We start from the raw sequence: 230,686 nt of genomic DNA, 5'->3' as shown, positions 1-230,686 counted from the left end.
ATAATTGGCAGGATTAACTGCTTTAAAGCCATTATCAGCATAGCGAAGTAAATCCCCTGTATTCAGTGCATCTGAGGTGGAAAGTTGTTTTTCCACCTTTTTACGTAAGGCTTTGACTTCTGCTTTGACTTCGTTGGATGGTGTGGTCATCAATGTACTGGTCGCATTATCAAAAATACTATCACCAAGTACCGTGTATTTTGGCGTGATGAAATCACCATTTCGAAAGGCAACTAATTGTTCGTTGTCTTTTGAAAATAAATCCTGGCCCAACTGGAAATAATTTTTGGTATCAACGCCAAGTAAGTGTAGTAAAGTAGGCAATACATCCACTTGCCCGCCGTAAACACTCGAAACGGATCCGTCTGTTCTACCTGGAATGTGGAACATTAGCGGAACTTTTTGCATATTTGCATCATCTAGATCAGTCCAAGTATCTTTTGTTTTCCCTAAAAGTTCGGCTAAATCAGGATTTCTAGTTTTAGAAATCCCGTAATGATCTCCGTAAAAAACAATCATTGAGTTTTGATAGAGGCCACTTTCTTTTAAATAATTAAAGAACTCTTCGATTGATTTGTCTAAATAGTTTGCTGTTGCAAAATACCCATTAATTGTTGAGTCGCTTGTTTGAGCAAGTGGGAATCCGGCTTCTGCTCCTTTAAATTCAGGATAAGGGTAATGGTTGGTAACAGAAATGAATTTTGTATAAAAAGGCTGTTGCAAATGCTCTAAGTATTGAATCGATTGTTTGAACAGTTCTTTGTCATGCAAACCATACTGGGAAGTATTATCAGAGGTTACATTGTAATAACTGCTATCAAAAAAGTAATTAAAGCCAAAACGTTTGTAAGTCTCGTTTCGGTTCCAAAAAGTTCCAGCATTTCCATGGAAAACTGCGCTTGTGTAGCCAGCCTTTTGACTAAGAATCGCTGGGGCGGCTTGGAACGTATTTTTATCCCCTAGTTGTGTAAACAGTGGACCTTGAGAAAGACCAAATAACGAGTTTTCCAAAAGAGTTTCCGCATCACTCGTTTTTCCAGAGCTGACTTGGTGATAGATATTAGTAAAACTAAAGGTGCTTTTATCTTTGAAAATACTATTTAAAAAAGGTGTCACTTCATGTTCAACGCCATTTGCGTCTTTTAGTTTGTAATTAATCAGGAATTGTTGGAAGCTTTCTAAATGGATGTAAATCACATTTTTACCTTTGGCGATACCAAATTTTGTCTGATCTGGAGCAGCATAATGACTATTGACATATTTTTGGACAGAAACTAAGTCGCTCTCTTTGGCTTGGGCTCGGTTTTGATTAGATTTGTAAGTTTGAACCCCATCATATACTGAAAAAGCATTGATGCCCAAATATTTGACAATATGATCTCTTGAAAAAGTCCTCTTTAATAACTCAGGACGATCAGCTTCAGCAAGTGAAAGATTAATGGAGAAAAGTAATAAAGACATCGAGGTGATAGCGAATGCTTTCCGGATAACGACAGGAGAAGCATCCAGTTTAATTTTTTTCCGGACAAACAAGAAAATTAAGAGGATGTAGTCCAGAAAATAAAAAACATCATAGGGTCTAAATAATTTTAATGCGCTCTCTCCAAGCCCAGCAGAAACTTTTCCCGTACTTAGAACAGTATTGACAGTGATGAAATCAGAAAATTCGCGGTAGTAAACCACATTTGAGAACAACAAAATAGTCGTTAATAAGGATAAAATAAAGAGTGTAGTATAAGCTTTTTTCGGACTTTTTATGTATAACGCAATCGAAAAAATTAAAAAGGCAGTAGGAAAAGGATTAATCAGCAAGATGAGGTACTGCTGGATACTTTCAATGCCTAAATTAAACTCAAAAAGATAGGAAAAACATGTTTTTAGCCAAAATAAGAAAACCATTAGGAGAAAAAAGCCCATCCGACGATTTAAAAATTTTGGTGCATAAGAACGTTTCAAAATTAGGGACACCCTTTCTGTAAAACTATTGTTGAGACGCGTAAATGACAAGATTGATTTAAAACAATTACACTTATTCTAACTGTTGCCAAAAGAACTGTCAATTTAGCTTAGGCAACTTAAATAAAATTAAAGATAAACAAGATAAAGTGCGTATTTTAAAACCAGAGGTGAGAACATGTTACTGGCTGAAAATGAGAAAGGACAAGTCGTTAGTGCGTTGGCTAAGCAATCTTCTTCAACAAGAAGATCAAGGTATCGATGTCTAGCCTGCCACCAGATTGTTATTTTGAGAGCGGGACCACACAAGAGAGCACATTTTGCTCATTTAAGAAAAGAGGCGTGTGAGGCTTATACAGAAGGAGAAACACCTGAGCACTTATTAGGAAAGCAACTACTAAAAGAATGGTGTCAAGAGCAAGGGTTGAGCTATCAACTTGAAGCCTATTTACCCGATTTGCAGCAACGACCGGATTTGCTAATTGAAGGACACTATGCCATTGAGTTTCAATGTAGCCCAATTTCTTTGGAGATGCTGCTAAAAAGAACAGAAAATTATAAAAAATATGGTTATGAGGTTTTTTGGATGGTAGGGGAAAAGTTTTTTCTACACAGCAGGCTGCCACGAAGCACACAAGCTTTTTTCTATTATTATCTGCGTTTAGGGTACGCGCTTTGGGAGTTAGATGTACACAAACAGCAACTACGACTCCAATTTCACATTGAACATCTTAGAAGAAATAAGAAGACCCACTATTTGACGAAAATATGGCAAAAGGAAAAATGTGATCTGTCTTTAAAAGAAGTGCTTCAGTTTCCCAAGTGTGCGAAATATTTTCATCGCCGCTATTTTTCTATTGTTGAACAACAAAGAATCCATTATCGGGAGATTGTACACGGTCTGATAAAAAAAGAAAAAAAGTATGGCATACTTCAAGCTTATTTTTATCAAAATAGGCAAAATGTACGGGAGTTACCCGCCCATTATTATGGATTATGTCCTGATTTTTTATTTATGAAAACAGATTGCTTAATTTGGCAAGTATCTTTGTGGGTGCATTGGCAAAAAAGTCAGACAGTAAGATTACATGTGCATACGACAACCGAATTTTTATTACAAGAAATCAAAAAAGGAAAGTTAGAAATTATTCAATTCCCCAACTGTAACTTAAGAAACTTGGTTGAGGATTTTGTTCGTGTTTATCTTGATTATCTAGTAGACTGTTTTTTGTTAGCACAATTGAATCCACATTTTTTTTACTTTACCAGCTGGGGGGAAATGCAAAAAAAAGAGCCGTTCAATCAGCTAAATAATCGGAAAATTTTAAAAAATACTAAGCAATTATCAAGAATACCAAGAAAAAATATGATACTATAATGGAGTGAAAACGAAAGGGGATAATAGAATGGCTGAAACAAAACAATTACCAAAACGTTCGGAAGTAGAAGAACACCTTACTTGGGATCTAAGCAAAGTTTTTGCAACAGATGCAGAGTTTGATCAAGCATTTGAAGAGGTTGCATCAAAATTAGAGAAAGTTGGCGCACTTAAGGGAACTCTTGGAAAGAGTGCAACAGCTTTCTTTGACGGAATTGAGTTTGTGCTCAATTTATATCGTGATTTGGAAACAGTATATGTTTACTCACATCTAAAAAATGATCAAGACACAACAAATACTTTGTATCAAGGAATCCATGCGCGTGCGAACAGCTTGGCCGCTAAAGTAAGTGAAGCTGCTGCTTGGTTTGAACCAGAAATTTTGTCTTTAACTGATGAAGAAATCCGCACATTTTTCAATGAAAATCCTAAGTTAGAAGGATACAAACATTTTATTGAGAATATTACAAGCAGTCGTGAGCATGTATTGACTTCAAAAGAAGAAGCGTTGCTTGCGGGTGCTGGGGAAATCTTCAGTGCTTCAAGCAATACATTTAGTATTTTGAACAATGCAGATTTGACATTTCCTGTTGTAAAGAATGAAGAAGGAGAAGACGTTCAACTTTCTCATGGAGTTTATGGTCAATTGCTAGAAAGTACCAATCGCGAGGTAAGAAAAGCAGCATACAAACAACTTTATACTGTTTATCATCAATTTCGTAATACTTTAGCAAGTACACTTTCTGCTCATGTAAAAGTTCATAATTACAATGCCAAGGTGCGTAATTATTCTTCTGCTCGTGAAGCGGCTTTAAGCAGCAATCATATTCCAGAAGCGGTTTACGATACATTATTATCAGTAGTGCACAAACATCTTCCTTTGTTGCATCGTTATGTAGCTCTACGCAAAAAGTTGTTAAATGTGGATAAATTATATATGTATGACTTATATACACCTGTTTTAGGGGAAGCACCAATCAAGTATAGCTACGAAGAAGCTAAAGAAAAAGCAGTTTCAGCACTTCAACCGCTAGGCGAGGAATACTTAGCTATTGTGAACGATGCATTTGATAAGAGATGGATTGACGTCGTTGAAAATCAAGGGAAGCGCAGTGGCGCATATTCGTCTGGTTGTTATGACACGTTACCATATATTTTACTAAATTGGCATGATAGCTTGGATCAACTGTATACACTTGTTCATGAGATGGGGCACAGTGTTCATAGTTACTTTACTCGTAATAATCAACCTTTTGTTTATGGCGACTATTCGATTTTCTTAGCAGAGATAGCTTCAACTACTAATGAAAATATCCTAACCGAACACTTGTTAGAAACAGAAAAAGATCCTCGAGTTCGTGCATTTGTGTTAAACCATTATTTAGATGGTTTTAAAGGAACTATTTTCCGTCAAACACAATTTGCTGAATTTGAACATTTCATTCATACAGAAGATGCCAAAGGGGTACCATTGACTAGTGAATACTTGTCTGAATACTACGGCAACTTAAATGCAAAATATTACGGTGAAGATGTGGAAAGAGATGCTGAAATTGCCGATGAATGGGCGAGAATTCCTCATTTTTACTATAACTACTATGTCTATCAATATTCTACTGGCTTTTCAGCTGCTTCTGCACTTGCCAATAAAATTGTGTCTAAAGAAGAAGGGGCGCTTGAAAAGTATCTTAACTACTTAAAAGCTGGAAACAGTGACTACCCAATAGAAGTCATGAAAAAAGCGGGAGTAGATATGACCAAACCAGATTATATAGAAGATGCGATGAAAGTCTTTGAAGCTCGTCTAAATGAATTAGATTCACTGATTGAAAAACTATAAACGAGCGAATACTTGTCTTTCGCTTTTGTTGTGAAGAGATTAAAACAAGAACCCCCAAAAAGCTAATGCTACTTTTTGGGGGTTCTTGTTTTAGCTTCTTATTTGCGAATGAGATGAAGATTGGCATTTGTCAAACGGTTCTGTTTGTCATCGTTGATTGGATTAAAATTTAGTTGGCAACTATCTTCATCCGTCTTGAACAATTCATGGAAAATTTCAGTTTTGCCACAATCTTCAATCAAAATACCATAATCACGATCACAAGCATAGTTGAAAACAACTACTGATGGATGCTCTGTGATGCCCATCTCATGAGCGGTTTTTTGGTCATTTTCAAAATAACGTTTTACCGCGTTGGATTTGCGGTCAACCTGAAACATTTCTTGATCCGCTCCGACTTCTTGAATAATTTCTCTAACTAATTCAGCGGAATAAGGAATTTTTTGAACGCCCACTTTTTCTTGCAGTCTAAAAAGGAAAGATTGACCTTTTCTCTTTCCTTGAAGAAGCAGCGCTTTATAGTCTAACGAAGCGGAATAAAACTCTTTGAATATCTTGTTTCTCAGTTGAATATCATTAGTAGGTAATGCTTGCTTGATTAAATAGCGTTGGACTGTATGCAAATTTAACAAAGGAATAATTCTAAATTGAAATTTTTTATTTTCGTTTGAAATCAAATCGAGCATCATTTTCTCTGTTTTTAGACATTGCCGTCCCAGTGGGCTAATGAACAAATAGATTTCAATCATGTTTTCTCCTCCAATTTATATCTATGAAATAGGGAATGTAGACATGCCACTTTCCCTAAAAGTTGTGGGTAATAGGTGGATTACTTGTGGGCATCACTAGCATGTGTTGCTTCAATCATGCGAACCACTTTGTTTTGAACAGGTCTTTGAATCAGATGATGTTTATCAAGTAAAAGTTTAAAATATCTTTTTCCCTCGTCGTAGGACACAGTTTCTAATTCTAACTCATAATCGTGACAATTTCCATACCAACTTTCATCTAAAACCAGTAAATGAGTATTATCAAGCTTGATTTCACAACGTTTTGTTTTCAAACTACCAATAAGGCGTAACGAATCTACCGAAATCTTGAAAGTTGTGAGTTTATCTGCGACTTCGCCCATTTGAGGAAGACTAGCAGTATTTATCAACTCATTGGCTTTTTCATTCGAGAAAACCTCGGTAGTTTCGAGTAAGCCTTGTTGGTCATCCAATGGGGATTTTAGCGTATATTCAGCATACTCTTCTTTCAAGCGAATGCGTAATCCCATATGTTGTTTTTTTAGTTCCCAATCGGGCGTGTCAAAGTAATGATTGGTTTGCACAAAAAAGGGTGTATCTAGATTACAATATGTTTGGAGTAATTGTCTATATTCTTGCTCGTTTAATAGATTTTTAAATTCAATTTCTTTTTCTTCAGCCATAATTACACAGTCCTTCTTTTTTTCTCTTCCTCCTATTTTTACCTGTTTTCTGTACATTCGTCAAATCTTCTGTTTTTGTAGGATGATTTGAGGCTACTGCTAACTATTTTGTCAGAATTATGATAGAATGTTTCTGATGTGTATAAAACAGAATGTAGAAACGGAGAATTGCGATGAGTAAGGAATGGATAGAACTTTTAGAACCTTATGAGCAGGCTGTGGATGAATTAAAAGTAAAACTACGAGGGATTCGGAAACAATTTCGTGAAAAAAATATGCATGTTCCAATAGAATTTGTCACAGGAAGAGTCAAATCAATCGACAGTATAAAAAATAAAATGCAGCTACGAGGCATTCCAGAGTCAAGAATAGAAGACGAGATGCAAGATATTGCAGGCCTTCGGATTATGTGTCAATTTGTAGAAGACATCTATGAAGTTGTGGAGCTTCTTCGCTCTCGTAAAGATATGAAAGTTCTGCAAGAACGTGATTATATAGCCAATAAAAAACTTAGTGGTTACCGGTCGTATCATTTAATCGTTTCTTATCCGGTTCAGCGAATTGAAGGAGAAAAAGAAGTTCATGTGGAGATTCAAATTCGGACATTGGCGATGAACTTTTGGGCAACCATTGAACACTCGATGAATTATAAGTATCATGGAGAGTTTCCAAAAGAAATCAATGTGCGTTTAGCCAGAGCGGCAGAGGCCGCTCATCAGTTGGATGAAGAAATGTCCACTATTCGAGAAGAAATTCAAGAAGCACAACACTTATTTTCTCATGGAAAGGGCAGTTGGAATGAGAAAAAGTTAGAAAATAAAAAGTAGGTGAGTATCTGTGAAAATTGCGATTGTAGCAAATGGTCAAGAAAAATCAAAAAAAATCGAGAAGGAACTAAAAGTATTAATCGCAGATACGAATGCAGAAATTGAGATGAACTCTCCTGATATTGTGATTACAGTTGGGGGAGATGGCACCCTTCTTTCAGCTTTTCATCAGTATGCCCATTTATTGGATAAGGTTCGTTTTGTTGGGATTCATACAGGTCATTTGGGCTTTTATACAGATTGGCGTGATTACGAGTTAGCTGCTCTAGTTGAAAGTTTGAGTAAGGATCAAGGAAATAGTGTGAGTTATCCACTTCTAGAAGTCCATGTTACTTATGGGAACAATCAACAAAAAAAATATTTGGCTTTAAATGAGTCGACGATTCGCAATGTGAATCGAACCATGGTGACGGATATTTTTATTAAAGAAGAATTATTCGAAGTATTTCGTGGAGATGGTTTGTCCATTGCGACGCCAACAGGCTCTACTGCATACAATAAAAGCGTTGGTGGAGCGGTGCTTCATCCAAGAATCAACGCCTTACAGTTGACTGAGATCGCGTCACTGAATAACCGAGTTTACCGAACTTTAGGCTCTCCGGTTGTGATTCCAAGTGATGAGTGGATTCAACTGAAACTCTCAGAGCATGGAGAATATCTGTTGACCATTGATCAGTTGAATTTTAAGGAACAGAATATAAAGAAAATTGTTTACAAAATTGCAAAGGAACGCATTCATTTTGCGTCGTACAGACATACGCATTTCTGGTTACGGGTTCGGGATGCATTCATTTGTGATTCAAAAGTAGGAGAAGCATTGGAATGAGATTTACATGGGTATTTGAAAAAGAGCAACCACAACAAATTAAATACTTTTTAAAAGAAAAAGGGGTTTCCAAAGGGTTATTTGCTAAAATAAAATTTCGTGGAGGCAATATTTTAGTCAATGATGAAGTCCAAAATGCAAGGTTTTATTTGACGAATGGAGATAATATTACTATTGAAATTCCTGCAGAAGGAGAGCATGAAACGGTTGTTCCTGATGATACGGGACTGGATATTGTTTATGAGGATGAACATCTACTGATTGTCAATAAACCATCTGGCGTTGCCTCGATACCTGCACAGTATCATCCTGTGGGAACCATGGTCAACCGTGTCAAGTATCATTACTGCGCGCAGGACTATGACGACCGAGTCGTTCATGTAGTGACAAGATTAGACCGAGACACTTCTGGTTTGATGTTGTTTGCGCGTCATGGATTTGCACACGCACGTTTAGATCAACAACTGAGAAAAAAACAGATAATTAAATGTTATCAAGCACTCGTCAGTGATCCATGCGATAGTTTAAAAACACATGATATTATATGTTCGCCGATTGGACGAGATACAAGTTCATTAATTAAGCGACAAGTAACTATCGAAGGAAAAGAAGCGATAACGGAGTATTGGTTGAATAAAAGGACTGCGGACTATTCGCTAGTGGATATCAAGCTCCATACTGGAAGAACCCATCAAATACGGGTTCATTTTGATTCTTTAGGTTGCCCACTTCTTGGAGATGATTTGTACGGTGGCGTTCTAGATGCTGGAGTATCAAGGCAGGCATTACATTGTCGCTCTCTTTCCTTGCAACATCCATTTACGGGTGAAACATTACATTTTGAACAGCCATTACCAGAAGATATGAGAAAGATTATCGATAAAAAGAATGAGTAATATATTGGGGGAGATTCTGTGTCAGAAAATCAAATCGAAATGCAAGAGCAAGTTAGTCAACTCTTGCATTTTCTTAAAAACGAAGAGATGCCAGAATTTCGTGCTAAATTTTTGGATTTTCATGTGTATGAACAAGGTCAGTTCTACCAATCACTTTCTAAAGAAGAACGACAAAAAATGTATTGTTACTTATCACCAAAAGAAATTGCAGATATGTTCGATGTGATTGAAGAAGATAACGAAGAGGTCAGTGAGTATATCGCAGAGATGAATCCGCAATATGTTGCAGATATGCTTGGTGAGATGTACACGGATAATGCGGTAGATATCTTATCACAATTAAGCAAAAGCAGGCAAACCAAGTACTTAAGGTTGATGAAAGAAGAAGAGGCGCGGGAAGTCAAAGAACTACTACATTACGAAGAAGATACAGCAGGTTCAATCATGGCAACGGAATATGTTTCCATTGTGGCCAATCAAACAGTTCGCTCGGCAATGCATCTATTAAAACGTGAAGCAAAAGTTGCCGAAACCATCTATTATGTTTATGTTGTAGATGCTAGCAATCGTTTAGTTGGCGTGATTTCCTTAAGAGATTTGATTATCAATGAAGATGATACAATGATTGCGGATATCATGAACGAACGTGTGATTTCAGTTCAGGTTGATGAGGATCAAGAAGACATTGCCAAAACGGTTCGGGACTATGATTTCCTTGCGTTACCTGTTACAGATGATCAGGATTATTTGCTTGGAATTGTAACGGTAGATGACATTATTGATGTTATTGACGACGAAGCAGCATCTGATTATTCAGGTCTTGCTGGGGTCAATATTGAAGTGGTGGATGAAAATCCATGGAAAGCAGCTTCTAAGCGATTACCATGGCTGATAACCTTACTCTTTTTGGGGATGTCAACAGCGACACTTATTAGCCATTATGAAGCACTTGTAAGTAAAGCCAGTATATTAGCGGTCTTTATCTCATTAATCACAGGTACTGCTGGAAATGCTGGAACACAGTCACTTGCTGTCGCAGTAAGAAGAATTGCGACAAATGAGAACAATAATACGAGCTTCTTTCATTTGGTCTTTAGTGAGGTCTTAACTGGGATTGTAACTGGGGCTATTACTGGGGTGACAATTATGTTGATTGTCGGGTTTTGGCAACATAATTTTATGTTAGGTTTCGTTATTGGAATGGCCATGCTGTGTGCGATTACGGTTGCAAATCTAGCAGGTAGTTTAATTCCGATGTTGATGGATCGACTGGGGTTTGACCCAGCTGTTGCGAGTGGTCCGTTTATAACAACTCTCAGTGATTTGACGAGTGTTTTGATTTATTTTAGCATTGCTTCTATATTCATGCACTATTTTATTCATCATTGAGAAGGAGAAAAAAATGATTTTAATTGTTTATGTAACAGTAGATGGACAAGCAAAAAAAATTGCAGACAAACTGGAAAAAGTGTTAGAACAAAATGGATGTATAGTCAAAGTCGCAGATATGAGCGTCGTGAGCAAAAAACAGCTAGAAACGGCGAATAAAATAGTGGTGATTGCTTCGATTCGCTATGGTAAGTTCCCAAAAATTCTTTTTCAATTCGTTGCGCAGAATGCACATTACTTAAAAGAAAAAGCGGGTGATTTTGTTGGAATTAATCTAATAGCAAGAAATCCAGCAAAGGCAGTTCCTCAAAATAATGTATATGTCAGAAAATTCTTAGAAAAAATTGACTGGGAACCTAACCATGTTGCGATATTTGCGGGGGCACTTTTGTATAGCAAATACCATTTTTTTGATAAGAAAATGATTCAGTTAATTATGTATCTAACGAAAGGCCCCACAGACTCTTCGCAAGATATTGAGTTTACTGATTGGGAAAAAGTAGAACAATTTGGCATAAAGTTAGTGGAAGAGCGATAAAAAGAACACTTCAAACTTGCAGTATAGCTGCAAATTTGAAGTGTCCTTTTTATTTTCAATTCACGATTTTAGTCCCATGTATCTCAGATACACAGAGCGTCTCTAAAACAGTTTGAGCGTTGTCACTGGTAATTCCTCCACCAGGCAAAATTGTAAGACGACCATTTGCATATGCAATCAGCTCTTTTAGATGATCAAAATTTGTTTCGATTGGTGTAGCAATCGGGCCCCCGTGAGTTAAAATGCGGTGAACTCCCTGAGCACTCAGCCAATCAATTGCTTTGAATTGGTTTTCTTTACTTAACGCGTCAAAGGCCATATGAAAGGTAATTTGCAAACCTTCTGAAACATCAATAAGTTCAAGTAATAGTTCTTCGTCTAACCAATTATCCGAAGTAAGCGCACCAAATACTACCCCGTCTACTCCTATTTTTTTTGCTTCAATCAAATCAGTATGCATAATTTTAAGCTCCGTATCATGATAGATGAAATTTCCACCACGTGGACGAATCATCGCCATGACGGGAATATTTTTTTCATTGCAGTAGGAAACGGTTTCTTCTAACACGCCAGTACTGACCGTCGTACCACCAACAGCTAAGTTATCACACAACTCGATTCGTGTTGCACCAGCTATAATGGCTGAAGGAATGTTTGTAAAATTTTCTGCACAGAATTCTTTAATTATCATAGAAGAGTCCTCAGTTCACATTTATTTTTGTTTTTTTTTCGTTAAATTATAAAAGAAAGATAGAAGCACCAGCCAAATAATGGCACAGATAAGAGAGTAAATAGTTTGTTTATTTAAGCAAAATATGATTAAAGTAAACAGAAAGAATAGCAATGTTAAATAGTTAGAAATCGGATAAAAAGGCATTCGGAAATGGTGAAGCTGCTCTTCTTTAATAGATTTTCTATACTTCAAATGACAAATTACGAGTACGCTCCATACAAATACGAAACTAACAGTTGCAACGCCGGATATAATAATGAAAATACTACTTGGAATTAAATAATTCATGAGTACGATAATTAGCAACGTACAAGAAGAAAAGAGTAAAGCAGTAACGGGGATATTCCGCTTGTTAGTTTTGGCAAATAGTTGAGGTGCTTTATGACTTTTAGCGAGTGTATAGACAGAGCGGCTCGTGCTAAAAATAGCACTGTTACAAGCCGAAAGAGCAGCCGTCAATACCACAAAATTGACAATCGCAGCCGCTGATTTAATTCCAAGACCAGAGAAGACTTGCACAAAAGGACTTTGCGATGTGGAAATCTGATGCCAAGGATAAATACACATTAAAACAAATAATGAACCGATGTAAAATAAAACAATTCTGACGGGAAGTGTATTGATTGCTTTTGGAATATCCCGTTTTGGATTGGCTGTTTCACCAGCAGTTTGGCCAACCATTTCAATCCCAGCAAAAGCAAATACGACCATGGGTAAAGAAGCAGTCAAACCACCAACACCTTTAGGGAACAAGCCATGATGTGCTGTTAAATTAGACAGCTGGGCGATGTGAGTACCAATTTTTATTTGGCTTAATAGCATAAAAGCTCCGGTTGCAATCAAAGCAAGAATTGCAAAGACCTTAATACTGGAGAACCAAAACTCCATCTCACCAAAAAGTTTTACATCGAATAAATTCATGCCAAGTAATAAAAAAATAATAATTAGTGGGGGCAACCATTGTGGTACATTTGGGAACCAAAAGCGAATATAAATCCCACTAGCAGTTAAATCAGCCATTGCAACACATTGCCAACATAACCAGTAACTCCAACCAACTAAAAATTCAACCCGGTCTCCCATATGGATTTGGATTAAGTCCATAAAAGATCGGGCCTTTAAATTAGAAAGTAAAAGTTCGCCCAATGCGCGCATTAAAAAGAAGCAAAATGTCCCAGCAACGAGATAGGATAACATGATTCCAGGTCCAGCCGCTTGAATCGTGGAACCAGAGCCAAGAAAAAGCCCAGTCCCGATTGCCCCTCCAATTGCAATCATTTGTACATGTCTCCGTGTCAATGATCGCGATAATTCATTTGTATTTTTCATCAACTCACTCCAAAATTTAAAAAGAATACTTTTATTGTACTAGATATAAGAAAAAATATCTAGGCGACATCCAATTCCTTCATTTTATGCTAAAATAGGAGAGGCAAACAAGTGTAGGAGGAAGAGACTATGTTACAAAAGAAAATTGACCGTGCGGCAGATTTTCTAACGAATTATAAGCAAGTTTTCCGTTGTCCCTTGTGTAAAGAAGAATTTGTAGCAGTGGAACAGCATGATTTTTGTTGTCAATCGGGGCATAAATTTGATTTATCTAAAAAGGGAACCCTTTTTTTCTTAACACATCAGGTGCAAACAGATTACAACAAAGAAATGCTTAGTCATCGTCAAAACATGATTCAAGCAGGACTTTATGAGGAGTTAATTCAAACATTAAAGGGTTCTATTGCTCATTTGAATCAAGCGGTCATAGTAGATGTTGGCTGTGGTGAGGGGAGCTTTTTAAGCAAGCTTGCTCCAAAAGAGGGGAAAGCTTGCAACATTGGCTTTGATATTTCTAAAGCAGGAGTTCAACTTGCTACGAATCAAGAAATTGATGCGTTCTGGTGTGTAGCAGATCTGACTAATCTACCTTTTCAGACGAATCGCGTGGATTGTTTATTAAATATTTTTTCACCGTCACATTATGAAGAATTTAGACGAGTTTTGACGCAAGATGGATTACTTATTAAGGTCATTCCTGAGAGTGGATATTTAAAGGAATTAAGAGCATTATTCTATGAAGATCAAGAGACAAAACAGTCCTATTCCAATCAGCTAGTCCTAGAAAAAATTCACAAAGAAATGACGGTTTTGAGTAGTGAGAGAAAAACATACACGTTTAAAGTAACAAAAGAGTTACAAGCTTCTTTAAGGGGAATGTCGCCGATTCAATGGGGGGCAACCGCGGAAGCTAAAAAGCAAGCTGAGCAAGTATTTATTCCCGAAATTACGGTAGATGTTCACATTATAGTCGCAAAAAAATAACATTTTTAAGGTTTTCTTAACAAAACTATTGCAAAAAAAAAAACTTGGTGTTATAGTATGTACAAGTTCTTTTTCATTGGTTTTTATCAGATTCCTGTTCTGATAAAAGTTAGTGAAATTGGCGTCACTAACGTAGCGACTCGCAGTGCTAGACACCGAGGCGATACGTTCTTTTTTTATCCAAAAATACACGGAGGTTTCGTATAAAATGACCAATCATATTGTATTATTTGAACCACAAATACCTGCAAACACTGGCAATATTGCGCGCACATGTGCAGCCACAAATACCCCTTTACATTTAATTGAACCTTTAGGCTTTTCGACGGATGACAAGCATTTAAAACGCGCGGGACTAGATTACTGGAATGATGTCGCGATTTTCTATCATTCAGGGTTAAAAGAATTTTTAGCAGAGATGGGAGGGGGCGAACTTCATTTGATTACAAAGTTTGGTCATCGGACATATAATGAAGTCAATTACGCAGATGGAAAAGACCATTATTTTATGTTCGGTAAGGAGACAACTGGGTTACCAGAGAGCTTTATGCGCGAAAAAGAAGAGAACTGTTTGCGAATTCCAATGAATGATGAACATGTTCGTTCGCTTAATCTTTCTAATACAGCAGCGTTAGTAATTTATGAAGCATTACGCCAACAAGACTTCCCAAATTTAGAGCTAACGCACCATTACGATAAAGACAAGTTGGACTAGTAAAAGTCAAAAACGGCGTTAGTGCTCCCACCAGGTTGGAAAGCTAGTTGGTTTGAGTGTGAAATAAAGGGGAATCCCTTTCGTTTCACGCTTTCTTTATAAAAGAAAAATTTATTGTTGATAAAATATATCTACATAAATATACTGAAATTAGCTACATGTTATTTCCCCCGACAACATGTAGTCGTAGCATAATGGCAATTTCAAATAAGTAGTTGCTGCTCAAAGAAAGAGGGCACGACATGTTACGTAAAGTGTTTGGAGCATGATGTGCTTTCAAGGCTTGTGGACTTTATTTGGTTGGCATATTCAAAAGCAAGATGTGAGCCAAAGAGATTAACTCTCTTTGGCTCACATCTTTTATTTGTTGAGATTGGAGCATGATAGTTGAGGTGAAATAAAGTATGTTCAGTTGAGCCGATGGGCATATTTCTTTCTTAAAGAAAAAATGTGCAGTATAATTTGCTTACAATAAGTTAGCTGTTGGTAAATAAAGAATAGAGGAGCACCAACTATGACACACTATTTATATCAACACGGTACATTAGCCTACTTGGTTGAGGGCATGTTTGAAGGATCACTGACAATGGCTGAGCTACTGCAACAAGGAAACTTTGGAATTGGGACATTGGAAGGTTTAGATGGAGAAGTGACAATACTAAATGGTACAGCTTATCACGCTGATTCAAGCGGAGAAGTTCGGATACTCTCTGAAAAAGAGACTGTACAAACGCTTATTCCGTATGGATCTGTTAGCAATTTTGATTCAAAACTCTCAAAGAAAGAAAAGCTAGTCCACACCGATTTGGATGAAATGAAGCACCGGACGCTAAAATTGGCGAAAACAAATAATGCTCTTTTATCCGTTCATATAAAAGGAAACTTTCAAAATGTCAAGATTAGAATTATGCCGAAACAAGTAGTCCCTTATCCAAGACTAGTTGAAGTTTCTGATCAACAGCCTGAGTATGAGTATGCTAGCCTTTCAGGAGATATTATTGGATTTTTCACCCCCAGTCTATTATCAGGCGTTGCCGCACCGGGATTTCATCTTCATTTTCTGAGTGAGGACAAGAAGGTGTCGGGACATTTGCTTTTTGCACATGCAGTGAATGGCAAGTTGGAAGTTCAATTAGTCAACTCCCTACTACAGCATTTTCCAACTGTATGCCCGCGCTTTAATGACTTGATAATCAAGACAGATCAGCTACATGCTGAGATGTTACAAGCAGAAAACTAAAATGATAAAAGTTGATTTAATAGAAAAATAGGCAGACTTAGCCGATTTTTGGACACCAATTAAGGGGTTGGATACCATGCTATATTGGGATACAATAAAAAGAATGCAGGGTAAAAACTTAATTCGTTTTTACCCTGCTTGTTTTTTTATTCGATAACCACTTTCATCCCATAAAGAGCATGTTCATAAAACCACTTAGCATCCGCAACGGATAAACGAACACAACCGTGAGAGTTTGCAGTGACTCCTAAATGTTTTGCCTCACTTTCGATATACTGACCATTTTGATCCACGGGAACACTATGGAATAAGTAGATACCGTGGTCCTTAAATGAAACCCAGTAATTTGCTCCTTCAGCTGAGGCCGCGTTATAGAAGTTTTCTCCGCGCTCTGCTTCAACACTATAAGTCCCCAGTGGGGTGGGACTATCATTTGTACCTGTTGAGCAATACATAGTGTAAAGAACTTGTTCGCCTCTTTTCACATAGACACGTTGCTTTTTTGTCGAGACGAGTACCCAGTCGCCTGTTTGAAGTGTTGGGTAAGCTTTTGTTTGTGAGGGAGCACGCCAGTCAATTGCCGATTCCTTGGTAGTAGAAGTAGAAGTAGAAGTCGACGAAGAACTTGTGATAGAAGATTCTGTCGTCATCGAATGACGTTCTTTTTTGTCATTTTTGGAAAAAGAACGGCCTAAATTGAATACTAGTAAGAGAAAAAGTAAAACCAAGATGCTCAGAGCAAGAAATCGATTTCTTTTGCCTTTTTTTGATAGTTTCTTTTTGGACATAGAATGCTCCTTTTCAACTCAATAAAAATAAAATGATTCCTCTTTTATTTTAAATCAAAAGCGGGTGAATAGAAAGTTTTTTATCTGTTCATTTCTGAGAACCTATTGATTAATGGTTGATTTACTTATAAACTATAGGAATGAGAAAGAAAAAGTAGGTGAAACTGTTGAGTGAGATGACACGACTTGGTGGAACAAAAGAAGAGCAAGAATATATTGTTGGAAAAGTTGAGGCGATTTTTTTTGAAAACGCAGCAAATTTTTATAAAGTGATGCTAATAAAGGTCGTCGAAACCAATACGAACTTCTTAGAAAAAGAAATTGTTGTAACAGGAAGTTTTGGACAAATTCAAGAAGAAGAAACATACCGTTTTATTGGGATAATTGTAGATCACCCAAAATTTGGGCGACAGTTTCAAGTAGCAAGTTACATTCAGGAAAAACCTACTTCTGAGAGTGGAATTGTTGCATATTTATCAAGCGAAAAATTCAGTGGCATTGGTCGTAAAACTGCGGAAGCCATTGTGGAAGTTTTGGGAGAAAAAGCCATTGATAAGATGATTGATACACCAGAATGCTTGAATGAAGTTCCAAATCTAAACGAAAAAAAGCGTCAAACGTTGCTTGAAACGCTACGCTTAAACTACGGGATGGAACAAACGATTGTAGGGTTGAATCAGTACGGCTTTGGGAATCGCTTAGCTTTTGCCATCTATCAGACGTATAAAGAAGAGACGATGGAGTTGATTCGAGAAAATCCGTACCGCTTAGTTGAAGATATTGAAGGGGTGGGTTTTAAGCGCGCTGATAATTTAGCTGAACAAGTGGGCATTCAAGCAGATGCTCCACAAAGAATTCGTGCGGCAATCCTTTATGAATTGCTTTTACATTCGATGAGTACTGGGGATACCTATGTTTTTGCTGAGCAATTACTAAGTGCAACATTGCAGACACTAGAAGCAAGTCGTCCTTTTGAAATAAGTCCTAATAAGGTAGCAGATGAGATTATTCATTTGACCAATGAAGGAAAAATTCAGCAAGAGGACACCAAGCTTTATGAAAACTCCTTATATTTTTCGGAATGGGGAATTGGCACTGGAATCCAGCGCTTGCTGGCTCGCAAAAAAGAGATTCACTATGATGAAAAAGCGATCGATAAAGCAATCCGTTTATTGGAAAAAAAACAAGACATTGTCTATGGGGATTCACAGGTCGAAGCAATGAAGGCCGCAATCAAATCCCCACTTTTTCTTTTAACTGGGGGTCCGGGTACAGGAAAGACTACTGTGATTAACGGGATTGTATCCCTATTTGCAGAGCTAAATGGTTTATCACTTGATATCAATGACTATCATCAAGCAATCTTCCCAATTTTGCTTGCTGCCCCGACTGGTAGAGCAGCCAAAAGAATGAACGAAACAACTGGATTAACTGCTGGAACGATTCATCGCTTGCTTGGGCTAAGTGGCCGAGAAAAAAACACGACAGTTTCTGCTAAAGAACTAGAAGGCGGTCTTTTGATTATAGACGAAATGTCAATGCTTGATACTTGGTTGGCCAATACGTTAATAAAAGCCATCCCGACTAATATGCAAGTGATTTTTGTGGGAGATAAGGATCAACTGCCATCGGTTGGACCTGGTCAAGTCTTCCATGATTTGCTTGCAGTTTCATCCATTCCCAAAAGAGAGCTGAATGAAATTTTTAGGCAAGAAGATGGCTCCACCATTATTTCTTTAGCACATGATATAAAAAACGGTTTACTTCCCAAAGATTTTATTAGTAATCAAAAAGATCGTTCCTTTTTTCAAGCAAATGCGTACCAAATTGAACCGATTATTCGACAAGTAGTCACCAGAGCGAAAGAGAAGGGGTTTCGTGCTCAGGATATTCAAGTCCTTGCCCCGATGTACAGAGGGGCGGCTGGAATTGATGCACTCAATAAAATGATGCAAGAAATATTTAATCCGAACCCAGACAAAACAAGAAAAGAAGTTCAATGGAATGATAAAATTTATCGCATAGGAGATAAGGTCTTACAGTTAGTGAATAGTCCTGAAAGTAACGTGTTTAATGGTGATATGGGAGAGATTACGGGAATCATTTTAGCCAAAGAATCTGAGGACAAAGTTGATGAGTTGGTGATTCAATTTGATAGCGCAGAAGTGACTTACAGACGGAACGAATGGAATAAAATTACGCTTTCTTATTGTTGTTCTATCCACAAGTCACAAGGAAGTGAGTTTAATATGGTCATTCTCCCAATGGTTCGTCAGTATCAACGAATGCTACAGCGTAATCTCCTATATACTGCAATTACCAGAAGTAAGAATTTGCTGATTCTTTTAGGCGAGCCAGAAGCCTTCGAGACGTGTGTCCACAAGCAATCTTCTGTTCGCCATACCTCCTTGAAAGAGCGGATTGAACAGACCGATGGAATGAAATTAGATGTTAGATTGCAGTTAGAAGCATACGAAGAAGGGTTGTCCAAAGTAGCGCAAGAGGAACTAGAAAAAGGGGAACAGACGGAAGAAATAGCGACAACAAGTATTCTAGAAAATAAAGAAACACAGATAAAAGAATCCTCTCATCAAAAAGACAATGAAACGCAAAAATCAGCAAATCAGGCAGTGGCAGTTTCGCTATTTGATCCAATAAATAAAGAAAAAGAACTGACCGTAGAAACGGGCACTAAAAATGATCAAGAGAAACGTTTGACAATCCCCATGATTGAAGAGTTACAAGTCTCTCCCATGATTGGGATGCACGATGAGACGCCCTATGATTATATGGAATGAGCAGATTCAGCACTAACTTTCTGAGGAAAAGCGCAAAAGTGAGCAACCTATATTTAAGAATAAAAAGTGACTCGTCTCAGAACTTTTTGTTGCAAAATACAAGAAAGACTTGCTATAAAATTCGTTTGTGTTACTATAAAAAACGTATCAATATACTGCGGTTCATCAACCATCCCGCATTATCAAAACTAGGAGGAAGAAAATGAGAAATAAAAAATTAAGAATAGTACTTGCCAATGGGATTCTTGCAGCCATGTATTTAGTTTTAACAATTATGGTTAGTCCAGTTTCACAAGGGGCAGTTCAGTTTAGAATATCAGAAGCATTAAATCATGTAGTTGTTTTTAATCGCAAGCTAATTTGGGGCGTGTTTGGAGGTGTATTTATTTACAATCTTTTATACGCTGAGGCAGGGTGGTTAGACGTTGTTTTTGGTAGTGGTCAAACACTTATTGCGTTGGGTCTCACGGCGTTATTTTGTAAATTTGTAAAAAATACATGGGCACGTATGGTGTTCAATATTTTTATTTTTACGATTAGTATGTTTTCAATCGCTTGGATGTTGCATATTGCCTTTCAATTACCATTTTGGGCAACGTATGCTTCCACTGCTTTGAGTGAAGCGATTATTATGACTTTATCAGCACCAATCATGTATGTGGTGGGCAAAAGTGTAAAGTTTAAACTAGACTAAAAAAGACTGGGACCTAACTTTTGCGTTAGTTCCCAGTCTTTTTAGTTGAGTGGATTAAACTTCTTTTGCCAAATTTTCAATTTCTACAACTTTAAAGTCTTTTTTCTCTAAAGCAGCAATAATATCTTCTGTAGTTTTTTCTGTTGTACCGGCCGGTAAAGTAAACATTGTTCGACGAATAAATTCATCTTTCCCAATATCTAATGTGATACAGCTGGCGATACTTGAAAATTTAGAAATAATTTTTGTCATTAGTGCAAGGTCTCCGTGGCGTCCAGCAGAAGCAACCGTTAATACATAGCTGCCTTCTTGGACGTTCCAAGATTGTGCCAAGATGTTTAATAACGTACTGTGAGTCAAAATACCGTAAAATTGATGATTTTTGTCCAAAACAGCGATGTAAGGCAACTCTTTAATTGTAAAGAAAACCTTGAAGAAAGAAGAGTCTAAATAGATGAATTTTGTCGCATTCTTAAGCAGATGTGTAACAGGTAAACTCATATCTCCACCATTTGATTTGTGACGATAAATATGCATTTTATAGATATTTCCTCTAAAAATTTTACCAGATTCGTCTAAAATAGGGACGCAACGGTAGCCAGATTGTTCAAGTATGGTCAATGCTTGTTCTAAAGTACAAGATTCATCAACGGTCGTTAGGTTATCTTTTTTGATAACAACTGATTTAATTAACATGGAATTCCCCCTCTAAAAGCGCTAATATACAGTAAAAATATACCATACCTTTGTTAAAAACAATAGAAGAATTCACTAAAATAGGGATTTTTTTGTTAAATTAACTAAAATCCTTGATTTCAATAAAAAGGAAAGATTGACAGTTTTTATAATAAATGATATTGTAACGTTGTATGACATGGAATAGGGGGAAAGAGAATGGCAGTGAAAAAATCAGCCTTGGCCTGTTCTGTATGTGGCTCTCGCAACTATTCAAAATCAGTCAATGATGGGCAACGCACCGAACGTTTAGAAATAAAAAAATTCTGTAAATATTGTCAAAAACATACATTACACAAAGAAACAAAATAAGGAGAATGTATTGTGAAAAAAATTGGGAACTTTATTAAAAGCGTAAATGAAGAAATGAAAATCGTTACTTGGCCTTCAAAAAAGCAACTTAGAAAAGATGTTGTCGTTGTAATTGAAACAACCATCATTTTTGCCGCTTTCTTTGCAGTAGCTGATTTTGCAATCAAACAAGCACTAAACTTATTCTTATAAGAAATGGACTAGTCAAGCTTTAAAAACAGTGCTATACTATGTCTGAAGAGAAAACTTCGGTAATCTGAGGTTTTTTTATTTTACACAAAGTGAGGGACTACTCGAAATGGAAACATTTGAAAAACAATGGTATGTATTACACACTTATTCAGGGTATGAAAATAAGGTAAAAGCAAATATTGAATCACGTGCACAAAGTATGGGGATGGAAGATTACATCTTTCGCGTAGTTGTCCCAGAAGAAGAAGAACGCGAAGTAAAAAATGGTAAAGAAAAGATTAATACAAAAAAAACATTCCCCGGTTATGTACTCGTAGAAATGGTGATGACCGATGATTCTTGGTATGTAGTCCGTAATACGCCAGGTGTTACTGGGTTTGTTGGCTCACATGGTGCAGGAAGTAAGCCTGCTCCGCTTCTAAAAGAAGAAATTGAACATATTTTACGTCAATTAGGGTTAAGTACGCGTCATAAAGAATTGGATGTTGAGCTAGGAGAAGCAGTAACGATTATTGAAGGAGCGTTTTCTGGTCTGACAGGAATTATTACCGAAATCGATTCTGAACGTCAAAAATTAAAAGTAAACATTGATATGTTTGGCCGTGAAACAAGTACGGAGCTTGATTTTGAACAAATAGACAAAATCTAAATATAAATGAGTTTTTTAGAAGAGTATCTGATGGATGATAGAAAAGATGGGGGCAGTGTTTTGCTTGCATCTTTTTTGTATTATGGAGGGAAAAATGAAAAAAATATGGTGGATTGTATTGCTTCTCAGCTTGGTTCTAGGTTTCAGTTATTTTTATGGACAAAAGGATCATTCTTTTAAAAGCGTTACGGATCAAGAGCAACCCCAAAAAGAAAATGTAACCAAGTCTAGTGTACCTACAGTGTTTATCCATGGGTATGGCGGAACTCGTTTTTCTTTTGGGGGAATGATTCGGCGTTTTAGCCAACAAACAGTCGGTGTCACATCCATTAGGTTAACCGTTCAAGAAGATGGAACGATTGAGCAAAGTGGTGTTTTTGAAAAAGAAAATAATCCATTGATTCAGGTCTTATTTGAGGATAATAAAAACAATGAATGGAATCAGGCAAAATGGATTAAGAATGTCTTGGTTTATTTGAAAGAGAAATATGGTGTCGAAAAGGTCAATTTAGTTGGACATTCTATGGGAGGAGTAAGTAGCTTAAGATATCTGTTAACCTACAGTAATCAAGAAAATCTGCCCATTGTAAGCAAATTTGTTTCCATTGGTGCGCCGTTTAATAACTTTATCGAAGACAGTCGGTCTACTGAAATGATTGATAAAGAAGGGGTGTTGTCAAATCAGGAATCAGAAAGATATCAAGAATTTACTCAAAAAATGGCGCAAGTTTCTATTGCAACAAAAATTCTCAATATTGGTGGTGAAATTGACAAGCAAACACATGGAGACGGCACCGTCCCAATTGGAAGTGTTGCTGGCATTGGAAAATTACTTCGGACACACGGGGTAAACTATCAGTTTCAGTATGTAAAAGGAAAAGCAGCCAATCATAGCGGACTTCATGAAAATGAAGAAGTAGATAACATGGTGGTACGATTTTTGTGGGGAAAATAGAACGGAGCGAAGCAATACAAAAAAGAGCCTGGAATATCACTTTAAAGTGATGTCTCAGGCTTTCAGTATTTGTAGAAAGGGTGGAAGTGGTAGCAAATCTTTCGAAAATAAGTTGAAATTAACAAAAATTTTGGCATTTTTATAGCGTGGCACCTAAGACTAAACTCAAACATTAGTCTTAGGTGCCACGCTAGTTATTTTTATTGAAAGGCGAGCTTCGTTCTCAGATAGAACATATAAATGCCTTATTCACCTGTTTTATTTTATGTAGAAAAAATTTCTTTTTCTAATCTGCGAGCAGTAGGAGTGTCAGCTAAGCCACCTTCTGCTGTTTCTTTAAAGCTACTAGGCATTTGAACGCCAACCTTGTACATTGCAGCAACCACTTCATCAGGGGGAATCACGCTGCAGATACTCGCTAAAGCCATGTCGGCCGAAATATAAGCTTGAGATGCCCCTAAGGCATTTCGTTTAACGCAAGGTACCTCCACTAGTCCAGCCACAGGATCGCAGATGAGTCCCATCATATTTTTGAGAGTAATCGCAACAGCTTGTGCGCTTGCGTCAGGACTTCCACCTGAAATTGCGACAAGGGCAGCACTGGCCATCGCACTAGAAGAACCAATTTCAGCTTGGCAGCCACCAGCAGCTCCGCTGATAGAGGCATTGTTCGCAATGACTAAACCAAAAGCACCTGCAGTGAATAAAAATTCAAGCTGTTGCTCAAGTGATAACGCACGTGTCTCAGTAATAGAAGTCAGAACACCAGCAACCACTCCAGCACTTCCAGCCGTTGGATTGGCGCAGATTAGGCCCATTTTTGCATTTACTTCGTTGACGGCAATAGCATTCCTAACTGCCTTTAACAAGGTAGGGCCACTTAGAGTTTGTCCTTTGTTTAGGTAGTCATCCATCCTTTTGGCGTCTCCACCAGTTAGTTTAGTCACAGACTCAACTCCTGCGATTCCTTCATCAACTGATTGCTTCATAACAGCAAGATTGTTTTTCATATGGTTCAAGATGACTTGTCTGTCTTGACCAGAGGTTTCCATTTCAACTTGAATCATAGCTTCTGAAACAGAGCCGAGCTGGTTGCTTAATTGTACCAGTTCTTCGATAGAATGAAACATATTTTTCCTCCTAAATAATGTTATTTAAAAAAAGTGGCACTATATAAATCATCCAGTTCCTTTATTTCTTCCAATAAATTGCCAATATCTGGTTGATCAATTTCAATAATCATGATAGCTTTTTCACCTTTTGATTCTCGTGTCACGGTCATCGTTCCAATGTTGATTCCAAAATTAGAGAGAGTTTGAGTCACTTTGGCAATCATACCAGGAACGTCTTGGTGGACAATAATAATAGTTGGAATACCTAAAGTTAAGTTTAATTTAAAGCCATTCAACTCGGAAATTTGGATGTTGCCTCCTCCAATTGAAATGCCCGTAACGCTAAGAGCGTGTGTGCCATTTGACACATCCATACGCACCATATTTGGATGCTCCGCTTTTTCCTTTTTGGGTACAAATAAAACTTCCATTCCATTTTCATGTGCGATTTTTAAGGACTCACTTAATCTGGAATCGTCAGGCCCCATTCCCAGTAAGCCTCCAACCAGGGCGATATCAGTCCCGTGACCTCGATAAGTTTTGGCAAACGACTCATAAAGGAAAATATCAACTTGTGTGGGTTGTTCGCCAAAGATTTGCCGAACGACTTTGCCGATTCGAGCAGCACCAGCAGTATGGGAGCTGCTCGGCCCAATCATAACTGGTCCAATAATATCAAAAACACTTCTAAATTGTTCTGTCTGCACAAAAATTCTCCATTCTGACAAGTTTATTAATGATTAGATACTATCATAAATAGATTTGAAGCGGAAGAAAAAAAAACAAGAAGTGAAGATTGCGATTGAAATGTACAAAAGTAATAAATTATCAAAAGAAAAACTTGCAAAAAAATTGGATTCCCTCTATAATATTAGAGTGCGTATTTTACGTACGTCTTTTGCTATGCAAAAGAAAATAAGAGCACGAACTCTTATTGCAAGACGTGGGAGGAGAAATTTTTAGCTCCATTCAACCACATCACGGACTTAAGGAGGTATGTCTCGTGGCAAAGAAAGTAGAAAAATTAGTGAAATTGCAAATTCCTGCAGGTAAAGCAAATCCAGCTCCACCAGTAGGTCCAGCATTAGGACAAGCAGGTGTGAACATTATGGGATTCTGTAAAGAATTTAATGCACGCACTTCAGAGCAAGCTGGTTTAATTATCCCAGTTGTAATTTCTGTATACGAAGACCGTTCATTTACATTTATTACGAAAACACCACCCGCTGCAGTATTACTTAAAAAAGCTGCAAAAGTGGAAAAAGGGTCAGGCGAACCAAATAAAGTTAAAGTTGCATCTGTTACAAAAGATCAAGTAAAAGAAATCGCAACCACAAAAATGCAAGACCTAAACGCTGCAGATATCGAAGCTGCTATGCGCATGGTTGAAGGTACTGCACGAAGCATGGGGATTACTGTTTCTGAATAATTTCAGTAAAACGTAACCGCCCGGAAGTAGCTTCTCAGTCGGTTTCATATTGAAAGATATGACTCTCGTGGGAGGTTCTACCGTTATAACCACATTCAAGGAGGAAACAAAATGGCTAAAAAAAGCAAAAAAATGCAAGATGCATTGAAAAAAGTTGATACAACAAAAAATTATCCAGTAGTTGAAGCTGTCGCTTTAGCGAAAGAAACAAATATTGCAAAATTCGACGCAACTGTAGAAGTGGCGTACCGCTTAAACGTTGACCCTAAAAAAGCAGACCAACAAATCCGTGGAGCAGTTGTGCTTCCAAACGGAACTGGGAAAACACAAACAGTTTTAGTTTTTGCTAAAGGCGAAAAAGCAAAAGAAGCAGAAGCAGCAGGAGCTGATTTTGTCGGAGATGCTGATTTAGTAGAAAAAATCAAAGGCGGATGGTTCGGTTTTGATGTTATCGTTGCAACTCCAGATATGATGGCAGAAGTTGGGAAATTAGGTCGTGTCTTAGGACCAAAAGGTTTAATGCCTAACCCTAAAACTGGTACTGTAACAATGGACGTAACGAAAGCTGTTAATGAAGTAAAAGCTGGTAAAGTAACTTACCGTGTTGATAAAGCTGGTAACGTACATTTACCAATCGGAAAAGTTTCATTTGATAATGAAAAATTATTAGAAAACTTCCAAACAATTAACGAAACTTTAGTTAAAATCAAACCTGCGACTGTTAAAGGTCAATACATTAAAAATATCACAGTGACAACAACATTTGGTCCTGGGGTAAAAGTAGACGCAGCATCATTTTAATTAGAAATTTTGCTTAATCTATTGACCTAGATAGAAATATATGATACTTTTATCTAGGTTAATAGTTATATGTACCGAAGACAGTAGGTGGCTTGCCTTAATTTCCTACCGAGGACAATATTGAGAATTTGTCAATAGTCCCTCTATGTCTACGGTGGCATGGAGTTTTTTATTGTTTACAGTAAAAACTCCACCATCATTTTTCAGGAGGTGAAAGATAAATGAGTGAAGTAATAATCGCTAAAAAAGCACAATTAGTAGACGAAGTTTCTGCAAAATTTTCAGAAGCTGTTTCTGTTGTAGTTGTTGACTACCGTGGATTAACAGTAGAAGAAGTAACAGAATTACGTAAACAATTGCGCGAAGCTAATGTTGAAATGAAAGTAATTAAAAATTCAATTCTTTCACGTGCAGCTGAAAAAGCTGGATTAGAAGGAATGAAAGATGTCTTTACTGGACCAACAGCAGTAGCATTTAGTAAAGAAGACGTGGTTGCACCCGCTAAAATTATTGATGAATTTGCTGAAAAAGCAAAAGCATTAGAAATTAAAGGTGGCGTAATTGAAGGGAAAGTAGCTTCTCTAGAAGAAGTTGTGGCACTTGCAAAATTACCAAGTCGCGAAGGTTTACTATCTATGCTGTTATCAGTACTACAAGCTCCTGTCCGCAATGTGGCTTACGCTGTCAATGCTGTGGCAGAGTCAAAAGAAGAAGGCGACGCAGCTTAATTGCGGCGTAACAAAACAAAACAACTATAATTGGAGGAAATTAAAATGGCATTAAACATTGAACAAATCATTGCTGATTTGAAAGAATCAACAATTTTAGAATTAAACGACTTAGTAAAAGCTATCGAAGAAGAATTTGGCGTATCTGCTGCTGCTCCTGTAGCTGCTGCAGCTGGTCCTGCTGCTGGTGGGGCTGCTGAACAAACTGAATTTACAGTTGAATTAACTTCTGCTGGAGATTCAAAAGTTAAAGTAATCAAAGCAGTTCGTGAAATCACTGGCTTAGGTCTTAAAGAAGCAAAAGCTGTTGTTGATGGCGCTCCTGCACCAGTTAAAGAAGGAGCTTCTAAAGAAGAAGCTGAAGAAATCAAAACAAAACTTGAAGAAGCTGGCGCTTCTGTAGAAGTTAAATAATTTTAACGCAAGTTTGTAAGCTGTAACCCTTGATATAATTGGGTTACAGCTTTTTTTATTGTATCGGAAAAATAGCAGGTAATACTAAAAATACGGATATTCTTATAAAATAAGATGTGTATTTCTGTATCTTTTCGCTAAAAATTCTTTCTTCTTTTATTATTCAGTGATAAAATATTTAGGACAAGTTTGAAAAAAGACTTGTAATGAAAAGGAGAACGTGATGAAAAAGACCTATGTCGACGACAGTTTAACCTTGCATACAGATTTATACCAAATTAATATGATGAAGACCTATTGGGAATTAGGTAGAGATAATACAAAAGCGGTTTTTGAATGCTATTTTCGAGAAATGCCGTTCAAACATGGCTATGCAGTCTTTGCAGGATTAGAGAGATTTGTTCATTATATCGAAAATCTAAAATTTACTGAAAATGATTTGAACTATCTAAGAGAAGTAGAAGAATATCCAGAAGAATTTTTAACGTATCTCAAAAATTTTAAATTTCAATGTACGATTCGTTCGGCGAAGGAAGGGGAACTTGTTTTTGCAAATGAACCAATCGTTCAAGTAGAAGGTCCCTTACCTCAATGCCAATTGATTGAAACAGCATTATTAAATATTGTTAATTATCAAACTTTGATTGCGACAAAAGCGGCTAGAATCAAATCAGTTGTGGGGGATGAGCCTCTTATGGAGTTTGGTACAAGACGTGCTCAAGAACTAGATGCAGCTATTTGGGGAACGCGAGCTGCTTATATCGGTGGATGTGACGCGACCAGTAATGTTCGTGCTGGAAAAATCTTTGGGATTCCTACGAGTGGAACGCATGCGCATTCTTTGGTCCAATCTTATCGAAATGATTATGATGCTTTTATGGCTTATGCGAAAACGCACAAAAACTGTGTCTTTTTAGTCGATACGTATGACACTCTGCGTTCTGGCGTTCCAAGTGCGATCAGAGTAGCAAAGGAAATGGGTGATCAGATTAATTTTTTAGGTGTGCGTATTGATAGTGGAGATATGGCTTATATTTCTAAAAAAGTGCGCAACCAACTAGATGAAGCTGGGTTTACGGAAGCAAAAGTCTATGCTTCTAATGATTTAGATGAAGGCACCATTTTAAACTTAAAAATGCAACGCGCAAAAATCGATGTTTGGGGTGTAGGCACTAAACTAATTACCGCCTTCGATCAACCAGCTTTGGGAGCGGTATACAAACTGGTATCAATCGAAAATGATCACGGAGAAATGGTTGATACAATCAAGTTATCAGGCAATGCAGAAAAAGTTTCCACTCCTGGTAAAAAACAAGTTTGGCGTATTACGAGAAAACAAGGTGGAAAATCTGAAGGAGATTACATAACTCTTTGGGACGAAGATCCTAGAGAAGAAGAGAGTCTCTACATGTTTCATCCTGTCCATACGTATATTAGTAAAATGGTCAGTGAATTTGTGGCTCGCCCTGTCTTACAAGAAATCTATCAAAATGGGAAAATCGTCTATGACTTACCAAGTTTGTCACAGATTAAGGCAGATACGAATAAGCATTTGGACTCTCTTTGGGAAGAATACAAACGCGATCTAAATCCACAAAAGTACCCAGTTGATTTGTCACAAAAATGTTGGGATCATAAGATGAACGTGATCAAGCAAGTTCGTTTAGATGTAGCAAAAATGCAACAAAAATAGAAAGTGAAATCTATGTGACAAAATATTACATGTGACTGAAATTATGATATAATAAATCTATAAACTTGTTGGAGGGATAAGGATGAGAGAATTGCAACAACGAATTATTGGTGAATTATCTGTCAAACCAGAGATTGATGCCAAGGAAGAAATAAGAATTAGCATTGAATTCATCAAAGCTTACTTTAAGAAACACGTTTTTTTAAAAACATTAGTACTAGGAATTAGTGGAGGACAAGATTCGTCACTTGCGGGTCGTTTATCCCAATTAGCAATGGAAGAATTACGTGAAGAAACTGGCGATGACACATATCAGTTTATAGCTGTTCGTTTGCCTTATGGCGAACAAGCTGATGAAGCAGATGCTAAGAAAGCGCTGGAATTTATTCAACCAGACCAATCACTTCGAGTAAACATCAAACCAGGAGTCGACGCGGCAGTTGGAGCCATTCAAGCAGCCGGCGTTGAAGTACAAGACTTTGTCAAAGGGAATATGAAAGCAAGAGAACGGATGCTTACACAATATGCTATTGCTGGGCAACTTAAAGGAGCTGTAGTTGGAACAGATCATGCTGCAGAAAATGTCACAGGTTTCTTTACAAAATTCGGTGACGGAGGTGCAGATATTTTGCCTCTGTTTCGTTTGAACAAGCGTCAAGGAAAGTTATTATTAAAAGAATTAGGAGCAGATGCTGCAATTTATACAAAAGTACCAACAGCAGATTTAGAAGACGGCAAACCACTTGTAGCAGATGAGGTAGCGCTGGGTGTCACATATGATGATATTGATGATTATTTGGAAGGAAAAGAAGTTTCTGAACAAGCAGCAAAAACCATTGAAAATTGGTTTATCAAAACAGAGCATAAACGTCATTTGCCTATTACGATTTTTGATGATTTTTGGAAATGATTGATAGTGTAGTCTGAAAATTTAGAGCTAGAGTAAGAGCGAAGACATCTAAATGCCTGAGCTCTTATTTTATTAAAATAAGAATTCCATTTAAATTTTTTTTAAATCTTTTTTTAAAATGAAAAAAAGAGTAAAATGAAAGTGTAGATAAAAGGGAGGAATAAAATTGAGACCAAATTTGGGTTATTATGTACAAAAAATTAATGATTTAATTACTGAAACAGAAAAAACTGGAGAAGCTATGCATCCATATTTTGAAGAGGTTCGCCAGTCTCTTGATGAAAAGAAAACAATATCAGCAGATAAAATAGCTGAGGTAGAAAAAGAATTTCAAAAAGGATTAGCCAAGTATTTAGAATTATCTCAAGCGATTACTGCATTACAACCACCGGTTAAAGTGATTGGAATTCATAAAAAATTAGAAAAGTCTTTTCAAAACTATGTAGCTGGTTGCAAAGAAATGACAGCATCCTTAGATGCAGAAAATGGAAGTATCGATGAAGTAGCATTTAACCAATCAGAAGAAAAGCAAGATCAAGCAACAGAAGTCATTTCTTTTTGTATTCAAAAGATGACTACTACGCTTATGAAATAATTAAGCTAGGTTATTTAATTGAAATGTAATCATTCTCATCTTTACTTTTACAAGGTTTTTATATATTATGTAGATATATCTAACAACAATTTTTTGAAAAAATAAAAAAGCGCTCTTTTTTTCTCGGCAGAAATGCTGGGTTTTTTTTATTTATTCTTGACATTATGATGGAATAGAGGTATCTTATTGTTATAATAATTAGAATTATCAAATAATTCAGAAAGAAGTTGACACGATGAATCCCATGACAAGCAAGCGAAACAATCAAATGACAACTTTATTATTATTGTAAGGGCTCAGAACACTGAAATTTTCAGTTGTTGGGAGTCCTGTTTCTGCATTCGCTGCGTGGGGCTCAAAGCACTCCACAAGGTGGGGTGCTTTTTTTATTGAATCAATTACAAAAGGAGAGAAATAAAATGAAAAACATTCAATTTTTTGACACATCACTTAGAGACGGGGAACAAACACCAGGAGTTAATTTTAATACGCAAGAAAAAGTTCAGGTTGCTAAACAACTTGAGAAATGGGGCATCGATGTGATTGAGGCCGGCTTTCCGATTAGTTCGCAAGGAGATTTTGAAGCAGTGCAAGCCATTGCAAGATCACTCAAACAGACAGCTGTAACGGCACTTGCTCGTTGTAATAAAAAAGATATTGATCGAGTAGCCGAAGCGCTTGCAGATGCTGTTTATCCGCAAATTCATGTTTTTATTGCGACTAGTCCCATTCACATGGAACATAAATTGCATATGAATGAACAAGAAGTTCTTGCTTCAATCAAGGAGCATGTATCCTATGCAAAAACTAAATTCTCACAAGTTCAATTCTCTCCTGAGGATGCTACTCGAACTGAAAAAAATTTTTTGGTGCAAGCAGTTCAAACCGCTATCGATGCTGGTGCAACAATTATCAATATTCCTGATACGGTAGGCTATTCCAATCCAACTGAGTTTGGGGCACTATTCCGCTATCTTAAAGAAAATATTCCTAACTTTTCAGAGGTAACATTTTCCTCTCACTGCCATGATGATTTGGGGATGGCGAGCGCCAATGCACTTGCTGCGATTGAAAATGGTGCGACCAGAGTGGAAGGGACAGTCAATGGAATTGGGGAGCGGGCTGGCAATACAGCACTGGAAGAAGTAGCACTAGCACTTTATATTCGCAAAGACCTTTATCCATATAAATCTGGGATTGTCTTGCAAGAAACCAAAAGAACGAGTGATTTGGTTAGTCGACTATCTGGAGTGGCTATTCCTCGAAACAAAGCGATTATTGGTGCGAATGCATATGCACACGAATCGGGTATTCACCAAGATGGAGTTCTAAAAAATCCTAGTACTTATGAGATTATTACGCCGTCCTTAGTTGGGGTCAAAACAAATGCTTTACCGCTTGGAAAACTTTCAGGAAGACATGCATTTGTCAATCGGATTGAAGGAATGGGGTATCATTTAACAGAAAATGAGGTAAGAGAAGCGTTCAAAAAGTTTAAAGACTTAGCGGATAAGAAAAAACAAGTGACCGAGGAAGACTTAGAGGCATTGATGACAGGACAAACAAACGAAGCAGTCCAAGACTATCAATTGGAACAATTGCAACTCCAGTTTGTTTCTGGTGGTAGACAAGGCGCGATTGTGACAATTCAAGACGCTAGTGGAGAAACACACACGGATTCAGCTGTTGGCGCAGGAAGTATTCAAGCAATTTATAACACAATTGACCGAATCATGAAGCAAAGTGTTGCACTTCAACGCTATAGTATTCGCAGTGTGACAGAAGGAGAAGATGCTCAGGCAGAGGTAAGGATTTCACTCGAAAATAAAGAAACAGGACATGCTTTTAACGGGGTTGGTATTGACTTTGATGTCCTACAAGCTTCAGCAAAAGCTTACATTCAAGCAAGTGGACAAGTAAAAAAGGAAGAAAAGATAATTGGAATTAAAGGAGTACAAGTCAGATGAAAAAAATTGTAGCATTGCCAGGAGATGGGATTGGACCAGAAATAATGGATGCAGGAATTCAAGTGTTAAACCAACTTACACCAAAGTACGGTCTTGATTATAAAATTGAACGATATGATTTTGGAGGATGTGCAATTGACTCAACAGGCACCCCTTTACCTAAGACTACCTTAAAAGCCTGTCAGGAAGCAGATGCAATTTTACTAGGAGCGATTGGAGGACCAAAGTGGTCAAATGCTCCCAAGAGGCCAGAACAAGGCTTGCTTGAGTTGAGGAAAAATCTGGGATTGTTTGCCAATATTCGTCCTGTTAAGATTTCAAAAAGCTTAGAAGCACTATCTCCATTAAAAAGTGAACGGATCCGCGGAGTTGATTTTATTATTGTCCGCGAGCTAACAGGGGGGATTTATTTTGGTGAACCTCGTGAATTGAAAAAGGAACGCGCTCTGGACACATGCTTGTACACGCGAAGCGAAATTCAAAGGATTATGCGCCAAGCCTTTAACATTGCCAGAACACGCAAGAAAAAAGTTACCTCAGTAGACAAGGCCAATGTTCTAGCGACGAGTAAGCTTTGGCGAGAAGTAGCAGAAGAAGTCGCAAAAGAGTTTCCGGATGTGAAGTTGGAACACCAACTAGTTGATTCCGCTGCGATGCTTCTAATCCAAAATCCCAAACAATTTGACGTGATTGTGACCGAAAATTTGTTTGGAGATATCTTGAGTGATGAGGCTTCCGTTATTCCAGGGACACTCGGCGTATTGCCAAGCGCTAGCCATAGTGAAAAAAATAGTTCGCTGTATGAACCGATTCATGGCTCTGCACCAGATATTGCAGGAAAAAATAGCGCCAATCCTTTATCGATGATTTTTTCTATTAGCATGATGCTACGCGAGTCGTTTAAAGAATATTCGGCAGCTGAGGAACTAGAAGCAGCTTGTGAAAGAGTTATTGAAAAAGGATATACCACTAAAGATTTAGGCGGTAAAACAACCACGACAGAATTCGTTCAAGCGCTTATTGAAGAACTGAAATAGAACGTTAATAATAGGAAGAAGGAAATAAAATGGGAAAAACATTATTTGATAAACTCTGGGAGCAACATGTTGTTTTCGGGGAAGTTGGTGAGCCACAGCTTCTTTATATCAATTTACATTTGATTCACGAAGTCACATCGCCGCAAGCTTTTGAGGGGCTTAGAGAAGCAGGGCGGAAAGTACGACGACCAGACTGCACATTTGGAACAATGGATCACAACGTCCCAACCAAAGATATTTATAATATCACAGATTTGGTTGCCAAAAAACAAATTGAAGCACTTCAAAAAAACTGTGAAGAATTTGGTGTTCGACTTTGTGATAATGGGAGTGAAAGACAAGGAATTGTGCATATGGTAGGGCCTGAAACAGGATTGACTCAGCCAGGAAAAACAATTGTTTGTGGGGATTCTCATACAGCAACTCATGGTGCTTTTGGCGCTTTAGCTTTTGGGATTGGCACGAGTGAAGTGGAGCATGTTTTTGCAACACAATGCATTTGGCAAAGAAAGCCAAAGACGATGGGGGTAAAAATTACTGGAAAGCTAGCAAAGGGTGTGTACGCCAAAGATATTATTCTGGCATTAATTGCGAAATACGGAGTAGATTTTGGTGTGGGCTATGCGGTAGAGTTTTATGGTGAAACGATAAAGAACCTATCCATGGAAGAAAGAATGACGATTTGCAATATGGCGATTGAAGGCGGCGCCAAGATGGGGATGATTGCACCCGATGAGAAAACATATGAGTATGTAGAGGGAAGAGAGTACGCGCCTAAAGATATGGCAGCTGCAATCAAAGCTTGGGAAGAGCTACCCACAGATGAAGAGGCAGTCTATGACCAAAATTTTACCCTCGACGTCAATCAATTAGCACCTTTTGTAACATGGGGAACCAATCCAGAAATGGGAATTTCGATTACAGAGCGTTTTCCTAAAATCAAAGATATGAATGACGAACGAGCCTATCATTACATGGATTTAAAGCCAGGTCAATACGCTTCAGATATTGAGGTCGGGTATGTATTTATTGGCTCTTGTACAAATGGCCGTTTATCTGATTTGCAAGAAGCCGCTCAAATTGTGAAAGGAAAAAAAGTCAAAGACGGCGTAACAGCTATTGTTGTACCTGGTTCCAGACCCGTTAGAAAAGCGGCTGAAAAAATTGGCCTGGATCATATCTTTAAAGAAGCAGGTTTTGAATGGCGAGAGCCAGGATGCTCGATGTGTCTGGGAATGAATCCGGATCAAGTACCAACTGGGGTCCACTGTGCTTCTACGTCAAACCGAAATTTTGAAGGAAGGCAAGGAAAGGGAGCTAGGACACATCTTTGCAGTCCAGCAATGGCAGCAGCAGCGGCACTAAATGGAACATTTATTGATATTCGAAAGGAGTTAGAAGCATAATGGAGGCATTTACACAACACACAGGGAAGTCGGTTCCTTTGATGAATAATAATATTGATACAGATCAAATTATTCCAAAGACTTTTTTAAAACGGATTGAAAAAACTGGCTTTGGTCAATTTTTATTTGATGAGTGGCGTTTTTTACCTGACCGTACACCAAATCCAGAGTTTATATTAAATAGTCCAGAATATAAGGGAGCAACTATCTTGATATCAGGAGACAACTTTGGTTCAGGTTCGTCAAGGGAGCATGCTGCATGGGCATTAGCTGATTATGGATTCAAAGCGATTATTGCTGGAAGTTTTAGTGATATATTTTATATGAATGCCACTAAAAATGGCTTACTACCGATTGTGCTAAAAAAACCAGAGAGAACTGTTTTGGCACATCTGAGAACAGATGAAGAGATTACGATTGATTTGCCTAATCAAACGGTAAAAACTTCACGAGCAACATACTCTTTTGAGATGGATGAAACATGGAAACATAAACTGGTAAATGGTTTAGATGATATTGCCATTAGTCTTTCACATGCTGAAGAAATTGCCGCTTATGAGGCAAATATTCCTGTTTTTTGGCAATAAAAAAAGCAACAAAATTCATGAAAAGTTCTTGGAACAAAACTACTCAGTTTTGTTCTTTTTTATTTAAAATCTTGATTTCTGTTTTTTTTCTATATGAAAAAAAAAAGCAAAAAAATTTAAAATAGGTCAATTGTATATCCTTAATTGAAAGAATATAATGTAATGGCGATAGAAAAACGAACATTATTTTTTTAAAATGCGCCAACTATTGCAATCTATTTAAATAACTAGGAGGAAAAACAGTGGAAAAAATTTCAAAAAAAAAACAGCTTTTCCATGTAATTTATTTACTAGCATCGTTCTTCATCGTTCTGTCACAATTAGGGCTCACAAATGTTTGGGCCGAAACTAGGGAGGCAGACAATCCTCACCTTTTTGAATTATCTAGCGAAAAAGTAGCCTATAGTAAGGATGAAATTTTCCAGATAATGGTAGAAGGAACGGCTGAACAAATTAAAGAAATCAATCTGATATTTGATCCTAGCTTTAGTCAAGTGTCCGAAAAAGTAGTCGATGCTACACATAAAACCTATCGCATAAAAGGCAACAAACTAGGAACATTCGAGATCTTGGCACAAGCAAATGGACAAATAACCAATACTTTACGTATAGCGATTAACAATGAACAACAAGCTACTAAAAAAAACAGTTATAATCGTGCTATAAAGGACTGGGATGATCAATTTGTGACATCGGCGCAACTGGAGGATGAAAATGGAAATCCGCAACCTTCATTCGGGATTTATGACAATATGCAAGCTCACTGGCAATACAATATTCCCGCAGGAACCGATATTAAAACAGGGGACACGATGACCGTGAGCGTTCCTTCCGTATTTACATTAGCAACGGATATAACGTTTGATATTAAAGATGTTTCTGGAAATGTCATTGGGCACGCAAAGGCCGATCACACTACCGGAAAAGTAACCGTTACTTTCACAGAATATGCCGAGCAATATGCTAAAAATGGTATTAGTGGAGACTTTAAGATTTGGGTACATTGGGATCAGTCGAAAGTGGAACAAGATACGACAGTACCCGTTGATTGGGGGATTGGTGGTGTCACGGAAATCGATATCAATCCAGCAAATCCATCACCAGACCCAAGTGAACTTCTGTATAAATGGGGAACGGTAGATGCAAATGATCCAACATTAATTCATTGGACGGTACGGGTGAATTATGCTGCTCAAGAAATTGAAAATGGGGTCTATACTGACTTCGTAGGTCCTAATCAAGAAATGGTTAAAGGTTCAGTTGCTGGGATTCATGGCCGATATAATGCAGACGGAACGGTCTTTACACCAGCTACAGACGGAGAAATCCCTGCGAGCTCAGTTGTTTATGATAGCCCAACACAATTTCATGTGAATATTGGGGATTTCAAAGATACAGTACTAATTAATTATGATACAAAAGCCACAGATGGAGGAAACTCAAGTAAGTACGAAAATGCTGGGCAGTTTACAGGTGATAATATACAAAAACAAGAAGTTGATCTTTACACCCCTGATAACGGTGGTGGCGGTGGTGGAGAGACTACTGAAACAGTTGAAGGCATAAAAACTTGGAATGATAATAAAGATACTGAAGGGCTCAGACCTGATTCAATTACAATTGATCTTTACCAAAATGGCGTGAAGATTGATTCTAAAAAAGTTTCAAAAGAAACAAATTGGACGTATGCTTTTAAAGAATTAGCTAAATTTGATAAAGAAGGGAAGCCGTATATTTATACGGTAAAAGAAGAAACAGTTGAAAATTATGTTTCTACTCAAAGCGGTAATGACTTTATCAATACAATCACAGGAACAACGACAATTTCTGGGGTAAAAACCTGGGATGACCACGATGATCAGGACAAATTGCGCCCAGTTGAAATTACTATTCATTTGCTGGCAAATGGAAAAGAAGTTCAGCGTAAAAAAGTTCGAGTAGCAGATGGTTGGAAATATAGCTTTACAAACTTGCCAAAATATGAGGATGGTAAGAAGATTTCTTATGCAATTAAAGAAGATACTGTACCAGGTTATGAAAGCCAAATTGATGGTTTTAATCTGAAAAATATACATAAAACAACAGCAGACTCATCCGGTAGTGAAAAACAATCTGCTACCCCGAAAGCTAGTTCTTCTTCCGCTACTTTACCTCAAACTGGGGAGCGACATTCTTCTATGTTGAAGATTATGGGAGGAATGCTGCTAATTTTGCTAATACTAGTGGTGGTTTATTCTACTAAAAAAAATAAAAATAAGAACTGAGTGATTTGCTCAGATTTGAGCATCATTCAGTTACAATTATTTATAAAGAAAATGCTCCGGATTAAAATGACCGTTTTAGGGCGTGACTCTTTGCTGTTTTAGTGGTATGTCAAGTAACAGTTGCTAGTCAAACTTTTTCTGAGCAAGAAAATTAAGAGAAAATAGTAGCAGACAAGAAAGGCATCGACTTTAATTAGGAAAGCCAATAAATTAATGAAATAAGTAAAAAAAGAAGTGATCATTGCGAAAAGAGTAGAGTCTGTTAGTAGTCTAATGGAAAAATAAAAGTAAAAGCAGAGGTTGGGGCATAAGTGCTTCACGCAGATAACTAAGAATAATTTTACGGAAACTGTTCTTTCAATTTTTGATGATTATAGCCTTTTCCCAGAGGAGTTGTGTCAATTTCCAACCGTTTACTTGGATACTAAAAACCTAAGCCATAATTTTTAAGTGATGGCTTAGGTTCTTTTTTTATAGAGAATAAGAAAGTGAGTAGTTAGAACGAATATTTAATAGTAAAAAGAGGAATTGTTTAAACATTCTCCATTGCTTACTATGACTTTCTTGTACCAATCAAAAGATTTTTTCTTCCGTCTTTTTAAAGTTCCCCGTCCTTGATTATCTTTATCTACATAGATAAAACCATAGCGCTTTTCCATCTCTCCTGTACTAAAACTGACAATGTCAAATCCACCCCAAGCAGTATAGCCAAGTATGGGCACGCCGTCTTCTAACATGGCTATTTTTAATTGTGCTAGGTGTTGTTCGAAATAAGAAATTCGGTAATCATCATTAATTTTTCCATCTTCATCAGGAGTATCGTAAGCACCAATTCCATTTTCAACAACAAACAAAGGAAGTTGATAGCGTTGGTACAAATAATTTAAGGCATAACGAAATCCTACTGGGTCAATTTGCCAGCCCCAATCATTAGTTTTTACGAAAGGATTTTTGACCATTTTAATCAGTGGATCTTTTGATAAAAGTGTCCCTTCGCAATCTGAAAGTGCACTAACAGCTAACGACATATAATAACTTAGACCAATGTAATCTACGGTTCCTTGTCTGAGTGTGTCTAAGTCTTCTTTTGTGTAAGTCAATGTAAATGATTTTTTCTCCCACTCTAGTAAGGCATATTCCGGTATCTTTCCGTGGACGTGGACATCACTGTAAAAAAATCGTTTGTTCGAGGCTTTTAAACTCGCAATTTGATCTATAGGATTACAAGAATAAGGGTAAAAAGGTACACAAGCAATCATACAACCTATTTTGAACTTAGGGTTAATTTTATGGCCTAAACAAACAACTTTTGCACTTGCAATTAGTTCGTTGAGTGAAGCTTGTGCAACAATTTCTTCCTTATTTTCACCAGGGGCTATTTTTACGGCTGAATTTGTCCAAAGCGAGAGCTTATCTCCAGTACATTGATTGTTGATTTCATTAAACGTTAACCAATATTGAACTTTATCTCGGTAGCGATGCATCACGGTCTTGGCATAATGAACAAAAAAATCAATTAGCTTTCGGTTTTTGAAACCTCCATAATTGTTATAAAGAGCGTAGGGGATTTCAAAATGACAGAGTGTCACAATCGGCTCAATTTGATATTTACGACATTCATCAAACAAGTCATCGTAAAATTTTAAACCTGCTTCATTTGGTTGTGTTTCATCTCCATTTGGGAAAATTCTAGACCAAGCAATAGAGGTACGAAAACAGGTACAACCCATTTCGGCTAAAAGTGCAAGATCTTCTTTGTAATGATGGTAAAAATCAATTCCCTCATGATTGGGGTAGTTTTTATGTGAAAGAAGTCCTTCTGTTATTTCTCGTGCTTTTTTACTTGTCCCAGCAGTTAGGACATCGGCAATACTCATGCCTTTTCCAGCAATATCCCATGCACCCTCTGCTTGGTGGGCAGCAATAGCCGTTCCCCATAGAAAGGATTTATCAAATTGTTTCTTCATTTTGCACTACTCCCTATTTTTTTCTTCTAAAAGTGCTGCGTTATCAGCAATTCTAAAAAATGGTGTCCAAATGATGGTACTAACAACAAGAATGAACAGACCTATGATGAAAAATTTGACCCCACCTTGGAGCAATGTGACGATTAACCCAGGGGTTGTCCAAGGTAGACTTAACATAGGATTGAATTCAGTGAAGCTTAAAATTTTTAATAGAGCCAATGTACCACCACCTATCGCTATTGGGGTCAAGAGCATGGGAATGAAAAAGATAGGATTCATCATGATGGGCATTCCAAAGACAAGTGGTTCATTGATATTAAACAGACTTGGAATAACGGCAAGTTTGAAAAGTTCCTTATAGCGAGTTGATTTTGCGCGAATCATTGCAATAATAAGACCGATTGTTGTTCCTTGACCACCAAATGCATTTCCGACTGAAAAAGCAATCACCGCCATTGTGAGATATGGAAGAGGATGACCAGCTTTAAAGGCATTTTGATTTTCAATATTGGTGGATAGTAAAATTGGACTGATTATCCCATAAATCATATTTGGGTGAATTCCGAAAAACCAAAGAATATTTGCAAGTACATAGATAATAATTAAACTAATCGGTGAGGATACAAAATGTTGTAGTGGTGTTTGAATTAGTGTATTGATAAATGTAAAGACATTTCCAAATGAGCTCAAGAACGGAGCAAAAGCAAAAAGCATGCGGATTGCTAAGAAGACCAAAAGAATAATCCCAGATAAAATCGAAGGACGCAGGGACTCGGAGACATTTGGTGGGACACTTTGAGGCAATTTAATGACCAGATTTTTTTTGTTGAAATAAACATACTGCAAAGCACAAAACCAACCGACAAAGATGGCGACAATAATGCCCGTTGCCCCAGTATATTCTGTTGCAAAAGAGGTCAGTTGTTTCACACCTGTTAGTGTTGTCTCAACGGGAAAGTGTTGTGACTGAGAAGTCACCTGTGGAATGAGGTAATTTTGAGGCATTAAAATCAAAAAGCATGCAACCGCAAGTAAACCTGCTGATAAGCCCTCATACTTTGCTTTTTTTGCATAAACATAGGCAAAGTTAAAGACGATAAACAAGGCAATTGCATTCATCGTGGCATTTTGAGCCGCGTTAAAGTGTTGTGCCCAGCCAATTTTATCTAGAAATTGAATCCAAGAGGGAATAGGAAAATTTCCAATTAGCAACACAACAGCTCCTCCAAGTGTAATAGGAGTTATTCGCATAAACGCTTCAGACAAAGAGCTAAAAAATAGACTATTATTCATAAAATTAGCGAGAGGGCCCAAAAACTTGTTTAAAAACTTTTCTAAACGATCCATAATTTTTTTCCTTTCTATTTGAGAGTGAATGGATTGGAGGATTTCTCCTGCTTCAAGCATAAATCGTATACAAAAATATGCAAGCGTTTTCAAAATAAAGGAACAAGTGGAACAGAGAAGGTATTTGTACCTTTTAGGGAACAAGGTGTACCAATGTAAGGAAAGAATAAAAGTATGAAAAAAAATATATTAAAATATCATCGTTTCCTAAACAGAAGATGATGTTTTTTTTGTATACTAAAGGGAAGAATATCTTTTGAAAAAAATTAAGGAGAGAAAAGATGAATGAAAAGAATTTACGCTGGTACAATATTGCGTTAATTGCTTTTGTGTCCGTTTGGGGACTGGGCAATGTTGTAAATAATTATGCCAATCAAGGGTTGACTGTTGTGGTCTCCTGGATTTTGATTATGCTTTTATATTTTGTTCCATATGCCCTTAGTGTTGGCCAATTAGGCTCGACCTTTAAAGACTCAAACGGAGGTGTTTCTTCTTGGATTAAAGAGACGACAACAAGTCGACTAGCTTATTATGCTGCTTGGACTTATTGGGTCGTGCACATTCCTTACCTTGCACAAAAACCTCAAGGAATTTTAGTTGCACTAAGCTGGCTATTCAAAGGAAACGGGCAATTTGTCAACACAGTCTCCTCACTATGGGTATCTCTGATTTGTTTCGTTATCTTTTTATTTTTTCTATGGTTGGCCTCTTTAGGACTAACAACATTAAAACGAATTGGAAGTATTGCAGGGATTGCAATGTTTATCATGTCAATCTTATTTATTTTACTTGCAGTAACTGCGCCTGCTTTGGCTCATGTTCATACAGCAACGGCTGATATGAGTTCCATCAAAACGTACATTCCCAAATTTAATTTTGCCTATTTTACAACAATCTCAATGCTTGTCTTTGCCGTTGGTGGAGCAGAAAAGATTTCACCTTATGTGAATAATACCAAGAATCCAGCTAAAGAATTTCCTAAAGGCATGCTTTTTTTAGCGGGGATGGTTGCGCTTTGTGCCTTACTAGGATCAATTGCTATGGGAATTATTTTTGATGCGAAACATATACCTGCTGATTTAATGGTCAACGGAGCGTATGAAGCCTTTATGCGACTGGGAGCTTACTACCATGTCGGTAATTTATTTATGATTTTATATGCAATAGCCAATACATTAGCTCAAATTTCAGCACTAGCATTTTCCATTGATGCTCCGTTGAAAATATTATTGGGAGATGCAGATTGTCATTATATTCCAGAAAAACTTTTAAAAGTTAATAAAAAAGGGGCACCAATAAATGGTTATTTATTAACTGGTGGGTTGGTTAGTTTTTTAATTCTGTTTCCTTCCCTAGGAATTGGAAATATGAATGAACTTTTTCAATGGCTGCTGAATCTAAATTCAGTCGTCATGCCTTTAAGATATCTATGGGTATTTTTAGCGTATATGCTGCTAAATAAAAAAATCAAAGAGTTTAATTCTGAATACAAATTCGTGAAAAATCCAGTTTTGGGGTTTGTGATTGGCCTTTGGTGTTTTGTATTTACTGCGTTTGCCTGTATTTTGGGTATGATTCCTAAATTAAACTATCAAGAAAATCCTAGCTCTTGGTGGTTTCAGTTTGGTTTGAATATTTTTGTTCCCATCATTCTTATTTTATTGGGCTTGATTCTTCCAGTAGTGGCCCGTAGGAAAAATAAATAAAGGCTTTTTCCTATTAAATTAGAGGAGTGATCCCAGCTTTGTGGGCACTCTTTTTTATTTAAAATAACAAATCTTCAGAGTTTAAAATTTTATTAATTCTTATTTAAATCTAAAAAAAAACTGATTTTATCTTATATATTGAATAGTGAAATGATAAAAGGAGGCGTAGTTGGTGGATAACGCGTTAAAAAAAATAAATGTTCGAAGATTTATTGTATTTGGCTGTATTTTGCTTTTTCTTTTTTGTTTTAAAGAATACTTATCGTTGTTTTTGTTAACAAGTATTTTTTCTTATTTAGCAATTACATTAGGAAGTTGGGTACATCAAAAGACTCATTTGCCCGAAAAGCTTATTACTTTTTTTCTATATGTCATTGCATTATTTTTACTTTATTTAGTAGGCTCTAACTTTTTGCCATTATTTTTTGATCAAGTAAAAGAATTAGCGAATTATTTATATAAGACTGTTCCAAATCTAAAGTTTAGTCCAGATATCAATCGATATTTAGACGAATTTATTCGCACTAGTGATTTTACAACTCATATTCAAAAAGGAATTTCATTAAGCTTAAATTATCTGACTAATATTGGATCTTCGATAATGACGGGAGGCTTGGCGATTTTCCTGAGCTTCATCTATTCCTTTACAAGAAATGAAACCAAAAAATTTGGCGACGAAATCGTCGCTAGTCGATATGGTGTCATTTTTTCAGACATCCATTTTTTCTTTAAGAAATTTGTTTTGATATTGGGACGGGTCATGGAAACGCAGTTAATTATTTGTACCATCAATACATTTTTAATGACAATCGTGTTATCAATTCTTGGATTTCCTAATCTAATTGTATTGACGTCAATTATATTTATTTTAGGCCTGATCCCAGTTGCGGGTGTTCTAGTATCGCTTGTGCCAATCAGTTTGATTGGGTTTAGTATCGGTGGAATCAAAATGGTCGTTGCCGTTCTTATTTTAATTGCGTGCATTCATTTCTTTGAATCTTACATTTTACAGCCAAAATTGATGTCAAAACGAGCAAATTTACCTGTGTTTTATACGTTCGTCACGTTGATTGTTAGCGAACAGCTGCTTGGAGCTTGGGGCTTGATTGTGGGGATTCCAATTGTGTTGTTTATCTTGAATATTCTTGGCGCACATGTTGATCCTACAGAAAATAAAGAAATTTTGGACCCAACTATAAAGGAGGAACAAGAATGAAAAAAAGGCGTCTGTGGAAGAAGGCACTATTGCTTATCTTATTTGTCGTCCTAGTCGTAGAGAGTTTTGGCGCTTTTTCGATGGCGCAATCCTATCTAGAAGTCAAAGGGAAAAAAAATAATGAAGAAAAAGTAACTAACTTTAAAGGTCAAAAAGCAGAAGATAAGAACGATATCAATGTACTATTGATTGGGACGGACTCTAGAGGAGAAGATCGAGGAAGATCTGATTCGCTTATGATCGCTCATTATGACCAAAAAAGTAAGACGCCTAAGCTGATATCTATTATGCGAGATACTTACGTTGAGATTCCAGGATATGGTAAAGAAAAAATTAATGCAGCCTATTCGCTTGGGGGAGTTGAGTTAGTTAGAAAAACAATTAGTGCTAATTTTAATGTTCCAATCGAATATTATGTAGTAGTTAATTTTAATGACTTTAAAGATATTATTAATACGTTGTTCCCATCAGGGTTAGAAATTAATGCAGAAAAAGACATGAATCTTGATGGGGTTGACATCAAAAAAGGTCTGCAAAAGATGGATGGAAATACGACGTTACAATACGCTAGATTCCGGCATGATGAGGAAAGTGATTTTGGACGTGTCAGACGCCAACAACAGGTCTTATCTGCTATTGCGGCGCAGTCTGCAAACTTAGAAAGTATCACTCGTTTGCCCAAAACAATTGGGAAATTATTAGGCTACGTTTCAACAAATTTGCCGACAACAACGCTCGTAAGCTGTGCCAAAGATTTCTTACTTGGGGATACCAAAGAGGTCAAAACGTTATCTATTCCCATTCAAGCTTCTTGGGAATTTAAAGACTATGAAAATGTGGGCAGTGTTCTGGAAGTAGACTTTAATAAAAATAGTGAAGCGCTAAAGAAATTTTTAACAGAATAAAAAAGTAAAGCAAGGCAAGAGCTAAAAAGTCTGCTTTTTCTGGATCGGTTAGATTTTGTGTGTGCGACAAAAGGTGTTTGTCCTTTTGTTGCACACTTTTTTGTATTAAGAATTTATAGGGAATGTGACAGGTAGGAGTTAGACCATTCTAAAGCGCATCAACACCAATAAGCGTAGAGGTTTAAGTGATAGCACGTATTGTGAAAAGAGTCGGGGAAAAGAATTTTTTCAAGCTATTTTTAAGGGTTTATGGTAAAATAAAAAGTAGTATCTTCGGGGAAAAGTTCAATAAAAGGAGTTTCAAGTATGAAAAAAGAATATCGAATAGCCGTTGTTGGAGCAACTGGCGCAGTAGGAACAAAAATGATCCAAATGTTAGAGCTAAGTTCTTTACCAATTGCAAGTGTAAAGCTACTTGCTTCAAAGAGATCTGCTGGGAAAAAACTTCTCTTTAAAAACAAGGAACAGATAGTGGAAGAATTAGTCCCAGAGTCTTTTGAAAATATTGATATTGCGCTATTTAGTGCAGGTGGAGGGATTTCAAAGAAATTTGCGCCTGAAGCTGTAAAACGTGGGGCAGTAGTAGTAGATAATACGAGTGCATTTAGAATGGATAAGGATGTTCCTTTAGTAGTTCCAGAAGTAAATGAAGCAGCATTAAAAAATCATAATGGGATTATTGCCAATCCAAACTGTTCGACCATTCAGATGATGGTAGCACTTGAACCATTGCGACAAGCCTTTGGTTTGAAACGTGTCCTAGTTTCTACTTACCAAGCAGTGAGTGGGGCGGGGGCTTCGGCTATTCAAGAATTAAAAAAACAATTGCAAGATATGTTAGATGGCTTGCCAAAAGAGGAATTAACAGCAGAAATCCTGCCTTGTGGTGGAGACAAGAAACATTATCCATTAGCATTTAATGCACTTCCACAAATAGACGTATTTAGTGATCAAGGTTACACATATGAAGAATGGAAAATGGTAAACGAAACCAAAAAAATTATGAATGATGATAGCCTAAGCGTTTCTGCAACATGTGTTCGCATTCCTGTTTTATCAGGTCATTCAGAGTCAGTTTATGTTGAGCTTGGCAAAGACAATTTAACGGTAGATGAAATAAAAGCAACGTTAAAAGACGCACCTGGATTAGTTTTACAAGATAGTCCAGAAGAACAACTTTACCCTCAAGCCTTAAACAGTGTTGGAAAGAAAGAAACCTTTGTCGGAAGAATTCGTCAAGATTTAGATGTCACAAATGGTTTCCATATGTGGGTCGTTTCAGATAATTTACTAAAAGGTGCTGCATGGAACTCCGTGCAAATTGCAGAAAGTTTGCACAAAATGGGCTTAGTAAAAGTAAACTAAAAATAGAAGAGAAAAACAAAGGAGTTAGATGATATTATGAGCTTAGATGAAGCTTCTATTTTGACCGCAATGGTCACCCCGTTTGATAGCCAAGGGGAAATTGATTGTCAACGCTTGAGTCAATTAGTTGAGTATTTACTTGCTCATCATACAGAAGGATTAGTGATTGGGGCGACGACCGGAGAATCGCCAACTTTGAGTCATGAAGAAAAACTTCATTTTTTCAAAGAAGTGGTGACTATTGTCAAGGGACGTGTGCCTGTAATAGCAAATATTGGGTCAAATAATACAAGAGAATCCGCAAATTTTGCAAAAGAAGTTGCAAAGATTGAGGGAATAGACGCTGGACTTTGTGTTGTTCCGTATTATAACAAACCAAATCAAGCAGGGCTTTATGCACATTTTAAAACGATTAGTGAAGCCAGCGATTTGCCACTATTTCTTTACAATGTCCCATCAAGAACGATTGCGAGCTTAGCACCAGAGACTACGATTGCACTCTCAAAACTTCCTACAATTATAGGAACGAAAGAGTGCGCAGGCCTTCAAGCAATAGCAGAAGTGATTGAAAAGAGTGCACCAGGTTTTAAAGTTTATACTGGGGAGGATGCATTTGCTTTTGATACCAAGCTATTAGGCGGTGCAGGGGTGATCTCTGTATCAAGTCATGTACTAGGAGACGAAATGTTTGAAATGTATCAATCCATCGAAAATGGCAACCTTACAGAGGCTGCTAAGATTCAGCGGAGAATATTGCCAAAAATGGATGCATTATTTTCAGTTCCCTCTCCAGCACCAGTCAAAGCTGTACTAAATCACAGTGGGATTCAAGTAGGCGGTGTTCGTTTGCCACTTGTTGCCTGCACAAATGAAGAAGAAGAAGCAATATTAAAAATAATGAATACGTAATAATTACGTAGTGAGGTGAAAAAATTGAGCGACATCAAAATTATTCCACTAGGTGGAGTACGAGAAAACGGTAAGAACATGTATGTTACGGAAGTAGATGACGAGATTTTCATTTTTGATTGTGGGGTTAAATATCCTGAAAATGAACTGCTTGGTATCGATGTAGTGATTCCTGATTTTAGCTATTTGCTTGAAAATGCGGAGCGTATTGTAGGAATTTTTCTAACACATGGGCATGCAGATGCAATCGGGGCGTTACCGTATCTCTTAGAAAAAGTTGAAGTTCCAGTTTTTGGGACAGAACTTACAATAGAATTAGCAAAGTTAAATGTTGAAAATTATGCCAAAACGAAAAAATTTGCAGATTTTCATGTTGTTGATGAGTTTACAGAAATCGATTTTAATCATGGAACGGTTAGTTTCTTTCGAACGACTCATACTATTCCTGACTCAATTGGGATTTCGATTAAAACACCTGAAGGGAATATTGTGTACACAGGTGACTTTAAGTTTGATCAGAGTGCGATTCCCATGTATCAAACAGACTATTCTCGTTTGACTGAAATTGGAAAAGAAGGCGTTTTGGCGATGCTTAGCGATTCCGCAAATGCCGAACAAGTTAATCAAGTTGCAGCAGAACGACAAATAGCTGAAGAAGTCTTCGATACATTTCGCTCTTGGGAAGGACGAATCATTGTAGCGAGTGTGGCAAGTAATATCCAGCGAGTTCAGCAAGTATTAGATGCTGCTGCTAAAGCAATGAGAAAAGTTGTTTTAACGGGACAAGATTTAGAAAAAATTATTCGTACGGCGATGAAGCTTGAGAAGATTACACTTCCAAGTGAAGACTTACTCATTCCTTTACAAGATATGAAAAACTATGCGCCAGAAGAGCTGGTTATTTTGGAAACAGGTAAGATGGGAGAACCCTTAAAAACCTTGCAAAGAATGGCAACAAGCCGTTATAAAGGAGTTCATATTCAAGAAGGGGATTTAGTTTACATCACGACCTCTCCGTCTACTGCAATGGAGACAACCGTTGCGAAAACAGAAGATATGATTTACAGAGCAGGTGGAATGGTAAAATCTGTTACAGACAATTTACTCGCATCTGGGCATGGGAGTCAGAATGATTTAAAATTGATGATAAACTTCATGAAACCAAAATATTTTATTCCGATTCAGGGAGAATATCGTCAACTAGCAGCGCATGCTGATCTTGCACATGAGTTGGGCATGCCTTATAAAGATATCTTTATTACGGGGCGTGGAGACATCGTAGAATTTAGTAAAGGGCGCATGCACATGGCGGGGTCTATTCCAGCTGAAAATGTGATGATTGATGGACTGGGCGTCGGAGATATTGGCAATATTGTCTTGCGGGATCGTAAGATTTTATCAGAGGATGGTATTTTTGTAGCTGTAGCGACCATCAATCGAAAAGAAAAACGCATTATCTCCAAACCACAGATTACTTCAAGAGGTTTTGTATACGTCAAAGCAAGCAAAGATTTGATGGCAGAAGGTGCGACGATTGTGGAAGAAATCATAGAGGAAAACTTGAAACAAAGTGATTTCGAATGGAGTAAATTAAAACAAGACATTCGTGAACAATTAAGCCGTTATCTATTTGAACAAACCAAAAGAAGACCGGTAATTTTACCAGTTATTATGGAAACAAGTCAGCGAAAGAAAGCGAAATAAACAAAAGCCTGAGCCATAACTCAAAAAGTTATGGCTCAGGCTTTTACTATCTAAATAAACAGGGGAGCAAAAGCAACTCCTTCAAAAATTAGCTAAAATCAACAAAAAGTTGAAAAATTTTTGTTGATTTATGCTTATTTCACAAAGTTGAACACTTTTCTCGCAACCTCTTTTTTTCTATGAAATTTTAGCAACACTTTCTTTGACCTTCTCTAGACCATTTTGAATAATTTCTTCTGCTTGAGAAGGCTGTGCAGCATGTCCTTCGATAATGACTGTATCAAGAATTTCCATACCAAATATCCCACCAAAGGTATTGCTCAAGTAATTAGCAGACATTTCTAATGCTTGCATTTCTGGAATGGAATAAACACCACCACGTGCGCCTAAAAGAATTACTTTTTTATCGGTTAAAAGAGGGACCATATTTCCTTGTGCGTCGTATTTAAACGCATATCCTGCAGCAAAAATATAGTCAATAAATGTTTGTAATTTTGCTGGGATTGTCAAATTCCACATAGGGAATGCAACAACTAAAACATCGGCAGCAGTAACTAAGTCCATCGCTTTTTGTTTTGCTGCAAGTATTTCTTGCTCCTCTTTTGATAACTCACTGCCATTTTGAAGCTTGTTAAAGGCAGAAAATAATACTTGACCCATAAAAGGAGTGTTTTCGGCATAAACATCATAAATAGTTACAGAAACCTCTTCTTTTTTTTGTACTTCTTGTAAAAACGTTTCGTACATTTTTACCGAAACAGAGTCGGTGCTAGGGCGATCATTTCCTTTTATAAGTAAAACGTTTGTCATAGTGATTGTCCTCCATTATTAAATACTTATTATTTGTTAGTACAAATGATAGTATAAAGAATTTAGAAATAAAAGACAACAAAAATGCTCTTTACGTTTTTGGTTATTTCACTTCTTTGAAAAGCACTTTTTTTCTTAATTTAGGTGAGTATTTTTTTAGTTCCAAACGTTCAGGGTTATTACGAGTATTTTTCGAAGTTAGGTACAGTCGTTCACCAGTTTCGTTACAAGCCAATAGAATATTTTTGCGCATAATCATCATTCCTTTCTTTTTAAACAAGATAAAAATGCAATGTAACCGTTAGAGAAAAGGGAGCGTGGTTGCATTGCATCAAATGCGAGAAGAAAAAGTCGCAAAAAGCAGTATGAACGTTTTGTTGCAACAAAACGCCCCATGCCATACGTTACTTTTCTAAAACTTTTCTCCCTTTGTAGTAGCCTTTTAAAGAAATACGGTGACTCATTCGGTATTCTCCTGTTGAGGCATCGAATGAAACTGATGGACTCTTAATCCCTTTATGAGTGCGTCTTTTTCCTTTTTTAGCTTTGGAAGTGCGCCTAGCTGGAACAGCCATTTTTATCACTCCTTTATAATTAAATACCAAAAAATACCTGCTAGAGTATATAATCGTAATGATTACGATTTAAATTTAAAACAACTTGACGTATTTGTCAAGTGATTTTCCTATTTTATTCAGCAAAACATTTTTCAAAAGAGTTTCTAATATCTAGTTCGTTTAAATCCTTCCCAATAAATACTAGGACAGATTCACGAGGGACGTCTTTCCAAGAGCGGCCCAAATTAAGATCAAAGGTCATATTTACACCTTGAAAAATAATCTGTTGGGGAGAATCCTGGACATTTAAAATCCCTTTGTAACGATACAACTCTTGACCGTAAATGTAAACGAGGCCGTTTAACCATTGACTTACTTTATTTTCATCTAAAGGGCGCTTTTCATGTATCGAAAAGGAAGAAACTTGATTATGATGCAAGTGGTGATGTTCATGTTCATGTTCATGTTGATGCTCATGCTGATTCCCATGCTCATGTTCATGCGTATCTTCTGATGTCATGGTGAGTAATTTTTCGGCTGAGCGCTGGAATAGATGGGTAGCTAATAATTGATCAGCCTCAATTGTTGTAATTTGTTCAGCATAAGGATTGAGTTTCTCAACGGTTTCTTGGACTTTTCTTTGTATATTTTTAGGAATATCTTTCCCTTTAGTGAATAATAATTTGTCAGCAAACGCAATTTGTTTGGCGGGCTCGTCTCTTGTATTTAGAAGATGCAAGATATTTTTCATGTCCACTACAGTTAAAACACTATCCAAATAAAAATTTTCCTGTAAAAACGGAACTCTAAAAAATGTTTGAGCAATGGGCGAGGGATCGGCTAGTCCGGTTGTTTCAAACAGTATATAGTCGAGTGGAAAGCCATATTTTTCTTGAGCTTCTAAAATAGAATGGAGAGTATTGGCCAAATCAGAGCGTAAGGTGCAGCAGACACAGCCGTTATTCATTTGAAAAATTTGTTCCTCTGTATTAATGACTAGATGGTGATCCACCCCAACATCTCCAAACTCATTAACGATAATAGCAAAGTGTTTGCCATGTTCTTGTGTAAGTATTTTGTTAATTAAAGTTGTTTTTCCGGCCCCAAGAAATCCAGTCAGTAGGGTAATGGGAATTTTGTTTGCCATGATGAAACCTCCTTGAATATAAAGCGAAATTATTACTATTTATAAATAGTAATTTTTTTATCATAGGAAGTCAAGGAAAATAGAGAAAATCATCTTTTTAAGAAGACTCATTTTGATAGGGCACATGAATAATCATGCTTTAATTGCTTTGAATATGTTATAATATTCAAAACAATGCAAAAAATAATCAAAAAAGAAGGGGAGATAAAAATGAGAGCTGTGCTAACAGTAATTGGGAAAGATAAAGTCGGAATTATTGCGGGAGTGAGCCAAAAACTAGCTCAATTAGAAATTAATATTTTAGATGTTTCACAAACCATCATGGCGGATTACTTTACCATGATGATGATGCTTGATATCGCAACAAGTAAAGTTGAGTTTGATGAAATAAAACAAGAGCTTGGGCAATTGGGCGTTGAATTAGGGGTATCCATTAAAGTCCAAAGAGAAGAAATTTTTGATACAATGCACAAGCTATAAAAGGAGGAACTATTTTGGAAACCAACCAAATTATTGAAACTATTCGAATGATTGAAGAAGAAAAGTTAGACATTCGTACAATTACAATGGGCATTTCTTTGTTAGATTGTATTGATAGTGACGGGGAAAAAGCCCGTAAACGAATTTTTGAAAAAATTACGACAAAAGCAAAAGACTTAGTTAAAGTGGGAGAGCAGATTGAATCTGAGTTTGGGATTCCAATCATCAACAAGCGAATTTCGGTTACGCCAATTGGAATTATCGCAGCCGCAACGGATGAAAAGGACTATGTTGCTTTTGCAAAAACCTTGGATCAAGCTGCACAAGCAACTGGCGTAAATTTTATCGGTGGGTTTTCAGCGCTCGTCCAAAAAGGATATCAAAATGGGGATAAGATTCTGATTGATTCTATTCCGCAAGCTTTGGCAGAAACCGATTTTGTTTGCTCTTCGGTAAATATTGGTTCAACACGCGCGGGAATCAACATGGATGCAGTTAAACACATGGGGGAGATTGTAAAACAAACAGCAGAACTATCGGAAATGGGCTGTTCCAAACTCGTTGTTTTTGCTAATGCAGTAGAGGACAATCCATTTATGGCAGGAGCGTTTCACGGAGTGGGAGAAGCAGATTGCGTAATTAACGTAGGGGTTAGCGGGCCAGGCGTTGTCAAACGAGCTCTTGAAAAAGTGAAAGGAGAGCCCTTTGATCTGGTAGCCGAAACAGTGAAAAAAACCGCCTTCAAAATTACTCGAATGGGTCAATTGGTTGGGAAGATTGCCTCTGAAAAACTAGGTGTTCCCTTTGGAATTGTTGATTTATCTTTGGCGCCAACACCAGCCGTTGGAGACTCTGTAGCGCATATTTTAGAAGAAATGGGACTAGAATCGGTAGGAACACACGGAACTACGGCGGCTCTTGCCCTACTGAATGACGCAGTGAAAAAAGGTGGAGTGATGGCTTGTGGACATGTTGGAGGCTTATCTGGTGCGTTTATTCCGGTTTCTGAGGATGCTGGGATGATTGAGGCCGTTCAAAAAGGTGCACTCAATTTAGAAAAATTGGAAGCTATGACGGCTATCTGCTCCGTAGGGTTGGATATGATTGCTATCCCAGGTGATACGAAAGCGCCAACAATAGCTGCGATGATTGCTGATGAAGCGGCCATTGGGGTCATTAATAATAAGACGACTGCTGTACGTATTATTCCTGCAAAAGGAACGAAGGTAGGGGATATGGTAGAGTTTGGTGGCCTACTTGGAAGTGCACCAGTGATGCCAGTGAATCCCTATGCCTCAGATTTATTCATCAACCGGGGTGGCAGAATTCCAGCACCGATTCATTCTTTTAAAAACTAAAAGAAAAGGACAAACAAAGCTTTTGACCATAAGACAGTGTGAAGCAAACCGATATAATGTGTTGTTTCACACTTTTTTATAGGGATTTATTTTAATTTTTTCTGCTATATATTTTTCCCCCATTAAATATATGTTATAATGGCTAAAATACGTAATCAAAAAGGAGAAAATAGTGAAAATTATCAGACAGCCAGAGATAGTAGAGGCGTACCATTACGAATTGATTACAGGAGATAAAGCAGTTCCCACAGAGATAAATGTTGGGATTAAACCGATTCATTTAGACGAAGAAGATGCCGAAATTGCAAATAACAAAATCGAATCCTCAGTTTTGGGTTTACGTGTGATGTTTCAAATTGTGCTTGGTGAATTTTATGTTGCAGGCAGTGTAAGACAATTGGTGACAGTAGATAAAAAAAGAATTGATAGCCCGGAAGATTGTACACAAGAAGAGTTAGATGAGTTGATGGCACCACTATTTTCAATCATTAAAAGGTTGACTTATGAAGTAACCGAAATTACATTAGATCAGCCAGGGATTGAATTAAACTTTGAAGCAAATCAGTAGTTTTAGCCAAAAAAAGGCTTCTCTAAAGTGGTGTTAAGCACCGAGCAAGCGCATTTTTTTTAATGTTATGCAAAATAGAGTATACTAAATTTATTCAGGTAGAAACTAGGTGATCAGAATGAAAAAATTATTATTTACTATTGGAGATATTCATGGAGAGTACGACTTATTAGAGGAAGTCTTAAAAGCGTATGATCCCAAACTACATCAACTTGTTTTAGTAGGAGACTTAAATGACCGGGGGCCAAAGGTCAAGGAAAGCTTACTAAAAGGAAAAGAATTGGTCGAACAAGAGCAAGCTGTGTATATTCGTGGCAACCATGAACAGATGTTATTAAATTTTGTTCAAAATCCGCAAGAGCGTTTTGTTAATTATATGCGTAATGGCGGGAAAGAAACGATAGAAAGTCTGATGTATAAAGGGATTTTCTCAGAACACTCGCCAAAAGAAGTGGCACAACTTCTTAAAGAAAAATGGGCAGACTTGTTAAAATTTCTTGATGAACGCCCTTTTTACTATGAATGGAATCAATACATCTGTGTTCATGCTGGTGTCGACTTTGAAAAAAGCGATTGGCATGATACTGATAACCAGGATTTTATTTGGATTAGAGAGCCATTCCATACTGGTAAAAATAATACAGGTAAAAAAATTGTTTTCGGACATACGGTTACTTCTTTACTTCATCAGGATGAAGAGGATTATTCCATTTGGCATTCAGACGGAAAATTCGGGATTGATGGTGGTGGCGTCTTTGGAGGGATTATTCACGGGGCTATTTTTAATGATAAGGGCATAGTAAAAGATATCCAAGCAAAAAATCCTCGAGAAGGTTGGCATTCTCCATCTGAAAAAGAAATAGAAGCGTTGCAAAATAATCAATAAAAATTCAGCAAATAAATGAATCTTCGTTTTCGAGTCAGCAAAGCAATGAACAGTTGCATGCGGTCTCGTTTTTTATTTTTAATGTAGATACAAGAATCGAGAGAGTTATGCTAAAATAAGAAAGTAAATAAGAGCAAGGAAGTAGAGAAATGAGCGAAAAAAAGAATTCACCAATTATGTCATTAGTTCAAAAAGAATTAACACAGTACCAACCAAAACAGATTCAAACGGTTTTAAATTTATTAGAAGAGGGCAATACAGTTCCATTTATTGCGCGTTATAGAAAAGAAATGACGGGAAGTCTTGACGAAGTTCAAATACGAGAAATTGATGAAAGACATCGTTATCTACAAAATTTAGAAAAAAGAAAGATGGAAGTTCTTCGTTTAATTGAGGAACAAGAAAAGTTAACCAGCGAGTTGGAGAAAAAAATTGTTACGGCTACAAAAATTCAGCAAGTGGAAGATCTATATAGACCGTTTAAACAAAAAAGAAGAACCAAAGCAACGATTGCCAAAGAAAAAGGATTAGAGCCGTTTGCAAATTGGCTTCTTTCATTGCCAGAGACAGGTGAGGTGGTAAAAGAGGCACAGAAATATCTTGATCCTGAAAAAGATTTGGCAGAAGTAGACAACGTGCTTCAAGGGGCACACGAGATTTTAGCAGAAAAAATTAGTGATGAACCAAAATTTAGAAGCTGGATTCGTGAGTTTACTTTTTCAAATGGTTCTTTAACGAGTCAGGTTAAAAACCAAGAAAAAGATGAAAAATCAGTTTTTGAAATGTATTATGCCTATGATGAGCCACTAAAAAAAGTAGTAGCACATCGGATTCTTGCGCTTAACCGCGGAGAAAAAGAAGAAATTTTAAAAGTCGGTATTGAATTAGAAGAAACTAAAATTTTCCAATATTTAATGAGACAATTAATCCCCGCCAATCAAAAGACGATTGTTACGCCGTATTTACAAGCAGCAATAGAAGATAGCTACAAACGTTTTATTGGTCCAGCAATAGAACGAGAAATTCGTGGCGAATTAACAGAGAAAGCAGATGAACAAGCAATTCACATCTTTGGCGAAAATTTACGCAACCTTTTATTACAGGCGCCTTTAAAGGGCAAGGTAGTTCTTGGATTTGATCCCGCTTATCGTACAGGCTGTAAGCTAGCTGTTGTGGATGCAACGGGAAAGGTACTAGCCATTAAAGTAATCTATCCGCATAAACCAGCTTCACAAACAAAACAAGAGCAAGCGGCAAAAGAGTTTATCGAATTTATTGAAAAGTACCAAGTAGAAATGGTCGCAATTGGAAATGGAACAGCCAGCCGTGAGTCAGAAACCTTTGTCTCAGAACAGCTTAAAAAAATAAAGCGCGAAGTCTTTTATGTGATTGTGAGTGAAGCAGGTGCCTCTGTTTATTCTGCAAGTGATTTGGCCAGAGAAGAATTCCCAGAGTTACATGTAGAAGAACGGAGTGCAATCAGTATTGGTCGCAGATTGCAAGATCCCCTAGCAGAGTTGGTCAAAATTGATCCAAAGGCTGTAGGGGTGGGACAATATCAACACGACGTTTCCCAAAAACGTTTAGCGGAACAGCTTGATTTTGTCGTAGAAACAGCGGTTAACCAAGTAGGGGTAAATGTGAATACTGCAAGCGCAAAACTGTTACAGCACGTTGCAGGTCTCAATAAAACAACTGCTCAAAATGTAGTACGTTTTCGAGAAGAAAGTGGCGCTTTTAGAAGTCGAGCGCAGCTAAAAAAAGTTCCAAGATTAGGACCAAAAGCTTATGAACAAGCAGTTGGATTTTTAAGAATTGTCCATGGTAAAAATATATTAGATAATACGGGGATTCATCCAGAAAGTTATACGATTGCCAAAAAGGTGATGGAAAAAGCAAATTTGACTGCGGCCATGCTAGGTTCAAAAGAAGCGAGAGTGGCCATCGGCAATTTATCTAAGACTTCGCTTGCCGCGGAGCTAGCTGTTGGTGAAGAAACGTTAAATGATATCATTGAAGGATTAGTACGTCCAGGACGTGATATGCGCGAGGAAATGGCGACACCACTACTTAGAAAAGATGTGTTGACCATGGAAGACTTAAAACCAGGTATGAAATTGCAAGGAACAGTGCGTAATGTTGTAGATTTTGGTGCATTTGTAGATATTGGGGTCAAACAAGACGGGTTGGTGCATATTTCTAAACTAAGCGAAAAATTTGTTAAGCATCCAACAGATGTAGTCGCTGTTGGGGACATTGTGACGGTTTGGTTAGAAGAAGTAGATTTAAAAAAAGGCAGAATAGCATTATCCATGCTTTCTGAAACAAAACGAGAGGAATGAACAATTGATGACAAACGCAAAAGGAAACTATGTGGCGGAGCATAGTGAAGATGCGCCACTTGATACAGCAAAACTGCAAGTATTGGTCGAAAGTATCTCTGAACAAGTCTTTTCAAAACCATTTTTGCACAAAGCTATATTCAATCCTAGGTTGCGTTCGACAGGTGGGAGGTATCACCTGTCGGATCATCATTTAGATTTTAATCCGAAAGTTTATGAGAGGTATGGAATGCCAGAGTTGATTCAAGTGATTAAACATGAATTGTGCCATTATCATTTACATATTGAAGGAAAAGGGTATCAACATAAAGATCCAGATTTTAAAAATTTACTATTAGAGACAGGCGGTAGTCGTTATGTTCGATCACTAATCGATCAGACGACGGAAAATTATCGCCAATATGAGTGTCAGAAATGTCATACCTTAATACTTAGAAAACGTAAAATTAATACGAGTCGTTTTTCTTGCAAGTGTGGGGGGAAACTAAAACTCATCTCGTTGAGATAGTGAGTAAGATTTTGCTGAAAAGCAAAAAATACAGTATTTTATTCTTCGGCCGGCTGCTCGTCTTTTGGTTAAGAATAAATTCTGTTTTTTTATTAGAGTGAGTAGTCATGTGGGATAAATCAATGCAAATAAAAACGGGACAATCAAGTTTTAAAATTTTCAATGGAAAAAAATGGGGGATTAGCGATGAAGTTGGTTTTACAAGAAGTGTCAAAAGCATTTGGAGAGAAAAAAATAGTAAAGCAAACTTCTTTTGTGTTTGAACAAGGAAAAATATATGGTTTACTAGGACGTAATGGTGTGGGAAAGACCACTTTGTTTAATTGTATTGCAAAAGATGTATGGATTGATCAAGGTGAAATTTATTTAGAAGAAGCAGGAAAAAAGATTAGCTATGATGAACAGGATATTGGCTATGTGCATACTATGCCACATTTGCCAGAATTTATGACAGGATATGAATTCGTCCGCTTCTTTATAGATGTGAATCAAGCAAAGGTTCAAAATCCATTGCCACCAAATGCTTATTTAGAACAAGTTGGAATCAAGTCAGCGGATCAACATAAATTGATCAGAGATTATTCCCATGGGATGAAAAACAAGCTGCAAATGATTTGTGTGATTTTGACAGAGCCTAAAGTCTTATTGTTAGACGAACCACTTACTTCTTTTGATGTAGTAGCCTCTTACGAAATGAAAAAACTAATTTTGAACTTAAAGATGCAAACAATTATTGTGTTTTCAACTCATATTCTGCAACTAGCACAGGATTTATGTGATGAAATTGTATTACTACATAACCATGGGTTACAAGAAATCAAGGATCAAGATATTCATGCTGAGGATTTTGAAAATGAGATTATTCAATTGCTTTCTGACGAAGGAGGCGAGTAAAGTGGTGGGAGAAAATGCCTTTAAAACTAGGTTGTTTTTACTTAAAATCCAAAAAGTCACAAACCTAAATAGTTTGATTTATTTTTTGAAAAAAATACCATTCATTGGTAAAAAGATTCCTGACAGGTTGTATAAACTCTACTCAATCAAAGCAATTTTATTTTACGTACAGCTCGTAATCAGTAGCTGTTTAAAGGTTCTATTAAAGTTTGTCTGGTTCGGTGCGTGTCTTGGGATTGTCTCGTTAGTGCCACTTAGTCATATTCTTTCATTAAAAGGAGAGAAGGCTAACTGGTACGCAGCTGTAATTTGTTGGTTTTTGCTAGTAGTGCTAATAAAAGGAGGCACAAGTGGGTTATTTTACCGAGTTTCCTTTAGAGATAAAAATATGCATCAATTGTATAACTTTCCTAAAAAAGATCTGGTGCTTAGCACAGTCGTGTCTAATATTTTAGGCAATAGCTTTAGTTATTTACCAGCGTTTATTGTCGGGGGGCTCTTTTTGGGACATGTTGTTGCACTTCCAATATTTTTGCTTTTTGGCTATGTTTTTTTTCATCTTATCGGCTATTTGGGCAATTATTTATTCTGTAAATATCAAGTGAAGACTACTCTAAAAATTGTCATTGCTGTTATATTAGAGCTCATTTTTCTGGTGTTGATATTATTGATAGCAACTAAGGGGCAGTTTTTATTGGACAATTCGTTTGTTTTACTTTTGAGTGCCTTAGTATTGCTAGTCGGTACAGCAATTAGTAGCTTTTTTTGGCTAAAATCTTTAGCGAATGAACGTTATATTTTTGAATTGTATCGAGTAAATCCTCTTGAAGTGGAGCAGGTGGAACAAAGCGCAAAGCAATCGAGCGTGCTTGAAGGGGTCAATTTACTAAAAAGTTTGACGGTCGAAGAAGAACACTTACACGAAAAAGCGACGGGTAGTGCGTATTTAAATTTGTTACTTTTTACTCGATATCGCAAGCAATTAAGCAAATTATTACGCTTTCGTTTGTTACTTATTGTTGGAACTGGAAGTGCCATTATTTTAGCGAGTTTTTTCATCAATGCTTTTAAAATTAAGCATCTCAGTGAGCTATATAGTATATTTCCAGCGGTGATATTTCTAATGTACTTACTATCATTTGGGAAAAAAATTGTACAAATTTGTTTTGTCAACTGTGATGTAGCAATGCTCTATTACCCATTTTATCGAAAAGAAAAAGTGATTTTATCGGGATACAAATTTCGACTAAAAGAAACACTTAAGTACAACACAATCATGACAACAGCTCTGTTTTTAATGTTTGTTCTATTCACGATTGCACATAGCCAATTATTTGAGTGGAGCTTCTTCTGTATTTTAGCGTTATTATTAGTAAGTTTGAGTTTATTACTGTCTTTTCATGAGTTGTTTATTTATTATCTCTTACAACCTTTTACCTCAGACATGGAACAAAAAAATCCCCTTTACTCTTTAGCTAGTGGAACGTTTTACTTTATTATCTATCTGAACATTCGATTGCATATTACGGGGTGGCTATATCCAGTTGTCTTTTCACTTTTTGCTCTCTTTTATGTTTTGATTGGCTTAGTATTAATACGAAAATTTGCACCAAAAACGTTTAAAATCAAGTAGTTTATTAAATTTTATTAAAAGATTTTCTATTGGTTCTTTGATATTTGTGAAGTAAGATAGTCATGCACCCTTTTAAGTGTGAATTTATTAATAGAGAAGGAAGAAGGCGTTTTTTTGGAAAGAAAATCATTTCAAGAAGATTTACAAGTCCAAAAACATAGGTGGATTATTTTAGCAGCAGTTGGCATGTTCACTTTTATGGCAACATTGGATGGTAGTATCGTAAATATTGCTTTACCTACTATTTCAAAAGATGTATCGGTTCCGATGAATCAAACAGAATGGGTTGTTTCTATTTATCTTATTGTCGTCTGTGCATGTCTATTGTTATTTGGAAAAATAGGAGATGCAATAGGCAAAATCAAAATTTTTAAGTTAGGTACTTTTATTTTTGTTTTTGGTTCGTTTTTATGTGGGATTCATTTATCTTTAAACTTTTTACTCTTTGCACGTGTGGTACAAGCGATTGGCGCAAGCATGACGATGTCCACAAATTCGGGCATCATCACAGAGGTTTTTCCTTTGCAAGAACGTGGACGAGCACTTGGTATGATTGGTTCGTTTGTCTCTTTAGGAGCAATTGCAGGACCTGGTATTGGTGGCGTGATTTTAGCTCATCTAAGTTGGCCTTATATTTTTTGGATTAATATTCCCATTGGGATTCTGACTATTATCTTAGGAGCAATCTATTTGCCAAAAGATATCCAGGCAACCAAAGATCCAATTGATTTTAAAGGTTTTATAGCATTTGCAATTTTTATTTTAGGACTTTTTGGAGCAATTTTTATTGGTCAAGAAACAGGATTTTTGAAAGCACCGATTGTTGCCATGTTTGTGATCTCTATGCTAGCATTGGGACTATTTTGGAAGATTGAACAGAGACAGCTAAAACCGCTAGTCGAATTTTCAATTTTTAAAAACAAGACGTTTACCATTAGCTTGCTCGCAGCAGTTTGTATTTTTGTGGCAAACTTTTTTTCAAATGTTCTCTTGCCATTTTATTTACAAAATGTTCGTGGATTTTCAGCGAGTCATGCTGGATTACTCATGATGGTCTTTCCACTGGTGATGGTCATTGGCTCACCTATAACAGGGATTCTTACAGATAAATGGGGTCCACAACGGTTAACACTTATTGGACTTGGTGTTTTGACACTGACCGAATTTGGCAATATCTTTTTACAAGAAAAAACTCCTATTAGGTTCTTTCTTCTTTTATCTGCAATGATGGGGCTAGGCAATGCTATTTTTCAATCACCAAACAATACAATTGTGATGAGTTCTGTAGAAAAAAGACAGCTCGGGGTTGCAGGTGGCATGAATGCCTTTGCAAGGAACTTTGGGATGGTTGTAGGAATTTCAGCTGCAACAACTATGCTTTATAGTGCGATGAGCCAAAAGTATGGTTCAAAAGTCATCACATATATTCCGAGTAGACCAGATGTATTCGTTTATGGGATGAAGATTTCTTACGCTTTGGCTTTTGGAATTTGTTTGTTTGCAACAGTAATGACTGCTTATCGTTTAGTGAGGAGCAAGCGTAAATAATTAAAAATAATACAGACAGAAACAGCATTCTGTCTGTATTATTTTTTGCCTAAACTGTTATATTTTTTTGTTATTTCCTTCAAAAGAAGCTATAATAGAAGAGCAAAAGAAACCATAAATCAAGTGTAAATCAAACCATAATACTCAAGAGGAGGCAATACGAGGTGGCAACAAAGCATGATCAAATATTAGCTTTTATTGAAACTTTGCCTGTAGGAGAAAAAATTTCTGTGCGACGAATTGCCAAAAATTTGAACGTCAGTGAAGGAACAGCCTACCGAGCGATTAAAGATGCTGAAAATATAGGACTTGTTTCCACTATTCAAAGAGTTGGAACGATTCGAATTGAAAGAAAGATGAAAGAGAACATTGAAAAGTTGACATTTGGTGAAGTGGTGACAATCATCGAAGGAGATGTGTTAGGCGGGCATGCCGGACTTGATAAGGCACTCAATAAATTTACGATTGGTGCGATGACTGAGACAGCAATGAAACGCTATATTACGGCTGACTCGCTTGTAATTGTTGGGAATCGTTTAGGTGCGCAACAACTTGCCTTAAAAAGTGGAGCAGCTGTACTGATAACTGGTGGATTTGACACCACAGAAGAAATCATCGCACTAGCGAACCAGTTAGAAAGGCCGGTAATGCGAACAAGTTATGACACCTTCACTGTTGCAACCATGATTAACCGTGCATTGCGTGATCAGCTGATCAAAAAAGATATTATGCTAATTGGGGATATTTTCACACCAATTGAGCGAACAAACTATCTTAATAGTACAGATAGTATCACAGATTATCGGATTTTATCCGAAACGACCGAACACTCTAGATTTCCTGTAGTGAACAAAAACAAACGCTTACTGGGAATGATTACGGCAAAAGATGTGATTGGAAAATCGGAACAGCAAATAGTAGATAAAGTGATGACTAAAAATCCTAGAAGTGCCAAAACTCATATGAGTGTTGCAAGTGTTGGGCACATGATGATCTGGGATGGTTTTGAGATGATGCCGGTTGTAGCGGATGACTTAACACTTTTAGGAATTGTATCTAGGCAAGATGTAATGAAAGCCATGCAGCTTGCGCAGCGCCAACCACAAGTTGCTAATACCATTTCTGATCAAATTTCTGGAGACATATTAGAAGTGAAAGAAAAACTAGCGCTCCCAATTGGCAAAGAAGTCTCTAGTTTTCAGTTTACGGTGACGCCGCAAATGGTCAATAGTGTGGGAACCATATCTTTTGGTGTTCTGAGTGAAATCGTGACCAATGTTTCTGAAAGAGTGATGTATGCGAATCAAAAACGGAATGCAGTGATCGAACAGGTAAGCTTACACTATTTACGCTTGATTCAACTAGAAAGTGAATTAGAGATTCGCCCTAGAATTCTTGAGATTGGGCGACGTTCAGCGAAATTAGATATTGAAGTTTATTTAGAAAATATTATTACAGCAAAAGCAATTGTTGTATGTCAATTAATGGAACGAACTTAAAAAGAAAGAGGAAGCTTATGAAAATTACCGACAAGATTTTATCTGAAATAAAAGCCTATCAAACGATTATCGTACAACGGCATCAAAGCCCTGATCCAGATGCATTAGGTTCTCAAGGAGGCTTAGTTGAGATACTTAAAGCCTCTTTCCCGAAGAAAAACATCTACAAAGTTGGCGGTAGTGTGGAGGACTTAGGTTACTTGGTTGAGATGGATCAAATCGAAGACCAAGTCTATAATGGAGCCCTAGTCATTGTCACAGATACAGCAAATGCTCCGAGAATCAGCGATCAACGTTACGCATTGGGAGAAAAAATTATTAAAATTGACCATCATCCAGATGATGAACCCTATGGAGATCTTTCTTGGGTAAATACGAAAGCAAGTAGCTGCAGTGAGATTATCTTTGATTTTTACTCTGCATGCCAAGATGAACTGAAGATGACGGATGAAGCAGCACGTCTTTTGTATGGTGGAATCGTCGGAGATACTGGCCGCTTTTTGTATCCTGCCACCACGCCGCATACAATGGAAGTCGCTTCTAAATTAATGAATTATACTTTTGATGCCACAAAGTTGAACCGCCAAATTAATGAAATTACATTCAATGTAGCAAAGTTATCGGGCTATGTGTTGGAACATCTAGAGGTGGATGAGGACGGTGCAGCCATGGTCTTGCTTCCACAAAAAACGTTAAAAAACTATCAAGTGGTTGATTCTCAAACCGCCGCACTTATTCCTCTTCCAGGCCAAGTGGACTGTGTCAAAGCATGGTTTATTGCAGTGGAGCAATTAGACGGAACGTACCGCATCCGTATGCGCTCTAAAAAAACATCCATCAATCAAATTGCCAAATTGCACAACGGTGGAGGCCATCCCCTAGCAAGCGGTGCACGTGCTAAGGACTTGCAAGAAGTAAATCAAATCTACCGAGAAGTACAAGAAGTAATAAAAACTCAATAATTTATGAAGCTGCAATTTCAGCTAAATTACCTAAAAAGAAAGAAAACACCGGCTTGAAAAATCTAGTCGGTGTTTTCTTTGCGGTTAGTTGCTTATGCTCTATTTATTGCGTGGATAAAAAGAAAATAGGCGCTTTTTTAGTTGAATTCTTCCAGCTCAAGGCTCGTGTTTTCCCACTCTGCCAAAAGCTTTTCTTGTTGCAGTTCGGCTTGTTCAAGTGCTAGAGAAAGCTCTTGAATTTTAGGGACATCACTGACTAAATCAGGCTGACTCAGCTCTTGGTGAATCGCTTCAATAGTTTGCTCAATTGTCTGAAGTTCATGTTCTAAAGATTCAATCTTGCGTTCAATCGATCGAATTTTCTTTTGTTGTTCTTTAGATTCTTGAAAGGTTTTTTTCCCATCTGAAGAAGGCGAAGCGGTCTGTGTGATGCTGTTCGTTTCTTTTAAAAGCTCCTTGATTTCTGCTTCTTCTTTTTTCTTTTCTAAGTAATAATCATAATCGCCTAAATAAAGTTTGCTGCCATCTTCTGTCAGCTCGATGATTTTTGTTGCAATCCGGTTAATAAAATAGCGGTCATGTGAAACAAAAAGTATAGTACCCGCGTAATCAATCAATGCCTGCTCAAGCACTTCTTTACTATCAATGTCTAAATGGTTGGTTGGTTCATCTAAGATTAAGAAGTTTTCACGATTCATTGCCAACTTCGCCAAAGCCAGACGAGCTTTTTCGCCACCACTTAATAAAGACACTGTTTTTTCCACTTCATTGCCACTGAACAAGAAACTTCCCAGAATCGTTCGAATATCCTTTTCTGGTGTGGTAGGATGCTCATCCCAAAGCTCTTGGAGCACTGTTTTTCCAGATTTTAAATTGGCTTGTTCTTGATCGTAATACCCAATTGAAACATTGGCTCCAAAATGCGAGGAGCCTTGGATAAAAGGAAGCTTCCCAATAATTGATTTTAATAAAGTCGTTTTTCCAACTCCGTTAGGTCCCACAAGCGCAATGGCTTCTTGTTTGCGTATATCTATGTTGATAGGCTGACATAAAGGGGCTTGTTCATAACCAACAGCTCCGTCTGTTATTTGTAAGACAATATTGCCAGATGGTTTGTCGATTTGAAATAGAAAATGTGCAGATTTTTCATCGCCTTTTGGTCGATCCAATCGCTCAATTTTCTCTAACGCTTTTCTTCTACTTTGTGCTCGTTTGGTTGTCGTAGCGCGTACAATATTTTTTTGCACAAAGTCTTCCATTTTGGCAATTTCTGTTTGCTGTTTTTCGTAAGCTTTCCATTCACTTTGGAGACGTTCTTCTTTTTGAACTAAATAATTGGAGTAGTTGCTTTTGTAGAAAAACATCTTCTTTTGTGTTATTTCATAGACTTCTGTGACTACTTTATCTAGAAAATAGCGATCATGTGAGACAATCAATAGCGCGCCACGATAGTTTTGTAAATAGTTTTCTAACCAAGTCAAAGTTTCAATATCCAAATGGTTTGTCGGTTCATCCAAAATTAAAAGTTCAGGTTTTTCCAGCAATAATTTTGCCAAAGCCAGACGTGTTTTTTGACCGCCTGAAAGAGTTTGAATTTTTCGATCAAAAAATTCTTCTGTAAAACGAAACCCATGTAAAACAGAACGAATTTCTGCTTCGTATCCGTAGCCATTCATTTCTTGAAATTGATGCTGTAAGTAATCGTAATCAGACAGAAGCTTTTGGTAGGAATCAGAAGTATGCTCACTACTTTGGCGACTAATTGTCTGCTCAATATGATGCAGCTTCTCTTCCAATGTGCGCACCTCATTAAAGGCGGTCAGCATTTCTTCCCAGATGGTTTGATCAGAGGCCAAACCTGTATTTTGTGCAAGGTAACCAATTCGAATCCCTTTGGCTTTGGACAAAGTCCCCTCATCAGGGTCTTCTAGACCAGCAATAATTTTTAAAAAAGTCGATTTTCCCGCACCATTTCGACCGACCAGTGCTACTCGACTACGTTCTTGTATTTCCATATATAAATGTTCAAATAAGCAATCGCCACCAAAATAGCGAGCAACTTGATGAGCTTGTAATAAAATCATGTTTTTCTCTCCATTCTTTTCGTTAATAGTTTAACATATTTTGCTTATTTATGTGAAAAAACCGAAGATCAATTGATAGAGTAAGAAAAAAAATTCACAATTGAAACAGAAAAATTGCTTTTTAACTTATAAAACTGGTATGATAGGTTTGTGAATTTCGTGTCATCTAGAGGCATGAACAGAATTTAGGAGGTTTAATTATGAAAGAACAATCCATACCAAAAGCAACGGCTAAACGTTTACCGTTATATTATAGATATCTTCGCTTTTTAGCTGATTCTGGAAAAACAAAAGTTTCTTCAACAGAATTAAGTGAAGTGGTAAAAGTTGACAGTGCTACCATTCGTCGCGATTTTTCTTATTTTGGTGAATTAGGAAAAAGAGGGTACGGGTATGATGTTGAAAGTTTGCTAAACTTTTTTGCTAAGACGTTAAGTGAGGATCGTTTAACCAATGTTGCGCTTATCGGAGTGGGAAATTTAGGCAATGCATTACTTAAATATGGGTTCCACCAAAGCAATAATATTAGGATTAGTGCTGCTTTTGATATAAGAGAAGATATTGTCGGCAGAATTGTTGATGGAGTTCCAGTCTATCCACTCTCAGATATGAAAGAGCAAATCAAATTACAACAAATTGAAATTGCGATTTTAACAGTTCCATCTAGTGTTGCACAAGATAATGTCAATAAGTTAATTGATGCAGGAATTAAAGGGATAATGAACTTTACCCCGATTCGGATAAATACACCACACGATATTCAAGTTCAAAATGTTGATTTAACCAATGAACTGCAAACGCTCATTTACTTTTTAAATCATTACGGACCAAAACTAGAGAAACAAGAAGCAATCGATAAATAAAAAAACTCGTCAGGAAACACAAATGTGTCTTTTGACGAGTTTTATTTTACAAAAAGTAATTGTATGATTGAAACCAAAAAGTTCATGCCTGCATGCGCAATAATGGAGGTCCAGATACTTCCGGTTTTTTTGTATAAATAACAAAAGAAGAAGCCAATTGAAAAATAAATGAGGTAATGCCCATCGTTATGTGCGAGTGCAAATAGAAGTGAACTGATAGAAAAAGCCAACCAGCTTGGGCTATAAATCGACAAAATTCCTGCAATAGATCTACGGAAAACCAGTTCTTCCATAATCGGACCAGCTATTGTTGTCGCAACTAAGAAAAAAGGATATTGTTTCATGATTTGGATAATTGTTTGCGTATTTGTAGAGGTAGCAGAAGTTCCCAAAATCAATTGCTCGATTTGGGCAGCAATTACTTGGATAAAAGCAACTAAGAAAATAGAAACTATTCCTGTTAAAAGTATAGACATCCGAGTACTTTTTGGCTCTTTTCTCTCCAGTGGGTTCCGTTCTTTTTTTCTAATTAAGATTAGAAGGCAAATACAGGCTCCTAGTATGTAGGCGAAAGTAGTGAATTGAATCAACAAACCTTGACTAGGGTGAATCAGTGACGCAAAAATACCTGGAGAAAAATAGACGCATAAAAACGTTAGCACGGTAGCAAATGCATTTTTTATTGATGACATGGTGTGTTCCTTTCTTTCCTAGCAACATGTTTTAGAATAAGCAAAGTATAGCACAATTTAAAATTTGAAAAAAGAACCAAGAAATTTTTAACAAATTGCTTGCAAAAAAAAGTGAAAATGAGTATTATAGAAGAGTGGTTAGCACTTAGACATAAAGAGTGCTAACGAAAAGAATTCATTATTAAGTGGAGGGATAGAACGTGTTAAAACCATTAGGCGATCGAGTATTAATCGAAGTAGCAAAAGAAGAAGAAAAAACTGTAGGTGGGATTGTCTTGACTTCTGCCTCAAAAGAGAAACCTCAAACAGGCTCTATTGTTGCAGTTGGAGAGGGCCGTGTTTTAGAGAACGGAGAAAAAGTTGCGGTTGCTGTTCAAGTTGGTGACACTGTCATGTTTGAAAAATATGCTGGTTCCGAAGTGAAATATGAAGGAAAAGAATATTTGATTGTACACGAAAAAGATATCGTAGCGATAGTAGAATAAAAAATAGTAAAAATAATCGTATGAGGTGAAGAAAATGGCAAAAGATATTAAATTTGCAGAAGATGCACGTAGCGCAATGCTTCGTGGAGTAGACAAGTTAGCGAATACAGTAAAAGTAACATTAGGACCAAAAGGACGTAATGTAGTTTTGGAGAAATCATTTGGTTCACCACTTATTACCAATGATGGTGTGACGATTGCAAAAGAAGTGGAACTAGAAGATCACTTCGAAAACATGGGGGCAAAACTTGTATCTGAGGTTGCTTCTAAAACAAATGATATTGCAGGAGATGGGACAACTACTGCGACAGTCTTGACTCAAGCGATTGTGCGTGAAGGACTTAAAAACGTTACAGCGGGTGCAAACCCAATTGGCATTCGTAAAGGAATTGAACTAGCAACAAAAACAGCAGTAGAAGAATTACATGCCATTTCTAAAGTTGTAAATTCTAAAGAAGCGATTGCCCAAGTTGCTGCGATTTCTTCTGGTGATGACAAGATTGGTCATCTTATTGCAGATGCAATGGAAAAAGTTGGCAATGATGGTGTAATTACAATTGAAGAGTCAAAAGGAATTGATACCGAACTTGAAGTAGTTGAAGGAATGCAATTTGATCGCGGCTATCTATCACAATATATGGTGACAGATAACGATAAAATGGAAGCAGTCTTAGAAAATCCATACATTTTAATTACAGATAAAAAAATCTCTAACATTCAAGATATCTTGCCAATGCTAGAACAAATTGTTCAACAAGGCAAACAATTATTGATTATTGCAGATGATGTGGATGGAGAAGCTTTACCAACACTTGTTTTAAACAAACTACGCGGAACTTTCAGCGTATGTGCTGTGAAAGCACCAGGATTTGGTGATCGCCGTAAAGCAATGCTTGAAGACATTGCCACATTAACTGGTGGGACAGTCATTACAGAAGAGTTAGGCTTAGAATTAAAAGATACAACACTTGAATCTTTAGGAACTGCTGGGAAAGTAGTAGTTGACAAAGACAATACAACGATTGTTGAAGGCGCTGGAGAAAAAGCGGAAATTGAAAAACGTGTTGGCTTGATCCGTTCTCAAATCGCTGAGACAACTTCTGATTTTGATCGTGAAAAACTACAAGAACGTTTAGCCAAACTTGCAGGCGGGGTAGCGGTTGTCAAAGTTGGAGCGGCTACTGAAACAGAATTAAAAGAATTAAAACTACGCATTGAAGATGCTTTAAATGCAACAAGAGCAGCAGTAGAAGAAGGAATTGTTTCTGGTGGAGGAACTGCACTAGTCAATGCCTCAACTAAAGTAGCAGAAATTAAAAGCGAAGGGGATGTCGCAACCGGTGTCAAAATCGTCTTGCGCGCCTTAGAAGAACCTATTCGTCAAATCGCAACAAACGCTGGATTAGAAGGCTCTGTCATTGTAGATAAAATGAAAAATGTAGAGCTAGGAACAGGATTTAATGCAGCAACAGGAGAATGGGTCAATATGATTGAATCAGGAATTGTTGATCCAACAAAAGTAACGCGTTCAGCACTCCAAAATGCAGCAAGTGTAGCAGCATTACTTCTTACAACAGAAGCTGTTGTAGCGGATCAACCAGATGCAAATGATGGTGCACCAGCAGGCATGGGTGCTCCTGGTATGGATCCTTCTATGATGGGCGGTATGATGTAAGCAATCTTTTAGAACCTTGAGAAATCAAGGTTCTTTTTGATTTTATTTTGTTTTTGGCGGCTTGTAGGGCCAAAATAAGGCATTTCGATAGTCGAAAAGGAACACTTTTTGATAAGCAGGAATCGAGCCTTTCCATGTATCATTGAAAAAGCAAATCGCGTGCCATCTAGCTGGATTGAAGAATTCTCTAAGCAAAATTGAGTCCATAGTTCGATTGGTGACCGAACTCCACAGGAGTGTGGAGTTCTTTTAAGAGAAAAATGCACTAGCGTCTCTATTAAATTTGTCCAAAACATTGAGTCAAATTCAGTAAAGGTAAAGTAATAAAGAATAACAAGTAATTCAAATAGCATGTAGCCATGCTAACAAAAATCCCCGACACTGATTAGGTGTCAGGGGATTTTTGTGTATTTAACTCTTTTTCTACCGCCGCTGTCCTTTAACATGCTAGCTATCATTTTATCTAGAATTTCCGTGGCATTTCGCAATTTTGAGTCAGGAGGTCATTAAAGTTCACAGGCAACATCATGTTGTAATTGTTCGCAACTTCAAAGCTATCTTTATTCCTTCTTTTTTTCAATCATATTTTTTCTTTCATAAATTAGACTTTCTAGCTCTTGAAGATCTTCAGTTGTGGCAACCTTAACAAAACCTCGTGCAGCGGAACGCTTGCGGATATAATTCATTTTTTCTTTGTTATTGCTATTCCATTTCTGGTTCGCTTTTAATTGTGAATCACTAGTTTTATTTTTCGTCATGTTTGCTCTCCTTTATCAATACTAAAATCATAGAAATATTAATGATGCTTTGTAAAAGAGTAGATTGCTTACCTAACACAGTAAGAATCAAAGTAATGAACAATAAAATTAACACTAAGGTATAAATGATTTTTTTATTCATATTTGATATGCTCTAATGATAATAGAATAGAGAGGGGCAAAAGCCTCGATTCTATTAGTGATTCTTTCTATATCATCAAGCACTCTCTCAACTCCTTTCCTAAATATATAGTATATCGGATGTATAGGTAAATGGAAAATTTTTTAGAGAGTATATTTAAAATAAAAAGAGGAAGAAATTTATTCTTCCTTTTCAAGCGTATTTTTTTCAGAATCAAAATACTTTTCTAATTCATCTACTGGTATACTCGCAGCTTTAGCGAATTTTAAAGCAGTATGAAATTTAAGATTTTCACACTTTGTTTGCTTTTTTATCATCATGCTGATTGTTGATTCATATACCCCAGACTTTTTAGACAGCACGTAGTTACTTTTAAAATTGTAGTCTTCTTTAAATTTATCGAGCCAATACATTTTATCCCTCCTACAAAAAGAAATTAATCAAGGTTAAAGCAATCGCAATAATTAATAATATAATAGTTACAGTTACAAGTTTTTTCTTTTTTCATTTGCTATAATGAGTAAGCAATTGTATAATTTAAGAAGAGGGGCGAACCCCTCAACTCAATCACAAAAGTTTTTCTATTATAGAAAGTAGCTTATCTAGTATGTTTAGTATGGCTAGTACTAAACTTAAGATTACTAGTAGCTCTTTCTTTTTATTAGAAGAACTTTTTTTCTTTTACTCACTTTTCAACTCCTTGCTACGTATATAAGTATACTTCAATAGATGAAGTTTATCGGTAGTTTTATTGCTAAAAAAAAATACATTATCAGTATGAATTAAAATGCGTTTTTTTATGTAAGAGGACTATTGATAAGACAAAAAAAGAATTAGATAAATACAGTAAGTATCAACTTAAAAAGAAGAGTTTTATTTCTACATTTCGAGCATATTTCTTCTTTCAGAAATTAGACTTTCTAGCTCTTGTAAATCTTCAAGTGTCGCTTTGTTGCGTATAAACCCACGTGCGCTACTTCTTTTCGTTAAGTAATTCCTCTGTTCACGATTCTTTTCGTTGTAACGTTTTTGAGCACGTTTTAGCGCCTCATTTTTTTCTGTCATTAAGAAACCCTCCTAAAACACATACCGCATTAATCAGTAAAAAATAGGTATTATAGTGTTCTGGTTCTTTATTAAAAAGTAAAAGCAATACTGAAAATATATTGAACACGATAAACGCAAATAAAAATATTTTTCTTTTCATATTCATTACGCTAATCTAATAACATAGAGAGTGATTAAGCCTCTTAGTTTAGCCATTCTTTAAACGCTTGGGTGGCGAGTAGAATTCTTAAAACAATATTGACGACTTTTTCTATATCATCTAGCGTTTTTTCAACTCCTTTTTACATATATATATATTTGTAGTATGTATATTATGTAATTGCAAGCTTTTTCTGCATATATTTTAGAAAAAAGTACTTTTTGCAAGTTTTAGGTGCTGGTGTAGCAGTGGATAGATTAGAGAAATTTCCCCACAAAAATCACCACAATTTATGGGGAAAATAGATTTAATTTATGCTGAATAATAGTCATGTGATTTCTGTTATTCGTATAAGTTTTTTATAGTCATGTTGCTAGTAAGTACAGGGATTGGGTTTATTTTGTTTGAAAATTTCTCATTATAAAATTGTCGACCCCTGGTAGTGTAAAAAAAACAGGAGGTCGACAATGTTGTGAAAAGCCTAATTCTATAGTGTTTTGTTTGTTTTTAAGAATAAATGTGTGGTAAACTAAATATGAAAAGAGAAGATTACGATGAGGTCGACAATTTTGATCAATTCTTCCTTGTTATATCAAGCGTTCTAGAGGGCAGGCTTTTAATCTAATATAGTGAAATGTAAATATTTTTAAAAGTATTTTCGTCTTCGCTATACCACTTCTTTTAATCTAATATAGTGAAATGTAAATCTAAATGTAAAATTACAATTATAAGCTACTGAAATATCTTTTAATCTAATATAGTGAAATGTAAATAATTTAAATGACGGTCATACTGGTGTTGTAACATCCCTTTTAATCTAATATAGTGAAATGTAAATGTATAACAGGAAGTTGCCACTTGAAATATTCAGTTTCTTTTAATCTAATATAGTGAAATGTAAATAACCAACGAAGTGTACACCTATTTGGGAGGGATACACTTTTAATCTAATATAGTGAAATGTAAATTTATTTGTTTATTTCAAGACACCAGGGGCGAACAACCTTTTAATCTAATATAGTGAAATGTAAATGTTAACAGGGCTATCAATACTGATTCCCTGTTTTCTCTTTTAATCTAATATAGTGAAATGTAAATGCTGACCGATTTCCGTTTGTACTTGTAACTTTAGCACTTTTAATCTAATATAGTGAAATGTAAATGGTGGATTCGTGATGTTCGTATCTTCTAACTATTACACTTTTAATCTAATATAGTGAAATGTAAATATGTTTTGCACAGAATTATCTCTAGAATTTATTGCCCTTTTAATCTAATATAGTGAAATGTAAATTATCCTTTAGCTTATTTTCAAAAATTCATTTTGTCCTTTTAATCTAATATAGTGAAATGTAAATCCGCCCCCGTGTTCAACGTCAACTACGATACTATTCTTTTAATCTAATATAGTGAAATGTAAATTTTAACGTTTTCAAGGAATAAAATCCGTGGTTTGCTTTTAATCTAATATAGTGAAATGTAAATACTTCTTTTGATAATTCTAATGATATTTATGAATTGCCTTTTAATCTAATATAGTGAAATGTAAATAGGGTTATGAATCATCATCATGCTGTTTTCAGGCATCACTTTTAATCTAATATAGTGAAATGTAAATTTTAAGTAGTAGTAGGAAGTTAGATGTCAGAAAAACTTTTAATCTAATATAGTGAAATGTAAATGCACAAAAAAGTCTCGCATTCCGATTAAGAAATGAGAGGCTTTTGTGCGTTGCAAGCTATTAATGGCTTAATTAATCTAAAATTGTTTTCCCCTCTTTTTTTAATGTTAAGCCATACTCTAACCTGGCTGGTTTATTCATTTTTTGCTGGGCTGACTTTTTTATTTTTTTTAAAAAAAATAGTAACTGTTAAAGTGAAAGGGAGAAGAAGTGATTTTTCCTTTTCGTGAAGTGTCTTTATGATATACTATCAGAGGATAGCAGATGAAAAAAGTGCTTCATACTTTTGAAAAATACTTGGGCTAGTTTAAAAAAGTATTCACGATAATTATACGAAAATAAGCAGACAGAGGAGGCAATGGTGATGAATAACTATGATGAATTGCTAGAGCAACTAAAAGCAAATGAAATTAGTGAAATTGAAGTATCACATGAAGATTTTTTAACCTTTCGTGAAAGTTGGATCAAGCGAGAAGACCGGATGCATTTTGTGGGAGAAGCACATCTAGGTGGCAGCATTACGTATCGTTGGCAAGAAGAAATCGCATAAAAGGCTTTTTTTACTGCTACAAAAACAGGATTCTTTTTAAAAAGAACCCTGTTTTTTGACTTGTTTTAATTTTTTTATCGCCCAATCGTAGTGACTTGAGGTACTGGAAACAAAATAACTACCAAGTGTGGTGGAACCTGTCCAGGAAAATTGCTTTTTTGCAAATAATTGCTCATTCGTATACTGCTTGAGCTGCTTCATAACAGCCAAATGACTTTTTTCTAAGGATTCCTTTGCACTTTGTAGAGAAGTTTCTTGATGTTTACGGATAAATGCTTCGTTCATCTGGGCATAGTTTCGCCAGTTATAAGGAGTAGGCAAAAAACTGGAAGAAATACCCGCGTTGTTTCTTTGAATCCAGTTGAGTAATAATTGGTGCCATTCGTATAAATGAATGAGGACATCACGTAAGTTTTTGTCTCTTTGCCAATGTGCTTCTTTTTTCTTTTCTAAAAAGTCTTGATTGAAAGAAAAATCAGTTTCTTGCTTATCGATTGGAAAGGTATTTATTAGCAGTTGGAGCTGACTAAATTTTTCATTTGCAATCTGAATTAGGTCTTGCTTTGTAGTGGGTCTCGCCATAATGTTCACTCCTTTTCTTCTATACTAAGATGATAGCACACAAAAGGTGACAACTTCATGTCCACTTTTATTTAAAAAGAGCAACGTATAAATTTATCTTGCTATTGCGCCCAAAGATTTGTACCATAGAATTGTTTGGACTAATAAGGAGGAAATAAGTTGAAGAAAAAGTTAGGTTTTTTAGTAGTATGTCTAGTTGCGGTGGGGATGTCAGGATGTTCCGTCAAAATTTCGACGAAAACATCAACGAAAAGTGATACAACGAAAGAAACAGTCGCAAAAAAAGCAGAACATGTGGATTACAACGATCAGAAAGATTGGGAATTTTCTTCAGGGAAGATGCAGTCGCCCATTAATATTCCAACCAGCGAAGTGAAGAAGTTAACAGATGATTCTGGGAATATGACACTTCATTATGATACAAAAGTGTCGAAAGTTGAAAACAATGGACATAGTATTCAAGTGGCAGATGGTGGTCAAGCAGAGATTGATGGACGTCATTTTACGTTGACTCAATTTCATTTTCATGCCGCAAGTGAACATACCATTGATGGAAAACACTATCCGATGGAAGCACACTTTGTAAATACTGCTCAAGATGGACGGATTGCGGTAATTGCAGTATTTTTTGAAGAAGGAGCAGAAAACAAAGGATTCCAAGAAGTCCTTGAGGATGTCAGTCGAGATCAGACAAACGATATCACTGATTTGATGAATATGATTCCTACCAACAAAAGTTATTACCATTATTTAGGGTCACTCACAACGCCTCCTTTAAATGAAAATGTAGAGTGGTATGTGATGAAAAATCCAGTCGAAGTATCAGCTACACAAATTGCCTCATTTAAAAAATTATACGCGCATAATAACCGTAAGATTCAACCATTAAATGAGCGGGCAATTTTAGAACATGATGAATAAAAAATCCAAAAGAGCCTAGGACATAATGCAACAGTTATGTTCTAGGCTTTTACGATTCGATAAAGCAATAGAAAAGAAGCTCTTCCTTTAGAAATCAGTTAAAATAAGCAAAAATTTGCAAAGAACAGCGACTTCATTCCGACTCATTTCTCACAATTACTGTCTTACCCTCTTTTGGGCACTGTCATCAAGCTCAGCGGTATTGTTTTTTCATGCAGTCAATCGTTGTAAGCAGTCGGTTTCGTACGGATTCAGGAGCTAAAATTTTGAGGTTTGAGCCAAATGACAAAAGAAAGGCATCAAGCCAACCATCTTCGACAAGCTGGGTACGAACAGTGAGTGACCCGTCATGATTTTTTGTAATGGAGTGGGGGTCAAATTCGTCCCAAACTCGGAACGAAACATTTTTTTTAAAGTGTAAATGTAGGGAAACCAACTTTGTGGTTGCTGAATAAGGCGCATCAATGGGTGGCGTTTCTAGCTGGATAGTTGACTCAAAAGAAGTACCCAACTTCATTTGACTCATTCGATTGACTTTATAAGTCCTGTATGCATGTTTATCTGGATGATAGGCTTGTAAATACCAAACACGAGATTTGAAAATTAGTTTAATCGGATAGACTTTAGTAGGAGAAGTTTTTCCGTTTGAATTAAAGTAGGTAAAGAGTATGCTTTTATTAGCTAGAATTGCTGTTTTGATCACTTCAAATTTTTGCGTTTGATGAGAGCTTGAGCCCCACTGTGAAAAGTCAACTTCAAACCAGTGACTGTCGGATTGACCAAAGAAGGTACGGAGTTTCGCAAGTGCGTGCTGTGTATTTTCAGGCTCAAGCGTACTCAAGGTTTGCAAAGCAAGTACCAGTTGCTGTTGTTCTACTTCAGAGAGAATGGTTTTATCCAATGTATAGTTTTCCAAAATGGAGACTCCTCCATATCGTCCTCTGGTCGTGTAAAGCGGAATTCCAGCTATCATGAGCGCCTCTATATCACGCAAGATGGTCCGTTTAGATACTTCAAAGTGTTGCGCTAGTTCAGTCGTCGTCATCTTTTGCTTTTTAAGCAGGAGATAAACAATCTCAAACATCCGGTTTATTTTCATCCAGCAAGCGTCCTTTCCTTTTTTTATACCCTATAGTATACTATTTTTGCTAGCTGTCAATCGTTGGGGATGAATTTCCTACTGGTGCTATGTAGTGAAATAGGGAGCCAGTTATTCAACGAAACGAAGGAGAGTGCTATTTTTTTCCCGGATGTTGCTGCATAGAAAGAGCAGCAACTAATCTATTATCTAGAAGAGGTGAAAGTATGAATTACAGCGTGATTACAGGAGCAAGTTCAGGTATAGGATATGCTACAGCTTGGAAACTGGCACAAAAAAAACATAACCTAATCTTAATTGCCCGAAATGATGAAAAGTTAACCGCATTAAAAAATAATATTTTAGAAAAAGACCCAAGCTTAGACATAAAAGTTTTTGCTAGTGATCTTTCAGACAGTCAAGAAGTCCAGCAACTTATTCAAGAATTGGATCGATATCCTCTTGATTACTTTATCAACAATGCTGGTTTTGGCATTGCAGGAGATATTTTAAGTACTGATCCAGGCAAAATCGTAAAAATGATTGATTTAGATGTAACCAATTTAGTAAAATTATCGGTTTGGTTTGCTCAAAAATATCAAGCGGATAGCGAAAAGCAATTATTGAATGTCTCTTCGACTGCTGGATATGAATTAAACACTAGAGCCGTTTTATATGCCGCAAGTAAACAGTTTGTGGCTGCCTTTACTGAAGGACTTGCGTTAGAATTAAAAAAGAAAGGCCTTCCTCTTCAAGTAAAAGTTATTGCACCTTATGCAACCGAAACGAATTTTGCCAAGACGAGTCTTGGTAGTGAAACGTTTTCTTACAAAGAAAGTTATGAACACTACCATACGCCAGAACAAATGGCGACATTCATTTTTGAACTGCTTCAATCTGATGGAGTGGTGGGGAAAATCAACCCCGAAACCATGAAACTTGAAATCAGTGGACCAAAATTAGATTGGCATAAATAGTGATAAATGGCACAGAAAAAATCTGAAAAAGTTAGGAAACGAAAGAAAACAAGTAAATGCAAAAACATTGCAAGGGTATTGTGATCTTTAATCTTGTGTAAGTAAAACGGTTTTTGTGGCAACTCGAGAGACAAAAGTCGGGTCATGTTCGACAAAAATCATTGATGGTTTGACATCATGGAGCAATGCTTCCAATTGCTTGTGGTTGAAAAGATCTAAATAATTCAGTGGTTCATCCCAAATGTAGAGTTCAGCAGGAGTGGATAGTGATTTTGCTAATTCCACTTTTTTGCGTTGGCCCATACTCATTTGTTCAATCTTTTGCTCAAAAACAGTTCGTTCCATGCCTAATTTTTTTAAATTCATCAAAAATACTTGATAGTCAATTTTATTTTTTTTAGCAAAATCGGGAAGTGTCCCCAAGTTGTCTTCGTAATTTTGTCTGACGCAACTGATACTAAGAGAACTGGCTAAGTGACAGTTGCCACTGCTTTTTCCGGTGAAGTGACCGGATAATTGTTGAATCAGACTTGATTTACCCGATCCATTTGCACCGATAATCGCCAATCGCTCGCCTTTTTCCAAAGTGAAGCTCACCGGTAGAAACAATTGTTTTTCATCATATGAAAGGGTTAAATTTTCAGCAGAGACTAATCGCTCTTTATGTGAGGGACGAAAATCCATCACCAAGGGCTCAAGATACTCAATGTTTTTTAACAGCTGTTCTTTTTCTGCGATTTGCTTTTCAATACGACCACTAATTGCTTTCGAACGCTTCATCATTCGTTTCGCTTTGGCACTAACGAATCCATCGTGCCCAGTACCTCCACTACCTTTGATAGTGGGATTGCCGTGATTATCGGCTTCTCTTGAAATTGCCCAGTTGGATTTTTCAATCCTAGAGCTTTTTAAGCGGGTAATTTCTTTTGCAATCTTTTTATTTTGCTCTACTTCAAAAGTGTCTTTGTTTTGCTTTTCCTGTTCATAGGTTGTAAAATTTCCTTGATAAAGTAGCAGTTGCGTTTTTTCAATGGCTAAGATGTGATTAACCACTTCGTCAATAAACTGACGGTCATGGCTAACGACGATAAAGCCTTGTTTCTTGTTTTTTAGATAAGTCGCTACCTGTTTTCTAGAAGGGATATCTAGATGGTTGGTCGGTTCATCTAGTAAAGGAAAGCGGGTATCATCTGTAAACAAAAGTGCAAGTAAGAGTTTGGTTTGTTCTCCACCAGAAAGTGTCGCAAATGGTTGCCAAAGTAGTTCCCAAGAGAGCTGAAGCCCGTTCATCTCACGTTTGAGCTTCCACTCCTCAAAGACACTGATTTCAGTTAAAACTTCATGAGTCAAGGCCTGTTTATCTTGAATCGTTTGAGGAAAGTAAACAAAATTTGCTTTATGCTGAATGCTACCAGTATGGGGCAGTTTTCCCATAAGTAACTGGAGGAATGTAGTTTTTCCTCGCCCATTTCGTCCAATCAAGCCTAATTTCCAAGATTCATCTAAATTCAAAGAGGTTTGATCAAAAAGTAATCCTTCTTGCGCATCAAAACCAAATGTTAAGTGTTGTATTTTTATTGTAGACATATTCGACCTCCGTATCAAAGACAAGAGTTATTTTGAGGAGGAAGAGCCGTAAAAAGTGCACAAAAAGAGACCTTTCACTGAAAAGACAAGTCCATCCTCAAAATCTGCACACCAATCCCTAAGAGTCAATATAGGTATGGTCTTCATGCAGCTTCAGTAGATGACTTATTTAATCAATGCAAGATCCCTCGTTTCCGTTAATGTTGTGTTGATAATAGCACAAGCCTAAATCATCTGTCAACTGTTTTACTAATACAGAAAATTTGGTCAGAAAGACTACAATTTACAAGGAAATCAAGTATAATAGAAGAAACAGAAACTAAGAAATGAGCGTACTATGAAACAAGTAAACTTAAAACAACAAGCAGTAAAAAAATTGAAAAATGGCTATCCTTTAGTCAAAGAACAAGACTTAGCCATCCCAATCACACAATCTGAACAAGATCAGCTCGTGCAATTTTGCTCAAACAAAAATGAAATTATTGGGACTGGTTATTTAAGCGCCCAGAATAAAGGTATTGGATGGGTGTTTAATGCTCCAAAATTTCAATGGACCAAGCATGAGTTAGCAAGGCTCTTTCAATCGGCGTTTCACAAGCGTTCGGCTTATTTCCATGATGAAGGAACGACTGCTTTTCGTCTATTTAATGGAGAAGGGGACGGCCTAGGCGGGGTGACAATTGATTTTTATGCAGGATTTTTAGTCGTTTCTTGGTACAATCAATTTGTTTACCAAGAAAAAGCGCAATTATTGGCGGCTATTGGACTGACTGATTTGAAAATTGAGGGGATTTACGAAAAAATTCGGTTTCCACATGACACAAAGCTTGCAACGGAACATGTTTGTGGAAAGGAGGCACCAGAGCCGTTAGTTATTTACGAAAATGGCGTTGCATTTGCAACTTATTTAAACGAGGGGTGGATGACGGGCATCTTTTTAGATCAAAAAGAAGTCCGTGGGAAACTTGTCAACGGTTTTTTAGCAGGTAAAACGCTGCTCAATACATTTAGCTATACTGGTGCTTTTTCAGTAGCAGCAGCAATGGGCGGAGCGCTTGGAACCACTAGTGTGGACTTGGCCAAAAGAAGCTTGGAAAAAACGAAAGAGCAATTCTCAGTCAATCAACTTCCGCTTGACAATCATGACATCATTGTGATGGATGTGTTTAACTATTTCCGTTATGCAAAGAAAAAAGGCAAGAGTTTCGACTGTGTTTTACTAGATCCACCAAGTTTTGCAAGAAGTAAGAAGCATACTTTCTCCGTTGCCAAAAATTATGGCGAGCTAGTTGGCGAAGTTGAGCCATTAATTGCAAGAGAAGGCTATTTAATCGCTTCGACAAATGCAGCCAATGTTTCAGAGTCTAAATTTAAAAAAATGATTGAAGAGGCTTTAAAGTCTAAGCAACGTGTGTATCGTTTGGTAGAACACTTTCAACTTCCAGCTGATTTTAAAGTAGCAAGCTCTTTTCCAGAAGGCAATTATCTAAAGGTATTTCTTTATAAGTTGGACGACTAAAAAGTAAGAAAAGTAGGTGAAGGAATGGCAATTTCTGTACGGAACCTAGTGATAGGGAGCGGTAGGCCCAAAATATGTGTACCAATAGTTGCTCAAGATGAAACAGAAATCATGCAACAAATAGCCGAAATGAAAGAAAAGCCTGTCGATATGGTTGAGTGGCGAATGGATTTTTTAAATGATTTTAACCAAGCCGATGTGCTATTAAAAAAGATGCGGATAGCCCTTAATCATACGCCTATCTTAGCAACCTTTCGTACCCAAAAAGAAGGAGGCCATACGCCTTTTTCTGAAAAAGAGTACGAACAACTAATGTCATCAATTCTGGCAACAAATTGTGCAGATTTGTTAGATATTGAACTTTTTATTTCGGATGAGGTCCGTGACCGATTAGTAAAACTTGCCCAAATGACTGGAACAAAAGTGGTAATGAGTAATCATGATTTTGATCAGACTCCGTCCAAAGAGGTCATTCAGTCGCGCCTTCTCTTGATGGAAAAGTTAGGCGCAGATATTTGTAAAATAGCTGTTATGCCACAAAATAGTGGCGATGTACTCCGTTTGCTGGAAGCGACCAATGAACTCAAAAACGAGGTGCAAGTTCCGCTTGTGACAATGGCAATGGGGTCGCTAGGGGTCATTAGCCGTATTAGTGGAGAACTCTTTGGTTCTGCGCTAACTTTTGGCTCGCTCAATCAAGCTTCAGCACCAGGACAGCTACCAATTGAAGCCCTCAAGCAAGCACTTGAATGTTTGGAACAGTAAAAAGCAGCGAACCTTAGCCTAACGGTTCGCTGCTTTTGTTTTTTTTTGATTATTCTGCTGTATTTAAATCAAATACTTCAATATTATCTAAACCACCGTATGCTTCATACCAAGGGGTAGCACCTTTAAGAATATCATTAAGAGCATCTACATTTTCTTTTCCTTTTGTATCTAACCAGCGAACTAATTCTTCTTTCCCGCCTTTAGCGTATGCAGGGACACCTTCACGCCATGTAGCACGACCACCAAGAATACCACTATATTTTGCACCATGTTTTGCGGCAAATTTTAGTTCATCTTGAAATGTTTTGGTTGGAACACCTGCACTTAGATAAATGAAGGGACGTGTTGCTGCATCACTTGCTTCTTTAAAATAAGCAGCCGCTTCTTCTTGTGTATAAACAGCTGGATCTCCGTTTTCTGTATAGCCTTCCACATATTTGAAAAGCACAGGAACTTCTACTTTTAATACATCAATATGATATTTGTCTTTGGTAAATTCCTTGATGGTATCAATTACTTTTTTAGGTTTAATTTTTGCAAACTCTGGACTATGATCATCTGTAATCTCATTATCATAGACAATTGGTTCGACAAATACTGGGATATCAGCTGTACGAGCTTCGTCGCCTAGTCTTTCAAGAAAAGCATGCTTTTTCTCTAAAATTTCTTTTGGTTCATCAGGATTATAGTAAACCAAGACTTTTGCTGCATCTGCGCCTTTTTTAAGTAAGCGTTGACAAGATTCATCTGGTAACAATTCAGGCAAACGTCCTGGTGTTGAAACATCGTAACCGGTTTTTTCATAAGACATAATCAAACCAGAATTAGGATTTTTCGCTGCCATACCTTTAAACCCGTATTGTTCGTCTAATAAAATCGCACTTACATATTTAGTCAACTCTTCTGAGACTAATTCTTTAAATTCATATACCATATCCACAGAGTACTTGTCAGGGCCAACTGCCGTTTCCATCATTTTGACCATCGAGCCACGTTGGTCAATAGCAAGTGCTGCAATGACACCGTCGTTATTTGATAATTGTTGCATTTTTTCAAATTTACCTCTTGAAATACGTTTCTTTCCCATTACAAAAACCTCCTCAATAATTAACTACGACCCTATTCTAAAACTATTGTAAAAATTGAGCAACTGATAACCCTTTTGCTCTATCCATTGTTTTGAAGAAAGGATTCTTGTGCTAAAATAAGAATGAGGTGAGGGATATGGCAAAGAAAAAAATACAAAAAACAAATGCCATCCGGATGGTAGAACAGCAAAAAGTACCCTATGAGGAGACAGAATTTCCTTGGTCAGAAGATCACATTGATGCTATTTCGGTTGCACATAAGTTGGGCGTGCCAGAAGAAAGAATTTTTAAAACATTGGTGACCGTCGGAAATAAGACTGGTCCAGTGGTCGCTGTTATTCCTGGCAATGAGGCACTAGATTTAAAGGCCTTAGCAAAAGTCAGCGGCAATAAAAAAATGGAGATGTTACCACTTAAGGAGTTAGAAGCAACTACGGGATATATTCGAGGAGGTTGTTCTCCGATTGGCATGAAAAAAAGGTTTCCAACCTACATTGCAGAGCAAGCAAAGGAAATAGAGGACATCTATGTTTCGGCTGGAAAACGTGGGATGCAGATCAGGCTAGCTCCAAAGGATTTGATTCAGCTTTCTAAAGGAAAATTTGCCGCATTAACAATAAAAAAAGAGGACGGCAGAAGTGATGAACTTCGAGAGATAAGTAGAAATTCATAGGAATTTTTCTTCATATTTTACTTACTTATAGGAGAAATCACTTTTACTAACCACCGTGTATTTGAATAGTAAAAAGCCCCTGACATATCTTAAAGGTTATGTCAGGGGTACTTTTTTTAGTCATAATTTGTATACGCAGCAATCTGGGCAGCATGCTTGCCGGCTACGTAGCCAGTGACAAAGGCTGCTGTAATGTTGTAGCCACCAGTATAACCATTGATGTCCAAGACTTCACCAGTGAAGAATAGGCCTGCTACGACTTTACTTTCTAGTGTTTTGGGCGTGATTTCTTTTAGGCTAATCCCGCCACCAGTCACAAAGGATTTTTCAATTGGCCATGTCCCATTTATCTTGATTGGAAAGTTCTTCAAAAGAGTGACAAATTTTTCTAATTCTTTTGGTTCCATCTGCTTATAGGGTTTATTCTCATCAATAGTTGCTTTTTCAAGTAAGAAAAGTAAGTAACGCTCAGGCAACAAAAACTTCAGAGCATTTTTGACAGATTTATTTGCGCCTTCTTTTTTTACCAACTCAAGTTCTCGTGTCAGTGTTGGTGCATCCTTTTCGGGAAAAACATCTAAAATCGCAGTTACTTCACTAGCAGATTCCAAAAGTTTGTTCACAAACATACTACATCTAAGTGCGGCAGGACCAGAAAGTCCAAAATGAGTAAAAAGTAAATCCATTTGGTGGGTGACAATGGGCTTTTCCTTTGGTCCGAGGATACTGAGGCTAACATCTTGCATTGATAGCCCTTGTAATTGTTTGTCTCGAATAAATGGTTCATTGGAGACTAGTGGCGCTTCCGTCGCAAATAAAGGGGTAACCGTATGACCCAGCTTTTTGGCAAAACGGTAGCCATCACCCGTTGAACCAGTATGTTGATAGGTTTTTCCACCAGTAGCAACAATCAGGCATGCAGTTTGGTACGTTTCACCACTACTTAGCTCAACCCCTGTGATTTGGTTATTTTCTGCTAGAATGTTTTTGACACTAGCTTCTGTTTTAATCGTTACATGAAGTTGTTCTAATTGTTCGCTGAGACAATTCACTACACTTTTTGAGCGATTGCTTACAGGAAACATTCGTCCGTGATCTTCTTCTTTCAAATGTACGCCATGCTCCTCAAAAAAAGCCATGATTTGGTGGTTATCAAACTGTGAAAACGCACTGAATAAAAATTTTCCATTTCCAGGGATATGCGCAATGACTTCTTCTTTACTCCGATTGTTGGTTACGTTGCACCTGCCACCACCTGTTAGCAACAATTTTTTTCCTAATCGTTTATTTTTTTCAAGTAATAAGGTTTTGGCTCCATGTTCGGCTGCTGAAACTGCGGCCATCATCCCACTTGTACCAGCACCAATGACTATCACATCATATTTCATTTTGTTTGTTCCCCCTTAATTCTTTTGTATTTTATCATAGAATTCAAAGGGAAAGAAATAGAATTTTGAAGCGAGTAAAAAATATCTTGAAAATGTTTTCTAGAATACTTGAAAAAAGTATCGAAAAAACGTAAAGTAGTACATGTATAAACGGAACACCAAGACCTTTTCAAGGAGGAATAGAAATGTCACATATAAAGTTTGATTTTTCAAAAGTCGGAAAATTTATCGGTGAAAAAGAATTAGGGTATATGCAAAGTCAAGTTACCGCCGCTCATAATGAATTAAGAGAAGGAACTGGCGCGGGTAGTGACTTTACTGGATGGGTAGATCTACCAGCAAACTATGACAAAGAAGAATTTGCACGTATCAAAGCCGCTGCTAAAAAAATTCAAGCTGATTCAGAAGTTCTAATCGTAATTGGAATTGGAGGCTCTTATTTAGGCGCAAAAGCAGCACTTGATTTCTTGAACCACTCTTTTTATAACTTTTTAGATGGTAAAGAACGCAAAGCACCACAAATTTTCTTTGCAGGAAACAGTATTAGCTCTACTTATTTATCAGATTTGATTCAAATTATTGGCGATCGTGATTTCTCAGTCAACGTGATTTCAAAATCTGGGACGACAACAGAGCCAGCAATTGCGTTTCGTGTTTTTAAAGAATTATTATTGAAAAAATATGGCAAAGAAGAAGCAAACAAACGTATTTATGCCACAACAGATAAAGCAAAAGGTGCAGTAAAAGTCGAAGCAGATGCTGAGGGATGGGAAACATTTGTGATTCCAGATGATGTCGGTGGACGTTATTCTGTCTTAACTGCAGTAGGATTGTTACCAATTGCAGCAAGTGGTGCAGATGTAGATGCACTAATGAAAGGTGCAGCAGATGCGCGTACTGCTTACAGTAGCGATAAATTAGAAGAAAATGAAGCCTATCAATATGCAGCGTTACGCAATGTGTTATATCGTAAAGGTAAAGTTACGGAACTTTTAATCAATTACGAACCAAGCCTACAATACTTCTCAGAATGGTGGAAACAATTGTTTGGTGAGTCAGAAGGAAAAGATCAAAAAGGTATCTATCCGTCAAGTGCAAACTTCTCAACTGACTTGCACTCTTTAGGTCAATACATCCAAGAGGGACGTCGTAATATCTTTGAAACGGTGATTAAGGTGGACAAAGCGCGCCATACACTGACAATCCCTGAATTAGAGGAAGATTTAGATGGACTAGGCTACTTGCAAGGAAAAGAAATTGATTTTGTAAATACAAAAGCATTCCAAGGAACACTTTTAGCACATACAGATGGAGATGTACCAAACTTTGTTGTAACCATTCCTGAAACAGATGCTTATACACTGGGTTACTTGATGTATTTCTTTGAAATTGCTTGTGGTGTTTCTGGTTACCTCAATGGAATCAATCCGTTTGACCAACCAGGAGTAGAAGCCTACAAGAAAAACATGTTTGCGCTTCTTGGCAAACCAGGTTTTGAAGAATTACAAAAAGAATTAGAAGAACGTCTGTAAACTAACGTTATACATGAAGATTCGTGATAAAACGAGACCACATGAGAGTCCAAACAGGACTCTCATGTGGTCTTTTTATGTTTGTTTAAAGCGTTTCTACCGAACAACCATTCATAAAAAGATAAATTGCTATAAATCAAGACAATGATTCTTGTCTGAAAAGTAAATAGCATACAAGCCGCTAATGTAGTTTTTAAAACCTAATTTAGCTGAGAGCGGACTAGCACTTTTACTCATTTTTTTCCTGCAAACTAGATTTAAAAAAAGTTTTTGCTTTTTATTGTCTTTTTTTAGATAGCATGCTATATTATTTTTATATTACATAGCACGCTACGTAATTTGAAAAGACAATAAAAAGAAAAGAGGAATGACAGATGGGATTATTTTTTAAAGATAAGGCATTTGATTTTGAAACTATGAGAACGTTAAACTATTATAATTATCAAGGGGCAGAGCTAGGCGAAGTTTTGTCTGTTTCTAAAAAAATTGAAGAAGAAAATTTTGAGAGTTGGTTTGAACATTGGCAAAAATTAGCACAAACAGTGGAAAAACTTGGTCAAAACTCTTTAACCAAAAAGCATAAAGTGAGTGCTAGAGAGGCCTATCTTCGAGCAAGTAATTATTACCGAACAGCAGAATTTTTTATGGAAAATTCAGAACCTAAAAGGATTGCCTGTTATCAAAAGAGTGTTCAGACCTTTGCAGAAGCAATGAAATTGTTTTCTGTGCCGTGTAAAAAAGTAGCCATTCCATTTGAAGAGTACTACATGCATGGATACCTTTATGTTACAGCAAAAGAAGCACCGATTCTTATTTTTATTGGTGGATATGATTCAACCGCGGAAGAACTTTACTTTTCTGGAGCAGCGGCGGCGATAAAACGAGGATACAATGTGTTGATTTTTGATGGTCCAGGACAAGGAGAAGCGTTGAGAATGCAAGGCAAAGCAGGACGTTTTGACTATGAAAAACCCATTAGTGCGGCCATTGACTTTTTAGAAAAAGATCAGGATGTAGATACGACTAAATTTATTGGCTTGATGGGAATGAGCCTGGGTGGTTACTATGCAGCGAGAGCCTCTGCTTTTGAGCCAAGAATCGATGCGTGTATCTTGTTTGATGTCTTTACGAATGTGTGGCAATCCATTATCCAAAAAACACCAATGCTTGGCAAACTAACTTCTGCAACGCCAGAAATGAGAAAAACCATGTCCGCCCAAGCGGACGCCAATACCCGTTGGTTGATTCAAAATGGTTTATGGGTATTTGGCTGCAAAGATCTACCTGAATTGGTGAGAGAAGTTCAAAAATACAACTTAGAACCAGTTGCTGCACAAATCAAGTGTCCGATGCTATTACTTTTTGGTACGCAAGATCATTTTGTCAATGAAGCACAACTAGAATTATTAAAAAGTAGCTTGACGTGCGACTATCAAGATTATATATTTGATGAGGAATTAGGTGCTCAAGAACACTGTCAAGAAGGAAATCAGTCTTATGCTAGTCAAGTAATTTTTGATTGGCTAGATGAAAAAAAGGAGGAAAAAATTGAATCTATTTAAGAGTCATGGGTTTAAACTGAATCGGTTGTCCAATACCGCTTCTACTCAGCTTGAAAATGAGTTGATGAGGAAGTACGATGTGACGCTGAGTCAATGGGCCGTGCTGGCTATTGTCTGGGAGCACGAGGGGATTCGTTCTTCTGATTTACAGGAAATATTGCATGTGAAAGTTTCAACCGCTTCTGGCGTGATTAAGAGAATGGAAAAAAAAGGCTTGATTGTAAGAAAAAAAAATAGAGAAGATCGTCGAGAAATGCACCTTTATTCGACTGAGCTGTCTAAGAATATGGCAGTAGAAGTGGTCGAAACTGTAAAAGAATTAAACCGTGAAATGCTGCATGGATTTTCTGCTGAAGAAAAAGAATTATTTATGAATCTGATGGATCGAGCCTATAAAAATCTAACCCAATAATCAATCGTTTCAAGAAGTGATTTTGACAAACTTGTCTCGAATTTAAGAATAAAAAAATGTTCTGCTTCTATCATTTACATGGATAGTAAGAACCTGAAATGTAACTTTTGAGTTATGTCTCAGGTTCTTCTTTGTGTTATAATAAACTATCGAAAATGAAGGATTTAGAGGATACAAGTGAGGAAAATAAATGGCTAATATGAATGATGTTGCGAAAATTGCAGGTGTATCACGTGGGACGGTGTCTAATTATATAAATGGGGTTAAAATAAAAAAAGAGTCACAAAAAAAAGTAGAGCAGGCAATTCAGGAGTTGGATTATGTTCCAAATCAAGCAGCTCGCGCCCTTAAAACACAAAAAAGTAATTACGTTGTGTTTATTTTGCCGACGATTTGGACGCCTTTTTTTTCAGAATTAACCTATTATTTGCAACTAGAACTAAACAAATGTGGACTAAAGATGTTGCTGTGCAACTCACAAGATGATTACATTCAAGAATTAGAGTATATCAGAATGGCACAAGAACAGAAAGTGACAGGGATTATTACGATTTCATATAGTGATATTACTCCGTATCTGACAGCCAATTTGCCAATTGTTTCAATAGAACGCTATTTTGATGATACAGTTCCTTTTATTACCAGTGACAACTTTGGTGGTGGTCAGCTGGCTGCTCAAAAACTACAAGAGTTGGGAAGTCAAAGACTTTTGATGGTTGTCAGAAAAATTAGCCATAATTTAGGGTTACAAGAGAGACAAAATGGCTTTATTAGCTATTGCCAAAAAGCGCACATGCCATTTGATGTATACTTGGATGAGGGAAACTCTGCTGGTTTTAGAGCGCGTGTCTTTCGATTTTTTGAAAACAACTACCAAGCAAATATTCCCTATGATGGGATCTTTGCTGCGACGGATCGATATGCAGATTATTGTTACGATGCACTGGTACAAAAAACACAGTGGCACCTGCCCGAAGATATCCAGCTAATAGGCTTTGATGGATCTAAAAGTTACCAAAATGAAGCATTGAAAATTTCGACGATTCGTCAGCCTGTCGCTCAAATTGCTGAGTTGAGTGTAGCCGAACTCATAAAATTAGGTTCAGATCGGAAGAAGTCTAAAAAAACAAAATATATTTTACCGATAACATTTTTAGCAGCACAAACAACTAGAGAAAAGAGAAAAAAAAATGAAGAAAAAAAAAGGAGACAATAAAGGCCTTGCTTTGGGCCTTTGTTTCGGTTTGATTTTTGGTCTTACGATGCATAACTTAGCTTTAGGAATTGGAGTGGGGCTTTGTTTTGGGTTAGCATTTGATGAAAAAAAATAAAAGTTCTATTTTGGAATGAAAATTTTTGTTAAAAAAACAAAGAAAACGTTTGCAATTTTGGAACGTTCCATATATAATCAAATTATAAATTGGAACGTTCCAAAAAATGGAAAGAGGGAATCAAATGGACTATCAAAATATTGCAAAAGAAGTATTGTTAGCTGTTGGTGGAAAAGAAAATATACAAAGTGCAGCGCATTGTGTCACGAGGTTGCGTTTAGTTTTGAAAGATAATAGCAAGTATGATAAAGAAACTTTAGAAAATATCGAAGGATCAAAAGGTGTATTTTTTAATAGTGGTCAATTACAAGTGATTTTTGGAACGGGTGTTGTAGACCAAGTTTATGCAGCTTTTGTGAAACAAGCTGGGATTGAGTCAAGCTCCGTTGCAGATGTGAAAAGTGCAGCGCAAAAAAATCAAGGAAAAGTCCAAGAATTTTTTAAAGCATTTTCAGATATTTTTGTTGCCTTAATTCCTGGTATTGTAGGTTGTGCGATGATTTTAGGCTTGCGTTCACTATTTATAACAGAAGGAATTTTTGGTCTAACTGGAAGTATGGCGGATAATTATCGCTGGGCTGCTGATTTGGCAAGCTTCTTTAATATAATTGCTACCGGACTAAATTTTCTACCAGTTTTTGTTGCTTACTCCGCTACGAAACGGTTTGGAGGCAATCCAGTATTAGGGATTATATTAGGTCTAATTTTGGTGCATCCAGATTTGGGTAACCGTTTTGAATTTATGCAAGGAACATTAGATTCTGTGAAATATTGGGATTTTTTCGGATTTAACATTCCTCAAGTTGCCTTTCAAGGAGGGATTTTTCCAGCTATTTTAACGTCATTATTTATGGCGAAATTTGAATTATTTTTAACGAAGAAGGTTCCACAAATCTTGACATTCATACTCGTTCCAACGATTACCATCATCGTTTCTGCTCTTGCGTTGTTCCTAGTCTTTGGACCATTAGGAGATATTGTTGCGGCTGGAATTGGTGCATGTGCTGATTTCTTATACAATAAAGCAGGAGTCTTTGGAGCATTTGCATTTGCAGGCTTGTTACAACCATTGGTGATTACGGGAACACATCATATGATTGGAAGTATAGAAGCACAATTGATTTCCAGTACAGGTTTTAATTATATTCAGCCTTTGTGGGCCGTTTCAATTATTGCACAAGGTGGTGCCGCTATGGGGATGTTCTTTTTGGCAAAGAAAAAATCAAAACGTAGAGAAGTAGCACTTTCAAGTTTTGTTCCAACCTTAGTTGGAGTATCAGAACCCGCAATTTTTGCAGTTAACTTAAAAGACTCAATTATTCCATTTATTTTAGGAGCAATTGGAGCAGGGTTTGGAGGCGTCTATATGAAATTGTTTGATGTAAAAGCACTTGGGTTTGGTTTAACAGGAATTCCTGGGATAACGATTGTCAATCCACCACAAGTTATTCATTATGTTATTGGTTGCTTATTATCCTTTGTGTTACCGATTGTATTTATTTTGATTTATCACAAGGTGAAAGGTATCGCTGGTGCTGAACTGAAAAACGCAGCGTTATAAGGAATAAAATAGAGATAAGTTGAGAGGGATTGTATGAAATTTTTAGAGATAGACAAGTATCATTACGTAACGGCAAAGGATCAGGGATATTTGCGCGAGTTAGCCAAATTTGTAAGTAAAAGTGAATTTTTACCTAAATTCCATATTTATCCCAAATCTGGATTGATGAACGATCCAAATGGATTGAGTTATTATAATGGAGCCTATCATGTGTTTTATCAGTGGTTTCCATTTGATGCAACTCATGGAATGAAGCATTGGGGCCATATGAAATCTCAAGATTTGTTGCACTGGCAAGATTGCGGACTAGCCTTGATTCCAGATCAGGAATATGAAAAAAATGGCTGCTATTCTGGTGGGGCAATTGAAAAAGATGGCTTGTTGTACCTTTTTTATACTGCAAATTACAAAACCAGTGCAGGAAAAATTCCTAAACAAGCACTGGCCATCATGAATCAAGCGGGTCAAATCGAAAAGTATGCACAAAATCCAATCTTGGACGGGGCGCCAAAAGGATATAGCGGGGAGTTAAGAGATCCTTTCGTCTTTGAAAGAGACGGGGCATACTACATGTTATTAGGTGGAAGTGCGGATGAAACGGGGACAGCAAAGAGTTTTGGTCAAAGGGGGGCACTGCTCTTATACCAAAGTAGTAATTTGATCGACTGGGCATACAAGGGCGAGGTGGAGTTGCCGATTGAAACAGGCTACATGTTAGAATGTCCTAGCCTAATTGAGGTAGACGGAAAAGAAGTACTCTTTTTATCTCCAATGGGCTATCAGCCACAAAAAAACCGTTACCAAAATCGGTTTGCCTCGATTTATTTGCTTGGAAAATTGGATGTTTTAAATCTGAGGTTTGATGTCGAACAATGTGATGAATTAGATGCGGGCTTTGACTATTATGCACCACAAGCTTTTTATGCAAAAGACAATGTTCCTTTGAGCTTTGCTTGGTTTGGTTGCGGGGAACCGTTGTATGAAAGTGACAAGGAAAAGTGGAAGCATGGCTTAACGATGCCACACGAACTATCGCTTCGCTCAGAACGGTTGCATCGTTTTCCTTCAAAAGAAATCCTTGCAGCATTTTCAATGCTAGAGTGCAATCAAAAATTAGTGGCACCAAAAATGAGCTTTTATCATTTTTCAACGGAGGTCAGTCGTGAACAAAAAAACGCAACAATTGTATTTGGAAATCCTGGGAATACATGGCAGTTAGACATTGATACAGAAAGTGGCGAGGTTATACTGGATCGAAGTAATTTGGCGACACCGATTGATGTAGAATATGGAGAAGACCGAAGAACGATACTAACCGCCAAAACAGCAATAATACAAGTGGACGTTTTTGTGGATAATAGTTTCATTGAAATCTTTCTCAATCAGGGAGAAAAAGTGTTTAGCTTTAGAAGTTTTAATCTAGCGAAGGATCACATGATAGTAAGTGAAAGTGTAACTAATTGTAAAATTGGTTACTACAATCGTTAAAAAGCATCGGAAACGGTGCTTTTTTTTTACAAGCAGATTAGTTTTCTAAAGGTAAATGGTCAATCGTTTTACTCATTTTTTGGATAAGTTGAATGTAGTCTTGATAAAATAAGTGAAATAAATAAGCACCTGCTTTGGTAGGATTTGTCATGTTTTCTGAATCGCGGTCAAAAATAGGATACGTGGCATCTTCAACAAACGCAAGTGCCTCTGCCCATGCTTCTAATTGAATAAACTGTTTGCTGATTTCTTCATACTCTGAAACTGGAAACCGATAATATTGTGTATTTTCTATCATTTTTTTCTCCTTACAGTTAATTTTTAGACAACCTAGTGTTAACTGGTTAACATAAGTATAAGACTTTTGGGTACAATTAACAACTAAAAAAAGGTCTTAAAATGAAAGTTAACAAATCGAAGACAAGGACCGAGAAGAAGAGTGAATTTTAGCTTGAACAGCTGGTTGAATCAAAAATTAAAATCGTTAGTGGGGGGATTCTATTTCCGGTAAGAAAGAGAAAAGTAATGAAAGAAAATAAGGGAATTGGCTTTAGTATAAAAAAAGTTGCAGCAATTTTTGCAGCAACTCCGATTTCCTTAATGAGAATTAATCAGTACAGCTAGGAGATATGGAAGTTGTAATAAGAAAGGACACTGTTAGTAACAAAACAGTTATTCAGTATTTCAAGAATGAAAAGCTAATTCAAGAGGCTACAACTGAAAAGGATATGCAGAAAGTCATTGATTATTACAGTGGTTTAAAAGAGTAAAAAAAAGACAGAAAGAGTAATTATCTTTGCTGTCTTTCTCTGTTTTCTTCTGTGATTAACTTGATATTTTGTTTCAGTAGTCTATTGAGTTCAGAAGGCATTGTTCCTTCCTGTTTCCATTCAGCAGACTGCTTTATAAACTTAGTTTTTTCTTCACTAGGAAGCCTAACTTCAAGTATTTCTGAAATATCTGAAACCCTAAGTGCAATCATCATAGCGAATAGGTGACTGAGGTTTATTGTAGGTCTGAACTTATTATTACAGTATTTACTGATATCCCCTTTACGAATCCCTGTTAATTCTGCCAATGTAGATTGTGTGAACTCTCTACCGTCAGTAGTTCTACGTCTTTCAGCAATAAGCTGATTTACCTTAAACCTAAGTTCCATTGAGTCTGCAGAGAGGACTGTGTTTTTTATTGCACTGTTTGTCTTATCACTAAAACTGTCCTCAGTGAATTTGATTGTCATTTCTATTTCCTCCAATTAATGTTTGTTCACTTATTATAGCAATATACTGAAACCTCGAGAAGAAAACGTGCGTTCTTGTTCGATCAAAAGTGTTATTGTAATGACACGCAATAAACCATTATATCTTGTATCATTTCAGTCAAGGTAGCTGAAAATCACCATTGTTCTAAAGGTGTGCCAGAAAAGGGATAGAATAAAAAGAGAATGCTGTGTAGAAAATAGTATCCCTCTGTTAGAGCTAGAGCGTAGATATGATGAAAATGATGTGGCAGAACAATTACGCTTATTTTAACTGGAACTAACAGTCATTCTCAGATAGCTTAACAAGATTTTGCTCAATTTCAAGTGCAGTCAAGTCTCTTGCTATTGAACTGAATGTGCTTTTATAGTGACTGACTGTCCTATCACTCACACCTAACAGCCGTCTACTATCAATAAAATCATGAATTGCTTCATCTTTATCTACAGTCTTCACACCTGATAAAATTGTCAACTCTTCTTTGCTTAGCTGAGAGGCTCTTCTCATTCTTTTTGTCATAGTATACACTCCATTTCATACAAAATTGAAGGGACTTACTACTTAATAAAATAACAAAAAAGCCTTGGATTTGCTGGCATTCCACCAGCTTATTCCATCAGCTTCTTACTATGATTTAATTCATTATGCGGCCGAGAAGACTCGAACTTCCACGGGACTTACTCCCACCAGCCCCTCAAGCTGGCGCGTCTGCCATTCCGCCACGACCGCAATAAGCGTAACAAGATTAGTATAAAAGGTGAAAGGCTAGCTGTCAATAGTTTTGTGCGTATAGTTAGTCATTCATTGTGTGAATAGCTAAACACTATAGAAAGTTTTTCTTAGGTAAAGGAAATTATTTCTGGCTTCCTCATTTTTGGTTAAAACAGTGTGTAGATAAAATGCGCAATGGCTAAAATCAACATTTCGTAGCAAACATCTTTTGAGAGTGTTAGGAGTTTTGTGTGGAGTGTAGAAAACATATGCATTCATCCTTTCTGCTTTTAGCATAAAGAAAGAATAGCGTAAAAAACTGAATTGAAGCTTAAAACAACAGCACAAAGAAAGAATGATGATCGAGTACTGCAAAAATTAAAATTTTGTATAGTTAAACAAAAAAGCAAGTAAAAAAACGAAGATCATTTGTCTCAAAGGGATAGATACTATAAAATTAAAAATGAATATAGTAACAAGCAGCAAGTCAAATGAAATGAATTTGAGGAAGCAAAGACTATTTCTTCACATTTTACATGGTACACTAGCTAAAAATTCAAAGTTAGCTTTTCACCTGTCTAACATTTCGGTGGCATTGAAACAGATACCCAAGTAATAAAAAAGCTAAGTGGGTCTGTTTATCTATTTTGACAGGTTAGGTATTGCTTTTCTTACCATGAATAGAGCTGGTACGGAATCCATTAGTGATTGAGAGCAGCGCAATGGCTAGTAGTAGACTTCATCTGTCTGTTTGATTACAATAAAATTAATGAGGAAAGAAGGAAAGAATCTATGAAGAAAAAAATGGTTTGGTTAGGAGCTTCTGTCCTAGCGGTTGCAGCAGGAATCAAGCATCAGGCTAAAAAGAAAAAGCAAAGTGTAAGTAGTCTAATGATCGAACAAACCTTAAAACAGATCCCGATTTTTCCAGATGTACGAAAACCAAAAGAATATCAAAAACTTTTGGAAAAAAGTGAAGCGGGCTATACATTGCCAGACTATGTGCGTAGTATGTACAATGCGTGTGAATCAAAAGAACTAAAAAATACAATTGTCATTAAGCCAAAAAATAAAGTAAGCCAACGAACTATTTTTTATCTCCACGGGGGTGCGTATTGGTTTCAACCCATGGTTGCACATTTTCGAATGCTGTCTAAATTAGCTGAAAGTTTAGAAGCACAAATTATCATGCCTATTTATCCCAAAGCACCGTCCTATCATGCAGAGGATGTCCACAAAATGGTGGCACAAACCTATGATGAGATGTTAGAAAAAGTAGCTGTTGATCCTGCACATTTGACGTTTATGGGAGATTCTGCCGGTGGGGGACTGGCACTGAGTTTCTTGCAAGTATTAAAAGAGACTAAAAAACCCATGCCCCAAAGAGCCATACTCTTGTCACCATGGTTAGATGTAACCGGAATGAACCCACAAATTCGCTCTTTACAAAAGAAAGATCCTATGCTACCAAATGATCGCCTAAGCTACTGTGGCCAGGTCTACGCAGGAGCATTATCCACTTATTCACCATTAGTCAGTCCTTTGTTTGGTGAGTTAAGTGATCTGCCCCCGATAGATGTGTTTGTGGGAACGCATGACATTTTATATGCAGATGCAAAAGCATTAGAGGAGCAAGCAAAAGAAGAACAGTTGCCGATTCGGATATGGTCTTACCGGCACATGAATCACGTTTTTGTGACTTATCCGATACCAGAAGCAAAAGAGGCGCTAACCATTATTAAAAATCTGATTCTTTCATAGAATTTGTAAGGGAGAGTTGGTCTTTTTTGCTTAATTTTTGATAAACTAGTGAGTAAGATGCTAAAATCATTTTTTCTAGCTCAGCAGTTGATAGTTGCGAAGTTCCAAGCTTAATCGAATTCCAATGCACCTTATTGGTATGGTAACCTGGTGTAACGTCAGTGTATTGTTCGCGAAGAATCTCGTTTTTTTCAGGTAAGCCTTTGAGGGTCAAGAGTGCATGTTCATCAGGAATCACACTCATGATTCCAAACTGCTTACCCAGCAAATCAAAGTAATAAACATTCCAATCTTTTCGCAAGTAGACTTTGGCGCCGGTCAAGCGTTGTCCAAACGCAATCAAGTCAAGACTTCTTTGTCGATAATCTGTCATCAGATCCACTCCTTTTTTGTCGATAAGTGAAAAGCTAAAACGAGTGTACACCACTTCGTTTTAGCTTTTTTGATTACGCATTGTTTTTTTCGTTGTCTTCGTCTAAGTGTTTTTTTATATCTCGGTACAAAGAGTCATAGAGTTCCAAATCAAGCTCAATAGTTTTATTACTTCCCATAATTTGAGAAATCTTTTCTTGATATTGAATTGAGAAGATGCTAACGGCTAAGTCATGCGCACGTTGATCATTCGATAGTGTCATATTCTTCACCCCCGTTACGAAGAGTATAGCATGAAATAAAAAAAACACAAAAAAAAGAGTCAGGTTTTCTGACTCTTTTTGTTATGTATTTTCTGATATGGGCAGACTAATCAGGTAAAATAGACTCTCCATCAGTCGTTCGTTCCGCAATAATTTGGTCAAAGAATAACACTTGTGCGGTTTGAGCATAAGGAAGAACATAAAAACCAGCAATTCCCCAAGTAACTGCTGCTAATAAATTCCAAAAATAAAAAGACATAGAAAAAATGAAGAATTCCATCTTGTACCCATTCATTAACTTACGACTCAAAGTAAGTGCTTGTGTTCCATTTAACTCTGGGTTTTTCTTAAGTAAATAATTTGTCATTGCGTAAGAATGTGCCTTGACAATTCCAGGAACCACTAGTAAAAGTGACCAAAAGATGGTATATAGGGCCATTTTAAGATTGGCAATGAAGACACGACTGAAATTTTCTGAACAAACTTCTGAAAGATTTTGTTTCCAGTTCAATTCTTCACCACTAACTGTTTTGACAGCAGCAAATGTATAATAGGCTTGAATGAATAATGAAACAAAAATAAGGACAAGAAGAATTATGAACATAAGTGGTGCAGAACCACCTGTCACATAACTGCCAAAATACGTATAGTGAATTTGGGGCAAGCTTTTAAAATATAAAACAAATAAAACAAATAAAACAACAAATACAGGAATTAAAATCAAAGACCAAGCTCCGTATTTACGATGAAGCAATTTTTCTGCCTCTTTTTTTAACTCTTTTCTCAACATTTTTCAATCTACTCCTTTTTTCTTTTCCGCTTATCTTTTTTGTGAGACCACTTCACAAGAAAGAAGCTTAGTGGTAAAATCAGTGTTAGAAAAAAAACGACTTTTGAAAAAAGTCTGCTTTTGTAATCAAACACATATATAGTATAACATATTTTTTTTTATACATATGAAAAACTAAAAAAAGGAAAAGGTGCTGTTCATGATTGTACTTGCTGGAATGATTGGTGCAGGGAAGACTACATTTACAAATTTTTTAGAAAAAGAATTGAAAACGGTTGCGTATTATGAAAGTGTCGAGGATAATCGAATTTTAGAGAAATTCTACGAGGATCCTCAACGCTGGGCATTTACGTTGCAAGTCTATTTCTTAAACACACGTTTTAAAAGTATCAAAAAAGCTTTAAAAACAAAGCATGGTTTGTTAGATCGTTCCATCTATGAAGATGCCTTATTTACAAAAATTAATGTTGAAAATGGAAATATGAGTGAAGTTGAGTGGGATACCTACTCCTTACTTTTTGATAATTTGCTGGAAGAGCTTGATTCCATCCCCAAGAAAGCCCCAGATCTACTAATCTACCTATCAGGCTCCTTTGAGTTACATTTGCAAAGGATTCGCCAAAGAGGGCGGGAGTACGAACAGTATGACGGGCGACCAGAACTTCTGGCTTATTATCAATTGCTACATACTCGCTATGAAGAGTGGTTTAAAACGTATGACAAAAGTCCAACACTCGTTATTCCGATTGATCAAGTGGATTTAGCACGCAAGACAGACCGAGAGTGGGTACTAAAAGAGGTCCAACAAAAAATCCAACAGTTATCAGATTAAATAAAAACACGAGCGATAAGCTCGTGTTTTTTCATTGTTTTAGATTAAGGTATAATTTGTTAGCAAATCATAGTAAATTTACATTACAATATATTTAGATAAAAACAATGTTAAAATTAACATTGTTTTCAAGTAATGTCAACGTTTATTTATATTTTGCAAAACAAATTGTTTTTTTTTATAAGTTATGATATTATAAATTTATCCATTACTATGATAAGCTAATATAAATGAGATGGAGCGGTTTTATTTATACAAACTGGAAGAAGCAATTAAGAAAAATATAAAGATAGGAGAGGAAAATTATGGGAAAATGGATCACCAAATGGGTAGTAGGAATAATTTATAAAATTCTAGGGACTCTATTTAAAAGTACCCAAAATGTAAACCAGATTTTGAATTTTGAATACAATTCAATTAATGTAATTATTTTGGAGTTATCTAAATAAGTGAGAAATTATTTCTCACTTATTTCATTCAAAAAAACTTCTATATGTGTTTGATTATGTGTGGGTTTCCTTTGTATATGATTTGTTTTGGGGCCAACATCCTGAATAAAAATTAATCAATTAATAGTAATTTATCATTTTAAATCGTTTTTAACTGGGATGTAAAATAAATAAAATGTTATTGGAATTACTTGTGTTTTTAATGGACAAAACGTTTTAAACATTCTATTCATATATTTAAGAGTCTTAGAGACCGTCTTAACAAGTTGGAGTGGTGATTGTTGATACAATATTCTATTCTAACAAACTCGTTTTGTACAATATAAGTATACGCCATCTGTTTTATTGCTGATAATTATTTGGTTACAGTGTAAATGCTCTATTTAGGTGACTAATTTAATGCTATTATCACGATTAATAATTAGTTGTTTTTCAAAATAATAAATAAAATTAGTGAAATTAAAATGAAATATTAAATATATTGTTTCGCTTTTAAATTAAATATATTATAATTAAATAATAAATACAAGGAGGTTAATATATGAGGTTAAAAATAATTTGTTCCTTGGATCATGAAGAAATACCCCAAGATTTTCGTAGAAAAGTATTAAGTCTTTTTAAAAAAAGCTTGTCTAATACGAATCATGAATTTTTTCAAGCACTATTTGGAACGAATAAACAAAAAAATTATACATGGTCCACTTTTTTTCCACAAGCAGTATTTAAACAAGAATGTATTATCATCCCGGAAAAAAAGTTTATATTGAATTTTTCAACTGGGGATGCGGAGATTGGACTAAATTTTTATAATGCATTTTGTCGATTAAAAGGGAAAAAAGTTGCATTTTCAACGGGCAATACTCTATGCATTCAAACTATTCAGATGGTCCACGCCAGTAGTATTAAGCAAAATTTAGCAACGTTTCGAATTCTATCGCCAATCATTGCAAGAAATCATAATCGTGAAACAAAAAAAGATTGGTTTTATTCAATCAACGATTTAGAGATGTTTCAACATGTTTTAAAAGAAAATCTAGGCTATCGATTAAGTGCTAAATACGGAGAATATGTTCAAAATGACATTGAAAATTTAGTGTTTGAACCTATTCAGATGAAAAGAACTGTAGTGAAACATTATGATAAATTTTTAGAATCTTCAATTGGTTTATTAAAAGTTAATGGAAAACCTTACCTTTTAAATGAAATTAGAGATAACGGTTTGGGTTCTCTTTGTGGTTCTGGGTTTGGCATGTTAGAAATAGTGTAGGAAGGTGGAAAAGTATCTATGATAAATATTGATGAGACAAAACATCGTCTGCTATTGACTGAGTGGCAATTAAATGCAGGAATCGTCGGGATGTTAAATATCTTAGGTAAAAAAGACAATGAGCTTCCAAAAATAAATGAATTTAACTTTCAGTCGGGATACTTGGATGATTTTGCTGAAAAATATTTTTCTTATTTTATAGAAACTTATAAAAAAACGTTATCGTGGTATAAAATTGTTCAGTTTAAAGAAAAAATAGCCCGATTTGAGGAGTCTGATTTTGCTTATCTTGATGAAAAGCAATACGAACAGATTAATCTCTATATTCGTGATGTAGCCAAAAAATATATTAATAGTGCAAGCTATAAAGCCGCTTATCCACTAATAAAAGCCAATCTTGATATTCGGGAAAAAGGGTCGAATTTAAAACAGTTACCTAAACTAACTAAAAAGCTTAGTTTCGATAAAAATCGTGAAGAAATCATAGTTCTTGTGAAAGAAAAGTTTGAAGAGATTAAAGAGATAATCGCCTATTTCGATACACCAGAAGCTAAAAAATATATAGGTGCGAAAAATGTTTTGTACACACTGATTAGAAAAGGGTGGGATGGTGTTTCTGCACTCAATCCTCAAACAAAAGAGAAAGATCCATATCTTGATTTCCATCAATACTTCGTTCAACCTTGTCTTGACTATCTAGAAGCCGATAAAACTAAGTATAAATTTTCTTGTTGTACCTGTGAACAGCCAATAAAAAATTTGGACGAAACTTTTAGTTTTTTAGTTGAAACCGGTTATGATACTAAGCGTAAAGGCTCACATGGTTGGAATTTCGTGAATGACATGGGGCTGTGCCCAATTTGCAAGTTGATTTACGCCTGTATTCCTGCAGGATTTACTTATGTAATCAATCAAGGAATCTTTATCAATGCAAGTCAAAATTTAAGCGAACTTGTGAGGGTCAATCAAAAAGTGAAAATGGATATTTTAAAAAGAAATAGTAGTGAACAAGGTGTTAGAGAAGTCAATACTTATGTGGGAATGATAGAAGCCATACTAGAGCAAGAAAATAAAAGTCATACGTATGAATTATCTGATATTCAAGTTGTAAGGTATGAAGAGGATCGTTATTATTTTACGCTGCTATCTAAGAGAGTATTGAAGATTTTAAATCAATCTAAAGTATTTTTAGAACCTTTAATTAAAGCAAATTTTCCCGAGGGAAACCTTTATCAATCAGCGGTACAGAAAATTATGAACAGTGAAAATTTATTTAGCCTTATTCATAAGTTGCTAATATATAAAGTGACAAATGTTAAAAATCTTTATTATGGAATCTATCATGTTGATTATCTGCTGAACATTAATCAGAAATTTTTAGGGGGGATTCAGAAAATGAATGAACTATCACAAGAAGAGTTAAAAAAAGTTAGAGCAAGTGGTTGGTATTTAGGAAAAGAATATGACAATAAAAATAAAGTGAAAAGTATTGCACAACGACTATTAAATACTTTAAAAAGTAATAATCGTGATGGCTTTATGGATATTATTTTAAATTGTTATGCCTATGTTGGAAAAACAGTACCTAATTGGGGTATTCAAATATTTCAAGATGATGAAACATTCAAAACAATTGGATATAGTTTTGTTTCAGGGTTGATTGGAGACAAAGACAAAGATAAAGAAAATGGAGATGGAAAATAATGAAAAACAAAGGATTAACCATGACAATAATATTTCAGGCAGAAAGTGCAAATTATGGAGAGAGTTTAGGAAATGTTGCTTCTTTAAAGAAAATTTCTAGAAATAATGGTGACCAATATACTTATATATCACGACAAGCCCTTCGTTATAACCTGATTGAACAATTAGGGGAAAAGGAAGCTCCGGTCGTTGCTGAGGGAAGTGGAGATAAAAAAGTAATTCAATTTCAAGCGGATGCTAGTATTCAAGATTTTCTAGAATTAGATTTCTTTGGATATTTAAAAACAGAAAAAGGAACGGGTGGGAAGAAGCGTTCGGCCAAAGTTCGTTTATCAAATGCGATTTCACTTGAAACTTATAAAGGAGATACGGACTTTTTAACAAATAAAGGTCTTGCTGATCGATTAAAAGAAAATATGAACATCGCACAAGCTGAAATTCACCGCTCGTACTATAAATATACCGTTACTATGGATTTAGATCAAATTGGACTAGATGAAGTCGACGGGATTGAATTACCGGCAGCTGAAAAGGCACGCCGAGTTTCAGCGTTACTAGATACAATATCATTTTTATACCGTGACATTCGTGGTCGCAGAGAGGACTTGAAACCTTTATTTGTAATTGGTGGTGTATATGACAGAAAAAATCCAATCTTTGAAAATGTTGTTGATTTAAAAGAACAAGTGATTCCAGTTGCGAAGATTAAAGGGGCTTTGTACGATGAATTTGAGCACAAGACATTATGTGGCGTTGTAGAAGAAGAGTTTAAAAATGATATAGAAATCAAGAACGAATTGCATGCAACCAATGTTCCAGAATTTTTTAAGGAACTGAAGAAAAGTGTGGTTGAGTACTATGAAGGGGATTAAACTAGAACTCTCACAAAATATGGTCAACTATAAGAAAGCGACAAGTTATCAGCTAAAAGAAAGTTATCCATTGCCTCCGTACAGCACAGTTATTGGGATGGTTCATGCGTTATGTGGCTATACAGAATATGAGCCTATGACTGTCAGTGTGCAAGGAAGTTATTTTTCAAAAGTCAATGATTTGTATACTAGATATGAGTTTAATAATGGAATGAAATATGATAAAGGACGTCATCAACTTCAAGTTGGGGAATTTGGTATTGGACGAGGTGTTAAAACAGCGGAGCTTTTAGTAGATGTTGATTTGATGCTTCATATTGTACCCGAAAATCAAACTAAGATTGATGAAATCTATTATGCACTAGAAAATCCTAAAGAATATCCAACACTTGGAAGAAGAGAAGATTTGGCGATTTTTAATTCAGTAAAAGTGGTAGAAATAGCTCAAACTGTCCTTAAAGAGGATTACGAACTGCCAAATGATCGTAGTGCCTATATTCCAGCTAAATGGTTCAATGAAGAGAAATTGACAACAGAAAGTGAGGTTGCCTCGCAATCTGGGACGCGATTTTTATTAACTAAAAATTATACGCTTAAAAATTATGGGACTCAGAAAAAACCAAAAATTTTTAGAGAATGGCATAAAGAAGAAGTGATTTACTCTTCTAAAATCTCAGTTTATGAAGATGAGGTAGTTTGGTTGGATGAAGAGGAGCAAATTGTTTTTATCGATAAATAAAGGAGTATTTGTATATGAAAGTGTTTTTAGCAAAATCAGATGGAGAAACCTTGGTAGATCATACATTAAATCTTCTAGAAAATAGCAAAATTTTATATCAAATCTATCCTAAAATTGAACTTAAGGCTAACTTATTAGAGTTAGCCTGTATTTATCATGATTTAGGTAAAATTAATCACAAATTTCAGACGAAAGTCAGACAAAATCAATCAACAATTTTAGGGGAAATCCCACATGGTTTACTTAGCACCGCATTTATTCCAACAAAAGAGTTAATTTCTAGAAAATATTCCAACACAGAAATTTCTGTGTTAGCGTATAGTGTAGCATATCACCACGAAAGAGAGTTAAGTGGGTTAGAGAATGAAAATTTTGTGAATGAAATTGAGGCGTTAAAGCAAGACGTTATGGAATTTCCGTTTTCTCGTTTAGGTTTAGAAAGTTTAACTGTAAGAAAACTGTCCAGTAAGTACTTTAAGTTTAAATCGATTTTAAGAGCTCGTGATGACGAAGAAAAGTATCATTTATACGTTATGTTAAAAGGCTTACTAAATCGTGTGGATTACGCAGCAAGCGCGCATAGTCAAGTTGAATATCCACCAAATTTTTTAGATGAAAAATTAGAAGAATTGCATTTTCAATGGAATTCCCTACAAGAATATATGCGAGCTCATCAGGATCTAAATATGGTTGCAGTTGCCCAAACAGGTATGGGAAAAACGGAGGCTGGACTACTATGGATTGGGAATAACAAAGGTTTTTTCACGTTGCCACTTCGTACAGCAATTAATGCCATTTATTCCAGAATCTATTCGACTATTGTCAAAGAAAAACAAGAAAATCGTGTGGGGTTGTTACATGCTGATATCTATCAGGAGTATACAAAATTAAAAGATTTAGAAATTCCAGTGGAAGAGTATGAAACAAAAACACGACAATGGTGTTTGCCTTTAACTGTTTGCACAATTGACCAAATATTTGATTTTGTTTATCGATACGCTGGATATGAATCTAAGTTAGCAACGCTGTCTTATTCAAAAATCGTGATTGATGAAATTCAAATGTATTCGGCAGATTTACTAGCCTATTTACTTGTGGGTTTAAGATACATTCATCAGTATGGAGGGAAATTTGCTATATTGACGGCAACACTTCCACCTTTTATTTTAGACTTACTAAAAAGACAAGGAATTCCTTTTGCTGCTCCTGAAAAACCATTCATAGATGCTGCACTTTCAATACGTCATGCTATGGAGGTGGTGGAATCCGCTATTCAGATTGAACCAATTTTAGCGCAATATCAAAAAAATAAAGTTTTAGTTATTTGTAATACTGTTAAACAGGCTAAAATCATTTTTGAGGAGCTTTCGGCAAAATTAAATTTAGGAGAGGTTCACCTTTTGCACAGCCAGTTTATTAAACAAGATCGAGCTAAAAAAGAAGAAATGATTTTTGATTTTGGCCAGAAAGAATGTGACGAGTCTGGTATTTGGGTGACGACACAAGTAGTAGAGGCATCATTAGATATTGATTTTGATATACTATTCACCGAACTATCTGATTTGAATGGATTGTTTCAACGGATGGGCAGATGTTACCGAAAAAGACTCTGGACAGAGGAGGTTGGGACAAATGTCTATGTCTTTAATGGGGGCGATAAGGCTTGTAGTGGTGTTAAATACGTTGTTGATAAGCAACTATTTGAAAATTCTAAAACGTGTCTAAAACAGCAAGATGGACCATTATCTGAAGAGAAAAAGATGCATCTTGTCGAAGAAACGTACACAACAGAAAAGATGAAGAATACCGAGTATTATCAGAAAGTCATTGACAATATGGATTACCTAGATTTGAGTTCTGAAGGAGAAGAAAGCAAAAAAAACGTAAAAAAAATATTTAGAAACATTCACAATCGGACGATTATTCCAAATCCAGTATATCAAGAAAAAATAGATGAAATTGAAAGATTACTTATTGTTTTAAAAGAACGCTCGAAATTGAAGCAAACTGATGATGAAAAAAAAATTTGGCAAAAGAAAAGAAAAGACGCAAGGTACAAAATTTCTCAATTCACAGTAGAGATTCCGGAATATACAATTAAAGACGATTCAATTGTCCAAACAATTGAAATTAATAAATACAAAAAAATCGAAATTCTAAATTGTGACTATTCATTTGATAGCGGTATTACTTACAAAAAAGGACAAAAAGAAATCGAGAGCAATATCTTTTAAGAAGGTGAAAAGATGCGAATTACAGGAACAATGATTAATTACTATTTTATTTGTCAGCGAAAACTCTGGTGTTTTACGCATCATTTGAATTTTGAGGAAGGTCATCAAAACGTAGAGCTAGGAAAACTTATTGACGAGGCAAGTTATAGTCGTGAAAAAAAACAGATTATGATTGATGGCACAATTAATGTTGATTTTATCCAAGATTGGAAAGTTGTGCATGAAGTCAAAAAAAGTCGAGCGATGGAGGAATCTGCTGAGTGGCAAGTAAAATATTATTTGTATTTTATGCGTGAACGTGGCATTGAGGTTGAAAAAGGTATTTTGGATTATCCTAAAATTCGCAAACGAAAAGAAATTTTTTTAACACAAAAGGATGGAAATAAACTGAAAGAAATATTAGATGAAATCAAAAACATTGCTCACTTAGAGAAAGCTCCAACTACAATTAACTCCAAAATTTGTAAGAAGTGTGCCTATTATGAGTATTGTTATTGTTAGGAGGTTGACCTGTGGAAAGCTATTTTTTATTTTCTAGTGGAGAGTTGAGAAGAAAAGATAATGTGGTGCGAATGACCGCGTTAGATGGACGTTTTAAAGTTTTGAAAATTGAAGTAATGCGAGATTTATATTTGTTTGGAAAAGCTTCTATGAACACCGATTGTCTCAATTACTTAGCACAAAGTAAGATTCCAGTTCACTTTTTTAATCACTATGGTTTTTACACAGGTACTTTTTATCCCAAAGAAGCGAATGTCTCCGGTAATTTGTTGATTAGACAGGTCGAGCATTACACAGACTTTGAGAAAAGATTAAATATTGCTCAAGAGTTTATTCAAGGTGCTTGTTACAATATTTTAAAAAATTTGAAATATTATCGGCAACGAGGAAAAGAGTTAGACAAAGCGATTAATGAAATTCAAGCTTTAGAAAAAATGATTTCACGCACCGTGACAATTGAAGAATTGATGGGGATTGAAGGGAATATTCACCGAGTTTATTATGGGACGTGGACAACTATTATCAATCAAGAAGTGGATTTTGAAAAAAGAGTCAAAAGACCTCCAGATAATGTTGTCAATACGCTGATTTCATTTTTAAATTCGCTTGTATACACGACTTGTTTGTCAGAAATTTATGTGTCACAGCTGAATCCAACTATTAGTTATTTGCATAGTGCAGGGGAGAGGCGTTTTTCACTTTCGCTAGATATTGCAGAAATATTTAAGCCTCTACTAACAGATCGAATTATTTTTTCACTGCTTAATCGCAAGGTGATTACTGAAAAAGATTTTTCCAAAGATTCCAATTATTTTTATCTGAAAGATAAGGGAAAGAGAAAGGTTCTCGAAATGTACAATAGTACGTTAGATGAAACAGTAAGACACAAAGACTTGAAGCGGAATGTTTCATACAGAAAGATGATGCGTCTTGAATGTTATAAGCTGATTAAGCATTTGCTTGGTGAGAGAGAATATCAAGCATTGAGAAAATGGTGGTGAGTCGATGTATGTGATTTTAATTTATGATATCTCGATGATTGAACTTAGACAAGGCGCAAAAGTATCGCGAAATGTTTTCAAAATTTGTAAAAAATATTTAACTCATATCCAAAAGTCGGTTTTTGAAGGGGAGCTAACCCCAGCAAAGCTACAAAAATTGCGCAATGAGTTGGCACAATATCTTCGTGAAGATCTAGATTCTGTAGTTATTTTCAAGAGTAAGCAAAAGAAAGGACTGGACAAAGAATTTTGGGCAGCAGACGAATCTGAGAAGACTTCTAATTTCTTTTGAACACATTTGTCGACCTTCAGTAGTGAAAAAAATAGGGGAGATCGACAATTTGTATAAAAGCTTGATTTCATGGCTTTTTAAGGGATTTTTTAGAAAAAACATGATAAAATAAAAAAGAAAGTAACCGTAAAAACAGTGGTCGACAATTTATACCGATTTAAGCTTATCAGATCAACCTCTTTCGTAGCCAGGCCTTTTAATCTAATATAGTGAAATGTAAATGCGTTATGAACTGACCACTCTCGTGCGTGATAATCCCTTTTAATCTAATATAGTGAAATGTAAATAGAAAACGCTGAAAACCGTAACGAGAAAGCTATTGCCCTTTTAATCTAATATAGTGAAATGTAAATGCAGGAGTATTCTCAGCAATCATGACGGCTATAGGTCCTTTTAATCTAATATAGTGAAATGTAAATTGTTGTAATGTATCTGTAGTCAGCTTCAAGCTGTCTCCTTTTAATCTAATATAGTGAAATGTAAATTTGACATTCCACTACCAATCATGCCTAGAGGATTACCCTTTTAATCTAATATAGTGAAATGTAAATATTTGAAAGTTTTGACATTGGAGTCCATTGGAAAAACCTTTTAATCTAATATAGTGAAATGTAAATGAGGTCATCTGTGTGGGATGTATTACTGCTGCTTGCCCTTTTAATCTAATATAGTGAAATGTAAATTGGGTTGCAGAAGAACGAGCTAAATATGGCAACATTCCTTTTAATCTAATATAGTGAAATGTAAATGAAAAAAATTCTTCGAGTGTAACGTCTAAAGCGTCACTTTTAATCTAATATAGTGAAATGTAAATGTACTATTCTTAAATGTGATACCGTTGTTTGTGCTTCCTTTTAATCTAATATAGTGAAATGTAAATAAATATCGGTGTAAAAAGTGAGTTGTTACAGTTTACCTTTTAATCTAATATAGTGAAATGTAAATAATTTGATTGATTGGCTTGTTATTGTATTAAAGCCTCCTTTTAATCTAATATAGTGAAATGTAAATTATCCTGGCAGCTCTGATTATGACCGTAAAAAATACCCTTTTAATCTAATATAGTGAAATGTAAATACCCTCAAATTGAGGGCTTCCCTCGGCGGTAGCCAGCCTTTTAATCTAATATAGTGAAATGTAAATAAGGCCCTTTTTGCTGATTCAGTTAGTTCGAGTGACCTTTTAATCTAATATAGTGAAATGTAAATAGCGATAACCACAAACAAGAATGAAAAGAATGTTAACTTTTAATCTAATATAGTGAAATGTAAATTCGCCTAAAAATGATACGACAACAGGTAATTTTGTACTTTTAATCTAATATAGTGAAATGTAAATAACCTAACTTTGCCTAACCTAATCTGTGTATCCATCCTTTTAATCTAATATAGTGAAATGTAAATGTTTCAAGTCTAGTTCAATATCAAAAAAGAGATACACTTTTAATCTAATATAGTGAAATGTAAATGCAAGCTAGAGAGTGCAAAACACAAAATAAGATAGGCCTTTTAATCTAATATAGTGAAATGTAAATACAATTAATGATCAGCAAGCCAAAGCTAATAGACAACTTTTAATCTAATCTAGTGATTTGTTCTCGGAGTTTTTCGTGGACTAGTCGCTTTTTTCTTTATCAGTTTGGCTTTACTTCAACCATTGCCAAATTTTCAATATAAGGGAATAAAGTAAGTAAACGATGAAACAAATAAAAATAAATTCGAAAAAGAAAACCATAAAGCGCAAGTTAAATGCAAATTTCAACCATAAAAGCCACAGAGCGATTGCAAAGCAAATTTTTCCACAAGTGTTGATTTTCCTAAGTAAAAGCCAAGAAAGAAAGTCATCTGTTGGCTGTTTTGTTTTTTTGTAATCTTCTGATATTTTACTGAAAAATGTTATTTTCTTTTTTTCCATATGCGCAGGCTCCTCTTTTACAGCCATTATATAAGGTTATTTGTGCAAAAACAAGAACATCTTGCGGATAAAACTGCTTCATTTTTTAAGAAGACTCGCACGAGTTGCGAGTCTTTTTTTTGTATCTTTTTGCACATTCGGTTTGCAAAAAGATGTACTAAACTTTTTGCGTAGTTAAATTTATAATGAAGATATGAAAGGGGTTGCAGTTGAATGAATGAGCGCTCAGAACAACTGTTTAAAAAATTAATGCATGCACCAGACCATTACTTTCAAATTTCAGAGTTGAGTCAAGAGTTTCAAGTGAGTGAACGAACAATTCGCAATGATTTAGAGGAGATTCAAACCTTTTTATCAGAAAAAGATTTACCTTTTTTAAGGACGAAACGTGGTCGAGGGGTTCAATTATTGCTAGGAAAAAAGGAGCGAGTGCGTGCTATCGCTTACTTGCATCATATAAGGAAAGGCCACTATTTGTCTCCACAGGAGCGATTTCTTCAGCTAATTATTCGCTTTTCTTGTCGTCAAAGTCCAATTTTTTTGTATCAATTAGAACAAGAACTCATGATATCTAAGAGTACGTTAGATGCAGATATGCGCAAGCTACGTTTGTTTTTGCAAAAATATGGGATTGAGGTAAAAAGCCACCAAAAGAAAGGAATCTACCTAGAGGGAAACGAAAAGAAAATACGTGCAATGATCAGAGCGGTCATCTTGATTCATGTTCCCTCTTTGGAATTCTTAGAGGTAAAAAGGAAAAAAAGTTTATCGGCACAAGAACAGCTGGTGGTAGATTATCTTGGGCAAGAGCGGATTGAGTTTATTAATCGACATTCTTATAGGGAATGGCTAGGAAAGGCTGATGGACAAGGCCCGATTTATGCCAAGCATATTGTCTTAATCTTACTTATTTGGCTGAGACGGTTAGAACCTGTTTCGGGTAAAGAAGTATCAATCTACGCGGACAGGCGAGCAGTCAAAGAGGAACAAACCAACTTTTTAATTCTACTTTGTCAGTTTTTCAAGCGGCGTATTTCAGTAGCAGAAGTGACGTATATTACGCAATTAATAGAGTCCTTACATCCGCAAAAAGTCATTGATACAGCTGATTGGACAAAAGCCCAATTAGTTGCCATCCAGCTGATAGAACAGGTTGAAAAGCGGTTGAAGATTTGCTTTTATGAGCGGCAAACAGAGCTGCATAAGGGGCTAGTTAGGCATATTTCGGGGCTATTCAAACGGGTGAAAAATCAAGTGCAAATTGCCAATCCACTAACGTCGATGATTGAGGCAGAGTATCATGAGATTTTTCAAGCAGTGTATTCATTTAATCCGGTTTTTAATCGGTTTGCGGGTGCTTTTTTGACCAGAGATGAAATAGGATTTTTAACGATTTATTTTTCAACTGCACTTAGTCAGATTAAGCAAGCACAAAAAGTCGGCTACCGAGCGATTGTGATCTGTCACCACGGCACTACAACAGGGAAATTGCTTGCAGAAAATCTCAAGGAGTTATTCCCAGTTGAAATTTTGGCAATCTTAAGTTCAAAAGAACGTTCCTTGATTGAAAAACTGGACATTGATGTGGTTTTTTCAACCATTGATTTAAGGATAAAAGGAGTTCCCTGTCTAAGATTAAGCCCGATTTTAACAGTTGATGACAAGTATATGATTGCACATTTTTTTACGAAAAAACGGCCTAAGAATCGTTTGGTTAGGCGAGAAAGCGAAGACACCATGTTGCTAAAAGAAACAATCAACGCTTTAGAACAAAATGGAAGCGTTATCTCAAGTGAAGGCTACCAAGCGGTATTGGAGGTCTTTGAAAAGCACCATTTAAAACTGGATAAAAAGGAGATTCAGCCAATGTTGGAAGATTTATTGATAGATGACCATATTATATTTCGCGAGTCATGTGACAGCTGGCAAGAGGCCATTCAAGCGGCTGCCGAGCCATTACTAATCGATCAAGTAGTCGAGAGTAGTTATGTGCGGGCGATGGTTGACTCGGTTAAGGAATACGGCGCTTATATTGTAATTGGTCCACATCTAGCTTTAGCGCATGCACGTCCAGAAGACGGGGTGAAACGCTTAGGAATCAGTGTCTTAGTTTTATCCCAAGGAATCGAGTTTGGTCATGAGGAGCATGATCCTGTGAGGTTAGTCTTTTGTCTAGCTGCAGTTGATGCCCATGCTCATTTGAATGTAATGAAAGCACTCATACAACTCATCCATGACCGAGAAAAAATTCAGCGATTGTCTAAAGCGACAAATCAGCAGCAATTTAAAAGGATTTTATATAAAAAGTAGAGGGGACAGACAAGGATGAAACAGTTAACTATTTTATTTGTTTGTGGTGCTGGACTGGGGAGTAGTTTTGCTTGCCAGATGTCAGCAGAAGACGTACTAGAAACATTAGGGGTAAAAGCAAGACTTGATCATAGTGATATTTCGTCCGCGGTTTCAATGCAACCAGATATTATTATGACTGGTCAAAATTTTCAGAGTCAATTTGAAAAATTTGCAATTGACGAAGCCAAAACCTCTCTGATTTATTTGAAAAATATTGTATCAAAAGCTGAAATTGAGGAGAAAATTGTGCCCGTCCTAATTCAAAAAGGGATTCTGAACGACTAAAGAAAGCGAGGGAGCAACATGATTGTAGTCGATTTTATTATCAAAAATATTCTTACGCAAGCGTCCATTACGATTGCTCTGATTGCCATGTTAGGACTAATCTTACAACGGAAATCACTTGGACAAGTGCTTTCGGGTTCCTTAAAAACATTGCTTGGATTTCAAGTACTTTCAGCAGGATCAAGCATCATTGTGGGCAGTCTGATCTATTTTGGGAAAATATTTACCCAAGGTTTCAAGATGCAAGGGATTATTCCCTCGATTGAGTCAATCAATGGGCAAGCGATGAATGAACTAGGATTAGGGCGAGAAATTGCCCTGACATTTTTGGCAATCTTTGTTTTTAATATCTTGATTGCACGCTTTACCAGATGGAAATATATCTTTTTGACAGGCCAAGCTATTTTATGGATGGCGACCATGACGACTATTTTTGGCTATTTTGCTGGACTCAGAGGACTTGTTTTAGTTTTGGTCAGTGGATTTATAGGGGCGGTCTTTGCAGTAGCGATGCCAGCGATTGCCCAACCATTGGTTCGAAAGATTACAGGTTCAGATGATATTGCACTGGGGCATTTTTGTACGATAGGCTATCTTTTTGAAGCGTTGATTGCCAAGTTGTTTGGTGAAAAAGGGGAAAATAAAAAATCAACAGAAGATTTGCATTTACCAACGCAATTTGAATTTTTACAGGACACATATCTTTCCTTAATGGTAGTGATGGTCCCACTCTATCTTATCACCGCTTTTTTTGCTGGGGCGACGTTTAGCACTCGTTTGGCAGGTGAGACCAATTATTTGATGTTTGCCTTTTTACAATCAATCCAATTTGTAGTAGGGGTTTATGTTTTACTTGCCGGAGTCCGACTTCTTTTAGGCGAGATTGTTCCAGCCTTTAGAGGAATTGCGATGCGTCTTGTGCCAGATGCAAAACCCGCTTTAGATTGTCCTGTCTTGTTTCCGTACGCACCAAATGCGGTGATTGTAGGGTTTATTACAACCACTTTAGGTTCGATACTGGCCATGTTTGTTTTACCCAAGTTTGGTCTAGCGATGATTTTGCCTGGTATGCTGACAAATTTTTTTGCAGGAGGAACAGCGGGAATCTTTGGTAATGCAGTAGGAGGGAGAAGAGGTGCCATTATTGGTGGGGTCGCACATGGCTTTTTTATCACACTACTGCCAGCATTATTAGTCACTATTTTCAATCAGATGGGCTTTGTCAATGCAACTGCAACGGATGTGGATACAGTAGTGGCAGCACTTTTGTATGCTTGGATTATTGGGCCTATTTTAAAAGCTGTCTAACGTTGTGAAAAGGAGGAAGACAAAATGTTTGGATTTTTGAAACATAAGAAAAATCTGTCAAAACAAGAGCCAAGAGCTAGGTCATTATCTACAGCAAAAAAAGCTGCACTTCTCCAGCATATTGAACAGTTAAAAAGTCAACTAGAGCAAAGTACAACCACAGGATTAGCCGAAATATACGAGCGTTTAGGTTGTGATTATGAGCAGCTGGGAGAAACTAGCTTAGCTATTGAGTATTTAGAGAAGAGTCAAAGAAGCAAAAAGTCTTTAGGCAAAGGCTACAAGGTATTACTCAATCTTTATAATCAAGAACGAGTAAAAGCTGCTAAAGAAAAAGATGAGGCAACATTACAGTATTATTTAAATAAACTGGATGAGCTACTAACTTTATCCAAAGAGATGACCAGGGGTGCACAAAAATAAGAGCATATAAAAGGAGAAAGCTTATGTATACAACTTTAAAAGAAATCACAGAAATGGCAACCAAAAGAAATATTACGGCAGGTGCATTTAATACACATAATTTAGAGATGTTGCCAGATTTGATTCGAGCAGCCAAAGATTTTGAGGCACCGATTATTATTCAAACAAGTGTAGATACGGCAAAATATATTGGACATGAAAATTTAGTGGCTGTTTGTCAAGCAATGGCTAAAACAGAGCAAGTAGATGTCGCACTTCATTTAGATCATGCACGTGATTTTGCGGATATCAAAGAGGCTATTGATAAGGGGTATTCTTCTGTTATGTATGATGGCTCTCACCTGCCTTTTCTCGAGAACGTTTTAAATACAAAAGAAGTCGTTGCGTATGCACATGAACGCGGGGTTTCGGTAGAAGGAGAAATAGGAACAATTGGCGGTACCGAAGAAGGAATCCAAGTGAGCGAGCAAGACAAAGTTTACACCAATCCCAAAGATGCATTAGCCTTTGTTAAACAGACAGGAGTCGATGCCTTGGCGGTAGCTATTGGGACCAATCATGGGCAATATCGATCCAAAACGGAGGTCAATGTGGCTTTGTTAGAAGAAATTCATCGTAGTGTTGCTATTCCGCTTGTGATTCACGGCGGCACAGGTGTGAAAGAAGAAGATATAGGAAAATTAGTCGACCGAGGTATCCGCAAATTTAACGTTGGAACGGAATTACTTGTAGCTTGGACGAAAACGGCCAAAGAAACATTTAGTGATACGCCAGTCAATCAGTCTCTAAGACATATGATCATTCCTTGTAATCACGCCGTAAAACAAGTTGTATCAAAAAAAATTGCGTGCTTCATGAATCGCTCGTTGAACCAATAGAGAGAAAGAGAGGTGAAGGATGAAAAAATTGCTTGTTTTACTAGCAGGACCACCTGGTACTGGAAAAACTTATTTAGCAAAAAAAATTCAACAAGTATATGAGTCGTTTGTTCTTGTTTCCCCAGATGAGCTGAAAGAAAGCTGCTATGATCAGTATGGGTTTCAAAATATAAAGGAAAAAGAACGAATCAATCAGATTGCTTGGGAAAAATATTATGAGGCATTGGCAGATCAGATGAAAATGAGTCGTTCCATTATTTCAGATTATCCATTTAGTGACAAACAAAAGTCAAGACTAGAAAAAATGAGTTTAAAATATGGGTATAAAGTGGTAACGGGCTGTTTGACAGCGGATCTCACTTTACTCTATCAAAGACAAAGAGCAAGAGATTTAGAGCACACAAGACATCTGGGGCACTTGATGACAAATTACCAACTGGGAAAAGTTTTTCAAAGACGAGAGGAAGCAGAGGATTTACCAAGCTTTGAAGTATTTTCCAAGAGATGTATGCAGCGAAAGTATTTGGAATTTTCTCTTGGAGAAACGATGAAAATTGATGTGACAGACTTTGAGCAGATAGCGTACGGAGAGCTCATGCAAAAAATTGCAACGGATTTGTTTTAGATAATAGATATGTTATTTTTGGGACGAATGTGTTAAAATTCTTCTTAGCAAAAAGGAGAATGATGGATGAGTCAAACAATTGCAGCAAATGTACTGGCAACAAAATTACAGAATGGAACTCTTATTGATGTACGTGAAGCGGTAGACTTCGAGCAAGAGCATATTTCAGGAGCAGTGAACATCCCTATTGCCCAATTGCCACAGCGACTAAACGAGCTAAACCCACAAGAAACTTACTATATTATCTGCTATCTAGGCGGACGCTCTGCGCGTGCTTGTGAATTTTTAGAAGGCAATCAATTTGAAAATGTGGTCAATGTGGAAGGCGGGATGGAAGCGTGGCGACATCGCGTTAACCTTGAAAATGAATGATATTGACTTCGGCTATTTACTATTCCCTCAGAGAATGCTAAAATGAACAAGGAATTTTCATGAAATTTTTAATGAGGTGGGTAACAAAATGGCTCAAAAAGAGTTCTCAGAATCAAAGTTTGAAAAATTAGTCGCACAATGCAACGAATGGTTGGCTACTTTTTCTACTACAGATGAATATACAGGCTTATCAAACGATGCACAAAAAAAAGGCACAGAAATCTGTGAAACTTTTGTGAAGGTGATGTACAAAGAAGAACTAAGAACACCTAGAGAGTGGACAGCTACAGCTTTAGAAGCAGTTGTTCAAAAGCAAATGGATTCAGATACTGTACCGGTTTTAACCGCTTTTATCACATTTTTAAGCGAACAAGGAAAGCTAAGTAATGGTCCAACTTTACTTAGAAAATTAGAAAAACTTTCTAATGAAGCGCCTAAGGGCAACGAGCATAAAAAAGCAAAGACGAAAAAAAGTTCAGCTGCTTCAAAGAGATCGTTTACAAAAGAAGAAATCGAGATGTTTAACCTATTTCCAATGGGGAATTATCGTTATCAAAGTGAAACGGCAGAAGAAGCAAAGCCAGCTGTTGACTTCTCTAATCTAAAAGTAGGTAGAAATGAGCCTTGTCCTTGTGGAAGTGGCAAGAAATTCAAAAAATGTCATGGAAAATAACCATGACATTTTTCTTTATCCACTTGAGTTTTAGAAGAAAAAAGGCTAAAATATAGCTATTGTTATGGAAAGTTGGCAGAGTGGTAATGCACCGGACTCGAAATCCGGCGAGCCGCGTTTCGCGGTGCACGGGTTCAAATCCCGTACTTTCCTTCTTATGTAAGCTACGTATTGTATGAGGCAGATCTTGATAAAGATGGCCTTTTTTTTGAGCAAAAATTTTTTCTTTTTTAAAAAGATAAACATTTGTTTATTCAATTAAATAAAAATAATCGAATAAAATAATCGTTTTATCATCTTTTTCTCATTTTATTTTAATTTAAAAAGCGTACGATTAATTTCATCAAGGGAAGGGGAGAACAAATATGAAAAAAATGTTAAGTATTTTAGTGGCAAGCATCGCAGTGTTTGCTTGTGGAGTTTTTTCAGTATCAAAAGCAGAGGCGGCTACTCAAAGTGAAGCCATGACGTGGGTCAATCAATCGGTTGGAAAAGGGTATGATTTTGATCATGCTTACGGGAACCAATGCGTAGATTATGTCAACGAGTATGTTAATCATTTCTTTAACACATCATTTTCTGGTAATGCAATTGATCTTCAAAACACAGGAGTAAAAAATGGTTTTAAATTTATCAAAGCAACTGCTGGTGCAGTGCCTCAAGCTGGGGATATTTTTGTAATGTCAGTTCCAGGTAGTCCTTATGGTCACACGGGAATTGTAATCTCAGCAAATGGTTCAACAATCAATATGGCTAACCAAAATTACAATGGACATGCATATGTCACAAAAAATTCGATTCCTTATTCTAATTCGTATGGAACTGTAGTTGGTTGGTTACGTCCTCCGTTTTCTGGTAGCAGTAGCAATAATGGCGGCGGAAGCACTAATAATACAGCAATCAAAGTCGGAGATACGGTTAGTTTTACCGGTGTTTACAAAGTAAGCAAAGTAAACCCATCTAAAAATACTGTAGCAAGTAACACGCTTGCTGGTGGAGATTCAACCTACCTAAACTATATTGATGCTACTCCTTTAGTTGAAACAAATGCTAGTGGTACAAAAGCAGGCGATCAAATTTTGAATATTGGAGACTACTTCAAAGTTCCTGGTACATATAAAGTATTAAATATTGACACACCTACAAATGGGATTTACGTTAAAATTGGCAGTGTCAATGTATGGTTAAGTGCTAGCCAAGCACATAAAAATTAATTATTGTATCTCTAAAAAAAGAGGAATAATTTGTAAAACATGTCTTTTCTTCAACGTTCCGTTGAAGAAAAGACATGTTTGCTTATTAAAGACTTATAGTTAGGGGATGTTTCATCTTATAGGGAGGGTGTAAATGAATAATTTTAAAATGGTGATGTTTTCTCTATATAAACACAGGAGGAAGATATGCTTAAATTTTTATTTGAAAGAAACAAACAATTATTTTTAAAAACATTTTTATTTTTAGTTTTATATTCAGCTTACAATCCTGTGTTGTCAAAGTTAATCCAGTTTGATATGAATCAAGCTGGAAAAAATAATATCAAAATAGTCGAGCTGATAGCAATAAATCTTTTTGTCTTACTTATATTATCTTTGATTAATTTGCTAGCTCAATACTTTTCAATTCAATTTAGTACGGCTTCCCAACAAACGCTTAATACAAAAGTAATGAGTAAAATCACAGAAAAAGATGAGTATGAACGTTCTGAAGTTGTGAAACTTTTTAATAATGATATTCCTTTAATTACGGAGAGTTATCTCTCCTCTTTGACTAGTATTGTTTATTTTAGTCTGTCATTTATTATGGGAACAGTTCTGATTTTATTTATAAATAAAATCATTTTGCTTTATATATGCGTAGTAGCGAGTCTATCTTTGTTTGTATCCAAAAAAATGTCTAATAAAATCTCTCCTTCTCAAAAAAAATATAACGATAGCTTAGGGAAAAATTCTGAATTATTATTAGACATATTCGAGCTGTCCATAATTAGAAAAGTGTTTCATCTAGATAAAATTATGAATAAAAAATTTAAAGAAGCAAGTTCCGCTAGTACGAATAATTTATTTACTTTAAAGAAAGAAAAAGCAATTGTCACCTTTTCCAATGATACCTTTTCTTGGGTTCTTCAAATAGGAATTTATATTATTGGTGCAGTCCTGCTATCAAATAAGCAAATAACTTTTCCAGAACTAATCGCTATTACACAAGCTTCAGGAACTGTGACTACCCCAATCTTTTGGTTCTCTAATGTTTTATCAAGTCTAGCCTCTACAAAAGACATTAGAAAGGTAATGATGAACCTAATTAATGAAAAGTCGGAAATCAATACGAAAAAAATCAGTCAGATCGAGACTATTAAATTAGAAAATGTAGTGCTAAATAATAAAAAAACAACTAGAAATGTTCTGAATTTGTCTATATCAAAAAATAATAAATACTTATTATTAGGAGAAAATGGCAGTGGAAAAACGACGCTATACTCACTTTTATCTTTGAGAAACAAGGATTACGAGGGTTCTATTTTAATAAATGAGACAGAATTAAGACAAATTAATCCTGTCTCTTATCGAAAACAGATAGCCATAGTAACGCAACAAACAAAATTATTTTCAGGATCAGTACTTGAAAACATAGTGGGTTTTTCTAATGATATTAATAAATCTAAAATAGAAAAGATTAGGCCATTATTTCAAAATGAAGCGAAAACTATTTTTGATTGTCCAGCACATAAATTAAGCGGGGGACAAAAACAATTGGTGACCATTGCCCGAGCGATATATAAAGACTCTGACTATTTATTTTTAGATGAACCTTTCTCAGCTTTGGATGTAAAAACAAAAAAATTAGCTCTGTTTTATTTGCTGGAACTAACAGATAAGACTATAGTCATGACCATTCATAATCACGATGATCAATTATTAAAGTTGTTTGATAACATAATTTATATATAGTTACTTTATTTTTGGGAATGTGCAACAGGGAGGCTCTTTTTGCGCTACAATCTAGCTTGTCCTTTTTTACTTTACTAGACAAAAGTTTTATTTTTTTTTATGATTTCAGTGCAATAATTGACGAACGACAAAAAGATAGTGTAGTCTATGAGCGTGAAACAGATAAAAGAAGGGAAGTCATAATGAAATCAATCCAATCTATTCATCGTGCAGTTACGATATTAGAGTTTTTAGCGGAAAACCCTCAAGCACAATTAAAAGAGATTACGGAACACTTTCAGCTTTCTAAATCTACAATATATAGCATTTTAATGACGTTAGTTGATGAAAAACTTGTGGTTAAGAATCCAACTACCGCATCATATAGTATTAGTAACAAATGGGGCCTTCTTTATGAAACTGCTAAGAAAAACTTTCCATTAGAAAAGCTGATGGAACCTTACATGCAGCAACTCAAAGAGTTATACGACGAGACGGTTCATTTGTCTGTACTGAAAGAAGACAAAGTATTCTATGTTGCTAAAAAGGAATCAAGCCATCCGTTACGGGAGTCTTCTCCAGTCGGGACGAATGATGCTTTATGGTATGCTGCGTGTGGCAAGTTACTCATGGCCTTTCAAGATTCCAACTATCAAAAGACGTATCTCCAAAAGACGCTAGCGCAAGGTGGAACGCCACTCAATCATGAAAAAAATTTGCAGGAATTTTACAAAGAACTGGATCGGATTAAAAAGAACCATTTTGCTGTTGATATGGGGCGTTTGAATAATGGCGTAAATTGTCTCGCTGTTCCTATCAGTAATCAAAGACAAGAAGTAGTGGCTGCTCTTAGTATCTTTGTTCCTGTAAGGCGTTCTTCAACAGAAAAGCTCCAAAAAATTCTAGAATCGCTAACTGCTATTTCTCAGGAAGTATCTCATTTAAAAGAAGTGTTTTAAGGACTCTTTATTCGACAATATCGCACTTCTCTTGTCTCCATACTTTGAAAGTCTATAATTGAAGTATAGAATAAGGAGGGAAACAAAGATGAAACGTGTAATGATTACTGGTGCAACATCTGGAATGGGCTTAAGTGCAACAAAGCTTTTTCTTGAAAGAGGCTGGAAAGTATTAATGGTTGATTTGAATGCTGAAAAAGGGGAATCTTTGGTAAAAGAGTTGTCTGATAAAAAACAGCAAAATCTATTCTTCTGTAAATGTGATGTTTCAAGTGAAGAAGAGATGAAGGCTCTTTATGAGTATGCGAGAACACATCTTGGAGGAATTGACAGTGTGATTAACAATGCAGGGATTTTTGTCAAAGGTCCTGTGCATGAAGTAAGTGAACAAGATTGGGATAAGGTTTTTGCGATTGATGTGAAGTCTGTTTTCCTAAGTGCAAAATATTTTGTCCCATACATGATGGAAAATGGTGGAGGAACCATTGTGAACACTGTCTCTGTTTCGGGCATGTTTGGTGACTACAATATGGCCGGGTACAATGCAGCAAAAGGAGCTGTGATTAACTTGGCTCGTTCTATGGCATTGGATTACGGGGCATACAATATCCGGGTAAACAATGTTTGTCCTTCCGCTTGTCAAACACCAATGTTTTTGCAAAACCCTCAGTCGGTGATTGATGAGTTTTGTGAAGCGAGTCCGTTGAAACGTATTTGCAAGCCAGAAGAAGTAGCAAAAGCGATGTACTTCTTAGCTTCAGACGAATCAAGCTTTTGTACTGGAATCAACTTACCGGTAAGTGGCGGGATGGAAATTTGGACTAGACAGCCTGTACAAAAATAGCGCTCGTAAAAATTGTAGATGAATCTTTGATAAGAAGAACCAAGTATCATCAATGGAATCAAAGAAGTTGAGGAAGAACAATCTTTTCCATAAAGAAAAATGTGCATCAATGGATTGTTGGACAGCTTTGAGTGTTACAAGGCTGAACTTGTGCGTTCTTTTTGGGACTTCTATACTTTTGGATAGACATTGATTGACTAGGTTCTTTTTCTTTTTGTTTGCGCTTTACTTGAATTGACAAGGCGATATTTTCAGTGCTACTATGAAAGTATTGAAGAACTGTTATGAAAAAGAGAAAGCATAGATGAAGGAGATGTTTCTTATTAGTGCACAGTCCAATCTATCCGATAAAATTGTCCTGGCTTTCTTGGATTTAGTCCAAAAAGAAGGATACAAAGGGGCCACTACCCGTAAAATAGCTCAGGCAGCTGGAGTAAATGAGAGTACTATTTTTCGTCATTTTAAAGATAAAAAAAATCTGCTTTATGCAACGGTTAACAAATTTATTGATACATTAGAAGCGCAAGAAATTGTGAATGCAGATAAATTAACGGGAGATATCGAAGCGGATGTGATTACCATTTCGAAAGGGTATCAAACCTATGCAAATAGCTATCAGGCTATTATTTTACTCGGAATTCGTGAGTCGGTCGATTTTCCAGAAATCAATGAGACCATCTCGCAGGTCCCAATTTATTTTAAAAACTTATTTGCAGACTATTTACAAGAAATGAAGCAAAAAAAGTGTATTTCCCCAGAGGTCAATCCGAGTACGCAAGCTATGAACTTCTTTTGGTTGAATTTCGGCTATTTTTTAACTCAAACGAAATTCAATGATAAAGAATTAAAAATTGAAGAAACTGTTTTCTTAGAAGAAAATATTCGTTTTTTTGCTAAGTCTCTAAAGGCTTAGCAATTTTACCGAATATTTTTTTTACTGCATTTTTCAAACGAAAAATAGGGGAAAAGCAAGTGATAAAGATAAATTGTTAAATTAAAGAAATCTTAAAATTATCTAATTGACTTTAAACTGTAATAAATGTAATATTTGTAAAGGGGAATAAAGTGAACTTTACAAGGAGATACACATGAGTAAAAAAATCAAAGAAAAACGCAAGCATTATTATTCAGGAATTGATGGTTTGCGTGCATTAGCTGTGATGGGGGTTATTTTTTATCACCTTTTTCCAGATATTGGGGTGGGAGGATATCTTGGAGTAGTTATTTTGTTTGCTCTATCGGGCTATTTTGTGACCGACTCACTATTAAAAAATTGGCGCTTGGATGGAAAAGTTTCATTAGTAAGTTTTTATGAGAAAAGAATTAAACGGCTATACCCGGAATTATTAGGATTTTTTGTCTTTACAATCACTTTTTCAAAGTTATTAAATGTTCATCTACTTGAAAATATTCGGTCTATTTTCTTTAGCGCCATATTTCAGTGGAATAATATTTGGCAAATTTTACATGGACAGTCTTATTTCGATAATTTTTCTGGTCGTTCACCGTATTTACACTTGTGGTCTCTTTCTATTGAAGGACAATTTTATCTTTTGATCTCGTTACTTTTTTGTTACTGGATTTACCGACAAAAGAAAATTACACCAAAAGCGCGAGCAAAAGCTTTTCTAACTTTGGTTATTTTGGCCATTTTTTCCTTTGCACTCATGGTCATTCTTTATCAACCAAATGTGGATACCACAAGGATTTACTATGGAACTGACACGAGGTTGTTCTCTTTATTAATTGGGAGTGCCTGTGCAGTACTACTCCCCTCAGATCAGCTAGAATTAAAAGTGAAAATTAAGCGAAAAGCTTTATGGAACATCGTTGGATTGGGGAGCGCTTTTTTTATAGTTATCAGTTATTTTCTGTTTCCAGCAACCCATGCATTTCCTTATTTGGGTGGCATGTTCCTTTATAGTATTTTTAGTTGTATGATCATTCTTTTAATTATTCATCCTCAGACAAAGTTGAATCAATGGTTGACCAATCCAGTATTTACTTGGATTGGAAAAAGAAGTTACGCTATTTATTTGTACCAATTACCAGTTATTGTATTGTATGAGTCTAATGTGCCAAATATTGGCAACCATCCGTATCTCAATTCATTGGTAGAGTTAGTATTAATTGCAATCTGTGCACATTTTTCTTATAGTTTGTTAGGACAAGAGCAGAGCAAAAAAAATGTGCGCAACCACAAAGGGATGCAAGTCGGATTGATTTTAGGGCTGACGATGTGTGTCTTTTCGGTTCTTGTCTTGTTTACGACACCTAAGCATATTGCCAATCAACAACAAGATCAATTGACTAAAAAGATTACGGAAAATAAGAAAAACATGGAACAAAAACCACCACAAGAAAAGAATACATCTGTTCTTGAGCAAAAATACCAACTAACCAGTCAGCAAGTAGCTAACGCACAAAAGCTGCCAATCACAACGATTGGAGATTCAGTGATGCTTGCTACTTCAGATACGCTCAAAGAATTATTTCCATTAATGAACATAGATGCAGAAGTTGGTAGACAAGTTTATCAGTCCATAGAGATTCCCAAAAAACTTGCAAGTAAAAATAAGCTAGAAGAAACAGTGTTAGTTGATTTGGGAACAAACGGTTCTTTTACTGATGAGCAGTTTGATCGTTTTATGCAAGCGATAGGCAGCAAAAGGAAAGTTTATTGGGTGAATGTGCTCGTCCCAGATAAGAAGTGGCAGAATACTGTGAATGACAGTTTACGTAAATTAGAGCAAAAATATGATAATTTAACTGTATTAGACTGGTTTGACTATAGTAAAGGTCATTCTGAGTGGTTTTATGAAGATCAAATCCACCCGAATAAAGAAGGCTCCATACAATTGACCCAATTTGTCGCAAAAGCCATCTTGTCTCAAGCAAAATAAAATACCCTTGTAGCGAAATCTTCTTTGGAAGTTCCGCTACAAGGGTATTTTTTTCAACAAGTTCCTAGTGTTTGACTAGTGACCACGATGCTTGGCATATTTTTTTTGTTGCTTTTGTTCAAAGCGTTGTTGTTTTTGCTGTTGCTTTTGCTCTTTTTGCTGTTTTTTTGTTTGGGCTTTTTTCTCCAAATGTTGCTGTTGCAATAACAGTTGTGACTTAGTTGAAACAACCGGCTGCTTTTTCTGTTGATTGAGCATGCGTTGCATCCGTTTGGGGCTAATTCTCTTCTTAGGAGATAGCGTAGCCTGTGCATCCTGGTCTTTTGTTGTGGCAATCAGTTGTGGCAAAATCGTATAAATAAATGCAAAAATTTCAGCAGTTTTTGGTTCAGGCCCAAAGATATAGTGATAGACACTCGCGGAAGCCTGTCGGGAAGGAATTTCAATCAATCCACACCAAAATTGCCCATTAAAATAAACTGTTAAGTACATCTGTACTCCTCCCTTTTATGCAATACTCTGTACACTGGACGACCCAGGGAGGGAAGGTTACTTCAATTAAAATTGTTCGGACTACCAACCGAAATGTGTTTTTATGTACGATTTTTAGTTTAACATAAGTTTTATTTTTTTTCTATAAAAGGTATACTAGGATAAAAGCAATATGAAATAGAAATGGGGAAACCAGATGCCAGTCGACTTAGCTGTATTATCCTATCCGTTACCAGAAGACATCGAAAAATTAAAGTATTTTGGAGATTTTGAAGGTGCGCTAGAAGCAATACAATTTCTGTTAAGCAAAGAATTGCCTCTAGCACTTAAAAAACGTTTGATGCTGGAGTGTGAAATGATTCAAGTGATGCAAAGAAGTGAGTATCCTTACGACGTTGCAGCAGCTCAAGCGTTATTGAAAGAAACCTTTGAAAATTACGAGGAAAAAGAACTAATTATACTGAAAGAACAGGGCAAGGTAGATTGGATTTATACTCAGGGTCAAGTCTATTTTCAACGTCGTTTTTTGGAAAATCTATTAAAAACACAGCCAGAGTATCAAAAGCGAGTTCATTTTAATACAGAAGAAAAAGCACAGCAAAGGAAAAAACAATTGCTGAGTGAAAACATTCAAAGAATGAAAAAACAAGGAAAGCGAACTGCTCAAATTCATCTAAAAACAAGCATTAAAGTCAAAAAAGAATGTGAAAAAGTTGGAGAAAGAGTCCTTGTTCATTTGCCAATTCCAAAAGAATGTCAACAAATGACAGAAATCCAAATCCTGAAAACTATTCCAGAAGCAATTCTGATTGCACCTGAGCAGTCTGAGCAGCGTACCGTTGCTTTTGAAACAACGTTAGAACCAGATCAGCTTTTTTCTGTAGAGTATTCCTATAAAAACTCTCTTCGTTATGTGGAGCTATCGCCTGATAGTGTTTTGAGTGTCCAACCTGATTTTGAATTGAACGAGCAAGCCCCCCATATTTTATTTACGCCGTATTTAAAAGCAATTTTACAAGAAATAATCGGTCAGGAACAAAATCCTGTGCTAAAGGCTTGGAAGATATATGAATTTGTCACAACGAATGTGCACTACTCTTTTATGCGCGAATACTTTACATTGCCCAATATCTCAGAATATGCTGCCGTCAACTTAAAAGGCGATTGTGGAGTTCAAGCAATTCTTTTTATTACCCTTTGTCGCATGGCAGGTATTCCAGCTAAGTGGCAATCTGGGCTATATGTTACACCAGATTACACTGGCTGTCACGATTGGGCTCAGTTTTATATCGCACCTTATGGATGGGTCTTTGCTGATTTATCCTTTGGTGGTAGTGCTTATAAAGCAGGCGATATAGAACGTTGGCATTATTATTTTGGCAATCTTGATTGTTTTAGAATGATTGCAAATAGCGAGATTCAAAGTGAATTTTATCCACCAAAAAGATGGCGCCGTGCAGATCCGATTGACAATCAAAAAGGCGAATTTGAGTATCTAGACCATGGCTTAGTCTATGCGGAATTAGAGATGAAACAAGAGCTCGTTTCCCTTGAATTTTTAGAAGAAAGTCATTAGGGGGAGGAAAAGATGAGAGTGGAGTATGGCTGGCTAGGACTTGTTTGTGGGATTATTTTATTTGTGGGAATCCTAAGTTATTATGATCGTTATCGGTTAAAACAGACTGTTAGGAAAGCTTGGGGGAAAATCCCCCCAGGAAGTCGTCGCTTTGACAAAGAAGAAAGTCTTAAAACAGCACTGGAGCAACAAAACCAAGCAACGACTTGTTTTGTGGATGATTACACATGGAGTGATTTGGAAATGATGGCAGTATTTGAGCAATTAAATGCTACATTCTCAAGTATCGGATCAGAAGCGCTATATCGAAAGTTACGTCATTTTGAACATAAAGACGACAATATGCAAGAAATAGAAAAAGTAATCCGTTTTTATGAAGCCTATCCAGAAAAGCGAGAAAAAATACAACAACTCTTTGCATCACTTGGAAAAAAGGATTTCAATCTCCTGCATTTGTATCTAAACAATCCCAAAAAACAACGAATTAAAAATAGTGAGTGGTTTGCTTTGCTGGGATTGCTTCCTATTTTGGGATTGATTAGTCTGTTTTTTTCACCTTCTACAGGGCTAGCGTTGTTGATTTTTTCTTTTATTTTTAATTCTATTATTTATTATTTGAAAAAATCGTATGCTGAAAGAGAACTGACGTGCATGAACTATTTTATTCGCACCGTGATGATTGGACAAAGATTGTCTAAAATAGATCATCCTTATCAGAAGAAGCTAAAAGAAGAGATGAAGACGCTTAAAAGAATAAACTGGGTATCCAATTTTTCTAAAGTTAAGACAGGATCAGAGACAGAAGTCATTACTGAGATGGTTAACATGATTTTTATGCTGCCGTTTTGGGTCTATGTCTTGACGATGCGCTCACTAGTGACTTATCAAAAAGAGGCGCAACAACTCATTCATGATCTAGGGGATTTGGAAGTCGCTGCGGCAATTTTGAACTATAGAACGTGTCTTCCTTATTCGTGCCAACCAGTATTTCAGCCAGAGTTTGAAATCACGGCACAAGAATTGTATCATCCACTACTAAAACAGGCTGTCCCAAACAAAGTTCAGTGGCAGGCCAATACACTTGTGACCGGTTCGAATGCCTCAGGAAAGTCAACCTATGTCAAAAGTGTGGCCATTGCAGCCATTCTTGCCCAAACGATTGACACCGTTCCAGCAAAGTCTTTTACGATGCAACGCGGCCATATCCTGACCTCTATGGGAATTCAGGATGATATCTTTGCGGGAGAAAGCTATTTTGTAGCAGAACTTAACTCCTTACAACGGATTTTACAGTTAGCTCGAACGGGAGAACCAGTTTATGCTTTTGTAGATGAAATTTTAAAAGGAACCAATACGATTGAACGAATTAGTGCGTCCGCGTCCTTTATCAAATGGGCTGATGCGTATCCAATATTATGCTTTGTGGCGACACATGATATAGAATTGCCCGATATTTTGATTCATTATTGTGAAAATATCCATTTTCAAGAGTATGTGGATGATTCGGGAGAAATACAATTTGATTATTTACTACAAGAAGGTAAGGCAACTTCTAGAAATGCTTTGAAACTCCTCAAAGCGATGGACTATCCTAACGAATTGGTCCAGATTGCTGAAGCCGAAGCCGATTTCTTTGAAAAGAATCGAACATGGAAAGTTTTCACCAAATAAACAGGTGGTTAAAAGGTGGTATTGGACGTTAGATTGTCATTTTAAAAAATCGCTTTCTAAATTTCGCAAACTAGTAGTTAATTCGTCACAAAAAATTCACATTTTGGCGCTATTATAAACCCATACCAACAAAACAACCCAAACTTTTTTCATTTTTACTCCTAGAGGATAGTGCAAACGTACTATCCTCTTTTTTATATGAACTGAAATTGTTCAGCTGGCGCTCATCTGCTTCACTACGAGAATCAAGCAGGCGTTGCTGCTGTTTCAGCCGCTTATATGGATATATGGATGCTAAAAGCCTGGGACATAGACTTTTAGCTATATCCCAGGCTTTAATGTATTAAATTCGTAAATCTTGATAAAAACAAAGAAGATCATGGTTGTCTGAAGTATCAAGAAACCCGTTGTGCTTGTAAAATTTCTTTGTCTTGTCTGTGCAATCTGTCAGTAGGACAATCTGCCCTAGCTTAGGAAATCGCTGAGTGAGCTGTTGGATTAGCGATGAACCAATCTGCTGCTGTTGGAAGTCTGGATGAACCAGTAAATCCTGGATAAATAGGATGGAAACTTGATCAGTCACACCGCGAATCAGGCCAATCAATTGGGTATCTTGGCGCGCAATGATGTAGTCGCTGTGTGAAATTGCAAAAAGTGTTTGATCCAAGTCTTTGGTATACAGCGTCCAATTAACCGAAGTATAGAGCTCCTTTATTTCTTGCTTTGTAAAAGAACCTTGCTGCTCAAATGTAATAGTCATAGTAGTTTCTCCTTTTTCATTTTCTTTTTAAAAATGAAAAAGAGATAAATATAAAAGTGTTCTCATAGCATGAACCCTCCTTTTTATTGATTATAGTACAAAGTGAAGAGAATTTAAAGAAATCCTAATAACTGACACAAAATCTCCCAATTTATTTCTTAAAGAAGTAATGATTTACCAATAAAACGACCATAGTTTATCAGTATTATATAGACATACCAACAAAACAACCCAAACCTTTTTCATTTTTACTCCTTTGAGAGCAGAGCCTATCCCGCTTTGCTCTCTTTTTTTTTATCATTTGCAAAAGAGTGGCAAGAGTCAAGCAAGGAACTGCCATCCTTTACGTTTACTAAACACATTTTATAACAGAATGGAACAAAAAAACAAAACTGTATTATAATTAATGAATACAGAACGGTAAAATGTGAAAAAATAATTTTAAAAATAGATGTTTATTTACATGATTTGTTAAGCGATACGAAAAGCAGAGTCTTTCTATAGACTGTGTTCAAAATTTCAAAAAGAAAAGAGGAAAGGTGCAAGATATTATATATAAGTCAAGGTACCATACACCTATTTTTTAGGATTTGATTTCGCTTTCATTTTTATCCGAAAATAGTTTTATTTAGTAACCAGGACATGTAAGGTCAGCGAAAATGAAATAAAAGAATTTTGAATACCGTTCTTAAAAGGTATATATTAATAAAAAACAGAATAAAAAAATTATTATTTTTTCGTGCAAAACAGTTGAATAATTGTGCGATTAGCACTAGAATAGTTAACGACAATCAGAGGAGTGAAAAATATGACAGAAGAAAAACGACACGGGGCAGATGCCATCGTAGATAGTTTGATTAATCATGATGTAGATTATATATTCGGTATCCCAGGTGCAAAAATTGATCGAGTATTTGATGTGTTAGAAGATCGCGGACCAGAGCTTATTGTAGCGCGCCACGAACAAAATGCTGCTTTTATGGCAGCAGGAATTGGCCGTTTAACAGGTAAACCAGGGGTAGTCATAGCGACAAGTGGACCTGGTGCAAGTAATTTAGCTACTGGCCTTGTGACGGCTACCGCAGAAGGCGATCCAGTATTGTCAATAGGTGGGCAAGTAAAACGTGGGGATCTATTGAAATTGACGCATCAAAGTATGGACAACGCGGCTTTATTCAAACCTATTACAAAGTATAGTGCAGAGGTTCAAGATCCAGAAAATCTATCCGAGGTAATTGCCAATGCTTGGCGTGCTGCTAGTTCTGCCAAACAAGGTGCAAGCTTTATCAGTGTTCCACAAGACGTGGTTGATGCTAAGGTAAAAAATAAAGCGGTACAGCCTCTTTTAGAGCCAAAACTTGGACCAGCAAGTCCTGTTGAGATTACCTTACTTTCACAAAGAATTAAAGAAGCGAAATTGCCAGTTTTGCTTGTCGGGATGCGTGCTTCTAGTCCTGAGGTTACCCAAGCAATTCGCAATATTATTGCTCATACTAATATTCCAGTCGTAGAAACATTCCAAGCAGCTGGCATTATATCTAAAGAATTGGAAAGCAACTTCTTTGGTCGTGTGGGGTTATTCCGCAATCAACCAGGAGACATGCTGTTAAAACGTAGTGACTTGGTAATTGCTGTAGGATATGACCCGATTGAATACGAAGCAAGAAACTGGAATGCTGAATCAGATGCTAAAATTATCGTCATTGATGATACCCCAGCTGAGATTGATGCTTTCTACCAACCAGAAAAAGAGTTAATTGGCGATATGGCTCAAACGTTAGATTTCTTATTACCTTATATGCATGGTCATCGTTTACCAGAAGATTCAATGCGCTACTTAGCTACGTTGCAAGAAAAACTAAAAGAGCGTGATGTCGTAGAAAGCAACGAGGACAAACCATTGACACATCCTTTAGCGGTTATTAATGCTTTACAAAATATTGTGACAGATGAAATGACCGTAACAGTAGACGTAGGAAGTCATTATATCTGGATGGCACGTCATTTTAGAAGCTATGAACCACGTCATCTACTATTTAGTAACGGAATGCAAACATTGGGTGTGGCACTTCCTTGGGCAATTTCAGCCGCTTTAGTCCGTCCAAATACACAAATTGTTTCCGTATCTGGAGATGGTGGTTTCCTATTTTCAGCTCAAGAGTTAGAAACAGCTGTTCGTAGAAACTTAAACATTGTCCATTTAATTTGGAACGATGGCCGTTACAACATGGTTGAATTTCAGGAAGAAATGAAATATGGTCGTTCTTCAGGCGTTGATTTTGGACCAGTTGATTTTGTCAAATACGCTGAAGCTTTCGGAGCTACTGGATTACGAGTAGAACATTCCGGAGAATTGGAAGAAGTCCTCGCCAAAGCATTTGCTACAGAAGGACCTGTTATTGTAGATATTCCAATTGATTATAAGGACAACAAAAAACTTGGCGAAACCATGCTACCAGATCAATTTTATTAAAAAGAGAAGAGGAATAAAAAAATGGGAAAGACACCTGCAATGTTATATCAACATGGAACATTAGGCGCATTGATGGCTGGTTTGTTTGAAGGGACTTCTTCGATTGGGTCTGTTTTAGAACATGGAGATTTGGGAATTGGGACATTGAATGCATTAGATGGAGAATTAATTATTCTAGACGGTACGGCCTACCAAGCACAGTCTGACAATACGCTTAGAAAAATGGAGGCGCAAGAAAAATTACCTTACGCCGCAGTAACAAAATTTGTTTCAGATCGTACTCTTAAAGTAGAGCATAAGATGGACTCGGATGAGTTGAAGCAATTTATGATTGATAGCATGAAGAGTAAAAATGCGTTTCACGCTTTTTGTGTCAAAGGATATTTTGAAAAAATGCATATTCGGATCATGCCGAAACAAGAAAAGCCATATCCGCGTCTGGTAAAAGTTTCTGACATACAGCCAGAGTATACGAAAGAAAACGTAAGTGGTACGATCATGGGATTTTACACACCAGAATTATTTCAGGGAGTAGCTTGTGCTGGGTTTCATCTGCATTTTATCGATGATGCGCATACTTTTGGTGGACACATCTTGGATTACACAATTAATAGTGGAACCGTTGAGGTCCAAACAATAGAGTCGCTTGTGCAACATTTCCAAGTGGAAGATTCGACATTTTTACAAACTGAGTTTGACGATACCGATTTACATGCAGAAATTGAGTCTGCTGAAGGGTAGTTCAGACAGAGAAACCTGTTTTCAACTTTTATTAGTTGGAAACAGGTTTTTTTAGTTTAAAGAATTAGCGCTTTTTCATAGTTTTGCTTGATAACGGAGCAGGAGTGCGTAAAAGCCTCTTGCTCTTGTTGGGTTAACTTAATTTCTAGTATTTGTTCAACGCCATTTTTTCCGATAATAGAAGGAACAGAGGCAAAGATACCACTTTGCTGGTACTCACCATCTAAATAAACAGATGCGGGCAATATTTTGTGTTCATTATGGAAGATGCAACGGACAATCTCAACTAATGAAGCAGCAATCCCAAATTCAGTGGAGCCTTTTCCTCGCAAGACAAGATAGCCGCCTTCTTTTGTTTCAGATAAAAGCTGGTCCGTATCAAAAGAGGATAGGTTTCTCAATCTTAAAAAATCAGCAAGTGGTAGAGCACCAACAAAAACATTTGACCAAGAGACCATGGCAGAGGATCCATGTTCTCCCATGCAATAAGCAATGAGAGATTTTCGATTCACATCTAAGGTTTGAGACAAGCGCGATTGCAAACGAGCAGAGTCAAGCACACAACCTGTGCTTAGGATTTTATTTTTAGGATAATTCAAAAATTTCTGGATATACGTCGCAACCACGTCAGCTGGATTAGAAATACTTAGGATAATGCCAGAAAAACCTGATGTTTTAATTTGAGGCAATATTTCTTTCAATACTGTGATTGTATCGTTTAATGTATCTAATCGATCTTGAAACATATCAGGAAGTGGGCCAGCACTAATTACAAGAATATCGGCCTCTTTTAAATCAGAGTAAGTACCCGCTTTTGCGAGGAGATGATGAGGATAATAACTAGTTGCATCCATTAAATCGAGTGCTTGTGCGATTGCTTTATTTTGATCCTTATCAATCAAGATAAGTTCGTCTACTTCTCCTTGTGTTGCAAGTGAAAAAGCGACATGAGAACCGACATGGCCCGTTCCGATAATTCCGATTTTTCTTGTTTTAATCATTTGGCTTCCTCCTAAAATGTAATAATCATATTTAAATTTATAGTAGCACAAATCATAGAATAGGCAAGAAACTGGACGAAATCACGTCAATCAGAGCAGATGAATTGGAAAAAGCATATTTTTTTTGGAAAATGATTTTTTATTTTTAAAGCAGAAACAAAAAGATGAAAGAGGGTTTCGTTTTCTTAACTTTATAATGAAAGTGTTCCACTTGGGTGAATGATTAAACTAAATGAGGTGAAAATATTGGAAGAAATGATCACTCAAACGTTGAATGTTTTTGTTTCTTATTATCCAGTTATTATGTCCATCTTTTGGATAGTCGGAAGTCTGTTTTTTTATTTAAAAAGAGAAAATACCTCCCCAAAAAAACAGGATAAAATCACTATTTTAGTACCTGCTTATAATGAGGAAGAAACGATTGAAATGTCCGTAGAATCACTGATAAATCTAACTTATTCTGATTATGAAATCATGTTGATTAACGACTGCAGTACAGATAAAACGTTAGAAAAAATGAAATGTTTACAAAAAAAATATTGCGAGGAAAGGCAACTGACGTTAGTTAATTTAGAAAAAAATTGTGGAAAAGCCAAGGCGCTGAATTTTGCTTTGAAAAAAGTTGAAACAAAGTATTTATTAGTGGTAGACTCAGACGCCCATTTAGCTCCCAATGCGCTAGAAAAACTCATGGAAAGCATGGGACAAGACGAAAAAATTGGGGCGGTAACCGGCAGACCGATTATTAGAAATCGAACGACATTGCTAGGTCGTCTGCAAACATTAGAGTATTTGGGAATTATTGAACGAATCAAAGAAGCACAAAGCTTTTTCTTTGACCAAATTATGACCGTTTCTGGTGTCCTTGTTTTGTATCGGGTAAAAGCGTTAACCAAAATCGGTGGATGGACAGAAGAGACGATGACAGAAGATATTGATGCTACTTGGAAATTGTACCAAAAAAATTGGCGTGTAGTCTATCAACCAAAAGCAATAACTTGGATTTTGGCACCTGAGAAAATACGGAACCTAATAAAGCAACGATCCCGGTGGGCAATTGGAGGATTTGAAATGCTTTTAAGCAATAAAACACTCCTTTTCAAAGGAAGTTGGAGTGAAAAATGCTTGTTAGTCGAAATGCTTCTGAGTCACATTTGGTCCTGGTTATTTTTGATTTCTGTTGGACAATATATTTATTACATAAGTTTGACACATGCACTGAAAATTAATGGGACGCTCATGCTTCTATATGTTGCAGTTGCCTGTATTCAATTTTTTATGGGTATTCGAAGATCCCTAAAAGAAGCACAGCTAAAAGCTTCAGATTATTTGGTTTTACCAGGTTATTTACTTTATTATTGGCTAATTAATTTAATGACAGCACTTTATGCCGAATGGGCTGTGCTAATGAAAAAAACGAGTCATGGGAAATGGGAAAGTCCAGATAGGGGGATTTAAGTTGAAACTAGTTATTCGAAAAAAACGTTCTTGGTTGAGAATCGGAATAGAAGATCTGTTAATGGGATTATTTTGGCTATTCTTTGGGGGCGTTCTTTTTTTAGGAATCAACTTTTTGATCAAAATGTATTCCGATACTTTAGTTACGTATTATTTGGTTTTTAATTTTAGTCCCACTCAATTGGGAGAGATTATGGATGGAATCCTGTGGCTGTTTCTTTTGCTAGGAACCGCTGCGATATTTAAGCTTGTGAAAGGAATGGAAGGATGAGAGCAAAGATTTTTAACTGTTTATTAGTATTCAGTAGTGTCATTTGTTTGGTTGTACTACTTTTTTCAGTGCTGCACTATACTAAAAAAGAAGTCAGTAGTTCAAAGGGTGCCGAAAAATTATACGATACGCCCATGAATTTTTCTAAAGAAGATACAGGCATCCTAATCTTATGCTACCACAGAGTTTTGAATGAAAATCAGTTAGTGAAACTCGGAAAAACAATTAGTTCCAATTCACAATTACATAGTTTTAATGTAGAAGCAAAGAAATTTAAAGAGGAAATGAATTTCCTAAAGAAAAATCAAATCCCGGTAATCTCAATTAATGAGATGCTAGAAAGAATAAAAAAAAATCAAATCGACAAAAAATATGTAGTGATTACGTTTGATGACATTGATATTTCTATTGTTCAAAATGCTTTTCCTGTATTGAATGAGCTGAACTTTCCGTACACGACATTTGTGATTACAGGACAAACGAGTCAATATTTAGATGGTTCACAAATGGCTAACTGGTCAGATATTGAAAAACTGGCTTTCAATCCGCTCGTGACCATTGGGCTTCATACGGATGATATGCATTACCAAGAAAAAAACAAACCGATCCTATCAAAGAAAAGTTCTTACAAAGAATTTGTAAAAGATTACAAGGCGAGTATCAAGCATTATAGCGAACATATTGCTACGCAAGCTCCTAGTCTATTTGCCTCTCCATATGGTGTGCTTCAAGATAATATGGCAGATTATTTGTACCAACAAGGGATTCAGGCGATCTTCTCTTTAGAAAATGGGGTGGTAAATTCAGACAGTGATTTAAAAAGATTGCCTCGGGTGATTGTGACGGATCAAAGCTGGAAATACTTATCGACGTGGCTTTTAAGAAAGTGAGGACAAAGCAGTGGACAAGCGAGATGCAAATTTAGACTTAATTAGGTGTGTTGCGACATTGATGGTCGTGTCCGTTCATTTTTTTCTTAATACCACCTTCTATGATTTACCTATTGATAATTGGCAAATGATTGTGATGGTATTTTTACGCGTGCTATTTATCCCATGTGTGCCTCTCTTTTTGATACTTAGTGGCTATTTAATGAAAAATAAAAAGCTTTCTTATCGTTACTACACGCAACTTGCGAAAGTTTTAATAATATATGTTCAGGCTTCGGTTGTGATTTATTTATTTCGCGTGTTTATTTTTGATGAAAAACTGAGTATTTGGGAGGGAGTCATGGGGATCTTTGATTATTCTACCGCACCGTACGCTTGGTATATTGAGATGTATCTGGCTCTTTACTTGCTGATTCCTTTTTTAAATAAAATGTGGAACAGTTGTCGCTCAGTAGAGGAGCATCGTTTGCTGTTATTTGTTTTAATCTCCATCACGATACTTCCAACGTTTTTTAACACATTTGAAAAAATAATTCCTGATTTTTTTCAGCAAATGTATCCCATTACCTACTACTTTTCTGGCGCATATATTGCGACGTACAAGAAAGAAATTAAACAAAAGCCTGTTTTGCTTAGCGGGTCAGTGGCTCTATTTGTAAGTGGTGTTCATAATGTGTTGGTGAGTTATGGAGGTGTTTTTAAGTGGCAGGGATTTAATGATTATTATAGCTACCAAGCCTATTTTTTGGCAGTTTTTATTTTTATTGGATTGTTGAAAGTGAAAATTTCAACTCGTTGGAAGCAACCGCTCGCGCTTATATCGAACTACACGCTATACATGTATTTGCTTTCTTATGTCTTAGATACACTGGTATATCCAAGATTCAAAGCAGTAGTACCTTCAATGAAAGTAGCGTTGTATTGGATAGTCCTCCCCGTATTTTTGGTTTATACCGGTTCTTTTGTGTTAGCAGTTGGAACAAAAATGAGCTTTTCAATCTTGAGAAGAAGGCATAAGGCTAGGAAATGAGTAATTGTTTGTCTCATAGTTAAAAAAAAAGTATACTTAAGCTTAAAAAATGAAATCGTTGGAAAGGAATGGTGAATGTGCGAGAACTACTGAGTAAAGCGCTCAAAAGGCAATTAGAATTGTTGGAGTACTTCCATGCACAAAAAGAGTGCACCTTCACTCAAATTAGAGATACGTTTAAAGAGTTCAGCGCCCAAACGATTCGAACTGATATTTTATTTTGTAAAAAATTTATTCCCTCGCTAGTGATTGAACAAGAAAAGGCTCAAATTAAACGTGTTTGTTTCCCAGAAGCAATTACGGAAAATGAGTTATATGTCTTGATGTATAAAGAAAGTTTAGAACTTCAAATTCTTGAAGAACTTTTTTTTGTCGAAGAACACAGTTATCAAAGTTTGGCGGATAAATTTTTTGTGAGTGAAACAACTATTTTTAGAGCGGTTCACCGGATAAGAACTGAGCTTAAGCACTTAGAAATCCAAATCGAGACGCAACCAATCAAAGTACGAGGAAACGAAGACTATGTTCGTCAGTTTTATCTTCTTTTTTTTCAGGAAAAATATCTTTATCAAGAAATTCCTATTGGAACCACAAAATTTTTTGATGATTGCACACTTATTTTAAAGAAGATGCTGGATGAGCACAGCGTTCATTTCTACAAAATGGAAGAGTTTAAATTATGGCTTGCCATTAGCTGTTACCGAGAAGGAAAAGATAATCATATTGCCTACTTGCACAACCGGACTTTTGAGCGCAAGCTAATCAAAATTATTGAGACAAACTTTGCGGAGGACGAACTATCGGTTCACTTGATTGAAAAAGTAAAAAGTATTTTTTATTATTTATTTAATGTCGGCGTATTTCTTGATTTTTCTGATTTTAAAGAATCGCTAGAAAGAGAATTTAGTCAAAAGATGATGGATACAAATAAGGCAACAAAAAAATTAGTCCATAAAATATCGCCTCAATTATCAGAGAAAGAGACAATGATTTTATCTTATCAAATTTATCAGATGATTACCGTGAATAAGCAAATGGTCATACACGAGCTTATGAGAAAAAAAGAACGAGAAATTACGCTCTCTGATCCAATTAATTCGACACTATTGGAGTTAGTCCGAACAGAGATTGGTGGTTGCTGCGAATCGCTGGATAACCAATTGCTATATTTGATTTATTCACAAATTATTTTATCGCAGTCAAGGATTTATGAACATTTTTTGTATGCAATTCCTAAAATGAAAACAGGTCTTTTTTATTGGGGAGGTTTGGAGTTTTATGAGTATATCAAGATTAATTTACTTTTTCATTTTCCTTCAAAATTGGAAGTTATCTTTTATTTTGATCAAGAGACAATTCAAAAGGATTTCCAAAAAGGAGAGATTGACTGTATTGTTTCCCAAAGAAAAATTAGTCAGCAACGCAATGTGGTCATTCAGGAAAAAATATTTCGAATCGAGGATTATTTTGAAGTGCATCAAATGATTGATGTCTTTTATTCAAAATACCTAAAGGAAAACTATTTAAATGACCCTTCCAGTGAAAAATAATTCATTGAATGTATTTACTTTAGTTTTTGATTCTTATATACTGGAGGCAACTTGAAAGAAAGAAGTGAAAAAAATGCCTATCGTTACTGTTAATTTAGTTGAAGGTCGTACTCAAGAACAAAAAAATGGTCTTGTAAAGGATGTCACTGAGGCTATTGTAAAAAATACTGGTGCCCCAGCTGGAAATGTTCATGTCATTATCAATGATATGAAAAAAGGCGATTATGCTGTTGGCGGAGAAATGAAAAAATAAAAAATGTTTGCATTTTTTATAGATTCGTGCTTAAATAATCGTATAGATTGATCTTTGAGAAAGACAACTTTTTTTGAGCGCAGGTTTATTAGAGAGGAAAACAAAGCTGAGAGTTTTCTAGACATGCACAAAAATTGACCGCTTTCGAGAATTTAGTTGAAACTAAATCGGTCGTACCGTTATCACGTAATGAAGAGAGTTTACTCTAAACTTTAGGTGGAACCACGAATAATTTCGTCCTAATATCTTACTTTTGTGAGATATTAGGACTTTTTTTGTTGGAATCGGGTACCGATAAATTATAAAGGAGGAAGTTATATGTCAATGATTCACGTAACATTTCCAGATGGAGCTAAAAAAGAATTTGAAAAAGGCACAAGCACTGTTGAGATTGCAGCAAGTATTAGTAAAAGTTTGTCCAAAAAAGCCTTAGCAGGAAAATATAACGGAGAGCTAGTGGATCTAACTTTACCGCTCGAAGTAGATGGCTCGCTTGAAATCGTAACGCCAGATCACGAGGATGCTTTAGGAATACTTCGTCATTCTGCGGCTCATTTGATGGCCAATGCACTTCGTAGATTATATCCATCTATTCATTTTGGAGTAGGTCCGGCAATTGATTCAGGGTTTTACTACGATACAGATAATGGAGAAGAAGTCGTAACAGAAGAAGACTTACCAAAAATTGAAGCTGAAATGATGAAAATTGTAAAAGAAAATCATCCAATTGTTCGTAAAGTCGTAACAAAAGAAGAAGCTTTAGACTTGTTCAAAGAAGATCCATACAAAGTAGAGTTGATTCAAGAACTACCGAGTGATGAAACAATTACGGTTTATGATCAAGGAGATTTTGTGGACTTGTGCCGTGGCGTGCATGTGCCATCAACGGGCAGAATTCAGGTTTTCAAACTTTTATCTGTTGCAGGTGCATATTGGAGAGGAAACTCAGACAATCACATGATGCAAAGAATTTATGGAACAGCCTTTTTTGATAAGAAAGCGCTGAAAGCATATTTGACTATGCGCGAAGAAGCTAAAGAACGTGACCATCGTAAGCTAGGAAAAGAATTAGACTTGTTTATGACAAATGCGAGCGTTGGAGTAGGGCTACCATTTTGGCTACCAAAAGGTGCAACCATTCGCCGTGTAATTGAACGTTACATTGTGGATAAAGAAATTAGCTTAGGGTACTTGCATGTCTATACGCCGATTATGGCGAATGTTGATTTTTATAAAACCTCTGGTCACTGGGATCACTACCATGAAGACATGTTTCCACCAATGGACATGGGTGATGGTGAAATGCTTGTTCTGCGCCCAATGAACTGTCCGCATCATATGATGGTGTATAAAAATGATGTTCGTAGTTACCGCGAATTGCCGATTCGTATTGCTGAATTAGGCATGATGCATCGCTATGAAAAGAGTGGTGCTTTGAGTGGCTTGCAACGAGTTCGTGAGATGACACTAAATGATGGTCATACATTTGTTCGCCCAGATCAAATTAAAGATGAATTTAAACGTACCTTACAATTGATGGTCGCTGTTTATGCGGATTTCAACATTACTGATTATAAATTCCGCTTAAGTTACCGTGACCCTAAGAATACTGAAAAATATTTTGATGACGATGAGATGTGGGAAAAAGCACAAAAAATGTTGAAAGAAGCGGTAGATGAGTTAGGTCTTGACTATGTGGAAGCAGAAGGAGAAGCTGCTTTTTACGGACCCAAATTGGACGTCCAAGTAACTACTGCAATGGGTATGGAAGAAACACTTTCTACGATTCAGTTAGACTTCTTGCTTCCTGAACGCTTTAATTTAACTTATGTAGGTGAAGATGGTGAAAATACACACCGTCCAGTGGTGATTCATAGAGGGATTGTTTCGACTATGGAACGCTTTGTTGCCTACCTGACAGAAGTTTACAAAGGAGCTTTCCCAACTTGGTTGTCTCCAGTCCAAGCAACCATTATCCCAGTAAGCAATGAGCATCATGCCGATTATGCTTATGAGGTAAAAGAACGTTTGGTTGCACAAGGAATTCGAGTTGAAGTCGATGATCGTAATGAAAAATTAGGCTATAAAATCCGTAGTTCTCAAATGCAAAAAGTTCCTTATCAATTAGTTGTTGGAGATAAAGAACGCGATGAAGCAACTGTAAATGTTCGTCATTACGGTAGCAAAGAGACTGCAACAGAAGATCTCAACATCTTTGTGGATAGTATCGTTGCTGAGGTCGGACAATACAGTCGTGTGGGAAATGAATAAGTACTTCCATTAATATCCTCAAAAATTGTCCCAAAAAACTTATTGAGATAGGAAAAAAGAGCCTGGGTCACAACTTTTAAGTTGTGGCTCAGGCTTTTACTATCCGAGCAAAATGTAGTGGCAGAAGCGCTTCCTACTTTATTTTTAAGAGCTAAAGACATCTATCTCAACCTCATTTTTATGCTGTTGAAAAAAAGAATTAAGCATGAGATACTGGTAACGGAAGGAAGCAAACTATAAAAGTTTTTAAAAAATGGTTTCTTTCCTGTTTTTTTGAAAAATAATTGGTACAATTAAAAAGAACGAAAGAAAATGATTGCTCGGAAGGACAAGAATAAATGAAAGAAAAAATCACGGCATGGCTAGCATCAATGAAAAAAAATCATGGGACTCCACCTAAAAAATCAGTTATTCGGAAATCGCATGTTCCTATGCGTTTAAATTTTTTATTTTTTATTGTATTTATTTTGTTTGTAGCACTTATTATTCAACTATCCTATTTACAGATTGTAAATGGTAATACCTTTAAAGAAAATATTGCTTCCTCGACGAAAAAGGCAGTTCAAACTAATGCGCCAAGAGGGATGATTTATGACTCTTCAGGAAAAGCATTGGTTAGTAATCAAGCTAATCAAGCAATCGTATTTACAAGAAGTCCTGGTATGGATGCAGAAGATCTTTTAAAATTAGCCAACAAACTCAATAAATTGATTGATGTTCCGGCTGAGGATTTGACGATAAGGGATAAAAAAGATTATTGGTTAGCGAATACGAGTAATTACAAGCAAGCAGAAAAACGCCTCTCCGAGTCTGAAAAGGTCGATAAGCACGGGGATGAATTGGCTTCAGGTAAGCTATATAGTAAGATTGTAGACAAAGTAACCGACCAAGAAATCAGCTTTGATGCACAGACGCTAAAAGCAGCAACCATCTTTAAAAAGATGAATGGAGCTTATTCTCTAACGCCGACTTTTATCAAAAATACAGGTGTAACAAATGAAGAAATCGCAATTATTGGCGAAAATACTGCAGATTTATCCGGGATTTCTACAGGAATGGATTGGACTCGCTCCTATCCTTATGGCGACACAATGAGCACGATTTTAGGAACTGTATCAACAGAGAAAGCTGGATTACCAGCGGACGATATCAATTATTATTTAACAAAAGGCTATTCTAGAAATGACCGTGTTGGCTTGAGTTACTTAGAAAAGCAATACGAATCAGTATTAAGAGGAACCAAAGCGCAAACAGAAGTAACTTTAAATAAAAAACAGGAGATTGTCGACCAAACTACCACATACGCGGGTGAAAAAGGCGACAACTTGATGCTGACAATGAATCTGGATTTTCAGCAGAAAACTGCAGACATTTTGAAGAAATATTATCAAAGCCTAATCACGAGTGGTGCAGCTAAGAACTCTCCTGGTGCGTACGTGGTTGTCACCAATCCCCAAAATGGGGAAGTTTTAGCGATGACTGGTTTAACGCATGATACCACAACGGGGGCTTTGGAAGATGATACACTTGGAACAATCAATAAGTCGTTTGAGCCTGGTTCTGTTGTCAAAGGGGCAACGATTAGTGCAGGTTATGAACAAAAAGTGATTAGTGGCAACCAAGTGTTGGTTGATGAACCAATCAAACTTCAAAGTAGTGCCTCGAAAAGCTCGTGGTTTAACCGGAGTGGACAAATTGCATTGTCGGCTGAGCAAGCACTAGAGCTTTCTTCAAATGCTTATATGATGAAAATTGTGTATCTGATGTTAGGTCAAACCTATACGCCAAATTCTAGTATTAAACTGGATACGAGTGTCTTTAAAAAGCTACGTTCAATGTATGCCCAATATGGACTTGGAACAAATACAGGAATTGATTTACCAGGTGAATCAAGTGGACTAGTGAATAGTGATCTATCAGCAGATGATATCATGGGGAAAGCGCTCGATTTGTCTTATGGAAACTATGATACGTATACCGCGTTGCAGCTTGCTCAATATGTTTCTACGATTGCAAACGGTGGAAAGCGTATTGCACCTCACATTGTGAAAGGAATTTATTCTAATGACAGCAATGGCAACTTAGGGGATTTAAAACAAATGGTCACACCTAAAATTTTAAATCAGGTGGATATCAGCCAAGATGAATTAGCGATTATTAAACAAGGGTTCTACAATGTAGTGCACGGCAGCAATGCAAATCGTACAGGATCTTTGTTACAAGATGCTAAGATGGATGTAGCTGGAAAAACTGGGACAGCTGAAACATTTGCTCCAAACGCAAATGATCCACAAAATCCATACAGTGTGGTGACGAGTACGTTTATCGGATATGCTCCTGCAAGTAATCCTAAAGTGGCGGTTTCAGTTGTATTGCCACGCTTAGAAAATGAAAGTGCACATGCCAACTTATTAATTGCCAAAGAAATCTTTAATCTTTATGCCGATATGTATGGGGCGAATTAGTTTTTACTTGTAAAGTAGAATTACTTAACAAATTTTATAAAAAGGGTAGAAACTTGCCAAAAAACATGCTATTATATTGAAGTGTGAGAAACAACTCATATCTAAAGAAATGTTTGGAGGGAATACCATGCGCGTAAATATTACATTAGAATGTACAGAGTGCAAAGAACGTAATTATCTTTCTAGCAAAAATAAACGTAACAATGCAGAACGTTTAGAAGTAAAAAAATATTGTCCACGTGAGCGTAAAGTTACTTTACACCGTGAAACAAAATAGTTTAATGCTCAGTAAGCTAGATTCCTTGTGAGGCAAGGTTTCTGGCTTTTTTATTTTGTGTGAAACAGGTGTTGGATTTTCCCCATTAGCTGAAAAATAGAGCAATTGTGAAGCGTGCTTCGTCGTTTATTTGACCTTTCTAATGCTATCTTCCGCGTTGAGTATCAGAAGATTGGGGGAGGATCCTATTTTCTATCCTATTTAATGGTTTGCGTGAATTCCTATCCGTAAATAGATTTTAATTATTTTTTTCTACGAAAAATTATCTAAGCATTGATACGTATATCCAAATTTCAGTTCATATTGGATAGTTAGCTCTTAGACCGCAATTAGCGCATTGTCGACCCTTAGTAGCGCAAAAAGTAGTGGGGGTCGACAAATTTTAGCAAAGCTTGATTTTACGGCTTTTTAAGTGGTTTTTTAGAAAAAACATGATAGAATAAAAAAGAAAATAACCGTAAAAACAGTGGTCGACAATTTATACCGATTTAAACCTATCAGATCAACCTCTTTGGTAGCCAGCCTTTTAATCTAATATAGTGAAATGTAAATTGCTGTGTCACTTGTTTTCTTGTACTTAGTTACAACCTTTTAATCTAATATAGTGAAATGTAAATTAAACGTGTACTCTCAAAAGTATCTAGGAATCCCATCTTTTAATCTAATATAGTGAAATGTAAATTTTACTAACTCTCTTTCGTCAAGCTTGAATGATGCACTTTTAATCTAATATAGTGAAATGTAAATGTCTATTATATAAATTGTTACTTTGTTTCTTGCAACTTTTAATCTAATATAGTGAAATGTAAATAAAATGCTTTATCTGCTTATGACGATGCAGAACAACTTTTAATCTAATATAGTGAAATGTAAATGAAGTCACAATAAGAAATAGGGAGGTATTTGTATAACTTTTAATCTAATATAGTGAAATGTAAATAGAATTTACTATGGATATTTTATAATTTTATAACTTCTTTTAATCTAATATAGTGAAATGTAAATAAAGTTAAGGTAGTAAATAAACAGATACTAGCACCACTTTTAATCTAATATAGTGAAATGTAAATAACGTTGCTGTATAAGTTTGATTAGCTCTTGATCTTCTTTTAATCTAATATAGTGAAATGTAAATAGATATTTACCAATTTTTTTGATTTTCATATTTTTCCTTTTAATCTAATATAGTGAAATGTAAATATGTCTAACGTTATTAGGCCACGAAGAACAGAAAAACTTTTAATCTAATATAGTGAAATGTAAATTTTACACCACCTCGCTTTACTTTGTGTTTGTTTTGTCTTTTAATCTAATATAGTGAAATGTAAATTAACGAGTATAATAAGCAATATAGTTTTTTCGCCCTTCTTTTAATCTAATATAGTGAAGGATGCAGTATGTTTTATTTTTATACTTTTTTTTTTGAGGTGCTTTTTGGTCAATCGTCAATCTAAAAACAGAGTATTGCTATTGTAACGAAATCATAATTTGACTATGTCAAAGCTGGTAAAAACAATCGGATAAAATAGTGAATACAATAAGTGTGGAATATAACGTAAAAGTTATATTCCAACTTTATTTTTATCCACTAAAAAAGCTGAAAAAATGAACTCTTAGTTGTATTATTTATTGACAATTTTAGAACTATCAGGTTAAACTAAAATCAGTTCAAAAAACCTATTAATATTATATAGTATTTGTTTGTTAAAAAAGCAGAGGCTAGAATATTTTTTTAATAATGCATGAAAATAAATTGGTTGAAAAAATTCTGTTTTGGTCTCGTAGGAGGATTTATGAAGAAAAATGTTTATCAATATTTTTTAATGGGTGTGCTTATCATGAGTGGGTTTGTCGTACAATCAAGTTTAGCTTTTGGAGCATAAAAATCGCTAACCTTAAGTTCGAATAATATATGTATTAAAAACGGAAATACCATGACATCGACTTTTTCAACGGCGACATCTAATTTTGCTCATACGACAACGAACAGTTTAGCGAATAAAGAACCTGAGTCTTTAACGCAACCAGAACAAAAGTCAATTCCCAATGCCTTAAATCAAACAACTAAAACGCAAGAAAATCTTTCAAATTGGATGCCGGATGTCTACCTACAAAATGCAGTCGCACGCGCACTGGAAATTAGTGTGTCCGAGATTACAAAAGAAAAAATGTTAAAACTAAAGAGGATTGAAATTGGTCATTTAGAAGAGAATTTAGCAAGTTTACAGGGGCTAGAATATGCCACCAATCTCAAAAAATTTGAGCATTATTGGGACAGCAAAGTCAGCGATTATTCTTGTTTAGAAGGCTTAGTTCAGCTAGAAGAGGTTAGTCTTAATGGAGTAAATGTCACAGATGAAAATTTTCCAATGATGGGTCCAAATATTGAGCTATTAAATCTTACTGCTGCGAGTGTGACCGATGCGGTTTATGATAAAATTACGCCACTCAAGTCTTTAAAACATATTGTGTTTCAGCTGAATCCACATATTACAACTATTGCTCCTTTGGGAACGCTAACTGAGCTCGAGCAAATATACATTCCCAAATGTGGGGTAAGCGATATGACGGTGATTAAACAACTTCCGAAACTAAGTACTTTGCCGGCGGGGGACCAAAATATTGGAACGCTTGCCCCAGCGATAACGATCACAGAAAAAGAGTTAAATTACGATGCTCTCAAACATGAAATCTTTTTACCCTTTTCCATGATGCCTCAGCGTTTAACGAATTTTGATGGCTACATTCCGCCTTTTGTTATGAGCAATGATCCAGATCAGCTCTCCATTGAAATCAACAGTCAGCAACTACCATCTACCCGTTTGCTGGTTAGTCACGAAGGTGTGACAATTTCTGGAGTGTCAAAAGAAGAATTAGCGTCAATCGAAAAGATAAACTTTAGAGCAAAGCTAGACAATCCTAGAAGTTCGTATGCAAAACCTGATAACTATTTTATTTACTCGATATCAAGAGGAACTTATTCTCGTAGTTTTCAAGTAGAGCACCAGCAAAAAAATGGGACAGTTCAGGTTCAATACCTTGACCGAAATGGACACCCATTACGTGCATCAAAGTATCTAGAAGGGGAAGTTGGGAAAAGGTATGATGCGAGCACTTCAGAGTATAAATTAGCGCTTGCAGGGTATCGTTTGGATGAAACGCAACTTCCTCAAAATGCAAATGGACTATTCTTAGTAGATAAGCAAATAGTTAGGTATATTTACAAAGAAACACCCGTAAATGCGCAAAATGTGACCGTTTACTATTTGGATGAGAACCGGCATGAAATTGCGGAGAAAAAGACGATTGAAGGCTTGGTAGGAGAACCGTATGATACGTCTACAGATAAATATTGCCTCTCGATTGAGGGCTATGAGTTAGATACAAACAGCTTGCCTGATAATAGAAAAGGGATGTTAGGGACCCAAGCACAAGTGGTCGAGTATTGCTACAAAAAAATGAAAGCACCGACTAATAGCGTTTCTTCTGAAAGTAAGGACGATTCCTTTTCAGAAATGATGGACAAACAAGTGGATCATGCTACTACAAATAGCTCTGGTAAAAAAACTACTAACTCTAGTAGGGGGAAAGGTCAAGTACTTCCAAAAACGGGAGAAAAAAAGAAGCCATCTTTCCAATTTTTTGGTGTATTTTTGATAGGTGCACTAGGTTTAGATTTCATACAAAAGAAGCGGATTCAAAATGATTGGGAATAAAGGATTGAATTACACAAAATACCCTCATCTTCTTGAGGGTTGTTTTTTTTGAAAAAGTTGATTATAGTTAGGGAAAAGTATTTGATGAAGAAGGGATTTTTGTGGACAAACGATTTCTGCGCAAAAAAGTAATGCAACATCTTAAAGAAAAAGAGGATGCAGAAAAAAAAGAACAAGAGTGTCAAATTAGCGAGCAGTTGGTTGCAAGTGAGTTTTGGAAAGAAGCGCAGACAATTGGTTTTACCTATCCGCTAGATTTTGAATTCAATACGTTACCGCTCATCAAACAAGCATGGAGTGAGCAAAAACATGTGGTATTGCCCAAAGTTTGCCCGAACCATCAAATGTTTTTTTATTTGTATGAAAAAGCGACACCTTTAATTGAGTCCTCTTTTGGTGTACTCGAACCAGATTCTAACAAGCAAATAGCTAAGGAACAGATTGATTTGTTAATTGTCCCAGGGTTGGTCTTTGATTCAGTAACAAAAAAAAGGATTGGCTTTGGCGGAGGGTTTTATGACCGTTATTTGGCAGATTATACTGGAAAGTCTTGTAGCTTAGTTTTTGATGAACAACTCATAGAGGGCTGGGAAAGTGAAGTGCATGATCAGGCTATTGATCGACTATTTACCTTGGAAAGGAAGAATTTATGAATTTTACAGTAAAAAAATGGCAAAATAGGGAATATGTAACCCTGTTTTTCTTAATGATTCAAGTTGCAGTGTTTATTATCATGGAATGGTATGGAATGTTAAATGGCTATGGACTTCAAGGGACGGAGTCGGTTGCAGTTTTAAATAAATTTGGGGCTTTGACTCAAACGGGAATTTTAATGGACCATGAATGGTGGCGACTGATTACGCCAATTTTTATTCATATTGGCATTTCCCATTTATTTTTTAATTCCCTTACCTTGTATTTTATTGGCCGTCAGCTAGAGTCTATAATCGGACATGCAAGATTTTTCATTGTTTACATGTTGGCTGGGATTGCAGGAAATGTGATTAGTTTAAGTTTTGGTCAGCTAACAGCCATCTCTGCTGGTGCTAGTACTTCTTTGTTTGGCCTATTTGCTTGTTATTTAGTTTTAGCAGAGGTGTTCCGCTTTAATCCAGCTGTCAGGGCGATCGGGAAAAACATGGGGTTGTTTATTTTAATGAATCTCCTCTTTAATTTTTTTGGCTCAGGAGTTGATATCTTAGGCCATATTGGTGGTGCAATTGGGGGCTATTTGGTTATGAATGTAGTTTCTATCCCGAAAATGACAGATGGTCGTATAATCACGGATGGTGTCAATATTCATAAAAGAATCATTAGTGGAGCAATATATGTTTTCATGTTGGTTATCAGTATGGTATTTGTCATGAAAAAATACGGAATACTGTAAATAAAAGTACTAAAGGGGGCAGCGATTATGTAGTGAGAGCTGTCCCTTTTTTTGTTGTTTGATTTTGGGCCAAAAAGAATGAAAAATATTTCAAAATAATTGATTTTTTAGATGAAAAAAAGTGTAGTTATCTGTATAATGAGTGAGGGAGCGTGTTAGGATGAATAGTTTATATGATGTACAGCAAGTATTAAAAAGATTTGGCATCTACGTTTATGTAGGGTCTCGTCTTGGTGATATTGAGTTGATGGCGATTGAATTAAAGAATCTTTATGAGGCACGCATGATAGATGAAAAAACGTATCAAACAAGTTGGTTAATTTTAAAAAGAGAGCATCGCATAGAAGAAGCTCGCGACAAATCAGGGGAAATGTAGGAGGCAAGTCATGGACAAAAAATTGATCGGTATTGACTTAGGTGGAACAACTGTAAAATTTGCGATTCTAAATATGTTGGGAGAAATCCAACAAAAATGGAGCATTGAAACGAATATTCTCGATGAGGGAATACATATTGTACCAGATATTATTGCCTCAATTAAGCACCGTCTGTCACTCTATCAAATGACTAAAGAAGACTTTTTGGGCATTGGCATGGGCTCACCTGGAACGGTCGACCGTAAAAATGGAACCGTTATAGGTGCGTACAATCTGAATTGGAAAGAATTGCAATTTGTAAAATCTCAAATTGAAGAACAATTATCAATTCCTTTTGCAATTGATAACGATGCCAATGTGGCGGCTCTTGGAGAACGTTGGAAGGGCGCAGGTGAAAATAGTGATGATGTTAGCTTTATTACCCTTGGTACGGGTGTTGGTGGTGGAATTGTTGCAGACGGTCAATTGATTCACGGTGTGGCAGGAGCTGCAGGAGAGATTGGACATATGACAGTCGATCCAGATGGCTTTGAATGTACATGTGGGAAGAAGGGGTGCTTAGAAACGGTTGCAAGTGCGACAGGTGTTGTTCGTGTTGCCAGATTCTTATCCGAAGAATTTTCTGGGGATTCAGGCTTAAAAGAGTTAATCGATGCAGGGGAAACGGTCACGAGTAAAATTATTTTTGATCGAGCGCAAGAAGAGGATGTCTTCGCTAAGATGGTTGTGGATAAAGTCTGCTTTTATTTGGGCTTAGCTTGTGGGAATATTGCAAATTTATTAAATCCAACAGATATAGTCATTGGTGGCGGCGTATCCGCCGCTGGTGAATTCTTAAGAAGTAAAGTTGAAGCAAACTTTGATCAGTTTACTTTTCCTCAAGTTCGTGAAAGTACTAAGATTAAACTAGCTCAGTTAGGGAATGAGGCTGGTGTGATAGGTGCTGCTTCATTAGCATTACAATTTCAAAAATAAAAGGAGTCGTTTTTGTGAATTTTCTGATTGTATTAGGTATTAGTATAGTAGTGGTCGCACTGTTTTATGGAGGCAATGAGGCAATCTTACAAATTATGAGAAAGCGTTCTGCCAAATGGATTGAACAAAAAGAGTTTGCTGAGACTATGCGTACTGCTCAAGTAGTCGATGTCCGCGAAAAAAATGTCTTTGACGCAGGACACATTATGGGAGCACGTAATTTCCCGTATTCTATGATTAAAACTTCGCTGGCATCACTTAGGAAAGATAAACCCGTTTATTTGTATGATCAAAAGAAGCTCTTGAGTATTCGAGTGGCCAACCGTTTAAGAAAAGAAGGATACCACGATATCTATATTTTAAAAGGTGGCTATGAGGATTGGAACGGTAAAATTAAGAAAAAATAAGCTTATAGCAGATGAAAGTAAAAGGAAATCCTTTTACTTTTTTTTATTACAAAAGTTATGATTGACAAAAGATTAAAACTATGGAAAAATAATTTAAGTTCATTAAATGAACTAATAATTTCAAAAGGAGAAAGAAATGGAAAAAAGAGTTTGGTTAGGAGTTACACTTGGTTTATTTTTATTTTTAAATTCCCAAAATGCTTATGCACAGGATGATAGAGTATCTTATAGTAAGCTAGGGGAAGAGGGGTATATAATTAATGCTCCATCCCAGGAAAACATTTCTCGAAAAAATGTTCGAAAAAGGTTATTAAAAAATCAAGAAGAGTTTAAAGCGAAAACAGCTGCTGAACGTAAGGGATTAAGTAAAGACGAGCAAAAATTAGTCAGTGAAATGGAAAAATACTTAAAAGTAGCAGAACTTAAAAAAAGTCCGCGATTATTAGGCCCATTGGACGATGCTGTTGTAGGTCTTACTTTTGATTTTGCCTTTAATTCTCAGAATGACCTATTTCGTTTAGCGTCTAAGATTTTTGGAGGTGGACAAACAGGAGAAAGTGCATCTCTGAAATGGTACAATCAATTATCAAACGTAACTGAAAAGAACATACAGGTGATTGATCAGACTATTAATCAACCGATTAATCTATATGCTCACTATATTGACAACCAATCAGACTACACGGTGATTGTTCATCATGGTTATCGTTCTAAGTATGAAGATGGACTGGATGCAGCTAAAATGTACAGTGATATGGGCTATAATGTTTTGATGACTGAAACGCGTTCACATGGAAAGAGTGAAGGGAAATACATTACGTTTGGTTATTATGAACGTGAAGATTTAAATAAATGGATTGAATTGGAAATTTCAGAGAAAGCAACTCAAAAAATTATATTGTATGGAGTTTCCATGGGGGCTGCTACTGTTATGCTGGCGCAAGAAAATACAGCAAGTCAAGTGAAAGCAGTGATTGAGGATTGTGGCTATACTTCAGCGGAGCAGCAGTTTCGGGATACACTTAGGCTGGTGACTCAATATTTGCAATATATCCCGATTTATAATAATTATGATTGGTATGCAGATGAAACGCAATTGTTGAACAAATTGAATAATCAATATTTGAAACCAAAATTAAAAATGGATTTATATAGTTTTTCACCTCTAGAAAGTGTCAAAAAAACAGGAATTCCCAAGTTGTTTATTCATGGTGAAGCAGATGGTTTTATCCCGAAAGAATCACTTGATATATTGTATGCTGCTGCATTGGGATATAAAGAAAAATACACCGTTGCAAACGCAGATCATGCACAGAGTCTGTCAGTCGATCCGCTGGGTTATCAAAGAAAAGTGGAGGCCTTTTTAAACAAGACTAAGCAACTAACTAGTAAACCAGAGTTTGTTGCACCCGATATAAATTTATTGGAAAATCCTAATTTTGAAACTTCTATGACAGGGTTTACTGGTTGGAAAACAACAATAAATCAGGAAGCGTTGGCGGATACTATACTAAGTAAAAATGCTTATGGTGAGTTTGTCATGAAAAGAGAAAAAAACTTAGATACGGTAACAGCAGTTCCTTTTGATACAGGAATTCGTTTTTATAATCGCTACCTTAATCAAGTTGGTTATGTTGGACAAGAAGTAGACATGGTTCAAGGTGAGAACTATCAATTGAGCTTTAAAACAAAAAATGCCACAGCTTGGACTTGGTATGATTGGTCCTCTGCTCCAAGTGTGTTATATGGAATAGGAACAAGTGTTAATGAAGTAGCACTGCCGAGTAACAACAACGAAGAAATTGAAAAAAAACTTGAGTTTAGAGCAATGAGGACGGCTAAAGAGGAAGTGAAGTTAGGAGCGAAAATGCGTATTCACAATTTCTTGGGAAGAGATAATGTGCATACTGCAATTAAAGAAGTTCGCTTGATAAATTCAGACAATACCCCGCCAAAAAGAATTGCGATTGAGGATATGACATTTACGCAGGATAAAGTACGAATTATTGGGACAGCAGAGCCGAATCTTCTGGTTGTCTTGATGACAGACAATGAGCAGAATATCATTGAAACAAGGGCAGATGAGAACGGGAGCTTTATAATGGAAATTGAAGCAAAAGGAGGCATGCAACTACATTTAGTCAATTACGATGTCAAGGGAAATCGTAGTGTTTCAATTGTGTTGAAATTTTTATAAAAATAAAAACTGTCACATCGATCAACGATGGACAGTTTTTTTGTGAAACTTAACGTGCACGGCTTTTACGCTTTGCTTTTTTACGATTTTCTTCGATTTGTTGTTCTTTTTTTTCAATGGGTTCAATCATTGTTTTTTTGACGCCATAAGCAACTCCTGCTAAAGTTCCTACAGTTAGTGTTGCACCAGTCAATACACCTTTTACAAATTTTTTCATTTTTTCACCCTCAGTAAAATTTATTTGGTTCCTATTTTTATATTATCATATATTATCACAAAAAAATCTAGTAATCCACCTGCACGAAAGAAATCTATCGTAAATGACAATAAAATGGTAGAATATAAGCGATGCACAAAATGGTGAAATGATTGAAACAAGGGGATATGTCATGAAAAAGAAGAAAGTTCTGGTCATCGTTGGGCCGACTGCTGTTGGAAAAACGGCTCTGGGGATTCACCTAGCAAAAATGTTTAATGGTGAGATTATTAGTGGCGATTCGATGCAGATATATAAAGAATTAGATATTGGAACAGCCAAAGCATCCAGTCAAGAACAGAGTGAAATCAAGCATCATTTGATCAATCAGATCGATTGGAAAAACTCCTACTCAGCGGCGGATTTTCAAAAGGAAGCTCGTTCTCAGATTGATTTATTAACAGCCAATCAAAAGTTACCCATTATTGTCGGTGGAACGGGGCTATATATCCAATCATTGCTATATGATTTTCAGCTTGGGGGTTCAGAAGACGAGGCAAAAAAATTAGAAATTAGAGCGGAATTAGAATTAGACTATAAAAAAAATGGTCATCTAGCGATGTGGCAGAAACTAGCCCAACTAAATCCGTCTTTGTCAGACAAGATTCACCCCAATAATGTCCGAAAAGTAATTCGGGCATTAGAAAGTCACTTTTTAACAGGAAACAGCGAGCAAAAAGAGCAGCCTCCTGAGCTTTTATATGATCCTTTTCTCATAGGGTTGACGACAGATCGTGAAGTGTTGTATCAAAGAATTAATCAACGTGTAGAGATGATGATGGCACAAGGTTTGATAGAAGAAGCAAGATTACTGTATGAGTCGCCTCATGTTCAAGCAGCTCAAGGGATTGGTTATAAAGAATTTTTTCCTTATTTTAAGGGAGAACAGACATTGGAAGAAAGCGTGGCTCAAGTAAAACAAAATTCAAGACGCTACGCGAAAAGACAATTGACATGGTTTCGAAACAGAATGGCTGTCAGCTGGTGGGATTTAGTCCAAGACCCAGCCAATGAACAGCTTTTAGAAGAGGAAGTAAAAAAATGGCTAGAGAAAAAATAAGTGAGTTAAAACAACAACGAGAAAAAGTGTATTTGGTGGGAGTGGAAACGCAAAACAATCAAGAAATTTTTTCGGATACAATGAAAGAGCTAAAAAGTCTAGCTGAAACAGCACAAGCAGAAGTGATGGGAACACTGATTCAAAAAAGAACAGAGTTTGACAGGAAGACGATGATTGGAAAAGGCAAAGTGGAGGAATTAAATCGATTGGTTGATGCAGATGAAATTGATTTAGTAATTTTTAATCACGAGTTAACTCCAAGACAAAATCAATTTTTAGGGGAACAACTAGGAGTAAGAGTGATTGACCGTGTACAGTTGATTTTGGATATTTTTGCGATGCGTGCAACCTCCAAAGAAGGAAAGCTACAAGTAGAGCAGGCACAGCTTGCATATTTATTGCCTAGGCTGACAGGACAAGGTAGTGCTCTATCTCGTTTAGGTGGAGGGATTGGAACGAGAGGCCCTGGAGAAACCAAACTTGAAACAGATCGAAGACACATTCGTTATAAGATGAACGGTATAAAAAAAGAGCTACAAGAAGTAGCAGCACATAGAAGACGTAGTAGGCAATCTAGGCAAGAAGCCGCAATTTTTCGAATCGGCTTAATCGGTTATACAAATGCCGGGAAGTCCACCCTGTTAAATGTGCTGACAAATACAAAAGCCTATTCTGCGAATCAGCTATTTGCCACGTTAGATCCTCTGACAAAAAAATGGACGATGGCAAGCGGTATGGAAGCAACAATCACAGATACAGTCGGTTTTATTCAAGAACTACCAACGCAATTAATCGCAGCTTTTCAATCCACACTTGAAGAAAGTCGAGAAGTGGATTTGTTGATTCACGTGGTAGATGCCAGTGCGCCAAATCGAGACCAACAAGAAAAGACGGTGCTACGTTTACTTGATGAGTTAGAAATGGACAATATACCAGTGGTAACGGTTTATAATAAAAAAGATCAAGTACAGCCAACAACATTTACTCCAACCTTATTTCCCAATTGTTTTATTTCTGCAAAAGAAGAAACAGCGACAAAAGCTGTTAATGATCTAGTTAATCAAAAAATTAAAGAAACATTACAAGCGTATGAAGGAGAGCTACCTGTTACAAAAAGTTATTTATTGACAGTATTTGCCCAACAAACTTTTTTAGAAGAACAAACTTTTTGTGAAGAAAAAAATAGCTATTATTTGCGTGGCTACAGTAAACCTAACATCAAAGTAGTAAGGGATTTAAATTAAATGTTAATCATGTTACAAAATGTAACATTAGTTGTTGACATTTTTTTATTCTATTGGTATCCTATAAACATCAATGAGAGGGGTCAGAGTACATGAGAGAAAAAGAACTGAGAAGATCCATGTCCGTCTTTCCAATTGGAACGGTAATGAAGCTGACTGATTTATCAGCACGTCAAATTCGTTACTATGAAGAACAAGATTTAATTCATCCAGAAAGAAATGAAGGCAATAGACGTATGTACTCGCTAAATGATATTGATATATTGCTTGAAATTAAAGATTATTTGAATGATGGATTAAATATGGCAGGAATTAAGCGGATTTATGAAATGAAGGAATATGAAAAGCAAAATCCACCCTATGCGCAAAAAAATCTAACCGATCACGATGTCCGTCGGATCTTATATGACGAAATTGTGTCTGCTAGCGGTATGAGTGGGAAACCAAATCCATTTCAGTCTAATGGACCTAAGATGTAACCAGGAAATTAGATTTTGAAAAATATATGAGGAACAAGGAAGGGATAAGTAAATGGTCAAAAAAAATTACACAGCAGATGATATCAGAAAGTTTGCAAAGGAATCAAATGTAGAATTTTTACGTTTAATGTTTACAGATATTATGGGCACAATTAAAAATGTTGAAGTACCAGTTAGTCAATTAGAAAAAACTTTAGAAAATAAAATGATGTTTGATGGTTCTTCTATTGAAGGTTTTGTTCGTATTGAAGAAAGTGACATGCTTTTATATCCAGATTTAAATACCTGGATGGTTTTCCCTTGGGAAGGCGATAAAGGAGTTGTGGCTCGCTTAATTTGTGACATTTACAATCCTGATGGCACACCATTTGCTGGCGATCCTCGTGGCAATCTAAAACGTGCGCTTACGCATATGGAAAAAGTCGGTTTCACTTCTTTTAACTTAGGACCTGAACCAGAATTTTTCTTATTCAAATTAGATGAACAAGGAAATCCTACCACAGAACTTAAAGATAAAGGTGGTTATTTTGACTTATCCCCTACAGATCTTGGGGAACAATGCCGTCGTGATATTGTTCTAGAACTTGAAAAACTTGGTTTTGAAATCGAAGCTTCTCACCATGAAGTAGCAGAAAGTCAACACGAGATTGACTTCAAATATGCAAACGTACTAGAAGCGTGTGATGATATTCAAACCTTTAAATTAGTAGTGAAGACGATTGCTCGTCGTCATGGATTACACGCAACATTTATGCCAAAACCACTTTATGGTATTAATGGTTCTGGAATGCACTGTAATATGTCTTTATTTACAGAAGAAGGAAATGCATTCCTAGATGAAAGTGACAGTATGCAACTTAGTCAAACTGCGTATCAATTTTTAGCTGGAATTTTGAAACATGCCAAAGGTTTTACCGCAGTGACCAATCCAATCGTGAATTCTTACAAACGTTTGGTTCCTGGTTTTGAAGCACCTACTTATATTGCATGGAGTGGACGTAATCGCTCACCGCTAGTTCGTGTTCCAGCTTCTCGTGGCTTATCTACTCGTATTGAATTGCGCCAAGTAGACCCAGCTGCTAACCCTTATCTTGCGCTTGCTGTTCTTTTAGAAGCAGGACTTGATGGAATTGAGAACAATTTGGAAGCACCTGCTCCAGTTGATCGCAACATTTTCATCATGAACGAAGAAGAGCTAAAAGCAGCAGGCATTGACGAGCTTCCAAGCAACCTAAATGAAGCTTTAAAAGGTTTAGCAGAAGATGAAATCATCAAAAATGCCTTAGGAAAACATATTTATCCAAGCTTTGTTGAGGCGAAGAAAATCGAGTGGAGTGCTTATTCTCAATATGTTTCTAAATGGGAGCAAGATCAATATTTAGAACTTTATTAAGCAAAATATTGATCGCTAGAAAAAGACTCATCTAGAATTTCGGTGTGAATCAAAAGTAAGAAATACTTTTGGTTCACACTTTTTTATTTTGCTTGCTAAGCCTAGCTAGAGATTTAGAAATGGCGCTTGAAATAAACGAAGACTGGTTTATAATGATAAGCATATGATGATAAGCTTTTTAACTTTAGATAAAGGACGATGAAATGCTCATGAGAAGAAAACAGACCATGGATGGGAATACGGCGGCAGCGTATATATCCTATGCTTTTACAGAGCTTGCAGCGATTTATCCAATCACTCCCAGTTCAACAATGGCAGAATTAGTTGACGAATGGTCAGCAGCAGGAAAACAAAATATTTTTAAACAACCCGTTAAAGTGGTGGAAATGCAATCAGAGGCTGGTGCAGCGGGAGTTGTACATGGTTCTTTAAAAGCAGGAACAATGACGACAACCTATACTGCCTCCCAAGGATTACTGCTAATGATTCCAAATATGTACAAAATGGCGGGAGAATTACTTCCAGCTGTTTTCCATGTGGCTAGTCGTGCACTTGCTACTGGAGCACTAAGTATTTTTGGAGATCACGGAGATGTGATGTCTGTCCGACAAACAGGTTTTGTCATGCTTGCTGAAAGTACCGTTCAAGAAGTAATGGATCTTTCAGCCGTGGCGCACTTGGCGTCGATTGAAGCAAGTTTGCCCTTTCTTAATTTTTTTGATGGGTTTCGGACTAGTCATGAAATTCAAAAGATTGAAGTACTAGAATACGATGAATTAGCTCCGCTACTTAATCAAGAAAAACTACAAGAGTTTCGGGACAAGAGTATGAATCCTAACCATCCGCACATTAGTGGTACCAATCAAAATCCAGATATTCATTTCCAGCAAAGAGAAGCAGTTAATCAACATTATGAAAAGGTTCCGGAAATTGTTCAATACTATATGGAAGAAATGAATAAGCTCAGAGGAACTAATTATGATTTAGTCAATTATTACGGGGACGAAGAAGCGACAGAGGTCATCGTTTCGATGGGATCAGTTGCTCCAGTTGTTCACCAAACAATTGATTACTTAAGGGCGCAAGGGCGAAAAGTTGGACATCTTAATATTCATTTGTATCGCCCGTTTCCAGTCAAAAAATTTCTTGACGCAATGCCTCAAACTGTACAAAAAATTGCGGTTTTGGATCGTACGAAAGAACCGGGTGCTGGTGGAGAGCCTTTGTTGCTCGACGTGCAAAGTGCGATGTATGATTTTGAAACACATCCAGTTATTATTGGTGGGAGATATGGGATTGGTTCTAAAGATGTGACTCCAAGTCATATTCATGCCGTTTATCAGCATTTGCAGCTGCCAAAAGAATCGCTCAAAAAAAGGTTTACGCTAGGAATTATAGATGATGTGACGTATCTATCGCTTCCAACCGAAATGGAGTTGGACTTGACCGCTAAATCCATTTTCCAAGCAAAATTTTGGGGGTTTGGTTCTGATGGGACGGTAGGCGCCAATAAATCTGCTATGAAAATTATTGGTGACCATATGGAACAATATGTCCAAGGTTATTTCTCTTACGATTCAAAAAAATCAGGTGGACTTACGGTTTCTCATATGCGTTTTGGGGATTCACCGATTGATTCGACTTATCTGGTCGAACATGCAGATTTTATCGCTTGTCATACAGCTGCTTATTTGCATAACTATGATCTGCTTAAGGGGCTTAAAGACGGAGGCACATTCCTACTTAATACCATTTGGTCGGACGAACAATTAGAAAACCATTTGCCACAAAAAATGAAAAAATATTTAGTAGAGCATGATATTCAGTTTTATACCATTAATGCGGCAGAACTTGCGCAAAAAGTAGGGTTAGGTCGACGCATTAATACTATTATGGAAACAGCTTTTTTCCAATTAGCGAACATAAAGCCGATGGAAGTGATTATTCCATTACTAAAAGAAGAGGTAATGAAAAATTACGGAAAAAAATCGATGAAAATTGTCGAAAAAAATAACGAAGCAATTGATCAAACGTTGGCATTACTTCATCAAGTAAAGGTACCTAAGAGTTGGGGACTGGAAGAAGAAACCGAGAAGCCAAAAGAAAAAGTACCAGCTTTTGTTTACAATATTGTGGAGCCGATGAATCGACAAGAGGGTGATTTATTGACAATTGGGGACTTAAAAGCAAACGGAATGACAGACGGTAGGATGCCGCTTGGAACTGCTGCCTTTGAAAAAAGAGGTGTTGCCTTAGAAATTCCAGAATGGAACCCAGATCGATGTACCATGTGTAACGAGTGCGCCTTTGTTTGCCCTCACGCAGCAATTCGGCCGTTTTTGGCAGAGGACGAAGAATTAGAAGCAGCACCAGAAGGATATGTTGTCCGTGAAATGCGGGGAGCAGATGGGCTAAAATACCGAATCCAAGTTTCGCTTGAAGATTGCACGGGATGCGGGTTGTGTGTGCAAGCCTGTCCTGCAAAAGGAAAAGCGCTTGAGATGAAAAGCTACGAAGAGCAAAGAGAACAAGCCGTAAATTGGGCTTTTTCGATGACGCTTAAGGCGAAGAAAAATCCGTTCAAGACAAGCACTGTTCGCGGCTCGCAGTTTGAAAAGCCTTTGATGGAATTTTCAGGTGCTTGCTCTGGTTGTGGTGAAACTCCTTACGTTAAACTTTTAACCCAGCTTTACGGAGATCGCATGATGATTGCAAATGCAACAGGTTGTTCCTCTATCTGGGGCGGTGCAGCACCAGTTACCCCGTATACTACCAACGACAAGGGGCAAGGTCCTGCTTGGTCAAATTCTTTATTTGAGGATAATGCAGAATATGGTTATGGCATGTATCTAGCCAATAAGACGCGTCGTGAAAGTTTAGCAGATCAAATTAAAGTGATGCTACAAGAAGAGACTTTATCTGATGAGTTGAACGAACAATTTTCATCCTGGATTGAGCATATGGATGAAAGTGAAGGAACGCAACAACGAGCACAAAAGTTAAAAGCATTGCTAAAAGAAGAAATGGAAACAAACCAAAACTTGCAAACAATCTATGCCCAACATGACTTATTTGTCAAACCGAGTCAATGGATATTCGGTGGAGATGGCTGGGCTTATGATATTGGTTTTGGCGGAATTGATCACGTCTTAGCTAGCGGAGAAGATGTAAATATTCTTGTCATGGACAACGAGGTTTATTCCAATACTGGAGGGCAAACCTCAAAAGCAACACCACTTGCTGCCATTGCAAAATTCTCTGCAAATGGAAAATATGTTGCCAAAAAAGATTTGGGACGGATGGCAATGTGTTATGAAAATGTTTATGTAGCTCAAATTGCATCAGGTGCCAATCAAATGCAAACGATAAAAGCCTTGGAGGAAGCTGAAAAATTCCCTGGACCGTCTTTGATTATTGCCTATACTCCTTGTATTGCGCACGGATTATCTGGTGGAATGACTCAAACATTAGCGGAAGCAAAAGAAGCAGTTGAAAGTGGGTATTGGTCTTTGTATCGCTACAATCCATTGCTTCGGGAGAAAGGTAAAAATCCGCTGACACTCGACTTTAAAAAACCAAAATTTTCTGAGATGCGTGAGTTTATCAAAAAACAAACACGTTTTGCTGCGCTCATGAAAGTTCAATCTGAAAAAGCAGAAGATTTATATACTAAGACGATTCAAGATGCTAAAAATCGATTTTATACGTATGCTCGACTTTCAGGACAAGAAGAAAAAATCCGTGAAAAGTTAGAAAAAAGTGAAAATACGCAATAAGCGATTAAAATTGGCAACTAATAGGTTCTATCGAGTCTGAAAACTTTTGTATTAGTTTTCAGACTTTTTGGAATGTGCTATACTAAAACGAAAGCGTATTGTTTATGAGGAGAGGCGAATGCATGTCATTTCAATTGGAAAATCTATTTAAAAACGATAACTGGAGCCAATTATTGTCCAATTATTTTTTTTCGACCAATTTTTTAATTAATATTTTGGATATAGTGGTTGTTTGGTTTCTTTTGTATCGACTAATTATGGTCGTGAAAGGAACAAAAGCGGTTCAGTTGTTTAAAGGAATTGCGATTATACTAGTGATTCGAGTACTAAGTGGCTGGATTGGTCTTAATACGGTTTCTTGGATTATGAATCAAGTGATTACTTATGGGGTTATAGCAGCGATTGTCATTTTCCAGCCAGAGGTTCGTAGAGGCTTGGAGCATTTGGGCAGAGGTTCTTTATTTAAAAAGTCTAAAAAAATCATCCAAGAAGAATCCTCGATGATTGATGCATTTGATAAGGCAATCCAATATATGTCAAAAAGAAAGATTGGCGCATTGATTACCATTGAGCGCAATACTGGCTTGGATGATTATATTGAAACGGGTATTCCAATCAATGCTTCAATCACTGGGGAACTTTTGATCAATATTTTTATTCCCAATACCCCCCTTCATGATGGGGCAGTCATCATAAAAAATCAAAAGATAGCCGTCGCTTGTGCATATCTTCCGCTTTCTGAGAGCAGCCTGATTCCCAAAGTGTTTGGGACAAGGCACCGAGCTGCTGTTGGGATTAGTGAGGTGAGTGATGCGATTACCATTATTGTATCGGAAGAAACCGGTGATGTCAGCTTGACATTAAATAATGAGCTTTTACCTCATCTGACACAAGAAGAATATTTAAAAATATTATCGCAAGAGCTTGTCAAAGAAAAAGAAGATGTAACTACTAATTTGTTGCAGCAATTTCTTGATGGTGTATCAAAGGGGGCTAAAAAATAGTGAATCGATTATCTGATAATCGTTGGTTTGTTCGACTTCTTGCACTATTTTTTGCGATATTACTGTTCGTGAATGCGAATGCAGAAAATATGAAAAACTCAACGATAACAACCAGTGGCAAGTTTGAAAAAGCAGTAACCAACGTTCCCATTGATTATCGCTATGATCAGTCTAAGTATTATATATCTGGCTATGAAACAAGTACTGGGATTCAGCTGAAAAGTTCGAATCGGGTACTACTAGATATGGAAGCAAACGAACAAACAAAAAATTATTCTGTTGTAGCAGATTTGACCAAACTTGGTGTTGGAACGCATGAGTTGAGTCCAAAGATTGAGGGAATGAATTCTGCGGTGACAGGAACATTGACTTTGAAAACGGTCCATGTCACAATTGAAAAGAAAAAAACTTCTACTTTTAAAGTAGAGCCAAACATTGATCACAAAATCTTTAGTTCTGGCTATACACTGGATGAGGCAACTGTTAATCCAGAAAAAGTAACAGTAACAGCTGGAGCAGAGACCATTAAAGCGATTAAAAAAGTCGAAGCGGTAATAAATGATAAGAAAAATGTAAAAGAGGATTTTTCTGAAAAAGTGTCATTGAAAGCTTTAGACAAGAATGGCGAAGTCCTAAGTGTGACTATAGATCCAGTAACAGTAAATGTTAAAGTCACTACCAAAGAGCCTTCGAAAACTGTTTCGCTCAAGGTAACACAAAGTGGAAGCTACCCAAAAGGAGTGAATGGATATTCGATTAATCTTGAGAGTAATCAAGCAGAAATTAGTGGTGAATCGAGTTTGCTTGAGAATATCCATTCTTTATCGGTACCTGTTATGATTGAAAATATCACGGACACAGTAAGCGATTATTATACTATTACTGCTCCTTCAGGGGTTAAAGTTACTCCAGAAAAGGTGTTGGTTACAATTGTTCCAACACATACTGCAACAAGAGAAAGCTCTAGTAGCAGTACAAGAGAAACTACTAATCAAACAACGGAAACAAAAATGACAAATGAAACAAGTGAAAAAACAAGCTCGAGTACGACAAAGTCTTCCACGTCTGAAACGTCGGCCTCGACTAGTCAAACCAGTACATCAGAATCAAATAACGATGAATAATAAGGAGATCAAACCATGGGGAAATATTTTGGAACAGATGGAGTTAGAGGAATTGCTAATCAAGAACTAACTCCTGAGTTAGCATTTAAGTTAGGCAGATGTGGGGGGTATGTTTTGTGCCAGCACACAGAAGAAAAACAACCAAGAGTATTGGTGGGGCGTGATACACGGATTTCAGGGCAAATGCTTGAGCAAGCTTTGATTGCAGGCCTATTATCTGTAGGAATTGAAGTTTTCCAATTAGGTGTGATCTCGACTCCAGGAGTGGCTTATTTGACTAAAATTCAAAAGGCGGCTGCAGGGGTGATGATTTCTGCTTCGCATAATCCAGCTCGAGATAATGGTATTAAATTTTTTGGGTCTGATGGTTTTAAATTACTAGACGAACAAGAGCTTGAAATTGAAGCTTTGTTAGATGCAAAAGAGGATATGCTACCAAGACCGGCAGCGACAGGCCTTGGTACAGTGGATGAATACCCAGAAGGACTGCTAAAATATGCGCAATTTTTAACTCAAACCGTTTCGAAAGACTTGGAAGGATTGACAGTATGTTTAGATGCAGCAAATGGGGCAACGTATACTGCGGTAAATCGTGTGTTTGCGGATTTAGAAACCGATTTTTACACGATGGGCGTTCGGCCAAATGGTCTAAATATTAACGATGGAGTAGGATCTACCCATCCAGAAGAGTTAGCCAAATTTGTCTTAGAACATGAAGCAGATGCGGGTCTTGCCTTTGATGGTGATGGAGATCGTGTGATTGCGGTGGATGAAAAAGGCAATATTGTAGATGGTGATAAGATTATGTATATTTGTGGAAAGTATCTTTCTGAGAAGAAACGTCTAAAACAAAATACAATCGTTTCAACTGTAATGAGCAATTTAGGGTTTCATAAAGCAGTTCAACAAGCGGGGATGACGGCGCTGCAAACGAAAGTCGGCGATCGGTATGTTGTGGAAGAAATGAGAAAAAATGGCTATAATTTTGGCGGTGAACAATCAGGGCATATGATTTTCTTGGATTACAATACAACGGGTGATGGTATGTTGTCAGGCATTCAGCTGCTGAATGTTATGAAAGATACGGGGAAAAAATTATCTGAACTTGCTAATGAGATTGAAGAGTATCCACAAAAATTAGTGAATATTAGAGTGAGCAACAAAAATGGAGCAATGGAAGTTCCTGCAATCAAAGCGGTTATTGAACAAGTTGAAGAAGAAATGGCTGGAAATGGCCGCATATTAGTTCGCCCTTCTGGAACAGAACCACTTCTTAGAGTAATGGCTGAAGCTCCTACAATCGAAAAAGTAAACGACTATGTAGAGAAAATAGCCGAAGTTGTTCGAAAAGAAATTGGGCTTGAAGAGTAAGGAAAGAAGCACAACAAAGCATATTTTGTTTTGTTGTGCTATTTTTATAGACCAATTTAATTGATTTGACTTTTTTTATTTAAAAATGTATGATTATCTATGTTTCTATAAGTATAAAATAAGGAGATGAGTATATACCAATTTTGGTAAAAGGATAGCGCCTGGCCTCTAGTAGGTGACGAGGATAGAGTTAATCGAAAGTTTCGGCGGATGGCTCTAAGGGACTGCACTCTTCAGGTGAAGAAAAAAAACAATTGCAAAATTGTAACAAAAACTTCATCAAGCAGATAGAAACAATACAAAGCAATAAGTAAAATTGAAAGTAGGAAATTAAATATGTGCGGTATTGTCGGAGTAGTAGGAAAACAACAGACAAAAGAAATTTTAATTCAAGGCTTAGAGAAGCTGGAATATAGAGGCTATGATTCTGCTGGAATCTTTGTGACATCACCAGAAGGAGAAAACTATTTGGTGAAATCTGTCGGTAGAATTGATAATTTGAAAAAAAAATTGACCAAAGAAGTTTCGGGGACAATTGGGATTGGGCATACAAGATGGGCGACACACGGAAAACCAACGGAGGAAAATGCTCATCCACACACTTCGCGTGACGGTCGTTTTATGCTAGTTCACAATGGAGTGATTGAAAACTTTGAAGAACTTAAAGCTATGTATCTGGAAGATGTGCCACTTAAGGGAGAAACGGATACAGAAGTTTTGGTTCAAATCATTAGTGTTTTTGTCGCAAAGCATGGCTTAGATACTTTAGAAGCATTTCGTAAAATCGTAAGAGAAACAAAAGGCTCATATGCACTGGCTTTAATTGATACAAATGAACGTGAAACCATTTACGTTGCGAAAAATAAAAGCCCATTATTAGTTGGTGTGGGAGATGATTTTAACGTTATCTGTAGTGATGCAATGGCAATGATTAGTCAAACCAACCAATTTGTTGAGCTGATGGATGGAGAAATTGTTTTAGTTTCGAAAGATAAAATTATTATTGAAGATCAAGCGCAACAACGCATTGAAAGAGATTCCTTTACAGTAGAAATGAGTGAAAATGATTTAGGTAAGGGGACGTATCCTTACTATATGTTAAAAGAGATTGATGAGCAGCCTGCAGTTATGAGAAATTTAATTCAACAGTATTCTGATGCACAGAGTCGTTTAACTGTTGAGGAAGATATTTTAAAAGCAGTGACAGAGTGTGATCGCATATACATTGTGGCTTGTGGGACGAGCTGGCATGCTGGTTGGATAGGGAAAAAACTACTTGAGAAATACGTGAATATTCCAACGGAAGTCCATTTATCAAGTGAATTTGGCTATAACATGCCTTTGTTAGCTAAAAAGCCATTCTTTATTTTCCTTAGTCAGAGCGGGGAAACAGCAGATAGCCGTCAAGTACTTGTTAAATTAAATGAGATGAAATTGCCATCACTGGTGATTACAAATGCGAAAGGCTCAACGCTATCTAGAGAGGCCACTTATACCATGCTGCTTCATGCTGGACCTGAAATTGCGGTGGCGTCTACCAAGGCCTATACCGCACAAATTGCTGTATTAGCCATTCTGGCAAAAGTTTGTGGTGAAACGCAAGCTGCTACAAAAGTACAAGCGCAAACATTTGATTTGGTTCACGAGCTTGGACTAGTTGCAACGGCGATGGAAAGCTTGATAGATGAAAAAGATCAAGTTGAAAAATTGGCAGAAGACTATTTAAAAGAGACAAGAAATGCCTTTTATATCGGACGTGGTCAAGATTATTACGTGTCTATGGAAGCAGCTTTGAAATTAAAAGAAATTTCATATATACAAGCAGAAGGATTTGCTGCTGGAGAATTAAAACATGGGACAATTGCGTTAATTGAAGAAGGAACGCCAGTTATTTCGATGATTACAGACACTGCAACGCACGCACATACGAGGGGAAATATCAAAGAAGTAGAATCAAGAGGCGCACACACTTGTGTGATGGCGATGGAAGGATTTGAACGTCCCCAAGACCAGTTGATCTTGCCTAAAGTGCATGAAGATTTGACCCCACTTATTAGTGTCATTCCAGCACAACTATTGGCTTATTTTGCAACGTTGCAAAGAGGCTATGATGTTGATAAGCCAAGAAATTTGGCAAAGAGTGTGACAGTAGAGTAAAAGAAAAAAAGAACGCCTAGGAGAATGGTTTTCACCGACTCCTAGGCGTTTTTTTTAGGATTGCATTCTGAGTTAGTTTGGTATATAATTGGACTATACCAAAAAACAAGGAGGACTCCTTATGAAAATTATTCGAGTACAAGATCAAATTGCAGGCGGTCAAACAGCCTTTTCAATAATAAAAGATGCAATGGAAAAAAATAAATTAAATGTATTAGGACTTGCAACTGGAAGCACGCCGCTCAGTCTATATGATCAAATGATTCATAGTAGCTTGGATTTTTCCGATGTTGTTTCCATTAATTTAGATGAATATGTTGGGTTGCCTGCTGAGAATAAGCAGAGCTACCATTATTTCATGCAAGAACAATTGTTTAAATATAAACCGTTTAAGAAAAACTATTTACCGGATGGTTTGGCAAAAGATGCAGATAGGGAGTGTAAGCGTTATGATGAGGTGCTTGCGACTCATCCAATCGATATTCAGATTTTAGGAATTGGTCAGAACGGGCATATAGGCTTTAATGAGCCGGGGACACCTTTTGATTCCCTTACAAGAAAAGTTGAACTAACGGCCTCAACAATCGAAGCCAATCAGCGTTTTTTTGAAAAAAAAGAAGATGTTCCGACTCACGCTTTTTCCATGGGAATAAACTCTATTATGCAAAGTAAACAGATTATTTTATTAGCTTATGGAAAAGCTAAAGCACAAGCAATCAAAGCAATGATTGAAGAGTCTGCAAATGAAAATTGTCCGGCAAGTGCGCTTCAACATCATCCAGAAGTATCTGTCATAGTCGATCATGAAGCAGCGATGCTACTTGAAACCAAGTAGGCTTAATAACAAAGAAGTTTAGCCAGCACTTTAGGCCAAAACTTCTTTTTTTCTGTTGCGAAGAAATCTACAAGGAAGCCGCAATTTATGCTACAATATAGCAGAATGAATGAAAAGGAAAGTGAATACTTGTGAATAGTCTAGCTATAAATACATCAAATCAAGCTTTAACAGTAACGATTGGCAATTCTGAAAGAATTTTAGGAAGTACAATCATTAATATTAAACAAAATCACAGCGTTTCGTTGATGCCAACGATAGATGCTATGATGAAGTCTGTCTTACTAGAACCAAATGATATTCAAAGAGTGATTGTTGCAAAAGGTCCAGGTTCTTATACGGGGTTACGTATTGGAGTTACAACTGCTAAGACGCTTGCTTGGACACTCAAAGCGGAGTTAGTTGCAGTTTCTAGTTTGGCCGTTTTAGCAGCCAATTGTCCGTTTTATGAGGGATATATTGTGCCACTCTTTAACGCTAGAAGGCAAAACGTATATACAGGTATCTATCAGTGGAAAGAAGGGACTTTGGTTACTATTCATCCTGATTTTCATACATCACTAGAGGACTGGTGTCACTACCTAAAGGAATTAGATAGGCCGGTGCTGATAGTTGGAGAGGATATCGGTTTATTTGACGCTTGCTTACGGGAAAACTTGCCCGAGCATTTTTCGTCCAAACTGTTGAGTGTTAATACGGTCAGCGGGGTAGCTTTGCTTAATTTAGGGCTTCAGGAAAAACCTGTAACAGATATCGAGGGATTTATTCCTACCTATCATAAGATGGTTGAAGCCGAGGAGAAGTGGCTTGAAAATCATACAGCTGATAAGGAGCAGAGCTATGTGGAAAAAATCTAGTCCGTTTTTGCTTAAAAGCAACCATTCCATAAAAAAAAAATTAAATTATTGTCAAAGAGAATGTGTCTTGAACCATCAAACTTTCACATTGCGTCTAATGAGATACCGGGATATTAAAGAACTTTTACAGATTGAGCGTGAACTATATGAGGGAAAGACTCCATGGGGAAGAAGTGCTTTTTTATTTGAGCTAAAGGGTCCCTACCCAAGTTTGTATCTTGTAGTCGAGTACCAAGGAAAAGTTGTTGCTTTTGGAGGATGTCGTTTTAACCAAACGAATGGTCATATCACCAACCTAGCGGTTCAAACGGATCATCAAGGCATAGGTATTGGTTCATTACTACTCACTGAAATCCGTAACTTTGCTTTTATCTGCCAGTGTCAGTCGTTATCATTAGAAACACCAAAGAGTAATATGGATGCACAGCGCCTGTACCGAAAATTTGGTTTTGTGGCTCGGAATATCAAACAAAATTACTATGATCATGATGATGCTGTACTCATGGTTTGTTTGCTTAGAGGATAGGGATATGTGGAAAGCAAAAGAAGAATTTCAGGCAGAGCAACTGGCAGAACTTTTATACGAGACTTGTGCGAAAAGTTATCAGTATGGGAGTCCATGGAGTGCTCACCAGTTTATAGAAGATATTCAACAAAAGCATAGTATGTATATAGTGTTGTTGGCTGACAGTCAGCTAATCGGGTTTATTTCGGTGCAAACTATTTTAGATGAGATGGAGGTGACACATTGTGTCGTTTCCAAAGAACACCAAGGTCAAGGGTATGCAAAAAAACTGTTAGAGAAGCTGTTCCAATATGCAGAGGAGAAAGCTATCTCTCGCATTTTTTTAGAAGTTAGACAAATGCATCAAAAAGCTCAAACACTTTATCAATCAATGGGGTTTGAGCCGTACTACACAAGAAAACAATATTATCATCATCCGATAGAAGATGCGGTTTTAATGAAAAGAGAATTTAGTAAAGAGGAGTGCTACAAATGATAGATAGGAAAGTAATTTTAGCAATCGAAAGTAGCTGTGATGAGACAAGTGTTTCTGTTGTCGAGAACGAAACAATCATTTTATCCAATATCGTTGCTTCTCAAGTTAAAAGTCATAAACGTTTCGGTGGCGTTGTTCCTGAGGTAGCGAGTCGACATCATGTGGAGCAGATTTTATCTTGTTTAGAAGAAGCTCTTGAGGAAGCAAATGTCTCTGCCAAAGAGTTGACAGCTGTTGCGGTTACCTATGGTCCGGGTCTAGTCGGAGCACTTTTAATAGGAATTAGTGCAGCTAAAGCTTTTGCATGGGCAAATCAGGTGCCATTGATTCCCATCAATCACATGGCCGGTCATATCAGTGCAGCTAAATTTGTTGATCCTGATATCCGTTATCCTGCAATGGCGCTACTGGTAAGTGGTGGACATACGGAGCTTGTCTATATGAAAGAAGAAGGTTCTTATGCAATCGTAGGGGAAACCCGAGACGATGCTGCGGGTGAAGCCTATGACAAAGTTGGCAGAGTGATGGGGCTAAGTTATCCAAGTGGTAAAGAGATTGATGAGATGGCTCATTTAGGTCAAGATACCTACCAATTTCCCCGGGCAATGTTGCATGAAAATAATTATGATTTTAGTTTCAGCGGATTAAAAAGCGCATTCATCAACACTGTTCACAACGCAGAACAGCGAAATGAATCCTTAGATAAAAATAATTTAGCGACAAGTTTTCAAGCAAGTGTTGTTGAAGTTCTGACAGATAAGACCTTACGCGCCTGTGAGGAATATAAGGTACAATCGCTTATTGTTGCAGGTGGTGTTGCAGCAAATAAAGGGCTAAGGGAAAGTTTGTTAGAAACGGTAGACACTAGCAAACTTCAACTGATTATCCCGCCAATTAGTTTGTGCGGGGACAATGCAGCAATGATTGCTGCTGCCGCTTTTATTGAAATGAAAAAAAAGGTAACAGCAACATGGGATTTAAATGCAAAACCAGGTTTGAGCTTTGAACGAATAACAGAAAGTTGAAACATAAAAAGTGAATACATAAGTCGGTGTTAAGACGTTTCATTCGTCTTGACGCCGATTTTTAATTTTTTTTTGGGGATTAAAAAAAAATCTTAAAAAAAAGAGTAACTTTAAAATATATACTATTTTTGTTGAGTCAAACACTCAACTTTACTTTGAATGTAAAAACAAAGACCAAAAAGGAAGTGGGTGAAAAATGAAAATGAGGAAAAGTTTTTTGGGGAAAATTGGAGTGGTAATATTATTGGCTACCACTTTTGTGGGGAATTATACAAATGTTAAAGCTGAATCAATTGAATCGAGTGAAACAGCAACAGACAAAAATACTGTTTCTAATAGTCTGGAAAAAATTACTGCAGCAAATGATTTAGTAGGAAAAACAACCGAGTCAAGCACAAGAGATAGTGCTTCTTTCACTCAAAGTACTTCAGCAAATGAAGGAGAGAAGTCCAGTCAAACACAAGAAGACAAGACTCAATCAACCACTATTCTTGGCAGAGCTTTAGGGGAGCAAGTAAGTGAAGTTAGTACTTGGGCTGAGCTGGTAGCGGCCTATAATAATAGCGCAACTGAGAAAATTGTCTTCACGAAAGATATTGATGGATCAAGTGCAGCAGCGGGAGCACTTTACAATCGCTCGACTAGCATTGATATTGATGGACAAGGACATGCTTTAAGTATGGGAAATGCCCGATTTTTAATTCGATATTCTGCTAGTAATGTAACCTTTAACTTAAAAAATATCTCTAACCTTTCTTCTAAAGCGAATCGTGTGCAAGGGATCGTTGATGAAGGCGTGGATGCTGCAATTGTCAATAGCGGATGGACGATTAATATGAGTAATATTACAAGCGCAACAGATATGCAAACAAGGATTGCTTCTGCACCAGGTGCCCAGCTCAATTTATCAGGCAATATCTACTGGTATACCGCAACGGAGATGGCAGTTATAACAGGAGTGAAAATTGAAGAAAATGCGCGAGTTACCTCTTTAAAACAGAGCAGCCACGATGATCGCTCTTTCTTTTGGTTTCCCAACGCTGGTTTTCAAGGTGTTGGGTCGGGCGACTTTGTCGTTGGGAAAAATGCAGTGGCCAACTTTAAAATGCTAGGTAGCGGGACAGCTTTTCCAGTAGTATTTGCTTATTATAAAACTCTTCATCTTGAAGAAGGAGCAACTTTTAATGGGACAATGCCAGGAAATGCATTTCGTTCGGATTATTATGCTAGTAATTTTATCGCAGACGGCTCAAATAAAATTAACTTAACTTCTTTGTCATCAGGTTACTCGCCAGTCGACTTTTACTCAGGAGCGCAGTCAAACCAACCAGCTTATTTTAATGTGGGACCTCAGAGCGAGCTATATGTCATTGGAGCGACCAATCAGCCATTGTTTAATGGAAGATCAGCAACTGATGCAAGGAGGAGAAGCATCACGATTGATAGTCCTTCAAACTACGATTTGAGAAACTACAGTAATACCACTGGAAACGGTGCTGCTGTTGCAACCTCCAATTTGAAGCAATTTCAAATCTTGAATTCAGATGTAAGTGTTTGGAAAAACACATCTAGCGTCACTAGTGGAGCAGACTTTTCAGCAACAATGGTCCAAAATTTGACACAAGACTCAAGCGGAAGTGTCACTTCGGATAACACCGCACTTGCGAGCATGTTTAAAACGCAAACTGTCAGACGCGTTTCTGGTTTAAATCAAAAACCTCAAATTGAGTTTCCTGCAATCACAGATGCGGATTTGACTATCAAAGCACGAGTGATTGTAGGATACGTACCAGATGATAACGGAATAGATGAAAATGGAAATTTCCAATATATCCCACAATATGCTGGTGAAAAGCAAGTAACCGTTAAAATGACCGACACTTACGGAACCATTCATGACGGGCTTTTAACCAATAAGGACGGGTATGTTTCCTATACAGATTCAAAGTTTAATCAAGCTCAAAAAAATATTTTGGCAACAGCAAATCGTGGTGGTTGGGTTTCAGAAAAAGAAGCGAGTGCGACAGTTCTTGATGTGACACCGCCAGAGCCAGCAGTAGTTGACAATGAAAATCAGATTTCTTCTGTTACGACCATGCTAACAGGTACGGCAGAGCCAAATAGTACGTTAACAGTGACCCTCAATGGAAAATTGCTCGCAAATGTCGAAACGACCGTTGGAAGTGATGGTCGGTGGAGGTTAGCTGTTCCGACTAATACATTAAAAAAAGGCGATGTTCTGCAACTTTTTTTGCAAGACCATTCAGGAGCATTGACTGCTCTAACAGATAGACCCACAACCAACAATGACATAGGGAATATAGAGCCTAGTACAGATTATCGCTACCGCGATACGGTGTTTAAAGCAGCGAAAACAGTGACTGTCAATGGTGTGCTAGCTTTGAGTGAAGTTCCGAGTGTCCTAGATTTTGGTGTGCAAAAAGTGAGAACAACTGCTCAATCTTATTGGGCAACTCTTCAAGGAAACCTTGCAGTCAGCGATACAAGGGGAACTGAAAAGAAAACATGGAGAGTGATCTTAAGACAAGCTACTCCTTTACAAAATGGAGCTACAAACTTAGAGGAGAATCTTTATTTTGTAGATGGAAGCAATAAAAGTCAGGTGACAACTCAAGGGATAGAGGTTGAAAGACAAAAACTTGCTGAGGATGGAACTTACATAGTAAACAGCACTTGGAAACAAGGGACGAAAGGTCTTGAATTGATTGTTCCAGTCGAAAAGCAAAAAGTTGGGAGTTACCACGGAACGTTAGAGTGGAGCTTGCAAGATGTTCCAGGAAATGAGTAGGTGAGATGGATGAAAAAGAAACTTATTTTTTTAATGGTGCTTATTGCTTGCACAGGTTCGTTATTTGGTAGCCAGGTAAAAGCAGCAGAAACTAAAAACTATGATAGCAAAGGTGTTACAGATTTTTTTGGAACATACGAATACCCAAAAGAAACGCCAGCATCATCTGATACCGATGAAACAAGAGATAAAAACGGATGGGGTCAATCAGGCAATGAGACCAATCAAAGGAAACAGCTGATGATTATTCCAAGGACTGGAGATCAGCCTATTATTATGAATATTTTGTTAAGTAGTTTGTTATTCGTGCTTAGCGCAGTTCTTGTCTTATGTAAGAAAAAAAGAAACGTGTATAAATGAATCGGAGGAAAAAAATGAAAAAGACAGTTTTGATTATAGCGACTGCACTTTTTAGTAGTGCAATTTTAGGTGGGACCAAAGCTTTTGCAGATGAGGGGGGGAAGTATAGTTCGAATGGACAAATTACCTTTGAAATAGATACAGATCCAACTAATCCCGTGGATCCAACAGATCCAGAGAAACCAGTAACACCCGTTGATCCAACAGACCCAGAAAAGCCTGTTAATCCAGGAACAGATGGACCGCTGTCCATTGACTATGCTTCCAGTTTTTTATTTGGGACACAAAAAATTTCTTCCAATGACAAGACTTATTTTGCTCAACCACAAGCTTTTAAGGATGGAAGTACAGGTCCAAATTACGTACAGGTGACAGACAAGCGTGGCACTTTAGAAGGCTGGGCACTTAGTGTAAAACAAGAAGCACAATTTACAACAGAAGAAAACCAAACATTAGAGGGGGCGACGATTTCTTTTACCAATGCTAGTCTCACCTCTTCGATGGCAGATGAGTTTAAGCCAACTGCTCAAACAAAAGCAACTTTACAGCCAGGGCAAGAAACACCCTTAGTTAGCGCAGCAAAAAATCAGGGGATTGGTACCTGGATTTATCGACTTGGTGAAAATGCTGATCAAGCTAAAGAATCTGTTCAACTATTTGTTCCAGGAAAAGCAGTTAAACTTGCGAAAGAATATAAAACAACCCTAACCTGGACGTTAAAATCAGCACCAACAAATGATTAGGAATAAAGGAGAAAGACAATGAAAATAACAAAGTGGGTAATTTTATCAAGTTTTGTTGTATTAGGTAGTACAGCTGTTGCAACAAGTGTTCAAGCAGCGGAGTCAAAAGCATATCATTCAAATGGATCGGTGGAATTTATCCCTAATACAGATCCAATTAATCCGGTAGATCCGGAAAATCCTGATCCAGAAAAACCGGTTACGCCAATCGACCCAACGGATCCAGAAAAACCCGTTAATCCAGGAACAGATGGACCGCTTTCGATTGATTATGCCTCAAGTCTAGACTTTGGTGTTAATAAAATCTCTAACAAAAATGAAACCTACTATGCACGTGCACAAAAGTTTACGAATCGAGAGGATTCGGCAAACTATGTTCAAATTTCAGATAATCGAGGAAACAATGCAGGATGGACACTGACAGTAAAACAAAATGGGGATTTTAAAGCGACTAGTGGCACATTAAATGACACACTCACAGGAGCAAAAATAAGCCTCAGCTCTCCAACAGTAAAGAGCAATGCACAAAATGTACAAGCTCCAACAGCAACTAGTTTAATTGAATTAGATCCAAATGGTTCTGAGCAAGTTGTGATGGCGGCAAAAGCAAATGCAGGAGCAGGAACTTGGATTGATTCTTTTGGTAAGGTAGAAAAGGTTTCAGAAACAGACAAAGATGGAAAGCAAGTAGAGTCTAATGTGACCAAAGCGGTAGCACTTGAGGTTCCAGGGTCTACACCAAAAGATGCTGTGAAATATCAAACCACATTGACTTGGACACTAACTGATACTCCAGCCAATGCAGACTAATCAAAAGGAAAAGGAAGAACAAAATGAAAAAAACAACTTATTTAGTTTTAGGTAGCATATGTTTAAGTACACTTTTATGGGCACCATCTGCGGTTCAAGCAGCAGATGGTGGCGTATATGACTCAAATGGGCAAATTATTTTTGAGCCAAGTACGGAGCCAGTCAATCCCGTGGACCCAACAGATCCAGAAAAACCAGTAACACCAGTTGATCCGACAGATCCAGAAAAGCCAGTCAATCCCGGCACCAACGGACCACTTTCGATTGACTATGCCTCAAGTTTAGATTTCGGTACACAAAAGATTACGTCAAAAAATGAAACCTATACAGCCAAAACACAAAAATACAAAGATCAAAGTGGAAACACAAAAGAAGGTCCGAACTTTGTGCAGGTTTCAGATGCAAGAGGAACAGAAAAAGGCTGGAAATTAACAGTAAAACAAAACGGTCAATTTAAATCTGAGAGCGCAAAAGAATTGACTGGGGCGCAAGTTAGCTTCAAAAATGGCACAATTGTGACAGCTTCTAATTCAGCTAAACCGACTGCCACGGCATCTTTTGAACTGCAACCAACAGGAGCAGAAGCGACAGTTACCTCCGCACAAGAAGGACAAGGAGCGGGCACCTACTTAACCGCTTGGGGGACAGACGCTACAACGGGAGCAGAAAGTATTTCTCTTTTTGTCCCGGGATCAACGACAAAATATGCAGAAAAATACAGTACGACTTTTACATGGACTTTATCAGACGTCCCAGGAAATTAAATTTAATTTATGATATAATTTAAAGAATACTATATTTAATATAGTATTCTTTAATGATTTTAACTAATAAGGAGAAAAAAATGAAAAAGATAGTTTTTTTAATTTCTGCCATTGCTTTATTTATAGGAATTGGGTATCAAGCTTCTGCATCTGAATTCAACTTTGCAGTTACCCCTAATATCCCTGATAATCAAGTAGATAAAACAAAAACATATTTTGATCTAAAGCTAAATCAAAATACGGAACAAGATTTGACGATGGAACTCAGAAATGACACAGAAAACGAAGTAACAATTGAACTGAGTGTAAATAGTGCTACTACCAATATGAACGGTGTTGTCGAATATGGTTCAAACAAAATAAAACAAGACAAAAGCTTAAAATATAATCTGAAAGACCTTGTGACAATTCAAAGTGAGGTTAAAATACCAGCTAAAAGCAAACAGAGTGTACCCTTACGTGTAAAGATGCCGAATGAAAAGATAAGTGGAGTGCTTGCAGGTGGAATTACGTTAAAAGAGAAGAAAGAAGAAGAAAATAAGAAATCAGCTGCCTCTTCGGGAATGGCTATAAAAAACGAATATTCTTATGTGGTGGCGCTGTTGATGCGTCAAAGCACAGCAGCTATCAAGCCCAATTTATTACTACAAAATGTTGCAGCAGGACAGAATAATGCCCGAAATGTCATTCAAGCTAATCTACAAAATCCAGAACCAACGTATTTGAATCAATTAAAAGTACAAGCTGAAATTACTAAAAAAGGAAGTTCTAAAGTCTTGTTCCATTCTGAAAAGAGCGGCATGCAAATGGCACCAAACTCCAATTTTGATTATCCGATTGCTTTAAATGGGGCAAAACTTGCTGGAGGGAATTACCATATTAAAATCGTGGCTTATGGTGGAAAAAATGAAAATGGGAGCTTTACTTCTGGGAAAGATGAGAACGGGTTAGGCATCAAATATACTTACAAGTGGACCTTAGAAAAAGACTTTACCATTAAAGATGATGTGGCTAAAAAACTGAACCAAAAAGATGTATCTATCAAGCAAGATAATACCTGGCTATACTTGCTAATTGCTCTATTAATCGTACTAGTAGTTATCTTTTTAGTGATTTGGAAACGTAAAAAACAGAAACATGATGAAAAAGAATAAGAGAAATAACCCAAAAGAAATTGGCTTTAAATTAGGAATCATTAGTTTGGTCTATATTGCGATGCTCCTAGTTATTGCTCCTTTTTTTAAAAATCAGTTTATTGCCTATAAAATCCAGAGTACCAACTATGTACTGAATACTGGCAGCACCTCAAGTAAGAACAACGATTTGGTCGAAGAAATTCAACCGCCTACCTTACATGATGCTTGGTTATTGGCGCAAAGGAAGCAGCCTATTGAAGCAAATGGAAAAATTAGTATTCCAGAATTAAATATTGATTTGCCTATTTTTTCAGAATTGAGCAATAGTAATTTATATTTGGGAGCAGTCGCAATGTATCCAGACAGAAACTATCAGGCTGAAAATATCGTGCTACTAGGCCACCATCTGAGGAGTTCACAATTGCTTTTTGGACCTTTGTTACATAGTAAACAGGGGCAAAGAATCTACTTGAGCTTGCACAATCATTTTTTAGCCTATGAAATCGTCCAGACAACCATCGTGGATCAAACCAATACTTCTGTCTTAGAAAATAAAGGAAGGAGCGATTTAACGTTGATCACCTGTGACGTGCCGACCTATACTGAAAAAAGGTTTGTTGTGCAAGCAAAATTACTGAAGAATTTACAGGAAAAAGAGCTAGAAAAGGTTATAGAACTAAGAAAAGTCAAGCCTAAGCCTAAAAAAATAATGTGGGTGCTATATGCGCCAATTCTGCTTTTGTTATGCCTATTTGTCTTGACGGGATTTAGTTTATGGAAATTATTGTAAAAAAGGAAGTGACGACAATGAAGGCACACAATAATTCTTTGTTTTGCGGAACATTAATGTTTCTTGTAACGGGAACTCTTTTATTTTCAGGACAGTGGAGTCAAGTAGAGGCGGTTCAAAAAATCTATGATCCATTAAATCCGACAGAAGAAATTGAGCCACTAGTGAATGAAAGTCAACCTGAAAAGAAAGCTCCTACTAATTTGCCAAAAGAAAGCCAAAAGAATCAAGAGGTTCATCCCGTAAAAGAAAAAAAGAATTCCTCTTCCAAAATAGAAGGAAAAAGCTTAGATAGTAAACTTAAAAAAATTTACATAGACAATAATTTTTTTACAGAAGAAGTGACGCATGTTGTCCAGGCAAGTGGTGAATTATTTCCTGATAGTAGTGGTGGAAATAAAAAATCAGCTCAAGACTTAGTCGCTGTTTGTTACGCATTATCAGGAATCAGCATTTACGGGAGAATGCAGACTCAAAAACTAATGGATCTAGAATAGGGGAAAATAGGAATGGCTATACATGAATGGTTACTTGACAAAGAAAGCAAACGAAAATTAGCGCTTTTTCGTTCGATTGAGGAAAATGACGGTCTTGCTGAAGAAAGTGAAATTTTAATGGAAAATCTCGATTTATCAGAGTTTTTATTGAAAAAAACTGTTAATGAACTAAACGCTGATTTCGAAAAGTTTAAGTTAAAAGGATACTTTCAAGTTCGATTAGAAGGAAGCAAAGTTTCTTTAAAAGAAAAAGGTCTAGCTACCTCAGAATTTTTGGAAAGTGCCTATATCAGAGAATCCATCGCATTTAACTTGTTACACACCATCTTTTTTCAAAAATTTATTTCGGTTAATGATTATGCGATGGAGCACTATGTGAGTTATCCTATTGTTTACAAGGAATTAAAAAAGCTAAGAGATAGATTAAGTCAGTTAGATATTGTGATCACAAAAAAGTTTCAATTTGAAGGTTCTGAGTGGGCTGTTCGACAATTTTTTTATGTCTTATATTTTAAAGTATACAAAGATTCTTTTGATTTTTATCCTAAAAATAGCGTGAGTTATTCGGAGCAGTTGATTGAAACGATGCAAGAAATGTATGCTATTAGACTATCAGACCAAAGTTTAGTAAAGTTCAAACATTACTTGTGCATTACGCAGTACCGAGGGGGACGCCTTAATGTTGAGAGCCAAAAAAAAGATGCTAGTCTATTAGACCATAACATTTTTGCTGTAGATGAAATTCAACAAATCCAAGATACTCCTTTTATATCAAGCATTAGTAAGGAAGCGTTACTCGCTCAAAATGAAACATTGTTCATTTTATCCTTTTTGCTAATTGAGGGATACATTTCAGAAAAAAGCAATGAAAAGTTGCAAGAAATCCCCAAAATAAAGCAATTGAGTAAGCACTTTATTGAAGCGCTAGTGGAACAATTTAGCTTAAATAAAAAAAAGATAATGGAGACAAATATCTTTGAACCATTAAACAAAATTCATTATAAGGCCTATTTACTTGATTATTTTAAGTATTATACTTCTAAACAATTTAACATGTATTATTTTCAGCAAAACTATGGTCTGTTCTTTGACTTTTGCAAAACCTTTATCTTTTCTTGCAAAGAAAATAGCCGCTATCAAAAAATTTGGGAAAATCGTGTTTCTTTATTTTATGAATATTTGTTTGTGTTGATTGATTACATTCCACTGGCTTTAATTGCCCCACCAGTACATATATACATAGATTTTTCTCTAGGTAAGTTTTACAATGAGTATATCAAAAAAAATATTTTTTCTTTTGATACGTTAAACGTAGTAGTGGACTCGTATATCGGGGAAAAAACCAGCTTAATATTGACAGATTATTTAATGGAGAAATTCCAAAAAGAAATTGACTGTATTGTTTGGCTGTCTCCTCCAAGAGCAGTTGATTGGGCTAATTTTGCAACAAAAGTTATTGAAATTAGACAGGAAAAATAGTATGAAGTAGGCTATTTTCCCTGTCTAATCAGTATGATTACGTTATTTTTATATTATCCAATGCTATGTCTTCTGTGTTTGTTTTGAGACTGTTCTTTATTGGAGTTGTTCACTTGAATTTCTTTTATCTGCTCGATTGTTTTACCCTTTGTTTGTTCACGGTCTACCCTTGCAAGCTGGGGAGAGTCTTTTTGCAATCGTTTACTTAAATCATATAAAAGGTTTTGTTGTTTTATTTTGTCATTACGAGCATTCAAGTTTGAACTAAGTTTCCAAGCACCTAGTCCCACGCTGCCTGCAATGATACACCCAGCAAGAGTGGGAATTGCCAAACTCGCAATAGCAGGTAAGGCGAACAAGATAGAAACACCAAGGACAATTCCACCAATTATTTTGCCTGCACGAATGAGTGTCGGATTAAAGATTTTCTTTTCTTTTTTAGGAAGAGGGTTTTGCGGAACTTTCACTTTGAACTGTCGAATGCTAGTACCGACTTTGCTAAGAACTTTTTTGGCACTGTTCCCTAATTTTTTAAACAACAAGCTACTTTTCTTTTTTTCCATGAGAATATATTCGCTCCTTTTATTTTTCTATCACCAGTATAAATCTTAGAAACTCAGTCAAAGCATCATTTTTTTTGAACTTCAATATTTTTTGAAAAACAGCTATATAGGGCGTGGTTTACAAGGGGGAATAGAAAAAAGAAAAGTAGCGGACTGTATTGAAAACAACGAGTGAGAGTCATCCCTAACAACAAGTAGTACATAAAATTAAAAATAAAAAGAATAAAGTTGTTTTTTGCGCATTCTTTATGTATAATAGAACAAGTGTGGAAATTTAATTTTCATAACAAACCACATCTTATGGGATGGACGAAAAGGTGCTTGCGTGCAAGTCTTTCGTACAAAAGAACATGAGAGAGGAAATCAAAACCAAATCGGAGGAAAAAAACATGGCAGTAATCTCAATGAAACAATTATTAGAAGCCGGCGTACACTTTGGACATCAAACACGTCGCTGGAATCCAAAAATGAAGAAATATATCTTCACAGAAAGAAACGGCATCTACATTATCGACTTACAAAAAACAGTACGTCTAGTAGATGACGCTTACAACTACATGAAACAAGTTGCTGAAGATGGTGGCGTAGCTTTATTTGTAGGAACTAAAAAACAAGCGCAAGAAGCGATTAAAGATGAAGCAATTCGTTCAGGTCAATTCTACGTGAATCACCGTTGGTTAGGTGGAACTCTTACGAACTGGGATACTATTCAAAAACGTATTTCACGTCTAAAAAACATCAACAAAATGGAAGAAGATGGTACATTCGAAGTTCTTCCTAAAAAAGAAGTAGCGGGTCTTAATAAAGAACGTGAACGTTTAGAAAAATTCTTAGGTGGTATCGCAGATATGCCAAGAATTCCAGATGTAATGTTCATCGTTGATCCTCGTAAAGAACGCATTGCGGTTCAAGAAGCACATAAATTAAACATTCCAATCGTAGCAATGGTTGATACAAACTGTGATCCAGATGAAATCGACGTAGTAATTCCTTCAAATGACGATGCAATCCGTGCAGTTAAATTAATTACTGCTAAAATGGCAGATGCTTTTGTTGAAGGTCGTCAAGGCGAAGATGAAGTGGTAGAAGAAACTTTTGTACAAGAAAGTGAAAATGCTGCATCAATCGAAGAAATCGTTGAAGTTGTTGAAGGCGACAACACATCTGAAGAAGCAAAATAATTTCGATTTATAAAAAAGAGTAATGAGACTGTCTCAAAGGCGACGTAAGGCGAAAAAAAGTAGCCCAGACATCTTCTTTGAGGCATTTTTTAAAAAGTAAAAGCATATAATTTTAGGAGGAAACAATAACATGGGCAAAATTACAGCTGCTTTAGTAAAAGAATTACGTGATACTACAGGTGTTGGGATGATGGATGCTAAAAAAGCATTAGTTGAAGTAGAAGGGGATATGCAAAAAGCTATCGACTTCTTAAGAGAAAAAGGCATGGCAAAAGCAGCTAAGAAAAATGATCGCGTTGCTGCTGAAGGTTTAGCTAGTGTTTATACTGAGGGAAATACTGCAGTTGTAGTAGAAGTAAACTCTGAAACAGACTTTGTTTCTAAAAACGAAAAATTCCAAGAATTAGTCAAACATATTGCACAAGAAGTATTAAAAAATAAACCTGCAACAATCGAAGAAGCTTTAACGATTAAAACAGACAAGGGAACCATTTCTGATGAATTGATCGAAGCAACAACGGTTATCGGAGAAAAAATTAGTTTCCGTCGTTTTGAAATTGTTGAAAAAGCGGATAACGCTGCCTTTGGTGCTTATCTACACATGGGTGGAAGAATTGCTGTATTGACTGTATTAGATGGGACAACTGATGAAGCGACTGCTAAAGATGTTGCGATGCATATTGCTGCAATCAACCCTCGTTACATCACAAAAGATGAAGTACCAGCCGAAGAGTTAGAACACGAAAAAAGTGTCCTAACTGAACAAGCTCTAAACGAAGGAAAACCAGCGAATATCGTTGAAAAAATGGTTGTTGGACGTATGCATAAATTCTTAGCAGAAATTTGTTTAGTGGACCAACCATTCGTAAAAGATCCTGATATGACTGTTGAAAAATATGTTACTTCAAAAAATGCAACAGTGAAATCTTTTGTCCGTTTTGAAGTTGGAGAAGGTATTGAAAAACGTGAAGATAACTTTGTTGAAGAAGTTATGAGTCAAGTGAAAAAATAAAGCTACTTTAATCAAAGTAGTGGGGGACGCATGAACTAGAATGCGCTCCCTTTTTTTAGGTAAAAGTTGGAGAAATGCTGTTGAAAAAGAGCTTTTGTGATAGAATAAAAGTATCGAACAAATGGAGGGCAAGTATATGTTAAAACCTAAGTATCAGAGAGTGATATTAAAAGTAAGTGGCGAAGCATTAGCAGGAGATAAAGGTTTTGGAATCAACCCACCTGTTATCGAACAAATTGGAAAAGAAATTAAAGACATTTACGAACTAGGTGTAGAAATCTCAATCGTAGTTGGTGGGGGCAATATTTGGCGTGGCAATATTGGCGCTGAAATGGGGATGGAACGTGCCCAAGCTGACTATATGGGAATGCTTGCGACTGTGATGAATGCCTTAGCACTTCAAGATACTTTGGAAAATTTAGATGTGCCAACAAGAGTACAGACTTCAATTGAAATGCGTCAAATTGCAGAACCTTATATTCGAAGAAAAGCAGTCCGCCATTTAGAAAAAGGTCGTGTAGTGATCTTTGCCGGCGGAACCGGGAACCCTTACTTTTCAACAGACACGACTGCCGCTTTACGTGCAGCAGAAATTGGGGCAGATGTTATTTTAATGGCAAAAAATAATGTAGATGGTGTTTACTCAGCAGATCCAAAACAGGATAAAGCAGCTGTGAAGTATAGTGAATTGACTCATTTGGATGTCATTTCTAAAGGTCTGGCAGTAATGGATACGACAGCAAGTTCACTTAGTATGGACAACGATATTCCACTTGTAGTCTTCAATTTAAACGAACCAGGAAATATTAAACGAGTATGTCTTGGAGAAAATATCGGGACAACTGTTAGGGGGAAATAAGATGTTAGAAAACGTGATAAAAGAAGCGAAAGACAGAATGAAAAAAGCTGAACAAAGTTTGCAACGAGAATTAGGTCAAATTCGTGCAGGACGCGCGAATGCAAGCTTGCTAGATCGTATAAATGTTGAATATTACGGTGCGCCAACTCCGCTGAATCAATTGGCTCAAATCAATATTCCAGAAGCACGTATCTTAATGGTCACACCATTTGATAAAAATTCAATTGGCGATATCGAAAAAGCGATTATGATGAGTGATATTGGGATCAGCCCAACGAACGATGGGAATGTGATTCGTTTGGTCATCCCGCAACTTACGGAAGAGCGTCGCAAAGAATTAGCGAAAGATGTAAAAAAAGTGGCAGAAAACTCCAAGATTGCGGTTCGTAATATCCGTCGTGATGCGATTGACAGTTTAAAGAAAGCTGAAAAAAACAAAGAAATTACCGAAGATGATTTACGTGAGCTAGAAAAAGAAGTCCAAAATGTAACGGATGCCAGCATTAAGTCAATTGATGATATTACAGCTGAAAAAGAAAAAGAATTATTAGAAGTTTAAAAATAGAGACGAGGATAAAACTAGTTTTGGTTTTGTCTTCGCTTTTTTTAATAATCTGTCAAGATTAGTGGCTTTATTAAGAGAAATATTTTAAATACAGCCATAATCTGCTACAATAGGTAAGATGACAAATTCATGCGTGTAGGAGGCAAACTATGTTTCGATTTTTTCCTCAAAAAGTAAAATACAGACAACAAAAGGAAGATGAACTACATTTTGATCCGAATTCTGCTATTCCAAAACATGTCGCAGTGATTATGGATGGAAATGGACGTTGGGCACAAAATAGACGATTACCTCGTGTCGCTGGACATAAAGAAGGCATGGATAACGTAAAACGTATTACAAAAGTTGCGAGTAAGCATGGAGTAAAGGTTTTAACGCTTTACGCTTTTTCGACTGAAAATTGGAAAAGACCCGATGATGAGGTCAATTATTTGATGCAGCTTCCAGTAGATTTTTTTGATACCTTTATCCCTGAGCTGATTGAAGAAAATGTCAAAGTTCATGTGATGGGGTATACGGATTATTTGCCTGAACATACTCAAAAGAGTGTCAGCGAAGCGATTAGGCAGACTGAAAATAATACTGGGATGATTTTGAACTTTGCACTTAATTATGGTAGTCGAGCAGAAATGCTCACTGCAATGAATCGTATTAAAGCAGATATTCAAGCTCAAAAGCTAACAGAAGACATTACGGAGACAGTCTTTTCTTCCTATCTTATGACGAGTAGCTTGGGGGAGGAATTACAAGATCCTGACTTGGTTATTCGTACGAGCGGGGAAGAGCGGATTAGTAATTTTTTATTGTGGCAAATTGCATACAGCGAGCTTTACTTTAGTGAAATCTACTGGCCTGACTTTCATGAGCAAGAGTTTTTACAGGCATTGGCTTCTTACCAAAAAAGAAATCGTCGTTACGGCGGATTAAATGAAAAGAAAAAATCTGAAAGCGAGGAAAAATAGTATGAAACAACGAGTAATAACAGCGGTTGTAGCACTATGCTTATTTATCCCAATTATTGTGTATGGAGGTTGGGCGATTCAGCTCACAGGAGCTCTTTTGGCTGCTGTAGGTGTGTATGAACTATTTAGAATGAAAGGGCTGGATATCGTAAGTCTTGAAGGCGTACTTGCTATTGTTGGAGCAGTTTTACTGGTACTACCAAAATCTCCTTGGTTTGCCCTTTTTCCTAGTAGCGTAACGAATGAGACCCTTTTTTATCTTATTGTGATGTTGTTTTTGGGGATTTCAGTATTTTCAAAAAATACGTATACGTTGGATGAAGCCGCTTTTCCCGTTTTGGTGACCCTGTACGTAGGGACTGGTTTTCAAAACTTTGTTGCAGCACGTCAGAATGGTGCTCATGGATTAGTTACTTTGCTCTACGCATTATTTGTAGTTTGGTCAACGGATATCGGGGCCTATCAAATTGGTAGGATGTACGGCAAAAACAAACTTGCTCCGAGTATATCTCCTAATAAGACCATTGAAGGATCAATTGGTGGAATAGTTTGCGCAGTTATTGTAAGTATTATTTATTTCCTTTTGTACCCTACAAATGAGTTCTTCCAACATGGATTCTTGACAATGATCGTCTTAACCATTTTATTTTCAATTGTTGGACAGCTGGGAGATTTGGTTGAATCGGCCTACAAACGTCATTATGGGGTGAAAGATTCTGGCAATATATTACCTGGACATGGTGGGATTTTGGATCGATTTGACAGCTTATTGTTCGTATTTCCGATTATGCATTTGTTTGGTATTTTCTAAAACTCATGAAAGGAATCTATGCAAGAGAATACATAGAGGGTGATTGCGATGAAAAGAATTGCGTTATTAGGTGCTACAGGCTCGATTGGAGCAAGTACAATTGAAGTAGTTTGTTCGTATCCTGAAGAATTTAAAATCGTCAGTTTTTCTTTTTATCGAAATCTGGAAAAAGGCAAGCAGCTCATCAAACGCTTGCTGCCTCAATTTGTAGCAGTTGCAACGGAGAAAGAAGCACTTGCTTTGTCTAAAGAATTCCCAAATGTGCAATTTGGTTTTGGACTATCGGGCTTAGTGACTGCTGCAACGATGTCAGAGGTGACGATGGTGTTGACTGCTGTCAGTGGCAGCATTGGACTTGTCCCGACGTTAGAGGCCATAAAAGCCCACAAAGAAATTGCCCTTGCTAACAAGGAGACCCTAGTTATGGGTGGGGATCTGGTGATGCAAGCCGCAAAAGAACATAAGGTCAGAATTTTACCTGTGGATAGCGAGCATTCAGCGATTTTTCAATGCTTGCAAGGAAACCCTCGTGAGAATGTTTCAGAACTGCTGATTACGGCATCAGGAGGTAGCTTTCGAGACTATTCAAGAGCAGAGCTTAAAAATGTTGGGGTGAAAGAAGCGCTGTGTCATCCCAATTGGTCAATGGGTAAAAAGATCACAATTGATTCTGCTACGATGATGAACAAAGGATTAGAGGTCATTGAGGCGCATTGGCTGTTTCAAATGGAATATGATAAAATCAAAGTAATACTGCATAAAGAAAGCCTGATTCATTCTATGATTGTATTCAAAGATGGGGCTTATTTAGCGCAATTAGGTGCCAGTGATATGCGTGAACCGATTCAATATGCCTTAACCTATCCCAAACGAGTGGAGATTAAACAAGCAACTCCGTTTGATTTAACGACAATTGAGGCACTTCATTTTGAAAAAATGAGCTTTGAGCGATTTCCTTTGTTAAAAGTCGCTTTTGAAGCAGGTCGTGCAGGAGGGACGTTGCCATCTGTGATGAATGCGGCAAATGAAGTAGCAGTTGAAGCCTTTTTAAATCAAAAAATTCGCTACTTATCAATCGAAAAATACGTACAAGAAGCAATGATGAAGCATCAAAATCATCCTATTCCCTCACTAGAGACATTGCTTGAAGTAGATAGACAAACAAGAGTTATGGTCAATGAATGGATCAAGAAAGGACTGTTTGAATGAAAACAATTATTACATTTATTATTGTATTTGGTGTCATTGTTGTTGTGCATGAGTTTGGTCACTTTTTCTTTGCAAAACGTTCGGGGATTCTTGTACGAGAATTTGCAATTGGGATGGGGCCGAAGATTTTTTCACATCGAAGAAATGGGACAACGTATACAATTCGTATTTTACCTTTAGGAGGGTACGTGCGGATGGCTGGTGCTGGTGAAGAGGAAGAAAGCATTACTCCTGGTATGCCAGTAGCAATAGAGCTAAATGAGCAAAATATTGTCAAAAAGATTAATACGAGTAAAAAAGTGACATTACCTAATAGCATTCCAATGGAAGTGTCATATGCTGATTTGGAAGAAAAGCTGGTGATCACTGGTCTTGTAAATGGTCAAGAAGAAATGACCACGTATCAAGTCGATCACGATGCAACAATCATTGAAGAGGATGGAACAGAAGTTCAAATTGCCCCCAAAGATGTTCAATTTCAATCAGCAAAACTCTATCAAAGAATGCTAACTAACTTTGCTGGACCGATGAATAACTTTATTTTAGGCATTGTTTTGTTTGCTCTTTTAGCCTTTTTACAAGGGGGAATTCCAGATAGTACGCAAGCTGTGATTGGTTCGGTGATTAAAGATCAACCCGCTGCACAAGCAGGACTTAAAGTAGGCGATAAAGTCAAAAAAGTTGATGGAAAAAAAATTGCTTCTTATGAGGAATTTACGACGATTATTCAGAAAAATCCAAGTAAAACAGTTGTACTAGAGGTTGAGCGAAACCATGAGCAAAAAAGCATTCAACTAACGCCAAAAGCAACGAAAGAAAATAACCAAACGGTTGGAAAAATTGGGGTAACAAATGCAATTGTAGTTGAAAAAGCCTCGGTCTTTGCTAAAATAAAATATGGCTTTACGGCAGCTTTTTCTAGTTCATTGGCAATTTTTAAAGCACTTGGTAACTTGTTTAATCATTTTAGTCTAAATAAATTGGGTGGACCAGTAATGATTTTTAAACTATCTTCTAATGTGGCAAGTCAAGGAGCCATTGCCATTATCAGCTTTATGGCGATGCTTAGCATGAACTTAGGTATTATGAATTTATTACCAATTCCTGCTTTAGATGGTGGAAAACTTGTATTAAATATATTTGAAGGGCTACGTGGAAAGCCTCTGAGTCAAGAAAAAGAGGGAATGCTGACACTTGTTGGTGCGGGAATTTTAGTGGTGTTAATGGTCCTTGTAACTTGGAATGATATCACTCGGTTTTTCTTTTAATAAATATGAATCCGTAAAAATAGAAAAAGGGAGCAAAAAGAATGAAACAGTCAAAAATATTAATTCCTACTCTGCGAGAGGTTCCAAACGATGCAGAAGTAAGAAGTCATCAAATGTTACTAAGAGCAGGATATATTCGTCAAGTATCCAGTGGGATATACGCGTATTTGCCATTAGCCAATCGCGTACTGGAAAAATTAAAAACGATTTTGCGTGAAGAACTTGAAAAAATTGATGCAGTAGAAATGTTGATGCCTGAGCTATTTCCTGTAGAATTATGGCAAGAATCTGGAAGATATGAAACCTATGGTCCGCTTTTGATGAAAATGAAAGATCGGAACTTGCGTGAGTTTATCTTGGGACCGACCCATGAAGAAACCTTTACCGATCTTATTCGAAATGAAGTAACTTCTTATAAACGTCTTCCTTTATCTTTGTATCAAATTCAAGCCAAATATCGTGATGAAAAACGCCCTCGTTCTGGTTTATTAAGAGGGAGAGAATTCATTATGAAAGATGGATATTCTTTTCACGCTAATGAAGCGAGTTTGGATGAGAGTTATCGTGACTTTGAGAAAGCATACATGGCTATTTTTGATCGTTGTGGTCTAAACTATCGGGCCATTATCGGAGATGGCGGAGCGATGGGAGGCAAGGACTCTAAAGAATTTATGGCAATTTCTGAAATTGGGGAAGACACAATCTGCTATTCAACAGAAGGCGATTACGCAGCCAATTTAGAGATGGCGACTTCTTTATATGTCTCTAAAAAGTCACACGAGTCACTCAAAGAATTAGAAAAAATTGAAACCGAAAAAGTGGAAACTATCGCTGAGGTTTCAGACTTCTTGGAAGTAGATCCACAAAAAATTATTAAATCTGTTTTGTTTATGGCAGACGGTGAACCGGTCATGGTTTTAGTACGTGGAGACCATGAAGTTAATGATGTTAAACTTAAAAATTTCTTGGGTGTTAATTTCTTAGAACCCGCTACACCAGAAGAAGCGGCTCAATATACTGGAGCAAACTTCGGTTCGATTGGACCAGTACAACTCGATGCACAAATCAAGCTGTATGCAGATTTGCATGTTCAAGATTTGGCTAACGCCGTTGCAGGAGCAAATAAAACTGGGTATCATTATTTAAATGTTAACCCAGAAAGAGACTTTACACCGCTTTCTTATGAAGATTTACGCTTTGTTCAAGAAGGCGATATCTCACCAGATGGCGAAGGGGTAATCAAGTTTACCAAAGGAATTGAGATTGGACACATCTTTAAGTTAGGGACAAGATATAGTGAGGCGATGAATGCGAACGTTTTAGATGAAAATGGTCGTAGTATTCCTGTCATTATGGGCTGTTACGGAATTGGAGTGAGTCGCTTGCTTGCTGCTATAGTAGAGCAATATGCAGATGAGCAAGGAATTAACTGGCCAAAAGAAATCTCTCCATTTGATTTGCACCTTGTTCCTGTGAATAGTAAAGACAATGAACAGATGCTCCTTACCCAAGAGATTGAAACAGAGATGGCTGCATTAGGCTACCAAGTATTAGTGGATGACCGCAAAGAGCGTGCGGGCGTTAAGTTTGCGGATGCGGACTTGATTGGACTTCCGATTCGCATTACAATTGGGAAAAAAGCGAAAGATGGAATTGTCGAGGTTAAAATAAGAAAAACTGGCGAAACATTAGAAGTGAGAAAAGAAGAAATCAAAGATACCCTTAGTATCCTTTTGAACCAAGAAAATCGTTAGTTATCTACTGAAAGCTTTGTCAAAAAAGTGTATAATAAAATAGAGCCAATAAAGAGGCAACTCAAAGATTATCTATTGAGTGCCTCTTTATATGTGTGAAGACGAAAGCAAAGGAGGGTGCTATTGTTGTCTTTAAATCCTAAAGAACTATATGAAAAACTATTAGAGCAAATACAGCTAAGAGACAAATTCTTACAGACACCCATTGTCCAAGACGGAATGATTGAAAAAGTACTAGTGCATAAAAAAAGTCGTGTGTGGGAGTTCCATTTGGCCTTTCCAGAGATTCTACCTGCTACGCTTTATTCTGAACTGATACAGCATTTACGCGCTTCTTTCCAATCAATTGCAAGTATAGAGCTGAAAATCATCACGGTTTCTAAGCAATTTACAGAAGATCAATTAAGAGAGTATTGGCCCATCACGTTACTTTCAGAAAAATGCGCTTCACCGATTGTCAACGAGACCCTTTCAAAGCAAGTGCCGATGATCCAAGATCATAAGATTATTTTACCGGTGGATAATGCCGGTGTGATTGATTATTTGAAGCAGCAGTATTTGCCAGTGATTGAGAGCAACTATCAAGCTCTTGGTTTTCCAAAATTCCAAATTATACCAATGATGGATGAGGAACAAGCTGCGAAGATTCAAGCAGCTTTTGCTGAAAAGCAAAAAGAACAAGCCAAAATCATGCAAGAAAAAGCAGCCGAAGCAATCAGCAAAAATGAAGTAAAAAAACAAAAAGCAGAAGTTGCAGCTTATAGTGGTCCAATTCAACTTGGGCGAAATATTCCAAGTGATGAGCCAATCATGCCAATGGGCAATATTTTAGAAGAAGAAAGACGGATTACAATTGAAGGATATGTCTTCGATAAAGAAATCCGTGATTTGCGTTCTGGAAGAAAAATTTTAATCTTAAAAATAACGGATTACACCTCCTCATTTGCTGTAAAAAAATTCTCCAACGGTGAAAAAGATGAAGCCGTTTTTGAAGCCATCCAAAAAGGAAGTTGGATGAGGGTTCGCGGGAGCATTCAAGAAGATACATTTATGAAAGATTTGGTTATGAATGCGCAAGATTTAATGGAAGTCAAACATGAAACTCGTAAAGACTATGCTCCAGAAGGACAAAAAAGAGCAGAGTTACACTTGCATACAAACATGAGTACGATGGATGCGACAAATAGTGCGACTGACTTGATCGCTCAAGCAGGAAAATGGGGGTTGCCCGCTGTCGCCATCACCGATCATGCAGGTGCCCAATCTTTCCCTGAAGCTTACCATGCTGGGAAAAAACACGGAGTGAAAATATTATATGGTGTGGAAGCCAATATCGTGGACGATGGTGTTCCGATTGCTTACAACGCACAACATCTCTCCCTTACAGACTCAATCTATGTGGTATTTGATGTGGAAACGACAGGGTTATCTGCGGTGTATGACACGATTATCGAGTTGGCAGCTGTAAAAATGCATAAAGGAAATGTCATTGATACATTTGAGCAATTTATTGATCCAGGGCATCCACTTTCTCAAACCACCATCAACTTAACTGGAATTACTGATGATATGGTTCGAGGGTCTAAGTCTGAAAAAGAAGTTTTGGAGATGTTTAAAGCTTTCTCAGAAGACACAATATTAGTTGCACATAATGCCAGCTTTGATATGGGCTTTTTAAATACAAGTTATGGAAAGTATGATATTCCAGAGGCTGATAATCCTGTTATTGATACGTTGGAGTTATCACGGTTTCTACATCCACACATGAAAAGTCATCGACTAAATGTCTTAGCTAAAAAGTATGGAGTCGGCTTGGAGCAGCATCACCGAGCTGTCTATGATTCCGAAACAACGGGACATTTGTGCTGGTTGTTTTTAAAAGAAGCTAAAGAAGATCACAATATGGAATTTCATGATGAGCTTAATCTGCACATTGGAGAAGGGGATACGTACAAACGTGCTCGACCTTTTCATGCAACAATTATTGCAAAGACACAAGATGGTCTAAAGAATTTGTTCAAATTAATTTCTCAATCAAATATAAACTATTTTTACCGTGTTCCTCGGATACCACGTTCTCAGCTGATTAAATTACAAGATGGTTTGATTGTAGGGTCTGCCTGCAGCAATGGGGAGATTTTTGAAGCGATGATGCAAAAAGGGGTAGAAGAAGCAAAAAATCGGGCCAAATTTTATGACTACATTGAAATCATGCCTAAGCCTGTTTATGCCCCTCTGATTGAGCAAGAACTTGTAAAAAGTGAAGCAGACTTAGAAGATATTATTAAAAATCTAGTGAAGATTGGTCGAGAACTTGACAAACCTGTTGTAGCAACGGGCGATGTTCATTACTTGAATCCAGAGGATAGTACGTATCGGAAAATTTTGATTCACTCTATGGGTGGTGCCAACCCTTTAAATCGTCATACCTTGCCTAAAGTACACTTTCGAACAACCTCTGAGATGTTAGATGAGTTTGCCTTTTTAGGAGAAGAGATAGCCAAAGAGGTGGTTGTCAAAAATAGTCAACTTGTTGCTGAGTGGTGCGATGAGATCACACCTGTCAAAAATGACCTGTATACGCCAAAAATCGAAGGTTCAGAAGATGAAATTACAAACTTGGCATACACAGAAGCCAAACGTTTATACGGAGAACCACTCCCTGATTTGGTTGAAAAGCGTTTGAAAAAAGAGTTAGATAGTATTATCGGGAATGGATTTTCGGTTATCTATCTGATTGCACAAAAATTAGTGCATAAAAGTCTAAAAGATGGTTACTTGGTTGGGTCACGTGGTTCGGTTGGGTCTAGCTTTGTTGCAACTATGACAGGAATCACCGAGGTCAATCCTTTGCCACCACATTATCGTTGTCCAAAGTGTCAACATAGTCAATTCTTTGAGGATGGTTCTTATGGTTCTGGTTTTGATTTGCCGGAGCAGACATGTGAAAAATGTGGGGTTAGATTGCATAAGGATGGGCATGATATCCCATTTGAAACATTCCTTGGATTTCATGGGGATAAAGTTCCAGATATAGATTTAAATTTCTCAGGGGATTATCAACCAGAAGCACACAATTATACAAAGGTTTTATTTGGTGAAGATTATGTGTACCGTGCTGGAACAATTGGTACCGTGGCCGATAAAACGGCTTATGGATTTGTAAAAGGTTTTGAACGTGATCATAACTTACAATACCGCAACGCTGAAATTGATCGCTTGGCCAAAGGGTCAACGGGTGTCAAAAGAACGACTGGACAGCATCCAGGAGGGATTATTGTTATTCCAGATTACATGGATGTCTATGATTTTTCTCCTATTCAATATCCCGCAGATGATCAAAATTCAGAGTGGAAGACCACGCATTTTGATTTCCATTCTATTCATGACAATGTCTTAAAACTGGATATTTTAGGGCATGATGATCCAACCGTGATTCGAATGTTGCAAGATTTATCTGGCATCGATCCAAAAACCATTCCGACAGATGATCCTGAAGTTATGAAAATTTTTGCCGGACCGGAAGTCTTGGGCACGACACAAGATGCCATTTTTTCTAAGACAGGAACGCTGGGAATTCCAGAATTTGGGACCAAATTTGTTCGAGGCATGCTAGAGCAAACGCATCCCACTACTTTTGCAGAGTTACTGCAAATTTCAGGACTCTCACATGGGACGGATGTTTGGCTTGGAAATGCAGAAGAATTAATTCGCAAAGGAACTACCACACTTGCAGAAGTAATCGGGTGTCGGGATGATATTATGGTGTATTTGATTCATAACGGATTAGATGATGGACTTGCCTTTAAAATTATGGAGAGTGTTCGTAAAGGAAAAGGAATACCAGATGAATGGCAGGCTGAGATGCGCAAGGTTGGGATTTCTGAGTGGTACATTGACTCTTGTTTAAAAATCAAGTACATGTTCCCCAAGGCCCATGCAGCCGCCTATGTGCTGATGGCGCTTCGTGTCGCTTATTTCAAAGTATACTATCCTATTCTTTACTATGCGGCTTACTTTTCGGTTCGGGCAGATGATTTCGATCTTGTCGCGATGTCTAAAGGCAAAGAAGCGATTAAAGATAGAATGAATGAGATTGTTAGCAAGGGAATGGATGCATCAACGAAAGAAAAAAACTTGCTCACTGTACTTGAACTTGCCAACGAAATGCTGGAGAGAGGATATACATTTGGTATGATTGATTTGTACAAATCTGATGCTGAGAATTTTGTTATTGATGGCACGACTTTGATTGCTCCATTTAGAGCAGTACCAAGTTTGGGAGACAATGTAGCCAAACAAATTGTTGCAGCACGTAAGGAACAAGAATTCCTATCCAAAGAAGATTTGGCAAATCGAGGCAAGGTCTCCAAAACGATTATTGAGTATATGACAGAGCAAGGTGTTTTAAAAGGATTACCTGATGAAAACCAATTATCATTATTTGATATGCTATAAGCTCAAAGCTCAAAGCGGTTGAGATACAAATAGTTCATTTTGAGAAATTGGCAGCTTGCATTTACTGCCAACGTTGATTCGGATACGAATAACCTGGAGCATAACTTTCGCGTTATGCTTCAGGTTATTTTTTTAATTAACGTAAAAATCACAATGAATATTAAAATAAATTTATCGTTTTAAAAAACAAAATTGTTCTTAGAACATATCATATTCATCGCTTTTTCTTATTTTTTTCTTTTTTTTACTTAAACTTTAAAAAAAAGAAAAAAATAATTGAAAAAAATAATTTATTTTATACTGATTATATGGTTAAATATTAATGTAGAGTAAAAAAACACACTTTAAAGGGGAATGAGTTATGTCAAGAATTAAGTTAACACCAGATGAGCTTAGAACATCCGCTCAAAAATATACAAATGGATCACAAAGTATTCATGAAGTGCTACAAAGTTTAACACAAGAACAAAATACTATCCGCGATAACTGGGAAGGGAATGCTTTTACAAGCTTTGACAATCAATTCCAAGAATTAACACCAAAAATTCAAGAATTTGCGGAATTATTGGAACAAATTAATCAACAACTTAACAAAGTTGCGGATATTGTGGAACAAACAGACCAAGATATTGCTTCTCAAATCGGAGGCTAAGGACTTTTTTGAAAAGGAGAGGAGCATTGCTCCTCTCCTTTTTTTAATGTAAATATGGGAGAAAAAATAAAAATGAAATCAAAAATAATTCAGGTTACTAAAATTGTTGTAGCACTCATCTTGCTAACTACCTTATTAATTTATTTAAATAATGACTATCAAAAAAATATAAAAGAAACAGAAGTAGCAAAGCAAAACTCAAAATTAAATATTGCTTTAGTGAATGAAGATCAGGGAGTGCATGTTCAAAATCAAGAGTTTAATTTAGGGTTAAATTATACCAAAAAAATTGAGAAAGATTCTGAACACAATTGGTATATTGTAAGTCGAGGAATTGCAGAAAATGGCTTGAAGAACGGAACCTACCAATTGATGATCACCGTACCAAGTAACTTTTCTCAAAAAATTCTAGATATGAATAGTGTGAGTCCTGAAAAAGTTCAAGTCAATTACAAAATTAATTCAAATGGGAATACAAAGCTTGAAAATGAATCAAACACGATGGGGAATAAAGTGGTTAACGATTTGAACCAACAGCTTGTTTCTATGTATGTGGCAAGTATTCTAAATAATCTTTATACTGCACAACAGAATATTCAAAAAGTTTCTAATAATCAAAATGATAATGTCAATGCCTATCAAAACTCAGTCTTTCAACCGGCAACAAATTTTCAGACGGCTTTTCCAGCGCTTGTTGATTCTTCAAAAGGAGCGATTGAGTCCAACCAAAGCCTAACAAAATCTTTGACTGGTTTTACTGGAACTGTAGAGCAGTTGATTAAATCTCAAGCAAGTTATGACACAACGCTTGAAAAATTTATTGCTTTTCGTAAAGAAGGAAAAATGACATACGAAGAGTTTGCGAAATCATTACTTGAAATGGATCAAGATGTGTTGAGTCAAGAAACGCAGGCGCTTTATGACAAATTGGTTGCAACAGGGACGCAGTTTGATGGTCAGTTCGGACAAAAAACTAGCAATGATTCTTTCGTCAATCAAATGCAAGGTTTAGAGGAACAGCTTAAAAATAATCAACAAGCGATTGACCAACAAAAAAGAGAGATTGAAGATAAAATCCATAATATAGTCACTCTTTATCAAGATCAATTGTTTAAGTATTTTCTTATGGATCCTGCAAAGGTAGATAAGGATACAAAGATTACCTTAGACCAAGTACTAAAAAGCAGGGATCCCCAAAGTTATGCAATGTTCAAAAAGCATATCAGTGGTATTGTAAAGGATCAGCAAGTTAGACAAGAAGGACTGCAAAAGAAAATCGACGCACTTCCTTACCTATCTGAAAGTGAGTCGGGTCTAACACCAGACCAAAGACAATCTTTGCAACAGGTGAATGATCAAAAAACTGATGCAGTAGACGCAATTAATAACACTTTGCCAAGTATTATTCAAACGATTCAATCAGATAAAAATGAGTTGCACTTTCCCACCGAGCAGAACGCTTCGTTGAAAAAAACTTTAGAAGAAAAAATTGCGGATTTAAATGAGAACAAGCAAAAATTGACCGCAAAACAAGTTGCTCAATTACAAAATATTGTCGGACTTCAAGACGGCTCCTTTACAATGAGTCCAGATCAACAAATCCTGATTGATCTTGTAAGTGTGCAAGACAAAAAGGGCACTCAGACATACACTAATGGGGAATGGTTATCAGCAGAAGGAATTAAAGTGGATACCCCGCAAAATGTAACCATTCAATATCATTTTGCAAGTGAGACAGCGCTAGACACAGCTGTTTCAACACCAACACTCAATGTGACCTATCATCAAGAAGAACAAGCAGAAGAGGCGACTTTACCAAGTACTACTGAGACAACCAGTACAAGTTCAACAGAAAGTACGAGCTCTGAAAGCACGACTGAATCTAGTACATCAGCCGCACCGGTGAAAAAGCAAAAGGCACTCAATTGGCAATCGACGCAGCCAGTAAGCATTCCTCTAGAAGGCTATGCTGCTTATCAAAAAGCCAAACAAGCGTATTCAGAAATTGTTGGCAAAATTGAGGCGCATTATACCGAGCTTGAGCAAAGCTTAAGTGCGTACAACGGCTATGACAAGGCTGACTATGAATATCTTACACAAGAGCTGCCAAACATTGACTTTAGACAACATTTTGAAAATGTATTGACGAATGCAATGAGTGATGACTTGGCTTCGCAATTAGAGAAAATAGGCGAATTACAGAAAAAATCGACCGAGATAATGGCACAAAAAGAATCACTGAATCAACGCTTACTAGAAGTCCAAGAAAACAATACAACCTTGCAAGCATCTATCAAAGATCAGCTCAACAAATTGAGCGATTGGCGCAAAAATATGACAACTATTGCTACAGGTCAATCAAAGGTTGCGACAGTGAACGAAGGAACAGATAGTCAATTAGATTCGGGCAAAACAACGGTTCAAAGTTTGGTCGAAGAAAGCAAAGCACTCAAAGACGCTTCTCAAGCAAATGTGGAGGCTTCTGATTCTGTAAAAACTGTTTTCACCTCATTTGATAGCCAAGTAAAGGATGCCCAAGAAAACGGGCAACAGCTCTCAAAAAGTGCCAACAAAGTCATGAACAATTTTACTGATGAGTTACAAAAGAATAATGATTTTGTAGGTTCGTTTGTTAAAGTATTAAACAATGCCTATAAGGAAGGAGTATCTAATGATGTATTAATGCAGTTTATTGCCAATCCTGTTAATGGGAAATCAGAAGCAACGGTGAAAAGTGCGGAAGTTTACAAACCATTCACTTGGGTAATCGTACTGTTTGTAACCAGTCTATTTTTAGGATTTGTTTTTGCTACGCAAACCATTATTGCCAAAGTAAAAGATACCTTCCAAAAAGAAGAATTATGGTTTGCAAATAACATCATGCATACGTTACTTTTAATCGGCAGCAGTGTGCTATTAGGTGGGATACTTGCGGTTATGAGTATGAGAGAACTAGCGATTCCATCTGAGCAAAAAGTCTCGTGGTTCACAGTTATTTTACTCTTTACTGTTTTATTTACGCTGATGAATCATTATCTAATCAAACAGTTTAAAGTAGTCGGATTTGGAATCAGTTTATTCGCGTTTGTGAGCTATATTTTCTTATCCAGTGCAACAGGGACTACAATCGATGTCAAAGGAATGGCTAAAATAGTTAAAGCCATTAATCCACTCTCATATAGTGAACAAGTATTAAACACCTTCTTCTCTAGTCAAGCATTAAATACGGGGGGAATGGCAATTGTATGTGTCTTAATTATAGGGTTCATTTTGTTGAATCTCTTTATTTGGCAGCCACGCCAACTAAAAGGAGTGAGTGAATCATGAAAAAAAGCCAAATAATAGTAGGACTACTGTCTGTGTGCACAGTCCTATTGTTAGCAACAACAACGACTGCTAAAGCAGAAGAAAAACTAATCAATAATGACTTAAACATTCAGACTGATCGTTTAGAAGACGATCAGTCTGCTTCTCATCAAAATACCAGTACAGTAGATGAATCAATCTTTAATCAAGACAATAACCAAAAATTAAAAAAAGCAAAAAAACAAGAAAAAGCAACACAAACCAAAGAAGTACAGCAACTATTTGTCAAAAAAAGTGCAAAAGCAACTGAAAATGATGTGGCGACTTTGTTTGTAAACAATCCTGCTGGAACAAACGAACAAGTAGCCTCCGCCGCAACTACCCAAACAACAGGGACTAACTCTGGAGCTGGACTTGTGGCTACATTGTTTGGTAGCGCAGGTGTCTTAGGTGCTGGTGGTGTTGCTTCTTATAAAATCGGAAAAAGGGGATAAAAATGGCAGAGAAAGAAGATCATTTAAACATTACACTCTATTTTCAAGATAATAAGGATCAATCCTATGATTTAAGAATTCCTAAAAATATTTCCGTCTACCACCTTTTGACAGAAATCAATAAGATTTTCCAAAAACAGATTCAACCAAACAAGTATCAAATTAAAGTGAAAAATAAACGAATAATCCTAGATGATAATAAAAAATTGAAAGATTATCCCTTAACGAATGGGGATATTCTCGAAGTGATAGGGGAGTAAATCATGGCGGAACAAATCAGTATTAATTTTGAAAAAAAAGAATTCTTGTTTGAAAAAGAAGCAGCAAAGTGGCAGCTATCTTTAAAACAGTCTGAGGTTGAAGTTCAAGAGGAAAAAGAGTTGCTCCTTTTAGAAATGGCCGAGCCAAAGCTATTGCCTTGCAAGGTTTCTTGGCAAGAAGATAGTGTGGATTTTACGTATCAAATCGAGCGTGATGACCAAAGTTTTTATCAAGTGAAACACTTGCCAAAAGCTGAAAAAATTCGGGCTGCTTGGAATTTACTCACGGTTCAAAACTTATTAAGCCTACCGCTCACTTTTTTTATTGCCCCTGAAAATATCGTCTTTGATCGCAACTTACAACCCAAAATTGCCTATCGTGGATTAAAAGGAAAAATGAGCCCGAAAGACTTGGATACAGATGGTTTACTAAGGCAGTATCAAGCACTGGTGATTGCTTTGTTTGAAGAAAAAGTCAGCTTTGAGGAACTCTATGACGGACAATTGGAGATTTTCAAAGGAAGTGAGTTTGCAACGACCATTCAGCAAGCAAAAGATTTTAATGCGATAGAAGCCTACTTGGCTGATTTGTACCAAAAAACGGTGAGCTATAACCAAAAAACGTTTAGAACAGTCAAAAAAAGAAACTATCGGATTTTTCAACAAGCTAGTATTTGGGTGAGTGCACTTGCTGTATTATTGCTGATTCCATTAGCCTACTTTCTGTTCTTTAAAGTACCTTTTCAAGATAAGATGCTCGCAACAGATACTTCTTTTTTAAAAAAAGATTATGATACGGTGATTTCAAAATTAGAAAGCGTAAAGACCGACAAAATTCCTTATACACAAAAGTATGAGTTGGCCTATAGTGTCGTCCAAGGAGCTACACTGACAGAAAAACAAAAAACGGCCATCTACAACAATCTCAGTTTAAAATCAAGCGAAGATTATTTGACTTACTGGGTCAACATTGGACGTGGAGATTTTGACAATGCGCTTGATATTGCTAAAAATTTAGAAGAATCTGATCTAATTCTATATGGAATTGCTCAAAAGATTGAACAGGTTCGTAGTAGTAGCAAATTGACTGGATCAGAAAAAGAAGAAAAAATCACGAAACTACAAGAAGACTATAAAAAATATCAAGACGAGCGAAATAAAAGCATTCAAGAATCAAGTACCGACTCAAGTACTAGTAAGAAAGAAACAACAAGTCAGACGACATCAGGAGGGAAATAAACAGTGAACCAAGCAAATATAACGCTATACCTTGCTCCATTTCGTTATCAGTTGCCACTCAATACCGAAAAAAAGCTGATAGTGGGAAATGTGCCAAATGCGGATCTATTATTACCTCAGGTGCCAAGTGGCCAAGCGTGGCAATTCTATTTTGAAGCAGATCAATGGCATGTTCAAACCGACCAAAAGAGTGTACCATTGATTGACCAGCAAATATTAGATTGTGAGGGCAATCAAAAAATTCAATTGTTTCTTTCGAAGAACGCTTTGTGGAAAATGTATGATTGCTCAAATGAACACGAAATTTATGTCGGCGATGAAGCTGGCTGTAGCTTAAGACTTGAGACTAGCGAACCCCAATTTTTATTAAAAAAAGCAACAGATAAGTGGGAGTTGCTTTCGTTTTCAAAACAGTTATATGTGAATAACGAAGCGCTCGTAGCAGATCAAATTATGCTGGAAGCTGGAGATGAAATCAGTTTTGGCAGTGCCACTTTTCGCGTGTTCCCAAATGAAATTCATGTGACCAGTGAGACGATTGTTGCAGCCAAACTACCGCAGTTAGCACGCTCTAGGTACGGATTTTCACGGGAATATCCTGATTTCCATCGTTCTCCTCGGGTCATTTATAGAGAGCCAGAAGACAAGCTTACAATCAGCACTCCGCCACAAGAGCCGACCAAACCAACCGAACAACTACTGAAAACCTTGATTCCACCACTGATTATGATTATGGTGAGTGTCGCAATGGCCTTTATTCGTCCCAATGGTCTGTATGTGTTAGCCACGATTGCGACAACTCTTGCAACGATTATTTTTTCAGTAGTCAATTTTTTCAAAACGAGAAAAGAGTTTAAAATCGAGACAAAAGCTCGAAAAGAAAATTATCATGATTACTTGATAAAAAAATCAATCGAATTAAGACAAGTAAATGAGACACAGAAAAAGGGACAGTTGTATCATTATCCAAGTATTATCAAAATCAAAGAACTGGTGGAACATTACTCACCGCGTATTTATGAAAAAACACCGCTTCATTTTGATTTTTTATATTATCGATTAGGCTTAGGTGAGGTTCATACGACTACACAGGTGGACTATCCCAATAAAGAACGAGAGAAAAAAGGCGATGAATTAGAGGAACAAGGCTATGCCTTGTATGAGCAAAATCTCATGATTCAAGACATGCCAATCACCGCCAATCTGATGAATGGGCCGGTTGGATACATCGGACCAAGAAGTTTGGTAATTGAACAATTGCATCTCCTAATCAATCAACTTGCGACTTTTCATAGCTATCATGATTTGCAGTTTATTTCGATTTTTCCAGAAGAAGAGAAACAGTCTTGGGAATGGATGCGTTGGTTTAGACACTCGACTCTGCAAGATATGAATGTCCGGGGGTTTGTTTACAATCAAAGAAGTCGAGATCAGGTGCTAAATAGTTTGAATCAAATCCTAAAAAACCGTCGCAACCAGTTGGATGAAAATCGGAATAGTCGTGAAAGTACCTTGTTTAGTCCACACTACGTCGTGATGGTTACAGATGAAAAATTGATTTTGGATCACGTTATTATGGAATTTTTTAATGAAGATCCAAGTGAACTTGGCTGTAGTATCCTTTTTGTTGAAGACGTGATGAGCAGTCTTTCGGATAATGTTCAAACCGTTATTGATATTCGGGATCGCCAAACAGGAGTCCTAGTGATGGAACAAGGAGAATTGAGAAATACATCTTTCAAGCTCGATCACTTCCCACAAGCATTTGACAAAGAACAAATTCCAAGAACTTTGGCAGGACTCAATCACCTGCAAAATCTTAAAAGTAGTATTCCAGAATCTGTCACGTTTATGGAATTATACGGCGTCGAGCATTTCGAAGAACTAAACGTTGAAAGTCGCTGGCAGGAACATTCTCCACATAAAAGCTTGGCGGTACCGCTTGGACTGCGTGGGAAAGACGATGTTGTCTATCTCAATCTGCACGAAAAAGCACATGGGCCACATGGATTGGTTGCCGGAACAACGGGTTCAGGGAAATCAGAGATTGTCCAAAGTTATATCATCAGTTTGGCGGTCAACTTTCACCCTTATGATGTGGCGTTTTTACTCATTGACTATAAAGGTGGAGGCATGGCGAACTTGTTTAGAAATTTGCCGCATTTGCTTGGCACCATCACCAACCTAGATGGTGCTCAAAGTATGCGCGCACTCGTTTCTATTAATGCCGAGTTGAAACGTCGTCAACGATTGTTTTCAGAAAATAATGTCAATCACATCAATCAATATCAAAAACTTTACAAAAATGGGGACGTGTCCCAACCAATGCCGCATTTATTCTTAATTTCAGACGAATTTGCTGAGTTAAAGGCAGAACAACCAGAATTTATGGATGAATTAGTCTCAACTGCACGTATTGGTCGCTCACTTGGGATTCATTTGATTCTTGCAACGCAAAAGCCAAGTGGAGTCGTTAATGATCAAATTTGGTCCAACTCGAAATTCAAACTAGCATTAAAAGTAGCAGACAAACAAGACTCTATGGAAATGCTCAAAACTCCTGATGCCGCAGAAATTACCCAGCCAGGACGGGCTTATTTACAAGTAGGGAACAACGAAATCTACGAATTATTCCAAAGTGCCTGGAGTGGGGCGGATTACCAACCTGATAAAGACAATCAAAATATTGAAGATTACACGATTTATCGCATCAACGAATTAGGGCAATACGAAATTCTAAGCGAAGATTTAAGCGGGTTAGAGAATGCTGAAGATATCCAACAAGTACCAACCGAATTAGAGGCGATTGTGGATGGCATTCACACTGTAGTAGCACAAGCAAACATTGCTCCTTTACCTCGTCCATGGCTACCACCGCTTCCAGAACAAATCCACTTAAGCAACCTGCACCAAGTGGACTTTAAAGAAGCGTGGAACAAGGCGAAAACCGCTATGAAACCTGTGATTGGGTTTGTAGATATCCCAAGTATGCAAGCACAAGAAACGCTTACTGTAGACCTAAGTAAAGACGGACACATTGCCGTATATGCGAGTCCAGGTTATGGCAAATCTACCTTGATTCAAACCGTTGTGATGGATCTAGCGAGAACACACTCACCGGCGCACTTGCATGTTTATCTACTTGACTTTGGCACCAATGGCTTACTGCCACTTAAACACTTGCCACATGTAGCAGATACGATGACGATTGATGACGAAGAAAAAATTGGCAAGTTTATCCGACGCATTCAAGCAGAAATCAAACGACGCAAAAAGTTACTCAGCGAATTTTCAGTAGCTACCCTTGACATGTATGAAAAAGCCAGTGGCAACGAAGAACCCATTATCTTGATTCCACTTGACGGATTTGAAGGGATGAAAAACACCAAATTTGGAGAAGCATTAGAAGCGATGATTGTCTCAGTTGCCCGTGAAGGGGCTGGAGTAGGAATTCATTTGATTCTCTCAGCAGGACGTCAAAATAGCTTGCGGATGAACTTGTATAGCAATATCAAAGTCCAAATCCCATTAAAACTGATTGATGATAGCGAAGCACGTGCCATTGTTGGCAGAACTCAACTGGTAGTAGATGATTTACCCGGACGTGGCTTGATCAAACTAGAAGAACCGCAAATCTTCCAAACCGCCCTCCCAGCAGACGGCGATGATGTTCTTGAAATCATTGAGAACATGCGCCGTGAAGCAAGTGAGATGGATGCTTACTGGAGCGGGGAAAGACCAGAGGAGATTCCAATGATTCCAGAAATTTTGAACTTTGAAGAGTTTAGACAAAAGAGGTCAGTCAGGCGAGCTGTTGAAAAAGGTGCTGTGCCATTAGGCCTTGATTTTGAAGAGGTAGAAGTATTTCCTTATATCCCTGAGTATCATGGGAATTTAGCTGTTTTCGGTGAGCAACTGAAAACATTACAACCTTTAAAAGAATCAATATTGAGCAGCATGGAATTATTGAACCAACAAGCAAATACAATGGTAATTGATTCTGGTAAAAATTTTGATGGAGAGTCTGTTGAAGTAAATGCGTATATTATGAATCTTGAGAATATGGAACAAGTCAAAAACGATTTGTTGATAGAGCTTAGAAATCGTAATATAGAAGAAATATCAAAATTACCTAAATGGTTTATTTATATTACGGATATGGAAAGTTTTGAAAAAGCTGCTAAATTGACCGAGGATGAATTCAAAGAGTTCATGCAAGAGGGAAATAGAAAAGGTCTTTATTTTATTCTTGCAGGCGACCATCAGTATATGGCAAAAACACGCATAGGGCTTGCTCGCTTGGTGAAAGAATTGGTAAAAACTGCTGTTTTTGCAATGAGGGTATCCGACCAAATGTATGCAGATAAGCCTTATATGTCCAAAGAACCTGATTTAGAAGTAGACAGTGGATATGTTGTGGCGGATAAACAGTTCATTAAAATCAAACATCCACATGTATAAAATGTAAAAATGTAAAAGGGGAAAGTGAGAGATGTCAGATAAGGATGAGGCAAAAAAAGCCCAAGAAAAAGCGCTAAAGCGCTCAGAACTTAGCAGAAAAGTAAGTACTGCAAGTAGTCATTTAAATGCGTTAAATAGTCAAAAAAGTAGTTTACAAGCTAAAATACAAAAATTAAAAAAAGCATTAATTGCGATTAAAACACATGAAGCAGATTTTAATTCAAGTAAACAACAACTGAGCTCAACGACGATTGAGCCCAGTTCCTGGCAGGGCCAAAAAGCAAATAATGCCAAACGAAATCTAGCCGAAATGCAAGCAGAAGCCAGTAGAATCGCAAAAAAAATCGAACAATCAATTGAAGACATTGAAACCAAAAAACGAGAATTGGAACAAAAAATGACAACACTCGAAGGCCAAATCAGCAGTCAGACAGCATTAATTTCAAGTTTAACGGCACAAATAAATAGCATCTAGGAGGAGGTAGTATGGCAAAAGTTACATTAGACAAGCAAGTTTTTGATACAAATATAAAAAGAGTGAAGACAGAAGTACAACAGATAAAATTTCAATGTAGTGACAATCTTGGGGAAACGAATATTACACCATTTACAGATTATGTCGCAATCATTCAAGAATTTAAAAGTATGATTGACAATTATAAGCAATTAGTAACCGATGATACTGATAAAATTATGCAAATGGGAGAAAAAATAGTTGAATCTGACAAAGCAATTGCAGAAGGAATTGCACAGTCAAAAAGTAAATAATTTAAAAAGTAGAAGGTGAATATAATGTCAAATATCAAGATGGGTGAAGTTCATGATTTTTATAATAGTTTTGAGAAAAATAGTTCCTCTCTAAGAGATGCTGTAGTTGGGATGAGAGGATCAATACAAAATCTTTCCAGTATGAAGTCTTTTTCAGGGAAGGGGGCAACTGCTACAAAAAATTATTTAGAAGAAGTCCACCTGAATGTAAGCTTGTCCTATCAAGATTCAATCGATGATTTACAAAAAGCATTAAAGTCGTCAATAGAGTCATTTCATTTTAATGTAGATGAAAGTCAATCGTGTATTATCAAAACAGATTACATTCAATCTTTAGAAAAAAAATTAAAAAGTAAGAAAGAGGCGATAAAGAAAGAGGTGGATGCTATAAATGATGAAATCGCATCGGTTAGTAGTATCTGTCGTGTGAGTAAAGTCAATGCAAGTTTATTTTTAAGTGCGCATAAAAATGTAAATAAGGTTATGACTAGTCTAGTGGAAAATTTTGATCAATATATGTCGGAAGAAGCACAAATCGTTTCACTGGTTGGAGAATCAATTTCAGCCTTACAAAATGCTCAAAAAAACATGAAAAAAATATCAACTAGCAAAGGAGGGATAGAAGCATATCAAGCCTCAATGGGAAATAGTGTTATAGCTGAAATAAAAAATAGTAAAAATATAAGAAAAACATATAAAAATTATATTAAAACTCCTGCAAAAGGTTTATATTATGCTAAACTATGGAAAGATGCAAAAAACGTCAATAATGCTTCGGTGATTATTAAAGATGGTAAAATAGCCACATACTTAAGAAACGGCAAGAAGTGGGGAAATACGGGATATAAAGTCTTGCGCTTTAAACATGGAAAGGTAACAAAATTAGGAAAAGAAATTTTTAAAAAAATGGGATGTATAGAAGGAGATCCCAATTTTCTTTTTAACTACGCTGGAAAAAATGTAAAAGGAGTGACAAAAGCAATAGGAAAGGCTGCGTTTGACGGAGCTAAAAAAAGCTTTAAACTAGTTGACTTTAAAGGCTATAAAGAATTGTCAAAAGTTGGAAAAGCTTTGAAAGCTGGAGGATCTGTTTTATCAGTTGCCACCACTGGGTTAATGGCATATGACAATTATAATGAAGCAAGAACTTCTGGATTAAGCAAAAATAAAAGCATAGTGAGTACGGTAGTTGGGACAGTTGGAGATTTGGCCGTTTCGGGAGCTTCTGCACAGGTCGGAATGGCAATAGGGACGGCTTTAGGCGGGCCTGCGGGACTAGTTATTGGTACAGTAATTGGTGCTAGTGTTGGAGCAATAGGTTCAATGGCTATGAATGGCGTAAAAAAAGGAATGAATTATGTATTGAAGAATGGCGTGGGTAAAACTGTTTCTGATGCAGGAAAATTTGTTACTAAAAAGGCCAAAGAAGTTACAAAAGCTGTTTCTGACACTGTTTCTGATATTACAAAAGGATTTCAGAGTGTTGGAAAATGGGCATTTGGTTAAAAAATAGAGAGGGTTAAAACATGAAAAATATATTTGATCAATTTGACAAAGAAGATTTTTATATGATTGAGTTCAAAATGAAAGAGTACGGGAGAAGCATCGGTTCATTTATAGTACTTAATATTTTGTGGCCATGGATTCATTTATTATTCAACATATATATAATTGTAGTACTTAGTGGTGTATTTACTGAGGGGCAACCTATTCTATATTTAGTATTTTTAGTTGCAAGCTTTATTTATATGATTCAATCTTTGTTTATGTATTTTAGAAGAAAAAATCGGTCCAATGTTTTGAAACAGGCTAGGCATTATTTTAAAACTTTTGTTTTAATATGTCTAACATTGGTCATATTAGGTTTTTCTATTTCAGTAGATAACAATGAAGAATTAATCTATTCTTTGAGTGAATCGAACAAAATAGGCTCTATCCTAAATATCTTATTAGGAGTTTTATTGATTACAATAGTTTTATCATTTATTTTTATGTTTTTGAAGTTGAAATTGAAATTATATAGAAAAAATGATTCGAAAGAAAGTAAGATTCAACTTTATAATGCATTATCTATAGCGGCACTCCCGGTAGCAACATCTATTGTCTTTTTTATTAACTTATTTAGACAGGCACATTTTAGTTCAATAGATTCAATAGATAAAGTTTTTCCATTAGTTTGTATTATTGGAGCATATTTTGGAGCAAGTTGTTCAGCAGATTTTTACATGGTGTATTATTTAAGAAAAAGATTTCCTGAGGATTTTGTCAAGGAAGATCAAATGGAGGAAGAATAGCATGAAGATTGATAGAAGTCCATTGATTATGCAAAATTTAATACGTTTTCAAGCAATCATGAAAGAAGATGAATGGGAGCAGGGATTTGAACTATTGAAGAATTTAGAATATGCAGAAGGTGTGTATCAAAATGGACCGACTCTTTTTTCTATGGAGAAAAGAGAAAATGAACCGGAGTTTAAAAAGTTCGAATTTTTTATGCCTGTCAACGTTCCGTTGCAGGGAAATGAGAATGCTCAGATTGATTTTGTGGATGAATTGGTGATACCAGATGCAATGATGATGAGACACGCAGATAGTGAACCAAATTTATCGTATGTCCAAGATATGTTAGAGCAAGAAGCGAAAAAAATTGGCGTTGTAGTTGAAAAAAAAGCGTATTGTATTTGTTTAGATGTATTTAATGAAGTAATGATTGATGTCTATATGCCTATCAAAAATGGGGGAGAGTCATGATAGCAGAAGGTCAAATGATTTCATTTCGTAACGTTGTCTCTAAATTTTATACCCTCTATCCAAATGATATGAATTTGGTCATTGAGGAAATGGGGAAAGAATTAGAAATGCGAAATCTAACACCAAGTGGTCCGATGTTTTATTCCACAATTACAGATTTTAGAGAAGAACCTTTGACAATGGAGGTTTTCGTTCCGGTAGAAGAAAATCAGTTGCCCGACATGCAGGATAAAGAAATCATCTTTAGATCCTATTTCTTAATAGAAAGTATGATTATGACCAGAGTTTCAAATGATTATGAAACACAAACAATTGAAAAGCATATTGAATTAATTCGTTATACAGAAGAACACAATATGGAAATTGGCTCTCATTTTTTTGTTATGCCCAGGGTAGTAGAGGATCATATATACATTGAAATTTATTTAAAGGCATTGTTTGAAAACTAGTTTTTAATTTTACTTTGAGCCGAATAAGTTTATTCGGTTTGAAAATAAGACTAAAAACAATAAAATTGACAGCTCAAAAAGGTAAATTATAGTAGGGGCAATAGATAAAAACTTGGGTTTATATAAATCGAAAATTTTTCGAATTTATGTAGCGTTTGTGCGTAGCTCATATCTTTTATTTAGAAGTAAGTTATTTTACTCCCAACTATCATCCGGGTGGAGATAAGATTCGCTACGGTGAGTATCAAACGGCGATTTTACATTCTGGTGCTTTTGAATATAAGTCAGTGAAAGACGGGCAACAAAGCAAAGAGATGTTTTTCACATTCGGTGCGGTGACAGCAACTGTAGTAGTCGGGATTTTTTGTCCGCCAGCAGGTATGGCATTAGGTGTGACACTTGCGAGTAGTGAAGTAATCAGCGCAGCAAATGGAAAGGACCTGATTAGTGGGCGAGAATTAGGGACCGGAGAGCGCTGGAAACGAGGCGTCTTAGGCGTCGTCGGTCTAGGACTAGGCGCAGCAGAGCTAAGAGCATTTAGTAAGAGTGTCAGCATGGTCAAAGGAACACAGCCTGGCACCCTTGAAAACTTCACACAAATGATGAAGCACTCCAGTAGAAGTAGCTACAAAGAACTCCAAAGCACCGCACGAAATATGAGTGCAGTGGAGAAAGCCAGTGGGTCTTATGGTGAGTATAGTACAAAAATAGATTCTAAAGTTATTGAAGTAGAAAAAGCAAATCTAATAGATGATATAAAAAATACCTATACAGACGGTCAATATAGAACTGTTGAAACATTAGAAGAAGTAAAAATTTATAGAACATATGGAGGAAGAGCAAAACAAACCGGAGGATATGGAACAACCTCACCTGCAACAACAAGAATAGATGCTAAAATAGATACAGCATTGTTGCCAGAATGGGGTAATAGTAGACAATATGAGATTGAGATTACAATTCCAAAAGGGCAACAACTTAATATAGGAAAAGTAGCACCACAAACGACTAAAACAGGTACTATTTTATCTGGAGGAGCTGATCAGATTTTATTACCAAAGAATTGGCCTTCTGATTGGATAACAAATACAAGAGTTGTTCCAAGTAAGTAGAGGTGTAGTATGGAAAATATAAGAAAGCAGTGTTATCAAATTTTGGATTCTATAGAAAAAAGTCAGTGGAAGGAAAAAGATAATTATAGTATTGTTAGAATTAAAAGAGCCGTCAAACAGTTATTAGATGAGATCGATGATAAAGATAGTGTAAAAAAAGTAACTATTAACATTCCAAGTTTATCCAGAAATTTTGTAGATGATACAGGTGACTATTCTAGTATTATTTTAAAAGAACTAGAACTGTTATCAAAAGAATTAAAATTACAGTTTAGTGAGGAGGGATAGTCATGAATAAGCAAAATATCGTAGAAAATCCCAAGTTATGTGAAATGATGAAGCTTTTACGAAAAGAATATACAAAAAAAATTGAGAATAAATTTTATGAACAATTATGGAAAAGTAAATTTTTATTACCTGCTATAGTAAAAGAAGAGAACAAAATATCTATTATAAAAATATTGGATAAACAAGAGAATGAGTATTTGCCAATATTTACAGATTGGCAAAACTTTCAACTAAATAGTGACAACACAAAAGAATCACAATCAACTATCTTTACATTTGAAGAATGTTTTAATATAGTGCAATCTGATTCAAGTATATTTGGGATTGTTATTAATCCCTATAGTGATAATTTAGTATTAACTAGAGAAAATCTTCAGTTTTTAGAAAAATCTCAGACGACTATTAAGAAAGGTGAAAAAATTTCTATTGGTATGCCTAAAGATTATCCTTACCAATTGGTTGAAGCATGTAAAAATTTTTTTGAAGAAGGAACTTCTGTAAAAAGTGCTTTTTTACTTCAAATGGTAAAAGCAAATCAGATAAGTTTATTACTGGTCATTGAAACGAAAGATGAGGAAACAATATTACCTAAAATCAGTAAGTGTGTAGAAAAGTTTTTAAAAAGTGACGATGTTCTTGATATAATATCTTTAAATACTTCTTTAGGTCAAAATGTGACAAAAGGGTATGAGCCTTTTTTTAAACGGAAATAAAAAAATTTATTGAGAAGAAAATTTAAATAAAAAGGCACTCAATCACAAGGCTGGTAATCAAGTGATTGAGCCTTGAATAGTAAGCATACACTCACTAATCAAGTTGCCAATAGCTAACAAAAAGCTAGATGCATTGATTGTACCTAAAAATAAGGGAGAATTCCAGCCTTTATTGAATTTATTTAGTGTACAAAGCTAGTGAAATAGACTGTTGAAACGGTATTAGTGAAAACTAGTATCGTTTTTCTTTTTTAGAGAAAGCTGACTTTCAATGGACTTTGAGAGGAAGAAAAAGAAATGACAAGTGAAAATCAATATGTAAGAGTAACATTTGAACAATATGAACGATTGGATGTTTACATCTAAAAATTGAAAGCGTGGATGTATGCATTAGTATTTATAGACCGTGACTTTGAAGCAATAGATTATCCAGACAGTACCATTATGAATCGTCATTATTATTGTTCACAATTATTACACTTGTTTTATAAAAACCAAACAAAAATTATGAGTAGAATCAATCGATTATTAGAGATGGTTCAAAATAAAACCAGTATTTTTTGAGTTCCTCAGATACTGAAAAGCGAAGTAGGAGAGCTGAAGCGTTCTATTGACTTTTTTAGAGTGTTTTATGGATTAAAAGAATCATTATCATTATTAGTAGCCGAGATCTAGGGAGCGGAGAGCGCTGGACACGAGGCGTCTTAGGCGTCGACGGTCTAGGAATAGGCGCAGCATTTAGTAAGAGTGTCAGCATGGTCAAAGGAACACAGCCTGGCACCCTTGAAAACTTCACACAAATGATGAAGCACTCCAGTAGAAGTAGCTACAAAGAACTCCAACGCACCGCACGAAACATGAGTGCAGTGGAGAAAGTTGGTGGGGCTAACGTAGTTTCAAAGTATGATGATTTATACACTTATAAATATAATGGATATGACAATCCAGGCCCATTGAATGAAGTTAGAGGGCAACCAAATAAGAATTTTTATGGCGGCAGATACGATATGGAGGTTTTAAAGGAAACGAAAGTCTATTATAGAGGTGGAGATTCAACTAGTCCCTTAGGACAATGGTTTACAGAAACACCACCCAGTTCAGTAGCAAATGTTCGAATCAATTCTGCAGTAAAACCTCAATGGTTAGATAAAAATGGAGCGTTAACGGGAACGTCAACCATAGATACAGTTTATAAAATTGAGATACCAGCTGGTACAACAATTTACAAAGGACCAGTGGGGAACCAAGGTGGAGTCTATCAAGGAGGCTTAAATAATAATCAAGTATTTATCCAAGAGCCATGGCTTCTAGACAAAGTAAACATTTTAGGCAAGCAACCATTAAAGTAGGATAGGGTGAGTTATTTGGAAACTGAACTTGAGATTAAAATTGTAGTACAACAATTATTACCACTTTTAATAAAATATGATAATGGAAAAATCAATTATCAAATTCAGAAGTTAAAAGATATAAATGAAATTATAGATTCAGATATGAATAGTTCGGAAAAAAAAGAGATATTAAAAGATATGTCGAAGAATATTTATCCTCCTCAAGGAGGATTAACTGATTTTTATGTTTGGGATAATGATAACTCAAAAAGAATAGAAATCAATCAAGCCATCAGTGCATTAAATGGTAAGCTTTGGAATTTAATAAAATAAAAAAGGCACTTCACTTTTCGACGGCAATCGAGAAAGTGGAGCCTAAATAAAAATGAAACGATAGTTGTAAAAACAAGTATCGTTTTTCAATAAGAAAAAGGAAAACAAGGTGAAAAAATGCCAGATGTCAAGTATACTGAGAGTAGCTGGGAAAAAACGAATCAGGCCTTGTCACACTTGACAGGCTGTTATGGAATCGGCGTCACCGAAGAGTTAAAAGCCGTTTCCAGAAATTTGGAAGAGGCAGAGGAAGTGATACGTTCTTATGATGAAGATCGTTTGATCCATTTTAGCCATGAAAATCATACAAGTAAGTATGAAACTCTCGGAGAAAAGCTAGCTGTTCTACAAGAGTTTACGACGCAAGTAAACGGCGTGTTGGCAGAGGAAATAGATGATCCATTCTATAAAAAAATAGATGCCTATATTGAAGCGGTACGAGATCTAGATATTAGCGAGTATACCACAAAGAATCGTTTAGGAATTACGTCAAAAGAAACGATCTATGGGGATGGGGTTGGTCAAACAATCGAAATCGAAAAGACCAACATTGACTTGGCGGATATAGTAAACGGGAAGAATTTTGTTGGCAAGCTGATGAACCGAGAGTGGAAGAGCTATCTCAAAAATCATCCGGGTGGAGATAAGATTAGCTACAGTGAGTATCAAACGGCGATTTTACATTCTGGTGCTTTTGAGTATAAGTCGGTGAAAGATGGGCAACAAAGCAAAGAGATGTTTTTCACAGTCGGTGCGGTAACAGCAACTGTAGTAGTTGGAATTTTTTGTCCACCAGCAGGTATGGCATTAGGTGTGACACTTGCGGGCAGCGAAGTGATCAGCGCAGCAAATGGGAAGAACCTGATTAGTGGGCGAGAATTAGGGACTGGCGAGCGCTGGACACGAGGCGTCTTAGGCGTCGTCGGTCTAGGACTAGGCACAGCAGAGCTAAGAGCATTTAGCAAGAGTGTCAGCATGGTCAAAGGAACACAGCCTGGCACCCTTGAAAACCTCACACAAATGATAAAGCACTCCAGTAGAAGTAGCTACAAAGAACTCCAAAGCACCGCACGAAACATGAGTGCCGTAGAGAAAGCTGATGGGTCTAATCTAGATTATAGAAGAATAAATATTCAACAGAATGATATAGGTGAACGTTTAGCAACTAGAAAAGAAATACGGTCATTCAAAAAAAAGTTTGGACAAAATGGTGTGAAACTTACTATAGATAAAAAAGGTAAGATTTTACCCGCTAATGTAGATGGAGGATTTAATTTCAAAACGGGGAAGATAGTACTTCCTAAAAATCCAACTCAAATAGCCCTACATCATGAGGGATTTCATGCAGAGCAGTGGTTAAATATTGGACAAGATGCATATGCAAAATTAGCAGTCTTAGAACGAGAAGAACACGTGTTTGAACAAATAATGAAAAACCAACATTTATTTGATGATCAATCAATTATTCATTCTATAGAGTATATAGAACGTCTGAGACTTAAATTAAAATAGGAGGTAAACTTGTGTCTAAACACAAAAGAACAGCTGAAGAATTAGAAAAGTTAATAAAAAAAGTCAAAAATGATTTTCCGCTACATCACAGAAAAATAAGTGAAATAACAATTGAACCAACTTTAACTCCAAAAGAAGCAATACAAGTTGCAAAAACGTATCATAAAAAAACATTCACTGACCCAGATAAGCTAAACGGAACTGTAAATGAAGATATAAATCAGTTACTTTTTGACGAAGCATACACATTTAAAATAGATCCAAATGATAGAGACAACGATGATATTCGACCAGCTTGGAGAGTTACTGTAGATTTACCAGATAACCCATTTCTTATGGAGGAATACACTCTTATAGTATCGGATAAAGATAAAAAAGTAATGGGAATACTTAGCCCAAACGGGCATCCAGTGTATGAGGGTAATGAATTTACTGATGAAGATATTGAGTATGTTATGAGTGAAGATGACCATGTAGAATAGTATTTAAATAATAATAAAACAAAAAAGCACTCTACCACTCGACGGGAATTGAGTAAGTAGAGCCTTGAGCTGAAAAATATGAAACTATTGAAACGGTATTAGTGAGGAAACAACCACAGGTACCGTTTTTCGTGTATCAAAAAATTAAAGGAGTGAAAGAAATGTTATAAACAAAAAATAAGCCACCAAGATATTTACGCACTTTATGATGTATGGGAACAGCTTCAATAATGTCAAGAGGTGTTACCAGTGTTAGAAAAGTTTTTCGAGTACGAAAATAGACCCGTCAACAAACAACAAATCGCTAGAAAATAATATACTCGTTCCCAATTCTTTACATTATTTTATGTAGATTTCAATCAATCCATGGAGAAAATGGAAAAACAGCTATTAGAATTATAGAGTAAGAAAAAGGTCTAATGGTTTAGATTGATATTTTTCTCTAAACTCAATAAAAGCAGGAAATGCTACGTCAGAACAAATAAGAATTTTAGATAAAAGTCATTGGAAGGGATGAATTAAATGATTGATAGTAGATTTTATGAAGGTTTTGAAGTAGAATCAGAGCTTTCTCTTGTTACTGATAATAATAAACTTGTAATTTGGAATGGTTATTTTGAGACTATTTTAGATAACTTATTAGATTGTAATGTAGAAAAAGAGGGGTTGTGAAAAAATACTTTAATTATGAGGGATGGTATGATGGTTCACCATGGTTAATAGAAGATAACTCTTTTTCCATTAGTCAATTAGAATGTTTTGATATTAACAAAATTAATCAGAATTCAATGAAAAATGATTTAGAGGAAGTAGTCAAAACAATTATTTCATTTAAAAAAAATAATCGTTTGAGTAAAATTTATATTGAATACGAATAATAAAAAGGCACTCTCTCCTTTGATTGAAGTCAAAGAACAGACCATTGAATAGTAAGCTCGAACTCACTAATCAATTTGTGGGTAGCTAACAAGTGCTAGCTGTATTTATTGTACGGAAATAAAAAGAGATAACTCGTAAGACAACACCTAAATAAAAATGAAACGATAGTTGTAAAAAAAGTATCGTTTTTCAATAAGAAACAGGAGTGCAGTGGAGAAAGGCAGTGGGTCTTATGGTGAGTATAGTACAAAAATAGATTCTAAAGTTATTGAAGTAGAAAAAGCAGATTTACAAGATGGGTTGAAAAAAACATATACAGATAATTATTATAGAACTGTCGAATCCGTAGATAAATTAAAAGTTTATAGAACATTTGGCGGAAATGCAGATGCTGGTGGAGGGTTTGCCACAACAGAGCCAGCCGTTTCGAGAATAGATGCCAAGATGGATACTGCACTTTTTACCAGAGTGGAAAAATTCTAGAATGTATGAAGCGGAAATAACAATACCTAAAGGTGAAAAACTTAATATTGGGAAAGTGGCTCCTCAAATAAATGACAAAACTGGAACAGTTTTAAAAGGAGGCGCGGATCAAATATTATTGCCTCAAGATTGGCCATTAGAGTGGATTACTGATATAAGAGTAGTACCTAGCAAATAGGAGTGAAACAAAATGGAAGAATTAAAAGAAACATGTAGAAAAATTTTAATATTGTTAGATAAGGAATTTCCAAATCAACAATATTATGCAGGAGTAGTAAAGAACATTCAAACTATTGTTAAAAATATTTATTCATCAGCGTTGAGTGATGAAACTTATAAAGAAAAAATAAATTTTAACAGTTTGATTAGAGAGTTTGTTGATGAAACTACGCATTTTTCTAGTCCTGTTATTCCAGAATTGGAAAAATTAGATAGATTATTATCATAAATTAGGAGATAAAAGAATGGAACAAGAAGAAGTTAAAAATTCTGAATTAGTAACTAGAATTGAAATTATTAAAAAAGATTATACACAAAAGAATAAGCAATTTTTTTACGAAGAATTAGAAGACTCAAAACTATTATTACCAGTTAACTTAGATTCTAAAAATAAAATTAATATTATTAAAATCGAGGACTCTGTAGGCAATGATTATATACCAGCTTTTAAAGATTGGAAGAATCTCCGATTAGGTGAAGAAAGTAATGCTGTAGTTTTTACTATATATGATCATTTTTAATTGTTCAAAAAGAATTAAAAGGAATAAATTGAAATTTGTGAGAATAGGTATTGCTTTTATACTATAGGATAAACTAAAATTTAATTAGTACTAATAAGTATAAAAAATGTATTTAATGATGGTACAATATTAATCAAGATAAACTATCAGGAGGAGATAGAAATGAAAAAAACTATTTGATCAATTTAATAAAGAAGATTTTTATATGATTGAATTTAAAATGAAAGAGTATAAACAGAATCTAAGCTCTTTTATAAAATACAACATTATGTGCCCTATTTTTGAATTTTTTCTTTTAATTTCAATCTATGTATTTATGAGGAAATTGTTACCTGGGCGATACCCAATCTCATACTTACTGTATTAGGTATCAGTTTTTTGATGTTTGGTTTTTTAATATTTCTCAATGAAAATCCAGAATTGATAAGTCAGTATTATACAGGAAAGCAGTTAGTCAACATTATTAATGCTTTATTTTTCGTTCAGATTTTTACTATTCCATTATCATTTATAATAATGAGTGTTTGTTTGAAATTAGGTTATTACAAAAATAATGTTGCAAGGAAAAAAAGGATTCAATTTGTTAATACAGTAGTTATTGGTATTACTCCTGTAGCGGCATATTTATTATTCATTTTTAATATGCTAACAAACGTTGGCATAGGAAGTCTCTTCCTAGTTTCTATAGCTGTACTGGTTGGTTATATGACAACTAGTTTATCTGCACATTTTTACATGGTGTATTATTTAAGAAAAAGATTTCCCGAGGATTTTGTCAAGGAAGATCAGATGGAGGAAGAATAAGGTGAAGGCTGGTATTTACAGATAATCCGATTGTTCGGTTTTGGTTCATGCTAATGAGATAGTTAAAAGCTAATTAGGGAGTGCACTTTTTTGGATGATGAAAAATGGTTTAAGAGAAAGAAAATTGATAAAATAACAAAGTATATATCTATAATTATTTTATTTTATGTTCTATACTCACTCTTTTTTAATTTCATATTTGTAATATATTTCTTTGCTGCAGCATTGATAATTAGTATTTTCGTAATGACTTTAGAGTGCATACAAATTGTGCGAAATAAAATAAAAGCGTTTCTCCTAAACAAAAAATAACATGGGAAAATCTATGTTATTTTTTTGGGGTAAGTGGAAGCCCATTTTTGAGTACGGGTTACTAGATAACAGTCAATAATTAACTTCTTACACTCAAAATTGAATCCTACTGTTTATATAGGAGTAGAGTAGAGTGAAACCATTGTATAATTTGCGGATAAACGGTACGTTTGTCATTTTTGTGATACTTTACAGGAGATAAAATAACCCAATTTTTCAACATAAAGCTGTATTAGAAAATATTCTAATGAAAAATCCTAAAAGAAATTTGAAATTTAGATATGAACGCTTCAGAAAAAAAGAAATATTAAAAGATGTGGCGAAGAATGCTTATTTTCCTCAGATGGGAGTAACTAATTTTTATGTTTAGGGTAATGAAATTGCAAAAAAATAGAAAACAAATAGTCCAATAGTCATTAAATGATGAAACACGTCGGAAAAAAGCACCATAAAAAACATGAATGTAGTGGAGAAAGTTAGTGGAGTTGATCATATAGATGACCAGCGTTCAGGAAATAAAACTTATAGAAGATACCGAAGTTGTTAGAAAATATGATGGTGTAGAAATCGGATTGTGTGTGGGGATGCAAGCCAAAGATGTGAAAGGGCTAACTCCTTTGCAAATACAAGAAAATTTGCGTCACCTCAACTGCCTGAATTTATAGGAGAGTTTACCCGACCTAAAGCTAATACTATCAGGGCTGGGGAAGTTAATCCGTTATTTGGAAGGAAAGACGGAGGATTTCAGTATGATATGATGCAACAAAGAATGGGTGAATTTAAAGAAATAGGGAGATTGTTTGGCAAATTAAGAATACTCCTCCTAAAAATAATCCTAAATATATTTGTTCCCCCATTGTTTTTTTATGTGTGTGGATGACACTAATCATGTATTTGTGACAGATTTTTCAGGAATAAGACTTAAAGTTGACCTTAAATCAGGTACCATGGAAAGAGTAAGTATAACTAAATAAAAAAGACAATTTATCGCAAGACGGGCAATCAAGATGCTAATAGTTAAATCGAGAGGAGCTAGAAATGAAAAATATATTTGATCAATTTGACAAAGAAGATTTTTATATGATTGAGTTCAAAATGAAAGAGTATGGGAGAAGCATCGGTTCATTTATAATACTTAACACTTTATGGCCTTGGATTCAACTACTTTTAAATATATTTATAGTAGTGGTATTAAGTGGTGTATTTACTGAGGGGCAACCTATTCTGTATTTAGCATTTTTGTTTGTAAGCTTTATTTACATGGTTCAGGGCGCGTTGCTTTATTTTAAAAAAGGAAATAGAACTAATGTTTTGAAACATGCAAAATACTATTTTAAATCTTTTGTGATATTAGGGATTACTTTTGTCATAATGGGTTTTAGCCTTTTAATTCATGAACAAAAGGAAATAATTTTCCGCTCGTATAAAATAAGTCAATTGATGTCTATCGTGAATATTTTATTTTCTATTTCTATTATTACTGTAATCTGCTCGTTTATTTTTATGTTTTTAAAGCTAAAATTTAAGTTGTATAGAGAAAATGATTCAAAAAAAAATAAGATTCAGCTTTATAATATACTATCCATGGGGGCACTTCCAGTTGTGATGTTCATTGTTTTCATCATAAACTTAAACAGTAGGTATTTAGATTTTGCGAATGTGTTTATGCAATTATTCTGCATTTTAGGTGGATTTATTCTTACCAGTGCTTCTGCAGATTTTTACATGGTGTATTATTTAAGAAAAAGATTTCCTGAGGATTTTTATAAGGAAGATCAGATGGAGAAAGAATGAGTATTTGCTGGTTTTTATACCAAGATAGTAGTATGGCCAAATCATTTTCAAATGATGCTAGGAGCTATTGTGCAGAGTTTGCAGAATTATTTTTGAAAAGTCGAAACGAGCTTAAAAAACTTTATAAAATTTTAGTATTTTTAGTGTTTTTTTAGGTGTGTAGAGGTATAATAAAAAGTGACATTAAGAAAAAGTTTTAAAGGGAAAGGGAGTTATTTTGTGAAGTTTCAGAAGTTCATTACACTCGTAACCATCTGTACTTTATCAAGCATTGTATTGGCTCCAGCCACTTACTTTGCAGAAAGTACTACAACGGATCAAACAAGTGAAACAACAACGAATACATCAGATACAACCAGTGAGAGTAGTTCAACCTCAACGAGTGCAACAACGAGTGAGAGTAGTACGACTGGCTCAACCACTCAGGAGACAACCTCAACAACTGAGCAAAAGCAAACAAATAGTACTGCGGAAAAAAGTGAAGACCACAAAAGTAGCACAGCTACACAAACAACAATTCCTAAAGTAGAAGAAAAACCGGCTAGCTGGACTAGCAAACCTGCTTTAGAGCAAACAACCGTTGTTCCGTCAACAAGCACTAAGTTTAGTTATAATCAATCAACAGACGAATTTATTCAAAAGATTGGCGATGAGGCCCGTCAAATTGCACATGATAATGATTTGTATGCCTCTGTCATGATTGCCCAGGCAATTCTTGAATCTGGGTCTGGAAACAGTGGCTTAGCTGCAACACCAAATTTTAATTTATTTGGAATCAAAGGAGAATATAAAGGTACATCGGTGACGATGAAAACGCAAGAAGATGATGGCAGTGGCAAACTTTATACGATTGATTCTGCTTTTAGAAAATATCCTTCCTATAAAGAATCTTTAGAGGATTACGCGCAGCTTCTGAAAAAAGGTTTGAGTGGGAATAGTGATTTTTACCATGGAGTTTGGAAATCACAAACGACTAGTTATCATGAAGCTACGAAAGCATTGACTGGAAAATACGCTACGGATACAAAATACAATGAAAAATTAGATCAATTGATTGAGGTCTATCATCTAACAAACTACGATCAACTAAAAGCGGGGGGAAATCAAGAGAGTAACAGCAACTCATCAAGTCAAAAAATTACCCCACAACCTGCGGATGCGAAGTCAGTAAGAACCTCTGATAAAGTCCAATTATTGAAAATGTATCCTTCTAAATCGGCAGGATAAAGTAAATAGAATTCCAAGGAAAAAGCTTGTGTCCAAAAGGGTGCAAGTTTTTTTGTGCTTTTTTAATGGATTAATAAAAAAGCATTTACTAAAAAGTTCTTTTAATGTAAAATAATCAGTGTAAATAAAAAAGGAACATATTTTGATAAATATAAAATTTAGTGGAGAACAAAGGAGAAAAAAATGATTTTTAAAATTTTTTTCAAAAAAAGAATGTTTTTAATAGCGATATTATCTTTTTTTTGCATTGGAGGAGCTTACGCACAAGCAAGTAGTGTGATTAGAGAGCAAGATTTTCGTTTGAAAGTCCAAAATCAATGGGATAAAACGGCTAAAAAAAGTTTTGCAAAGTTAGAATGGGATACAATTCCTAATATGGCAGGAGGAGGATATACACTATATCAATCTGAAGATGGCAATCACTGGGAGGCAAAATCGACAAAGTACGGGCAAGCAATTAAGGTTTTAAATGTTTTTCCTGATGTTGCACGGTCTAATACATTAAAAACTTGGATGGATGGATTAGGCTTGAAGGATCGTTATGGCAATAATTTAATTCAGGTTACGGCTGTGTCTTTAGGGAATTTTAATTCAGATCCAGTGAGATATTTAAAAAACAACAATGATTACATGTATGATGTGATTATGTTTGGTTCGTGGGATTGGAATGCCAATAGAGATTTAGTGCAAAGAAGTGCAGATGAATTGCAATACTTTATAAATAGTGGACGTGGGGTTTTGTTTGGACATGATACGATTACTGGACAAAGACAATCAAATGGTGCTTACCATAATTATTTTAATCGTTTTGCTGCTCAATTGGGTTTTACGCTTAGTACTACTGCAACAGGCTCTACGAGGGTAAAGGTCAAAAATGATGGGTACATGATGAAATATCCGTTTGAGCTAGCCAACTCCGTAGTGCTTACAACGCCCATTAGTCATTCTTTTGGGCAGCTTTTTGATCCAAGCAGAGGAGGGACGATTTGGTTAGAATACGAGACCTCTAGTATTACTTGGGGTAGTATTTTTACAAATGAGCAAAACATGACATCAAACTTTTACTTAGCTACAAACAAAAATTTAGGAATGATTCAGACAGGTCATAGTAATGGGGCTTCAACCGTTGACGAGAGAAAGATATTGGCTAATACTCTATATAATTTGGCGCAAGTAACCATGGATTCAAAAGCGGATGATTATACAGTGAAAGATACAGTGCGACCTGATAAACCAAAGATTACTTATATGACAGGCGACCAAGATAACTTTCGAGCAAGAATTGAGGCGAATGATACTGGGAAGCGTTATCAATGGTTTGTGGAGGCGGATACAAAAGATAGGGGAATACTTAGATCTGATCGAGTCGAAGAAGAGATCAAGAGTGATATCCAAGGGTATATTTACAAAGTGGACGATTCCCCTGTATCTAGTGTACCAATTGAAAGAAACGAATACGGAGAAGTAACCAATATTCAATTATCAGTTAATCCAGATAGTATCAAATATTCTTTTTTAGAGGGGTTGAACGGTACAAGCAATCATCGTTATCTCCATGCGGTAGCTGTAGACCGTGCCAACAATGTTAGTGAAACGACACATGTAAAGTTAAAGGATCTAATGCCTTTTGTATTAATTACCAAAAACTATCAGGATGAGTTTGGCAAGGAGATTAGAAGCACGGAGGTACAGCGTGTTTACAAAGATAGTCAATTTGTATTATTGCCATCAGTGATTCCAGGATATAGGATTAAAGGATACCAACTAGATGAAGGTGTGCTCGTTCCACTAAAAAATACAGATATTATAAGAATGGATAAGGTAGTTGAGAATCATCGATTTAATCTAGTGTATACGCAAAAAATTCGATTAGTTGTCCGTCAAGTGGTTCAATCTCTCCATCCTGATATTGTTGAACCATTTTATGGCTTGATGAATGTTTCAACTGGAAAAAAAGAGTCGCAACAACGCTTGAAAACTGCGCTTGTTGGAAAAAGCTCAAAATCAAGCGAAAACCTAACAGAATCGTCTTATAGTTTTTGGCGGACAACAGACAAAGAAATATTTGAGGTAGAACCTGTGATTCCAATGTATTATCGTATCACTCAAAGTACGGTAAATAAAGACGGATTTAAAGGGGAGCAGGTACTCGCAACAAGTGCACAGAAATTTTCCTTGGACTATTCCAAGGCGGATACGTATTATGTGACAGTGTATTTGGATGCAAGGGGGCTGCATACGAATCGTCCTGCTTTATATAGTAGACAACTCTTTCAAGAAAATATAAAAATAAAATAAAATAAAACGCATGTGAGTCGCAGCTCACATGCGTTTTATTTTAATGTTCCTTTGATTGTTACCTTTAGTAAAACTGGTTTATTGTTGATTCGAAAAGGGAAACGACTGTTACCGAGTCCACGACTAACAAAGAGCGTGGTTTCGGGACGTTCGTTGACTTGATAAGCACCATCTGTGTAATAGGGTAAAAGTCCTTGGTTTGGGGCAAGTAAGCCACCTAAACCCGGAATTCGAATTTGACCTCCATGTGCGTGTCCACTAAAGATTGCGTCAAGTGGAAAAGGTGCAAAAGCCTCCATGTGTTCTAAAAATTTTTCAGGATGATGCGCAAGCAAAAGGTTGAGGCTAGAAAATTTCAGCTTTTCTTTTTGTTCGTTACTCAATGTATGGTGGCCTTCTAAAAAACCACTGATTGTGATATGAGTTTGATCAAATGGAACCACTACCACTTCATTTTTGAGTAATTCAGCATGACTAGATTCAACGAGTTGCATCCATTTTTTGTATTGCCCACTACTGGTCTCGTGATTTCCAGAGACCACAAAAGTAGGCGCAATAGCTGCTAGTTGATTGAGAAAGCTGACAAGTGGTACTTTTTTCAAATCAGCAGTTCGGTCAATGGTATCGCCTGAAATGAAGATATAGCTTGGCTTAGCTTCGACAACAGCCCGGATGATTTTCTCTTGAGATACACGTAATCTGGAAAAATGCAAATCAGAGAGATGCATGATGGTCAGATGTGGTAAGGTTTGGGGTAATCTCTTGCCGGAAAGTTTTAGCGTTTCCACAACTAAGCGACGGTTTTCCTTGTAGCCGTGTCGGATAAAAAGTCCAACCAAAGCGGTAACAATTAGGATAAATAATAAAAAATTGAGCATAAGCAACCCTCGTTTCATATTACGTCTTGTCTATTTTAGCTGAAAATAAACAAAATAAAAACCCTTTTAATGAAAAAATAAGAAATAATTTTGTGAAGCAAATAGAAGCGTTTGTTGAGTTTTTTTTAAAGATGTGCTATAGTAATAGAAGATAGAGACCACGAACGAGTGAGCGGATAAAAACGCTCACTCTTTTTAATGAAAAAATCTTGACAAAGGAGGCGAAAAGGATTGAGCAGTGTAGTAGAAACCGTACAAAATGTGGTTACGCCAATCTTAGATGAATGTCACTTTGAATTAGTTGATGTAGAGTTTGTAAAAGAAGGAAAAAATTGGTTCTTACGTGTCTTTATTGACAAACCAGGTGGTATTGATATTGAAGAGTGCGCACTTGTGAGTGAAAAGCTTAGTGAAAAGATGGACCAGTTAGATCCAGATCCAATTCCACAAGCCTATTTTCTCGAGGTATCTTCACCTGGAGCTGAGCGACCGCTAAAAAAAGAAAGTGACTATGAGCAAGCGCTAAATGAGTATATTCATGTTTCTCTTTATCAAAACATTGAGGGAGAAAAACAATATGAAGGTTTTTTAACTTCCTATGATTCAGAAAATTTAACTTTGTTAGTCCGCATAAAAACTAGAGAAAAAGAATTCACTTTTTCACGTAAAAACATTGCCAAAGCACGTCTAGCAATCCAGTTTTAACGAATAAGATTGAAGGGAAAGAAAAAAATGAGTAAAGAAATGTTAAATGCATTAGATGCATTGGAAACTGAAAAAGGCATTTCAAAAGAAATCGTTATTGAAGCTTTGGAAGCAGCACTTGTTTCTGCTTACAAACGTCATTATGGACAAGCTCAAAACGTAGAAGTTGAATTTGACGGAAAAAAAGGCAATATTCATGTCTATGCAGTAAAAGAGGTAACCGAAGAAGTGATGGACTCACAACTTGAAGTAAGCTTAAAAGAAGCAGTTAAAATCAATAAAGCATACGAAATTGGAGACACAATTCGCTTTGAGGTAACGCCAAAGGATTTTGGTCGTATTGCTGCTCAAACAGCAAAACAAGTTATCTTACAACGTGTGCGTGAAGCAGAGCGCACGATTATCTACAACGAATTCAGCGCCTACGAAAATGATATTATGCAAGGAATTGTTGAGCGTCAAGATAGACGTTATATCTATGTCAACTTAGGCAAAATTGAGGCTGTTTTATCACGCCAAGACCAAATCCCAAATGAAGTGTACCAACCGCATGATCGGATCAAAGTCTATGTATCAAAAGTTGAAAATACTTCTAAAGGACCTCAAGTCTTTGTAAGCCGTAGTCATCCGGATTTACTAAAACGGTTGTTTGAACAGGAAGTTCCTGAAATTTACGATGGAACAGTTGAAATCGTCAGTGTAGCTCGTGAAGCAGGAGATCGTGCAAAAGTTGCGGTTCGCTCTCGTGATGAAAACATTGATCCTGTTGGAACCTGCGTAGGTCAAAAAGGGCAACGAGTTCAAACCATTGTCAATGAATTAAAAGGTGAAAACATGGACATTGTAGAGTGGGATGAAGACCCAGCTGTGTATATTTCTAACGCACTCAACCCTGCACAAGTCCAAGAAGTGATTTTCAATGAAAATCAACGAGCATGCACCGTAGTTGTTCCTGATTATCAATTGTCATTAGCAATTGGAAAACGTGGACAAAATGCACGCTTAGCTGCAAAATTAACTAATTTTAAAATCGACATTAAATCAGAGTCTGATATGGAAAAATTGCGTGAAGAAACGCAAGAGTTACCAAATGAAGTTCCAGACGAAGTAGAAGTAATCACATCTTTATCAGAAGAGCAAGAATAAAACAGGAGGCGAAATAGATGAAAAAACGTAAAATCCCTTTGCGTAAATGTGTTGTTTCTGGCGAAATGAAACCAAAAAAAGAAATGATTCGAATTGTTCGTTCGAAAGAAGGCATTGTTTCCATCGATCCTTCTGGCAAAATGCCTGGGCGTGGTGCGTATGTTTCTATTGAGCCCACTGTTGTAAAAAAAGCTTGGGATGGAAAAATTCTTGATCGTATTTTAGAAGTACCGCTAGAAGATACGTTCTATCAAGAGCTCTATGATTATGTTGACCATCAAAAAGCTCGAAGGGAACTTTTCGGAAATGAATAGACAAAAGTTATTAAACTTGATAGGTTTATCATTACGAGCGGGAAAAATGATTTCTGGTGAAGAATTAACACTTCGCGATGTTCGCAATCAAAAAGCAAAATTAGTTTTTGTAGCGAAAAATGCCAGTGAAAATACCAAAAAAAAGATGACCGACAAATGCGCCTTTTATCATGTCCCTTATAATTTAGATTTCACTCAGGAGGAAATCAGCCAAGCAATTGGTCGAAACCGAATGATTGTCGGAATTTGCGATGAAGGATTTGCAAAAAAAATGCAAGAATTAAGCGTAGAATAGGAAGGTGATTACATGGGAAAAAGAAGAGTGTACGAATTAGCAAAAGAATTAGATGTACCCAGTAAAACCGTTGTTGACAAAGCACAAACTCTAGGCATTGATGTTAAAAATCATATGGGTTCTTTGTCAAATGAAGATGAGAAAAAAATTCGCCAAGGCCTAAGTGCGAATAAAGGAAATGTGGAGAAAAAAATTCAAAATACAACTAATAAATCAAATAAACCAGTAAACAAACCAGCACAAAACAAACCAGCACGTCCAGCACAAAATGGACCAGCGCGTCCAACGCAAAACAATCAAAATCGTCCAGCTTCAAGTAATGGACAAACGACTGCCAAGACAACAACCAATGCAAATAGTCAAAACCGTCCGAATAATAATGCTACGACTGCTACGAACAACAATCGTGGTGGAAGTGGCAACGGTGGCGGATACAATGGCAACCAAAAACGCAACAATAATAACCGCGGTGGCTATTACAATAACAATCGTCCAAATCGCTTTAACAAAAAAGGGAAAAAAGGCAAACGTCAAGAATCCCAAAAACCAGCAGTTCCACCACGCAAGTTTAGAGAGCTTCCAGAAGTTCTTGTGTATACAGATGGGATGACTGTTGCAGATTTGTCGAAAAAACTGCACAGAGAGCCAGCTGAAATTATTAAAAAATTATTTATGATGGGTGTTATGGCCACACTGAATCAATCGCTTGATAAAGATACAATTGAACTACTCGCGACTGATTACGGAATTGGCGCAGAAGAAAAAGTTCAAGTGGACGTAGCCGATATTGACAAGTTCTTTGAAGTCGAAGCGGTTAATTCTGACAATTTAACATCAAGACCGCCCGTTGTAACAATCATGGGACACGTTGATCATGGGAAAACAACATTGCTAGATACACTTCGTCACACAAAAGTAACCTCTGGTGAAGCAGGTGGGATTACACAACATATCGGGGCTTACCAAATCGAAGAAAATGGAAAAACGATTACTTTCTTAGATACACCAGGACATGCGGCGTTTACAAGTATGCGTGCGCGTGGAGCAAGTATCACCGATATTACGATTTTAGTTGTCGCCGCAGATGATGGGGTAATGCCTCAAACGGTTGAAGCAATCAACCATGCGAAAGCCGCAGATGTACCAATCATTGTCGCTGTAAATAAAATTGACAAGCCAGCAGCAAATCCAGATCATGTGATGCAAGAGTTGACAGAACATGGTTTGATTCCAGAAGCTTGGGGTGGAGACACGATCTTTGTGCCAATTTCAGCTAAATTTGGTGAAAATTTGGATGAGTTATTAGAAATGATTCTACTTGTGGCAGAAGTCCAAGAGCTAAAAGCAGATTCATCACAAAATGCGATTGGTACAGTAATTGAAGCTCGTCTTGACAAAGGAAAAGGGCCAGTTGCGACTCTACTAGTTCAACAAGGGACGCTACGTGTCGGAGATCCAATTGTTGTTGGGAATACCTTTGGGCGTGTGCGTGTGATGACCAATGACATCGGACGTCGTGACAAAGCAGCAGGGCCTGCAACACCAGTTGAAATTACTGGATTAAATGATGTACCGCAAGCAGGAGATCGTTTTGTTGTTTATGAAGACGAAAAAACTGCTCGCCAAGCAGGAGAAGAACGTGCTAAACGCGCCTTGTTAGAGCAACGTGCGAGCAGTAGTCGTGTAACTCTAGATAACTTGTTTGAAAGCCTAAAAGAAGGCGAGCTTAAAGAAGTCAATGTTATCATCAAAGGAGATGTGCAAGGGTCTGTTGAAGCATTGTCTGCTAGTTTGAATAAAATTGATGTCGAAGGTGTTCGAGTGAAGATTATTCATACAGCAGTTGGGGCTATTAACGAAAGTGATATCACGCTTGCAGCAGCAAGTAATGCGATTATTATTGGATTTAATGTCCGTCCTACACCGCAAGCAAAACAACAAGCAGAACAAGAAGAAGTAGACATTCGTTTACACCGTATCATCTACAACGTGATCGATGAAATCGAAACTGCGATGAAAGGGATGCTTGATCCTGAATTTGAAGAAAAAATCACAGGACAAATGATTGTTCGTGAGCTTTACAAAGTTTCAAAAGTTGGGACAATTGCCGGATGTTACGTAACAGAAGGTTCAATCAAACGTGATAGTGGTGTTCGTGTGATTCGTGATGGAATTGTAATCTTTGAAGGAACACTTGCCAGCTTGAAACGCTTTAAAGATGATGCAAAAGAGGTCAAGTTAGGCTTTGAATGTGGTGCAATGGTTGAAAACTTTAATGACCTTAAGGTAGATGACGTCATTGAAGGCTTTGTAATGGAAGAAATCAAGCGCGCATAGTATGCTATAGTAAGAATAGAGAAAAGTGAGGGATGAACATGGGAAATTATCGTGATCGTCGTGTTGGGCAAGAAATTCACCGTGAAGTAACGGATATTTTACAAAAAAAAGTTCGTGACCCAAGAGTGGAAGGAATAACTGTAACCGATGTTCGAGTTACAGGGGACTTGCAACAAGCGACCATTTTTTACTCTACTTTATCAGATAAAGCTTCAGATAGAAAAAAAGTAGCAGAAGGCCTTGAAAAGGCAAAAGGATTGATACGTAAAGAGTTAGGCTTACGTTTGACGCTTTACAAGACACCCGAATTATATTTTGAACGTGATGAATCCGTAGCTTATGGAAATCACATTGACGAATTGATTCGTAAGTTAAACGAAACGAATTAAATAAAAGAAAAGGTTGGATCACGATGATTTTGTCGTGATTCAACCTTTTTTTGTTGGGGAATAGGAGCTTTACAAATAGAACTTTCTTTTGAAGATATGCTATAATGGACAGGCTAGATTGAAAGAAATGAGGAACCAAATAATGGATGGAATTCTACCTTTATGGAAAGAAAGAGGCATGACTAGTCATGATTGTGTCTTTAAGTTGCGCAAAATATTACATACAAAAAAAGTTGGACATGGTGGGACACTTGATCCTGATGTAGACGGGGTACTGCCTATTTGTGTTGGAAAAGGGACAAAGGTAATTGAGTACTTGCAAGATGGTGGTAAAGTTTATATTGGAGAGATTACGCTAGGGTACTCGACAACAACAGAAGATAAAAGTGGAGAGCTTGTCGTGCAAAAAAAAGTAGCTGCTCCAATTGAAACAAAAAAAATTGATGCTGCGATGCAAGAGATGGTAGGCGAAATCACACAAATCCCACCGATGTATTCTGCAGTAAAAGTCAAAGGTAAAAGGCTATATGAGTATGCAAGAAAGGGTGAAGAAGTGGAACGACCTAAAAGGGTTGCATACATTGAATCTTTCACACGTACAAGTGAGCCTGTTTTTGATCAAACAACAGGAACATTATCTTGGAAATTTGAAGTGGTTTGCGGCAAAGGAACGTACGTCAGGACACTTGCAGTCGATACTGGTTTATTGCTAGGGTTTCCAGCGCATATGTCTGATTTGACTAGGACCAAAAGTGCAGGTTTAAAACAAGCAGAAGCCTATACGTTAGCTCAGATAAAAGAAATGGTTGAGCAAGAGAACCTTAGCTTCTTGCAGCCGATTGAACGGGCGATGAGTCAGTTTACGTCGCTTGATTTAAGTGAAGAGCAATATGCCAAGGTGAGAAATGGTGTTTTTTTGGCGAAAAGTCTTTTAGCAGATCAGCCAGAACACACGGAGAATATTGCACTTTTTTATCAAGGAAAAGTAGTAAGTATTTACGGCGTACATCCAACAAAGTCCGATTGGTTGAAACCAATCAAAGTATTGCGAAATAATCTTCAAGAAGGGAAGGCATAACGCGTGCAAGTGATAAAAATTCACCATCCATATTCAAAAGAACAAATCCCATCAGAAAACGTCGTAATGGTCTTGGGTTTTTTTGATGGAGTTCATTTGGGCCATCAAAAAGTAATCCAAGAAGGAAAAAAACAAGCAGAAGCAAAAGGATTAAAATTAGCAGTAATGACGTTTAATCAACATCCATCTATTGTTTTTCAAAAAATTCAAGCAGAGACCATGAAATATTTGACCAACACCAAGCAAAAAGAACAAAAAATGGCGTCTTTGGGTGTCGATTATTTATACGAGGTTAGTTTTACCTCAGCTTTTGCTAGACTGGCGCCACAAGAGTTCGTTTTGCAGTACTTAGTCAAACTACATGCTGCGGTGGTTGTCGCTGGCTTTGATTACACCTATGGTCCTCGAGATATTGCAACAATGGACAATTTG

212 protein-coding genes, 2 tRNA genes, 2 pseudogenes, 3 CRISPR repeat arrays and 1 other annotated feature (2 of these 220 only partly in view) are annotated in these 230,686 nt (G+C 36.5%); of the genes and pseudogenes, 177 read left to right on the top strand and 39 right to left on the bottom strand.

Annotated features, from left to right (window positions below; all coding sequences use genetic code 11):
* A protein-coding gene (locus CBF30_RS05725; RefSeq protein ID WP_390221006.1) for an LTA synthase family protein crosses the window boundary here: on the bottom strand, window positions 1-1,956 show its 5' portion. 165 nt of this gene lie to the left of the window's left edge; the window shows 1,956 of its 2,121 coding nt (coding positions 1-1,956); the start codon lies at window positions 1,954-1,956; its stop codon lies beyond the left edge, outside the window.
* A 178-nt stretch (window positions 1,957-2,134) separates the two neighbouring features.
* Between CBF30_RS05725 and CBF30_RS05720 the strand changes: the two genes are divergently transcribed.
* Both CBF30_RS05720 and pepF read left to right on the top strand, forming a co-directional pair.
* A complete protein-coding gene (locus CBF30_RS05720; RefSeq protein ID WP_126823604.1) occupies window positions 2,135-3,334 on the top strand; it encodes a competence protein CoiA in 1,200 nt (399 codons plus the stop codon).
* A 28-nt stretch (window positions 3,335-3,362) separates the two neighbouring features.
* Window positions 3,363-5,174, top strand: a complete 1,812-nt coding sequence (gene pepF, locus CBF30_RS05715; protein ID WP_126823602.1) for an oligoendopeptidase F — start codon at window positions 3,363-3,365, stop codon at window positions 5,172-5,174.
* A gap of 98 nt (window positions 5,175-5,272) precedes the next feature.
* Here the strand turns inward: pepF and CBF30_RS05710 are convergent, their stop codons facing one another.
* Entirely contained in the window at window positions 5,273-5,923 is a 651-nt protein-coding gene (locus tag CBF30_RS05710; protein WP_126823600.1) for a DsbA family protein, read from the bottom strand.
* 80 nt (window positions 5,924-6,003) lie between these two features.
* On the bottom strand, window positions 6,004-6,606 hold the full coding sequence (locus CBF30_RS05705; RefSeq protein WP_126823817.1) for a CYTH domain-containing protein: 603 nt from the start codon (window positions 6,604-6,606) through the stop codon (window positions 6,004-6,006).
* Between the two features lie 173 nt (window positions 6,607-6,779).
* Between CBF30_RS05705 and yjbM the strand changes: the two genes are divergently transcribed.
* From yjbM to hemG, 5 genes are read left to right on the top strand one after another with little or no spacing between them, the layout of a single operon-like run.
* Entirely contained in the window at window positions 6,780-7,433 is a 654-nt protein-coding gene (gene yjbM / locus CBF30_RS05700) for a GTP diphosphokinase (RefSeq protein WP_126823598.1), read from the top strand.
* Between the two features lie 10 nt (window positions 7,434-7,443).
* The gene (locus CBF30_RS05695) at window positions 7,444-8,259 is read left to right on the top strand and encodes an NAD kinase (RefSeq protein WP_126823596.1); all 816 of its coding nucleotides are present in this window, start codon (window positions 7,444-7,446) and stop codon (window positions 8,257-8,259) included.
* Complete coding sequence (locus tag CBF30_RS05690; RefSeq protein WP_126823594.1) at window positions 8,256-9,155, top strand: RluA family pseudouridine synthase; 900 nt, start codon at window positions 8,256-8,258, stop codon at window positions 9,153-9,155. The genes CBF30_RS05695 and CBF30_RS05690 overlap by 4 nt, the downstream gene beginning before the upstream one ends.
* Before the next feature lie 18 nt (window positions 9,156-9,173).
* Window positions 9,174-10,544 carry a magnesium transporter gene (gene mgtE / locus CBF30_RS05685; RefSeq protein WP_126823592.1) on the top strand — a complete coding sequence of 457 codons (1,371 nt, stop codon included), beginning with the start codon at window positions 9,174-9,176 and terminating at the stop codon, window positions 10,542-10,544.
* A 13-nt stretch (window positions 10,545-10,557) separates the two neighbouring features.
* Window positions 10,558-11,082 carry a menaquinone-dependent protoporphyrinogen IX dehydrogenase gene (gene hemG, locus CBF30_RS05680; RefSeq protein WP_126823590.1) on the top strand — a complete coding sequence of 175 codons (525 nt, stop codon included), beginning with the start codon at window positions 10,558-10,560 and terminating at the stop codon, window positions 11,080-11,082.
* A gap of 55 nt (window positions 11,083-11,137) precedes the next feature.
* Here hemG and CBF30_RS05675 read toward each other — a convergent pair whose 3' ends face one another.
* The gene (locus tag CBF30_RS05675) at window positions 11,138-11,770 is read right to left on the bottom strand and encodes a copper homeostasis protein CutC (RefSeq protein ID WP_126823815.1); all 633 of its coding nucleotides are present in this window, start codon (window positions 11,768-11,770) and stop codon (window positions 11,138-11,140) included.
* 24 nt (window positions 11,771-11,794) lie between these two features.
* The gene (locus tag CBF30_RS05670; protein ID WP_126823589.1) at window positions 11,795-13,144 is read right to left on the bottom strand and encodes an amino acid permease; all 1,350 of its coding nucleotides are present in this window, start codon (window positions 13,142-13,144) and stop codon (window positions 11,795-11,797) included.
* A gap of 129 nt (window positions 13,145-13,273) precedes the next feature.
* On the opposite strand from CBF30_RS05670, the gene CBF30_RS05665 reads away from it, so the two are divergent.
* The 3 genes from CBF30_RS05665 (at window position 13,274) to budA (CBF30_RS05655) (ending at window position 16,083) form a co-directional block, all read left to right on the top strand.
* A complete protein-coding gene (locus CBF30_RS05665) occupies window positions 13,274-14,128 on the top strand; it encodes a methyltransferase domain-containing protein (RefSeq protein WP_126823587.1) in 855 nt (284 codons plus the stop codon).
* 208 nt (window positions 14,129-14,336) lie between these two features.
* Window positions 14,337-14,843 carry a tRNA (uridine(34)/cytosine(34)/5-carboxymethylaminomethyluridine(34)-2'-O)-methyltransferase TrmL gene (trmL, locus tag CBF30_RS05660; protein WP_126823585.1) on the top strand — a complete coding sequence of 169 codons (507 nt, stop codon included), beginning with the start codon at window positions 14,337-14,339 and terminating at the stop codon, window positions 14,841-14,843.
* Between the two features lie 514 nt (window positions 14,844-15,357).
* The gene (gene budA / locus CBF30_RS05655) at window positions 15,358-16,083 is read left to right on the top strand and encodes an acetolactate decarboxylase (RefSeq protein ID WP_126823583.1); all 726 of its coding nucleotides are present in this window, start codon (window positions 15,358-15,360) and stop codon (window positions 16,081-16,083) included.
* 146 nt (window positions 16,084-16,229) lie between these two features.
* On the opposite strand, the gene CBF30_RS05650 is transcribed toward budA (CBF30_RS05655), so the two are convergent.
* Entirely contained in the window at window positions 16,230-16,871 is a 642-nt protein-coding gene (locus CBF30_RS05650) for a L,D-transpeptidase (RefSeq protein ID WP_126823581.1), read from the bottom strand.
* A gap of 176 nt (window positions 16,872-17,047) precedes the next feature.
* Here CBF30_RS05650 and recD2 point away from each other — a divergent pair, with 176 nt between their 5' ends.
* Together recD2 and CBF30_RS05640 are read left to right on the top strand one after the other, a co-directional pair.
* Window positions 17,048-19,669 carry an SF1B family DNA helicase RecD2 gene (gene recD2 / locus CBF30_RS05645; protein ID WP_126823813.1) on the top strand — a complete coding sequence of 874 codons (2,622 nt, stop codon included), beginning with the start codon at window positions 17,048-17,050 and terminating at the stop codon, window positions 19,667-19,669.
* A 202-nt stretch (window positions 19,670-19,871) separates the two neighbouring features.
* Window positions 19,872-20,363, top strand: a complete 492-nt coding sequence (locus CBF30_RS05640; RefSeq protein ID WP_126823579.1) for a QueT transporter family protein — start codon at window positions 19,872-19,874, stop codon at window positions 20,361-20,363.
* Window positions 20,364-20,417: 54 nt separating this feature from the next.
* On the opposite strand, the gene cbpA is transcribed toward CBF30_RS05640, so the two are convergent.
* Window positions 20,418-21,059 (bottom strand): cyclic di-AMP binding protein CbpA, encoded by a 642-nt coding sequence (gene cbpA / locus CBF30_RS05635; protein ID WP_126823577.1) that lies wholly within the window; start codon window positions 21,057-21,059, stop codon window positions 20,418-20,420.
* A 198-nt stretch (window positions 21,060-21,257) separates the two neighbouring features.
* Here cbpA and rpmG (CBF30_RS05630) point away from each other — a divergent pair, with 198 nt between their 5' ends.
* The 4 genes from rpmG (CBF30_RS05630) (at window position 21,258) to CBF30_RS05615 (ending at window position 23,206) form a co-directional block, all read left to right on the top strand.
* Window positions 21,258-21,410, top strand: coding sequence for a 50S ribosomal protein L33 (gene rpmG, locus CBF30_RS05630; protein ID WP_126823575.1), 153 nt, complete (start codon window positions 21,258-21,260; stop codon window positions 21,408-21,410).
* A gap of 21 nt (window positions 21,411-21,431) precedes the next feature.
* Complete coding sequence (gene secE / locus CBF30_RS05625; RefSeq protein WP_281273585.1) at window positions 21,432-21,602, top strand: preprotein translocase subunit SecE; 171 nt, start codon at window positions 21,432-21,434, stop codon at window positions 21,600-21,602.
* 106 nt (window positions 21,603-21,708) lie between these two features.
* Window positions 21,709-22,251 carry a transcription termination/antitermination protein NusG gene (gene nusG, locus CBF30_RS05620; protein WP_126823571.1) on the top strand — a complete coding sequence of 181 codons (543 nt, stop codon included), beginning with the start codon at window positions 21,709-21,711 and terminating at the stop codon, window positions 22,249-22,251.
* A 94-nt stretch (window positions 22,252-22,345) separates the two neighbouring features.
* On the top strand, window positions 22,346-23,206 hold the full coding sequence (locus tag CBF30_RS05615; protein ID WP_170168953.1) for an alpha/beta fold hydrolase: 861 nt from the start codon (window positions 22,346-22,348) through the stop codon (window positions 23,204-23,206).
* A gap of 263 nt (window positions 23,207-23,469) precedes the next feature.
* Here the strand turns inward: CBF30_RS05615 and sdaAA are convergent, their stop codons facing one another.
* Together sdaAA and sdaAB are read right to left on the bottom strand one after the other, a co-directional pair.
* The gene (gene sdaAA, locus CBF30_RS05610) at window positions 23,470-24,336 is read right to left on the bottom strand and encodes an L-serine ammonia-lyase, iron-sulfur-dependent, subunit alpha (RefSeq protein ID WP_126823567.1); all 867 of its coding nucleotides are present in this window, start codon (window positions 24,334-24,336) and stop codon (window positions 23,470-23,472) included.
* Window positions 24,337-24,356: 20 nt separating this feature from the next.
* Window positions 24,357-24,977, bottom strand: coding sequence for an L-serine ammonia-lyase, iron-sulfur-dependent subunit beta (sdaAB, locus tag CBF30_RS05605; protein WP_390221172.1), 621 nt, complete (start codon window positions 24,975-24,977; stop codon window positions 24,357-24,359).
* A 344-nt stretch (window positions 24,978-25,321) separates the two neighbouring features.
* On the opposite strand from sdaAB, the gene rplK reads away from it, so the two are divergent.
* From rplK to CBF30_RS05545, 12 genes are all read left to right on the top strand, one after another.
* A complete protein-coding gene (gene rplK, locus CBF30_RS05600) occupies window positions 25,322-25,747 on the top strand; it encodes a 50S ribosomal protein L11 (protein WP_126823564.1) in 426 nt (141 codons plus the stop codon).
* 111 nt (window positions 25,748-25,858) lie between these two features.
* Complete coding sequence (gene rplA / locus CBF30_RS05595; protein ID WP_126823563.1) at window positions 25,859-26,548, top strand: 50S ribosomal protein L1; 690 nt, start codon at window positions 25,859-25,861, stop codon at window positions 26,546-26,548.
* A gap of 56 nt (window positions 26,549-26,604) precedes the next feature.
* Window positions 26,605-26,729 (top strand) — a sequence feature (ribosomal protein L10 leader region).
* A 40-nt stretch (window positions 26,730-26,769) separates the two neighbouring features.
* Complete coding sequence (rplJ, locus tag CBF30_RS05590) at window positions 26,770-27,276, top strand: 50S ribosomal protein L10 (RefSeq protein WP_126823561.1); 507 nt, start codon at window positions 26,770-26,772, stop codon at window positions 27,274-27,276.
* 45 nt (window positions 27,277-27,321) lie between these two features.
* Entirely contained in the window at window positions 27,322-27,690 is a 369-nt protein-coding gene (gene rplL, locus CBF30_RS05585) for a 50S ribosomal protein L7/L12 (protein ID WP_126823559.1), read from the top strand.
* A 223-nt stretch (window positions 27,691-27,913) separates the two neighbouring features.
* Window positions 27,914-29,383, top strand: coding sequence for a nicotinate phosphoribosyltransferase (locus CBF30_RS05580; RefSeq protein WP_126823557.1), 1,470 nt, complete (start codon window positions 27,914-27,916; stop codon window positions 29,381-29,383).
* Window positions 29,384-29,465: 82 nt separating this feature from the next.
* Entirely contained in the window at window positions 29,466-30,293 is an 828-nt protein-coding gene (gene nadE / locus CBF30_RS05575) for an ammonia-dependent NAD(+) synthetase (RefSeq protein WP_126823555.1), read from the top strand.
* Window positions 30,294-30,459: 166 nt separating this feature from the next.
* Entirely contained in the window at window positions 30,460-30,888 is a 429-nt protein-coding gene (locus CBF30_RS05570; protein WP_126823552.1) for a hypothetical protein, read from the top strand.
* 419 nt (window positions 30,889-31,307) lie between these two features.
* Window positions 31,308-32,855, top strand: coding sequence for a 2-isopropylmalate synthase (locus CBF30_RS05565; RefSeq protein ID WP_126823550.1), 1,548 nt, complete (start codon window positions 31,308-31,310; stop codon window positions 32,853-32,855).
* A complete protein-coding gene (leuB, locus tag CBF30_RS05560; RefSeq protein WP_126823548.1) occupies window positions 32,852-33,892 on the top strand; it encodes a 3-isopropylmalate dehydrogenase in 1,041 nt (346 codons plus the stop codon). The genes CBF30_RS05565 and leuB overlap by 4 nt, the downstream gene beginning before the upstream one ends.
* A gap of 29 nt (window positions 33,893-33,921) precedes the next feature.
* Window positions 33,922-35,298, top strand: coding sequence for a 3-isopropylmalate dehydratase large subunit (leuC, locus tag CBF30_RS05555; RefSeq protein WP_126823546.1), 1,377 nt, complete (start codon window positions 33,922-33,924; stop codon window positions 35,296-35,298).
* Window positions 35,298-35,885, top strand: a complete 588-nt coding sequence (gene leuD / locus CBF30_RS05550; RefSeq protein ID WP_126823543.1) for a 3-isopropylmalate dehydratase small subunit — start codon at window positions 35,298-35,300, stop codon at window positions 35,883-35,885. The genes leuC and leuD overlap by 1 nt, the downstream gene beginning before the upstream one ends.
* 242 nt (window positions 35,886-36,127) lie before the next feature.
* A complete protein-coding gene (locus CBF30_RS05545) occupies window positions 36,128-38,149 on the top strand; it encodes a Cna B-type domain-containing protein (protein WP_245975016.1) in 2,022 nt (673 codons plus the stop codon).
* Window positions 38,150-38,658: 509 nt separating this feature from the next.
* On the opposite strand, the gene CBF30_RS05540 is transcribed toward CBF30_RS05545, so the two are convergent.
* The gene (locus CBF30_RS05540) at window positions 38,659-40,116 is read right to left on the bottom strand and encodes a 6-phospho-beta-glucosidase (RefSeq protein ID WP_126823541.1); all 1,458 of its coding nucleotides are present in this window, start codon (window positions 40,114-40,116) and stop codon (window positions 38,659-38,661) included.
* A gap of 6 nt (window positions 40,117-40,122) precedes the next feature.
* Complete coding sequence (locus CBF30_RS05535; protein ID WP_126823539.1) at window positions 40,123-41,463, bottom strand: PTS sugar transporter subunit IIC; 1,341 nt, start codon at window positions 41,461-41,463, stop codon at window positions 40,123-40,125.
* 281 nt (window positions 41,464-41,744) lie between these two features.
* On the opposite strand from CBF30_RS05535, the gene CBF30_RS05530 reads away from it, so the two are divergent.
* From CBF30_RS05530 to CBF30_RS05505, 6 genes are all read left to right on the top strand, one after another.
* A complete protein-coding gene (locus CBF30_RS05530) occupies window positions 41,745-43,169 on the top strand; it encodes an APC family permease (protein ID WP_126823537.1) in 1,425 nt (474 codons plus the stop codon).
* Between the two features lie 172 nt (window positions 43,170-43,341).
* Window positions 43,342-44,385: an AI-2E family transporter gene (locus CBF30_RS05525; RefSeq protein WP_170168952.1), complete on the top strand. Its 1,044-nt coding sequence runs from the start codon at window positions 43,342-43,344 to the stop codon at window positions 44,383-44,385.
* On the top strand, window positions 44,382-45,290 hold the full coding sequence (locus CBF30_RS05520; protein ID WP_126823533.1) for an LCP family protein: 909 nt from the start codon (window positions 44,382-44,384) through the stop codon (window positions 45,288-45,290). The genes CBF30_RS05525 and CBF30_RS05520 overlap by 4 nt, the downstream gene beginning before the upstream one ends.
* A 306-nt stretch (window positions 45,291-45,596) precedes the next feature.
* Window positions 45,597-46,655 (top strand): aspartate-semialdehyde dehydrogenase, encoded by a 1,059-nt coding sequence (locus CBF30_RS05515; protein ID WP_126823531.1) that lies wholly within the window; start codon window positions 45,597-45,599, stop codon window positions 46,653-46,655.
* Window positions 46,656-46,691: 36 nt separating this feature from the next.
* The gene (gene dapA / locus CBF30_RS05510) at window positions 46,692-47,564 is read left to right on the top strand and encodes a 4-hydroxy-tetrahydrodipicolinate synthase (protein WP_126823529.1); all 873 of its coding nucleotides are present in this window, start codon (window positions 46,692-46,694) and stop codon (window positions 47,562-47,564) included.
* Between the two features lie 24 nt (window positions 47,565-47,588).
* Complete coding sequence (locus CBF30_RS05505; protein ID WP_126823527.1) at window positions 47,589-49,268, top strand: ribonuclease J; 1,680 nt, start codon at window positions 47,589-47,591, stop codon at window positions 49,266-49,268.
* Window positions 49,269-49,445: 177 nt separating this feature from the next.
* On the opposite strand, the gene CBF30_RS05500 is transcribed toward CBF30_RS05505, so the two are convergent.
* The 4 genes from CBF30_RS05500 to CBF30_RS05485 all read right to left on the bottom strand — a co-directional run bounded on the left by CBF30_RS05500 (window position 49,446) and on the right by CBF30_RS05485 (window position 51,782).
* On the bottom strand, window positions 49,446-50,078 hold the full coding sequence (locus CBF30_RS05500) for an FMN-dependent NADH-azoreductase (RefSeq protein ID WP_126823525.1): 633 nt from the start codon (window positions 50,076-50,078) through the stop codon (window positions 49,446-49,448).
* A gap of 103 nt (window positions 50,079-50,181) precedes the next feature.
* Window positions 50,182-50,331, bottom strand: coding sequence for a 50S ribosomal protein L33 (gene rpmG / locus CBF30_RS05495; protein ID WP_126823523.1), 150 nt, complete (start codon window positions 50,329-50,331; stop codon window positions 50,182-50,184).
* 151 nt (window positions 50,332-50,482) lie between these two features.
* A complete protein-coding gene (rpmF, locus tag CBF30_RS05490; protein WP_126823521.1) occupies window positions 50,483-50,653 on the bottom strand; it encodes a 50S ribosomal protein L32 in 171 nt (56 codons plus the stop codon).
* A 115-nt stretch (window positions 50,654-50,768) separates the two neighbouring features.
* Complete coding sequence (locus tag CBF30_RS05485; protein WP_126823519.1) at window positions 50,769-51,782, bottom strand: CobW family GTP-binding protein; 1,014 nt, start codon at window positions 51,780-51,782, stop codon at window positions 50,769-50,771.
* 210 nt (window positions 51,783-51,992) lie between these two features.
* On the opposite strand from CBF30_RS05485, the gene CBF30_RS05480 reads away from it, so the two are divergent.
* The 11 genes from CBF30_RS05480 (at window position 51,993) to CBF30_RS05430 (ending at window position 64,460) form a co-directional block, all read left to right on the top strand.
* Window positions 51,993-52,262 carry an ACT domain-containing protein gene (locus CBF30_RS05480; protein WP_126823517.1) on the top strand — a complete coding sequence of 90 codons (270 nt, stop codon included), beginning with the start codon at window positions 51,993-51,995 and terminating at the stop codon, window positions 52,260-52,262.
* Window positions 52,263-52,276: 14 nt separating this feature from the next.
* Window positions 52,277-53,620: a PFL family protein gene (locus CBF30_RS05475; protein WP_126823515.1), complete on the top strand. Its 1,344-nt coding sequence runs from the start codon at window positions 52,277-52,279 to the stop codon at window positions 53,618-53,620.
* A gap of 172 nt (window positions 53,621-53,792) precedes the next feature.
* Entirely contained in the window at window positions 53,793-54,188 is a 396-nt protein-coding gene (locus tag CBF30_RS05470; protein WP_170168951.1) for a DUF1149 family protein, read from the top strand.
* Window positions 54,189-54,306: 118 nt separating this feature from the next.
* Window positions 54,307-55,074, top strand: coding sequence for a metallophosphoesterase family protein (locus tag CBF30_RS05465; RefSeq protein WP_126823512.1), 768 nt, complete (start codon window positions 54,307-54,309; stop codon window positions 55,072-55,074).
* Between the two features lie 149 nt (window positions 55,075-55,223).
* Complete coding sequence (locus tag CBF30_RS05460; protein WP_126823510.1) at window positions 55,224-57,416, top strand: Tex family protein; 2,193 nt, start codon at window positions 55,224-55,226, stop codon at window positions 57,414-57,416.
* 7 nt (window positions 57,417-57,423) lie between these two features.
* Window positions 57,424-57,924: a SprT family protein gene (locus CBF30_RS05455; protein WP_126823508.1), complete on the top strand. Its 501-nt coding sequence runs from the start codon at window positions 57,424-57,426 to the stop codon at window positions 57,922-57,924.
* Window positions 57,925-58,110: 186 nt separating this feature from the next.
* Window positions 58,111-58,818 carry an ABC transporter ATP-binding protein gene (locus CBF30_RS05450; protein WP_126823506.1) on the top strand — a complete coding sequence of 236 codons (708 nt, stop codon included), beginning with the start codon at window positions 58,111-58,113 and terminating at the stop codon, window positions 58,816-58,818.
* A 1-nt stretch (window position 58,819) separates the two neighbouring features.
* The gene (locus CBF30_RS05445) at window positions 58,820-60,451 is read left to right on the top strand and encodes a hypothetical protein (protein WP_126823504.1); all 1,632 of its coding nucleotides are present in this window, start codon (window positions 58,820-58,822) and stop codon (window positions 60,449-60,451) included.
* A 114-nt stretch (window positions 60,452-60,565) separates the two neighbouring features.
* Complete coding sequence (locus CBF30_RS05440; RefSeq protein ID WP_211340472.1) at window positions 60,566-61,999, top strand: MFS transporter; 1,434 nt, start codon at window positions 60,566-60,568, stop codon at window positions 61,997-61,999.
* A 164-nt stretch (window positions 62,000-62,163) separates the two neighbouring features.
* A complete protein-coding gene (locus CBF30_RS05435; protein WP_126823502.1) occupies window positions 62,164-63,498 on the top strand; it encodes a DRTGG domain-containing protein in 1,335 nt (444 codons plus the stop codon).
* 17 nt (window positions 63,499-63,515) lie between these two features.
* Window positions 63,516-64,460 carry a DHH family phosphoesterase gene (locus CBF30_RS05430; RefSeq protein ID WP_126823500.1) on the top strand — a complete coding sequence of 315 codons (945 nt, stop codon included), beginning with the start codon at window positions 63,516-63,518 and terminating at the stop codon, window positions 64,458-64,460.
* Window positions 64,461-64,597: 137 nt separating this feature from the next.
* Here CBF30_RS05430 and CBF30_RS05425 read toward each other — a convergent pair whose 3' ends face one another.
* Window positions 64,598-66,544, bottom strand: a complete 1,947-nt coding sequence (locus CBF30_RS05425) for an ABC-F family ATP-binding cassette domain-containing protein (protein WP_126823498.1) — start codon at window positions 66,542-66,544, stop codon at window positions 64,598-64,600.
* Between the two features lie 200 nt (window positions 66,545-66,744).
* Between CBF30_RS05425 and CBF30_RS05420 the strand changes: the two genes are divergently transcribed.
* Window positions 66,745-67,407 (top strand): redox-sensing transcriptional repressor Rex, encoded by a 663-nt coding sequence (locus tag CBF30_RS05420; protein WP_126823496.1) that lies wholly within the window; start codon window positions 66,745-66,747, stop codon window positions 67,405-67,407.
* 41 nt (window positions 67,408-67,448) lie between these two features.
* Here the strand turns inward: CBF30_RS05420 and CBF30_RS05415 are convergent, their stop codons facing one another.
* A complete protein-coding gene (locus CBF30_RS05415; protein ID WP_126823494.1) occupies window positions 67,449-68,099 on the bottom strand; it encodes a CPBP family intramembrane glutamic endopeptidase in 651 nt (216 codons plus the stop codon).
* A gap of 200 nt (window positions 68,100-68,299) precedes the next feature.
* On the opposite strand from CBF30_RS05415, the gene groES reads away from it, so the two are divergent.
* Together groES and groL are read left to right on the top strand one after the other, a co-directional pair.
* Window positions 68,300-68,584: a co-chaperone GroES gene (gene groES / locus CBF30_RS05410; RefSeq protein ID WP_126823492.1), complete on the top strand. Its 285-nt coding sequence runs from the start codon at window positions 68,300-68,302 to the stop codon at window positions 68,582-68,584.
* A 34-nt stretch (window positions 68,585-68,618) separates the two neighbouring features.
* A complete protein-coding gene (gene groL / locus CBF30_RS05405) occupies window positions 68,619-70,259 on the top strand; it encodes a chaperonin GroEL (RefSeq protein WP_126823490.1) in 1,641 nt (546 codons plus the stop codon).
* Window positions 70,260-70,819: 560 nt separating this feature from the next.
* On the opposite strand, the gene CBF30_RS05400 is transcribed toward groL, so the two are convergent.
* From CBF30_RS05400 to CBF30_RS05390, 3 genes are all read right to left on the bottom strand, one after another.
* Window positions 70,820-71,017, bottom strand: a complete 198-nt coding sequence (locus CBF30_RS05400; protein WP_126823488.1) for a hypothetical protein — start codon at window positions 71,015-71,017, stop codon at window positions 70,820-70,822.
* 321 nt (window positions 71,018-71,338) lie between these two features.
* Window positions 71,339-71,572, bottom strand: a complete 234-nt coding sequence (locus CBF30_RS05395) for a hypothetical protein (RefSeq protein ID WP_126822997.1) — start codon at window positions 71,570-71,572, stop codon at window positions 71,339-71,341.
* A 466-nt stretch (window positions 71,573-72,038) separates the two neighbouring features.
* The gene (locus CBF30_RS05390) at window positions 72,039-72,224 is read right to left on the bottom strand and encodes a hypothetical protein (protein WP_126823486.1); all 186 of its coding nucleotides are present in this window, start codon (window positions 72,222-72,224) and stop codon (window positions 72,039-72,041) included.
* Between the two features lie 755 nt (window positions 72,225-72,979).
* Window positions 72,980-74,048: a CRISPR direct-repeat array (repeat unit 29 nt; unit sequence CTTTTAATCTAATATAGTGAAATGTAAAT).
* A 363-nt stretch (window positions 74,049-74,411) separates the two neighbouring features.
* On the opposite strand from CBF30_RS05390, the gene CBF30_RS05385 reads away from it, so the two are divergent.
* Entirely contained in the window at window positions 74,412-74,597 is a 186-nt protein-coding gene (locus tag CBF30_RS05385; RefSeq protein ID WP_211340471.1) for a hypothetical protein, read from the top strand.
* A gap of 36 nt (window positions 74,598-74,633) precedes the next feature.
* Here CBF30_RS05385 and CBF30_RS05380 read toward each other — a convergent pair whose 3' ends face one another.
* Entirely contained in the window at window positions 74,634-75,179 is a 546-nt protein-coding gene (locus tag CBF30_RS05380; RefSeq protein WP_126823482.1) for a ClbS/DfsB family four-helix bundle protein, read from the bottom strand.
* Window positions 75,180-75,338: 159 nt separating this feature from the next.
* Between CBF30_RS05380 and CBF30_RS05375 the strand changes: the two genes are divergently transcribed.
* Window positions 75,339-76,100, top strand: coding sequence for a carbonic anhydrase (locus CBF30_RS05375; RefSeq protein WP_211340470.1), 762 nt, complete (start codon window positions 75,339-75,341; stop codon window positions 76,098-76,100).
* Between the two features lie 193 nt (window positions 76,101-76,293).
* Here the strand turns inward: CBF30_RS05375 and CBF30_RS05370 are convergent, their stop codons facing one another.
* Window positions 76,294-77,199 (bottom strand): helix-turn-helix transcriptional regulator, encoded by a 906-nt coding sequence (locus CBF30_RS05370; protein WP_126823480.1) that lies wholly within the window; start codon window positions 77,197-77,199, stop codon window positions 76,294-76,296.
* Between the two features lie 206 nt (window positions 77,200-77,405).
* Between CBF30_RS05370 and CBF30_RS05365 the strand changes: the two genes are divergently transcribed.
* Window positions 77,406-78,155, top strand: a complete 750-nt coding sequence (locus CBF30_RS05365) for an SDR family NAD(P)-dependent oxidoreductase (protein ID WP_126823478.1) — start codon at window positions 77,406-77,408, stop codon at window positions 78,153-78,155.
* Between the two features lie 87 nt (window positions 78,156-78,242).
* On the opposite strand, the gene abc-f is transcribed toward CBF30_RS05365, so the two are convergent.
* Window positions 78,243-79,742 (bottom strand): ribosomal protection-like ABC-F family protein, encoded by a 1,500-nt coding sequence (gene abc-f / locus CBF30_RS05360; RefSeq protein ID WP_126823476.1) that lies wholly within the window; start codon window positions 79,740-79,742, stop codon window positions 78,243-78,245.
* A gap of 337 nt (window positions 79,743-80,079) precedes the next feature.
* Here abc-f and CBF30_RS05355 point away from each other — a divergent pair, with 337 nt between their 5' ends.
* Together CBF30_RS05355 and aroD are read left to right on the top strand one after the other, a co-directional pair.
* Window positions 80,080-81,261: a class I SAM-dependent rRNA methyltransferase gene (locus CBF30_RS05355; protein WP_126823474.1), complete on the top strand. Its 1,182-nt coding sequence runs from the start codon at window positions 80,080-80,082 to the stop codon at window positions 81,259-81,261.
* Window positions 81,262-81,285: 24 nt separating this feature from the next.
* Window positions 81,286-82,026 carry a type I 3-dehydroquinate dehydratase gene (gene aroD, locus CBF30_RS05350; RefSeq protein WP_126823472.1) on the top strand — a complete coding sequence of 247 codons (741 nt, stop codon included), beginning with the start codon at window positions 81,286-81,288 and terminating at the stop codon, window positions 82,024-82,026.
* 49 nt (window positions 82,027-82,075) lie between these two features.
* On the opposite strand, the gene CBF30_RS05345 is transcribed toward aroD, so the two are convergent.
* Window positions 82,076-83,116 (bottom strand): tagatose 1,6-diphosphate aldolase, encoded by a 1,041-nt coding sequence (locus tag CBF30_RS05345; protein WP_126823470.1) that lies wholly within the window; start codon window positions 83,114-83,116, stop codon window positions 82,076-82,078.
* Between the two features lie 137 nt (window positions 83,117-83,253).
* Between CBF30_RS05345 and ybaK the strand changes: the two genes are divergently transcribed.
* Window positions 83,254-83,790, top strand: coding sequence for a Cys-tRNA(Pro) deacylase (gene ybaK, locus CBF30_RS05340; protein ID WP_126823468.1), 537 nt, complete (start codon window positions 83,254-83,256; stop codon window positions 83,788-83,790).
* Between the two features lie 116 nt (window positions 83,791-83,906).
* On the opposite strand, the gene CBF30_RS05335 is transcribed toward ybaK, so the two are convergent.
* Entirely contained in the window at window positions 83,907-85,178 is a 1,272-nt protein-coding gene (locus tag CBF30_RS05335; protein ID WP_126823466.1) for a BaiN/RdsA family NAD(P)/FAD-dependent oxidoreductase, read from the bottom strand.
* 185 nt (window positions 85,179-85,363) lie between these two features.
* On the opposite strand from CBF30_RS05335, the gene CBF30_RS05330 reads away from it, so the two are divergent.
* From CBF30_RS05330 to CBF30_RS05305, 7 genes are all read left to right on the top strand, one after another.
* Entirely contained in the window at window positions 85,364-86,710 is a 1,347-nt protein-coding gene (locus CBF30_RS05330; RefSeq protein ID WP_126823465.1) for a glucose-6-phosphate isomerase, read from the top strand.
* A 374-nt stretch (window positions 86,711-87,084) separates the two neighbouring features.
* Window positions 87,085-88,272 carry an alpha/beta hydrolase family protein gene (locus tag CBF30_RS05325; RefSeq protein ID WP_126823463.1) on the top strand — a complete coding sequence of 396 codons (1,188 nt, stop codon included), beginning with the start codon at window positions 87,085-87,087 and terminating at the stop codon, window positions 88,270-88,272.
* Entirely contained in the window at window positions 88,259-88,684 is a 426-nt protein-coding gene (locus CBF30_RS05320; RefSeq protein ID WP_170168950.1) for a MarR family winged helix-turn-helix transcriptional regulator, read from the top strand. Before CBF30_RS05325 ends, CBF30_RS05320 begins: the two co-directional genes overlap by 14 nt.
* A gap of 190 nt (window positions 88,685-88,874) precedes the next feature.
* Window positions 88,875-89,900, top strand: coding sequence for a LacI family DNA-binding transcriptional regulator (locus tag CBF30_RS05315; protein ID WP_126823459.1), 1,026 nt, complete (start codon window positions 88,875-88,877; stop codon window positions 89,898-89,900).
* On the top strand, window positions 89,875-90,015 hold the full coding sequence (locus CBF30_RS11815; protein ID WP_170168949.1) for a glycine zipper domain-containing protein: 141 nt from the start codon (window positions 89,875-89,877) through the stop codon (window positions 90,013-90,015). The genes CBF30_RS05315 and CBF30_RS11815 overlap by 26 nt, the downstream gene beginning before the upstream one ends.
* 124 nt (window positions 90,016-90,139) lie before the next feature.
* Window positions 90,140-91,576, top strand: a complete 1,437-nt coding sequence (locus CBF30_RS05310; protein WP_126823457.1) for a PTS transporter subunit EIIC — start codon at window positions 90,140-90,142, stop codon at window positions 91,574-91,576.
* Between the two features lie 33 nt (window positions 91,577-91,609).
* Window positions 91,610-93,064: a glycoside hydrolase family 32 protein gene (locus CBF30_RS05305; protein ID WP_126823455.1), complete on the top strand. Its 1,455-nt coding sequence runs from the start codon at window positions 91,610-91,612 to the stop codon at window positions 93,062-93,064.
* Between the two features lie 37 nt (window positions 93,065-93,101).
* Here the strand turns inward: CBF30_RS05305 and CBF30_RS05300 are convergent, their stop codons facing one another.
* The 4 genes from CBF30_RS05300 to CBF30_RS05285 form a co-directional block, all read right to left on the bottom strand.
* Window positions 93,102-93,362, bottom strand: a complete 261-nt coding sequence (locus tag CBF30_RS05300) for a hypothetical protein (RefSeq protein WP_126823452.1) — start codon at window positions 93,360-93,362, stop codon at window positions 93,102-93,104.
* A 492-nt stretch (window positions 93,363-93,854) separates the two neighbouring features.
* Window positions 93,855-94,304: a helix-turn-helix domain-containing protein gene (locus CBF30_RS05295; protein WP_126823450.1), complete on the bottom strand. Its 450-nt coding sequence runs from the start codon at window positions 94,302-94,304 to the stop codon at window positions 93,855-93,857.
* Window positions 94,305-94,602: 298 nt separating this feature from the next.
* On the bottom strand, window positions 94,603-94,842 hold the full coding sequence (locus CBF30_RS05290) for a hypothetical protein (protein ID WP_126823448.1): 240 nt from the start codon (window positions 94,840-94,842) through the stop codon (window positions 94,603-94,605).
* 126 nt (window positions 94,843-94,968) lie between these two features.
* A tRNA-Leu gene (locus CBF30_RS05285) sits at window positions 94,969-95,052 on the bottom strand.
* Between the two features lie 774 nt (window positions 95,053-95,826).
* Here CBF30_RS05285 and CBF30_RS05280 point away from each other — a divergent pair.
* A complete protein-coding gene (locus CBF30_RS05280) occupies window positions 95,827-96,795 on the top strand; it encodes an alpha/beta hydrolase fold domain-containing protein (RefSeq protein ID WP_126823446.1) in 969 nt (322 codons plus the stop codon).
* Here the strand turns inward: CBF30_RS05280 and CBF30_RS05275 are convergent.
* The 3 genes from CBF30_RS05275 to CBF30_RS05265 all read right to left on the bottom strand — a co-directional run bounded on the left by CBF30_RS05275 (window position 96,773) and on the right by CBF30_RS05265 (window position 98,220).
* Window positions 96,773-97,168 carry an MmcQ/YjbR family DNA-binding protein gene (locus tag CBF30_RS05275; RefSeq protein WP_126823444.1) on the bottom strand — a complete coding sequence of 132 codons (396 nt, stop codon included), beginning with the start codon at window positions 97,166-97,168 and terminating at the stop codon, window positions 96,773-96,775. The genes CBF30_RS05280 and CBF30_RS05275 overlap by 23 nt on opposite strands.
* Window positions 97,169-97,241: 73 nt before the next feature.
* Entirely contained in the window at window positions 97,242-97,430 is a 189-nt protein-coding gene (locus CBF30_RS05270) for a hypothetical protein (protein WP_126823442.1), read from the bottom strand.
* Between the two features lie 106 nt (window positions 97,431-97,536).
* A complete protein-coding gene (locus CBF30_RS05265; protein WP_126823440.1) occupies window positions 97,537-98,220 on the bottom strand; it encodes a DUF975 family protein in 684 nt (227 codons plus the stop codon).
* Window positions 98,221-98,419: 199 nt separating this feature from the next.
* On the opposite strand from CBF30_RS05265, the gene CBF30_RS05260 reads away from it, so the two are divergent.
* The 9 genes from CBF30_RS05260 (at window position 98,420) to cas2 (ending at window position 108,111) form a co-directional block, all read left to right on the top strand.
* Complete coding sequence (locus CBF30_RS05260) at window positions 98,420-99,052, top strand: deoxynucleoside kinase (RefSeq protein ID WP_126823438.1); 633 nt, start codon at window positions 98,420-98,422, stop codon at window positions 99,050-99,052.
* A 990-nt stretch (window positions 99,053-100,042) separates the two neighbouring features.
* Window positions 100,043-100,768 (top strand): CRISPR-associated endoribonuclease Cas6, encoded by a 726-nt coding sequence (gene cas6 / locus CBF30_RS05255; protein ID WP_126823436.1) that lies wholly within the window; start codon window positions 100,043-100,045, stop codon window positions 100,766-100,768.
* Between the two features lie 18 nt (window positions 100,769-100,786).
* Window positions 100,787-102,472 carry a type I-B CRISPR-associated protein Cas8b1/Cst1 gene (gene cas8a1, locus CBF30_RS05250; protein ID WP_126823434.1) on the top strand — a complete coding sequence of 562 codons (1,686 nt, stop codon included), beginning with the start codon at window positions 100,787-100,789 and terminating at the stop codon, window positions 102,470-102,472.
* Window positions 102,472-103,344 carry a type I-B CRISPR-associated protein Cas7/Cst2/DevR gene (gene cas7i, locus CBF30_RS05245; protein WP_126823432.1) on the top strand — a complete coding sequence of 291 codons (873 nt, stop codon included), beginning with the start codon at window positions 102,472-102,474 and terminating at the stop codon, window positions 103,342-103,344. The genes cas8a1 and cas7i overlap by 1 nt, the downstream gene beginning before the upstream one ends.
* On the top strand, window positions 103,331-104,083 hold the full coding sequence (gene cas5 / locus CBF30_RS05240) for a CRISPR-associated protein Cas5 (protein WP_126823430.1): 753 nt from the start codon (window positions 103,331-103,333) through the stop codon (window positions 104,081-104,083). The genes cas7i and cas5 overlap by 14 nt, the downstream gene beginning before the upstream one ends.
* A gap of 14 nt (window positions 104,084-104,097) precedes the next feature.
* Complete coding sequence (cas3, locus tag CBF30_RS05235; RefSeq protein ID WP_245975015.1) at window positions 104,098-106,317, top strand: CRISPR-associated helicase Cas3'; 2,220 nt, start codon at window positions 104,098-104,100, stop codon at window positions 106,315-106,317.
* 12 nt (window positions 106,318-106,329) lie between these two features.
* A complete protein-coding gene (gene cas4, locus CBF30_RS05230) occupies window positions 106,330-106,818 on the top strand; it encodes a CRISPR-associated protein Cas4 (protein WP_126823426.1) in 489 nt (162 codons plus the stop codon).
* Window positions 106,819-106,829: 11 nt separating this feature from the next.
* Window positions 106,830-107,819, top strand: coding sequence for a type I-B CRISPR-associated endonuclease Cas1b (cas1b, locus tag CBF30_RS05225; protein WP_126823424.1), 990 nt, complete (start codon window positions 106,830-106,832; stop codon window positions 107,817-107,819).
* A gap of 4 nt (window positions 107,820-107,823) precedes the next feature.
* Window positions 107,824-108,111, top strand: coding sequence for a CRISPR-associated endonuclease Cas2 (gene cas2, locus CBF30_RS05220; RefSeq protein ID WP_126823422.1), 288 nt, complete (start codon window positions 107,824-107,826; stop codon window positions 108,109-108,111).
* A 193-nt stretch (window positions 108,112-108,304) separates the two neighbouring features.
* Window positions 108,305-109,645: direct repeats of the CRISPR family, unit length 29 nt; unit sequence CTTTTAATCTAATATAGTGAAATGTAAAT.
* Window positions 109,646-109,755: 110 nt separating this feature from the next.
* On the opposite strand, the gene CBF30_RS05215 is transcribed toward cas2, so the two are convergent.
* Window positions 109,756-110,025, bottom strand: coding sequence for a hypothetical protein (locus CBF30_RS05215; protein ID WP_126823420.1), 270 nt, complete (start codon window positions 110,023-110,025; stop codon window positions 109,756-109,758).
* A 213-nt stretch (window positions 110,026-110,238) separates the two neighbouring features.
* On the opposite strand from CBF30_RS05215, the gene CBF30_RS05210 reads away from it, so the two are divergent.
* The 15 genes and pseudogenes from CBF30_RS05210 (at window position 110,239) to CBF30_RS05140 (ending at window position 124,574) form a co-directional block, all read left to right on the top strand.
* The gene (locus CBF30_RS05210; RefSeq protein ID WP_126823418.1) at window positions 110,239-112,335 is read left to right on the top strand and encodes a BglG family transcription antiterminator; all 2,097 of its coding nucleotides are present in this window, start codon (window positions 110,239-110,241) and stop codon (window positions 112,333-112,335) included.
* Window positions 112,336-112,350: 15 nt separating this feature from the next.
* Window positions 112,351-112,662 carry a PTS sugar transporter subunit IIB gene (locus tag CBF30_RS05205; RefSeq protein WP_126823416.1) on the top strand — a complete coding sequence of 104 codons (312 nt, stop codon included), beginning with the start codon at window positions 112,351-112,353 and terminating at the stop codon, window positions 112,660-112,662.
* A gap of 18 nt (window positions 112,663-112,680) precedes the next feature.
* Window positions 112,681-113,970: a PTS sugar transporter subunit IIC gene (locus tag CBF30_RS05200; RefSeq protein WP_126823414.1), complete on the top strand. Its 1,290-nt coding sequence runs from the start codon at window positions 112,681-112,683 to the stop codon at window positions 113,968-113,970.
* A gap of 24 nt (window positions 113,971-113,994) precedes the next feature.
* Window positions 113,995-114,393, top strand: coding sequence for a tetratricopeptide repeat protein (locus CBF30_RS05195; protein WP_126823412.1), 399 nt, complete (start codon window positions 113,995-113,997; stop codon window positions 114,391-114,393).
* Between the two features lie 23 nt (window positions 114,394-114,416).
* Window positions 114,417-115,271 carry a class II fructose-bisphosphate aldolase gene (locus tag CBF30_RS05190; RefSeq protein ID WP_126823410.1) on the top strand — a complete coding sequence of 285 codons (855 nt, stop codon included), beginning with the start codon at window positions 114,417-114,419 and terminating at the stop codon, window positions 115,269-115,271.
* A 19-nt stretch (window positions 115,272-115,290) separates the two neighbouring features.
* Complete coding sequence (locus tag CBF30_RS05185; RefSeq protein WP_126823408.1) at window positions 115,291-115,896, top strand: P-loop nucleotide/nucleoside kinase family protein; 606 nt, start codon at window positions 115,291-115,293, stop codon at window positions 115,894-115,896.
* A 66-nt stretch (window positions 115,897-115,962) separates the two neighbouring features.
* On the top strand, window positions 115,963-116,268 hold the full coding sequence (locus tag CBF30_RS05180) for a rhodanese-like domain-containing protein (protein ID WP_126823406.1): 306 nt from the start codon (window positions 115,963-115,965) through the stop codon (window positions 116,266-116,268).
* Window positions 116,269-116,821: 553 nt separating this feature from the next.
* Window positions 116,822-116,941: pseudogene (locus CBF30_RS12165) on the top strand (SEC-C metal-binding domain-containing protein); the annotation flags it as partial.
* Window positions 116,942-117,007: 66 nt separating this feature from the next.
* Window positions 117,008-117,094: transfer RNA gene (locus CBF30_RS05170), tRNA-Ser, on the top strand.
* Between the two features lie 212 nt (window positions 117,095-117,306).
* Window positions 117,307-118,155 (top strand): CHAP domain-containing protein, encoded by an 849-nt coding sequence (locus CBF30_RS05165; RefSeq protein WP_126823404.1) that lies wholly within the window; start codon window positions 117,307-117,309, stop codon window positions 118,153-118,155.
* 186 nt (window positions 118,156-118,341) lie between these two features.
* Window positions 118,342-119,889 carry an ATP-binding cassette domain-containing protein gene (locus CBF30_RS05160; protein ID WP_126823402.1) on the top strand — a complete coding sequence of 516 codons (1,548 nt, stop codon included), beginning with the start codon at window positions 118,342-118,344 and terminating at the stop codon, window positions 119,887-119,889.
* 182 nt (window positions 119,890-120,071) lie between these two features.
* Window positions 120,072-120,827: an IclR family transcriptional regulator gene (locus CBF30_RS05155; RefSeq protein WP_170168948.1), complete on the top strand. Its 756-nt coding sequence runs from the start codon at window positions 120,072-120,074 to the stop codon at window positions 120,825-120,827.
* Window positions 120,828-120,915: 88 nt separating this feature from the next.
* Window positions 120,916-121,671 (top strand): SDR family NAD(P)-dependent oxidoreductase, encoded by a 756-nt coding sequence (locus tag CBF30_RS05150; protein WP_126823397.1) that lies wholly within the window; start codon window positions 120,916-120,918, stop codon window positions 121,669-121,671.
* 304 nt (window positions 121,672-121,975) lie between these two features.
* Window positions 121,976-122,584, top strand: a complete 609-nt coding sequence (locus CBF30_RS05145; protein WP_126823395.1) for a TetR/AcrR family transcriptional regulator — start codon at window positions 121,976-121,978, stop codon at window positions 122,582-122,584.
* Between the two features lie 175 nt (window positions 122,585-122,759).
* Window positions 122,760-124,574 carry an acyltransferase family protein gene (locus CBF30_RS05140; RefSeq protein ID WP_126823393.1) on the top strand — a complete coding sequence of 605 codons (1,815 nt, stop codon included), beginning with the start codon at window positions 122,760-122,762 and terminating at the stop codon, window positions 124,572-124,574.
* A gap of 75 nt (window positions 124,575-124,649) precedes the next feature.
* Here the strand turns inward: CBF30_RS05140 and CBF30_RS05135 are convergent, their stop codons facing one another.
* Window positions 124,650-125,066, bottom strand: coding sequence for a DUF2992 family protein (locus CBF30_RS05135; protein ID WP_126823391.1), 417 nt, complete (start codon window positions 125,064-125,066; stop codon window positions 124,650-124,652).
* A gap of 196 nt (window positions 125,067-125,262) precedes the next feature.
* Here CBF30_RS05135 and CBF30_RS05130 point away from each other — a divergent pair, with 196 nt between their 5' ends.
* Together CBF30_RS05130 and CBF30_RS05125 are read left to right on the top strand one after the other, a co-directional pair.
* A complete protein-coding gene (locus CBF30_RS05130; protein WP_126823389.1) occupies window positions 125,263-126,642 on the top strand; it encodes a transglutaminase-like domain-containing protein in 1,380 nt (459 codons plus the stop codon).
* 12 nt (window positions 126,643-126,654) lie between these two features.
* Window positions 126,655-128,313, top strand: coding sequence for a MutS-related protein (locus CBF30_RS05125; protein WP_126823387.1), 1,659 nt, complete (start codon window positions 126,655-126,657; stop codon window positions 128,311-128,313).
* 343 nt (window positions 128,314-128,656) lie between these two features.
* Here the strand turns inward: CBF30_RS05125 and CBF30_RS05120 are convergent, their stop codons facing one another.
* Window positions 128,657-129,073 (bottom strand): GNAT family N-acetyltransferase, encoded by a 417-nt coding sequence (locus CBF30_RS05120; protein ID WP_126823385.1) that lies wholly within the window; start codon window positions 129,071-129,073, stop codon window positions 128,657-128,659.
* Window positions 129,074-129,881: 808 nt separating this feature from the next.
* Here CBF30_RS05120 and alsS point away from each other — a divergent pair.
* Window positions 129,882-131,546 carry an acetolactate synthase AlsS gene (gene alsS, locus CBF30_RS05115; RefSeq protein ID WP_126823383.1) on the top strand — a complete coding sequence of 555 codons (1,665 nt, stop codon included), beginning with the start codon at window positions 129,882-129,884 and terminating at the stop codon, window positions 131,544-131,546.
* A 21-nt stretch (window positions 131,547-131,567) separates the two neighbouring features.
* Complete coding sequence (gene budA, locus CBF30_RS05110) at window positions 131,568-132,287, top strand: acetolactate decarboxylase (RefSeq protein ID WP_126823381.1); 720 nt, start codon at window positions 131,568-131,570, stop codon at window positions 132,285-132,287.
* 56 nt (window positions 132,288-132,343) lie between these two features.
* On the opposite strand, the gene CBF30_RS05105 is transcribed toward budA (CBF30_RS05110), so the two are convergent.
* Window positions 132,344-133,288 (bottom strand): L-lactate dehydrogenase, encoded by a 945-nt coding sequence (locus CBF30_RS05105; protein WP_126823379.1) that lies wholly within the window; start codon window positions 133,286-133,288, stop codon window positions 132,344-132,346.
* 255 nt (window positions 133,289-133,543) lie between these two features.
* On the opposite strand from CBF30_RS05105, the gene CBF30_RS05100 reads away from it, so the two are divergent.
* From CBF30_RS05100 to CBF30_RS05025, 16 genes are all read left to right on the top strand, one after another.
* On the top strand, window positions 133,544-134,746 hold the full coding sequence (locus CBF30_RS05100) for a glycosyltransferase (RefSeq protein WP_245975029.1): 1,203 nt from the start codon (window positions 133,544-133,546) through the stop codon (window positions 134,744-134,746).
* A 1-nt stretch (window position 134,747) separates the two neighbouring features.
* The gene (locus CBF30_RS05095) at window positions 134,748-135,017 is read left to right on the top strand and encodes a hypothetical protein (protein WP_126823375.1); all 270 of its coding nucleotides are present in this window, start codon (window positions 134,748-134,750) and stop codon (window positions 135,015-135,017) included.
* Window positions 135,014-135,907: a polysaccharide deacetylase family protein gene (locus CBF30_RS05090; protein WP_126823373.1), complete on the top strand. Its 894-nt coding sequence runs from the start codon at window positions 135,014-135,016 to the stop codon at window positions 135,905-135,907. The genes CBF30_RS05095 and CBF30_RS05090 overlap by 4 nt, the downstream gene beginning before the upstream one ends.
* 10 nt (window positions 135,908-135,917) lie before the next feature.
* Window positions 135,918-136,937, top strand: a complete 1,020-nt coding sequence (locus tag CBF30_RS05085) for an acyltransferase (RefSeq protein ID WP_126823371.1) — start codon at window positions 135,918-135,920, stop codon at window positions 136,935-136,937.
* Between the two features lie 68 nt (window positions 136,938-137,005).
* Entirely contained in the window at window positions 137,006-138,487 is a 1,482-nt protein-coding gene (locus CBF30_RS05080) for an AcpB/EbpR/MafR family transcriptional regulator (RefSeq protein WP_126823369.1), read from the top strand.
* A gap of 73 nt (window positions 138,488-138,560) precedes the next feature.
* Window positions 138,561-138,740 (top strand): 2-hydroxymuconate tautomerase, encoded by a 180-nt coding sequence (locus tag CBF30_RS05075; RefSeq protein ID WP_126823367.1) that lies wholly within the window; start codon window positions 138,561-138,563, stop codon window positions 138,738-138,740.
* Window positions 138,741-139,064: 324 nt separating this feature from the next.
* A complete protein-coding gene (gene thrS, locus CBF30_RS05070; protein ID WP_126823805.1) occupies window positions 139,065-141,011 on the top strand; it encodes a threonine--tRNA ligase in 1,947 nt (648 codons plus the stop codon).
* A 338-nt stretch (window positions 141,012-141,349) separates the two neighbouring features.
* Complete coding sequence (locus CBF30_RS05065; RefSeq protein WP_126823365.1) at window positions 141,350-143,476, top strand: peptidoglycan D,D-transpeptidase FtsI family protein; 2,127 nt, start codon at window positions 141,350-141,352, stop codon at window positions 143,474-143,476.
* A gap of 127 nt (window positions 143,477-143,603) precedes the next feature.
* Complete coding sequence (gene rpmG / locus CBF30_RS05060; RefSeq protein WP_126823363.1) at window positions 143,604-143,753, top strand: 50S ribosomal protein L33; 150 nt, start codon at window positions 143,604-143,606, stop codon at window positions 143,751-143,753.
* Between the two features lie 523 nt (window positions 143,754-144,276).
* Window positions 144,277-145,083: a CRISPR direct-repeat array (repeat unit 29 nt; unit sequence CTTTTAATCTAATATAGTGAAATGTAAAT).
* A gap of 604 nt (window positions 145,084-145,687) precedes the next feature.
* Window positions 145,688-147,469, top strand: a complete 1,782-nt coding sequence (locus tag CBF30_RS05055) for a MucBP domain-containing protein (RefSeq protein WP_126823360.1) — start codon at window positions 145,688-145,690, stop codon at window positions 147,467-147,469.
* A 101-nt stretch (window positions 147,470-147,570) separates the two neighbouring features.
* Complete coding sequence (locus tag CBF30_RS05050) at window positions 147,571-148,122, top strand: 5-formyltetrahydrofolate cyclo-ligase (RefSeq protein ID WP_245975013.1); 552 nt, start codon at window positions 147,571-147,573, stop codon at window positions 148,120-148,122.
* Window positions 148,119-148,856, top strand: a complete 738-nt coding sequence (locus CBF30_RS05045) for a rhomboid family intramembrane serine protease (RefSeq protein WP_126823358.1) — start codon at window positions 148,119-148,121, stop codon at window positions 148,854-148,856. The genes CBF30_RS05050 and CBF30_RS05045 overlap by 4 nt, the downstream gene beginning before the upstream one ends.
* A gap of 160 nt (window positions 148,857-149,016) precedes the next feature.
* Window positions 149,017-149,232, top strand: a complete 216-nt coding sequence (locus CBF30_RS05040; protein ID WP_126823356.1) for a YqgQ family protein — start codon at window positions 149,017-149,019, stop codon at window positions 149,230-149,232.
* A gap of 10 nt (window positions 149,233-149,242) precedes the next feature.
* The gene (locus tag CBF30_RS05035) at window positions 149,243-150,208 is read left to right on the top strand and encodes an ROK family glucokinase (RefSeq protein WP_126823354.1); all 966 of its coding nucleotides are present in this window, start codon (window positions 149,243-149,245) and stop codon (window positions 150,206-150,208) included.
* Window positions 150,209-150,246: 38 nt separating this feature from the next.
* Complete coding sequence (locus CBF30_RS05030) at window positions 150,247-150,615, top strand: rhodanese-like domain-containing protein (protein WP_390221173.1); 369 nt, start codon at window positions 150,247-150,249, stop codon at window positions 150,613-150,615.
* Window positions 150,616-150,751: 136 nt separating this feature from the next.
* Complete coding sequence (locus CBF30_RS05025; RefSeq protein WP_126823350.1) at window positions 150,752-152,812, top strand: serine aminopeptidase domain-containing protein; 2,061 nt, start codon at window positions 150,752-150,754, stop codon at window positions 152,810-152,812.
* Window positions 152,813-152,861: 49 nt separating this feature from the next.
* On the opposite strand, the gene CBF30_RS05020 is transcribed toward CBF30_RS05025, so the two are convergent.
* Window positions 152,862-153,029 (bottom strand): DUF3042 family protein, encoded by a 168-nt coding sequence (locus CBF30_RS05020; protein ID WP_126823348.1) that lies wholly within the window; start codon window positions 153,027-153,029, stop codon window positions 152,862-152,864.
* A 172-nt stretch (window positions 153,030-153,201) separates the two neighbouring features.
* On the opposite strand from CBF30_RS05020, the gene miaA reads away from it, so the two are divergent.
* From miaA to CBF30_RS04905, 23 genes and pseudogenes are all read left to right on the top strand, one after another.
* Window positions 153,202-154,128: a tRNA (adenosine(37)-N6)-dimethylallyltransferase MiaA gene (miaA, locus tag CBF30_RS05015; RefSeq protein ID WP_126823346.1), complete on the top strand. Its 927-nt coding sequence runs from the start codon at window positions 153,202-153,204 to the stop codon at window positions 154,126-154,128.
* Complete coding sequence (gene hflX / locus CBF30_RS05010; protein ID WP_126823344.1) at window positions 154,110-155,372, top strand: GTPase HflX; 1,263 nt, start codon at window positions 154,110-154,112, stop codon at window positions 155,370-155,372. The genes miaA and hflX overlap by 19 nt, the downstream gene beginning before the upstream one ends.
* Before the next feature lie 92 nt (window positions 155,373-155,464).
* Window positions 155,465-155,851, top strand: a complete 387-nt coding sequence (locus CBF30_RS05005) for a MerR family transcriptional regulator (RefSeq protein ID WP_126823342.1) — start codon at window positions 155,465-155,467, stop codon at window positions 155,849-155,851.
* A 52-nt stretch (window positions 155,852-155,903) separates the two neighbouring features.
* Window positions 155,904-157,244 carry a type I glutamate--ammonia ligase gene (gene glnA / locus CBF30_RS05000; RefSeq protein WP_126823340.1) on the top strand — a complete coding sequence of 447 codons (1,341 nt, stop codon included), beginning with the start codon at window positions 155,904-155,906 and terminating at the stop codon, window positions 157,242-157,244.
* Window positions 157,245-157,453: 209 nt separating this feature from the next.
* Window positions 157,454-161,017, top strand: a pseudogene (gene nifJ, locus CBF30_RS04995) (pyruvate:ferredoxin (flavodoxin) oxidoreductase); the annotation flags it as partial.
* Between the two features lie 125 nt (window positions 161,018-161,142).
* Window positions 161,143-162,024: a diadenylate cyclase CdaA gene (cdaA, locus tag CBF30_RS04990; RefSeq protein ID WP_126823336.1), complete on the top strand. Its 882-nt coding sequence runs from the start codon at window positions 161,143-161,145 to the stop codon at window positions 162,022-162,024.
* The gene (locus CBF30_RS04985) at window positions 162,024-163,148 is read left to right on the top strand and encodes a CdaR family protein (RefSeq protein ID WP_126823334.1); all 1,125 of its coding nucleotides are present in this window, start codon (window positions 162,024-162,026) and stop codon (window positions 163,146-163,148) included. Before cdaA ends, CBF30_RS04985 begins: the two co-directional genes overlap by 1 nt.
* Before the next feature lie 15 nt (window positions 163,149-163,163).
* Complete coding sequence (glmM, locus tag CBF30_RS04980) at window positions 163,164-164,519, top strand: phosphoglucosamine mutase (protein WP_126823332.1); 1,356 nt, start codon at window positions 163,164-163,166, stop codon at window positions 164,517-164,519.
* A gap of 336 nt (window positions 164,520-164,855) precedes the next feature.
* Complete coding sequence (glmS, locus tag CBF30_RS04975) at window positions 164,856-166,676, top strand: glutamine--fructose-6-phosphate transaminase (isomerizing) (protein WP_126823330.1); 1,821 nt, start codon at window positions 164,856-164,858, stop codon at window positions 166,674-166,676.
* A gap of 121 nt (window positions 166,677-166,797) precedes the next feature.
* A complete protein-coding gene (gene nagB, locus CBF30_RS04970) occupies window positions 166,798-167,511 on the top strand; it encodes a glucosamine-6-phosphate deaminase (protein WP_126823328.1) in 714 nt (237 codons plus the stop codon).
* A gap of 131 nt (window positions 167,512-167,642) precedes the next feature.
* The gene (gene tsaB, locus CBF30_RS04965) at window positions 167,643-168,368 is read left to right on the top strand and encodes a tRNA (adenosine(37)-N6)-threonylcarbamoyltransferase complex dimerization subunit type 1 TsaB (protein WP_126823326.1); all 726 of its coding nucleotides are present in this window, start codon (window positions 167,643-167,645) and stop codon (window positions 168,366-168,368) included.
* Complete coding sequence (gene rimI / locus CBF30_RS04960; protein ID WP_245975012.1) at window positions 168,352-168,894, top strand: ribosomal protein S18-alanine N-acetyltransferase; 543 nt, start codon at window positions 168,352-168,354, stop codon at window positions 168,892-168,894. Before tsaB ends, rimI (CBF30_RS04960) begins: the two co-directional genes overlap by 17 nt.
* A gap of 4 nt (window positions 168,895-168,898) precedes the next feature.
* On the top strand, window positions 168,899-169,369 hold the full coding sequence (gene rimI / locus CBF30_RS04955) for a ribosomal protein S18-alanine N-acetyltransferase (protein WP_170168946.1): 471 nt from the start codon (window positions 168,899-168,901) through the stop codon (window positions 169,367-169,369).
* The gene (tsaD, locus tag CBF30_RS04950) at window positions 169,366-170,394 is read left to right on the top strand and encodes a tRNA (adenosine(37)-N6)-threonylcarbamoyltransferase complex transferase subunit TsaD (RefSeq protein ID WP_126823321.1); all 1,029 of its coding nucleotides are present in this window, start codon (window positions 169,366-169,368) and stop codon (window positions 170,392-170,394) included. The genes rimI (CBF30_RS04955) and tsaD overlap by 4 nt, the downstream gene beginning before the upstream one ends.
* Window positions 170,395-170,590: 196 nt before the next feature.
* A complete protein-coding gene (locus CBF30_RS04945) occupies window positions 170,591-173,203 on the top strand; it encodes a pectate lyase-like adhesive domain-containing protein (protein WP_126823319.1) in 2,613 nt (870 codons plus the stop codon).
* A gap of 9 nt (window positions 173,204-173,212) precedes the next feature.
* Window positions 173,213-173,563 carry an EF2685/EF0750 family sortase-dependent surface protein gene (locus CBF30_RS04940; RefSeq protein WP_126823317.1) on the top strand — a complete coding sequence of 117 codons (351 nt, stop codon included), beginning with the start codon at window positions 173,213-173,215 and terminating at the stop codon, window positions 173,561-173,563.
* Between the two features lie 14 nt (window positions 173,564-173,577).
* On the top strand, window positions 173,578-174,306 hold the full coding sequence (locus CBF30_RS04935; RefSeq protein WP_126823315.1) for a WxL domain-containing protein: 729 nt from the start codon (window positions 173,578-173,580) through the stop codon (window positions 174,304-174,306).
* Between the two features lie 18 nt (window positions 174,307-174,324).
* Complete coding sequence (locus tag CBF30_RS04930; RefSeq protein WP_126823313.1) at window positions 174,325-175,116, top strand: WxL domain-containing protein; 792 nt, start codon at window positions 174,325-174,327, stop codon at window positions 175,114-175,116.
* Window positions 175,117-175,139: 23 nt separating this feature from the next.
* Complete coding sequence (locus CBF30_RS04925; RefSeq protein WP_126823311.1) at window positions 175,140-175,880, top strand: WxL domain-containing protein; 741 nt, start codon at window positions 175,140-175,142, stop codon at window positions 175,878-175,880.
* Between the two features lie 80 nt (window positions 175,881-175,960).
* Window positions 175,961-177,034, top strand: coding sequence for a WxLIP family cell surface protein (locus CBF30_RS04920; RefSeq protein ID WP_126823309.1), 1,074 nt, complete (start codon window positions 175,961-175,963; stop codon window positions 177,032-177,034).
* Window positions 177,021-177,806 (top strand): class A sortase, encoded by a 786-nt coding sequence (locus CBF30_RS04915; RefSeq protein WP_170168945.1) that lies wholly within the window; start codon window positions 177,021-177,023, stop codon window positions 177,804-177,806. The genes CBF30_RS04920 and CBF30_RS04915 overlap by 14 nt, the downstream gene beginning before the upstream one ends.
* The gene (locus CBF30_RS04910; RefSeq protein WP_126823305.1) at window positions 177,791-178,303 is read left to right on the top strand and encodes a hypothetical protein; all 513 of its coding nucleotides are present in this window, start codon (window positions 177,791-177,793) and stop codon (window positions 178,301-178,303) included. The genes CBF30_RS04915 and CBF30_RS04910 overlap by 16 nt, the downstream gene beginning before the upstream one ends.
* A gap of 12 nt (window positions 178,304-178,315) precedes the next feature.
* On the top strand, window positions 178,316-179,782 hold the full coding sequence (locus CBF30_RS04905) for a helix-turn-helix domain-containing protein (protein WP_126823303.1): 1,467 nt from the start codon (window positions 178,316-178,318) through the stop codon (window positions 179,780-179,782).
* A gap of 53 nt (window positions 179,783-179,835) precedes the next feature.
* Here CBF30_RS04905 and CBF30_RS04900 read toward each other — a convergent pair whose 3' ends face one another.
* Entirely contained in the window at window positions 179,836-180,345 is a 510-nt protein-coding gene (locus CBF30_RS04900) for a hypothetical protein (RefSeq protein WP_126823301.1), read from the bottom strand.
* Window positions 180,346-180,734: 389 nt separating this feature from the next.
* On the opposite strand from CBF30_RS04900, the gene rpsB reads away from it, so the two are divergent.
* From rpsB to CBF30_RS04705, 40 genes are all read left to right on the top strand, one after another.
* Window positions 180,735-181,526 carry a 30S ribosomal protein S2 gene (rpsB, locus tag CBF30_RS04895; RefSeq protein WP_126823299.1) on the top strand — a complete coding sequence of 264 codons (792 nt, stop codon included), beginning with the start codon at window positions 180,735-180,737 and terminating at the stop codon, window positions 181,524-181,526.
* 130 nt (window positions 181,527-181,656) lie between these two features.
* A complete protein-coding gene (gene tsf, locus CBF30_RS04890; RefSeq protein WP_126823297.1) occupies window positions 181,657-182,538 on the top strand; it encodes a translation elongation factor Ts in 882 nt (293 codons plus the stop codon).
* A 136-nt stretch (window positions 182,539-182,674) separates the two neighbouring features.
* The gene (gene pyrH / locus CBF30_RS04885) at window positions 182,675-183,397 is read left to right on the top strand and encodes a UMP kinase (RefSeq protein ID WP_126823295.1); all 723 of its coding nucleotides are present in this window, start codon (window positions 182,675-182,677) and stop codon (window positions 183,395-183,397) included.
* Window position 183,398: 1 nt separating this feature from the next.
* Window positions 183,399-183,956 (top strand): ribosome recycling factor, encoded by a 558-nt coding sequence (gene frr / locus CBF30_RS04880; protein ID WP_126823293.1) that lies wholly within the window; start codon window positions 183,399-183,401, stop codon window positions 183,954-183,956.
* 155 nt (window positions 183,957-184,111) lie between these two features.
* Window positions 184,112-184,924 (top strand): undecaprenyl pyrophosphate synthase, encoded by an 813-nt coding sequence (locus CBF30_RS04875; RefSeq protein ID WP_126823291.1) that lies wholly within the window; start codon window positions 184,112-184,114, stop codon window positions 184,922-184,924.
* Window position 184,925: 1 nt separating this feature from the next.
* On the top strand, window positions 184,926-185,735 hold the full coding sequence (locus CBF30_RS04870; protein WP_126823289.1) for a phosphatidate cytidylyltransferase: 810 nt from the start codon (window positions 184,926-184,928) through the stop codon (window positions 185,733-185,735).
* Window positions 185,736-185,783: 48 nt separating this feature from the next.
* A complete protein-coding gene (locus CBF30_RS04865) occupies window positions 185,784-186,944 on the top strand; it encodes a 1-deoxy-D-xylulose-5-phosphate reductoisomerase (RefSeq protein WP_126823287.1) in 1,161 nt (386 codons plus the stop codon).
* A complete protein-coding gene (rseP, locus tag CBF30_RS04860; RefSeq protein WP_126823285.1) occupies window positions 186,941-188,212 on the top strand; it encodes an RIP metalloprotease RseP in 1,272 nt (423 codons plus the stop codon). The genes CBF30_RS04865 and rseP overlap by 4 nt, the downstream gene beginning before the upstream one ends.
* Window positions 188,213-188,253: 41 nt before the next feature.
* Complete coding sequence (locus CBF30_RS04855) at window positions 188,254-189,966, top strand: proline--tRNA ligase (protein WP_126823283.1); 1,713 nt, start codon at window positions 188,254-188,256, stop codon at window positions 189,964-189,966.
* Between the two features lie 123 nt (window positions 189,967-190,089).
* Window positions 190,090-194,424, top strand: coding sequence for a PolC-type DNA polymerase III (locus tag CBF30_RS04850; RefSeq protein WP_390221033.1), 4,335 nt, complete (start codon window positions 190,090-190,092; stop codon window positions 194,422-194,424).
* Between the two features lie 361 nt (window positions 194,425-194,785).
* Window positions 194,786-195,076, top strand: coding sequence for a WXG100 family type VII secretion target (locus CBF30_RS04845; RefSeq protein WP_126823279.1), 291 nt, complete (start codon window positions 194,786-194,788; stop codon window positions 195,074-195,076).
* A 72-nt stretch (window positions 195,077-195,148) separates the two neighbouring features.
* Window positions 195,149-198,403 (top strand): type VII secretion protein EsaA, encoded by a 3,255-nt coding sequence (gene esaA / locus CBF30_RS04840; protein WP_170168944.1) that lies wholly within the window; start codon window positions 195,149-195,151, stop codon window positions 198,401-198,403.
* Window positions 198,400-198,876 carry a type VII secretion protein EssA gene (essA, locus tag CBF30_RS04835; protein WP_126823275.1) on the top strand — a complete coding sequence of 159 codons (477 nt, stop codon included), beginning with the start codon at window positions 198,400-198,402 and terminating at the stop codon, window positions 198,874-198,876. Before esaA ends, essA begins: the two co-directional genes overlap by 4 nt.
* A 2-nt stretch (window positions 198,877-198,878) precedes the next feature.
* Entirely contained in the window at window positions 198,879-199,136 is a 258-nt protein-coding gene (locus CBF30_RS04830) for an EsaB/YukD family protein (RefSeq protein ID WP_126823273.1), read from the top strand.
* A 3-nt stretch (window positions 199,137-199,139) separates the two neighbouring features.
* Complete coding sequence (gene essB / locus CBF30_RS04825; RefSeq protein ID WP_126823271.1) at window positions 199,140-200,375, top strand: type VII secretion protein EssB; 1,236 nt, start codon at window positions 199,140-199,142, stop codon at window positions 200,373-200,375.
* 3 nt (window positions 200,376-200,378) lie between these two features.
* Window positions 200,379-204,836: a type VII secretion protein EssC gene (essC, locus tag CBF30_RS04820; RefSeq protein ID WP_126823269.1), complete on the top strand. Its 4,458-nt coding sequence runs from the start codon at window positions 200,379-200,381 to the stop codon at window positions 204,834-204,836.
* Between the two features lie 31 nt (window positions 204,837-204,867).
* A complete protein-coding gene (locus CBF30_RS04815) occupies window positions 204,868-205,311 on the top strand; it encodes a YwqH-like family protein (protein WP_126823267.1) in 444 nt (147 codons plus the stop codon).
* 11 nt (window positions 205,312-205,322) lie between these two features.
* Window positions 205,323-205,604: a TIGR04197 family type VII secretion effector gene (locus CBF30_RS04810; RefSeq protein ID WP_126823265.1), complete on the top strand. Its 282-nt coding sequence runs from the start codon at window positions 205,323-205,325 to the stop codon at window positions 205,602-205,604.
* Between the two features lie 24 nt (window positions 205,605-205,628).
* The gene (locus CBF30_RS04805; protein WP_126823263.1) at window positions 205,629-207,110 is read left to right on the top strand and encodes a T7SS effector LXG polymorphic toxin; all 1,482 of its coding nucleotides are present in this window, start codon (window positions 205,629-205,631) and stop codon (window positions 207,108-207,110) included.
* Window positions 207,111-207,130: 20 nt separating this feature from the next.
* On the top strand, window positions 207,131-207,898 hold the full coding sequence (locus CBF30_RS04800) for a hypothetical protein (protein ID WP_126823261.1): 768 nt from the start codon (window positions 207,131-207,133) through the stop codon (window positions 207,896-207,898).
* 1 nt (window position 207,899) lies between these two features.
* Window positions 207,900-208,355: a hypothetical protein gene (locus tag CBF30_RS04795; RefSeq protein WP_126823259.1), complete on the top strand. Its 456-nt coding sequence runs from the start codon at window positions 207,900-207,902 to the stop codon at window positions 208,353-208,355.
* Complete coding sequence (locus CBF30_RS04790) at window positions 208,352-208,804, top strand: DUF5085 family protein (protein ID WP_126823257.1); 453 nt, start codon at window positions 208,352-208,354, stop codon at window positions 208,802-208,804. Before CBF30_RS04795 ends, CBF30_RS04790 begins: the two co-directional genes overlap by 4 nt.
* Window positions 208,805-208,959: 155 nt before the next feature.
* On the top strand, window positions 208,960-209,916 hold the full coding sequence (locus CBF30_RS11955) for a pre-toxin TG domain-containing protein (RefSeq protein WP_245975011.1): 957 nt from the start codon (window positions 208,960-208,962) through the stop codon (window positions 209,914-209,916).
* A 9-nt stretch (window positions 209,917-209,925) separates the two neighbouring features.
* A complete protein-coding gene (locus tag CBF30_RS04780; RefSeq protein ID WP_126823256.1) occupies window positions 209,926-210,204 on the top strand; it encodes a hypothetical protein in 279 nt (92 codons plus the stop codon).
* Window positions 210,205-210,206: 2 nt separating this feature from the next.
* Window positions 210,207-210,917, top strand: coding sequence for an enhanced serine sensitivity protein SseB (locus CBF30_RS04775; RefSeq protein ID WP_126823254.1), 711 nt, complete (start codon window positions 210,207-210,209; stop codon window positions 210,915-210,917).
* A 381-nt stretch (window positions 210,918-211,298) separates the two neighbouring features.
* Entirely contained in the window at window positions 211,299-211,481 is a 183-nt protein-coding gene (locus tag CBF30_RS04770) for a hypothetical protein (protein ID WP_126823252.1), read from the top strand.
* A 191-nt stretch (window positions 211,482-211,672) separates the two neighbouring features.
* Window positions 211,673-212,266, top strand: coding sequence for a hypothetical protein (locus CBF30_RS04765; protein WP_245975010.1), 594 nt, complete (start codon window positions 211,673-211,675; stop codon window positions 212,264-212,266).
* 15 nt (window positions 212,267-212,281) lie between these two features.
* A complete protein-coding gene (locus tag CBF30_RS04760; RefSeq protein WP_126823250.1) occupies window positions 212,282-212,581 on the top strand; it encodes a hypothetical protein in 300 nt (99 codons plus the stop codon).
* Window positions 212,582-212,698: 117 nt separating this feature from the next.
* On the top strand, window positions 212,699-214,093 hold the full coding sequence (locus tag CBF30_RS04755; protein ID WP_126823248.1) for a zincin-like metallopeptidase toxin domain-containing protein: 1,395 nt from the start codon (window positions 212,699-212,701) through the stop codon (window positions 214,091-214,093).
* A gap of 11 nt (window positions 214,094-214,104) precedes the next feature.
* A complete protein-coding gene (locus CBF30_RS04750) occupies window positions 214,105-214,575 on the top strand; it encodes a hypothetical protein (protein ID WP_126823246.1) in 471 nt (156 codons plus the stop codon).
* Between the two features lie 522 nt (window positions 214,576-215,097).
* Window positions 215,098-215,247 carry a hypothetical protein gene (locus CBF30_RS11950; RefSeq protein WP_245975009.1) on the top strand — a complete coding sequence of 50 codons (150 nt, stop codon included), beginning with the start codon at window positions 215,098-215,100 and terminating at the stop codon, window positions 215,245-215,247.
* Window positions 215,248-215,664: 417 nt separating this feature from the next.
* Window positions 215,665-215,937, top strand: coding sequence for a hypothetical protein (locus CBF30_RS11945; RefSeq protein WP_245975008.1), 273 nt, complete (start codon window positions 215,665-215,667; stop codon window positions 215,935-215,937).
* Window position 215,938: 1 nt separating this feature from the next.
* Window positions 215,939-216,115 carry a hypothetical protein gene (locus tag CBF30_RS04735; RefSeq protein WP_245975007.1) on the top strand — a complete coding sequence of 59 codons (177 nt, stop codon included), beginning with the start codon at window positions 215,939-215,941 and terminating at the stop codon, window positions 216,113-216,115.
* 12 nt (window positions 216,116-216,127) lie between these two features.
* The gene (locus CBF30_RS04730; RefSeq protein ID WP_126823244.1) at window positions 216,128-216,385 is read left to right on the top strand and encodes a hypothetical protein; all 258 of its coding nucleotides are present in this window, start codon (window positions 216,128-216,130) and stop codon (window positions 216,383-216,385) included.
* A gap of 16 nt (window positions 216,386-216,401) precedes the next feature.
* A complete protein-coding gene (locus CBF30_RS04725; protein ID WP_126823242.1) occupies window positions 216,402-216,677 on the top strand; it encodes an SseB family protein in 276 nt (91 codons plus the stop codon).
* A gap of 528 nt (window positions 216,678-217,205) precedes the next feature.
* Entirely contained in the window at window positions 217,206-217,481 is a 276-nt protein-coding gene (locus tag CBF30_RS04720) for a hypothetical protein (protein ID WP_148112258.1), read from the top strand.
* A gap of 809 nt (window positions 217,482-218,290) precedes the next feature.
* Complete coding sequence (locus CBF30_RS11805) at window positions 218,291-218,458, top strand: hypothetical protein (protein ID WP_170168943.1); 168 nt, start codon at window positions 218,291-218,293, stop codon at window positions 218,456-218,458.
* A gap of 373 nt (window positions 218,459-218,831) precedes the next feature.
* Window positions 218,832-219,587 (top strand): hypothetical protein, encoded by a 756-nt coding sequence (locus CBF30_RS04715; RefSeq protein ID WP_126823238.1) that lies wholly within the window; start codon window positions 218,832-218,834, stop codon window positions 219,585-219,587.
* Window positions 219,588-219,806: 219 nt separating this feature from the next.
* Window positions 219,807-220,814, top strand: a complete 1,008-nt coding sequence (locus CBF30_RS04710) for a glucosaminidase domain-containing protein (RefSeq protein ID WP_245975006.1) — start codon at window positions 219,807-219,809, stop codon at window positions 220,812-220,814.
* Between the two features lie 183 nt (window positions 220,815-220,997).
* Window positions 220,998-223,112, top strand: coding sequence for a hypothetical protein (locus CBF30_RS04705; protein WP_126823236.1), 2,115 nt, complete (start codon window positions 220,998-221,000; stop codon window positions 223,110-223,112).
* A 35-nt stretch (window positions 223,113-223,147) separates the two neighbouring features.
* On the opposite strand, the gene CBF30_RS04700 is transcribed toward CBF30_RS04705, so the two are convergent.
* Window positions 223,148-223,990 (bottom strand): metallophosphoesterase, encoded by an 843-nt coding sequence (locus CBF30_RS04700; RefSeq protein ID WP_170168942.1) that lies wholly within the window; start codon window positions 223,988-223,990, stop codon window positions 223,148-223,150.
* 231 nt (window positions 223,991-224,221) lie between these two features.
* Here CBF30_RS04700 and rimP point away from each other — a divergent pair, with 231 nt between their 5' ends.
* From rimP to ribF, 8 genes are all read left to right on the top strand, one after another.
* The gene (gene rimP, locus CBF30_RS04695) at window positions 224,222-224,695 is read left to right on the top strand and encodes a ribosome maturation factor RimP (protein ID WP_126823232.1); all 474 of its coding nucleotides are present in this window, start codon (window positions 224,222-224,224) and stop codon (window positions 224,693-224,695) included.
* A gap of 27 nt (window positions 224,696-224,722) precedes the next feature.
* Entirely contained in the window at window positions 224,723-225,841 is a 1,119-nt protein-coding gene (gene nusA / locus CBF30_RS04690; RefSeq protein ID WP_126823230.1) for a transcription termination factor NusA, read from the top strand.
* Window positions 225,842-225,858: 17 nt separating this feature from the next.
* Entirely contained in the window at window positions 225,859-226,155 is a 297-nt protein-coding gene (gene rnpM, locus CBF30_RS04685) for an RNase P modulator RnpM (RefSeq protein ID WP_126823228.1), read from the top strand.
* Window positions 226,148-226,450, top strand: coding sequence for a YlxQ-related RNA-binding protein (locus tag CBF30_RS04680; RefSeq protein ID WP_126823226.1), 303 nt, complete (start codon window positions 226,148-226,150; stop codon window positions 226,448-226,450). The genes rnpM and CBF30_RS04680 overlap by 8 nt, the downstream gene beginning before the upstream one ends.
* A 12-nt stretch (window positions 226,451-226,462) precedes the next feature.
* On the top strand, window positions 226,463-228,787 hold the full coding sequence (infB, locus tag CBF30_RS04675) for a translation initiation factor IF-2 (RefSeq protein ID WP_126823224.1): 2,325 nt from the start codon (window positions 226,463-226,465) through the stop codon (window positions 228,785-228,787).
* A 38-nt stretch (window positions 228,788-228,825) separates the two neighbouring features.
* Window positions 228,826-229,176, top strand: a complete 351-nt coding sequence (gene rbfA / locus CBF30_RS04670; protein ID WP_126823222.1) for a 30S ribosome-binding factor RbfA — start codon at window positions 228,826-228,828, stop codon at window positions 229,174-229,176.
* Window positions 229,177-229,318: 142 nt separating this feature from the next.
* Window positions 229,319-230,254 (top strand): tRNA pseudouridine(55) synthase TruB, encoded by a 936-nt coding sequence (gene truB / locus CBF30_RS04665; RefSeq protein WP_126823220.1) that lies wholly within the window; start codon window positions 229,319-229,321, stop codon window positions 230,252-230,254.
* A gap of 3 nt (window positions 230,255-230,257) precedes the next feature.
* On the top strand, window positions 230,258-230,686 hold the beginning of the coding sequence (gene ribF, locus CBF30_RS11800; protein ID WP_170168941.1) for a riboflavin biosynthesis protein RibF. It continues 528 nt past the right edge of the window; 429 of the gene's 957 nt are visible here — the first part of the coding sequence; it begins with the start codon at window positions 230,258-230,260; its stop codon lies off the right edge, out of view.

This window comes from Vagococcus entomophilus, from assembly GCF_003987595.1.
GTDB lineage: Bacteria > Bacillota > Bacilli > Lactobacillales > Vagococcaceae > Vagococcus_E > Vagococcus_E entomophilus.
The sequence above is the reverse complement of the archived record's forward strand: the minus strand, read 5'-3'. Positions and strand labels throughout refer to the sequence as shown.

What these genes read in the sequence shown, in the direction of transcription:
- CBF30_RS05720 (WP_126823604.1), top strand. Translation starts at nt 2,135, where the DNA reads ATGTTACTGGCTGAAAATGAGAAAGGACAAGTCGTTAGTGCGTTGGCT.
- pepF (WP_126823602.1), top strand. Translation starts at nt 3,363, where the DNA reads ATGGCTGAAACAAAACAATTACCAAAACGTTCGGAAGTAGAAGAACAC.
- CBF30_RS05710 (WP_126823600.1), bottom strand. Translation starts at nt 5,923, where the DNA reads ATGATTGAAATCTATTTGTTCATTAGCCCACTGGGACGGCAATGTCTA.
- CBF30_RS05705 (WP_126823817.1), bottom strand. Translation starts at nt 6,606, where the DNA reads ATGGCTGAAGAAAAAGAAATTGAATTTAAAAATCTATTAAACGAGCAA.
- yjbM (WP_126823598.1), top strand. Translation starts at nt 6,780, where the DNA reads ATGAGTAAGGAATGGATAGAACTTTTAGAACCTTATGAGCAGGCTGTG.
- CBF30_RS05690 (WP_126823594.1), top strand. Translation starts at nt 8,256, where the DNA reads ATGAGATTTACATGGGTATTTGAAAAAGAGCAACCACAACAAATTAAA.
- hemG (WP_126823590.1), top strand. Translation starts at nt 10,558, where the DNA reads ATGATTTTAATTGTTTATGTAACAGTAGATGGACAAGCAAAAAAAATT.
- CBF30_RS05670 (WP_126823589.1), bottom strand. Translation starts at nt 13,144, where the DNA reads ATGAAAAATACAAATGAATTATCGCGATCATTGACACGGAGACATGTA.
- CBF30_RS05665 (WP_126823587.1), top strand. Translation starts at nt 13,274, where the DNA reads ATGTTACAAAAGAAAATTGACCGTGCGGCAGATTTTCTAACGAATTAT.
- trmL (WP_126823585.1), top strand. Translation starts at nt 14,337, where the DNA reads ATGACCAATCATATTGTATTATTTGAACCACAAATACCTGCAAACACT.
- budA (WP_126823583.1), top strand. Translation starts at nt 15,358, where the DNA reads ATGACACACTATTTATATCAACACGGTACATTAGCCTACTTGGTTGAG.
- CBF30_RS05650 (WP_126823581.1), bottom strand. Translation starts at nt 16,871, where the DNA reads ATGTCCAAAAAGAAACTATCAAAAAAAGGCAAAAGAAATCGATTTCTT.
- recD2 (WP_126823813.1), top strand. Translation starts at nt 17,048, where the DNA reads ATGACACGACTTGGTGGAACAAAAGAAGAGCAAGAATATATTGTTGGA.
- CBF30_RS05640 (WP_126823579.1), top strand. Translation starts at nt 19,872, where the DNA reads ATGAGAAATAAAAAATTAAGAATAGTACTTGCCAATGGGATTCTTGCA.
- cbpA (WP_126823577.1), bottom strand. Translation starts at nt 21,059, where the DNA reads ATGTTAATTAAATCAGTTGTTATCAAAAAAGATAACCTAACGACCGTT.
- rpmG (WP_126823575.1), top strand. Translation starts at nt 21,258, where the DNA reads ATGGCAGTGAAAAAATCAGCCTTGGCCTGTTCTGTATGTGGCTCTCGC.
- nusG (WP_126823571.1), top strand. Translation starts at nt 21,709, where the DNA reads ATGGAAACATTTGAAAAACAATGGTATGTATTACACACTTATTCAGGG.
- CBF30_RS05615 (WP_170168953.1), top strand. Translation starts at nt 22,346, where the DNA reads ATGAAAAAAATATGGTGGATTGTATTGCTTCTCAGCTTGGTTCTAGGT.
- sdaAA (WP_126823567.1), bottom strand. Translation starts at nt 24,336, where the DNA reads ATGTTTCATTCTATCGAAGAACTGGTACAATTAAGCAACCAGCTCGGC.
- sdaAB (WP_390221172.1), bottom strand. Translation starts at nt 24,977, where the DNA reads ATGATTGGGCCGAGCAGCTCCCATACTGCTGGTGCTGCTCGAATCGGC.
- rplA (WP_126823563.1), top strand. Translation starts at nt 25,859, where the DNA reads ATGGCTAAAAAAAGCAAAAAAATGCAAGATGCATTGAAAAAAGTTGAT.
- rplJ (WP_126823561.1), top strand. Translation starts at nt 26,770, where the DNA reads ATGAGTGAAGTAATAATCGCTAAAAAAGCACAATTAGTAGACGAAGTT.
- rplL (WP_126823559.1), top strand. Translation starts at nt 27,322, where the DNA reads ATGGCATTAAACATTGAACAAATCATTGCTGATTTGAAAGAATCAACA.
- CBF30_RS05580 (WP_126823557.1), top strand. Translation starts at nt 27,914, where the DNA reads ATGAAAAAGACCTATGTCGACGACAGTTTAACCTTGCATACAGATTTA.
- nadE (WP_126823555.1), top strand. Translation starts at nt 29,466, where the DNA reads ATGAGAGAATTGCAACAACGAATTATTGGTGAATTATCTGTCAAACCA.
- CBF30_RS05565 (WP_126823550.1), top strand. Translation starts at nt 31,308, where the DNA reads ATGAAAAACATTCAATTTTTTGACACATCACTTAGAGACGGGGAACAA.
- leuB (WP_126823548.1), top strand. Translation starts at nt 32,852, where the DNA reads ATGAAAAAAATTGTAGCATTGCCAGGAGATGGGATTGGACCAGAAATA.
- leuC (WP_126823546.1), top strand. Translation starts at nt 33,922, where the DNA reads ATGGGAAAAACATTATTTGATAAACTCTGGGAGCAACATGTTGTTTTC.
- leuD (WP_126823543.1), top strand. Translation starts at nt 35,298, where the DNA reads ATGGAGGCATTTACACAACACACAGGGAAGTCGGTTCCTTTGATGAAT.
- CBF30_RS05540 (WP_126823541.1), bottom strand. Translation starts at nt 40,116, where the DNA reads ATGAAGAAACAATTTGATAAATCCTTTCTATGGGGAACGGCTATTGCT.
- CBF30_RS05535 (WP_126823539.1), bottom strand. Translation starts at nt 41,463, where the DNA reads ATGGATCGTTTAGAAAAGTTTTTAAACAAGTTTTTGGGCCCTCTCGCT.
- CBF30_RS05530 (WP_126823537.1), top strand. Translation starts at nt 41,745, where the DNA reads ATGAATGAAAAGAATTTACGCTGGTACAATATTGCGTTAATTGCTTTT.
- CBF30_RS05520 (WP_126823533.1), top strand. Translation starts at nt 44,382, where the DNA reads ATGAAAAAAAGGCGTCTGTGGAAGAAGGCACTATTGCTTATCTTATTT.
- CBF30_RS05515 (WP_126823531.1), top strand. Translation starts at nt 45,597, where the DNA reads ATGAAAAAAGAATATCGAATAGCCGTTGTTGGAGCAACTGGCGCAGTA.
- dapA (WP_126823529.1), top strand. Translation starts at nt 46,692, where the DNA reads ATGAGCTTAGATGAAGCTTCTATTTTGACCGCAATGGTCACCCCGTTT.
- CBF30_RS05500 (WP_126823525.1), bottom strand. Translation starts at nt 50,078, where the DNA reads ATGACAAACGTTTTACTTATAAAAGGAAATGATCGCCCTAGCACCGAC.
- rpmG (WP_126823523.1), bottom strand. Translation starts at nt 50,331, where the DNA reads ATGCGCAAAAATATTCTATTGGCTTGTAACGAAACTGGTGAACGACTG.
- rpmF (WP_126823521.1), bottom strand. Translation starts at nt 50,653, where the DNA reads ATGGCTGTTCCAGCTAGGCGCACTTCCAAAGCTAAAAAAGGAAAAAGA.
- CBF30_RS05485 (WP_126823519.1), bottom strand. Translation starts at nt 51,782, where the DNA reads ATGGCAAACAAAATTCCCATTACCCTACTGACTGGATTTCTTGGGGCC.
- CBF30_RS05480 (WP_126823517.1), top strand. Translation starts at nt 51,993, where the DNA reads ATGAGAGCTGTGCTAACAGTAATTGGGAAAGATAAAGTCGGAATTATT.
- CBF30_RS05465 (WP_126823512.1), top strand. Translation starts at nt 54,307, where the DNA reads ATGAAAAAATTATTATTTACTATTGGAGATATTCATGGAGAGTACGAC.
- CBF30_RS05460 (WP_126823510.1), top strand. Translation starts at nt 55,224, where the DNA reads ATGAGCGAAAAAAAGAATTCACCAATTATGTCATTAGTTCAAAAAGAA.
- CBF30_RS05455 (WP_126823508.1), top strand. Translation starts at nt 57,424, where the DNA reads ATGACAAACGCAAAAGGAAACTATGTGGCGGAGCATAGTGAAGATGCG.
- CBF30_RS05450 (WP_126823506.1), top strand. Translation starts at nt 58,111, where the DNA reads ATGAAGTTGGTTTTACAAGAAGTGTCAAAAGCATTTGGAGAGAAAAAA.
- CBF30_RS05430 (WP_126823500.1), top strand. Translation starts at nt 63,516, where the DNA reads ATGAAAATTACCGACAAGATTTTATCTGAAATAAAAGCCTATCAAACG.
- CBF30_RS05425 (WP_126823498.1), bottom strand. Translation starts at nt 66,544, where the DNA reads ATGATTTTATTACAAGCTCATCAAGTTGCTCGCTATTTTGGTGGCGAT.
- CBF30_RS05420 (WP_126823496.1), top strand. Translation starts at nt 66,745, where the DNA reads ATGAAAGAACAATCCATACCAAAAGCAACGGCTAAACGTTTACCGTTA.
- CBF30_RS05415 (WP_126823494.1), bottom strand. Translation starts at nt 68,099, where the DNA reads ATGTCATCAATAAAAAATGCATTTGCTACCGTGCTAACGTTTTTATGC.
- groL (WP_126823490.1), top strand. Translation starts at nt 68,619, where the DNA reads ATGGCAAAAGATATTAAATTTGCAGAAGATGCACGTAGCGCAATGCTT.
- CBF30_RS05400 (WP_126823488.1), bottom strand. Translation starts at nt 71,017, where the DNA reads ATGACGAAAAATAAAACTAGTGATTCACAATTAAAAGCGAACCAGAAA.
- CBF30_RS05395 (WP_126822997.1), bottom strand. Translation starts at nt 71,572, where the DNA reads ATGTATTGGCTCGATAAATTTAAAGAAGACTACAATTTTAAAAGTAAC.
- CBF30_RS05390 (WP_126823486.1), bottom strand. Translation starts at nt 72,224, where the DNA reads ATGACAGAAAAAAATGAGGCGCTAAAACGTGCTCAAAAACGTTACAAC.
- CBF30_RS05385 (WP_211340471.1), top strand. Translation starts at nt 74,412, where the DNA reads ATGAATAACTATGATGAATTGCTAGAGCAACTAAAAGCAAATGAAATT.
- CBF30_RS05380 (WP_126823482.1), bottom strand. Translation starts at nt 75,179, where the DNA reads ATGGCGAGACCCACTACAAAGCAAGACCTAATTCAGATTGCAAATGAA.
- CBF30_RS05370 (WP_126823480.1), bottom strand. Translation starts at nt 77,199, where the DNA reads ATGAAAATAAACCGGATGTTTGAGATTGTTTATCTCCTGCTTAAAAAG.
- CBF30_RS05365 (WP_126823478.1), top strand. Translation starts at nt 77,406, where the DNA reads ATGAATTACAGCGTGATTACAGGAGCAAGTTCAGGTATAGGATATGCT.
- abc-f (WP_126823476.1), bottom strand. Translation starts at nt 79,742, where the DNA reads ATGTCTACAATAAAAATACAACACTTAACATTTGGTTTTGATGCGCAA.
- CBF30_RS05355 (WP_126823474.1), top strand. Translation starts at nt 80,080, where the DNA reads ATGAAACAAGTAAACTTAAAACAACAAGCAGTAAAAAAATTGAAAAAT.
- aroD (WP_126823472.1), top strand. Translation starts at nt 81,286, where the DNA reads ATGGCAATTTCTGTACGGAACCTAGTGATAGGGAGCGGTAGGCCCAAA.
- CBF30_RS05345 (WP_126823470.1), bottom strand. Translation starts at nt 83,116, where the DNA reads ATGGGAAAGAAACGTATTTCAAGAGGTAAATTTGAAAAAATGCAACAA.
- ybaK (WP_126823468.1), top strand. Translation starts at nt 83,254, where the DNA reads ATGGCAAAGAAAAAAATACAAAAAACAAATGCCATCCGGATGGTAGAA.
- CBF30_RS05335 (WP_126823466.1), bottom strand. Translation starts at nt 85,178, where the DNA reads ATGAAATATGATGTGATAGTCATTGGTGCTGGTACAAGTGGGATGATG.
- CBF30_RS05330 (WP_126823465.1), top strand. Translation starts at nt 85,364, where the DNA reads ATGTCACATATAAAGTTTGATTTTTCAAAAGTCGGAAAATTTATCGGT.
- CBF30_RS05325 (WP_126823463.1), top strand. Translation starts at nt 87,085, where the DNA reads ATGGGATTATTTTTTAAAGATAAGGCATTTGATTTTGAAACTATGAGA.
- CBF30_RS05315 (WP_126823459.1), top strand. Translation starts at nt 88,875, where the DNA reads ATGGCTAATATGAATGATGTTGCGAAAATTGCAGGTGTATCACGTGGG.
- CBF30_RS11815 (WP_170168949.1), top strand. Translation starts at nt 89,875, where the DNA reads ATGAAGAAAAAAAAAGGAGACAATAAAGGCCTTGCTTTGGGCCTTTGT.
- CBF30_RS05310 (WP_126823457.1), top strand. Translation starts at nt 90,140, where the DNA reads ATGGACTATCAAAATATTGCAAAAGAAGTATTGTTAGCTGTTGGTGGA.
- CBF30_RS05305 (WP_126823455.1), top strand. Translation starts at nt 91,610, where the DNA reads ATGAAATTTTTAGAGATAGACAAGTATCATTACGTAACGGCAAAGGAT.
- CBF30_RS05300 (WP_126823452.1), bottom strand. Translation starts at nt 93,362, where the DNA reads ATGATAGAAAATACACAATATTATCGGTTTCCAGTTTCAGAGTATGAA.
- CBF30_RS05295 (WP_126823450.1), bottom strand. Translation starts at nt 94,304, where the DNA reads ATGACAATCAAATTCACTGAGGACAGTTTTAGTGATAAGACAAACAGT.
- CBF30_RS05290 (WP_126823448.1), bottom strand. Translation starts at nt 94,842, where the DNA reads ATGACAAAAAGAATGAGAAGAGCCTCTCAGCTAAGCAAAGAAGAGTTG.
- CBF30_RS05280 (WP_126823446.1), top strand. Translation starts at nt 95,827, where the DNA reads ATGAAGAAAAAAATGGTTTGGTTAGGAGCTTCTGTCCTAGCGGTTGCA.
- CBF30_RS05275 (WP_126823444.1), bottom strand. Translation starts at nt 97,168, where the DNA reads ATGACAGATTATCGACAAAGAAGTCTTGACTTGATTGCGTTTGGACAA.
- CBF30_RS05270 (WP_126823442.1), bottom strand. Translation starts at nt 97,430, where the DNA reads ATGACACTATCGAATGATCAACGTGCGCATGACTTAGCCGTTAGCATC.
- CBF30_RS05265 (WP_126823440.1), bottom strand. Translation starts at nt 98,220, where the DNA reads ATGTTGAGAAAAGAGTTAAAAAAAGAGGCAGAAAAATTGCTTCATCGT.
- CBF30_RS05260 (WP_126823438.1), top strand. Translation starts at nt 98,420, where the DNA reads ATGATTGTACTTGCTGGAATGATTGGTGCAGGGAAGACTACATTTACA.
- cas6 (WP_126823436.1), top strand. Translation starts at nt 100,043, where the DNA reads ATGAGGTTAAAAATAATTTGTTCCTTGGATCATGAAGAAATACCCCAA.
- cas8a1 (WP_126823434.1), top strand. Translation starts at nt 100,787, where the DNA reads ATGATAAATATTGATGAGACAAAACATCGTCTGCTATTGACTGAGTGG.
- cas7i (WP_126823432.1), top strand. Translation starts at nt 102,472, where the DNA reads ATGAAAAACAAAGGATTAACCATGACAATAATATTTCAGGCAGAAAGT.
- cas5 (WP_126823430.1), top strand. Translation starts at nt 103,331, where the DNA reads ATGAAGGGGATTAAACTAGAACTCTCACAAAATATGGTCAACTATAAG.
- cas3 (WP_245975015.1), top strand. Translation starts at nt 104,098, where the DNA reads ATGAAAGTGTTTTTAGCAAAATCAGATGGAGAAACCTTGGTAGATCAT.
- cas4 (WP_126823426.1), top strand. Translation starts at nt 106,330, where the DNA reads ATGCGAATTACAGGAACAATGATTAATTACTATTTTATTTGTCAGCGA.
- cas2 (WP_126823422.1), top strand. Translation starts at nt 107,824, where the DNA reads ATGTATGTGATTTTAATTTATGATATCTCGATGATTGAACTTAGACAA.
- CBF30_RS05215 (WP_126823420.1), bottom strand. Translation starts at nt 110,025, where the DNA reads ATGGAAAAAAAGAAAATAACATTTTTCAGTAAAATATCAGAAGATTAC.
- CBF30_RS05210 (WP_126823418.1), top strand. Translation starts at nt 110,239, where the DNA reads ATGAATGAGCGCTCAGAACAACTGTTTAAAAAATTAATGCATGCACCA.
- CBF30_RS05205 (WP_126823416.1), top strand. Translation starts at nt 112,351, where the DNA reads ATGAAACAGTTAACTATTTTATTTGTTTGTGGTGCTGGACTGGGGAGT.
- CBF30_RS05200 (WP_126823414.1), top strand. Translation starts at nt 112,681, where the DNA reads ATGATTGTAGTCGATTTTATTATCAAAAATATTCTTACGCAAGCGTCC.
- CBF30_RS05195 (WP_126823412.1), top strand. Translation starts at nt 113,995, where the DNA reads ATGTTTGGATTTTTGAAACATAAGAAAAATCTGTCAAAACAAGAGCCA.
- CBF30_RS05190 (WP_126823410.1), top strand. Translation starts at nt 114,417, where the DNA reads ATGTATACAACTTTAAAAGAAATCACAGAAATGGCAACCAAAAGAAAT.
- CBF30_RS05185 (WP_126823408.1), top strand. Translation starts at nt 115,291, where the DNA reads ATGAAAAAATTGCTTGTTTTACTAGCAGGACCACCTGGTACTGGAAAA.
- CBF30_RS05180 (WP_126823406.1), top strand. Translation starts at nt 115,963, where the DNA reads ATGAGTCAAACAATTGCAGCAAATGTACTGGCAACAAAATTACAGAAT.
- CBF30_RS05165 (WP_126823404.1), top strand. Translation starts at nt 117,307, where the DNA reads ATGAAAAAAATGTTAAGTATTTTAGTGGCAAGCATCGCAGTGTTTGCT.
- CBF30_RS05160 (WP_126823402.1), top strand. Translation starts at nt 118,342, where the DNA reads ATGCTTAAATTTTTATTTGAAAGAAACAAACAATTATTTTTAAAAACA.
- CBF30_RS05155 (WP_170168948.1), top strand. Translation starts at nt 120,072, where the DNA reads ATGAAATCAATCCAATCTATTCATCGTGCAGTTACGATATTAGAGTTT.
- CBF30_RS05150 (WP_126823397.1), top strand. Translation starts at nt 120,916, where the DNA reads ATGAAACGTGTAATGATTACTGGTGCAACATCTGGAATGGGCTTAAGT.
- CBF30_RS05145 (WP_126823395.1), top strand. Translation starts at nt 121,976, where the DNA reads ATGAAGGAGATGTTTCTTATTAGTGCACAGTCCAATCTATCCGATAAA.
- CBF30_RS05140 (WP_126823393.1), top strand. Translation starts at nt 122,760, where the DNA reads ATGAGTAAAAAAATCAAAGAAAAACGCAAGCATTATTATTCAGGAATT.
- CBF30_RS05135 (WP_126823391.1), bottom strand. Translation starts at nt 125,066, where the DNA reads ATGTACTTAACAGTTTATTTTAATGGGCAATTTTGGTGTGGATTGATT.
- CBF30_RS05130 (WP_126823389.1), top strand. Translation starts at nt 125,263, where the DNA reads ATGCCAGTCGACTTAGCTGTATTATCCTATCCGTTACCAGAAGACATC.
- CBF30_RS05125 (WP_126823387.1), top strand. Translation starts at nt 126,655, where the DNA reads ATGAGAGTGGAGTATGGCTGGCTAGGACTTGTTTGTGGGATTATTTTA.
- CBF30_RS05120 (WP_126823385.1), bottom strand. Translation starts at nt 129,073, where the DNA reads ATGACTATTACATTTGAGCAGCAAGGTTCTTTTACAAAGCAAGAAATA.
- alsS (WP_126823383.1), top strand. Translation starts at nt 129,882, where the DNA reads ATGACAGAAGAAAAACGACACGGGGCAGATGCCATCGTAGATAGTTTG.
- budA (WP_126823381.1), top strand. Translation starts at nt 131,568, where the DNA reads ATGGGAAAGACACCTGCAATGTTATATCAACATGGAACATTAGGCGCA.
- CBF30_RS05105 (WP_126823379.1), bottom strand. Translation starts at nt 133,288, where the DNA reads ATGATTAAAACAAGAAAAATCGGAATTATCGGAACGGGCCATGTCGGT.
- CBF30_RS05100 (WP_245975029.1), top strand. Translation starts at nt 133,544, where the DNA reads ATGATCACTCAAACGTTGAATGTTTTTGTTTCTTATTATCCAGTTATT.
- CBF30_RS05090 (WP_126823373.1), top strand. Translation starts at nt 135,014, where the DNA reads ATGAGAGCAAAGATTTTTAACTGTTTATTAGTATTCAGTAGTGTCATT.
- CBF30_RS05080 (WP_126823369.1), top strand. Translation starts at nt 137,006, where the DNA reads ATGGTGAATGTGCGAGAACTACTGAGTAAAGCGCTCAAAAGGCAATTA.
- CBF30_RS05075 (WP_126823367.1), top strand. Translation starts at nt 138,561, where the DNA reads ATGCCTATCGTTACTGTTAATTTAGTTGAAGGTCGTACTCAAGAACAA.
- thrS (WP_126823805.1), top strand. Translation starts at nt 139,065, where the DNA reads ATGATTCACGTAACATTTCCAGATGGAGCTAAAAAAGAATTTGAAAAA.
- CBF30_RS05065 (WP_126823365.1), top strand. Translation starts at nt 141,350, where the DNA reads ATGAAAGAAAAAATCACGGCATGGCTAGCATCAATGAAAAAAAATCAT.
- rpmG (WP_126823363.1), top strand. Translation starts at nt 143,604, where the DNA reads ATGCGCGTAAATATTACATTAGAATGTACAGAGTGCAAAGAACGTAAT.
- CBF30_RS05055 (WP_126823360.1), top strand. Translation starts at nt 145,688, where the DNA reads ATGACATCGACTTTTTCAACGGCGACATCTAATTTTGCTCATACGACA.
- CBF30_RS05045 (WP_126823358.1), top strand. Translation starts at nt 148,119, where the DNA reads ATGAATTTTACAGTAAAAAAATGGCAAAATAGGGAATATGTAACCCTG.
- CBF30_RS05040 (WP_126823356.1), top strand. Translation starts at nt 149,017, where the DNA reads ATGAATAGTTTATATGATGTACAGCAAGTATTAAAAAGATTTGGCATC.
- CBF30_RS05035 (WP_126823354.1), top strand. Translation starts at nt 149,243, where the DNA reads ATGGACAAAAAATTGATCGGTATTGACTTAGGTGGAACAACTGTAAAA.
- CBF30_RS05025 (WP_126823350.1), top strand. Translation starts at nt 150,752, where the DNA reads ATGGAAAAAAGAGTTTGGTTAGGAGTTACACTTGGTTTATTTTTATTT.
- CBF30_RS05020 (WP_126823348.1), bottom strand. Translation starts at nt 153,029, where the DNA reads ATGAAAAAATTTGTAAAAGGTGTATTGACTGGTGCAACACTAACTGTA.
- miaA (WP_126823346.1), top strand. Translation starts at nt 153,202, where the DNA reads ATGAAAAAGAAGAAAGTTCTGGTCATCGTTGGGCCGACTGCTGTTGGA.
- hflX (WP_126823344.1), top strand. Translation starts at nt 154,110, where the DNA reads ATGGCTAGAGAAAAAATAAGTGAGTTAAAACAACAACGAGAAAAAGTG.
- CBF30_RS05005 (WP_126823342.1), top strand. Translation starts at nt 155,465, where the DNA reads ATGAGAGAAAAAGAACTGAGAAGATCCATGTCCGTCTTTCCAATTGGA.
- glnA (WP_126823340.1), top strand. Translation starts at nt 155,904, where the DNA reads ATGGTCAAAAAAAATTACACAGCAGATGATATCAGAAAGTTTGCAAAG.
- cdaA (WP_126823336.1), top strand. Translation starts at nt 161,143, where the DNA reads ATGTCATTTCAATTGGAAAATCTATTTAAAAACGATAACTGGAGCCAA.
- glmM (WP_126823332.1), top strand. Translation starts at nt 163,164, where the DNA reads ATGGGGAAATATTTTGGAACAGATGGAGTTAGAGGAATTGCTAATCAA.
- glmS (WP_126823330.1), top strand. Translation starts at nt 164,856, where the DNA reads ATGTGCGGTATTGTCGGAGTAGTAGGAAAACAACAGACAAAAGAAATT.
- nagB (WP_126823328.1), top strand. Translation starts at nt 166,798, where the DNA reads ATGAAAATTATTCGAGTACAAGATCAAATTGCAGGCGGTCAAACAGCC.
- rimI (WP_245975012.1), top strand. Translation starts at nt 168,352, where the DNA reads ATGTGGAAAAAATCTAGTCCGTTTTTGCTTAAAAGCAACCATTCCATA.
- rimI (WP_170168946.1), top strand. Translation starts at nt 168,899, where the DNA reads ATGTGGAAAGCAAAAGAAGAATTTCAGGCAGAGCAACTGGCAGAACTT.
- tsaD (WP_126823321.1), top strand. Translation starts at nt 169,366, where the DNA reads ATGATAGATAGGAAAGTAATTTTAGCAATCGAAAGTAGCTGTGATGAG.
- CBF30_RS04945 (WP_126823319.1), top strand. Translation starts at nt 170,591, where the DNA reads ATGAAAATGAGGAAAAGTTTTTTGGGGAAAATTGGAGTGGTAATATTA.
- CBF30_RS04940 (WP_126823317.1), top strand. Translation starts at nt 173,213, where the DNA reads ATGAAAAAGAAACTTATTTTTTTAATGGTGCTTATTGCTTGCACAGGT.
- CBF30_RS04935 (WP_126823315.1), top strand. Translation starts at nt 173,578, where the DNA reads ATGAAAAAGACAGTTTTGATTATAGCGACTGCACTTTTTAGTAGTGCA.
- CBF30_RS04930 (WP_126823313.1), top strand. Translation starts at nt 174,325, where the DNA reads ATGAAAATAACAAAGTGGGTAATTTTATCAAGTTTTGTTGTATTAGGT.
- CBF30_RS04925 (WP_126823311.1), top strand. Translation starts at nt 175,140, where the DNA reads ATGAAAAAAACAACTTATTTAGTTTTAGGTAGCATATGTTTAAGTACA.
- CBF30_RS04920 (WP_126823309.1), top strand. Translation starts at nt 175,961, where the DNA reads ATGAAAAAGATAGTTTTTTTAATTTCTGCCATTGCTTTATTTATAGGA.
- CBF30_RS04915 (WP_170168945.1), top strand. Translation starts at nt 177,021, where the DNA reads ATGAAAAAGAATAAGAGAAATAACCCAAAAGAAATTGGCTTTAAATTA.
- CBF30_RS04910 (WP_126823305.1), top strand. Translation starts at nt 177,791, where the DNA reads ATGGAAATTATTGTAAAAAAGGAAGTGACGACAATGAAGGCACACAAT.
- CBF30_RS04905 (WP_126823303.1), top strand. Translation starts at nt 178,316, where the DNA reads ATGGCTATACATGAATGGTTACTTGACAAAGAAAGCAAACGAAAATTA.
- CBF30_RS04900 (WP_126823301.1), bottom strand. Translation starts at nt 180,345, where the DNA reads ATGGAAAAAAAGAAAAGTAGCTTGTTGTTTAAAAAATTAGGGAACAGT.
- rpsB (WP_126823299.1), top strand. Translation starts at nt 180,735, where the DNA reads ATGGCAGTAATCTCAATGAAACAATTATTAGAAGCCGGCGTACACTTT.
- tsf (WP_126823297.1), top strand. Translation starts at nt 181,657, where the DNA reads ATGGGCAAAATTACAGCTGCTTTAGTAAAAGAATTACGTGATACTACA.
- pyrH (WP_126823295.1), top strand. Translation starts at nt 182,675, where the DNA reads ATGTTAAAACCTAAGTATCAGAGAGTGATATTAAAAGTAAGTGGCGAA.
- frr (WP_126823293.1), top strand. Translation starts at nt 183,399, where the DNA reads ATGTTAGAAAACGTGATAAAAGAAGCGAAAGACAGAATGAAAAAAGCT.
- CBF30_RS04875 (WP_126823291.1), top strand. Translation starts at nt 184,112, where the DNA reads ATGTTTCGATTTTTTCCTCAAAAAGTAAAATACAGACAACAAAAGGAA.
- CBF30_RS04870 (WP_126823289.1), top strand. Translation starts at nt 184,926, where the DNA reads ATGAAACAACGAGTAATAACAGCGGTTGTAGCACTATGCTTATTTATC.
- CBF30_RS04865 (WP_126823287.1), top strand. Translation starts at nt 185,784, where the DNA reads ATGAAAAGAATTGCGTTATTAGGTGCTACAGGCTCGATTGGAGCAAGT.
- rseP (WP_126823285.1), top strand. Translation starts at nt 186,941, where the DNA reads ATGAAAACAATTATTACATTTATTATTGTATTTGGTGTCATTGTTGTT.
- CBF30_RS04855 (WP_126823283.1), top strand. Translation starts at nt 188,254, where the DNA reads ATGAAACAGTCAAAAATATTAATTCCTACTCTGCGAGAGGTTCCAAAC.
- CBF30_RS04845 (WP_126823279.1), top strand. Translation starts at nt 194,786, where the DNA reads ATGTCAAGAATTAAGTTAACACCAGATGAGCTTAGAACATCCGCTCAA.
- esaA (WP_170168944.1), top strand. Translation starts at nt 195,149, where the DNA reads ATGAAATCAAAAATAATTCAGGTTACTAAAATTGTTGTAGCACTCATC.
- essA (WP_126823275.1), top strand. Translation starts at nt 198,400, where the DNA reads ATGAAAAAAAGCCAAATAATAGTAGGACTACTGTCTGTGTGCACAGTC.
- CBF30_RS04830 (WP_126823273.1), top strand. Translation starts at nt 198,879, where the DNA reads ATGGCAGAGAAAGAAGATCATTTAAACATTACACTCTATTTTCAAGAT.
- essB (WP_126823271.1), top strand. Translation starts at nt 199,140, where the DNA reads ATGGCGGAACAAATCAGTATTAATTTTGAAAAAAAAGAATTCTTGTTT.
- CBF30_RS04815 (WP_126823267.1), top strand. Translation starts at nt 204,868, where the DNA reads ATGTCAGATAAGGATGAGGCAAAAAAAGCCCAAGAAAAAGCGCTAAAG.
- CBF30_RS04810 (WP_126823265.1), top strand. Translation starts at nt 205,323, where the DNA reads ATGGCAAAAGTTACATTAGACAAGCAAGTTTTTGATACAAATATAAAA.
- CBF30_RS04805 (WP_126823263.1), top strand. Translation starts at nt 205,629, where the DNA reads ATGTCAAATATCAAGATGGGTGAAGTTCATGATTTTTATAATAGTTTT.
- CBF30_RS04800 (WP_126823261.1), top strand. Translation starts at nt 207,131, where the DNA reads ATGAAAAATATATTTGATCAATTTGACAAAGAAGATTTTTATATGATT.
- CBF30_RS04795 (WP_126823259.1), top strand. Translation starts at nt 207,900, where the DNA reads ATGAAGATTGATAGAAGTCCATTGATTATGCAAAATTTAATACGTTTT.
- CBF30_RS04790 (WP_126823257.1), top strand. Translation starts at nt 208,352, where the DNA reads ATGATAGCAGAAGGTCAAATGATTTCATTTCGTAACGTTGTCTCTAAA.
- CBF30_RS04780 (WP_126823256.1), top strand. Translation starts at nt 209,926, where the DNA reads ATGGAAAATATAAGAAAGCAGTGTTATCAAATTTTGGATTCTATAGAA.
- CBF30_RS04775 (WP_126823254.1), top strand. Translation starts at nt 210,207, where the DNA reads ATGAATAAGCAAAATATCGTAGAAAATCCCAAGTTATGTGAAATGATG.
- CBF30_RS04770 (WP_126823252.1), top strand. Translation starts at nt 211,299, where the DNA reads ATGTATGCATTAGTATTTATAGACCGTGACTTTGAAGCAATAGATTAT.
- CBF30_RS04765 (WP_245975010.1), top strand. Translation starts at nt 211,673, where the DNA reads ATGGTCAAAGGAACACAGCCTGGCACCCTTGAAAACTTCACACAAATG.
- CBF30_RS04755 (WP_126823248.1), top strand. Translation starts at nt 212,699, where the DNA reads ATGCCAGATGTCAAGTATACTGAGAGTAGCTGGGAAAAAACGAATCAG.
- CBF30_RS11950 (WP_245975009.1), top strand. Translation starts at nt 215,098, where the DNA reads ATGATTGATAGTAGATTTTATGAAGGTTTTGAAGTAGAATCAGAGCTT.
- CBF30_RS04735 (WP_245975007.1), top strand. Translation starts at nt 215,939, where the DNA reads ATGTATGAAGCGGAAATAACAATACCTAAAGGTGAAAAACTTAATATT.
- CBF30_RS04730 (WP_126823244.1), top strand. Translation starts at nt 216,128, where the DNA reads ATGGAAGAATTAAAAGAAACATGTAGAAAAATTTTAATATTGTTAGAT.
- CBF30_RS04725 (WP_126823242.1), top strand. Translation starts at nt 216,402, where the DNA reads ATGGAACAAGAAGAAGTTAAAAATTCTGAATTAGTAACTAGAATTGAA.
- CBF30_RS11805 (WP_170168943.1), top strand. Translation starts at nt 218,291, where the DNA reads ATGACCAGCGTTCAGGAAATAAAACTTATAGAAGATACCGAAGTTGTT.
- CBF30_RS04715 (WP_126823238.1), top strand. Translation starts at nt 218,832, where the DNA reads ATGAAAAATATATTTGATCAATTTGACAAAGAAGATTTTTATATGATT.
- CBF30_RS04705 (WP_126823236.1), top strand. Translation starts at nt 220,998, where the DNA reads ATGATTTTTAAAATTTTTTTCAAAAAAAGAATGTTTTTAATAGCGATA.
- CBF30_RS04700 (WP_170168942.1), bottom strand. Translation starts at nt 223,990, where the DNA reads ATGCTCAATTTTTTATTATTTATCCTAATTGTTACCGCTTTGGTTGGA.
- nusA (WP_126823230.1), top strand. Translation starts at nt 224,723, where the DNA reads ATGAGTAAAGAAATGTTAAATGCATTAGATGCATTGGAAACTGAAAAA.
- rnpM (WP_126823228.1), top strand. Translation starts at nt 225,859, where the DNA reads ATGAAAAAACGTAAAATCCCTTTGCGTAAATGTGTTGTTTCTGGCGAA.
- CBF30_RS04680 (WP_126823226.1), top strand. Translation starts at nt 226,148, where the DNA reads ATGAATAGACAAAAGTTATTAAACTTGATAGGTTTATCATTACGAGCG.
- infB (WP_126823224.1), top strand. Translation starts at nt 226,463, where the DNA reads ATGGGAAAAAGAAGAGTGTACGAATTAGCAAAAGAATTAGATGTACCC.
- rbfA (WP_126823222.1), top strand. Translation starts at nt 228,826, where the DNA reads ATGGGAAATTATCGTGATCGTCGTGTTGGGCAAGAAATTCACCGTGAA.
- truB (WP_126823220.1), top strand. Translation starts at nt 229,319, where the DNA reads ATGGATGGAATTCTACCTTTATGGAAAGAAAGAGGCATGACTAGTCAT.